Raw genomic sequence first — 230,686 nt, forward strand, 5'->3', positions numbered from 1 at the left:
CGCTGTGTGGGCTGTCGGTCCACCCAAGGAAGACTTCGCCCACAACTACGAAGTGCCTGATGGTGCTGAGCAAGGCCCGTCCATGGCTCTGAATGAGGCGCTCGCCCATGGCTGACACGACTCCGGAGCAAGCGTTGCTTGCCGGCATGCTGAACAAACCCCTGTTCGTGGCTTTTCGTACGCCCAAGGACTTGACACGCATGTCGGAGTTGTTGGGGGCCCACCTGCAGTGGGCCATCGCCGCGCAGAATCGTGGCGAGCTGTTTGCTTCCGGGCCGTTTGTCTCCGAGCAGTACGCGCCGGGGCAACTGGGCGGCATGACCATTCTGCGGGCTGCGGACCAGGCTGAGGCTGAACGGCTGGTCCAGGCCGACCCGTTCATTGCCAACGGTGTGTTCGGTGCGGAGGTACGCAAGTGGATGCTCATGGAAGGCGGCATCACCGTACACATGACCTTCTCGGATAAACGCGGTTCGCTTCTTTAAGGTGACTTATGAAATATCAACTTTTCGCCTATCAGTCCGACGCTGTCGTTCCTGCGACAGGGCTGTTGGTCGGTGAGCGGGCCTACGACTTGGGCCGGGCGGCAAAGTCGGCTTCGGTTGATCTGCAGGTGATCGCGATCGATGGTTTGCTGGAGGACTGGGCAGGCGCCAACGAGCAGCTTCAGATTCTTGCTGACAGCATTGCGGCCAACCCGAGTAATTTTGATGCTCATCTACTCGACTTGCAGGCACTGGAACTAGCGTCACCCTTGCAGCGGCCGGGCACTATCTACGCGGCCGGTGCCAACTACCGCGATCACGTGGCAGCCATGGCCTTGGCCTTCAATATGAACCTGTCCCTCGATCCGCGCGCCGATGGCATTGCACCTTGGCATTTCATCAAGGCCGGCCGTGGCAGTCTGGCGGCGCACAAACAGATCGTCGAGATGCCTGAGGGCACCAAGAAACTCGACTGGGAAGCCGAACTGGCGGTGGTGATTGGACGCCGCGCGTATCGTGTCAGTGCTGACAAAGCGCTCGATTATGTCGCCGGCTACACCTGCGCCAATGACCTTTCGGCTAGGGACAGCCTGGTGCGTGACGCGGTCGATGCCAGTTCGCCGTTCCGCTTTGACTGGATCGGTCACAAGGTTTTCAATGGCGCGTGTCCGCTGGGGCCTTACCTAACACCGGCACAGTTCGTCGCAGACCCGGAAAACCTCGACATCAAATTGTGGCGTAACGGCACGATCGAGCAGGACTCCAACACCTCCAACCACCTGTATGGCATTGCTGATCAGATCGAATACCTGAGCCAGCGCGTCGAACTGTTTCCAGGTGATGTCATCCTGACCGGCACGCCGGCCGGTGTGGGCATGGAGAAGGGCGTGTTCCTAGCCCGGGGCGACGTGCTGAAAGTCTGGATCGATGGTCTGGGAGAGTTGGAAACGATTATCGCCTGATATCAGTGCGAACTGCCGATCGCTATTGATCGGCAGGTTTTATGCCACAAGGTTGCACACTTTTTAAATAGCGAGACTATTTATTAAGTCGATGCCAACATGTCTGTAGCTCCAAATATCAGTAGTTCCCAAATCAGGGAAGGGTTTGGTGCTGCCTGTAAATGGCAAGTAAGCAAGAAACGACCGCTATAAAAAATACAACAAGGTATATAAAAATGAAGCCTGTAGTCCGATTCTCCAACACTGAGTCCAAGTACTTTGCCGCCTTGCTGTTGGCCGGCGTAGTACTTCCTTCTAGCGCCCAAGCGACGGAAGGCGGTGGAAGTGTTTATCCGGTTGGCGTCAATACCGTAGCCTCCGGAAGGTTGCCACCGCCGGGCCTGACGTCGTTCTGGTATCTTAGTGATTATGTTGCCAACTCGACCAAAGACAGCGACGGTCACGACAAAGCCGGCATCCATAATTTCGATCTGAACGTGCAGGCCATTTCTCTGCGTCTGGACTATGTCTATACGGATTTCACTTTGTTGGGCGCCAAGGTTGAGACCCGCATGGCATTGCCGCTGGTCAAGGGCGAAATCAGTTTCGACGTGGACACTCCGCGCGGCCGGGTGCACAAGACCGAGCATCAGGACGGCATGGGCGATCTGACGCTGGTTCCGCTAATCCTGAGTTGGAGTACTCCACGGTTCCACCAACTGCTAGGTCTGGATATCGTCGCGCCGATCGGTTCCTACGACGAAGATCGGCTCTTCAACCCGGGTCGAAATACCTGGTCTTACGGGCCGTGGTATTCGTTTACCGCTTATCCAATAGACAACTTGGAAATAAGTTCCAAGATGGTCTATTTCGTTAACACCAAGAACGATGCAACCAACTATAAATCCGGTGACGAATTTAACGCCGACTACAACATTGGTTATAACGTCACCAAGGAATGGCAAGTAGGTGTCAACGGCTACATCTACAAGCAAATCACCGATGATGAACAAAATGGTGAAACCTATCTGGACGGAAACAAGGGGCAAGTATTTGCCATTGGTCCGGCCGTTAAATATCAAACGCCGCAATGGGGTTTCGCCATGAAGTGGCAGCATGAAATGAAAGTGGAAAACCGGTCCGAAGGTGATCGTTTCTGGGTGCAGGCGGTCTTTCGCTTCTGAAGCTGCGCTGTTTCACAGTTGAGTTGGGCTCGGGAAAGGAATCACGGGCTCGGCAATCTCGACATCTTCGACCAAAGCCACGAAATGAATCTTTCACTGCGAAGCAAATGCCTGCTGATCTGCATTGTGCCTGTCGACGTTTTGGCGAGCTTGCTCGCCAGCCTGTCCATTATTTTTTTGCAGCGGACCACTGACGCGCGGGTCCGTCGCCACAAAACGGTGTCGAAAAAATGATCCACTCCATCCGTAGCAAACTCGTGTTGTTGTGTATCGTCCCTGTCGTACTCCTTGCCAGCATCATCACCGCGGTATCCATCGTACTGTTGCAGCAGGTTACGGATGAACAGGTGCTTCATACCCGTGAAGTCCTGATCAACGAGCGCAAAGTTGCACTCGAGCAAGCCATGCAGGTCGCGCAAAGTGCCATTGCGCCGATCTACGCGGCTTCGGCGCAGGGTGACCTGGCAGCACGGGACAAGGCCGTGGCGATACTTAAGCAGCTGCACTACGGTATCGATGGCATTTTTTTCGGTTATGACAGCCAGAGCACCCGCGTGTTCTGGGCAGACAAGGACCTGAAAATCGGTGAGAGCTTCAGGAATCTGCGTGACGCCGACGGTGTCAACGCCATCAACGAACTGATCCGGAAAGCCAAGGAAGGTAGCCACTACCAGAATTACAAAATCCCGATGCCTGACAGCGGTCGCATAGTCACGAAAATCGGATACGCCGTGTACCTGGAAAAGTGGGACCTGATCATTGGCTCCGGCCTGAGCCTGGATGACGTCGAACCCAAACTTGCCGACACAACTGTGCGGATCAAAACCCTCAGCGAGCAATTCATCACCGTCATGCTCGGCCTTACCGTGGTGTTGGCCGTCAGCCTGGCGTTCTTTGCGTTGTGGATGGTTCGACGCTTGCTGTCACCGCTTAAATTGCTCAGGACCCAAATGGAACAGGTGGCTGCCGGCGATGGCGACCTGACCCGTCGACTGCAGGTCCTTCGCAACGACGAGGCGGGGCAACTGGCGGGCTCTTTCAACCGTTTTGTGGACAAAGTCCATGGCCTGATCCGGCAAATCACCCACATGTCACGGGAACTCAATGTGTTGATCACCGATGTCGCCGAACAAGCCAGCCGATCGGAAAAAGCCATGAACATGCAACGCCAGGAAACCGAACAAGTGGCCGCAGCGATCAACCAAATGTCCGCCACCGCATTGCAAGTGGCGCGTAGCGCGCAAGAAGCCGCCGAAGCGGCGAGTCAGGCGGAAGGCGAAGGCGCTTCGGCCAGCCGTGTGGTGGATGCCAGCGTGGACAATATCTACACCCTGGTTGGCAATCTGAAAATCAGTGGCGAATCCCTGGACCACCTGCAACACGATGTTGGATCGATCGTCGGCGTACTCGGGGTCATTCGCTCCATTGCCGAACAGACCAACTTGCTGGCGCTCAATGCCGCCATCGAAGCCGCCCGCGCCGGTGAGGCGGGGCGCGGGTTCGCGGTAGTAGCCGATGAAGTGCGCGCCCTGGCCGGTCGCACGCAAACCAGCACCCAGGAAATTCAGGCCATGATCGATCGGCTCAAGCGAGGCACGATCGACACCGTCAACGCCATGAAGCAATCCAGTGACGCCGGCAGCCGCACCAGCGAGCAGGCTGCGCATGCCACCGCGTCGTTGCGCGTCATCGCGACCCAGATCGAAACCATCAACACCATGAACACGCAGATCGCCAGCGCGGCCGATGAGCAGACCATGGTCTCCGAAGACATCAATCGCAGCATCCAGCAGATCGCACAGGCAGTCGAAACGGTCGCTCAGGAAACGCAACACGGCGCTCAGACTGCGCGGGACCTGGCGAGTTTAAGTGAGAGCCTGAACCTGGCGGTCAAACAGTTCCGGGTATGATCCCGGTAGTGATCGTACTGGGCATGCACTCAGGAACGTAACGAGCTGCGCCCTCTCGGCAAGTGCCATTCGATGGTACTTGCCGAGAGGGCGCAGCTCGAGGGGCGATGGTTTACGGCTGAACGTCTATCAACACTTTGCCCTTGACTGCACGGGTCTCCAACGCCCCATGCGCCTGCGCGATTTGCTCCAGCGGTACCGTCAAACCGATCGTAGGTTTGTACGCGCCTTGGGCAATACACGATGTCACATCTCCAATTGCACGACGCTTGGCTTCATCGGGAATGTTATAGACCAGTACAAAGCGCAACACGGAGCAGTTGCCCATGGATTTCATGACGGGAATGGATAATTCTGCATCTGGTGTAGTTACCGCGTAAACACTAATGGTGCCGCCCCTGGCCAGACAGTCCATGTCGATTTTCAGGTTGGCGATTGGGTCAACCTCGATGATACGGTCGACGCCTTTGCCATGGGTCGCTGCTTTGATTGCCACACTGACATCCTCCTCGCGCATGTTGATGATCAGGTCTGCTCCCGAGGCTTTTGCCGTTTCTACATCTCTGGCATGGCGAATTGTGGTTGCTACCCACGCGCCAGTCCACTTCGCCAACTGAATCGCCGCTTCGCCCACTACGCCTGCGCCACCCTGAACCAATACTCTTTTGCCAGTGAGTTCGCCATCGGCGAACAGGCAATAGTGAGCAGTGAGCGCAGCAATGCCGAGGCTCGCGCCGGTTTCGAAAGAGACGTCATCGGCCAGACGAACGACGTTGCCTGCGGGCAGCACCACGAACTCGGCGGCGGTACCGAATGCGCGGCCCGATTGAGCTTCGAACATCCATACCCGTTCGCCGATTCTGGATTCGCAAATTCCTTGTCCCACCGAGTCGATGACACCAGCGCCATCCTGATGAGGAATGATGCGTTTGAAAGGCATGGCACCTTTGAAGCCGCTCCGGCCCTTGATGTCGCTAGGGTTCACGCCGGACATGGCCACTTTGACCCTGACTTCTCCAGGGCCGGGAGCCGGCGTCGGAACATCACCGACTTTCAGTACTTCGACCGCAGTTCCCAGTTGATCGTAATATGCAGCTTTCATACAAAGTGTCCTTGAGTAGTAATAATGCGAACACCTTATTGGTCACTGACTCAGGTTATTTCACAAGTAGGCACATCACTGATATATAGGGAAAAAATGTATACCAACGGGACCGTAAATGACTGAGAGAACAGCCTATCGTTGTGGCGTAAAAGTGATGCTCGAGGTAACAGGAGGGAAGTGGAAGCCGCTGGTGTTGTACCACTTGCTCAGCGGTACGAAGCGCTTTGGCGAGTTGAAAGGCCTCATTGGCGAGGGGATTACGCAACGCTCGCTGACTCTGCAACTTCGCGAACTGGAAGCCCACGGGGTTCTCGCGCGAAAGGTGTACGCCCAGGTGCCTCCCCGGGTGGAATACACACTGACTGATCTGGGGCTTACGCTGGGGCCGGTCATGCTGGCGATGAAGGAGTGGGGTGTTGCGTTTCAGGCGCATGTGGGCATTTTTCCGCCTGATACGGTGTTGAGTTTTGACGACTGAAAGCACAAAGCAGTGTCGCGGACTGGTCCACGCAGTCCTCAAGGCAGCCAAAGAAAGGCCCGCGTAAAGCGGGCCTCCTGCAGGTAATCGCCAGTGATCGAAACACGCAGGCTGGCGTAGATTGATGAATTGACTATTACAGGCCCAACTCGCTAAGGCCGGGATGATCGTCAGGGCGGCGTCCCAGCGGCCAGCGGAACTTGCGCTCCGATTCCTTGATGGGCATGTCGTTGATACAGGCAAAACGGTGCGCCATCAGACCGTTTTCAGCGAACTCCCAATTCTCGTTACCGTAGGAGCGGAACCAGTTTCCTGAGTCATCATGCCATTCATACGCATAGCGAACGGCGATACGATTATCCGTGAAAGCCCACAGTTCCTTGATCAGTCGGTAGTCCAACTCTTTGTTCCATTTACGCGTCAGGAATGCTGCTGCTTCGGCCCGGTTGGTTGCGAAGTCGACACGATTTCGCCACTTCGTGTCGGGTGTATAAGCCAGCGATACTTTCTGCGCATCACGGGTGTTCCAGCCATCTTCGGCAAGACGGACCTTGAGCAGAGCGGTTTCACGAGTAAAGGGAGGGAGAGGGGGGCGGGTTTCAGAATCAGCCATGCTTAAAACTCCAGTGGGTGAATAACGGAGAGCATTTTCATTAACTTCAAGCGAGTGTAGGCGAGGATATACTCGCATACATTATTTTTTAAGTTGCCGAATTTTGATGTTCGCGCTGATGGCAATACTGGTGCAGGGTTATTTAATGTATTTTCAATAGTTATAGATATGTATGGCTGTCGTTAATAGATATCGATAATTCGAGTTGTTGATTGCTCTTTTCCAGAGTGCAACTCATCCGCCGTGTCGAGTTGTAGCAAACGCTATCGCATTGTTGCGATCAGTGACCTGGTGTCAAGGGTGAGTGGACGTACCTTGCTAATACAGCGCCCCTTGCAAATGCCCGATCGCCTCTTCAACAAACTTGCTGACTGCCAAGGGGATTTGATTGCGGCTGGGGAAGACGATGAATAAATCATTGGTTTGCTGGCCGTAGTCACACAGCACCTCCGCCAGACTGCCACTGCCCAGGCTTGCACGCAGAATGGGGTCCGGCAAAAAGCAGATGCCCAATCCGGCTACGGCTGCTTTCAATTGCGCCTGGGCGCTGCTCGCGCTGAATCGGCCGGTCACGCTCAACTGTGTGGCGCCGTGGGGGCCGACAAGGTGCCAGGTGGCTTGACCCGACGGGTGCGCCGGAAAAATGCAGTTGTGTTCGCTTAACGACTGAATATCCTTTGGCACACCATAAGCTTCGAGGTATCGCGGGCTGGCTGCGAGTATTCGGCGACCGGTGTTTATTTTGCGCGCGACCAGGCTCGAATCGGACATGACGCCGGACCGGAACGCGATGTCGATACCTTCGGCAATCAGATCCACCCGCTGGTCACTCAAGACAAAATCCAGGCTGACCTTGGGGTAACGGGCCAGGAAATCCGCGACGAAATCCATCTGGAATACTTCAAAAAAATCAGCCGGCGCCGCGATCCGCAGCCTGCCGACCGGTTCCCGAACCCCACCGATGAGTTGACGGCTGAGCTCGAACAACTCGTTTATCTGGCTGGCGCTTTGCCTATAGAGCGATTTTCCAGCGTCGGTCAGTACCAGCTTGCGGGTGGACCGATGCAGCAGTCGCACGCCCATGGATTCTTCCAGCTGCTTCATGCGCCGGCTCAGCGTGTTGGCGGATGCGCCGGTGCGACGGGCCGCATCGGCAAAGCTACCGGCGTCGACGATCTGAATGAAAATGGCGACGTCGTTCAAGTCGAACATTCGATTAGGCCAAATATGGATGAGTGAAACTCTACTCTAGCCGCTAATCAAACGAATACCGACTGTCTATGATGAATTCACGTTACAGGTCACCGCAGATTGACTCCGGCGCTTGTGGGTACTCACATCATCAGAGGACATCGCATGAACCTCACCGCCCTTCGCAACACTGGCCATACTCGTCAAATCAGCCACCGCAACTCCGGAAGTAGCCACGGCCCCATCGTCCGGCTGATGAGCCCCTCGGATTTCGGTCAGTTGCTCAAGCCGTTCGTGTTCCTGGACCTGTTCGATGCGCCCAGTTCATTTCTGGGGCAGATGCCCGTGCATCCGCATTCGGGCATCGCGACAGTCACCGTGATCACTGAAGGCAACATGCACTTCGATGATCCGGACGCCGGCAGCGGAACCATTGGTTACGGAGGCGTTGAATGGCTGCGAGCGGGGGCAGGGGTCTGGCATGGCAAGGAACTGTCCAGTGGCACATCCGCGCGAGTACAGGGTTTTCAGCTGTGGCTTGCCCTACCTGCTGAGCTGGAGAGCGCTCCGGTCGACAGTCAGTATCTGGAGGCGAGTGCAACGCCCCAGGTCGGTCCTGCTCGAGTCATCGTCGGACGCTACGAAGGCGTGCAAAGCCCCATCCGAGCGCCTGCAGGCGTGAACTATTTGCTGGTGACAATACCTGCCGGCGAGTCTTGGACCTACACACCGCCCAAAGGACACCGCACGTTGTGGCTATGCGTCAGCCGAGGTGCTGTTCACACGCCAGATAAGATCGAATCCGGGGAAATGGTGGTCTTCCAGCCAGGTCATCAGGCGTTAACGCTGGAAGCCGGGAACAGGGACGCCGTATTCGTCCTGGGGTCGGCCTTTCCTCACCCGTACGATCTCAAGCTTGGCTACTACTCGGTGCATACCAACGACGAAGCCTTACGCGCCGGTGAGGCGAAAATCGCCGAGATTGCCAATCGGATGCGTCAGCAAAAAACGGCTCGCCAGGCTTCGGCCTCCATTCCCGTTTTCAAGTAGCGTTTTGCGCAGTAGATCCATCACCCATAACGGGCAATGTTGCTCGTCCATAGCGATTCAGGAGAAAGCACGATGGCAAAGGTACTGGTTCTTTATTATTCGATGTACGGCCATATCGAGGCCATGGCTCACGCTGTCGCCGAAGGCGCCCGCAAGGTGGCCGGGGTGGAAGTGACCGTCAAGCGCGTCCCGGAAACCATGGACCCGCAAGCGTTCAAGGCCGCTCACGGCAAGACCGAGCAACAGGCGGCCGTTGCCTCGCCGAGCGAGTTGGGCGATTACGACGCGATCATCTTCGGCACGCCCACACGCTTCGGCAACATGGCCGGGCAGATGCGTACGTTCCTGGATCAGACCGGCGGCCTTTGGGCCAAAGGCGCGCTGGTGGGCAAGGTGACCAGCGTGTTCACCTCCACTGGCACCGGTGGCGGTCAGGAGACTACCATTACCTCCACCTGGAACACCCTGGCGCACCACGGCATGGTGATCGTGCCCATCGGCTACGGCGACCCGGCGCTGTTCGATATTTCCCAGACGCGCGGCGGCTCACCGTACGGCGCGGCCACCATCGCCGGCGGTGACGGCTCGCGCCAGCCGGATGCCAAGGAACTGGGCATCGCACGGTACCAAGGTGAGTACGTGACGAGGATTGCCGCGAAACTCGCCGCTTCCTGAATGTAGTGAAACTCACACCGGCCTGAACGCCTTTCTGTAGGAGCGTGCTCGCTCCTACAGTCAGGCAACGTGGAGCAGATCGATCAGTTGGCCGACCATCTGCGCTACCTCCTGTCCCGGTCCGAAGCAGGCCTTGACCCCCCGTTGCAGCAACAGTCGTACATCGGCCTGCGGAATAATGCCGCCGACGACCAGCGGAACGTCAATCCTTCGTTGATTCAACAAACCCAACAGTTCAGTCAGCAGTTCCGTGTGCGCTCCGGCCAGGCTTGAAACGCCGATCAGATCTGGTAAATCGGCATCGTCCAAGACGTCCAGCACCTGCGCCGGCGTTTGAAACAGCGGCAACAGGCGCACCTCGAAACCGGCATCGGCCAGCGCTGCAGCCATCAAGCGAATCCCGCGGTCATGCCCGTCCTGGCCCAGTTTAGACAGCAGGATCCTGGGCCGGCGACCACTCTGGGCGACAAAGGTCGACAGGCGCTGCGCAACGATCGCCCAATCGGGCTGCTGACTCATAGACGGTCCATAGTGCCCCACACTGAAATCCAGCCCTTGCCTGAACCGAGGCCAGACCTTTTCCAGTGCCTGGGTGCACTCACCAAGTGTCGCCCGCGCGCTGATGGCCGCCACGGTATTCTCCAGCAGATTCCCCTGGCCCGAGCGTGCGCACTCGGTGATCGAATGCAGCTGCGCCTCAACCCGAGCGTTGTCGCGCTTGAGTCGCAGGCGGTTGAGGCGTTGGCCCTGGCGGGCGCGCAGTGCCTGACTGTCCACGGGCGTCACCGGCTCCTGCGCGGGTTCATTTGCAGCGACACGCCGTGCAATCCCGCTATCGAGACGTGCCTGGGTAGCCATGGCCTGATGGTGAATGGCCCGGTTGATCGCGCCGGACTCAATCGCCTGGAACACACCACCCAGGGCATCGATCTCGGCCATTTGCAGACGCGCCTGTTGCGCCAGCTGCGCCGTCAAGGCTTCCATCATGTAAGACCCCGCCCACGGGTCGACCACGTCGCACAGGCCGGTTTCCTGTTGAAGGATGTGCTGGGTATTGCTCGCCAGTCTCGACGAGGCCTCACTGGGCAGCGTCAGGGCTTCATCCCAGGCATTGGTGTGCAGCGACTGGGTGCCGCCGAAGACCGCGGCCATGGCCTGGACGGTGGTGCGCACGACATTGTTCAGCGGGTCCTGAGCGCTAAGGGACCAGCCGGAGGTCTGGCAATGCATGCGCAGCGCCTGGCCTTTATCGAGGGTGACTCCAAGGTCCCGGGTAATTTCCCACCACAACAGGCGTGCCGCACGACACTTGGCGACTTCACTGAAAAAGTCGCTGCCGATGCCGAAAAAGAAACTGATGCGTTCGCAGAATCGCTGCACGTCCAGGCCGTTGTTTTGCACTTGCTCGGCGTAAGTCCTTGCGTTGATCAGGGTCAGTGCCAGCTCCAGCACGGTGTCGGCCCCGGCCTCTTGAAAGTGATAACCGGACACCGAAATCGGATTAAACCGAGGTACGTGCTCATTCAAGTAGCTGATCACATCAAGAGTGATCTGCATTGAAGGTTTCGGCGCAAAAATGTAGGTGTTGCGAACCATGAACTCTTTGAGAATGTCGTTCTGGATCGTGCCACTGAGCCGTTCCGGCGCGACGCCGGATTCCTGAGCGGCAACGATGAAGGCCGCCAGCACTGGCAGTACCGCGCCGTTCATGGTCAATGACACCGAGACCTGGTCCAGGGCGATGCCGTCCAGCAACTCGATCATGTCCTCAACACTGTCGATGGCCACGCCTGCCTTGCCGACGTCGGCTTGCCAGTGTGGATCGCTGGAGTCGTAGCCGCGATGGGTCGGCAGATCGAAGGCGAGCGACAGGCCGGTGGCGCCTTCGGCCAGGCGCTGGCGCAGGCGCTGATTGCTCGCCTCGGCGCCGGCGAACCCGGTGTATTGACGCACGGTCCAGGGCTTTTGCAGGTACATGCTGGCGTAGGGGCCACGCACAAAGGGTGCCTTGCCGGGCAGGCTGTGCAGGTGCTCAAGACCTTCGACGTCACTGCTCTGGTACAACGTCTTGAGTCGCAGACCTTCGGGTCGCCAAAGGGGAGAATGGCTCATCGGCTGCAGTCCGAAAGATGGTGTTTGCGGGTGAACACATCGGCCAGCTTGAACCCGTCGCTACGCCGAAATACCTCGCACCAGTGAAGCTCGCGATGGCTTGGCGATGTCGTGTGCAAAAGCAGTTGCACGCTGTCACCGATATTGAGGTTGCCGTAGAAATGCAGCTCGCGTTGGCGGACATGACCTGGGCGGCGCAACCCTAGCAGGGCCCATTCGGCACGCTCGACCATGGCCTGGAAGTTGGCGAAGTACAGCAGGTCGGCACCGTTGAAATCGATGTCGGGGCAGGGCGTGAAATCGAATGCCTGCGCCGCGGTTGCCTGGCGATCGATACCGTAATGACTGTGCCAATTCCCGCTGCGTATCCGACGGTTGTCGACATGCAGCACTTGCAGTGCCTGCGGCAGCTCGGTCACTGCTGCCGTCGAGCCCCTGAGGCAAGCCTTGCTGACACTGCGATTGTCCCCCGGTACATGCCGGCTGATGAAGGTCGACAGTAGCGCCAGTTGCCCCACGACGCGATCGCCCAGCCAGACTTCATGTTCGCTGAAATGCCGGGCCTGGCCGCCGCGACCGATCCGGGTATGAATCCGGAACTCGCGATTTTCGATGATCGCTTCCAGCTTCAAATCCCAAGTATTGACCGCCGTGAACGCGGCGTAGGCGATGCGTCCTTGGTCATCGACGAAATCAGGCAACGCTCGATCATGCAATTGCGCCAGGGCGAGCCAGTGTTGATGGCCGCACTCTTTCAACAACCAGTTTTCCTACAACCCGGTGAAGGCCAGGTTGGGCATCGAAGCCAGGTAGGTTTCTGTACGGGAAGCGATGAGCGTGGTGGCTGTTGGCATGGCAGGAATCCGTCGTTTCGCCGCGGAGGGCGGCTGACGGCTACCCAATTGCGAATGACGTACCACTTTGTTGGTGATTTCATATCGTTATGATTAATAACGGTATTTTTGATTTGTGGGACGTTCCGTTCTGAGCCGGCCCGCTACGTAACTCCGTAGGAATACGACATTTCGTAGCGGGTTTTACGAAGTTGCGTGGCGACCGGGCCCACGCTTTATTCGAGCTTGATCTCCAGCCGTTTGAACCGCGACGCCAATGTCGTCGGTTTCAGTCCCAGCAATTGCGCTGCGCCGCCTTTGCCGAACAACTTGCCATCCGCCGCCTTCAATGCGGCCTGCATGTTGCTGCGTTCAAGTTCGCGAATTTGCGCGTCAGTCATGATCGCAACTTCGGAGGAGGGTTGCTGTGGTGCAGGCAGGCTGGTTTTGGGCTCGTCCGGCAGGTCCAGGTTCAGGTCGGCGCCAATCGAGGTGATCAACGCGCGCTCGATGACGTTTTGCAGTTCGCGAATATTCCCCGGCCACGAATAGCGTTGCAGGCGTTCGATATCGCTATTGCGCAGGCGCCGGCCGGGCATGTTCAGGCGTTTGCCAGTCTGCTTGAGGAAGTGCGCGGCCAGGGCGCCGATGTCCATCAGGCGATCGCGCAACGCCGGGGACTGGATCGGGAACACGTTGAGGCGGAAATACAGGTCTTCACGAAAGTGCTTGGTCGCCACTTCCTGGCGCAGGTCGCGGTTGGTCGCGGCGACGATCCGCACATCGACCTTGCGCGTGCGCTCTTCGCCGACCCGTTCGAATTGCCCCTCCTGCAACACACGCAGCAGTTTGCTTTGCAGCTCAAGGGGGATTTCGCCGATTTCATCGAGAAAGAGCGTGCCGCCATCCGCCAGCTCGAAGCGGCCGACCCGATCGCGCACGGCGCCGGTAAAGGCGCCGCGGATGTGGCCGAAGAATTCGCTCTCGAACAGTTCTGCGGGGATCGCCGCACAGTTGACCCGGATCAGCGGGTGGCCGTTACGGCGGCTGGCCTGGTGAATCGCGCGGGCGATCAGTTCCTTGCCTGTGCCCGATTCACCGTTGATCAACACGCTGGCATCGGTGGGCGCGACCACGTCGATCTGCCGGATAATTTTCTTGATCGGTTCGCTCTGGCCGACGATCTCGCGGTAGTTGTGCTCGATGTGAATCTCTTCCTGCAGATAGGCGTTTTGCTCTTCCAGCCGATCCTTGAGCACCTTGAGTTCTTCGAGGGCGCTTTGCAGCTGGTTTTCCGTGCTGCGCCGCTCGGTGATGTCACGGAACACCACCACGGCTCCAACGATACGGCCATCGGAGATCACCGGGGTGCTGGTGAATTCCACCGGGAACGAACTGCCGTCGCGGCGCCAGAAAATCTCCTGACGACCTTCGTGGATCACACCGTCGTGCACCGCTTTGTAGATGGGGCACTGTTCCACCGGGTAATGGCTGCCATCGGCATGGGTATGGTGGTGAATGCGGTGGATGTTCTTGCCGATCATGTCCTGGGTTTCCCAGCCCAGCATGCGCGCGCAGGCTGGATTGACGAAGGTGGCCAGGCCTTCGCTGTCGATGCTGTAGATGCCGTCGCCCACGGAGCTGAGCAGCAACTGGTTATCGCGCTCGTTTTCCTGGAACAGGTTGAGGATATTGCGCCACTCGATCAGCCCGCCGCGCATGGTGCGTTCGGTGTCCGCCTGGTCGCGCTGGTACTTCTGCAGGCTGAGTTCGCGCATTACCAGAATCAGCTGCTGCTCGCCCTTGACCTGCAAGGTGGTGGCGGAGATTTCCAGCTCGATGCGTTCGCCGCTCTTGCAGTTGCAACTGAGCTCGTCGCTCCAGCCGCGTCCCTTGTCCATCACCGCCTGGGTGAAGACGATCAAGTCTGCCAGTTGATGACCGAAGAGTTTGCTCACCGGCAGTTCAAGAAGCTCCTGCCTGGGATAGCCGAGCAGTTTGCAGGCGGCGATGTTGAGGTCCACCAGCCGATCGGCGTAGGGATTGAGCAACGCGATGGCTTCGGCGCAATGCTCGAACACCATGTGCCGCGAGGAATAGGCCAGGTCGGCCCAACCGCTGAGGGAGTCTGCTTCGTTCATGGCTACGAAATCTCGTGTTCTGTGGCTACGAATATTCGTATTTCTACGGGAATGCGTGGTTCGGCGATAGCATCAGATGCCGGAACAAAAACCGGATCAGATTGGTATCTTCATACAAATCAGATGCTTAACCCACTGCAGAAAAACGTTTTATTTTCTGGCACGGCGTTCGCTCTATCTCCTGCAACCCGGCAGCCAACCCAGGCTGACGTTCAAGCACGAAGACACTGGAGAGCGACACTATGCCAACCGTGGACATCCCCCATTACAAAGACGGCGACTTCCTGGTCAATTACGAAGAGAAAGTCTTTGAGGACATCAAAGCCGAACCGGGCGAAAAAGTATTGATCACCTTCCACACCATCGCCTTCGAAGGCTCCATCGGCCTGGTCAACATGCTTCAGGCCAAGCGCCTGCTGCGCAAAGGCTTCGAAACCAAAATCCTGTTGTACGGGCCGGGCGTGCAACTGGGCGTGCAACGCGGCTTCCCGACCTTGGGCGCCGAGGCGTTTCCCGGGCACCTGGCGGTGAACAAGCAATTGATGCAGTTCATGGAGGAGGGCGGCGAGGTGTACGCCTGCCGCTTTGCCCTGCAAGCCCTGTACGGCCAGACCGAAAAAGCCCTGATCGAAGGCATCCGCCCGATCAACCCGCTGGACGTGATGGACCTGCGCCTGCTGATGCGCCGCGAGGGCGCAATGATCATTGATACCTGGACGGCCTGACAGCGCCGCTGAAATACCCCTGTGGCGAGCGAGCTCGCTCGCCACAACAGCGACATCGATCTTGTGAACACACAACACTTCAGGACCCCCATCATGCCCATCATTCGCGCAGCAGCCGTTCAACTGAGCCCCGTGCTTTACAGCCGCGAAGGCACCGTGGACAAGGTCTGCCAACAGATCATCGCTTTGGGCCAGCAAGGCGTGCAGTTCGCCGTGTTCCCGGAGACGGTGGTGCCGTACTACCCGTATTTTTCCTTTGTGCAGCCGGCCTTCACCATGGGTGCCCAGCACCTGAAACTGCTCGATCAATCGGTCACTGTACCGTCCGCCGCCACCCTGGCCATTGGCGAGGCGTGCAAGCAGGCGGGGATGGTGGTGTCCATCGGCGTCAATGAGCGCGATGGCGGCACGATCTACAACGCCCAGCTGCTGTTCGACGCCGACGGCACGCTGATCCAGCATCGCCGCAAGATCACCCCGACCTACCACGAGCGCATGGTCTGGGGGCAGGGCGACGGCTCCGGCCTGCGCGCCGTCGACAGCGCCATCGGGCGCATCGGTTCGCTGGCGTGCTGGGAGCATTACAACCCGCTGGCGCGCTACGCCTTGATGGCCGACGGCGAGCAGATCCACGCGGCGATGTTTCCCGGCTCCCTGGTGGGCGACATCTTCGCCGAACAGATCGAAGTCACCATTCGCCATCACGCCCTGGAGTCCGGCTGTTTCGTAGTCAACGCCACTGCTTGGCTGGATGCCGATCAGCAAGGCCAGATCATGCAGGACACCGGTTGTGGCCTGGGCCCGATCTCCGGTGGTTGCTTCACTGCCATCGTTTCACCTGAGGGCAAGTTGCTCGGCGAGCCGCTGCGTGCCAACGAAGGCGTGGTGATTGCCGACCTCGACCTGGCGCTGATCGACAAGCGCAAACGCATGATGGATTCGGTCGGGCACTACAGTCGTCCGGAACTGCTCAGCCTGCTGATCGACCGCACGCCCACGGCCTATGTGCATGAGCGTGCTGCCCATTTGGCAACGGCTGCTACCGAGGAGCTCGATCATGCAAACAAATGAACTGCTGGCCGAGTTGCAGTGCCACGGCGTCCGCTGGCCAGCGGCGCAAAACGGCCTGTCCCGCCAGGGCGGCGCCGGGCCGTCGGACCACAAGGCGCTGACGTTCGGCAGCCGGACCATGATGGTGCCGATCCTCAACCAGGCCTCGCAGACCTCGCCTTACCAGGCGCAACCCAGTGCTGATGGCAGCCAGGCGTTGATCTTCCGTGAAGGCTTGCAGGTCGGTCAGGTACAGATGCCCGGCGTGCCGAACTTCTACGGCTTGAGCACCTCCGACGGCATTCCCTACTGGAAAATCGCCACGCTGCACAGCCGCGACGTGTTGGCGACCACGGTATTGCAGCACTGCATTCGCTTCAACGATCGCGGCAGCTCCTGCCAGTTCTGCGCTATCGGCCAGTCGCTGGCAGCGGGCAAGACCATCGCTCGCAAGCGTCCGCAGCAATTGGCGCAAGTGGCGAAGGCCGCGGTGGAGCTCGATGGCGTCAAGCATATGGTGATGACCACCGGCACGCCGCAAACCCCGGACCGCGGTGCGTCGATCCTGTGTGAATCCGCCGCAGCCGTGACAGCGGCAGTCGACCTGCCGATCCAGGCGCAGTGCGAGCCGCCGGACGATGATCGCTGGTTCCAGCGCCTGGCCGACAGTGGCGTGGTATCCCTAGGCATGCACCTGGAAGCGGTCACCGACGAAGTGCGCCAGCGGATCATGCCGGGCAAGGCCGAAGTACCGCTGAGTCGTTACTTCGAAGCCTTCAGCGCGGCGGTCGAGGTGTTCGGTCGCGGCCAGGTCAGCACCTACATCCTCGCCGGCCTGGGTGACAGCGAAGCGGCCATCAGCGAGATGAGCGAGCGTTTGTGCGCCCTTGGCGTGTACCCGTTCGTGGTGCCGTTCGTGCCCATCGACGGCACACCGTTGGCCCATCACCCCAAACCCGACAGCGCCATGATGGCTCGCCTGTATCCGCAGATCGGCGCGAGCCTGCGCCGTCATGGTCTGCACTCCGATCAGATCAACGCCGGCTGCGCCAAATGTGGCGCGTGCTCGGCCCTGAAAAACTACGAATAAGCCGGAGAACTCCCATGGCCCATTCCGTCTTTGCTTTGGTCGACAGCACGTTCGAGCCGTTTCGCGCCGGTGAGTTGCTGGTCAAGCCCGCCCGTGAACACTGGGAGAAACAGGCGTATTTCGCCCTGCGCCGCTCGGTGTTTTCCGAAGAGCAACAACTGTTGGTGCAGGACAAGGACAGCCATGACTTCCAGGCAATTGCCATCGTCGCCCTGGCTGGCAATTGCGGGATCGCCGATCAGGTGGTGGGCGCGGTGCGCATCTACCAGCCGGAGCCGGGTCTGTGGTTTGGCGGACGCTTGTGCGTGGCGCCGGCGTATCGGCGGCACAGCATGATCGGCAAGGCGTTGGTCAACGAGGCGGTGTCACGGGCCAAGGACCTGGGCTGCGAGGTGTTCCGCGCCACGGTTCAGGCGCAGAACGAAGGCTATTTCCATGGTTTGCGCTGGCACAGCCTGGAACAACTGGAGTTGCTCGGCCAGCCTCATTGCCTGATGCAGGCGGATCTGGCGAGCTACCCGTTGATGCCGCGTCAGGTGTCGTTGCGGGCGCTGAAGGTGGCGCGCCATGAATGATCTCGCGATTTTGATCGACACCCTGCGCAGCACCCCGGCGATGCTGTCGAAACAGGCGATCCAGCAGCCGGCGGCGGTCATGGGCAGCACTAAACAAGCCCTGACCCGTGAACAGCTTTATGCCTTGCCCGGCGATGACACGGCGGCCATTGCTTGTGGCAATCACTTTCAACTGCTGGCCATTGAAGGCATGTTGCCGGCCTTCGTCGAGGCGGCGCCGTGGTTTGCGGGATGGTCGGCGGTCATGGCCAATGTCAGCGACATCACCGCCATGGGCGGCCGCGCGACGGCGGTGGTTAATGCCTATTGGCACCACGACAACGCGGCTGCGCAGCAGATTCTGGCGGGTATCTGTGCGGCGTGTGAGGCCTACGGCCTATTGCTCGCCGGAGGGCATACCAGCCTCACCCGCGGTAACCCGACGGCGCTGGCCGTGGCGATTACTGGCACAGCGCAACACCTGTTGTCGACCCTCCATGTCGCGCCAGGGCAGGTTATCGCCATGGCCGTGGATCTTGAAGGTGCCTGGCACGCTGACAGTACCTATTGGAAGGCGTTCGAAGGCGTGCCCGCCGAACGCCTGCGCAGCAAGCTCGACGTGCTGCCGCGCCTGGCCGATGCCCGATTGCTACACGCCGCTAAGGACATCAGCAACGCCGGGGTTCTGGGCAGCCTGTTGATGCTGCTGGAAACCACCGGTTGCGGCGCGAGCGTCGATCTGGCGGCGCTGCCGTGCCCGCCGGATGCCGACCTTGTGCGCTGGCTGCAGGTGTTCCCCAGCTACGGCTTTCTGATGACCCTCGATGAAGGTGACTGGGACCAGGTCCAGACCGCTTTCGCCTTCGAAGGGCTGCGCTGTGAGCGCATTGGCGCGGTCGATGCCAGCGGCGTCATGACCGTCCGCCACGGCGAACAACGCGGCCTGTTCTGGAATCTGCGCGAGCAGGCCTTCACCGGTTTCAGCTATCCCCATCTGGACCTGACCCCTTTAAACCTCAAGCAACAGGAGCACTGACATGCCCGCCGTCAACTTCAAGATCCGCTGGCCCAATGGCCGCGAAGCCACCGGTTACTCGCCTTCAACGGTGATTTTCCAATACCTAGAAGAGGGCGCCAGTTACCCGCTGCCGGACTTTTTGCAGCGCATCGAAAGCGCGCTGAACAACGCCTCGGAACGGGTCAAGGAGGTCAAGGGGTTCTATTGCAGTTCGGCCATGGACACCTTGAGTTCGCTGAAGGGTCAGGCCAGTTATCTGGTTGAACCGGCCGACGTCGAGGGGCGGGTGAACGTGATCAGCATGCGCACCGAGGGCGCGGGGCAAGTGATCGGTGCGGGCTGGAGCTCGTTCTGATTTTTCTGAATTTTTATCGTCACCGATGACCGGAGCAACGTTATGACCAGCCACCTCACTTCCATCAAAACTCAACACCACAGCGTGATCGTCGTCGGCGGCGGGCAGGCCGGATTGTCTGCCAGCTACTACCTGCAACAGGAAGGGGTCGATCATCTGGTGCTGGAAAAGCACAGCGTCACCCACACATGGCGCAACCAGCGCTGGGATGCCTTCAGCCTGGTCACGCCGAACTGGCAGTGCGCCTTACCGGGTTACACCTACGTCGATGATTTCAAGGGCGCCGATCCTCACGGGTTCATGAAAAAAGACGAGATCAACGCGTACCTGGCGGGCTTCGTTAAAGCGGTGAATGCGCCGGTGCGCGAGGGCGTGACAGTACAGCGCGTGGTGCCGCGCGCCATCGGTGGTTTCGAGGTGCATACCTCCCAGGGCGAGTTTTCGGCCGATCAGGTGATTGTTGCTTCGGGTGGTTATCACACGCCAATCATTCCGCGCCTGGCCGAGCGTCTGCCTGCGGGCGTTCATCAGTTGCATTCGGAGCAGTACCGCAATCCCGCGGCCTTGCCTGCCGGGAATGTGCTGGTGGTCGGATCTGGACAATCGGGGGCGCAAATCGCCGAAGACCTTCACTTGGCCGGGCGCAAGGTCTTTCTGGCGGTTGGTGATGCACCGCGTTGCGCACGCTTCTACCGGGGCAAGGACGTGGTCGATTGGCTGGCGGAAATGGGCTACTACGAAATCGGGGTTGACACCCATCCGTTGCGCGAAGGCGTTCGCGATAACACCAACCACTACGTCACCGGGCGTGACGGCGGGCGCGACATCGACCTGCGCAAGTTTGCCGTGGAAGGCATGGAATTGCTCGGTCGACTAGAAGGCTTGCAGGGCACGCGGATGCAGTTCGCGCTTAACCTAGCGGAGAGCCTCGACAGCGCCGATGCGGTGTACAACCGCATCAACGGCTCGATCGACAAGTACATCGAACAGCACGGCATCGAGGCGCCGGCCGGTGAGCGCTATGTTCCCACCTGGACGCCTGAGCAAGAACGCAGTGAAGTGGACCTTGTGGCGGCTGGCATCACCAGCATCATCTGGTGCATCGGCTTCAGCCCGGACTTCACCTGGGTCGAGGCACCGGTCTTCAATGGCCGTGGCCATCCGGGCCATCAGCGCGGCGTGACCGCGCAGCCGGGGTTGTACTTCCTTGGGTTGCCTTGGTTGTACACCTGGGGCTCGGGGCGGTTTTCCGGGGTGGCCAAGGATGCGCGTTACCTCGTGGACCAGATCAGCTCTGACCGGGCCGAGAGCTTGATTCAGGGAAAACGGGCAGCGGCGAGGTGATTGAGCAAAGGTTTTGAGCCATGCCTCAGACCCAATGGGAGCAAGCAGGCGCTGACGATGATTGAGCAAGTTGGCTGATTGCCAGTTCGCACCGACCTCCGGTAACTCGGTCATTCAGGCAGCCTGCGTCATCGTTTGCGTCCATCACGAGCTGGCTCGCTCCCATGATCCAGGTTATACCTGATCCTGTACCCGTCACATCACCCCTGTGGGAGCGAGCCTGCTCGCGATGGTCTCATAGACGCTGCGGATAACCAGACGAAGCCCGTTATCACTCGCGGCGACCGGGTTTGTAATTCCGCGGATCAATGTTCCATTTGCGCAGGCGTGAGGCCAGGGTGGTCGGTTTGAGCCCCAGCAGTTGCGCAGCTCCGCCTTCGCCGGAGACTTTGCCTCCAGTGCGTTTGAGCATCGCCACGGTGTTCAGGCGAAGTTGCTGTTGCACAATCTCATCGCGCAGCGGTTCGCTGTCGTCCAGCGGTTCTACGGGTGTCTCAATCTGCTCGCGAGCGGCGGCCGGCAATAGCTCATCGAAGCGTAAGCGGCCATCCTGCGAGACGATGATCTGTCGCTCGATCACGTTTTCCAGCTCTCGAATATTGCCCGGCCACGGATAACGCTTGAGCACCTCGACCTGGGTCAACGGCAGACGCACTCCCGGTTTGTTAAAGGCCTGGCAGGCGCGCTCAAGAAAGTGGCCAGCCAACAGCGGTATGTCGCCCAGGCGTTCGCGCAAGGGCACCGAATGCAACGGAAACACGTTCAAGCGGAAGTACAAATCTTCACGAAATCCGCCAGCGGCGACCATCTCCCGCAGGTCGCGGTTGGTGGCGGCAATCACCCTCACATCCACCGCTCGGGTCAGGTTATCGCCCACCCGTTCGAACTGCTGGTCCTGCAGCACCCTTAGCAGTTTGCTTTGCAGCTCCAAGGGGATTTCGCCCACCTCATCGAGAAACAGCGTGCCGCCATCGGCCAGTTCAAAGCGTCCGACCCGATCATTGGTGGCCCCTGTGAAGGCGCCTTTGACGTGACCGAAAAACTCGCTTTCGAACAAGTCCCGAGGAATCGCCGCGCAGTTGACGCGAATTAACGGGCGGTCGCTGCGCCGGCTGCTGGCGTGGATCGCCCGGGCAATCAATTCCTTTCCGGTCCCGGATTCGCCAGTGACCAGCACGTTGGCGTCAGTTGGCGCCACCAGTTCGATCTGGCGGATCAGATGCAGCACCGCAGGGCTGTCGCCAACGATCTCGTGGTGATTGCGCTCCGCCTTGATCTCTTCCTGCAGGTATTGGTTTTCCAGCTCCAGACGTTGCTTGAGTTGCTCCACTTCATTCAAGGCTTCGCGCAACCGCAGTTCGGCCCGCTGCCGCTCACGAATGTCGCGGAACAACACCACCGCCCCCACCAGACGGCCCATCTCGAAAATCGGTGTGCTGGTGTACTCCACGGGTATGGCTTCGCCGTTCTTGTGCCAGAAAACCTCGTTGTCGACACGGTGCACCTGGCCGTCGCTGAACGAGGTGTGAATGGAGCACTGCTGTACTTCAAACAGACTGCCATCACTGTGGCTGTGGTGAAACAACTGGTGGGCGTCATGGCCGACCATGTCCCCTGCGCTCCACCCGAGAATCCGTTCGGCGGCCGGGTTGATGAAGGTGGTTTGCCCAGTGGCGTCCAGCCCGTAGATGCCTTCACCTACGGCGCCGAGGATCAGGCGGTTCTGTCGCTCGATGCGTTCGAACACTTGGGTGATGCGCTCCCAGCCAACGTGGCCCAAGCGATGCTGGCGGCGGGCTTCGGAACGGTTGCGGCGGGTTTCCAGCTGATCGCGGTCTTGGATCATCAGCAGGATGCGCTGGCCATCCTCCAGTGCCCGGGCGTTGACTTCGACGGCGTGGTGTTTGCGGGTCAGGTCGAGCAGGCTGAGATCGTCGGACCAGGCTTCGCCCTGAGTTAGCACCTCGTCGGTGAAGCTGACCCACAGTGCGATGGCGCTGCCGAAGAAATGGCTGAAGCGGGTGAGGGAAGTAGCATTCTCTTCGCAGCCAAGCAGAGCGAGGCCGGCGGCGTTGACCTGGACCAGAGCGTCCGATGCCGGGTCCACCACCAGCATGGCGAGCGGAGCGTACGCAGCGGATATTTTGTCGATGGCGGTGGACATGGTCCGGGAGCCCTAGCTGATACGGTACGTCGAATATACGAAAAATCGTAAATTAATTAACCAAGTTTCGTTATTTACGATAATTCGTTAGTTTCTTTTGAAACTGTTCTGAGAATAAACCTCTAAAAATCAACGTGATAAGAATAATTTAGCAATTGGCACGACTCTCGCTATCTCTCCAGTATCGCTAAAACCCACAAGAGAGATCTTCAACATGAACAAAGTCGAAATGCATCACACCGTCATGGCAGCCAAGGCTCGCAAGGAAATGACCTGGGACCACTTGAGCGAGCTGGTCGGAAAGGCGCCGGTGTGGCTGGCCTCTGTGTGCTACGGCATGAACAGCGCCTCGCAGGATGTCGCCGCGCGTATTTGTGAGGCGCTGGAGTTGGGTGAAGACGTGGCCATGGCCATGACCGAGTTCCCGGTCAAGGGTTGGGAAAAGACCGTGCCCCAAGACCCGCTGATCTATCGCCTGTACGAGGTGGTGGGTGTCTACGGCCCGACGCTCAAGGACGTGATCCAGGAAAAATTTGGCGACGGCATCATGAGCGCCATCGACTTCTCCATGCATGTCGAAAAAATTGAAGACCCCAAGGGCGATCGCGTCCTGCTGACCCTCAATGGCAAGTTCCTGCCTTACCGATCCTGGTGATCGAGCAGCCGTTCCGCTTTTGAAAAATCAGCTACGAGGAAAGCCCAATGTCCTATCTACTTCCATTCGAATTCGTCACCAAGATGCTCGATGCCGGCGAATCGAAAATTCACATGTCGACCCGCGACACCCTGATTCGCAGTTTCATGGCGGGGGCGATTCTGGCTCTGGCCGCAGTGTTTGCGGTCACCATCGCGGTGCAGAGCGGTTCCGCGCTGCTCGGTGCGGTGCTGTTCCCCGTGGGCTTCTCGATGCTGTACCTGATGGGTTTCGACCTGCTGACTGGGGTATTCATGCTCACGCCACTGGCGCTGCTGGACAAGCGTCCGGGCGTCACCGTGCGCGGTGTGTTGCGCAACTGGGGGCTGGTGTTTGTCGGTAACTTTGCCGATGCGCTGACCGTGGCGTTCATGATGGCGTTCGTCTTTACCTACGGCTTCAATACCGGTCCGGGCGCGGTCGGGGAAAAGATCGCCAGCATCGGCGAGGCCCGCACCCTGGGTTATGCACACTATGGCGTGGGCGGCTGGATCACGATTTTCCTGCGCGGCATGCTGTGCAACTGGATGGTCTCCATGGGTGTGGTCGGCGCGATGATCTCGACCTCGGTGAGCGGTAAGGTGATCGCCATGTGGATGCCGATCATGCTGTTCTTCTTTATGGGGTTCGAGCACTCGGTGGTCAACATGTTCCTGTTTCCGTCGGCGATGATCATGGGTGGCGGGTTCTCGGTGATGGACTACCTGGTCTGGAATGAGATCCCGACCGTGCTGGGCAACCTGGTTGGTGGCCTGGCGTTCACCGGGTTGACGCTGTACAGCACCCACATCAAAACGGCGGCCAAGCGCGCTCTGGCGTGATATGAAAAGTCACGCCAAGGCGACAAACGCTCACCGCTGATTATTTTTACAAGGCGTGAGCGTATGGTTAGGCGGCAGTTGTGATTCATGAGCTTGAGTCGACAGGAACGCACCAGTGCGGGGTTCTCGAACTTTGCGAGCTAGGCGTCATCGTGGAAAACCTTGGAGGTGTCGTGAATCCAGACGAAGTCGATGCTGTCCACGTCCATGCACGTAAAGCGATCCTCGAACGACTTTTAGCTAACGCCTTCGGAGTAGTCATACGGGGTGCCTTCGCCAACTCGCTCTACAGGGATTCACAAACTCGCTATTGACGCCCCAGCATTTCATTTTCTGAAATGCTGGATTGCATTTTGTGCCCATTCCGTCACAGGCACTTCAGCGTCAACATGCGCCTGACTCAGTTCACCTCCACGTTTGAGGTGACGAAGCAGACAGACCGTTACGGCGGGCGCAAGGGGAAAGCGAATGGACGACACCTCAAAACCTCGATCTTCACCTTGGCATGAAGGTGAATTGACTTTACAGCGCGCCGTCGGTGCAGTGGACATGATGGTGGGTGTCGGTCAGCGGCAGATGTCGCGGACGTGGATGCCGGACCAGCATCGCGAGTTTTATTCGCAACTACCTTTTGTGGTGTTGGGCGCCGTGGATCGGCAAGGCGATGTGTGGGCCACCCTTCGCACCGGGCAACCGGGCTTCATGATCTCTCCCACACCGGAAGTTTTACAGATCAAGCTCGAACCACAGCCTAACGATCCTGCTCATGAAGGCATGCAGCCGGGCGATGCGATAGGTATGTTAGGCATTGAGTTGCACACTCGCCGCCGCAATCGTATGAATGGCAATGTACTGCGGGCGCTGGACGATCGTATCGAGATCGTCGTGACTCAAGCCTATGGTAACTGCCCACGCTACATTAATCTGCGTCAGTACGAGTTCGTCGAAGAGACGGCAGACATCGCTCAAGAGCTGACCGTGACCGATCCACTGATACGCCGCATGGTCACATCGGCGGATTCGTTTTATGTAGCGACCTACGTCGTGCGTGATGATCAGAACCAAGTCGATGCCTCTCATCGCGGCGGCAAGGCGGGTTTTGTACGAATGGAAGAAGACGGCTCGCTCACTATCCCGGACTTTTCCGGCAACCTTTTTTTCAACACCCTGGGCAACATCTTGCTCAACCCCCGTGCCGGGCTGACGTTTATCAATTTCGAGAACGGTGACCTGCTACAAATGACCGGCACCGCTGAAGTACTGCTAGACGACCCGGAAATCGCCGCGTTCCAAGGCGCCGAGCGGCTCTGGCGTTTCACGCCGCAGCGCATCGTTCACCGTCAGGCTGCGCTGGCATTGCGCTGGGCCGACCAGGCCGAAGGCGAATCACTCAACTCGACAATGACAGGAAGTTGGGAGCAGGCTGCGGAGCGATTGGAGGCCGAAGCCCTTCGTACTCACTGGCGTCCGCTGCGGGTGGCGCGCATCGTCGATGAAAGCCGCAGTATTCGTTCGTTCTATTTTGAGTCGTGCGATGGCGTTGGTTTGCCCAGATTCGAGCCGGGCCAACACATGCCTGTGCGGCTGTTGCTGGATGGGCAACCGCCGACGATTCGTACCTACACCGTGTCCAGTGCACCCTCGGATCAATTTTTGCGCATCAGCGTCAAGCGTGATGGCGTGGTGTCTTCACATCTGCACGATCGGATTCAGGTCGGTGACTTGATCGAAGCGCGGGCACCCCAGGGGCATTTCACGGTTCAACCCTCGGAGCGGCGTCCTCTTGTGCTTCTGGGGGCGGGCGTTGGCATTACGCCGATGTTGTCGATGCTGCGGGAAGTAGTCTACGAAGGAAAACGCATTAACCGCATGCGCCCGACCTGGGTGTTACAAAGCAGTCGCTCGGTGGACGACCTGGCCTTTCGCGAGGAATTCGAAGAGTTAGTGGCGAGGGCAGGGGACAAGGTCAAAGTCCTGCGGGTGGTCAGCCAGCCGCCGACCGAGGGCGGTGGCGAGAGTTATGACCTGGCCGGCAGGATCGATGTCGAACTGCTCAAGACCCTGCTGCCGCTCAACGACTACGACTTTTACCTGTGCGGGCCGGGGAGTTTCACCCAGGCGTTGTATGACGGCCTGCGCAAAATGCGCATCCCAGATGACCGCATTCATGCCGAGACATTCGGACCGTCCACGCTAGTGCGTGACGCCGAAGTCAGCGTTCCCGCCGCACTGCAGGTGCCTATCGCCAGTGAGCCTGTGAAGGTGCTGTTCGCCACTTCCGGCAAGGAAGCGCGCTGGGAGCCAGGCACCGGGACTCTACTGGAACTGGCGGAAGCCCGCGGCCTTAACCCTGAGTTCAGCTGCCGTGGCGGCTCCTGCGGCACCTGTACTACCAAGATGACCAGTGGGCAGGTCCACTACCTCAACACCCCGGAACAAGGCTTGGCGGCGGATGAAGTACTGATCTGCTGCGCCGTGCCGGCCGCAGGCAGTGAGACCCTAGTACTGGACATCTGATTCTCACAGCAGACCGAGTTCTCCTGTAGGAGCGAGCTTGCGAGCGATGGGTGTCTACGATAACGCAGGGCAACTGCCTCTATAGTGCTGGATGAGGCAGAACTCTCGACGACGCAGTTCCCCTGACACTGTATGCGGCCTTTAGGAACAACCGTCGGGCCTGGGTTGCTGGCACAAGACTATGGTTGCGTCGCGCGCGCTTTAAGGATGCGCTTAAAAGGATAAAGACTTCAGTCAGAGCGGTACTAGTCGACAACCATCACGATTCGGCAACCTCCATCGGCCCACTAGTCAGCCGCGCCCAAGTTGACCGCGCACAACATTTCATTCGATGGCGCGCAACCACGCGAACCGAGTCCATCCGCTCCATCAACGGTGAAACAAATTTACTCGCGACACTTCATCCGGCCCTTAGGGATTTTCAGCCACTTTCAACGCTTGCACTTGGGAAATAGCTGATGAAGTGAGTGGCCGACTTGTCGCCAACTCCCCAAAGGAATCTGCCGTGTCGATGTAGCGCATGGCTGACTTCATGTCCTTCCAGCCGACGTACGTCATCATCGCTTTGATATCCCAGCCATTGGCCGCTGCCCAGGTGGCGAAGCCGCGACGTAATGAGTGACTGGTGTAAAGATCGCCAGACACCCCCGCGCGATTAAAAATTCGCCGCAGCAGTGGAATCAGGCTGTTAGCGTTAAAGCCGTCTTCAGCTAGATGCCCCCAACGATCGAGCTTTCTGAAGACTGGGCCATGTGCAATGCCGGCGATGGTGATCCAGTTCACATAGGCTTGCACCGGACAAAGCTTCTTCAAGGCAGGTGTACGGAACGTCGTGCCGCGGTGCTGGCGATCGCCCTTGCTGTGCGGTAGGTAGAAGGTAATGCCCACCCCTGCCTGCGCTTGGGTGTTCTCAATCTGCAAGCGCGACAACTCATCCCCGCGAAAACCACGCCAGAACCCGATCAGCACCAAGGCCATGTCACGCCGGCTGCGCAGCAGGGTGGTCAGATCCTGGCGGGCAGCTGCTTTCTCCGCGTCCTGCTCCAGCCACTGAACAGCTTGTTCCAGGTGCTGCAGGAGCAGGGGAGTCGCTTGTTTCTCCTGAGCGGGATGCAACGCGCGGATGCCCTTGATCATCTGCCGCACGGTAGGTGTTTTGGTGGGGTCGGGGAATCCCTGCGTGATGTGCCATTGGGCGAGGGCGGCCAGGCGCTGCTTCAGCGTGCTGATGGTGTGCTTGTCCGCGTACTCGGCGAGGTAGCGCACGATGCCATCGCCCGTCGTGGGGAGGAAGCCACCCCAAGTCACTTCAAAATGTTCCACCGCTGCACGATAGCTGCGCCGGGTATTTTCCCGGGTGCCGGCCTGCAGGTAGCGATCCGCCATGTTCATATCGTTCCTACGCCAAACGTACCTTTCCCACGCTGGAAAAAACGAAAACCAGCTCTATGATGCGATAACGCTCCATTATTTTATCAAAGAATCACTCTTATATTGTTCTTTTTATAGTAGTAAAGTGCTATGTATATACGTGGTATGTAAAACAGTACGAAATCGTAGGAGAGGCAAATGGCACGCGGCGGAATTAACAAGGCGATTGTCCAACAAGCCCGGGAATCGCTGCTTGCTCGGGGAGAGAACCCAAGCATCGACGCCGTGCGCATCGAGCTGGGCAATACCGGCTCGAAGACGACTATTCACCGATATTTGAAGGAAATCGAAGATTTTGACCCTCGGCCGCGGGCCTCTAGAGAGCGATTGAGCGATGAACTGACCGAGCTTGTGGCCGGTCTCTTAGAGCGAATGACGGAGGAGGGAGGCGAAGCTCTCGCGCATACCCAGGCGCGTTTCGACGAGCAGCGCAGCGAGCTGGAGCAAAAGCTCGACGGCTTGAATACCGAACTCGCCTCTTTGCAGCGGGAATTTGATAGTCAGAAAGGGGCGTTAGGGCTTCAGGCGGATGAGTTACAGATTTGTCAGGCAAGCCTGCAAGCCGAACTCACCCGCAATGCACGCCTAACCCAAAACTGCAGTGACTTGGAACTCCGTGTTCAAGAAAAGGACGAGCAGATCCGCTCCCTGGAGGAAAAGCACCTTCACTCCCGCGAGGCGCTGGAACATTACCGCAACGCGGTCAAGGAGCAGCGTGAACAGGAGCAGCAACGACACGAAGGACAGGTGCAGCAAGTTCAGGTTGAGCTGCGACAGCTGCAGCAAACGTTGATGCTCAAGCAAGATGAACTGACTCGACTCAACAGAGATAACGAGCGCTTATTAAGTGAGGCGCGACAGCAGGCCAAGGCGGCGGCGACGCATGAAGATGCGGCGCTTCGTTTGAGCGGTGAGATTGCAGCCATGAAGACAGCAGTTGCCAAGGCAGACGGGGCGAAAGAAGCGCTTCAGGAGCAGCTAGGCATGTCGCGTGCGGAATCCAAGCGGCTAGAGGAGGGTTTGGCGCAGGCGAGCTCGCAACTGGCCGAAGCCACGAGGTTGTCGGAGCAATATTCTGTGGAGCTCACTCAGCTTCGATACACCACGAATCATCCTGAAACTGACAATGAAAGCATCCCAAAATAAGACCAAGGGAGAGTTCGATTGAGCAAATTTGACGTGGCGTGCAGCGGTTCCGTTGGAAACACTCTTGACCTCAAATATGCGCATGAGCGCCTAAGTCAGATGGTTTTTTCGGACGATTGTTCGGGCCTACTGAAGCGTATTGGTCGAGTCGCGTCACGCGTGAAGAAAGTGACGCCCGAAATGAGCAGAGAGGGTCTTGGTGCGTAGAGGGGCTATATTTTAGTGGATGTTTTGACCTGCGGCCTTTGAGAGGGGTGGCCGCCTAGATAACGGGTCGCTTTCATCCCTACTAAGGAGCTTTTATGCAGTGAAAGAAGGTTGCATGCTCGTTCCCGCCCTTATCGGCTCGTCATCAGTATGACGTTCCTGGTCGTGCAAAGCTGGATGTTCAATCTGATTGGGTGGAATTACAACTTCTGGCATGCGCTGTACCGCTTTACCTTTCCATTCGTGATCAGATATCTCTCATTCGCACTCAGCAAAGTACAGAGGTTGCCCCAGCCTCAGATCTGAAGCAGATCCAGAGCATCCGTTGGTACACCTGGCCGTCAGAATTTGTGCGTGTGCTGTGGCGATCATTTGCGCGCGACTTTAAAGAAGGGTCTGCTGCCCCCGTTTTGTTGGCGTTGCCTATATTCTTCTGGGCTCGATTGGAAAAGAAAAGTTAGTCGACGCAGCCACCAATGGAATCCCGATCACCTTACTACTGCGCAATTGCATGGCCGTTTTCTGCCTGTCGCGACCGGCTGAAAACGACCCAAAGCTGCCAGTCAGATCCCGTGGATGTCGGACAAATAGCCCAAACGCCTACGCATTCCCAGGCTGATATTTGAGAGGGTAAACTGAGCACCTTTCCATCTGTGTGGTACCGATATGGACATCAATCTACTGACCGAATCCATGCTTGGCCACTGGCGTGCTCCCTCGGGTGTCTGGCAATGCGAATTCCAGTTCGGCAGCCGATTGATTTACGTCCAGCACCACAGTGACGAGCCATCTTACGCCAGGCTCGCCGCTGCGCAACGCGCGGTCAAGGCTACGTGGGATGATTTGCCCCAGGCACTGACGTTTGCCGAACAGCACTGTAAAGCACAGATGCCGGAACTGATGCGGTTGTACGAAACCCACATGCCGTGGGAATCTCCGTTGTTCGTGTACTCGATCCACTTCGATCTCGACAAACCTTACCCTAGCTATACCATTTCCAAGAACCCTGACTTCGATTGGGATCGCATCCTGATCGACGAAGATGAACTGTGCCAGGAACACAGTGTTTGCATGGAGCAATATGAGCCAAAGGATAACTTTTGGGTTTACGTCAGGCGCGTGGGGTTTCAGCAATTCGAGCTTGGGGATTAGCTTGGCAATCAACTATATATACCCCCCCCAGCCCCTGAATCACCGCTGATTAAGTAGACACTGGAGAGCGTCCGCTTCTGGCCGATTGTTGCCTGTCGCAAAGGGCAGCAACCGGCCAGTAATGGCCGTTGGCGGAAAGCTCACATGACTGAATGACAAAACGCTCAGGTTTGCCATCTCTCATGACGCCGTCAAACAGGCCAAGCACGATTTCGCAGGCCTGCTCGGCGGTTAGCACGACGTTGATCTTTGTCACGCTTTGCCAAAGCCGAACAATGAACGCAGCCAGCCTGCCGACTTCCGTTCATAGAAGGGTGCGGTTTGCTTGAGGAAGTAATCGCTAAGGCCTGATTCCCCTTCGTGAACGCGATAGAGGTCAACGGGTTCGCCATCCGGAGCGGAATCCCCGGCAACGTTACCGGCTTCGCGCATGACCAGTTCAATATCTCCGTCCGCTTCAATACCAATGATCAGATGAGGCTTTTGATCAGACGATGCGTCATGCATCAACGCCAGAAATGCACGCTTTACGTTGCGATGTTTGGCGAGTAATTGTGTGAGCGAGTTGACCATCTTCGACGGATATTGCGACGGCTGTCCGAGCAGCACTTTGGTGTCTTTTTCGACCGTGCGCTGCACCGGCTTTTGGCCGATCTCGTTGGAGAGCAGATGGCGCACTTCCTCCGGGAAAAACTCTTTCCCGTAAGGAGACTTTGGATTGAGGAAAAGAGGGGTGCCTAGTGTGATTTCAAACAGCGATCTGGCCGGGATCTCTACGTAGGACTCTTCGCTATCTATGGATCTTTGTAGTGTTTGCAACGAAGAAAAAAACGGGATTACAGCGGAGCCGTCAGGCCTTTGCCAATGCGCGATGCTGATGTTGCTACCAGCCTCGAGGTTGACTTGACCTTCGCCAGTGCCGGCAGTGCCAAGGACGTAGATAGTGGAATTCAACAGAGTCTTGAAAAAGTCAGATCGATGGGCCGGTTCATCGCGTGGTTTCAGCTGCACACGAAGAAGCTAGCGGTGTCATGCATGGCTAGGTCCGCGAGGGCCTCGCCATAGGACGTCACGTAGTCCCGCGGTATCCAATCGCCGGAAGCCCACGAGCTAAATTTCTATGACGGTAAGCTTTTCGCCGTGCTGTCTGGATCGCACGGTGAAAACGTGGGAACTGAAATTCAGAAGCGGTAACGTCGACACCAGTTTGGAGTTTTACATGCTCCGAATTCTGAGCATAAGTTTGGTGTACTCAAGACGGGCAGGATGAAGAGCAAAAAAGTTTCAAATTTAGAGACAGATCTAAGCGAGATTCCCAAATTTACTCGCGAGATGGGGATTTCAGAAGCGGATCGGAGAAATTAGTTTCAATTTCGCGAAGTCGCAAGCTTTAGGATGCTCATGAACATATTTAACATAGCACCTCGTTTAACATAATATACATTATGCGTAACAAAATATTACAGCATCAGGCTCGTTGCACACGGATTTCAAGGCTCAAATCGCCCCCCTGACACCTCAACGGTTTGTCAGACTTTCAATCAATCCCAAATGCTCTGGAAACTGCTCACTGAGTGTTCGTCGGCTCGCCATTTCCATATCCGCAAAATCAAACCCCGGCGAAACCGCTTCACTGATCAAGCCGAATCCCGAAGAGCTCGCCATCAACCGTGATGCTTTCCAGATACCGCCCGGTACGTGTAGCTGTAAACTTTGCCCAGCGATTACGTCGTTGCCCATCACTATCGTTTTCAATCTGCCGTCTGGAAAAATCAGCGTGTATTCGATTGCATCACCCAAATGGTAGTAATGCACGATGTCTGACTTGTTCAGGTGGAAATGACCTATGGGTGAATCCTGGGTCAGCAAGTAGTAGATAGACGTCATGCGGTATCGTGGGCCGCCCGCAGTGCTCAGCATGGTTTGATTGTCGGACTGAAACGTTCGGCGGTAATAGCCGCCTTCCTGATGTCGAACCAGATCGAGTGCGGCAATTAATTGCTGGGTGGCGTCTGTTATGATCCTGCTCACGCACTTTTTCCTTAATTATGATTTTGCCTGAATTTAATAGATTTTCGCCGACGTTTGGCGATTAACTCGACTAAACAGGCATTTAGCGTAGTTATCCGGATTTGGAGTTCATCTTTCCATCAGTCAGTTCGGGTCCAGCAACCCGCCCCTCCAATGACGGGACACTTGGCTGCCGGTGAACTTCGCGACCACTACGCCCTGCGAGATCAATCGATCGCGATATCGGGTGACCATGCGCCCGGTTTGTTCGGCCACCAGCACCACTTCTGAAGTCGGATCCCCCGGGCGGCGAAGGATCCGTGCGAACCGCTGGCCTTGCTTCACGACGTCACCCAGCTCTTTTTCAAAGATCAGCACGCCGGGTTGTGGCGCGAGAATGGTCTCCATTTGCGCCATGTCCCTGACCTCCACGGGCCACTCGGGCCGTGCGTTTGCGCCGTCGATAACGCCGAAACCGCACAGCCAGGCGTACAGACCTTGTGCATCTTGCGTGGCGTACCGGTCACTAACGTCGCCCTGCCCTCGCAATTCCAGGGTCGCGGCCAGTCGGCCCTGCGTGGCGCCTTCGCGCAACCACGGCGCGATGATGGTTTCCTCGAAGGAGCCATCGCCACCTTCGTCCCAGATAATCGCCAGGTCCATCTTCATTGCCGCCGCCAGTTCGTACCCTTGGGGCCAGAAGCTACGGTGTACATAGATATAGGGAAGTGCTTCGTCATCGGTGTGCAGATCGAGCATTACGTCTGCCGGTGCGGCCAGTTGCACCAGTTTTTTCTGCCATTCCTGGACATTGGTGGACGGTTGCTCCATCGCCGCAGACTGGTCAAAGCCTCGATTGAAGTTGTGGCCGGTAGCATCGTGAAAGCGTCCCAGAATCCGCCCCTGGCGAAACTGGCCGATGCCCAGCGGATTGGCCTGTGGCACCACGGTCACGCTGCCGTTGAGTCGGCCCTCAGCCTCCGCTACCGCAAGATGTTGCATCAACAAATGCAGGACCAGCATCCCGGCAATTTCGTCGGCATGCACCCCGGCCTGCAGGTGCACCTTCGGCCCGCCGCTGGCGCCCTGGAAACGCCAGGCGCCTACCTGCACCGTATCGCCATTGTTGTTGCGAATCTTGAACGAAATATCCTGCGCCATGTCATTGCCCTCCCTACATGAACGTAAATAACCGAAGCGCCGATGTGGAGAAAGGTTTAGCGCCCCGACACGCGCCTGTTCGCCATTGGTTTATCGGCGATGTTCGACGGTTTCTGGATCGAGTGGTGCCTTGACCCCTTCGGTCCGGCCAACGGAATCCTCATCTGCCGCTGCTGGATAAAGCGGCTGCGACACGGAGCATTCAGCACCGACGACGTCCTGTGCGGGATGCCGGCCGAAAATCATCGCCAGGGTGCCACTGACCGCGATCAAACCGGCGCCGATCATCAGCGACACATCCATCAGCGTGCCCCAGATCAGGCTCGACAGCAGGAACGCCCAGATCAGTCCGGTGTACTCGAACGGCGCCAGCACCGTCGCGGTGGCGCGCTGGAAACTGGCGAACAACAGGAACTGGCCGACGCCACCCAGCAGCCCTGCCCCCAGCATGCCCATCCATGCCGGTGTCGGCGCCGGTGTATGGGTCCAGGGCAAAGCCACTGCCATGCAGATGACGAACACCACATTAGTGATCAGCATCTGCTCCAGCACCGAGGTCTGGTCATCCACCTGGCGCAGCTGGATATAAGTGAACGCCCAGCACATCGCCGCCAGCAACGTCAGGACAATCGGCACAGGGTTGGCCAGGTTGTTCGGGCGGCAAGCAATCACCACGCCGACAAAACCGATGATCAGGGTGAACCACTGCCCACCGGTGACGCGCTCCTTGAGAATCGCCGTCGCCAGCACCGTGACCATGATCGGCGCGGAAAAATACAGCGTGGTCATCTCTGCGAGCGTGAGATCGCGTGCCGCCGTGTAGTACAGCAGCCACGCGGCAATCGACAGCAACCCACGCACCACCAGCAAACGCCGGCTGGACGAACGCCACGCGCGGCGCACCAGTGACAAGCGCCCTATCAACAAACACGCAATCGCCACCACCAGTGCACGCCAGAACAAAATGGTGACCACCGAATAGTCGGCCACCAGCCACTTGATACCGGCGTCCTGCAACGACAGAAATGCGTAGCCCAGTGTGCACAGGCCAATGCCTTGCAGCGAGCGGTCCACCAACAGTTTATTCATCATGCGGACCTGCGAACCGGGGTGCCCCGGCGTTCAACAAAGGCAAACAAGGCTTCGATCAGGAACGTCAGGCAGACGTAGACACCGGCTACCAACAGCAACGGCTCGTACACTTGCAGGGTTTGCGCGCGAACGACGTTGGCCGCGCCCAGCAAATCGATCACGGCGATGGTCGAGGCCAGTGCCGTGGACTTGAGCAACATCACGGTTTCCCCGGCCAGGGTTGGCAGCAGTAAACGCAGTGCCCGGGGCAACCGCACGCGCAACAGTGACTGGCGAGCGGTCATGCCAAACGCGGAGGCGGCTTCCATCTCGCCTTTGGGTACCGCCAACAGACCGCCGCGAATCACTTCGCCGACATAGGCACCCACTGACACCACTAGCGCAAACACGATGTACCAATAACCATCACGCAGGTACGGCCAGAGGAAACTGCCGCGAATCAGCGGGAACTGCGCAAACAGGCTGCCGAGGCCGTAGTAGAAAATGTAAATCTGAATCAGCAACGGCGTTCCGCGGGTCACGCTGGTGTAGAACAGGCTGACCTTGGCGATGAACTTGTTTTTCGAGATCCGTGCCAGTGCCACCAGTATTGCCAGGACAAAACCGAACACGCTGGAAATCAGCAGGATGGCGATGGTGGTCTGCAACCCCCTGATCAACAGCGATGCGTATTCAACTGTCCACGCTGGAATCATTTCATTTACTCAGCCGGTTTAGTCAGCAAGGGGCATCCAGCGACGAATGCGCCGCTCAAGCCGTCCCGACAGGTAGTTGGACACCAGCGTCACCGCGTAATACAACGCCGCGGCCGTGAGGTAGAACAACAGATAGTGACGCGTCGAGCCCGCCGCTTGTTTGGCGGTGTACAACAGCTCGTTGGTGCCGACCACGCTGATCAGCGCGCTGTCCTTGATCAGGTTGATCCACAGGTTGGCCATCCCCGCCATCGCGTAGGGCGCCATGATCGGTAGAGTGACACGGCGGAACAGGCCGAAACCGTGCAGTCCGAACGCCTTGGCCGCTTCGATCTGGCCATAGGGAATCGCCTGGATCGCCGCGCGGAAAATCTCCGAGGCATAGGCGCCCTGCACCAGGCCCAGTACGACGATCGCTGCCAGCGGGCCGCTGACGTTGACCACCTCGTAACCGAGGGAGGTCATCAGCGAATTGAGTAGCATGGAGCCGACGTAGTACAGCAGCAGAATCAGCAACAACTCCGGCACTGCTCGGAACAACGTGGTGTAACCGCGAGCCAGTGCGGCAATGGGCTTGGGCGCTCCCAGTTTGAGGCAGGCCACCACCAGGCCGATCGCCAGCCCGAGCACGAAGGCCCCGGCCGAAATCTGCAGGGTCATCCAGAGCCCCTTGAGCAGCGCCCCGCCCCACCCTTGCTCGCTGAAATTGATCAAATCAAACATGGCTGGCATTCGAATCTCCGGTTGGCACACGCGATCCCTTGCAGGAACTGGCTTGCCAGCGATGGCGGTGTGTCAGGCACACCGCGTTGTGCCGATCGCCAGCAAGCCGGCTCCCACGGTCAGAATGTCGGTTTTACGCTGGTACCGAAGTAACTCTGTGACAGGTCGTCATAGTCCTTGCTCGCCAGCAGTTCCTGGATGGCCTTGTCGAGTTTGGCCTTGAGCTCTGTGTCGTCCTTGCGCATGCCGGCGCCCACACCTTTACCGAAGATCGGGTCATACGGCACTGCGCCGAGGTAGGCCAGGTCTTTGGCATCCGGTGTTTTGACGAAAGCGGCCATGGCGGTGCCGTCGGCCATCATCAGGTCGATACGGCCGGCAATCAGGTCGGCGTTGGCTGAGTCCTGGGTGTCGTAGTACTTAACGTCAGCAATTTTTTCGTAGTAGGTCTTCAGGTAGCTGGCGCTCACTGTCGAGTTCTGCACGCCGATGGTCTTGCCCTTGAGGTCATCCGGGTATTTCTTGACGGAGGCGTCTTTCGGCCCCACCACCGCGACCACCGAGTCGTAATAAGCCTTGCTGAACGCGATCTGTTTTTCCCGCTCTTCGGTCACCGACATCGAAGAGAAAATCACATCGATCTTCTTCGCCAGCAACGACGGAATAATCCCGTCCCACGCCACTTCCTTGATCTCGCAATCGGCTTTCATTTCGCTGCACAGCTTGTGGATCAGGTCGACTTCAAAGCCCTTCCACTCACCGTTAGCCTGTTTCTCGGTGTATGGCGGATACGGTTCGGCGGCGACCGCAAAGCGGATGGGTTGTGCCTGTGCCGCGCTCATGCCGGCCAGCAGTACGCAGGCGGCGCCGGTCAACCAGTGTGCAAAACGTCGATTTCCCATGGTGTTTTCCCGTCTTTTTATGTGGCGTTAGCGAGTTTGATGAGCGTTGACGAACTGCCGGCAACGCTCGCTGCGTGGGTGTACGAACACTTCGTCCGGCGAACCGGTTTCCTCGATCAGCCCTTGATGCAAGAAGGCGACTTTGGAAGAGACATCGCGTGCGAAGGCCATTTCGTGGGTCACCAGGATCATGGTCCGGCCTTCTTCGGCGAGGGAGCGGATCACCCGCAGCACTTCCCCGACCAGTTCCGGGTCGAGTGCCGAGGTGGGTTCATCGAACAGCATGACCTTGGGCCGCATGGCCAGGGCCCGGGCGATGGCCACCCGTTGTTGCTGACCCCCGGAGAGAAACGCCGGGTACTCGTTGCGCTTGGCGGCCAGCCCGACGCGTTCAAGCAAGGCTTCGGCCCGTTCGGTGGCTTCCGCTTTGCTTTCGCGCAGGACCTGGGTCGGCGCTTCGATGAGGTTTTCCAGCACCGTGCGATGGGGCCAGAGGTTGAAGTTCTGGAACACCATGCCCAGGCTTGAACGGATGCGTACCAGTTGCCTGGCGTCGGACACCAGCGGCGCCCCGGGACGGGTGTGGTTGAGGTGAATGCTTTCGCCGTCCACCAGAATCCGCCCCTGATCCGGTACTTCGAGCATGTTGATGCAGCGCAGCAAGGTACTTTTGCCCGAGCCGCTGGCGCCGATCAGCGAGATCACTTCGCCTTCGCGGGCGGTCAGCGATACGCCCTTGAGCACCTCGATATTGCCGAAGCGTTTGTGCAACTGTTCGACCTGGATCATGGTGCGGCCGGCGACCGGTTCGACCACTGCTGAAGGGGTCTCGCGGCTGATGATCGGCCGGGGCGCCTCACCTTTGAGCACCAGGACGAAATCACGAATCCGCTGGCAGGCTTCCGCCAGGCGTTCTTCACCGAGGGTGAACGACAGCCGCACAAAACCTTGCGCCGGTTCGCCGAAGGCCGCGGCATCCAGTACCGATACCCGCGCCTCGCGCAACAGGCGCCAGGCGAACTCCAGCGACGTCAGGCCGGTGGCGCGGACATCCAGCAACACGAACATGCCGGCGTCGGGCTTGAGTACTTCGATCCCCGGGCAATCCGCTAACCCCGCCACCACCAGATCGCGACGACGGCGATAAATGTCGCGCATGCCGTGGGTCACTTCGTCGTGGGCCTGCACGGCCTTGAGCGCGGCTTCCATGACAAACCCCGGCAAGCCGTAGAGCATGCTCAGCACCAGGGTTTCGGCATGCGCGACCAAGGCCGGGTGGGCAACGATCCAACCGATGCGCCAACCGGTCATGGCATGGGACTTCGACAGGCTGCCGATCACCACACAGCGCTCGGCCATGCCCGGCAAGGCGGCCAGGCTCAGGTGCTCGCGCTCGAATGTCAGGCTCTCATAGACCTCATCCACCACGACCCACAGGTCATGGGCGATGGCCAGGTCGGCGATGGCTTGCAACTCTTCGCGGTTGAGCACCACGCCAGTGGGGTTGTTGGGGTTGGAAAAGAAAATCGCCTTGGTGCGCGGGGTAATGGCCTTGGCCAGCACCGCCGCGTCAAGGCGGAAATCGTCGCGCGCCGAACAGGGCACACGCACCAGCGTGGCGCCGGAGGCCTTGAGGGTGGCCTCGTAGGTCACGTACATCGGATCGAGGGCAATCACTTCGTCGCCGGCACTGAGCAGGCACATCGAGGCGACGAACAAGGCGTTCTGCGCACCGGCCACGGTAATCACGTTTGCCGCTTGCACCTCACGCTCGAACAGCTTGCCGTAGCGTGCAGCGATGGCGTCGCGCAACGCCTGACGGCCGGCGATCTCGGTGTAGTGGGTGTCCCCTTCGCGCAGCGCCTGGATGGCGGCATCGGTAATGAAATCAGGCGTCGGGAAATCAGGATCGCCAACACTGAGAATGATCACATCCTCACCGTTGCGGCGAGCTTCGAACGCCGCATTGTGAATATCCCAGGCCGCAACGCCTTGTCCTGAGATCCGTTCAACAAAGGGTGAAAACCGCATGCCAGTGCCTCGTTCAAAATAGAAGAAACGCAAGCCCGCAACCAGCCGGGAAAGAAGGTGGAACGAACATAGACCAGGCTGAACACTCGTTCAACAGAAAAGTCACAACGGTTCGCGTTCAGCGTAAACAGGTCGTTTTTACGACAGTGGTGGCGTTTTTGCGCAGCGCGGCGTTGAAACTGAGCGGCGGCCATTCAGGCGTCTATGCTGCTGTGATGTCTATTGGTTGGAAGAAGACGCGCGATGCATTCAGGTACCCGCCCGCTGTTGCTGTTTGCCGTGCTTGTCCTCGGCGGTTGCGTGCGGTTGGGGCCGGACTTTCAACCACCGGGCGAAGCGTGGGTCGACCACTGGAACACCCCGGCCCTCGACCAAGCCAGCCAACGTGCGGTGAACCCGGACATCCGCCAGTGGTGGCAAGTGTTTGCCGACCCGGCGCTCAACCAGTTGATCGCCGAATCCGATGCCCACAACTCGAGCCTGAAAATCGCCGGATTGCGCGTCATGGAAGCCCGCGCGCAATTGGGCATAGCCCAAAGCAACCTCTACCCGCAACTGCAGCAGGTCAGCGCTGACAGCGTGTATGTCAACCGGCGACAGTACGGTGGCAATAACCCGGTCGACAGCCATTTCTGGCAGCACAGTGGCGGTTTCGATGTAGGTTGGGAGCTGGATTTCTGGGGACGTTTCAGCCGCGCGATCGAGTCATCCGATGCCAGTTATTTCGCGGCCGAAGCCAACTATGAAGATGCGCTGGTGTTGCTGCGCGCCCAGGTGGCCGACACCTATTTTTCCCTGCGCACCACCGAAGCGCGTCTGCGCGTGGCCCGGGAAAACGCCCGTCAGCAACTGCGCAATTACGAGATTACGGAAAAACTGTTCAATAGTGGCCAGACTGCCGAACTCGACCTGCAACAAGCCAAGACCCAATACCTGGGCACCTTGAGCACCCTTCCCGGGCTTGAGGATCAGATCGGTCGTATCCGCAATGCACTGGGTGTGTTGATCGGTCGTCCGCCGGGGGCGCTCCCGCTGATGGCTGAAAACACCGGACTGATTCCGCTGGTGGACCGCGCCGTGTTGCAGGACGTCCCGGCCAATCTGCTGTTGCGCCGGCCCGATGTGCGGGCTGCCGAACTGAATGTCGCTGCACAATCGGCGCTGATCGGCGTGGCCGAAAGCGATTTTTATCCGTCGTTGACGCTGTTGGGCAGCATTGTCTGGTCCACTGATACCCTGAGCGGTACGTCCCGCAGTCTCGATCTGGTGGGGGGCCCCAGCCTGCGCTGGAACGTGTTCGATTACGGGCGCATCAGCAACAACGTGCGCGTGCAGGACGCGCGGTTGCAGCAGTTGATCGAAGCCTACCGCGACAAAGTACGCCAGGCCGCACGCGAAGCGGATGACGCGGCCAATGGCCTGACGCGCTCATTGCAGCGCGAACGCATCCTGCGCCAGGCCGAAGGTGCTGCCAAACGCTCACTGGAACTGGCCAACACGCTGTACCGCGAAGGCTATTCGGATTTCCAGCGTGTGCTCGATGCACAACGCGCGCTCCTCGAACTCCAGGACAGTTACCTGCTCAGTCGCGGCGATGCCGTGAGCAACGTGATTGCCCTGTACAAAGCCCTCGGTGGCGGTTGGTACAGCGCCCAAGTCAAAGTCGACTCCACGACGCGCCAGCAGATGGAGCAACGCACAGACTGGGGCAATCTGCTGGCCGAACCCGCCGCCCCGCCCGCCTACCCTTTGCCCGATCAGGTGAAATCCCATGAGTGAAGCCGCGCCCGTGACGCCCGACGCGCCCTCCCCGCCGCCCGCGGAAGCGGCTGCCGATCCGACCAAAAAAGGCACCAAGTGGGTGCTGCTGCTGATCGTCCTCAGCCTCGCGTGGTACCTGCTGGCTGACCGTTTCACACCGTATACGCAACAGGCGCGGGTGGGCGCGTTTGTGATCCCGGTGGCGGCGGAAGTCTCAGGGCGGGTGATCCGCGTCAATGTGCGCAACAACCAGGACGTCAAGGCCGGGGAAGTGATTTTCGAGATCGACCCGCAGCCGTATCAGATTGCCGTCGACCGGGCTCGAGCGGACCTGGAATCCACCCGCCGGCAGATCGGCGCCAGTACCGCCGGCATAGCTTCGGCGCAGGCCAACTTGCGCGCGGCGCAAGCCAATGAGCTCAAGGCTCGCCAGGACAATCAGCGGTTGGAGGGGTTGTATCGCGAGGACCCGGGAACCATCTCCGTGCGCCTGCTGGAAGTCTCGCGCGCCAACCGTGAGGCGGCGGTCAGCCAGGTCGCTGCCGCCCGCGCCGAGGTACAACGCGCCCGTGAAACGGAAGGTGGCAGCGAGGAAGACAACGCCCAGTTGCGCAGCGCCGCGACCGCGTTGTCGAAAGCCGAGCTGGATTTGTCCAACACGCAGATCCGCGCTCGCTCGGCCGGGTTGATCACCGACCTGCGCACCGATGTCGGTCAATTCGCGGCGGCCGGTAATCCGGTCATGACCCTGATTGCGATCCACGATGTGTGGATCAGCGCCGACATGACCGAGAACAACCTCGCCCTGGTCAAACCCGAAACCCCGGTGTCCATTGCCCTCGATGCGTTGCCCGGCGAAGTCTTCCACGGTCGTGTGCGCAGCGTCGGCTACGGCGTCAGCGTGGGCCAACCGGCAGCCCCCGGCAGCCTGCCGACGGTGCAGAACAGCCGCGACTGGTTGCGCCCGGCGCAACGCTTCCCTGTGATCATCGAGTTCTCGCCGGACGCCTTGACCCTGCTCAAGGACAACCGTGCCATTCGCGCCGGCGGCCAGGCCGAGGTCATGGCCTTCCCGTCCGAGGGCAATGTCCTCAATCCCCTGGGCCGCATGTTTCTGTGGCTGATGAGCTGGCTGTCGTATGCCTACTAAGCGCTCGCCAAGGGTTCAGCGCGCGCTGCGCCTGGCCTGCGGCACCGCGCTGTGCCTGGCCGCGAGTTTCGGCCTGGGGCTGCCGATTCCGTTCCTGGCGCCGGTGCTGGGGGCTTTGCTGTTGGTCAGTCTCAATCGCCCGTTGCCGGTCAAGGCAACCCTCGTCCTGGCGGTGACCGCGATGCTGACCACCGGTATCGGGCTGCTGTTGATCCCGGTCCTGCGGTATTACGCCTTCAGCGGTGTGCTGTTGATTGGCATCGGTCTGCTCATGGTCTTTCGATTCGGCCAACGGGGCGGCAACAGCATGGTGGTGACCTTTCTGGTGATCGGCCTGACCATGATCCCTTCGGCCGGGGTCGCTGACTTCGGTCTGGCAGCGATGGTCATCAAGGCCCTGATCTGTGGCTTGTTGCTGGCCGTGATGATTGGCGGATTCAGCCACTGGCTGTTCCCCGAACCGGACAACGCCCCAGCGCCACCCCCCGCCGCCGCACCGCCAGAAGCCGAGGTCGACCGGGTGGCGCTAAGGGCCACCCTGATCGTGATGCCGACCTTTCTGCTGGCACTGATCGATCCCGCCAGCTACCTGCCCATCGTCCTCAAAGCCGTCAGCCTCGGCCAGCAGAGTTCGAGCACCAACACCCGCGATGCCGCACGCGAACTGATCGGCTCGACCTTGCTTGGCGGGCTGCTGGCGATCCTGTTCTGGAGCGCACTGAGCGTTTTCGTGCACCTGTGGATGTTCTTTTTGTGGATGCTGCTGTTCGCCCTGATCCTGGCCCGCAAGCTCTATGGCCTGAACCCGGGCCGATTAAGCCCGGGCTTCTGGCTCAATACCTTGGTCACGCTGATTATCCTGCTGGGGCAGTCGGTTCAGGACAGCCTGTTGGGCAAGGACGTGTACACCGCGTTTGCGGTGCGCATGGGGCTGTTCATTGCGGTGACGCTGTACGCGTGTTTGATGGTGCATTGGCTCGATCAGCGACCGGCCACAAAAATCAGCGCGAGCCTGTACTGATCTTGAGACCTGTACTGAACCTGTGGCGAGGGAGCTTGCTCCCGCTGGATTACGCTGCAGGCCCCTCTTTTCACTCAGCGTAGCGCCAGTGGCTCAAGGATTAACCTGATACCCCTTCCCCTGCAGACAGCTGATATAAGCGGTGGACGTGGTCGAGGCGTTGGTCTTCTCCTGGGCTCGCCGTTCCTGACGCTGGCGCGAACCACCGACCACGGCACCGGCCGCAGCGGTCTGCTTGGCGCGGTCCTGTCGGTAGTCCTGCTTGGTGTCGTCATCGACGCGATCATAGAACTCGTCATGCTGACGCCCGCGCACCTGCGCCGCCGTGGCACCGGCGGCAGCCCCCGCCGCCGCGCCCTTGACCCGGCCACCGGAAGGCGTCGAGGTCGTCGATGTACTACTGGCGGCGATGCTGTTGCATTCATTGATGTCGAGTTGGGTCTGTTGTGAGCTCTGGCCCTTCATCGGTACGACCGTTTGTGCCCAACCCTGGACACTGAAAACCGACAATACGATGCACAGGCCGATGGGCGACAATCTGTTCATGATGTCCTCCGGATGGGCGCGAGTGGCCCAAAGAGAGTGTAGATCAGCCCTCCTCGCCAACCTCCATGACCAGACAATTTCCGACCCAGCGCACCGGCACCGCCTCCAGCTGTGCGCCCTTGCACGGCCCGTCAATGCAGTGCCCGTCTTCGAAGCGAAACATCGCACTGTGGTGCGCGCACATCAGCACCTTGCCGCCATAGGTGCAAAATGTTTATTAGGCGCCAATCCCCCGAAGGGGTATACGGCCGAAAGCAAGGTATGACGTCTTGATGAGCCCTGGCTCGGGCTCCACCCAATCGTTGGCGGATCGTGGTGTTCGGCGTCATGGAGGCTACAAGCGCACCCCGACGCCAACAATTCCAATCTCGGCGACTTCAGTGTTTGCGTATTTAGAACAATGCAGGCGTCGTTGATTTTGAAAATGGCGCTAATCACCTGTGTGCGAGCCTGCTCGCGATGGCGTCAATACAACCCACGCAATCTACGGCGTTTCTCCTATCAGTTCTGCTAGTACCCGCCCCTTTCCAAATCCTTGATACTCAGACCCTCCAGTCCTTGAAAGTCCGGAGCGCCAAATGTCCCAATCAAAACAACCCTGGGTCATCCGGTATCACTATGATCCGCTGGATCAAATGACCAGCCATACCCTTTCGGGTACCCCGGCACGTCATCGCTTTTATTGCAAAAACCGACTGGCAACCGAAATACAAGGAGCGGTCGAATACTCCATCGTGCAGCACGGCGATCTGTTACTGGCTCAGCAACAGCACCAACAAGATGCGCACGACACCACCGTATTGGCCACTGATCTGCAACGCTCAGTGCTGCATACCTTCAAGAAAGACACCCAACCAGAGCTCATTGCCTACTCTCCTTACGGACATCGCTCCGCTGTGGCTACGATGCTCAGTTTGTTGGGTTTCAATGGCGAACGACCGGACCCTGTGACTGGAGGTTATTTATTGGGCAATGGTTATCGGGCTTTTAATCCGGTATTGATGCGGTTTAACAGTCCAGACAGTTTGAGTCCTTTTGAAAGGGGGGGATTGAATGCCTATACGTACTGCGTGGGGGATCCGATTAATCGAAGTGATCAAGACGGACATGCCTCTTTACCCTTGCGCATAACACTGCAACTTGCAATTAAGGCTCGCAAGATAACAGCTCGAAGAATGGCAAACAGCATATTTGAAATCCCAGGAATTCCCGGCAGATATAAGTTAAAACCTGGAGTGCCCGATATTCAGGGTGCGCGTATGCGTTCGCACATACAGAAACAGCTACATCTGGAGTCAACAGACTATCTTTTTGACCAGAAACTGCTTGCAGATCTTGCCGAACCTAAAAAAACACTCCCTGAAGACATTGGAAATACCGATACATTACTCCAAAATAGATACTTAAAAAACAAGCATAAAATAGTTCAGCATATATACGAAAAAGACCAAACCAAATTCCCCTTTAGTCGTGGAGTTTTCAGTGGGGAAAAGTTATTTGATGCCGTAATGGACGGTCCTCTGTGTAATTACGCCCGTAAATATGTTGAGGAAACATGGCACAACCCCATATACAAAAATATAGACACACCATCTCAAAAAACTATTCAACTGGTCGAGGCGTATTTTATCCGAGTCAACTGATATGTCGTCCCCAATACGCAGATCTGAAATCCGCTCATAAAATGCCGCCCAAATCCAGCTACGTAACCACCTAAAAGCCCTGTGGGATTAAGCCTGCTCCCACAGGGTAAGCGGTGTCGGTCAGGAATTTTTAGCCAGCGGATACAATTGGTCATCAAACTGTGCCAGTTTCGGAAACACCCGTGGCTGGTCGTCGCTCAGATGCTGCAGCCGCTGGCTGTAATCCACCAGAAACTGCTGACGCGCTTCATCGCTGATGTACGGCACATGCCAGGCCACAAACGGCTCCAGCACATCGAAACCGACATACGCCAATGTCCCACGCAGTATTGGGCGCAACATGTCTTCCAGCGGACCATGAATCGCGTCTTCGCCGAACATGTGTTCGCGCCCGCCCAAGGTCACCGTCACCAGCGCCTTCTTGCCGGCCAAACCACCCTGATCGTAGAAACGCTTGCCGCCGTAGCAGATACCGGACACCAGCACCCGGTCGATCCAGCCCTTGAGGATGGCCGGGGTGGAGAACCAGAAGATCGGGAAGTTGAGGATCAGCAGGTCGGCCCACAGCAGTTTGTCCAGCTCGGCCTGGATGTCCGCCGCCAGCGACTGGCTTTTCACCCCCAGGCGTTGCTCCAGGGCGTACACCAGGTACTCGGGGTTTTCCCGCGAAGAGAAGTCATTGGCGCTGGCCACCGGGTTCCAGTTCATTTTGTACAGGTCGCTGACCTGCACTTCATGGCCCTGGGCTTCAAGGGTCTCGACCGCTTGATCGCGCAAGGCCGCGGTGAAGGATTTTGGCTCTGGATGAGCGTGGACGATCAGTACTTTCATGGTGATTCCTTAGGCTTTTTCCAGCGTAGGGTTTGAATTCGGGAGCGCGCGGCTGGCCAGCAAGCGGTCGAGCCAGTCGGGGTCCATTTGCGGTTCGGACGAAAACAGCAGTCCGGTGTAATCCTGGTGCGGCGGAGTGAAAATCTGGCTGCGTGAGCCGTGGTCGACCACCCTGCCCCGTTGCATCACCAGCACCTCATCGGCGATCGCCCGCACCGTGGCGACGTCATGGGTAATGAACAGGTAGGCGACGCCGAGTTGTTGCTGAATACGATTGAGCAGTTTGAGCACGCCTTCAGCCACCAGTTGATCGAGGGCCGAGGTAACTTCGTCGCAGATGATCAACTGCGGATCGGCCGCCAGTGCCCGGGCGATACAGATCCGTTGTTTTTGCCCACCGGACAGTTCCCGGGGCTGACGCTCCATGAAGGTCGCCGGGTCGAGTTCGATCATCTCCAGCAGCTCAGCCACCCGTGCACGCATGGCCTTGCCTTTGAGGCCCAGGTAAAAGGTCAGTGGCCGACCGATGATGTCGACGATGCGCTGACGCGGGTTCAACGCCGTGTCCGGGATCTGGTAGATCATCTGGATGCGCCGCAATTGCTCTTTACTGCGCTGGCGAAAGTCCGCCGGCAACGGTTGGCCGTCGTACAGCACCTCGCCATGGGTGGGTGGCAACAAACCGGTGATCAAGCGCGCCGTGGAGCTCTTGCCACTGCCGGATTCGCCGATGACTGCCAGGGTCTGCTCGCGATACAGCTTGAGCGAAACATCATGAAGCACCGGTTGGTGGCCGTAACTGGCGCAACTCTTGCGCAATTCCAGCAGCGGTTGCTCTTGCTGTGGCAGTGCCTTGGGCTCAGTGCGGAAACTGCGTACCGCCCACAATGACTTGGTGTAATCCTCCTGTGGGTCACCGAGCATCTTGCGGGTCTCGGCCTCTTCCACCAGTTTGCCGTGGCGCAGCACCATGATGCGGTCGGCCATTTGCGCCACCACTGCCAGGTCGTGGCTGATGTAGATCGCAGCGCTGCCGTAGGTTTTCACCGCATCGCGGATCGCCGCCAGCACTTCGATCTGGGTGGTGACGTCCAGCGCGGTGGTCGGCTCGTCGAAGATGATCAGATCGGGATGGCACGCCATGGCCATCGCTGTCATGACCCGCTGCAACTGACCGCCGGAAACCTGATGCGGATAACGCTGGCCGATCTGTTCGGGATTGGGCAGGCGCAACACGCGGTACAGTTCCACGGCTTCGGCCATGGCCTGATCACGGCTCATGCCGCCGTTTATCACGGCGGTTTCGACATGCTGATCGATCAGCCGATGGGCCGGGTTGAACGAAGCGGCCGCGCTTTGTGCGACGTAGGCGATGCGCAAGCCGCGCAACTTGCGCAGCGCTTCGGGCTTGGCCTTGAGCAGGTCAATGCCGTCGAAATGCACCGAACCGCCGGTGATTTTGCAGCCGTCTCGGGTGTAGCCCATGGCCGACAGGCCGAGGGTCGACTTGCCCGCCCCCGACTCGCCGATCAGCCCCAGCACTTCGCCGCGCTGCAGGGTCAGGTCGATGTCCTTGATCAGTGGGTGCCAGGCGTCTTCGTAGTGACCTTCGATGTGCAGGTCGCGAATTTCCAGCAAAGGTTTGGTTGTCGTCATGTTCAGCACTCCTTGAGGCCACTGGATTTGTGCAGCATCCAGTCGACGACGAAGTTGACGCTGACCGTGATCAACGCCACGGCCAGGGCGGGCAGCAACGGGCTGATGTCGCCGAAGGTGATCAGTACGGCGTTGTCACGCACCATGCTGCCCCAGTCGGCGGTTGGCGGCTGGATGCCCAGGCCGAGGAACGACAGCGCACTGATGAACAGGAACACAAAGCAGAAGCGCAGTCCGAACTCGGCAATCAACGGCGCCGCCGCGTTCGGCAGCACTTCGCGGGTCACCAGCCAGTAAAGGCCTTCACCGCGCAGGCGAGCGGCTTCGACGAAGTCTTGAACCACCACGTTCATCGCCACGGCGCGTGACAGGCGAAACACCCGTGTCGCGTCCAGCAGCGCGATCACCAGCACCAGCGAAGTCGCGGTGGTGCCGACCACGCTGAGGATCAGCAAGGCGAAGATCAGCTGGGGAATCGCCATCAGAATATCCACCACCCGCGACAAGCCCTGATCGACCCAGCCGCCCTTGATTGCCGCGACTAGGCCGCTCAACCCACCGAGCAGGAACGCCAGTACCGTAGTCAGGAAGGCAATGCCCAGGGTATTGCGCGCGCCGTAGACCAGGCGGCTGAACATGTCGCGCCCCAGGTTATCGGTGCCCAACAGAAATTGCCCGCCCCACGGCGCGAAGCCCTCGCCCACCACCTGGGTTTCGCCGAAGGGCGCCAGCACCGGAGCGAACAGCGCCACCAGGATGTACACAACGATGACCAGCAATCCGAACTTGGCACTCAGCGGCGCCCGGACCATTTGTTTAAGCACGCTCATGGTCTACCCCTTTGGATGCATCAGACGTGGGTTGCTGGCAATCGACAGCACATCGGCGCTGGTATTGAGCAGGATGTAGGTCGCCGCGAAGATCAGGCTGCAAGCCTGCACCACCGGGATATCGCGCTTGGCCACCGAGTCCACCAGCAACTGGCCGAGGCCGGGATAGACGAACACCACTTCGACCACCACCACGCCCACCACCAGGTACGCCAGGTTCAGCGCCACCACGTTGACGATCGGCGCCAGCGCATTGGGCAGCGCATGGCGGAAGATGATCCGCGACTGACTGATGCCCTTGAGCCGGGCCATTTCGATGTAGGGACTGGCCAGCAGATTGATCAGCGAGGCGCGGGTCATGCGCATCATCTGCGCGATCACCACCAGACTCAGGGTTGCCACCGGCAGTACCGAGCGTTCCAGCACGGTGCCGAGGGACGCGTCTGGCGACAGGTTGGAAATGCTCGGGAACCAGTTGAGCTTTACCGCGAACACCAGAATCAGGATGTAGGCGACAAAGAACTCGGGAAACGACACCGCGCTCAGTGCCGAGGTGTTGAGCAAGCGGTCGAACCAACTATTGCGATACAGCGCGGCGAGCATCCCCAGCAGCAACGCCAGTGGCACTGAAACCAATGCTGCCAGCAACGCGAGGCTGAAAGTGTTGCCCAAACGCGCGCCGACCAGGTCGGCAATGGGCCGCTGGTTGGCCAGCGACACACCCAGATCGCCGTGCAGCAATTGCCAGATCCAGTGGCCGAAACGCGTCAGTGGCGGCAGGTCCAGGCCCAGTTGCGCGCGGTAGGCCGCCACGGTTTCCGGCGTGGCGGACTGGCCCAGCATGGCCTGGGCGATATCGCCCGGGAGCAGGCCGACGGCGAGGAAGATGATGACTGAAACGGCGAACAGCGATAACAGGCCTAACGCCAGGCGCTGCCCTAATAGCTTGAAAATACTTCTCATCGTGCGGTTCCTTGAATGGGCACGTTTGCAAACTGCAAATTTCTACTGTGGGAACACGCCCCCCTGTGGGAGCGAGCCTGCTCGCGAAAGCGGTGTGTCAGACACCAAAAATGTCCGCTGACAGGGCCTCTTCGCGAGCAGGCTCGCTCCCACAGTTGATCTCCACAGAGTTCAAGACCGGGTTTACGCCTGCCACCACCGCTCAATCACCCGCAACCCGTCCAGCTCGCCATAAGGCGCTGTCTGCCCGCCATGGGCGATTTTGTTGGAGCGCGCCGCCACCGAGCTGGCGAACAACGGCACAATCGCCCCGCCCTCGTCGCGGCACAGGCTCTGCATTTCGTTGTACATCTCGCGGCGCAGCGGTTCGTTCATCTCGCCACGGGCGGCGTTGAGCAATTGGTTGAAACGCGGGTTGTCCCAGTGGGTTTCGTTCCACGCCGCGCCTTTGGCATAACCGATGCTGAACATGCGGTCGGCGGTCAGGCTGCTGTACCAGAACGACGTAGTGAACGGCTGCTTCATCCACACGTTGGAGAAGAAACCATCCGCCGGTTCGCGCACCACATCGATCTCGATCCCGGCGGCGCGGGCCTGCTCCTTGAACAACACCGAAGCGTCGACCGCGCCGGTATACGCCGCGTCGGAGGCTTGCAGGCGAACCTTGAGCGAATCCAGACCGGCCTTCTTCAGATAGAAACGCGACTTGTCCGGATCGTAGGTTCGCTGCTCCAGCGCGGTGTTGATGAAGCGGCTACCTGGCTGGATCGGGTGGTCGTTCCCCACAAGGCCGTAGCCGTACAGCACCGATGCGAGCAACGTTTCACGGTTGATCGCGTGCTTCATCGCCATGCGCACGTCGTTGTTCTGGAACACCTGGCTGTCGGTAAGCATCGGGAAGGTGTAGTGCTGCGCGCCCTTGGTTTCTTCGATGAACAGGTTCGGGTTGCGCTTGAGCAACGCCACGGTTTTCAGGTCGACCTTGTTGATCACGTCCACTTGCCCGGTGACCAACGCGTTGATGCGCGCGGCGCCGTCGCCAATCGCAATCAGCTCGGCACCGGCGAAGTGCGCGCGCCCAGCCTTCCAGTAATCCGGACTGCGCTCCAGGGTCATGCGCACACCCGGCTCGAAATCCTTGAGACGATAACCACCCGTGCCGACACCAGCCTGCCAGTCCGGCAGGCCATCCTTGCTCGGCATGATCACCAAATGGTAATCGGCAACCACGTAGGTGAAATCGGCGTTGCCGGATTTCAGTTCGAACACCACGCTGTCGCTGCCATTGGCACTGACCATGTCCACATCGCCCAACACGGTTTTCGCCGCCGAACTGGATTTGTCCCCGAGGTGATGCTGGATCGAGGCAACCACATCGTCGGCGGTCAGGGTCTTACCGTTGTGGAAGGTCACGCCCTGGCGCAATTTGAAAGTCCAGACCCGAGCGTCCGGGGTCGAGGTCCAGCTTTCGGCCAGTTCGGGGATCGCCGTGCCGTCGACCGCAATTTCGGTGAGGGTGTTATAGATCGCCGAGAACCCGACGAAGGTGAACGTATCGACCCAGGAGCCGGGGTCTTTCGAATCGGTGGTGCTGCCACCCGCCAGGCCCAGGCGCAATACGCCACCGGGTTTCGGCGTCGACTGCGCCGCCATGGCGCCAAACGGCAGCCCCATGGAGAACGCCCCGGCCACGGCGGCTGCAGCGGCGCTGTACTTCAAGAAGTCGCGACGCGGGAAGCTGAATTCATGGTTCGCTTGAGTAATCTTGTTTTTGTTATCGCTCATTGCATTGCCCCTGATGAAAGCTAATGAAATACCCGTTCAAAGCCACGCCAGACACCGGGCCATGGCCCGGTGCGTACAACGTTTGAATCGCCAACGGTCACACCTGGATCGCCTTCACTTCGACGAATTCGTTCAGCCCTTCTTCCCCCCACTCCCGACCATTACCCGATTGTTTGTAGCCGCCGAACGGCGCCTGATAATTGAACGCCGCACCATTGAGGAAGCACTGGCCAGCCCGCAGTTGCCGCCCCAGATGCAGGGCGCGCTCGGTACTTCCGGCCCAGACACCGCTGGACAGGCCAAAAGGCGAGTCGTTGGCGATCTGGATCGCGTGGCCTTCATCGGTGTAGGGAATCAGGCACAGCACCGGGCCGAAGATTTCTTCCTGGGCAATGCGCAGGCGGTTGTCGACGTCGGCGAACAGCGTCGGGCTGACGTAATAACCGCGCTCGAACGCCGGTGCTGCATCACCGCCGCACAGCAGGCGCGCGCCTTCCTGTTGCCCGACCTTGATGTAGTCGAGCACGGTGCGGCGTTGCCCCGCCGAACACATCGGCCCGAGGAAGCTTTGTGGGTCGAGTGGATCGCCCATTTTCAGGCTCAGGGTTTCGGCCAGCGCCAGCTCCACTGCTTCGGCATAACGACTGGCCGGCAGCAGCATGCGGGTCAACGCGGTGCAGGTTTGACCGGAGTTGATCATCACGTCCTGCACGCCATAGCGAACCGCAGCCGCCAGGTCAGCGTCTTCGGCAATCAGCAGCGGCGACTTGCCGCCCAGTTCCAGGCACACCCGTTTCACCGACGGTGCTGCCGCTTGTGCGACGCGAACACCGGCGCGGGTGGATCCGGTGAACGACACCATGTCGACGTCCGGGTGTTTGGCCAATGCTTCGCCGACTTTCGAACCCGGCCCGCTGACCAGGTTGAAGACCCCGGCCGGCAGGCCGATGGCTTCGATCATCTGTGCCAGCAAAAACGCATGCAGCGGCGTTTCCTGGCTCGGCTTGACCACCACCGTGCAACCGGCAGCCAGTGCCGGGGCGAGTTTGCCGATCAACTGATGCAGCGGGTAATTCCACGGATTGATAAAGGCGCAGACGCCCACCGCTTCACGCATCACCAGCGAGTTGCCGACTTCGCGTACGTCATCCATCAGGCGGGCCAGTTCGACGTATTGCTCGAGGCCAATGATCGGCCCGTCGACCTGTACCGAGCGGCACCATTGCACCGGCATGCCCAGTTCAGTGGTGATGACCGCGGCCATTTCATCGGCACGGCTGCGCAGTTGCTCAGCCAGTGCACGGATATACCCGGCGCGAACGCTGGACGGTGTTCGCGACCATGACGCGAAGGCTTTGCGCGCGGCGGCTACAGCGTTGTCGACGTCACGCTCATCGCCCAGCGGCACGCTGCTGGCGACTTCTTCGGTGGCCGGGTTGATCACTTCGGCCATCCCCTGCCCAGACGGCGTTTGCCAGCGGCCATCAATAAACAATGTCTTGTGGTTAAGCATGAACCTCGGCCTCCATCAATTCCCGGGCACAACGGGCAATACGCTGACAGGCATCGCGCAACGGTTCGGCGCCGACCACCAGCCCCAGGCGAATATGCCCCGCAGCGCTCGGGCCGAAAGCTTCGCCGGCCAGTACAGAGACGCCATGGCGATCGAGCAGGCGGTCGGCAAACGCCTGCGCGCTGAGCCCGGTTTCGCGGATATCCACCATCACGAACATTCCGCCATCAGGTTTCAAGGCGCGCACGCCCGAACATTCGGCGAGGCTGTCGCACACCAGGTCGCGGCGCTCACGATAGGCTTCGCGCATGGCGTGCAGTTCCGGCAGAGGGCTTTGCAGCGCGATCACCGCGGCGTCCTGAATGAAATCCGGCGAACCGTAGAGCATGCACAGCGCAAGGTTTTCCAGGTGTGCAGCCAGTGACGGCGGCGCCACCACCCAGCCGACGCGCCACCCGGTCATGGCGTGGGACTTCGACAGGCTGTTGAGGGTCGCCGTGCGCTCGGCCATGCCCGGCAAACTCGCCGGGCTGACGTGCTCGCCTTCAAACAGCAGTTCGCTGTAGACCTCATCGGAAATCAGCCACAGATCGTGGGCGATGCACAGTTCGGCCAGCGCCTGCCAGGTGCTGCGCGGCAGGCTTGCGCCTGACGGGTTATGCGGACTGTTCAAGGCCAACGCCCGGGTGCGAGGCGTGATCCGCGCGGCGACGTCTTCGGGCAATACGCGAAAACCGTTTTCCGAACGCACCGGCACCGGTACGACCACGGCGCCGCAGGCACCAAACACCGCTTCGTAAGTGACATACATCGGTTCGGCGACGATCACTTCATCGCCCGGGTTCAGTACGCATTGGGCAACGGCGAACAGCGCACACTGCGCGCCGGCCAGCACCGTGACCTGATCCGCCGAAACCGCTTGCCCGCTGCGTTGCCGATGACGCCTGGCGATGGCTTCACGCAGGGCCCGCTTGCCGCGTACTTCGGCATAGTGCGTGTTGCCGTTGAGCAGGCTGTCGATGGCGCCCTGAACGATGGGTTGCGGTGTGTCGAAATCCGGGTCGCCCACGGACAGCAACAGGATGTCTTCACCCTGCTCGCGCAGTGCCAGGGCCCGGTAGTGAATATCCCAGGCGGCGGCGCCGTCTCCCGCGATACGTTGAGTCAGATCGGAAAAGCGCATGGCTTCATCCCCCTTAAATACAGTTCAATGGGCGCAGGCATGCTTGAGTTCGATCAGCGTCACGCCGTTGCGCTTGAAGCCGTGACGCAAGTCGGTTTGCAACTCCGCCAGGCTTTGCGGCTGAGTCACGGTGCAACCGAACGCGCGCGCAAGGGCGGCGAAATCCGGGTTGCGCGGCAGCACGCCGATCGGCTCGATATCGAGGCCGAGCATGTCGTCGCGGATCTGTCCCAGTGCGTCGTTGTTCCACAGCAAAACGACCAACGGGCTGTCGAGTTCTTCCACGGCGGTGGCCAGTTCCTGGGCCGTGTAAAGGAAACCGCCGTCGCCCACCAGCACCAGGCCCGGACGTTGCGGCGCGCCGAACTTGGCGCCGATGCCGGCGGGCAAGCCGTAGCCCAAGGTGCCGTAGCCGGTCGGGTGCAACCAGCTACGGATGGCCAGACTGTCGAAGGCGTAGTTGCCGGTGTAGGCCAGTTGGGTCATGTCGGTGCTGATGAACGCGTTGTCCGGCAACTCCGCAGCAATGTGCTCGAGAATTGACTGATGGATCCGTTGCAACGGGCCATGGCTGGCCTTGACCGCTTCACGCAATGCCGCAACCGAGGCAATCGCCGCGCTGGCGTCACGTACGCTGGATGGCAGGCGCTCGAGCAAGCCGCTGAGGGTTTGTTGCGCATCGCCATGCAGGGCCACGGTACAGGGATAGAAGTCGTTGAACTTGCGCGGATCGATGTCCACTCGCAGCAGTGCAGCGTTGAGCGGCAGGCGCTCGCGCCAGAAATCGGTATCGGCCATTTCGGTGCCGACCGCCAGCACCACGTCGGCATCGGCAATCAGCTTCCAGCCCGGCTCCACGCACAACGACGAACCGGCATTCAACGGTGCATCCGGTGGCAGCAGGCCCTTGCCGGCGACACTGGTAAACAGCGGCGCCGCGAGTCGAGTGCTGATGTCCTGCAGTTGCGAGGTGGCGTGCAAGGCGCCGCCACCGGCGATGATCATCGGGCGTTTGGCGCCGTTGAGTTTGGCCACGGCTTCATCGAGCGCAGTGGCGGATGCCGGACCACGCCCGGGACGACGCACCACGTCGTTGCTCCAGTCATTAGCAATCGGCGCCGACAATACATCCAGCGGCACCGAAATGTGCACAGGACGCGGACGCTCGCTGTCGAACACCGCATAGGCGCGGGCGATCAGTTCCGGCAGGTCTTCAGCGGTAAGCGCCACGGCCGAGAACGCAGTGATCGGTGCAGTCATCGCCCGCTGATCCTGGCACTCATGCAGGCTGCCCCAGCCCTTGCCGAGGCTGGCGCTATGGTTGACGCTGGAAATCACCAGCATGGGAATCGAGTCGGCGTACGCCTGCCCGATGCCGGTGGCGGCGTTGGTCACGCCGGGGCCGGTGATGACGAAGCACACGCCGGGTTTGCCGCTGACCCGCGCGTAACCGTCGGCCATGAAACTGGCGCCTTGTTCATGACGCGTCAGCACGTGGCGAATGCCGCTGCCGGGCAAGCCGCGATACAGCTCCAGTGTGTGTACGCCGGGAATGCCGAACACGGTATCGACACCGTAATTGGCCAGCAGGCGCACCAGCGCCTGGCCACCGGTCAAGGGTTTGCTTTGCATGTTCAGGTCCTCACACATGGCCAAGGCGAATTAACGCATCGACCGCCGTCGTGCCATCGGCGCCGACCAACAATGGGTTTACATCGAGTTCGAGCAACTGCGCGGCGTTTTCGCAGGCGTAGTCGGCCACGGCACGGATCGCCGTCACCAGCGCGTCGAGATCCGCCGCTTCGCGACCACGGAAGCCTTGCAGCAATGCCGCGCTGCGCAGGCTCAGCAAGGCCCGGCGAATGGCCCCGTCGGTGGTCGGCAGCAACAGGCTGCGACTGTCCTTGAGCAGTTCCACCAGAATGCCGCCAGCGCCAATCACCAACGCCAGGCCAAAATCGTTCTCGCGTTTGATGCCAACGATCAGTTCGGCCAGCGGCGCTTTGGCCATGGGCTCCAGTAGCAGTTGATCGAAGGCCACGCCCGGCGCATACGCGGCGATGCTGGCGCGCATGGTCTCCAGTGCAGTGCTTAATGCGGCGCTGTCCTTGAGGTTCAGCGCCACGGCGCCGGCCTCGGTTTTGTGCGGCAATTGGGCGCTGACCGCTTTGAGCACCAGCGGGTAGCCCAGCACTTCGGCGTCCTTCAAGGCATTGGCCGGGGTGCTGAGAACGCCGTTTGGCGTTGGCAGACCAAACGCTCTTAACGCCTGTTTGGAATCCCATTCATTGAGCAACTCACCCTCGCCGTTCAGTGCTTGCGGACACAGCGGCAGCAACGCCGACTCACCCCGCGCCAACAACGCCTGGCGATTGCGCGGGTAACCGGCGATTCGACCCCACGCGGCCAAACCATCCTCGACGCCTTGCAACGCCGGGACGCCTTGGGCATGCAGCCGCTCACGGGCGTGGGCTGGCAGTAATTCAGGGAACGCCGATGTGACAAAACCGCTCTTGCCATGACGCTTCAATGCGGCGCAATACAGCTCAAGCAGCAGGTCGCACTCCTTGCGCTCGCCGGTGAACTCGGCGGGATAATCGAGCACCAGCATCGCCGCGTCGGCTGGCGTGCGCAGGGCGCTGTCGAGCATGCGATTCAACGCCTCGCCATCGCCCCAGATCGCGGTGGTGAAGTCCAGCGGGTTGACCAGGTTAGCGTAACCGGGCAACACCTGCGCCAGTTCACCCACCTGCCCGTCATCGAGTGTGGGCAAGCCCAGGTCATTGCGTTCGGCGTAGTCGGCAATCAGCCCGGCATCGCCACCGGAACAGGCCAGCGCGATCAGGCTGTTGCCCGCCGGCAGATTGCCGCAGGCGGCGGCTTTCAGGGTTTCGACAAAACTCACAGGGCCACTGACGCGAATCACGCCCAGGCGCTCAAACAGCGCGTCGTACAGCGCATCGGAACCGGACAGCGAACTGGTGTGACTCAAGGCCAGTTCGGCGCCGATCTGCGACACACCGGTTTTCAAGGCGATGATCGGAATGCCCTTCTCCAGGGCCTTGTGCGCGGCGCGGGCGAACCCCGGGACGTTCTTCAATCCTTCGAGGTGCAGGCCGATGGCGGTGACGCGCGGCTCGTCGAGCAGCACATCCATCAATTCAGCCACGCCCAGTTGCGCCTGATTACCGACCGACGCCATATAGGCCACCGGCAGCGAACGGTCGCTCATCGACAGGTTGTAAGCGAAATTGCCGCTCTGGGTCAGCACTGCCACGCCCTTCTCCACCGTTTTACCGCCATGGGCCACCGGCCACAGCGCGGCGCTGTGCAGGTAGTCGAGCAAGCCGTAGCAGTTGGGGCCGAGCAACGCCATGTCGCCGGCGGCTTCAAGCAGTTGTTGTTGCAGCGCCTGGCCCTCGGTGCCGGTTTCGGCGAACCCCGAGGCATAGCAGATCGCGCCGCCGGCACCGATGGCGGCCAGTTCGGCGACGCAGGTCAGGGTCAAATCACGGTTGGTGGCGATGAACACCGCGTCCGGCCCGCAGGGCAAATCGGCAATGCTGCGCACGCAGGGCACGTCTTCAAGGCTGTCGTGCTGCGGGTTGACCAGCCACATTTGCCCTTGGTAGCCACCTTCGGCGCAACGCTTGAGGGCGCGCGCCATGCTGCGGCCGCCGACAAACGCCACGTGTTGTGGCGCGAGCAGGCGCTGGAGGTTGTCGCGAATGGTTTGGGACATGACAATTCTCCAGGCCGATCAGCGCAGCAGTGGCCGCAACAGCTCGCGGGAAATGATGTGGCGCTGGATTTCCGAAGTGCCTTCCCAGACTCGCTCGATCCGCGCGTTACGCCAAATGCGCTCCACCGGACTTTCATCCATCAGGCCCATGCCGCCAAAGATCTGCACGGCTTCATCCGCCGCACGTCCGAGCACTTCACTGGCGAACAACTTGGCCATGCCGGCCTCGCCGTCGGTCATGGTGCCCTGGTCCATTTTCCACGCGGTGTGCAGGGTCAGCAGTTCCGCGGCGCGGATCTGAGTCGCCATGTCCGCCAATTTGAACGACACGCCCTGGAAGTGACCGATGGCCTGACCAAACTGCTTGCGGTCGGCCGCCCATTGCAGCGAGCAATCCAGTGCACGCTGGGCCTGCCCGACACAGTTGGCCGCGACCATCACCCGTCCGGCAGTCAGCCAGGCGTTGGCGACCTCCCAGCCTTTGCCAACTTCGCCCAGCACTTTGCTGGCCGGAACGCGGCAGTCGTCGAAGAACATTTCGAAGGTGTGGTAACCACGGTTGCTCACGCATTTCGGGCCACGGCGGATGGTCATGCCAGGGGTGTTGCGGTCGACCAGGAACGAGGTCACGGCGTTGCGCTTCTTGCCGTTTTGTTCGTAGGTGTCGGTCACCGCGAAGACGATGGCGAAATCAGCGTGGCCGGCGTGGCTGATGAAGTGCTTGCTGCCGTTGAGAATGAAGTCGTCGCCTTCACGCACGGCGCGGGTCTTGATCGCATTGGCGTCGGAGCCGGCACCCGGTTCGGTCAAGGCGAAGCAGTCGATTTTCTCGCCCTGGATGCACGGCAGCAGGTAGTCGTTGATCTGGTCGCCTTTGCAGGCCATGAGGATTTTCGAAGGCCGGGCGACGAACACGTGCAGTGCCCATGACACCTTCGACAATTCACGCTCGATCAGCGCCTGGGACAGGTAATCCAGCCCGCCGCCACCGACGTCTTCAGGCATGTTGAAAGCATAGAAACCAGCGGCAATCGCCTTGCCGCGAATCTGCGCCGCCAGCTCCGGGGACACCTCATCGGCGCGTTCAACTTGCTCTTCATAGGGCAGCAGTTCCTTCTCGACGAAGCTGCGTACCGAGTCCACCAACATTTCTTGTTCTTGGGTCAGTTGGAAATTCATGCGGCTACCTGTTGTTCGTGTGCTGATACGTGGATGCGGGGCTTAGCGACCCATGAAGCGTGCCGGGCGTTTTTCCATGGCGGCGCGCAGGGCTTCGCTGCCGTCTGCGCTGCGACCGCAGAGCAACCCGGCGGCAAGTTCGGCTTGCAGCTGTTGGGCGAGCGTGCGTTCGGCGCCCTCGCGCATGAGTTTTTTGGTTTGGGCGAAGGCGAAAGTCGGCCCGACAGCCAGGCGCGCAGCCAATTCGCTGGCGACGGTCAGCAGTTGATCATCGGCGCAGACTTCGCCGACCAGACCCGTGGCCAGCGCACGGTCGGCGCCCCACAATTCATCGAGGAACAGCAGACGTTTGGCTTGTTCGCTGCCGATCAGCCGTGGCAAGTGCCAACTGGCGCCGGCGTCCGGCGAGTAGGCCATGCTGGTGTAGCCGGCCTTGAATCGCGCCGATTGCCCGGCGATGCGCAGGTCGCAGCACAAGGTCAAATCCATCCCGGCGCCAACGGCAGTGCCGTTGATGGCGGCGATGGTCGGTTTTTCCAGACTGTGAAGACGGGTCATCAAGGCGTGGGCGGTTTCGGTCCAGCCGTAGGTTTCCAGCGCGCCGCGGGCTTCGGCGTCGGCCCACTCGTCGAGGTCAGCGCCGGCGCAAAAACTGCGACCGCTGCCGGTCAACACCACCACGCGTACCGCTGGGTCGGCGTTGAAGCTGTCGAGCAACCCATGCAGGTTGTTCAGGGTCGGGATGTCCAGCGCGTTGCGCTGAGCGGCGCGATTGAGCGTAATCCTGGCAACGCCTGCTTCGACCTGACTGAGCAGCGAATCATGAGTAGTCATGCGAATCCTCGAATTATTGTGATGGGTCTGAGGTGATGCGACTTGAGGCCATACTAAACGAGTGTTCAGCAAGGCGGCAATCGGGGAAGAATTGAGCTGTAACAGCCTCGTAAAATGTTTAACGCATTGGTTTTATTCAATTATTTCTCGGCCACCCCGATAAGGGCGGCGTCGCTGTTACAACTTCGAACAACTCACGACTAAAAACACTGTGGGAACGAACCTGCTTGCGCTGTCGGTACCCCCTTCAACATGACTGTTGACTGATAGACCGCTATCGCGAGCAGGCTCGCTCCCACAGGGGCTGCGCTTGATTTAGAGAGTCAGGACGTTGGCAGGCTTGGTGCCAACACGCCCTGGCGCTTGCGATGAACCAGGAAGTACGCGCCATAGCACAGCGCGATGAACCCGAAGCCCCAATACAGCGATGGACGCTGGGTTTCATCCAGGGCCAGGAACACGAACAGCGAGCAGCACAAGGTGATGCACATCAGCGGCAATACCGGGAACCACGGTGCACGGTATTTCAGGTCGCTGAGTTTGTTGCCGTCACGCAGCCAGGCTTTGCGGAACTTGTACTGTGCCAGCGCGATGACAATCCAGGTTACGGTGCCGGACATGCCGCTGACCGCCATCAGCACCATGAACAAGGTGTCGGCCGCGACGAAACTGGTCATCAACGACACCAGGGCAAAGCACAACGTGATGCTCAATGCACGCAGCGGCACGCCACGCTTGCTCAGCGGCGACAGGCTCTTGGGCGCCATGCCGGTTTTCGACATCGCCCACAGAATGCGCGTCGAGGCATACAGGCCGGAGTTGCCCACCGACAGAATGGCGGTGAGGATCACGAAGTTCATCAAGTCAGCCGCGTATGGAATGCCAACCATATCGAACACCTGCACAAACGGGCTTTCCATCAACCCCGCCTGCTGCCATGGCACGATGGCCGACAGCACGATGATCGCCAGCACATAGAAAATCAGCACGCGGAACACCACGTTGCGCACGGCACGCGGGATGCTCTTTTCCGGCTGATCGGTTTCGCCGGCCGCCACGCCCATGATCTCGCAACCCTGAAAGGCGTAGACCACAGTCATCATCACTGCGAACACCGCCGACAACCCATTGGGGAACAACGAATCGCCAATCAGATTGCTCGCCATCGGCGCGGGCGCGCCGCTGCTCAGCGGTATCGCGCCAAAGATCACCAACACGCCAACCACAATAAAACCAAGAATCGCCGCGACCTTGATCCCGGAAAACCAGTATTCCGCCTCACCGAATGCGCGGGTCGCCATCGCGTTGATGCCGAACAACACCACCACGAACAGCGCTGACCAATACCAAATTGGCACTTCAGGAAACCAACGGGTCATCAGCATGCCGGCGGCGGTGAATTCCAGGCCAACGGTGGTCGCCCAGCTCATCCAGTAGACCCAGCCGATCATGAAGCCGGTGGCCGGCCCGATGTACTGGGTGGCATGGGTTTGAAACGAGCCCGACACCGGCATCTGTACCGACAGTTCACCGAGGCAGACCATCACCAGATACATCAGGAAACCTGCGACCAGGTACGCCAGAATCGCCCCCACCGGGCCACCCTGATTGATGATTACACCGGAGCCCATGAACAGCCCGGTGCCAATCACCCCGCCCAGGGACAGCATGAAAATGTGCCGGCTTTTCAGGGCCCGGGTCAGTTGGATGCCTTTGCGATCAGTATTTTCGTTCATGTCTGCACCTCAGCAGTCGGTGAGGTGCGCAGTGCATGACAGGACGTCAGGGCACGGGGAGGAATCAGCTTTACGGCAATTCATTATTATTATCTCCAATAAGCTTCGAAGACCGCGCTGCGGCGGTTGCGTCGATTATTGGAAAGCCATGTAAGGTCGGGTTGTACGTAAAGATCGAAGTTGTGCAAAGTCGTAACAAATTTGTACGTCAGCTGTGCAACAGCTGTTCGAGCGTGTTCAACGAACGTTGGCATTGCCCGTCTATCCTTGGTGCAAGCAAGCGGACCGCCGCCTCGTCGTTGCTCCGTGCCGCGTCTTCCAGCCATCTCAGCTCATTGGCCAATGCACGAAAGCCCAGCGAATCGCAGCTGCCGGCCAGTCGGTGCGCCAGATGCGCGACTTCGGTGCCGTCATCGGCGCCCATGGCTTCGCGCAACGCCTGACGATGCTGCAGGATCGAATCGCGCAGCACGGCCAGCAGCCCCTGCACTTTCTGCTCGCCCAGCAAGGTGCGATGGGTTTGCAGCAGCGGCCAGTCCATGGCGCTGTCTTCCGGCATTGGCTCGGGCGTCAGTGGCTGTTCACTCAAGGCTTTACGCAGCTGGTCCAGTTTCAGCGGTTTGGCGAGCACGCCGTCCATGCCGGCATCCAGATACCCGCGCACCAGCGCCGGCTGCACGCTGGCGGTCAGGGCAAAAATACGTGCGGTTCGGTTCGGCCCCTCGAGGCTACGCAGTCGTTTGCACAATGCCACACCGCTCATGCCCGGCAGATGCACGTCCAGCAGAATCAGATCGAAGGCCTGCGCGGCGCATTGCAGCAGCGCCTGTTCGCTTTCTTCGGCCAGCCAGACCCGATGGCCATCCCGTTGCAGCAAACCGCTGACCACCTCGCGATTGAGCGCCACGTCCTCAACCACCAGAATATCCAGCGCTGGCCCCGGCACATCCATCGGCAGCTGAGCCGTCGCACCGACGGCAGGTTGCAGCGTCAGCTCAAACCAGAAACAACTGCCCCGATCGACTTCGCTGGCAACGCCGATGCTCCCGCCCATCTGCTCGACCAGGTGTTTGCAGATCGCCAGTCCCAGCCCGGTGCCGCCAAAACGCTGCGCCACTTCATCGCTGGCCTGAGTGAAACGCTCGAAAATCTTTGCCTGCATGGACGGCGCGATGCCGATGCCGTTATCGGTGACGCTCAACCGCAACTGATCTGCGCGACTGCCTCCCGCCTGCGTGAGCAACGCGACGTCGACACTGACCTCACCGTTTTCGGTGAACTTGATCGCGTTGGCCAGCAGATTGCTCAAGACCTGGCGCAAAAACTGTTCGGCGCCGTGGTAACGCTCAGCCACCCGCTGATCGACTCGACAGTGCAGCACTGTGTCATTGGCCAGCGCCTTCGGTTCCAGCAAGGTCAGCACTTCTTCGAGCAATTGGCGCAGCGAGAAATCCACCGGCTCGGGCAGGCTTGCGCCCTCCTCCAGCTTGGCGAAGAACAGCACTTCATCGAGGATGGTCAGCAAGCCTTCGCCGGCCTTGTGCAACGCATCGAGCCGTTTGCCGTCGCGCTCGTCGAGACGCGCGTCGCGCAACAGCTCAGCCATGCCGAGAATGCCGTTGAGTGGTGTGCGCAACTCATGGCTCATGGTCGCCAGGAACCGTGACTTGGCGAGGTTGGCCGCTTCGGCTTCGTCCTTGGCGCGCATCAGGCTGGCGGTCCGCCGTTCGACCCTTTTCAACAACTCGTCGCGGTTGTCCTGCAAAGCCAGCCGATCGGTTTCGCGGCGTTCGATGTCACTGAGGATCGCCCGACGCATGTCGTCGAGGGCGTTGGCGACCGTGTCGATTTCGTCTTCGTTGGCGCTGCGGCTCTTGCCCAGGCGCAGGGGCTCCTGCCACTGTCCGGCCGCAATGCGCCGGGCAAATTCGGCCATGACCTGCAAGTGGCGGGTCACCAGGCGATAAAACAAGCCAGACAACGCCACCGCCAGGCCACACAGGAACGCGCCCATCCACAACAGGCTGGTCAAGCCACTGGCATACAGACGCTGATACACCGCCCCCAGATCGGTGCTGACTTCCAGCTCGCCAAGTTGGCGCAACGGCCCGGACGGAGGCTGGTAATCCAGCACAAAACGCTCGACCCGCAGCGGCCCGACCGGTTGCGGATTGCCCTGCACCAGATTGAAATCGCTGCTGATCAGATGCACCCGGGCGACGTCAGAGAAATCCACCAGCCCGCGCAATTGCACGTTCAACTGTTCCTGGTTGAGATCCCACAAACTGCGCTCCAGACTCGCCAGATACCCGGCGCGGATCAGCTCCATGCGTGAATCGATCTCGCGCATTTCCCGGCGGTACTCGATGTAGAGCTGCACGCTGCTGGCGAGTACGGTGAAGCACAGGCTGAACAAAAGAATGAATAGCAGCAGACGCCGCAACAAGCCACCGGATCGGCCGCGGATCATGGGCTGTTCGCCGGTAAATTGATCATGTCGCGGTAGGTCACTTCGCTCTCGTTAAGCAGACGCTCGATGTCACCGGCATTGACCATGCGCTGCAGTTGCGCATCGATATCCGGCATGCGTTCAGCCAGGGGTGAGCGACGGGAAACAGCGACCCGCAGGTAGTCAACGCTGAGGGCGGTGGGCAACGCCACAATGTCTTGCGCGCCGGCGAGGTTTTCGACGTAAAGCTGGCCGGTACGGCGTTCCTGGGTGATGAAGTCGATGCGCCCGCGAATCAGCTTGCCGAAGTTCTGGCGGCTATCGGAGACCCATTCGATGTTGTTGTTTTGCGCGACCATGCGATCGAACTCCACGCCGTAGCTTTCACCGAACAGCAGGCCGCCACGGTAACGGGCCAGGTCTTGCACCCGTTCGAACTTCACCGGGTGTTGGCGATTGATGAACAGTGCCACTTCTTCACGCAGCACCGGGACTTTGGAAAACAGCAGGCTTTGTTCGCGTTGCGCGGTGCTGTAGGCCAGGACCACGTCGACCCGGCCTTCGGCGGCATCGAGCAGGCAGCGTTTCCAGTTGCCGAGCACCACGACTTCAACTTGGTAGCCGAGCTGGCCGAACAGGTTTTTCACCACACTCGGTGCCAGGCCACGCACTTGTTTCCCGTCGCTCCAGGAAATCGGTGGGTACACCGGATAATCGCAATAGCGGATCTTTTCCGCTGCCTGGGCGGTGCCCGCCAGCAGCATCAGCAGCCAGAGCAGCCGCCTCAGTGTCATCACGCCGCCAGGCTGGCGGTAAACAGATAACCGGCGCCGTGAATGGTGATGATCAACTGTGGCTCGGCCGGATCGTCATGCAACTTGCGGCGCAAACGACCGACCAGCACGTCGATGGAGCGATCGTTGGGCACCCATTCGCGGTTGCGGATCTGATCCATCAACTGATCGCGACTGAGGGTGTGGCCGCTATTGCGCAGGAACACGCTGAGCAACTGATACTCGCCGTGGGTCAGCAGGGTTTCACTGCCGGACGGATCGATCAGCCGACGACGGTCGGTGTCCAGCGCCCAATCGGCGAACTGTTTGACGGGTTTGGCAACGATGGCAACCGGTGGCGGGATCTGCGCATGGCGAACCCGGCGAATCAGGTTTTTCGCCCGGGACACCAACTCGCGCGGATTGAGCGGCTTGATCACGTAGTCATCGGCACCGCATTCGAGGCCGACGATGCGGTCGACTTCATCATTGCGGCCGGTGATCAGGATGATGCCCACTTCCGAACGCACCCGCAGCTCGCGGGTCAGGGTCAGGCCGTCCTTGCCCGGTAAGCGGATATCGAGCATGACCAGGTCGACGGCCTGGCTGGCCAGGAAGGCTTCAGCCAGTTCCGCCGTGGCGGCGCTATGCACCTCATAGCCTTCCTGGGACAGGTAGGCATGCAACAGTTCGCGAATCAGCGGATCGTCATCGACGACCAGTACCCGAGGTGTCATTGCTGGTGTCCTGCTTGTTTCTTATTAGAGGGGTGTTGCATCAACGCCAGAGAGTAGCCACTGCTGAACGGGTGATCAACAGCTACTCGTCTGTCCGCAAAAACGCTGGCGCCCCCCGGCCTGCAATCCGTCGACCCAGGCTTCACAAATCTGGATGCCCTGCTCCGGGGTGAAGGTGCCGGGGTTGAGTCCGGACTCCAGCCACAAGCCATCGAGCAATGCGCTAAGACTGATCGCGGCGAGATCGGCGTCGAAGTTTTCCCAGTCCTCTTCCTGTGCCAGTTCCATCAGCACCTTGCGCAGGATTGCGCGGTACTCGCCATAGGAATGATCGTGGGCCTTGTTGATGGCCTCAGCGGTTTTCACGGCCCCCCAGAATGCCAGCCAGGCGTCGATCAACTGCGGGTCGAGCAATTCAGCCGAAAACGAACCGCGAAAAAATGCTGACAGGCGCTCGCGTGCGTTGGGGGCGGCTTGCTCCATGGCGTCACGCAGCAGGGTCATGACCCGGCCGGTGATCGCCATGTAGGCTTCGGCCACCAGTTCGTCCTTGCCGGAATAGTGGTGGCTGATCAGGCCGACGGAGACACCGGCCTCGGCGGAAATCTTGCGGATCGAGGCGCCCTGAAAGCCATGACGCTTGAGGCACGTCAACGTTGCCTCGATCAGGTTGGCCTTGCGCAACTCCGGTTCCATGCGGGAAAAACGGGCTTCCTGATTCATCGGCGACATGCTCCTTGGGCTCATTCGTTGGGGCCCGCTGGGGCAAGCTGCGGGCTGAACGACTGTACAGCAACAAGGTGGCTTGGCGTAAGCCTGAGAAACTGCGTCGTCTGCGTCGCCAGCAAGCCGGCTCCTACAGAATTTCTGCGTACACCCGCAAACCCTGTGGGAGCTGGCTTGCCAGCGAGGGCGCTAACCGATTCAACACCGGGCTTCGGTCAATCCCGATACCCGGGCGCCACCCGATCCAATAATCGCAACAACGCCGCCCAAGCCAGCTGCATGGCATCCGGGTCATTCAATTCCCCCTCCTCCAACGGCCGCCCTGGGTCATTGAACTGCCGCTCGGTGTGCGCACACACCTCATGTGACGGCAAAACAATTTCGCCGGCCGCCTGCGCTGCCAGCTGAATTTCACAGGCTTTTTCAAGGTAATACATACGCAAAAACGCCTGGCTCACAGTTTCACCCACGGTCAGCAAACCATGGTTGCGCAGCATCAATACCGGCTTGTCGCCCAAGTCCGCCACTAACCGCTGTTGTTCGCTCATGTCCAGCGCCACGCCTTCATAGTCGTGGTAGGCCACGCGGCCATAGAACTCCATGGAAATCTGGTTCACCGGCAACAACCCACACTTCAACGCCGCCACCGCGCAGCCGGATTTGGTGTGGGTGTGCAACACGCATTGCGCATCCTCCCGGGCACCATGGATCGCGCTGTGAATCACGAAACCGGCCGGGTTCACCGGGTAAGGCGACGCTTCAACGGCGCGGCCATCCAGACCGATCTTGACCAGATTCGACGCCGTAATCTCATCAAACATCAGCCCATAGGGGTTGATCAGAAAATGATGCTCCGGCCCCGGGATGCGCACCGAGATGTGGGTGAAGATCAAATCGGTCATCCGGAAGTGTGCGATCAGCCGATAACAGGCGGCGAGCTCTTCACGCAGGCGTTGCTCAATGGCACTGCGCTGCGGCGCGGTCAGAGAAGTAGCGATTTTATTCATTGTTGTGGTCTCCAGACTGAAATCGGCTGCGCAGGACAGTAAGGCCGGTCGTGTCACATCGTCCAGCCGACGATTCAGGCTAACGCAGCAGAAAGTAAATAAACAGGTTGATTTTTTACCATAGGTAAATTTCTATACGCCAATAATAACAACGCCGAAACCCGGCCTTTCGGCTTCAGCCTGCCTGGAGTACCCGCACCATGCCGACCTCGACCCCTGCCTTCGCGCACCTGTTCGAACCCCTGGAGATTCGTGGCAAACGCCTGAAAAACCGCATCATGTCCAGCGGGCACGACACGTCGATGCCCACCGACAACCTGGTCAACGAGCAACTGATCGCCTATCACCGGGCGCGCGCCGAGGGCGGCGTCGGGCTCATCGTGCTGCAAGTGGCCGGCGTGCATGACAGCGCGCGGTACACCTCCCATGTGCTGATGGCCACCGACGACGCCTGCATCGAGGGTTATCGCAAACTCGCGCAAACCTGCCACGCCCACGGCACCGTGGTGTTGTCCCAGGTGTTCCACCCCGGACGGGAAATCATGGAGTCCAGCGATGGTCTGCTGGCGGTGGCCTACTCCGCTTCGGCGGTGCCCAATGAACGCTTCCGGGTGATGCCCCGTGCGCTGGATCAGGCGATGATCGACGAGATTGTCGCCGGCTATGCCGCCGCAGCCCGACGCCTGCACCAGGCCGGGATCGATGGCGTTGAGGTGGTCGCCAGCCACGGTTATTTGCCGGCGCAATTCATCAATCCACGGGTCAATCGTCGTACCGATGGCTACAACGGCGGGCTGGAGCAGCGCCTGCGGTTTCTGCGCGAAATCATCGCGGCGATACGGATCGCCACTGACGAGCAGTTCATCATCGGCCTGCGCATCTGCGCCGATGAGCGCGATCCCGAAGGCCTGACCGAAGACGAGTCCCTGGCTGCCGTCCAATCGCTGCAAGCACAACTCGATTACGTGCACATCGTCGCCGGCACCTCAGCTTCGTTGGGCGGCGCGGTGCACATCGTGCCCCCGATGGCGATCGAGGCGGCTTACCTGGCCAAGGAAGCCGGGACGTTCAAGGCCCGTCTGGATATTCCGCTTTTCGTGACCGGACGCATCAACCAGCCCCAGGAAGCCGAGCTTATTCTGGCCCGGGGCCAGGCCGATGTCTGCGGCATGACCCGCGCATTGATTTGCGACCCGCAAATGCCCAACAAAACCGACACCGGCCGCGCCGAAGATGTGCGCGCTTGCATCGCCTGCAATCAGGCGTGTATCGGGCACTTCCACAAGGGCTTGCCGATCTCCTGTATCCAGCACCCGGAAACCGGTCGTGAGCTGATCTTTGGCGAGCGGCAACCGGCTAAAACCCGCAAGCGCATTATGGTCGCCGGTGGTGGTCCGGCCGGCATGAAAGCGGCCGCCGTCGCCGCGCAACGCGGGCATGAGGTGACGCTGTACGAAGCCAGCTCACAACTCGGCGGTCAGGTGTTGCTCGCGCAATTGCTGCCACGGCGCAGCGAGTTCGGCGGGGCCAGCACCAACCTGCAACGGGAGATGGAACTGGCCGGTGTTCAAGTGGTTCGCAATACCCGCGTCGACCGCACGCTGGTGGAACAGGAAAAGCCGGACATGGTGATCATCGCCACCGGCGCCGAACCCTATTGGCCAACGTTCGAACGCGGTGGCGAGTTGCAGGTGGTGGACGCTTGGCAAGTGCTGCGTGGCGAGGTGCAGATCGGCCGTTCAGTGGTGGTGGTTGACTGGCGCTGCGACTGGATCGGCCCGGGCATCGCCGAGCATCTGACCCGCGCCGGGCATCAGGTGCAACTGGCGGTCAACGGCACCCATTGCGGGGAAAACCTGCCGTTGTATGTCCGCGATCAACTGGCCGGTGAACTGCACAAACTGGGCATTGCGATTATTCCTTACGCCCGGCTGTATGGTTGCGACGACAACACGGTGTACCTGCAACACACCGCCAGTGGCGAGCCGATGCTGCTGGAAAATATCGACACGCTGGTGCTGTGCCAGGGACACCAGCCAGTGGACACGCTGGGTGCCGAGCTGCAAGGGCGGGTGGAGTTTTATCGGATCGGCGATTGCCTGGCGCCACGCACCGCCGAAGAAGCGATTTATGAAGGCCTGAAAGTCGCGTGGCAGCTTTAAGGCTGTTTATACTCCGGTCCTCGTAACCTCCTGTGGAAGCTAGTCTGCTATCGCGAGCAAGCTCGCTTCCACAGGGATTGTGGTCAGTAGTTCAGCCCCGGTTCGGAATTCTTATGAGCAACAACAGCAACACCCAACCCGCATCCGCCAGCTCCGAGCCGCACTTTCTCGGTACCCGCATCCGCGGCCTGCGCAAGCGTCGGGGCATGACCCTCGCGGAACTGGCGGGCTTGAGCGAACTGACTGCCGGCTACATCAGCCAACTGGAACGCAACCTCGCCTACCCGTCGATCCCGGCACTGTTCAACATTGCCCGCAGCCTCGGCGTGACCATCCAGTGGTTCTTCGCCAGCGAGGCCAACACCGCGCCCGAGGACGACGGCGTGGTGGTGCGCAAGAACAGTCGCCTGAGCGTGCATTACGAAGATGGCATCGTCGACCAGTTGCTGACCCCGCAACCCAATCAACAGCTGGAAATGCTCCATTCGCGTTTTCCACCCGGCACTTACAGTCAGCAAAGCTACAGCCACGAAGGCGAAGAAGCCGGGTATCTGCTGTCAGGCCGTTTCGAGTTATGGGTCGGCGAACGCCACTTTCAGCTCAGCGAAGGCGACAGTTTCAGCTTCTCCAGCCAGGAACCGCACCGCTACGGCAACCCCGGCGACGTCGATGCCGTGGTGATCTGGGTGATCACCCCGCCGACCTTCTAGCGCCTGCCGCGTTCACTTGCCTGGGCGACAGTTGCGCGCTTGAGGGTGTCGCTCGGCAGTTCCTTGAACAGCGCGCGATAGCTGCTGGAAAACCTCCCCAAATGCCAGAACGACCAATGCATCGCCACTTCGGCGACGGTGGTCTGAGTTGGCGTGCAGCTGAGTAATTCGCGGCGGGCACTGTTCAGGCGGCGCAGGCGCAGCCATTGGGTCGGCGCCATGCCGGTGTAGGTCTTGAACGCATGCTGCAACTGGCGCAGTGAAACCCCGGCGACCCGCGACAGCTCCAGCAGGTTCAGGTGTTCTTCCGGCGTATCCGCCGCCCACTCCCCCACTCGTTTCATGATCGCCCGTTCCCCGGCGCGGCGCTGCAGTGCGCCGTGGTCAAGGCAAACGCAAGCGTTGTCGAGAATGAACAGGCAGTCATCGAGTAATTGCTGAGTGAGCGCCTCCCGAGTCGGCGGATCGAACGTCTGCGACAGTCGCGTCAGCGTGCCGCTGAGCCAACGGCAGAACAACGCATTCTGCTGCGAATTGAGCGGCGCCATGAACAGCCCTTCGAGCCGGGCGACATCGAGGCTGTTGCGCTGCACGAACTCCGGACCGAACACCACGGCGATTTCCTGGTAGTTCTCCGGGGTGATCCAGATGTTGCGGCTCTCGCCATTCAACACATACAGCGCGTTGTCGCTGCGATCGAAACAGAACGCCAGTGAACCCTGTGGTGCACTGAAATTCTGCTCGACGCGGGTATTCATGTGCTCTTCGTAAATCTCCACGCCCTGTAAATCCAGATAGCGCACCAGACCTGCGAAATGCCCTGGCGACATCTGTTGGTAATGCTGGGTCCAGCCCGGCGTGGCGCGGATTTGCTCGGCCACATCGGCGGTGCTGAATGCTTGAACCTGTAGTGAATTGCAGTGTGTCATGGGTGACCTTGCGCACTCTTTTGGTGCGCTTTGTGCTGCTTAAAGTGGATAGATGGAACGTTGAGCCTCGCCCAAGATAGACGTCAACGCGCTACAGGGGAAGTGTCCTACAGCCGAATCGGCTTTCTCCCGCGTTAACAAAACCAATAACGAGGTCTTTATGAATGTCCCTTTCGATCAGCTGTTCACGTGGCTGAAAGATCACAAGATTACCGAAGTCGAGTGCGTCGTCAGTGACCTGACCGGCATTGCACGCGGCAAAATCGCACCCACCAACAAGTTCCTGTATGAGCGAGGCATGCGCCTGCCGGAAAGTGTGCTTTTGCAAACGGTAACCGGGGACTTTGTCGACGACGACATCTACTACGACCTGCTCGACCCCGCCGACATCGACATGGTCTGCAAGCCGGATGCCGATGCAGTCTACGTGGTGCCATGGGCCATCGAGCCAACCGCCATCGTGATCCACGACACCTTCGACAAGTTCGGCAACCCGATCGAACTGTCGCCGCGCAATGTGCTGAAAAAAGTGCTGCAGCTGTACACCGATAAAGGCTGGCGGCCGATTGTGGCGCCGGAGATGGAGTTCTACCTGACCCAGCGCTGCGAAGACCCGGACTTGCCGCTCAAGGCCCCGATGGGCCGTTCGGGCCGTGCTGAAAGCGGACGTCAGTCGTTCTCGATCGATGCCGCCAACGAATTCGATCCGCTGTTCGAAGACGTCTACGACTGGTGCGAATTGCAGGGGCTGGACCTCGATACGCTGATCCACGAAGACGGCCCGGCGCAGATGGAAATCAACTTCCGCCATGGCAATGCACTGGACCTGGCCGACCAGATCACCGTGTTCAAACGCACCATGCGTGAAGCCGCGCTCAAGCACAACGTGGCGGCGACCTTCATGGCCAAACCGGTCGGCGACGAACCGGGCAGCGCCATGCACATTCACCAGAGCGTGGTGGACATCGCCACCGGCAAGCCGATCTTCGCCGATGCCGATGGCAACATGAGCGAATTGTTCCTGCACCACATCGGTGGCTTGCAGAAGTACATCCCGAAAGTGCTGCCGATGTTCGCGCCGAACGTGAACTCGTTCCGTCGGTTCCTGCCGGATACTTCGGCACCGGTGAACGTCGAATGGGGCGAAGAAAACCGCACCGTCGGCCTGCGTGTACCGACCTCAAGCCCGGACGCCATGCGCGTGGAAAACCGCTTGCCGGGCGCCGACGCCAACCCGTACCTGGCCATCGCGGCCAGCCTGTTGTGCGGTTACCTCGGCATGGTCGAGCGTGTCGAACCGAGCGCCGCAGTCCAGGGCCGGGCTTATGAACGCCGCAACCTGCGCCTGCCGATCACCATCGAAGACGCCCTGACCAAAATGGAAGAGTGCGAAACCATCGGCCGTTACCTGGGCGACAAATTCGTGCGCGGCTACGTCGCGGTCAAACGCGCCGAGCACGAAAACTTCAAGCGGGTGATCAGCTCGTGGGAGCGTGAGTTCCTGATGCTGAGTGTCTGAGATCTTCGCTGTCTGCAAGGGCCTCTTCGCGAGCAGGCTCGCTCCCACATTTGCAATGCATTCCCCTGTGGGAGCGAGCCTGCTCGCGATGACGGCCGCGCAAACACCAAAGAACGCCCTGAAGAATCCAATAATTCCAAGAAGGTATCGATATGCGTCTATTGAAATCCATGGTCCCGGCCGCGCTGGCGGTCCTGTTCAGCGCCGTTGCCCAGGCCCAGCCCCAGGTCAGCGTCTACAACTGGACCGACTACATCGGCGAAACCACCCTCGCCGATTTCCAGGCCAAAACCGGAATCAAGGTGATCTATGACGTTTTCGATTCCAACGAAACCCTGGAAGGCAAACTGCTCGCCGGCCGCACCGGCTATGACGTGGTCGTGCCGTCCAACCACTTCCTCGCTCGCCAGGTCAAGGCCGGCGCATTCATGAAACTGGACCGCGAGCAACTGCCGAACTACAAGAACCTCGACCCTAAACTCCTGGCGCTGCTGGAGAAAAACGACCCGGGCAACGAGCACTCGGTGCCGTACCTGTGGGGCACCAACGGCATCGGCTACAACGTTGAAAAGGTCAAGCAAGTGCTGGGCATCGACCACATCGATTCCTGGGCGGTGTTGTTCGAGCCGGAAAACATCAAGAAGCTCAGCGCGTGCGGCGTGTCGATGATGGATTCGGCGGATGAAGTGTTCCCCGCCGTGCTGAACTACATGGGCATGGACCCGCGCAGCGAGAATCCTGAAGACTTCAAAAAGGCCGAAGCCAAACTGTTGAGCATCCGCCCGTACATCACCTATTTCCACTCGTCCAAATACGTTTCGGACCTGGCCAATGGCGACATCTGCGTAGCCTTCGGTTACTCGGGTGATGTGTTCCAGGCCGCCAATCGCGCCAAGGAAGCCAAGAACGGTGTGAACATCGCCTACGCCATTCCCAAAGAAGGCGCCAACCTGTGGTTCGACCTGCTGGCGATTCCCGCCGATGCCAGCAACCCGAAAGAAGCTCACGCCTTCATCAATTACCTGCTCGAACCGCAAGTGATCGCCAAGGTCAGCGCTTCGGTCGGTTACGCCAACCCGAACCCTGCCGCCAAGCAGTACATGGACCCGGAACTGGTCAACAATCCTGAGGTTTACCCGCCTCAGGAAGTCCTCGACAAGCTCTACATCTCCACCACACCGCCCCAGTCGATCATGCGTCTGATGACCCGTTCCTGGAGCAAAGTGAAGTCCAACCAATGAACCAGTACACCCAGGAACACGCGCGCTCGTATTACGCCGCTTCGGCTCATGGCATGGCGAACCGTCCTGCGCTGACGTCTGATCTGGTCGCCGACGTTTGTGTGGTTGGCGGTGGTTTCACCGGGATCAACACGGCGATCGAACTGGCCCAACGCGGACTCTCGGTGATTGTGCTGGAGGCCCGGCGGATTGGCTGGGGCGCCAGCGGGCGCAACGGCGGGCAATTGATACGCGGCATCGGTCATGACGTCAGCGGTTTCGCCAAACACATCGGCGCCGAAGGTGTGCGCTACCTGGAGCACGCCGGAACGGAATCGGTGCAGGTGGTGGGCAACCGCATCCGAGAACACGGTATCGACTGCGACCTGCGTTGGGGGTTCTGCGAGTTGGCCAACACCCCGGCGCAGTTCGCCGGGTTAAAGGCTGAATACGCAACGCTCAAGGCGTCGGGCTACGCCTTCGAAACCCGCCTGGTCGAGCCTGAGCAGATTCGCCAGCAGGTGGTGAATTCAGGTGTGTACGCCGGCGGTTTGGTGGACATGGGCTCGGGCCACTTGCACCCGCTGAATCTGGTGCTTGGCGAAGCGAAGCTCGCGCAATCGCTTGGGGTCAAGATTTTCGAGCAAAGCGAGGTGCTGGAATTGACCCATGGCAGTACCGTGAAGGTGCGTTGTGCCGGTGGCACGGTCCGCGCCACCACGTTGGTGCTTGCCTGTAATGCGCATCTTGAAGACATTGAGCCGAAACTCAGCGGCAAAGTGCTGCCCGCCGGTAGCTACATCATTGCTACGCAACCGTTGTCGGCGGAGTTGGCCGCGCAACTGATCCCGCACAATTTGGCGCTGTGCGACCAGAAAGTCGGTCTGGACTACTACCGGCTTTCGGCGGACCGTCGCCTGTTGTTCGGCGGTGCCTGCCATTATTCCGGGCGTGATCCCCAGGACATCGCGGCGTACATGCGCCCGCAGATGCTCAAGGTCTTCCCGCAGCTGACGAACGTGCGCATCGATTATCAATGGGGCGGCAAGATCGGCATCACGGCCAACCGTTTCCCGCAGGTTGGGCGTTTGAGCCAGCACCCGAACGTGTTCTACGCCCAGGGTTATTCCGGACATGGCCTGAACGTCACCCACTGGTGCGCCAAGTTGCTGGGCGAGGCGATCCACGTCGGCCACAGCCAAGGCTTCGACGTGTTCAGCGCCGTGCCGCACATGACCTTCCCCGGCGGTCGGGTCCTGCGCTCGCCACTGCTGGCACTTGGCATGCTGTGGTATCGGATGCGGGAAATGCTCGGCTGACAGCGCATGGATCGCAGCTGCGCTGCACTCGACAGCGCCTATGGCAGGAACGCGGTCTTCTGTAGGCGCCGGCTTGCTGGCGCCTACAGGGGGGCGCGCGTATGCCTTGTAATCTTGTGCGGTTAGCCTGGTCGCCAGACCTTTCGATTTGCTCAATTGCGAGTGGCTTCTATATTGAGGGGGGGCTCATCCTTTTCCGCCCTCTGTCGAGCCTGGCCATGGCATCTACTGATCAACTGATCATTTGCGAGCACTGTGACTGCGTGTACGAAAAAGTGACGCTCGCCAAACATCAGAAAACCCTGTGCACGCGCTGCGGCGGCGTACTCCAGCGTTATAACGGCCTCACGGTGGAGCAACGTCTTGCGCTGACCTTCACCGCCTTGATGCTGTGGATCTTTGCCAATTTCTATCCGGTCATGAGCATCAGCCTCAAAGGCCTGAAAAACAGCGCAACGCTCTGGGATTCGGTGCTGGCCCTGAGTCTTGGCCCCATCACCTTCATTGCCCTGGTGGCGGCCATTGCCATGATCATCGCGCCGGTCATCCAGCTGGTACTGCTGATCTGGGTACTGAGCTTCGCGCTCGGCAACAAACGCTCGCCCGCCTTCAAATTCTGCATGCGCTGGCTGGAAACCCTCCGGCCCTGGAGCATGCTCGAAGTATGTCTGTTGGGGGCCATGGTGGCGGTGATCAAACTTGCCGGGTTGCTGGACGTGCTGCCGGGCATCGGCTTGTTCGCCCTGGCCATCCTCAGCCTGATGATGATCCGCATTGCCGGCCGCGATATCCGCGAGCTATGGGACATCCAATGACAACGCCCCCGGTCGCCGATGATCTCAATCTATGCCTGTGCCACACCTGTGGCCTAGCCTGCGACGTAACCCGCCAACCGCACGAATGCGAACGCTGCGGCGCGCCGCTGCATCGACGCAAGACCAACTCATTGACCCGAACCTGGGCCTTCATGATTGCGGCCCTGGTGTTTTACATCCCGGCCAATCTGTTGCCGGTGATGAACACCAAAATGGTCGGCAACGGCGCCGACAGCACCATCATGAGCGGCGTGCTGGAGTTCTGGGAAGCTGGCGCCTGGGACATCGCCCTGATCATTTTCATCGCCAGTATCGCGGTGCCGGGCGTCAAGTTCGTGGCGCTCACATTGCTGTTGGTCACCGTACAGCGTGACAGCGACTGGGCACGCAAGGAGCGCTCGCAGCTGTACCGCTTTGTCGAGGTGATCGGCTACTGGTCGATGCTCGATGTAATCGTGGTGGCCCTGGTGGCCTCGCTGGTGAAGTTCCAGGCCCTGGCCGACATCGAGCCGCGCCCGGGCATTCTTTTTTTTGGCCTGGTGGTGGTGTTTACCATGCTGTCGGCGATGAGTTTCGACCCGCGGTTGATCTGGGATAAAGAACGGCAAGCTCCGCACAATCAGGAGGTCTCGGATGCAGTCGCAAGCCACTAACGAACCACGTACCCCAGGGCAGGCACCCATCAAGACCCGGCGTTTCAGCATTTCGCTGGTCTGGATCGTGCCCATCGTCGCGGTGCTGGTGGGTATTTCGCTGGTGGTGCACAGCATCCTCCAGGAAGGACCGACCATCGTCGTCACCTTCAAGACCGGCGACGGCCTGACGGCGAACAAGACCGAGGTCAAGTACCGCAACGTGGTGATCGGCCACGTCACTGACGTCGAACTGAGCAACGATCAGAAAAGCGTCAACGCCACCATCAAACTGGCGAAGCAAGCCGAAAGCTTCACCCGCGACGATTCGCAGTACTGGGTGGTAAGGCCGCGTATTGGTGCCGGCGGCGTATCGGGGATTGATACCTTGCTGTCCGGCGATTACATCGGTGCCGATATCGGTCAGGCCAATTCCCGCGCCAAGCACTTCAAGGGGCTGGAAAACCCGCCACCGATCACTTATGGCGAGCCGGGCAAACGCTTTACCCTGCACACCCAGGACCTGGGGTCGCTGGATATCGGCTCGCCGGTGTACTACCGCAAGATTCCAGTCGGCCAGGTGGTGGCTTATGAGCTGGACCCGGACGGCAAAGGCGTGAATATCGAACTGTTCATTCATTCACCCAACGATCAATACGTCACCGAAAACACCCGGTTCTGGAATGCCAGCGGGATTGACGTGAACGTCGGCGCCAATGGTTTTGCGGTCAAGACTGAATCCCTGTCCTCGATCCTGGTGGGCGGCATTGCCTTCCGTGCGCCGGAATACAGCCCCAACGACAAGCCGGCACCCGAGGAATATGCCTACGAACTGTTCGACGACCAGCAAACCGCCCTGGCCCCGCCCAATGGCAAGCCGCAATACCTGGCCCTGCGCTTCGATCAAGCACTGCGCGGGCTCAAGGTCGATGCCCCGGTAGAGTTCCTAGGGGTGGAATTCGGCAGAGTGGTGTCGATCAACCTCGACTTCGATGCGAAAAAGCGCAGCTTTCCGCTCAACGTCGGCATCGTGATCTACCCGCAACGTCTGGGTCAGGCTCACATGAAAATGCTCGCCGCGCTCAACCATGACCCCAATGATGAAGCCGCAGGCGTGCGCTTGATGGGCAGCTTCATCGAAAACGGCCTGCGTGCCCAGGCCCGCACGGGCAACCTGTTGACCGGCCAGCTCTACATCGCTCTGGATTTCTACCCCAAGGCCGACAAAGTCGCCTTCGATGCTACGGCTCGCCCGGTCATGATTCCGACCGTTCCGGGTAGCCTGGAGCAGTTACAGGAAAAACTCGAAGCCATGGTCGACAAAATCAACAAACTGCCGGTGGAACGGATTGCCGGCAATCTGGATGGCAACCTTGTCGAGATGCGCAAAACCCTGAGCCAATTCAACAGCAAGACACTGCCCGGCGTACAAAGCACCCTGTCGAACGTCAGCAAGACGCTGGAATCGGCCGACACCACGCTGAAATCGGCGAACTCGACCCTGGCCGAAGATTCGCCGCAACGCGAGCAATTGGGGCAAACCCTGGACGAGCTCGGGCGCACATCGCGGTCCTTGCGTGATCTCGCGGATTACCTGGGTCGCCATCCGGAATCACTGATTCGCGGTCGCCCCGCAAATGCTGCCCCCATGGATCTGCAAGGGCCACCGAGCAAATGACTAGAGGATTAACACCCATGGCTTTTCCATTGAAGTTGACTCTGGTCGCCACGTTGTCTCTGCTCGCCGCCTGCCGCAGCGATCCGATCGAGTTTCACACCCTGACGCCAGCGCAGTTGCCCGCAAATACCAGGGCCGCGACGGATATCCAGATCGAAGGCCTCACGGTTCCGCCGCAGGTCGATCGACCACAAATCGTGGTGCGCGAGGGCAACACCGGCATGGCGATCCTTGAAACCCAATGGTGGGGCGCCAGTCTCGTGGATGAGCTGCGCAGCGCCCTGACCGACCAAATGGTCAACGGCAACCCCAATCGCAAAGTCTCGGTGCGCCTTGAGGTGCAGCGCTTCGACTCGATCCCGGGCCAATACGGGCTGATCGATGTGAAATGGCGTCTGCGGGGCGCCAGCGTCGACGAAAACTTACTGCTGTCCTGCCGCAGTACGTTGCAGACCCCTTCGGGGCCATCCATCGACGAACTGGTGGCGGCTCAGCAAAACAACGTCAAGCGCCTGGCCGCGGTGATCAGCCAGGCAGCCAGTAACCCGCAAAAAGGTTGCCCGTCGACCCCATGAATTGACGAATGCTGTCCATGTCTCGACCATCGGCCATGCTCATGTATTGAGTTGAGGGTTTAATCGCGCTGAAGCTCAGAGATCAAAACGGTCAACCGCCCGACGCCGCTCGTTGTCATCGCGCACATCGTACTTGGCGGTGGTCTGGATGTTGCTGTGATGGGCAAGCTTCTGAGCGATCGACAGATCGTGTTCTTCAATCACCCGAGTAATGAACGAGCGGCGGAAATCATGGGGCATGATTTTCACCCCGACCTGCGCTCCCCGCTGCCGGGCAATGTAGTAAATCGCATGCTTGGTGATGCGCTCGCGGGTGATATGGCTGCCGCGCCGGATGCGATTGAACAGGAACGGGTCATCCTCTTCGCCTTCCTTGAGCATCGAGCGGCGCAGCTCCAGCCACGCGTCCAGCTTGGCGAAAGCCCAGGCCGGGGCGTACTTGATCAACTGTTTGTTGCCCTTGGCGGTCACCCGCAGGCTGCGTTCGGCGAAATCAACCTGGTTGAGGTCGAGGTTGACCGACTCAGACTTGCGCATGCCCGAACCGTACAAAATCCCGATGATCGCCGCATCCCTCAGGCCCTGCGGGCGTGGATCGGCAGCGCAGACTTCCATCAGTTCCTGAATCAGCGTGCGCCGCAGGTTGCGCCCCTGGGACAGACGCGTACCGGCAATGCCCTTGACCGAACGCATTTTCAACAGATGTTCCTGACTGATCAGGCTCATGCGCCACGCTTCGTTCATCACCCCGCGCACGGCATTGACGTACAGCGACGAGGTGTTGGGCGCGTAGCCATCGGTGCGCAAAGTGGCGACCAGGGCAATCACGTCCTCGGGTTGCAGGTTATGCCAGGGAATCTCTTCGATGTTCACTTCATCGAAACCCAGGCGATCGGCAGCGTCCTGCAGCACATAGCGCATGGTCAGTTGGCTGGAAGGCGCCAAACGAGCCAGATAGACAGTCAGCGGGTTGGTCTTGGGCGTACTTGAATCAGCAACAGGTAAGTCAGTCAAACGAAACGGCCTTGAAAAAAAGAAGTCGCCACAAACGGTGTGCAAACAAAGAGGGTCGTTACGCTGCCGGTCATGGCCGATAAAGTCAAATTACGCCGACAAGGGCCAACGGCCAGGCGATAGATGAATTGAAACATGACGATGCAATTCTGTTTGCGAGTCGATCGCGGCAGGAGCAAGCCATGAAAATCAGTGTATTTGGTAGCGGTTACGTAGGCCTGGTACAAGCAGCCGTTCTGGCTGAAGTCGGGCATGACGTCGTGTGCATGGACATCGACCCGAAAAAAGTCGAGTTGCTGCAACAGGGGCTCGTGAGCATCTTCGAGCCGGGGTTGGCCAGCCTGGTGCGCGAAAGCCTTGACGCCAGGCGCTTGCAGTTCACCACCGACGAAAAGCTCGCCGTGCAACATGGCCAGGTGCTGTTCATTGCCGTGGGCACGCCGTCGCGGGAGGACGGCTCGGCAGATTTGCGCTACGTCATGTCGGTGGGCGACGCCGTGGCGCGTCATCGCGAGCAACCGGTGATTCTTGTGGAGAAATCCACGGTGCCGGTGGGAACCGGCGACAGCTTGCGCGCGCACATCGACAAATGCCTGATCAAGGTCGGGCGCTTGCTGCAGTTCGATATCGTCTCCAACCCCGAGTTTCTCAAGGAAGGCTCCGCCGTGGCGGATTGCCGGCGCCCGGACCGCATCATCATCGGTTGCGAGCGCGATGAGGTGCGCGAGGTGATGCGTGACCTGTACTCACCGTTCAACCGCAATCATGACCGCATCATGTTCATGGACCTGCGCAGCGCCGAGCTGACCAAGTACGCGGCCAACTGCATGCTGGCGACCAAGATCAGCTTCATCAACCAGATCGCCGAACTCGCCGAACACCTGGGCGCGGACATCGAATCGGTGCGGCTGGGCATCGGCGCTGATTCGCGCATCGGCTACCATTTTATCTACCCCGGCTGCGGTTACGGCGGCTCGTGCTTCCCCAAGGACATGCGTGCGCTGATCCACAGCGCTGAACAAGCACACTGCTCCAGCGATTTGCTGCAAGCGGTAGAAGCCATCAATCAGCGGCAGAAACACAAGCTGTTCGAGCGGATCAAGGCCTACTACAAAGGCGATTTGCGCGGCAGGACGTTTGCCGTGTGGGGGCTTGCGTTCAAACCCAACACCGACGACATGCGCGATGCGCCGAGCCGCGTACTGCTCGAAGCACTGTGGGCAGCGGGTGCCAACGTGCGGGCGTTCGACCCGGAAGCCATGCAGGAAACCCAGCATCTGTATCCCGATGAAAGCAAACTGATGCTCATGGGGACACCGGAGTCGGTTTTGAACGGCGCGGACGCCTTGATCATCTGCACCGAATGGCAACAGTTCAAGGCGCCCGACTTTGATTTGATTCGCCAACGACTCAATGCACCAGTGATCTTTGACGGCCGCAATCTATATGACGCGGAACGACTGGCTCGCAATGGTTTCATGTACTTCCCGATGGGCCGGGGCGAGTCGCGCAAGTTGCCAATACCCTTGCAGCGCTGGCCAGCCGTGTCGGTGGCTTGAGGACACTGTTAGCGACAACTGAAACGATTTTGCAAGTTACTGTTTGCTTTATGCGTAATGTTATTCATTGGCCACTAACCCCCATGAATCAAATGCAAATCCTGTGGGAGCCAGCTTCCACAGGAACCTCATCAGCCATCAAACCGTGGCTTTCAAGTCGACTCCCAGCGCCTGCGCAAATGCCTTCACCAACGGACTGCGGACAGTGTTGTGGCGCAGGATCAGATTGAACGGTGTGACGATGTGGATCAGTTGCGGACGTATCGCGCGAAACTCTCCCTTAGCGACCATCGGCGCAGCGTAATGCTGGGGCAGGAAGCCCACGAAACGGCCGGTTTTGATCAGCAGCGCCACGGCTTCCACCTGGGTGGCGGACGCGGAAAAACTGTCGTAGTGGGCAAAATTCAATTTGTCTCGATGGATCGCGTACCGGTGGTTGACGCACTCGTAATCCTTGAGCACGTTGTCGCCAATGTCCGCATCCGCCCTGTCGAACAAGGGGTGACCGACCGCGCAATAAACCTCCGAGCGTTCCTCATATAACGGGTAATAATCAAACTCTTCGCGCTTTTGATAAACGGGACAATACCCGCCACTAAACGTCCTTCTACGACGCCTCTTTCAACTTCATCAAGCTGCGTTGCCTGAAGTTGAAAGCGCACCTTGGGCGACTGTTCGTTTATTCGTCTAAGCGCAGCAACTAAAGGCGAATTACAGTCGCCAATTGTATTATCAATCACCCCCACACCAAGATCGCCGATCAGTTCGTTCTGCGCAGAACTAAGCCGATCGCGAAAGTTATCGACCGAAGCAAATAAATCAATGGACGCCTGATACACCAGACGCCCCTCTTCGGTCAGGTGAAAGCCCTCTCGCCCCCGAGTGCACAGACGCATACCGATGCGGATCTCAAGGTCGGAAATCTGTTTGCTGATCGCCGCCAGCCCCACATTCAGCTCGTTTTGCGCGGCACTGAAACCGCCAGCCTCGACCACTGCCTTGAACACCTTGAGCAATTTGAAGTCCAGCCCACTCAGGGCCAAAGGTGCCCGCTGCAGCGTCTTCGGCGCCGGGTTTCCGGAATTGGAAAGTGGGGTTTCCATAATGCTTATTTACCTCTGGCGCGCTATTCAACACTCTGTGCTCAACAACAAAAACATAGCTGGCCTAATAATAATGAACACAGAAAACCAGGCTTGGCAACCGCCAAAAAAAACCGGACATCAGTGCCAACTCACTGATCTCGAAACATAAAAAGCTGACACTTCGCTCAGCTCTCGCAACGAAGCAACTGCATTTATCCCCTGCCCTCGAATATTGATTAGGCCTGATTCCGTCCGGAAGAATTTCGGCAGATGGATCAGGTCTGGCACACCGATTTCAGCTCGCGTTACCACGAGGAAAACAACAATGTCTCAAACCACCGACCGTCTCTGGGGTGCTCGCTTTAAAAGCGGTCCGTCCGAAGCCCTGGCCGCCCTTTCCCGTTGCCCCGAGCGCTACTTCCGCCTCACCCCTTACGACCTCGCCGGTTCCAAGGCTCACGCCCGGGAACTGCAGCGCGCCGGCTTGCTGAGCGAACAAGAAGCCCAAACCATGCTCGACGCCCTGGAACATATCGGTGCTGACTTCCGCGCCGGCAGCATTGCGCCGACCCTGGACGACGAAGACGTCCACACCTTCATCGAACGCCTGCTGACCGAGCGCCTTGGCGCGCTGGGTGGCAAGCTGCGGGCCGGCCGCTCGCGCAATGATCAGACTGCCAACGACCTGCGTCTGTTTTTGCGCGATCACGTGCGCACCCTCGCCGTTGAAGTGTTGGCCTTGCAACAGGCGCTGGTGGCTCAGGCCGAGCAACACATCGAGAGCATCTGCCCCGGTTTTACCCACTTGCAGCAGGCGCAGCCGATCGTCTTCGCGCATCACTTGCTGGCCCACTCGCAATCGATGCTGCGTGACGTACAACGCCTGGTGGATTGGGACGCGCGCACCTCACTGTCGCCTCTTGGCGCGGCAGCCATGGCCGGTTCGGCCATCGCTCGCCTGCCGCAGCAATCGGCGAAAGAAATGGGTTACAGCGGGGTTTGCGAAAACTCCATCGACGCCGTGGCCAGTCGCGACCACGTCGCCGAATTCCTGTTCATCGCCAGCATGCTCGGTATCAATATCTCGCGCCTCGCCGAAGAGTTCTGCCTGTGGTCGTCACGGCAATTCCGCTGGGTTGCGCTGGACGATGCCTACGCCACCGGCAGTTCGATCATGCCGCAGAAGAAAAACCCGGACATCGCCGAACTGGCCCGTGGCAAGGCGGGACGCCTGATCGGCAACCTGACCGGTCTGCTATCGACGCTCAAATCCTTACCGCTGTCCTACAACCGCGACTTGAGCGAAGACAAGAACGGCGTACTCGACAGCGTCGACACCCTGTTGCTGGTGTTGCCGGCGATGGCCGGGATGGTCGCGACCATGAAGGTCAACGTTGAAGAGCTACGGCGTCAGGCGCCACTGGGCTTTACCCTCGCCACCGAAGTCGCCGACTGGCTGGCGGTACGCGGCGTGCCGTTCAAGGAAGCACACGAGATCACCGGGGCGCTGGTTCAGGCCTGTGAGAAACACGACATCGAACTGTGGGAAGCCTCGCCGGCGCTGCTGGCCGAGATCGACCCACGGCTGACCCCGGAAGTGCGCGACAGCTTGACGCTGGAAGCCGCCATCGCTGCTCGCAGTGGTTGGGGCGGTACCGCCCCGCAACAAGTGCGCGAGCAGATCGGCCGACTGAAAACCGCCCTTGGCGCGCAACAGCAGTGGACCGAAAACTACCAGGGCTTCCGCCTCTGAAGCTGCACACGAAACCTGTGGGAGCGAGCCTGCTCGCGAACGCGGTAGCCCATTCAATCAGTGTTGACTGATCCACCACATTCGCGAGCAGGCTCGCTCCCACAGGGGAATGTGGTGGACCAGAAAAAAAGTGTATGGAGAACCAAACATGAGCCAGACACAGGCAGAACGACTCCAGGCGGAGCGCAAACTGGCGGAAAACCAGTTTGATATCACCCAGTACGACCACGTACCCCGGCGCTATTACGGACGGATTTTTTTCGCCACGGTGATCGTCATCGCCATTATCGGCCTGGTGCGCGCCTTCGCCGAAGGCAAGATCGAATGGTCGTACATCGGCCAGTTCCTCACCTCCCAGGCGATCATGTGGGGGTTGCTCAACACCATCGTCATGGCCGTGCTGGCCATGGCCCTGGGCATCGTGTTCGGGGTGATCACCGCGATCATGCGCATGTCAGCCAACCCGATCCTGCGCTACGTAGCAGTCACCTACACCTGGCTGTTTCGCGGCACGCCACTGATCCTGCAACTGCTGTTGTGGTTCAACCTGGCCCTGATCTTTCCCACCATCGGCATTCCCGGGTTGTTCGAAATCGACACCGTGAGCGTGATGACGCCGTTCGTGGCCGCCCTGCTCGGTTTGAGCATCAACCAGGGCGCCTACACCGCCGAAGTGGTGCGCGCCGGCCTGCTGTCGGTGGACACCGGTCAGTACGAAGCCGCCAAGTCGATCGGCATGCCACGCCTGCAAGCGCTGCGCCGGATCATCCTTCCGCAGGCCATGCGCATCATCATTCCGCCGGTGGGCAACGAGTTCATCGGCATGGTGAAAATGACCTCGCTGGCGAGCGTCATCCAGTACTCGGAACTGCTCTACAACGCGCAGAACATCTACTACGCCAACGCCCGCGTGATGGAGCTGCTGATCGTCGCCGGTATCTGGTACCTGGCCACCGTCACCGTCCTGTCCTTCGGCCAGAGCCGCCTGGAGCGTCGTTTCGCTCGCGGCGCCGGCAAGCGTTCTTGAGGAGCCCCACATGAGAAGCATCGTCAAGGCCGTGAGCCTGAACAAGTATTACGACCAGTACCACGCGCTCAAAGACATCAACATCGAAGTCGAGCAAGGCGAAGTGCTGTGCATCATCGGCCCGTCCGGCTCCGGCAAAAGCACCTTGCTGCGCTGCGTCAACCAGCTGGAAAAGATCGACAAGGGCGGCCTGTGGGTCGACGGCGAACTGGTGGGTTACCGCATCGTCGGCAACAAATTGCACGAGCTCAACGAAACGCAGATTGCCCGCCAGCGCCTGTCCACCGGCATGGTGTTCCAGCGCTTCAACCTGTTCCCGCACATGACCGTGCTGCAAAACATCATCGAAGGGCCGTGCCAGGTGCTCAAGCGTTCGCCCAAGGAAGCGCACGAAGAGGCCCTGGAATTGCTCGCCCGCGTCGGCCTGGCCGACAAACGCGACAGCTACCCGATCGAACTCTCGGGGGGTCAGCAACAACGCGTGGCCATTGCGCGTGCATTGGCCATGCGTCCCAAGCTGATGCTGTTCGATGAACCCACTTCGGCACTCGACCCGGAACTGGTCGGTGAGGTGCTGTCGGTGATGCGCGACCTCGCGCAAACCGGCATGACCATGATCGTCGTCACCCATGAACTGGGCTTCGCTCGCGAGGTTTCCAACCGCATGGTGTTCATGGACGGCGGGCAGATCGTGGAGGCTGGAAGCCCCGAAGAAATACTAATAAGTCCGCAAAACCCGCGCACCCAAAGCTTCATTTCTGCCGTTCGAACCTAAGCGTTCATTGACGCTCACAACACTCATAAGAGAACGACCATGAAGAACTTCGTTATCCCAGCAGTACTCGCAGGCGTGATGGCATCCGGTTTCAGCACCGCCGCCCAATTGCCGGCCAGCATCAAGGACAAGGGCGAGATCGTTGTGGCGATCATGCCGAACTACCCGCCGATGGACTTCAAGGACCCGGCCACCAACACCCTCACCGGCTTCGACTATGACCTGGGCAACGCCCTGGCCGAGCGTCTGGGGGTGAAGATCAAATGGCAGGAAACCGGCTTCGAACAAATGATCAACGCCCTGACCACCGACCGCGTGGACATGGTGCTGTCGGGCATGACTGACACCGCCGAACGTCAGGCCAGCGTGACTTTCGTCGATTACTTCACCAGCGGCCCGCAGTTCTACACCTTGCAGAAAAACAAGGACACCAACGAAATCGTCGACCTGTGCGGCAAAAAAGTCGGCACCAGCCGCCGTACCACCTTCCCGTCGGAAATCGCCGAGTGGAGCAAGGCCAACTGCGAAGCAGCCGGCAAACCGGCGATCAACGTAGTCGGCACCGAAGGCTCCGCCGACGCCCGCGCGCAATTGCGCCAGAGCCGTATTGACGCGGCCATGCAGGGCAGCGAAACCCTGTCCTATCTCAAGACGCAGGAAAAGGACATGTACAAAACCGTGGGCCTGCCGATTTCCGAGCAGTTCACCGGGATGGGTGTAAGCAAGAAAAAGCCTGAGCTGAGCGAAGCGGTGAAGGTCGCATTGCAAAGCATGATCGACGACGGCAGCTACCAGGCCATCCTGAAGAAGTGGGACCTGGAACTGGGTGCGATCAAGACCGCGACCATCAACGCCGGGAAGTAATCGCGCAGGCGCCCCGAATCCAATGTGGGAGCGAGCCTGCTCGCGATTGCGGTGTGTCAGGCAACCAGGATGTTGACTGGCCCGGCCTCATCGCGAGCAGGCTCGCTCCCACAGGAATCGGGTGTTTACTTGAAGATAACTGGAGCACCACAGATGTCCGCCTCCCCGCAACCCACCTGGCCCGACCGGCACAAGGCTTGCCTGGCCCTTGCCTTCGACCTGGATGGCCCGACCGGTGATGCCATGCTCAACGGTTCGATCTGGCGCAAGCCCGAGTATTTTGGCTTCGGCGGATACGGTCCTTACCGCGCATTGCCACGGATTCTCGATCTGCTCGATGCGTTCAAGATCCCGACCACCTTCTTCGTCCCGGCCTGGGTGGTGGAAAACTGGCCGAAACAATGTCAGGCGATTGTCGAGCGCGGGCATGAAGTGGCGTATCACGGCTATAAACACGAATCTTTCTACGCCCTGACGCTGGAACAGCAAAAGGACGTGATGAAGCTGTCCCGCGAGGTGTTCTGGAAGCACCTGCACATCCGCGCCGAAGGTTTTCGCACGCCTTCCGGAGACTGGCGCGCCGAAACACCGGCCATGCTGGTAGAGGCCGGCGTGACTTACTCCAGCAGCATGCGCGGCGATGACCGGCCGTACCTGGTCAAAGTGCCGGGTCATGACACACCGCTGGTGGAAATCCCCGGTCGCTGGGAAATGGACGACTACGCCTCACTCGCCTACACCCGCGCACCGAACTTCCCCTCAGGCCTCGACCGCACGGCCAGTTACGCGTTGACCCTCGACAACTGGTGCCGCGAGTACGACGGTGCGATGAACGAAGGCTTGTGCCTGACCACCCTGTTCCACCCCAAGATCACCGGTAAACCAGGACGCATCCTGTTGCTGGAAAAACTCTTCGAACACATGCGCCGGCGCGACGATGTGTGGTTCGCCACCTGCCGCGATGTCGCCCAGTGGTGGCTGAAGGAGCATCACCATGGCTGATTCCAATGCCTGGCCCAAGGGCTATCGCTGCGCAGTGGTACTGACGGTCGATTACAACGACATCCACGGCATCCTCACCCAGGCCCCGGAAGTCGCCGGTCGCGACAAGACCCTGTCGGTCTGGCGTTACGGCACCCAGCGCGGGGTCGAGCGTTTGCTCGGCCTGTTCAAGGAACTTGGCGTCCCGAGCAGCTGGTTCGTGCCCGGCATCGTCGCCGAGGAAAATCCCGGACACATCCATGCGATCAGGGCTGGCGGTCATGAAATCGCCTGCGCCGGGTATCGCCATCAGGACTACGATACGCTTGATCTTGCTGCCCAAAGCGCTGAAATCGCCATGGGTTGCGAAGCGCTGACGGCTCTGACGGGTGAACGTCCAAGCGGTTTTCGAATCCCCGCCGGCAATGGTGCGCCGGGCTTCATCAAGGCACTCAGCGCTCAGGGCATTCGCTGGTCGTCGTCATGGCGCGGCGATGATCTGCCGTTCGCCCACCCGACGGCCCCGCAAGTGATCGAACTGCCGCTGCACTATGAACTGGAGGACGAACCCTACTTCGCCTTCAACCTGAGCCCTGCCGTCCCTCCGGCGCAATCGCGGATCGCCTCCTACAGCCACACCTTGGGCAACCTGCAAATGGACTTCGCCGGCTTTCACCGCTTCGGCCTGTGCTACGTGCTGCGCCTGCACCCGGAAATCATCGCCACGCCGGGGCGCATTGGCGTGTTGCGCGAATTGCTCGAAGGCATGTTGCAGCACGACGACGTATGGATCACCACCGGCGGCGAAGTCGCGCAATGGTGGGCCGAATCAGCGCCCCCCGTGACCGACGACCATCCGGCCTCAGTGTATGAGCGGCACTACCGGGATCGAATTGAAGAAATGGGCCCGGTGCGTACACTGGATCGGCGGCAGACTTGAAAGGTGCAATCAGTACCGGCCTTATCGCAAGCACGCTCGCTCCGACGGTTGAAATGCGATCCCCTGTGGGAGCGAGCCCGCTCGCGATTGGCTACGACGCGGTCCATCGGCGAACACTAAACATCTGAATAAGGACATTTGCACCCACCGTGGCCACTTACTCGCTCGTTATTCGTCGGTTGATGATCGTTTCACTGACCATCGTCGTCAGCCGCGCCATCACCAGCCCGTTGCTCACGCTGTTCCTGAGCAACAAACTGGGCCTGAATCAACAGGACGTCGGCCTGCTGCTGGGTATCGCGGTGTTCGTCGCCACCCTGCTCGCCCTGTATGGCGGCTACATCATCGACCGCCTGGAAAAACGCCGGTTGCTGATTTTGGCGATGCTCTCCAGCGCCGTCGGCTTTGTGCTGCTGACCTTTGCTGAAAACCTCTACCTGACCACCGCTACACTGGTGATCACCGAGACCGCGTCTGCGCTGTTTCTCATCGGTTCCAAAGCCATCCTCAGCGAAAACCTGCCCATGGGCCAACGCGCCAAGGCGTTTTCCCTGCGCTACACGTTGACCAACATCGGCTATGCCACCGGCCCCATGCTGGGTGTGGTGATTGCTGGCGTCTATCCGATTGCACCGTTCCTGATGGCCGGCGGCATCGCTTTTTTCAGCATTTTCCTGATGATCGGCATCCCGAAGGACTCGGCACAGACGCCGACGATTGGCCCACCGCAGAGTTTTCTCAAGACCCTGGTTACCCTGAAAAACGACCGAACCCTGATCATGTTCACCTGCGGCTGCCTGCTCAGTACCGTGGTGCATGGCCGCTTCACTCTGTACCTGTCGCAATACCTGCTGGTGACCCACGATTCCAAAGACGCCCTGAACATCATGGCCGCGCTGCTCGCCTGCAACGCCATCAGCGTGATCCTGCTGCAGTACCAGATCGGACGGTTCCTCAATCGGGAAAAGCTGCGCTTCTGGATCGCCGGTGGCACCAGCCTGTTCATCCTCGGCCTGATTGGCTTCAGCCTGGCCGACAACCTGGTCAGTTGGTGCCTGGCAATGTTCATCTTCACCCTCGGTGAGATGATCATTTACCCGGCCGAATTCCTCTTCGTCGACACCCTGGCCCCGGAAGAACTGCGCGGCAGCTATTACGGTGCACAAAACCTGGCGGCCCTCGGTGGCGCCCTGAGCCCGGTGATTTGCGGCTTCCTGTTGATGCATACCCCGGCGCCCACCATGTTTTACGCCTTGAGCGCGCTCACCGCGATGGGCGGATTCTTGTGCTTCATGAGCGGACGACGCGTAGCTTTACATCAGAATTAATGAACTGAAGCTTCATTAATATGAATTTGTCAGCATCAGCAATGATCGGCACACTGTCGTCGTTCCTCCCCCAATAGTTGGAACAACTTCAAGGGCTTTCTGGATATCCCAGATAAGCCTTTTTTTTTCCTGAAATTTTTCATTGGAAAATTCACCATCATGCTCGCTCGCTGGCTGCCCGCCGCCATTAACACCCGCCCTTCCGAATGGAGCCGCGCCGCCATCGGCATGGCCCTTGGCACCTTGCTCAGTGTCTGGCTGTGTGGCCAGGTATTTGGCATCGAAGTGGCGCACCACCTGATCGGGCCGCTGGGGGCGTCGGCGGTGTTGCTGTTTGCCGTGTCGTCCGGTGCACTGGCGCAGCCGTGGTCGGTTGTTGGCGGTTACCTGAGCGCCAGCGTGGTATCGCTGCTGGTGGCCCATGTGCTGGGGCGAACACTGGGCAGTGCTTGTCTCGCAGCCGGCATGGCGCTGGTGCTGATGTGCTGGCTACGCTGCCTGCATCCCCCGGCTGGCGCGTTGGCGCTGATCCTGGTGCTGGCTGACCCGGCAACCATTGCCATGGACTGGAAAGCCCTCGGCCCGGTGATGCTCGGTGCGTCGATCATGCTGCTAAGCGCCCTGGCCTATAACAACCTGACGCGCATCCGATACCCCAAGGGCGCCGCTGAGCCGGTGGCGGTGGTGCCTGCCGACCATCCTCCCGTGGAGTCCCAGGCCATCACTGCCCAGGACCTGAAACTGGCCCTGGCCGAGATGGAAGCCTTCTTCGACGTCACGCCTGAAGACCTCGAACAATTGATCCATGCCAGTGAACTGCACGCCAAGCGGCGCAGTATCGGCGAAGTGTTGAGCCGTAGCGCCTGATCACACTGGCCCCTGTGGCGAGAGAGCTTGCTCCCTCGCCACAGAGGTGTGGGATCATCATGCAAAAATGCAGTAAGCGCCTGCACATATCCCGGTTGTACATCACAAATTTGCACTGTTACGATCCTGCAACGCTCGCGCGCGAGCTACTCAAATAAAGAACAATAAAAGCAGGGAGTTAGTGATGACTGCTCAGGTTTCATCGAAGGGCACGCAGACCCTGGAGGCCACGCAACATGAAGTGCTGGCCGAGGTACGCAACCACATCGGGCATCTGACCCTCAACCGCCCCGCCGGCCTCAACGCCATTACCCTGGACATGGTGCGCGACCTGCACCGCCAGCTCGATGCCTGGGCTCAGGACTCGCAGGTGCACGCGGTGGTTTTGCGCGGTGCCGGTGAAAAGGCTTTTTGTGCCGGTGGCGACATCCGCTCGCTGTACGACAGCTTCAAAAGCGGTGACACCCTGCACGAAGATTTCTTCGTCGAGGAATACGCCCTCGATCTCGCGATTCACCATTACCGCAAGCCGGTGCTGGCGCTGATGGACGGTTTCGTCCTCGGTGGCGGCATGGGACTGGTGCAAGGCGCCGATCTGCGGGTAGTTACCGAGAAAAGTCGCCTGGCGATGCCGGAAGTCGGCATCGGCTATTTCCCGGACGTCGGCGGCAGTTACTTCCTGCCGCGCATTCCCGGCGAACTGGGGATTTACCTGGGGGTCAGCGGCGTGCAGATCCGTGCCGCGGATGCTCTGTATTGCGGCTTGGCTGACTGGTACCTCGACAGCAGCAAACTGGCCACGCTGGACGAAAAACTCGATCAGCTCGAATGGCGAGATACGCCGCTCAAAGACCTGCAAAGCCTGCTGGCGAAACTCGCCGTACAGCAATTGCCCGATGCGCCATTGGCGACTTTACGCCCGGCCATCGACCACTTCTTCGCCCTGCCCGACGTGCCGAGTATGGTTGAGCAAATGCGTGAAGTGACGGTCGCCGACAGCCACGAATGGGCGACAGCCACCGCCGACCTGCTGCAGACCCGTTCACCGCTGGCCATGGGCGTGACCCTGGAAATGCTCCGTCGCGGACGGCACCTGAGCCTTGAACAATGTTTTGCCCTGGAGCTGCACCTGGACCGCCAGTGGTTCGAGCGCGGCGACCTGATCGAAGGCGTGCGCGCCTTGCTGATCGACAAAGACAAGAACCCGCGCTGGAACCCGCCGACCTTGCAGGCGCTGGACGCCGAACACGTCGCGAGTTTCTTCAACGGTTTCGATGAGAGCGGGAGCTGAACCATGCACGATCTCGAATTGACCGAAGAACAAGTCATGATCCGCGACATGGCCCGGGACTTTGCCCGCGGCGAAATCGCGCCTCACGCCCAGGCCTGGGAAAAGGCCGGCTGGATCGACGACGCCCTGGTGGCGAAGATGGGTGAACTGGGCCTGCTCGGCATGGTGGTTCCCGAAGAATGGGGCGGCACCTATGTCGACTACGTGGCCTATGCGCTAGCGGTCGAAGAAATTTCCGCGGGCGATGGCGCAACCGGCGCCTTCATGAGCATCCACAACTCAGTGGGCTGCGGTCCGGTGCTCAACTACGGCAGTGAAGAACAGAAGCAAACCTGGCTCGCGGATCTTGCCAGCGGCCAGACCATCGGCTGCTTTTGCCTGACCGAACCCCAGGCCGGTTCCGAAGCGCACAACCTGCGCACCCGCGCCGAACTGCGCGACGGCCAGTGGGTCATCAACGGCTCCAAGCAATTCGTCAGTAACGGCAAACGGGCCAAACTGGCGATCGTGTTCGCGGTGACCGACCCGGACTTGGGCAAGCGCGGTATTTCGGCGTTCCTGGTGCCCACCGACACTGCCGGTTTTATCGTCGACCGCACCGAACACAAGATGGGCATTCGCGCATCGGATACCTGCGCGGTCACTTTGAACAACTGCACCATTGCCGAGGCCAACCTGCTGGGTGAACGCGGCAAAGGCCTGGCCATCGCCCTGTCCAACCTCGAAGGCGGCCGCATCGGCATCGCCGCGCAAGCGCTGGGCATCGCCCGCGCAGCCTTCGAAGCGGCGCTGGCCTATTCCCGCGATCGCGTGCAGTTCGACAAACCGATCATCGAGCACCAGAGCATCGCCAATCTCCTGGCCGACATGCACATGCAGTTGAACGCCGCACGGTTGATGATCCTGCATGCCGCACGCCTGCGCACGGCGGGCAAACCCTGCCTGTCGGAGGCTTCGCAAGCCAAATTGTTTGCCTCGGAAATGGCCGAGAAAGTCTGCTCCTCAGCGATTCAGATTCATGGCGGATATGGCTATCTGGAGGATTACCCGGTGGAGAAGTACTACCGGGATGCGCGGATCACCCAGATCTATGAAGGGTCGAGCGAGATTCAACGGATGGTGATTGCCCGCGAACTGAAGAACTACCTGGTTTAAAAACCTGCAGGGGTGAGCTCGCTCGCGATTGAGGTCAACGATGACGAGGGGACCTGAATCCATCCGGTGTCCTCAGGTTTTTCGCGAGCAGGCTCGCTCCCACAGTAGATCCTCGGTGTATATGAGGTCCACTGTGGGAGCGAGCCTGCTCGCGAAGAGGCCCACAAGCACGCTACATCATTTGCCTTGGAACTCGGCCTCACGCTTGGCAATGAACGCCGCCATTCCTTCCTTCTGATCCTGCGTCGCAAACGCCGCATGGAACACGCGACGCTCAAAACGAACACCTTCGGACAGGCTCACTTCAAAGGCGCGGTTGACGCTTTCCTTGACCATCATGGCAATCGGCAAGGACTTCCTGGCGATCAACGCTGCGACTTTCAGCGCTTCGTCCAACAGCTCATCGCTCGGCACAATCCGCGCCACAATCCCGCAACGCTCCGCTTCCACCGCATCGATCAGCCGACCACTGAGGCACATTTCCATAGCCTTGGCCTTGCCCACGGCGCGCGTCAGGCGCTGGGTGCCGCCCATGCCCGGCAACACGCCAAGGTTGATTTCCGGCTGGCCGAATTTGGCATTGTCGCCGGCCAGGATAAAGTCGCACATCAACGCCAGTTCACAACCGCCGCCCAAGGCGAAACCGTTGACCGCCGCAATGATCGGCTTACGGCGGTTGGCCACGCGGTCGCTGTCGCTGAACAGGTCGTCGAGGTAGATCTGCGGATAGGTCAGCTCGGCCATTTCCTTGATGTCGGCGCCGGCGGCGAAGGCTTTTTTCGAACCGGTCAGCACGATGCAACCGATGTTCGAGTCAGCCTCAAAACCATCGAGGGCATGGTTCAGCTCGCTGACGAGCTGCGCGTTCAACGCGTTCAGCGCTTGCGGACGGTTCAGGGTGATCAGGCCGACACGGCCGTGGGTTTCCAGCAAAATCGTTTCGTAGCTCACGTAGGTGTTCCTTCTTTCAAAGATTGCGCGAAATGACCATGCGCTGAATATCGCTGGTGCCTTCGTAGATCTGACAAACCCGCACGTCGCGGTAGATCCGCTCCAGCGGGAAGTCGTTCAAGTAACCGTAACCGCCTAGGGTTTGCAACGCCGAGGAACAGACTTTCTCGGCCATTTCCGAGGCGAACAGCTTGGCCATCGACGCTTCGACCAGCGCCGGTTGACCGCTGTCACGCAGGGCGGCGGCGTAATGCACCATTTGCCGCGCGACGGCGATCTGGGTCGCCATATCAGCCAGTCGGAATGCGACAGCCTGATGCTCGATGATCGGCTTGCCGAAACTCTCGCGCTCACGGGCGTAATCGCGGGCCGCTTCGAACGCGGCGCGGGCCATGCCCACCGATTGCGAGGCGATACCGACGCGTCCGCCTTCGAGGTTGGCCAGGGCGATCTTGTAGCCCTCGCCTTCTTCGCCCAAGCGGTTGGCCACCGGGACTTTGACGTCCTCGAAGAGGATCTGGCAGGTGTCCGACGCATGCTGGCCGAGCTTGTCTTCGACACGCGCGACTGCGTAGCCCGGCGAGTCCGTGGGCACGATGAAAGCGCTGATGCCGCGCTTGCCGGCACTCGGGTCGGTCACCGCAAACACAATCACAACCCCGGCGTTTTGCCCGGAGGTGATGAACTGTTTGCAGCCGTTGAGCACGTAGTGATCGCCGTTCAGGTTGGCGCGGGTTTTCAGGCCGCTGGCGTCGGAACCGGCTTGCGGTTCGGTCAGGGCAAATGCACCGAGCATGGCGCCGCTGGCCAAGGGCTTAAGAAAACGTTCTTTCTGATCATCGTTGCCGTAATGCAGGATCGGCACACAACCCACCGAGTTGTGCACGCTCATGATGGTCGAGCAGGCACCGTCGCCGGCGGCGATTTCTTCCAGGGCCATGGCGTAGGCCAGGTAGCCGGTGTCGCAACCGCCCCACTGCTCCGGCACCAACATGCCGAAGAAACCCAGCTCAGCCATCTCGCCGATGGCTTCCTTGGGGAAACGGTGCTCCCGGTCCCATTCGGCGGCGAAGGGTTTCAGCCGCTCCTGGGCGAACTGCCGGGCCATGTCACGGATTTGTTGTTGGTCGTCATTGGGGATCATGGTGAATCCTTACAAATCTTGAACAAAGAAACGGGTTGAAACACAGAACCTGTGGGAGCGGGCTTGCCCGCGAAGAGGCCGTACCCGCCAACATAAATGCTGTCTGACCCACCGCCATCGCGGGCAAGCCCCCTCCCACAGGGAATTGCATTAGCCGTACTACACGCATTCCACGGCCATGGCCGTCGCTTCGCCACCACCGATGCAGATCGCTGCAACGCCGCGCTTCAGGCCTTTCTGGCGCAATGCCGAAAGCAACGTCACCAGAATCCGCGCACCCGACGCACCAATCGGGTGACCCAAGGCACAAGCCCCGCCGTGCACGTTGAGTTTCTCGTGGGGGATTTCCAGATGCGTCATCGCGGCCATGCCGACCACGGCGAAGGCTTCGTTGACTTCCACCAGGTCCACGTCATTGAGCGACCAGCCGGTTTTCTTCATCAACTTTTTGATGGCGCCAATCGGTGCCACCGGGAACAGGCCCGGGGTATCGGCGAACGCCGCGTGACCATGGATCACCGCCAACGGCTTCAGCCCGCGCTTATCGGCTTCGGAGCGACGCATCAGCACCAGCGCCGCCGCACCGTCGGAGATCGAGCTGGAGTTCGCCGCCGTCACCGTACCGCCTTCGCGGAACGCCGGTTTCAGTGAAGCGATCTTGTCCAGTTTGGCCTTCGGCGGCTGTTCGTCATTGCTGATGGTCACCTGCTCTTTGCCGACGGTCACGGTCAGCGGCACGATCTCGTCCTTGAAGCGGCCGTCCTTGATCGCCTGTTGTGCGCGTGTGGTGGAGGCAATGGCAAAGGCATCCTGCGCCTCGCGGCTGAAACCGTTGGTTTCGGCGCAATCCTCGGCAAAAGTGCCCATCAGGCGGCCCTTGTCGTAGGCATCCTCAAGGCCGTCGAGGAACATCGAATCCTGCACCTTGCCGTGGCCCATGCGATAGCCGCTGCGGGCGCGGTCCAGCAGGTACGGCGCGTTGGACATGCTTTCCATGCCCCCGGCGATCACCACTTCGGCGCTGCCGGCAACCAGCATGTCGTGGGCCAGAATGGCCGCTTCCATGCCCGAGCCGCACATTTTGTTGAGGGTGGTGCAGCGGGTGGATTTGTCCAGCCCGGCGCCCAGTGCCGCCTGGCGGGCCGGGGCCTGGCCGAGGCCGGCAGGCAGTACGCAGCCGAACAGCACTTCATCAACCGCATCGCTGGCGACACCGGCGCGTTCGACCGCAGCCTTGATCGCCGCAGCGCCGAGTTGCGGTGCGGTGAGGCTTTTCAAATCGCCCTGAAAACCGCCCATCGGGGTGCGGACGGCGCTGACGATGACAATCGGATCGTTGGAAAGGCTCATGTCAAATCCTCCTTATTTCGCGGCCATGCGCAAGGCACCGTCGAGACGGATCACCTCGCCATTGAGCATGCTGTTTTCAATGATATGCCGCACCAGCGCGGCGTATTCGGCAGGCTTGCCCAGACGCGGCGGGAACGGCACACCAGTGGCCAGGGAATCGCGCACTTCCTGGGTCATGCCGGCCATCATCGGCGTTTCGAAAATGCCCGGGGCGATGGTCATCACACGGATGCCGAAGCGCGCCAGTTCCCGGGCGGCAGGCAAGGTCAGGCTGACAATCGCACCTTTGGACGCTGCGTAGGCCGCCTGGCCGATCTGGCCGTCGTAGGCTGCTGCAGATGCGGTATTGATGATCACGCCGCGTTCGCCATCGGCGTCCGCCTCGGTTTCGGCAATTGCCGCCGAGGCCAGGCGCAGCATGTTGAAGCTGCCAATCAGGTTGACGTTGATCACCTGACTGAAGCTGACCAGAGCGTGCGGACCGTTCTTGCCGAGGATCTTCTCGCCGCGCACGATGCCGGCGCAATTGACCAGGCCATTAAGGCCGCCAAAAGCTTTGACTGTCGCCTGCACCGCCGCTTCAGCCGCCGCTTCGTTGCTGATGTCCGCGACCACGCTGTGCGCGCCCAAACGCTGGGCCTGGGCGGCAACCGCTTCGGCATTCATGTCCACCAGCATCACTTTGGCACCCGCCGCGACCAGCATTTCAGCGGTGGCCGCACCGAGGCCGGAAGCACCGCCGGTGACGAGAAAAACCTTGTTTTCGATCTGCATCATTGTTTCCTTGGATTCAAGCTGAAACGTTCTTCGCCGCGGCCTCTTGAGCCTTGGCGATCTCCTGGTTGCGCAAGATAAAGCGCTGCAATTTGCCGCTTGGGGTTTTCGGCAACTCGCTGACAAATTCGATTTCACGGGGGTACGAGTGCGCCGCCAGACGTTTGCGCACGTGTTGACGCAGCTCTTCGGCCAATTCGGGTTCGGCGCGGTACTGCGCACTGAGCACGACGAAGGCTTTGACCAGCTCGGTGCGCTCCGGATCGGGCTTGCCGACGACGGCCGCTTCAACCACGGCCGGGTGTTCAATCAGCGCACTTTCCACATCGAACGGGCCGACGCGGTAGCCTGAGGTGGTGATGACGTCATCGCTGCGACCGACAAAGCTGATGCTGCCGTCCGGGTTCCACTCGACCGTATCGCCGCTCAGGTAATAATCACCAACGAAAGCCTTGGTCGGCGCACCTTCGTAACCGGCGAACCAGCACATCGGCGACTGGGTGCGGTCGATGGCGAGGATGCCCGGCTGGCCGACGTCCAGTTCCTTGTAGTGGTCGTCCAGCACCACGATGCGGTGTCCCGGCGAGGCAAAACCGGCAGCGCCCATGTGGATCGGGTGTTCCAGCGCGTGGTGATTGCACAGCACCATGCCGAGCTCGGTCTGGCCATAGTGGTCGTGAATGACCACACCGAGCTGGTCGGCGAACCAGCGGATCACCTCTGGATTCAACGGCTCGCCGGCGCTGCTGACGATTCGCAGCTTGCCCTTGATCGACTTGGCGAACTCATCGCCGCCGGCAATCAACAGACGATAAGCCGTCGGCGAACCGGTGAGATTGGTGATGCCGTACTTGTTGATGACGCGGCAGGTGCTTTCGAGGGTGAACGGGCCGTCGTAAAACGTGATCGGGTGCCCCATGGCCATCGGACCGGTCACGCCGAAATAAATGCCGTAGGCCCAGCCCGGATCGGCCACGTTCCAGAACGCATCTTCCGGACGCAGATCCACGGCGTCGCGGGTGTAACTCTGGAACGCGACGATGGCTTTGAGCGGCACCGACAGTGCTTTCGATGGGCCGGTGGTGCCCGAGGTGAACATCAGCAGGAATGGATCTTCGCCGGTCAGCATCACCGGTTCGCAGTGGTGGGAATAGTTGGCCAGTTCGGCCCAGAAACTGAAGTCGCCCTGAACGATGCCTTGGCCTTTTGGGCCAGCGACGGTAACGATGGTCGGGCAATCGGCGACTTCGGCGAGTTTCGAGCGGTTGCCTGCATCGGTAACCACGACTTTGGCGCCGGAGCAGCCGAGGCGATGTTCGATCGCCTTGGGGCCGAACGCCGTGAACAACGGCTGGTAGACCGCGCCGATGCGCCAGGTGGCAAACACGGTGATGAGCAATTCGATGTTACGGGGCAACAGGCCGGCGACTTTGTCGCCTTTTTTCACGCCTTGGGCCAGCAGGAAATTGGCAAAGCGCGCGGCTTTGTCTTGCAGGTCGGTGAAGGTGTACGTGGCACTGGCGCCGTCGCGTCCTTCCCAAAACAGTGCGATTCGACCGGGCAACGCATGGCGGTCGCAACATTCGACGCAGGCGTTGACGGCTGTCAGATCACCCGCGAGTGCGGCGTCGACGGTGTGCTGATAATTGAACTGTGAAACAGCAGACAAGTAATCGCGCATTGCCAGAATCCCTCTGTGTTTTTATTAGGTTGGGGGAACCGTAACTAACAGGGAAATACTCGCTCTGCGCGGGGCGCCGGGCAATGGTCAAAGTTATCAAGTTGCTTGACTGGTTTGGCCAAGATCCAGAAGTGCAGTGCCTGTGAGGGCCTCATCGCGAGCTTGCTCGCGATGACGTCAGCCCGGACGATGCAAATCTCGGATCAATGGGATTCGTTCAGAATCAAACTCCGGTAATGCCCCGGATTGGACCCCGACCACTTGCGAAACGCCTTGTAGAACGAACTCGCATCGGCAAACCCCAGCCGCGCGGCGATGTCGGCGAAGCTGATGCTCGGCTCGGCCAGCCAGACAATCGCCAATTCCTTGCGCACGCTGTCCTTGAGCCCTTGATAGGTCTGGCCTTCCTCTGACAACCGACGACGCAGGGTCGAAGCCGACATGCACAGGCGTTGGGCCAGGGCTTCGGTTTCCGGCCATTGTTCGGCGGGCAGTTGCCGCAGGTCGTGCTTGATACGGTTGGCCAGGCTTTGCGGATCGCGATATTTCACCAGAATGTTGGCCGGCGCATGGGCCAGGAATCGCTTGAGTTCTTCCGCCGTGCGCTTGATCGGCAGGTCGAGGCAATCGGCAGAGACAATCATCCGCGTGCGTGGCCGGTCGAAACGCAGGTTCTCGGAAAACATCACCTGATAGTCATCGCAAAAATCCGGCGGCGGGCAACGCAACTCGATGGCCAGGATCGGAATCCGCCGCCCCGCCAGCCAGCACGCCACGCCGTGCACGATCATCCAGTAAGTGAAATAGGTGAAGGCGCGGCGCGGATCGTGGTCGCTCTCCAGCAGCACGATTTCTGCCAGGCTTTGCTGGCGAACCAATTCGGCGGGCATGCGTTCGAGCATTAACGACAGGAAGCCCAGGCCGCTGGTGAGGCCCGCCGCCACGTTCGGCTGGAGCATGGCGCAGCGGCACAGAAACTCGAAGCTGCCGGCCTTGAGCTTGCGTGGGTCCATGCCGAAAAACTCATCGTCGCCACGCCGGGCCAGCAAGCGCCACAGTCGCGCGTAGGACGTAGCCGGGACCCGCGCGACGCTGTTGTCCAACAGCGACGGATCAATGCCGACCTTGTGCAACACCTCGTCGGTGACAGCGCCCGGGGCGCAGCTTTGCAACAGCGCTTCACGCACCAGTTGGATGGAGATGGTGTCTTTTTCCGACATTGAGCCAGGCATGCCCTGTTCGTGTTTGAGTGGTGGGCATATTAGCGCAGCCCGTTTGTGCAAAGGAGATCCGTGTAGGAACTGCGTGATCTTGCAAACTGTTCAGCTTAGGTTCAGCCAAATGTCAATCAATCACATATGGGAATGAGTGTCATTATGTTACAACTTAGCACCCTATCTAAATCCTTGACGGTGCTGAATGCTCGTTCCTTTTCTGATCATGCTGCGCGAAGGTATCGAGGCCGCGTTGATCGTTGGCATCATCGCCAGTTACCTTCAACAGACCGGTCGCGGGCAGTGGATGCCCGCCGTGTGGATCGGCGTCTTTCTTGCGGCCGCCCTCGCGCTGCTGGTGGGCGGCGGCCTGGAACTGGTCAGCGCTGAATTCCCGCAAAAACAACAGGAGCTGTTCGAAGGCGTGGTCGGCCTGGTGGCCGTGGGCATCTTGAGTTCCATGGTGTTCTGGATGCGCAAGGTGGCGCGCTCGATCAAGCATTCGCTGCACGCGTCTCTCGATCTGGCGCTGACCGGCTCCAGACATCAGGTGACCGCACTGATCGCCATGGTGTTTTTTGCCGTGGCCCGGGAAGGCCTGGAAACGGTGTTCTTCCTGCTCGCAGTGTTCCAGCAAAGCGAAGGCCCGGCGGCACCGCTCGGCGCCCTGCTCGGCCTGATCCTGGCCATCGTCGTCGGCTTCCTGATCTACACCGGCAGCATGCGTCTGAACCTCGGCGCGTTCTTTCGCTGGACCGGTCTGTTCATCCTCGTGGTGGCGGCCGGGATTCTCGCCAATTCCGTGCAGGCGCTACATGAAGCCGGGGTGTGGAACCACCTGCAAACCGTGCTTTTCGACATCAGCGCCTCGCTGCCGATGGATGGCCCGCTGGGCTCGGTGCTGGCCGGCATGTTCGGTTATCAGGATGCGCCGACCGTGAGCACCCTCGGCGCCTGGCTGATTTACCTGCTGGTGGCGCTGGTGATGTTTTTCCTCCCCGCCCCTGCCCCGTCCAGACAGTCTTCTTCCGTTTCCAGCCAGTAAGGGCAACCATGCCAAACCAATTTCCTTCCCAGCCTTCCCCTCCCCGCGCCTTGCGCTGGGGGGTGGCAGGTTCGGTAATCGTGATGATCGCCGCCGGTGGCCTGTTCTATTACGCCTCGAAAATCGCCGCCGCCAGACGCCTGGCCAACCACGACGAAGTGCTGGTGGCCATTCACCCCCAACGCTGCGAACCCAATGCGTTGACGGTGCCGGCCGGTCGCACCAGTTTCCGCATCGTCAACCGCTCGGAACGTGCCGTTGAATGGGAAATCCTCGATGGCGTGCTGGTGGTCGAGGAGCGCGAGAACATCGCGCCCGGTCTGAGTCAGGTGATCAACGCCAACCTCATGCCCGGCGACTACGCGATCACCTGCGGCCTGTTGAGCAACCCACGCGGCACCCTGCACGTCACGCCGACGGCGGCGTCCGATGCAGCGGCCAAGGCCAAGCCATCCATGGTGGCGTTTGTCGGACCGTTGTCAGAGTTTCGCGTGTACTTGAGCCTGCAGGGCACAGCGCTGATCAAAGCCGTGACCGCCCTCGAGCAAGCCATCGACGCCGGCGACTTGAGCGAGGCGCAAGCCCTGTATCCGCCAGCCCGTGCGGCTTATCAACGACTGGCTCCCGCGGCCCAACGCCTGGCCGAGCTGGACAACACGATCAACGCCCGCGCCGATTACTTCGAGAAGCGCGAGCAGGATCCGGGTTTCATCGGCTTCCACCGCCTCGAATACGCGCTGTTCCAACAGCGCGACATTGATGGACTGGCACCTGTCGCCCAGTGCCTGCTCGCCGACGTCACCCGCCTCAAACAACAACTGCTGGCCCAATCGCTGCCGCCGGAACAGCTGGTGAGCATCGTGGTGCGCAACCTCAACGGCCTTGCCGAGGTACGCGCCATTAGCGGCGAAGAGGAACGCTACAGCCACACTGACCTGAACGGTTTCAGCGGCAACCTCGACGCCGCCCGCAAGGTCGTCGACCTGTTGCGGCCGTTACTGGCGAAATCCGCAGCGCAGTTGCTGCCGAAGATTGACTCGGCCCTCGCCGCCTTCGATGCCGAGCTCAACGGTTTTAACGTCAGTGACGGCTACGCCAGTTACGACAGCGTAAACGCCCAGCAGCGACAGCAAATCGCCGACAAGGCCAAGGCTCTCGCCGACGCCCTCGATGGCATTGATCCCGCCCTTGGCCTTTCCGGCCTGTAAGCAGAAGACCCTTTTCAGATGAACGATTCAGAGCCATTCAACCTTCAACGTCGCCGGGTACTGATGGGCATGGGCGCCGCCGGTGTCGCCCTGGCCGGTACAGCATTGAGCTGCCCCGCCATGGCCGCCAGTCCCGCGCAGGTCACCGAAGCCCCGCGCAGCGATAAAACCGAAGACCGTCACGACTTCCACGGCAAACGGCAGAGCGGCATTGTCACCCCACGCCCGGCGTCCGGCATGTTGGTATCGTTTGATGTACTCGCCACCGATCGTGAAGACCTGGAACGCCTGTTCCGCACCCTCAACGAACGCATCGCGTTCCTGATGAAGGGCGGCCCGGTGACTCAGGTCGACCCGAAATTGCCACCGGTGGACTCGGGGATTCTCGGCCCGGTCGTCACCCCGGATAATCTGACCATCACCGTCTCGGTTGGCGAGTCTCTGTTCGACGAGCGATTTGGCCTGGCCGCCGTCAAGCCCAAGCGCCTGATCCGCATGGTCGGTTTTCCCAACGATGCGCTGGACGCCGATTGCTGCCACGGCGACCTGAGCCTGCAGTTTTGCGCCAACACCGCCGACACCAATATTCACGCCTTGCGCGACATCGTGAAAAACCTGCCGGACCTGTTGCTGGTGCGCTGGAAACAGGAAGGCAGCGTGCCGCCCCAGGCGCCGGCGAAACCCGGCGTGCCGGCGCAGAGCGCACGCAACTTCCTCGGTTTTCGTGATGGTTCGGCTAACCCTGATTCCAACGATGCCGAGGCCATGGACCGTATCGTCTGGGTCCAGCCCGGCAGCGACGAACCGGCCTGGTCCACGAACGGCAGCTATCAGGCGGTTCGGATCATCCGCAACTTTGTCGAGCGCTGGGACCGCACACCGTTGCAGGAGCAGGAAAGCATACTTGGCCGAGTCAAAAGCAGCGGCGCGCCCATGGGTGGCACCCATGAAACGCAAGTCCCGGACTACGCCAAGGACCCCGAAGGCAAGCTGACCAAGCTCAACGCGCACATCCGTCTGGCCAACCCGCGCACGGCCGCAACCCAGGCCAACCTGATCCTGCGCCGGCCATTCAACTACTCCAACGGCGTCAACAAAAACGGTCAGCTCGACATGGGCCTGTTGTTCATTTGCTATCAGGCAGATCTGGAGAAAGGCTTCATCACCGTGCAAACCCGCCTCAATGGCGAGCCGCTGGAGGAATACCTCAAACCGGTGGGCGGCGGTTACTTCTTCACCCTGCCCGGCGTGACGGGCGACCGGGACTTCATCGGTCGCGCCCTGCTGGCTGCCATACAACCCACAAAAACCGCCTGAACAACCCAACACGGAGCCGTCCCATGAAAAAGTCGCCACTGGCGTTAATGCTGACCCTAGGCTTGCTCAACACCCCATTTTCAGCGTTCGCGGCCACGGCGCCGCTGGCGTTGGTGCAGCCGATTTCCGATTACAAGATCTACGTCACCGAGCAGCTCGATGAACTGGCCAGCCACACCCAGCAGTTCACCGACGCGGTGAAACAAGGCGACCTGGCCACTGCGAAAAAGCTCTACGCGCCAACCCGGGTTTACTACGAGTCGATCGAGCCGATCGCCGAACTGTTCAGTGACCTTGATGCCGCCATCGACTCACGTGTCGACGACCATGAAAAAGGCGTGAGCGCCGAAGACTTCACCGGTTTTCACCGCATCGAATATTCGTTGTTCTCGCAGAACAGCACCCAGGGGCTAGGCGACCTGGCGGACGGCTTGAACAAAGACGTCAAAGACCTGCAAACCCGCGTCGCCGGCCTGACGTTCCCACCGGAAAAAGTTGTAGGCGGTGCCGCTGCATTACTTGAAGAAGTGGCGGCCACCAAAGTCTCCGGCGAGGAAGATCGCTACAGCCACACCGATCTGTATGACTTCCAGGGCAACATCGACGGCGCCAATAAAATCGTCGATCTGTTCCGTCCGCAAATCGAAAAACAGGACGCTGCGCTCGTCGCCAAAGTCGACAAAAACTTCACCACGGTGAACACCATCCTGGCCAAGTACAAGACCCAGGATGGCGGTTTCGAGACTTACGACAAAGTGAAGGAAAACGACCGCAAAGCGCTGGTCGGTCCGGTCAATACACTGGCTGAGGATTTGTCGACGTTGCGGGGCAAGCTTGGTTTGAACTGAATATGTGAAGCCTACAGAATGCGGTACAACAATCGCTCGATCCGCACCCGACTGACACGTTTGAGAAACTTAGCAACCCCCGCCGGGTACTCGGGCAAGGTGTCCAGGTCCTGATAACGCTCGATACGGCTGGTGTGCTGAAAGATCTGCGCCAGTTCAGTCCGACGCGGTTCCAACAGCTCGCCTTTCGGATCATCGATCAGCAAGGCGTTTTCCAGATCGAGGCGGAATGCTCGCGGATTGAGATTGTTGCCGGTCAGCAAGGTGTAGCGCTGATCGATCCACATGCCTTTGAGGTGGTAGGTGTTGTCGCCATCCTTCCACAGGTGCAGGTTCAACTGACCGCTGTCGATGTTGCGCTGATGGCGCTTGGCGAAGCGACGCAGACTGATTTCGTAGAGGTACGGCAACGCCGAAATCACTTTGAACGGCTCGCTCGGCGGGATGTAGAAATCGTTGGCGGTCTTGTCGCCGACCACGATGTCGATCTTCACGCCCCGCGCCAGCGCCCGGTTGATTTCCCGAGTGACGGCCAACGGCAAGTTGAAGTAGGGCGTGCAGATGGTCAGTTGATGCCTGGCGCTGGCGATCAACTCGCCGATCACCCGGCTCAGTGGATTGTTCTTGCCCACGCCCAGTAACGGACTGACGGACAAACCGCTCTTGTCCGTGGAACCCTGGGTGGTGTCATACGCAGCGTGCTTGAGGCGGCTGCGCAGATCGCCGATGTCGTTGCGCAGGCTGCGGGTGGTCGGCAGGTTCGGCAAGTCGAGGCGATGCACTGCTTTGGAGGCCACCAGGCCATGCTGAACAAGATGCTGCATCGAATCGGCCAGGGGGCTGTTGTACAGCAGGTGATAACGGTCGTAGCGGTACTTGTCGAGTTTGTGCAGGTAGACGTTGTTCAGACTCGCACCGCTGTAGATCACGCAGTCATCGATAATGAAGCCCTTTAAATGCAACACGCCGAACAACTCGCGGGTTTGCACCGGCACGCCATACACCGGCACTTCACTGGCGTAGGTACGGGTCATCTCCTGGTACCAGGCCGAGTTGCCCGGTTGTTTGCCGGCACCGATCAAACCGCGCTGGGCGCGCAACCAGTCAACGACCACCACCACGTCAAGTTGCGGACGCGCCAGTTTGGCGGCGTGCAAGGCATCGAGAATTTCCTGACCGGCCTCATCCTGTTGCAGGTACAGCGCAACGATATAGATGCGCTGAGTGGCGCTGGCGATTTTTTCCAGCAGGCAACGACGGAACTCGGCGGCGCCGGAGAGGATGGTGACGGCATCGGCGGTCAGCGGGAAACTGCGCAGTTTAGGCAGCAGGGAGCGTTTGAAAAGCGACGGCATAGGGCTCGCAATGGGTCGAATCCAGAGAGTTCGAGAGCTTACACCATGGATCGGCTTGGGTCTTGTTGCTGTCTGTAATGGCCCCATCGTCAGCAGGCTGGCTCCCGTCTTTGGAACGCGTCCATCGATGGGGACCAGCCTGCCGGCGATGGCAATTCATCTGTTCACAAAAAATAATTTGACCAAGGAGAACGATCGTTCTACTATTTTCCCCATGAACGAAATCACTCGCAACGACACACGCGACATCATTCTGGATGTCACCGAAAAGTTGATCTACAAAAGTGGCATCGCTGCCACTGGCATGGATCTTCTGGTGAAGACCGCCGGCGTCTCCAGAAAAAGTATCTACCGCTACTTCGCCAACAAGGAGGAGCTGACTGTCGCCGCCCTGCAACGCCGCGACCAACGCTGGATGCACTGGTACAGAACCGAAGTCGGACAGGCCGCAACCCCGACCGAGCGCCTGCTCAACCTGTTCACCGTGCTCAAGTCGTGGTTTGTCTCAGAAGGCTTTCGGGGCTGCGCGTTCATCAACACCAGCGGGGAAACCGGCGACCCGCTAGATCCGGTCCGTCTGGTTGCCAGGGACCACAAACAAAAGCTGCTCGACTACGTGTGCGAGCTGTGTACCGAATATGGCGCCGAGAATCCGCAGTTGCTGGCCAAACAACTGCTGATCCTGATTGACGGTGCCATTACCGTGGCGCTTGTAATGGGTGATCACAGTGCCGCCGATAATGCGCAATGCATGGCGCGAAAGTTATTGGACCTGTAGCCACTTAATCGAGCCCGACAACGTGTTTACAACTTTAAATTGATTCGGAGATTTTATAATGTCCAACGCCGAAGTTCGTCCGCCATTGCCGCCCTTCACCCGTGAATCGGCCATCGAAAAAGTTCGCCTGGCCGAAGATGGCTGGAACTCCCGCGACCCGGCACGCGTGTCGCTGGCCTACACCCTGGACACCAAGTGGCGTAACCGCGCCGAGTTCGCCTACAACCGAGAAGAAGCCAAGGGCTTCCTGACCCGCAAGTGGGCCAAGGAACTGGACTATCGCTTGATCAAGGAACTGTGGGCCTTTACCGACAACCGCATCGCCGTGCGTTACGCCTATGAATGGCACGACGATTCGGGCAACTGGTTCCGCTCCTACGGCAACGAGAACTGGGAATTCGACGAGAATGGCTTGATGGCTAACCGGTTTGCCTGCATCAACGACATGCCGATCAAGGAAAGCGAGCGCAAGTTCCACTGGCCGCTGGGTCGTCGTCCGGATGATCACCCAGGCCTGTCGGATCTGGGCTTGTAAACCTGGCGCGTCAGCCCTTTATTTAAGGGCGGACGAGCTCTGTGGCGAGGTAGCTTGCTCCTGCTGGGCTGCGAAGCGGCCCCAACATCTTGTGAGCGCTACGCACTCAAGCGGGAGCAAGCTCCCTCGCCACAAAAGCTTGCAACGCTCAAAGCGTCAGCCAATAAACGGGCCTGAACGCAAGTGATGCAGGGCTTATCCGTCAGTCTTCGCGTGCAGGCCAGACGGCTCGCCGCATCAGTTGGATATAGGTAACATACCGGCCCTTCCCCGCAGCCCTTTTCTGCGCCCCTGCCGATTAAGCCGATCTTCCATGCCTTTCGAACTCAGCGTAGACCTCAGCACCCTGGCCATTCTGGCCTTCGTCGCATTCATTGCCGGTTTCATCGACGCCATTGCCGGCGGGGGCGGTCTGTTGACCACCCCGGCCCTGCTCACGGCCGGCCTGCCACCGCACCTGGTGCTGGGCACCAACAAACTCAGCTCGACCTTCGGCTCGGCCATCGCCAGTTTCACCTTCTACCGCCGCAAATTGTTCCACCCACGGCTATGGGTGCACGCCATCGTCGGCACCTTGGTCGGCGCACTGACCGGTGCCGTGGTCGCGCATTACCTGCCGGCAGAATGGCTGAACAAGATGTTGCCGGTGATCGTTTTCGCCTGTGGCCTTTATCTGTTGTTTGGCGGCACGCCGAAAGCGCCGCTGGACAGCAACGCGCCGATCAGGAAAAAGTGGCAATCGACCCAGGGTTTCAGCCTCGGTTTCTACGATGGCGTGGCCGGTCCCGGCACCGGTGCGTTCTGGACCGTCAGCAGCCTGTTGATGTATCCCATCGATCTGGTCAAGGCCAGCGGCGTGGCGCGCAGCATGAACTTCGTCAGCAACGCGGCGGCGCTGTCGGTGTTCATTTTTTCCGGGCAAGTGGACTGGATCATCGGCCTGAGCATGGGGCTGTCGGTGATGGTCGGTGCCTTTTTCGGGGCTCGCACCGCCATCAGCGGCGGCGCGAAATTCATCCGTCCGGTGTTCATCACCGTGGTGCTGGGGCTGACCGTGCGGCTAGCCTGGCAACACTGGTTCAGCGTGGCCTAAACGACGGGCCACGTAGACGTCGATCAAGTAACGGGCAATCGAACGTGATGCCGGCAACGGCGGCAGTTCGTGCACGTTGAACCACTGGGCGTCTTCGATCTCGTCTTCCTGGCAGACGATTTCCCCACCGGCATACTCGGCGTGGAAGCCGAGCATCATCGAATGCGGGAACGGCCAGCACTGACTGCCCATGTACTGGATATTCTTGACCTCGATCCGCACTTCTTCGCGCACCTCGCGAATCAGGCAGTCCTCGGCCGATTCGCCCGGTTCGGCGAACCCCGCCAAGGTGCTGTAGACCCCGCTAACGAACCGTGGCGAGCGTGCCAGCAGCACTTCATCGCCACGGGTCACCAACACGATCATGCTCGGCGAGATCCGTGGGTAGCTGCGCAGTTCGCACGGCTGGCAATACATCGCCCGTTCGCGCGGCACCTGGGTCATGGCTTGACCACAGTTACCGCAAAAACGATGCTCACGGGCCCAGGTGCCGATCTGCGCGGCGTAGCCGAGCACCTTGTACACCGTGTGATCGCCGTCGAGCATGAACGCCCGCAAGCCTTTCCAGTTGCAGCCCGGCACCGCAGCGGGGCTGCGTAATTCCAGCAGGTACACCGGCTCTCCGTCGAGGTGGCCGATGCCATGTTCGGCAAGCATCGACAGGTCCTGACGTTTGAGCCATTCCCGGGGAAACAGTGCGCCATTGTCGTCGAACAAAAAACCTTCCGGGCTACGCGCCACGGCCCAGCCGCCGGGTTGGTCGGTGTCCAGTACTGCAGTGGTCCAGCGTGAAGTCATTTTTCAATCAATCCAGAAATTCGGGTTTCTGTTTGCTCATATGGGCGGCCATGGCCACGCGCAAGTCAGTGGATTGCAACATGGCGGCGTTCCAGGTGGCGACGTATTCGAGGCCGTCGTCGATGCGGTGATCGCGCATGTAGCTGATCATTTCCTTGGTGCCGGTGACCGCAATCGGCGACTTGCTGGCAATTTCCCGGGCAATGCCCATGACGCCGTCGAGCAGGTTGGCGGTGTCGCTGTAAACGCGATTGACCAGACCCATGCCCCGCGCTTCGTCGGCGCCGAAGGTGCGGCCCGTGTAAGCCAGTTCACGCAGCATGCCGTCCCCGATGATTCGCGGCAAGCGTTGCAACGTTCCAACGTCGGCGGCCATGCCGATGTCGATTTCCTTGATTGAGAACTGTGCGTCTTCGGCGGCGTAACGCATGTCGCAGGCGGCGATCAGGTCGATGGCACCGCCCAGGCAATAACCCTGGATGGCGGCGAGCACCGGTTTACGGCAGTTGTCGACAGCGTTGAAAGAGGCTTGCAGGGTGAGGATTTTGCGTCGCAGCAGGCGCGCGTTGCGCCCGACGTCCTTGCCCAGTTCATTGGCCACACCGGCCAGCATCATCAGGTCGATGCCCGAGGAAAAATGTTTACCGGCACCGCTGAGGACCACCACGCGCACTTCGTCGGTGTCGTCGATCCACTGGAAAATCTCGACGATCTCACGCCAGAACGCAGCATTCATCGAATTGATCTTTTCCGGGCGATTGATCTGTACATGTGCAATTTTATCGACCAGTTCGACGTTGAACGCAGTGTATTGAGTCATGCCAGTGATCCTTTAGCGGGCGAAAAAGAGGCCCGAACTATAACAAGGCATTGTGGGAGGCAGTAAGGCAGTGGTTCGGCCAAATGCGGGACCAGCCGGGAGAGGATGGAGTGCATAGGCCGCAGCCGATCCGATCTGTCGTTACATACAACCGCACAAAAAAATGAATAAATGCTCACGCTGGCGTGTTCACGTTCTGACAGTCAACGCGATGCCCCCCCCCCTGACATGCATGGAGCTTCACTCATGAATAACCGTTTATCGATTTTTACGGCACCGTTGATGCTTGCTGTCATGCTGTCCGGTTCACAGGCATGGGCCAATGGCGAGGAAGATACGCCCGCCAAGCCGCAGTGCCCCAGGGATCAGGTGTTCGATACCAAAGCGCAGAAATGCGTCAAGCAGACCAGCCAGCATGTATCGGACGCCGATCGCACCGATTACGCCTATCAGTTGGCCAAGGACGGGCGCTATGCAGAAGCCCTGGCGCTGCTCGACACGCTCAAACAGCCGAACACAGCCAAAGCGTTGAACTATCGTGGCTACGCGACGCGTAAACTGGGTCGCACTGACGAAGGTATCGGTTACTACCTGCAATCGGTGAAACTCGATCCCCACTATGCGCAGGTTCGCGAGTACCTGGGTGAAGCCTACGTGATCAAGGGGCAACTGGCCCTCGCACAGGAGCAGTTGCAGCAGATCAAATCGATATGCGGCAACACCGTTTGCGAGGAGTATCAGGACCTGGCTGAAGCCATCAACGACTCATCGAAAACCTGACCTATCGAACACGCGGAGGTCGCTATCGCCAGCGATCAGGCAATACGGGCAGAACTGGGCCAGCATCTGGCGCGTTTGTGGCGTTACGGACTGCTGTTGTCTCGACAAAGGCATGTGGCCGAAGATCTGGTGCAGGCCACCTGTGTGCGGGCGTTGGAACGGGCCGCGCAGTTTGCGCCGGGGACGCGCATGGACCATTGGCTGATGAGCATTCTGCATTCGATCTGGCTCAACGAAATACGAGCGCGTCGGGTGCGGCACGGGCAAGGCACGATAGAGGGTGAACAGGTGTTGTCGTTCGACGGTGAGTACGCAGCGCAAACCCATGTGATGGCGGCGCAAGTCATCCGCCGCGTCGATGCGCTGCCGGAAACCCAGCGGGAAACCGTGTTTCTGGCTTATGTCGAAGGCTTGTCCTACCGCGAAGTCGCCGAAGTGCTGCAGGTGCCCATCGGCACCGTGATGAGTCGCCTGGCCACTGCCCGGGCCAAACTGGCCGAGTACCCGCCCTTACAAGCCGTACCGAACCCCTCCACTCACGGAGAACGTCGATGAACGTGAACCCCACGGATGAGCAACTGGTGGCGTATCTCGACAACCAACTCGACAGCGAACAGCGCCAGCGCATCGACGCCGCCGTGGCCGAAGACCCGATGCTCGGCCTGCGCCTGCAATGGCTGAACCGCAGCAGCCTGCCGTTCAAGTCCGCCTATGACGAGTTGGTGAACCAGGCCCCGGTGGATCGCATGCAAGCCATGCTCGACACCTTGCCCTCGGCAACCCGCCCGCCCCTTGGTCGGCGCCGGTTCCTCGCGGCGGCAGCCGGGCTGGTGGTAAGCGGCGTGCTCGCGGACCGTTTGTTCCTCAGCTGGCAAGCCAGCCAGGAAAACGATAACTGGCGCCAGTTGGTGGCCGATTACATGGTGCTCTACATCCCGCAAACGCTCGACCATTTGCCCAACGACGAAGCCACCCAGCGCTCGCAATTGCACACGATCGAGACCAGCCTGGACTTGAGTCTTTCACCGGTGCAGCTGGCCTTGCCTCGCGCTGAAATCAAGCGAGCGCAAATCCTTGAGTACGACGGTGTGCCGATCGCCCAGATTACCTACCTCGACCCGGTCCACGGCCCGATGGCGCTGTGCATCACCCGCTCCAACAGCGGTAGCCGGCATTTTGTCCGGGAACGTCGGCACGGGATGAACATCGTTTATTGGGCCGGTATGCAACACGCGTGGATGCTGATCGGGCATAACCCGGCGGCAGAACTGGAGGCGATGGCCACGACGCTGCGCGGTCGATTGAGCGCCTGACCCTCCGGCATGTACCGGCTTCTGTGGCGAGGGAGCTCGCTCCCGCTCGGCGGCGCAGCCGTCGTCAATCCGGCTTGCACCGTGTAACTGAAAGAATGCCGGGGGCCGCCGCGCGACTCAGCGCGTGCAAGCTCGCTCGCCACAGGGGAGGGTCTGTCAGAACGTGTTGATGTCGGCGGACTTGACTAAATCCTGCACCCTTGGAAACTCCCCCGCTGGTTCCGTCAGCACGGTGAATCTCACCTTGTCGCCGACGCGAAAGCTGTCCTCGCCATCCGCCGTGAGGTTCGGCCCGATGCGTACAGCCACTTTGGAACTGCCTTCGTCAGGCAGGACCATCGCGAACCGGGTCCACGTCGAATCGATCCAGACGTTCCTGATGGCGCTGATCGTGCCCTCGCCTGTTGTTTTTATTGTAGGTGTTCCCATCACTCGCCTCCGGTCATCAGTGGGTGGCGCGACAGCTTGACTGCGTGTTTTCCATGAAACGCCGAATTGACGCGGTTGGCTACTGTCAGGAATGACAGGTCGAGTGACGCTAAACCGGTGCCGGCAACCACAAGCGAAACCTGGCCCCACCCAACGGAGAAGCTTCGACCGTCAATGTACCGCCCTGCGTCTCAATCGCCCGACGACTGATCGCCAGCCCCAGGCCAAACCCGCCGGTGGCCCGGTCGCGGCTGCGGTCGAGGCGGTAGAACGGTTCGAAGATCCGTTCGCGCTCATCATCCGGGATGCCGATACCGTCGTCATCGACCCAGATTTCACAACCTTTGGGGCACACCTGCACGCCAATCTGAATGCGCTTCTCGCAGTAGCGCATGGCGTTGCGCAGCAGGTTTTGCAGGGCGCGGGCGGTCAGTCGCGGATCGAGGCTGAAGCGTTCGAGCTGGCCGTGGAGCAGCACGTCGATGACGATGTCCGGCGATTGCTCGTCATCGACACTGCCCAGAATGCTGTCGATGAATTCATCCAGCGAAACCTCGACCTGTTCCGGCACTCGCGCCGGATTTTGCAGGCGACTGTACGACAGTAACTCCAGCACCAACTCATCGAGTTCACGAATGTGATCAACCAAGCCTTGCAAGCGCTCGCGGCTGGTAGCAGGCAAGTCATCGGAAAGCGCCAGCGCCAGGCCAAAATCCAGCCGGGTCAGCGGCGTGCGCAGCTCATGGGAGACCGCGTTAAGCAAATCGCGCTGCTGGTTAAGCAGGTTTTCGATGTCACCGGCCATGGTGTCGAAGACGTTGGCCAGGCTGCCGATGTTGGAACTGGGGGCAATTTGCGTACGCTCACTCAAGTGGCCCTTGCCGAAACGCTCGGCGGCACGTTTGAGCCGTTCCAGATCGCGCCAGTGCGGGCGCAGCCACAGCAACAGGCACGCGAGCATGGTCGCGCCGATCAGCACGTTGATGCTCCAGTACAACAGGCTCACGTCCATCGGGTCCGGCGGCACGACCATCTGCACCACGGTGCGCTCGTCCAGCGGTGCCACCGCCAGGGTGCGCCAACCCCAATCCCCCACGCGCACCACGTATTCGCCGCGTTGCAAGCGTTGCTGCTCGTCTACGGAAAACCCTGCGTCGTCATTGCCGCTGAGGACGATCTGCAGTGGATGAAATTCCTTGTCCATTTGCGCCGCCAGCGCCGGCCATTGCTCGGTCGGTACGGCCTTGAATTGTTTGACCATGAGGGTTTGCAGCCCTCGGGAATAATCAAGGTTGTAGGTGACAAAGCGCTCGTGGAAGACCTTGATCACCAGATCTGGCACCAGGTAAATCGCCGCACTGAACGAGACGATGGTCACCAGGGAAAGACGAAAGAGGATTCTGAACATCGGCTCAGCATTCCCACTCGGAACGGCTGAACAGGTAACCCTTGCCCCACACGGTCTTGATCTTGCGAGCCTCGCCGGCGTGGTCGTCGAATTTGCGCCGCAGCTTGGAAATCGCCACGTCCACCGAGCGGTCGGTGCCGTTGAACTCGATGCCGCGCAGGCGTTGCAGGATCTGGTCACGGCTTAGCACTTCGCCGGCATGCCGGGCCAGCACCACCAGCAGGTTGTATTCGCCGCTGGACAGTTCGACCAATTGCCCGCGCCAGGTGACGGTGCGCTCGGACAGGTCGATGCACAGGTTGCCCATGAGGATGCGGTCGTTGGCGGTCTGGGGTTCGCTGAGACTGCTGCGGCGCAGCAAGGTGCGCACCCGGGCCAGCAGGACGCGCGGCTCGCAGGGTTTGGTCACGTAGTCATCGGCGCCCATTTCCAGGCCCAGCACCTGATCGTGGCTGTCGTCGCGGGCGGTGAGCATCAGGATCGGCAACGCTGCCGAATCGGCGCGCAGCAAGCGACAGACTTGCAGGCCATCGAGGCCGGGCAGCATCAGGTCAAGGATCACCAGGTCCGGCGGATTGAGCCGCGCCCGCTCGCGCACGTGGTCGCCGCGGCTGATCACGCTGACGGAGTAGCCGTTGCGTTCCAGATAACTGGCGATCAGTTCGGCGAGGGCGGTGTCGTCTTCGACCAGGAGGATGTTGGGCATCAGGTGCTTCCAGAAAGTGCGGTGGCGTTCGATAGACCGCCTTCGCGAGCCTGCTCGCGAAGGTAGTCGACCCAGCGCAAAAGTAATCAAGGCTTGCAGGATATACGCCCTCATGCACGCTCGAGCAAAACCCTTACACAATTTCACACAGCGCCTACAAAGCTTCACCGCTACCCTCGCCGACGCCCGGTAGGATGCTGGGGTCATTATTGGGGTCATTCATGTCAAAGAATCTGTTAGCCAGGCTCAGCCTGATCGCACTGGCATTGGCGCTGAGCGCGTGCGACAAGGCTCCGACAGCCGAAGAGCAGCCGCCACTGGCCAGTGTTCGTATCGAAACCATCGAAGCCCGACCGCTGTCGATCAGCAGCGAACTGAGCGGACGTATTGCCGCGCCGCGCATCGCTGAAGTGCGCGCCCGGGTGGCGGGCGTGGTCCTGCAACGCACCTTCCACGAAGGCACCGACGTGAAAAAAGGCGATGTGCTGTTCCGCATCGATCCGGCACCGTTCAAGGCTGACCTGGACAGCGCCGAAGCCGCGCTGCACAAGTCCGAGGCCAATGCGTTTCAGGCAAAGCTGCTGGAACAGCGCTACGCCCAGTTGATCGAAGGCAATGCCATCAGTGGCCAGGACTATGACAACGCCCGGGTCGCCGTTCGGCATACCATCGCTGATGTCGCCGCCAACAGAGCTGCTGTCGACCGGGCGAAACTGAACCTGGGCTACGCCACCGTCACCGCGCCGATTTCCGGGCGCATCGGTCGTGCGCTGGTCACCGAAGGCGCACTGGTGGGCCAGAACGAAACCACGCCACTGGCGTTAATTCAACAGCTGAACCCGATCCACGCCGACCTGACCCAGTCGACTCGCGAACTCAACGAACTGCGTCGGGCCTTCCGCTCCGGTCAGTTGAAAGAAGTCGGCCAAGGGCAGGCCAAAGCCACATTGATTCAGGACGACGGCAGCCTCTACCCGTTGCCGGGCAAGTTGCTGTTCAGCGACATCAGCGTCGACCCGGGTACCGGCCAGATCATTCTGCGCAGTGAATTCCCCAACCCGGACCTCGACCTGTTGCCCGGCAGTTTCGTGCGCGTTCGCCTGGAGCAAGCGGTCAACCAGCAAGGCATCAGCGTACCGCAGCGGGCGATCCAGCGGGACAGCGCCGGCATTGCCCAAGTGCTGGTGCTCGACGCCGAACAGCGCATCAGCCAGCAAACGGTTGAACTGGGCCAGGTGCAAAACGATCGCTGGGTCGTGACCAACGGCCTGAAACCCGGCGATCGTATCGTCACCGAAGGCCTGCAACACGCCCGTCCCGGCGAGAAAGTGCAGATCGACGACTCCCCTCTTCCACTTGCCCAGGTTTCTGGTCAGTAAGCAGGACGCTTGTTTATGCCGCAGTTCTTTATCGACCGCCCGGTATTCGCCTGGGTGGTCGCGCTGTTCATCCTGCTGGCCGGTGCCCTGGCCATTCCGCAGTTACCGGTGGCGCAGTACCCCGATGTCGCGCCGCCGCAAATCGAAATTTACGCCGTATACCCGGGCGCTTCGGCACAGACCGTTGACGAAAGCGTGGTCAGCCTGATCGAGGAAGAACTCAACGGCGCTGATCACCTGTTGTATTTCGAATCGCAAAGCAGCCTCGGCAGCGCCACGATCAAGGCGACTTTCCAGCCGGGCACCGATCCGGAGATGGCCCAGGTGGATGTGCAAAACCGCCTCAAGGTCGTGGAGTCGCGCCTGCCGCAAGCGGTGAACCAACAGGGTTTGCAGGTGGAAAAAGTCTCCGCCGGTTTTCTACTGTTGATCACCCTGACGTCCAGCGACGGCAAGCTCGACGACGTCGCGCTCAGCGACTATCTGGCGCGCAATGTGATGAACGAAATCAAGCGTCTGGACGGCGTCGGCAAGGCGCAGCTGTACGGCGCCGAAAGGGCGATGCGCATCTGGATCGACCCGCGGAAGCTGATCGGCTTCAACCTCACGCCCGCCGACGTCAATGCCGCCATCGTCGCGCAAAACGCCCAGGTCTCGGCCGGCAGCATCGGTGACTTGCCGAGCCGCAGCACCCAGGAAATCACCGCGACGATTCTGGTCAAAGGCCAGTTGTCGACGCCGGAAGAATTCGCCGACATCGTGCTCAAGGCCAATCCCGACGGCTCCACCGTGCGCATCGGTGATGTGGCGCGAGTCGAGATAGGCAGTCAGGACTACCAGTTTTCCACGCGCCTGAACGGCAAGCCTTCGACCGCCGTCGGTGTGCAACTCTCGCCCGGGGCCAACGCCCTGAGCACCGCCACCCTGGTGCGGGCGAAGATGGATGAACTGTCGCGCTACTTCCCGGCGAACGTGGAATACAAGATACCGTACGACACCTCACCCTTCGTCAAGGTCTCGATCACCAAAGTGGTCTACACACTGGGCGAAGCAATGCTGCTGGTGTTCGCGGTGATGTTCCTGTTCCTGCAGAACATCCGCTATACGCTGATTCCGACGCTGGTGGTGCCGGTGGCGTTGATGGGCACCTTTGCGACCATGCTGGCCCTGGGGTTCTCGATCAACGTGCTGACCATGTTCGGCATGGTGCTGGCCATCGGCATCCTGGTGGACGACGCGATTGTGGTGGTGGAAAACGTCGAGCGGATCATGGCCACCGAGGGGTTATCGCCCAAGGAAGCCACGCGCAAGGCGATGAAGCAGATCACCGGGGCGATCATCGGCATCACCTTGGTACTGGTCGCGGTATTCATCCCGATGGCGTTCATGCAGGGTTCGGTGGGAGTGATCTACCGGCAGTTCTCGTTGTCCATGGCCACCTCGATCCTGTTCTCGGCGTTCCTGGCCCTGACCTTGACCCCGGCGCTGTGCGCGACCTTGCTCAAGCCGATTGCCAAGGGTGAGCATCACGAAAAAACCGGCTTCTTTGGCGGCTTCAACCGTTGGTTCGAGCAACTCACTGACCGGTATCAAGGCTGGGTTGCCTATGCACTCAAGCGCACTGGCCGCTACCTGCTGATCTACGGCGTGTTGCTGATCGGTCTGGGGCTGTGCTTCGTGCGTCTGCCCTCTTCGTTCTTGCCGACGGAAGACCAGGGTTACACCATCACCGACATTCAATTGCCGCCGGGCGCAACCAAGAACCGTACCGTGCAAGTGGCCGAGTTGATCGAGGCGCACAACGCTGGCGAACCCGGCGTCGGTGACAGCGTGGTGATTCTTGGCTTCAGCTTCTCCGGTAGCGGGCAGAATGCGGCGTTGGCGTTCTCGACGCTGACGGATTGGTCAAAACGTGGCAGCGATGACTCGGCCAGTTCGATTGCCGACCGCGCCAACATCGCCCTCAGCCAGATCAAGGACGCAATGGCCTTCGCCGTGTTGCCACCACCGGTGGATGGCCTCGGTACGTCGAGCGGTTTCGAGTTCCGTCTGCAAGACCGTGGCGGGCTTGGCCACGCTACGTTGATGCAGGCACGCACCGAGTTGCTGGCAGCCGCGCAAAAGAGCCCGATCCTTATGAACGTGCGCGAAAGCGCCTTGGCGGAAGCGCCGCAGGTGCAATTGATCGTCGACCGCAAACAGGCCAATGCCTTGGGCGTGTCTTTTGCCGACATCGGCAGCGTGCTCTCCACCGCCGTCGGTTCGACCTACATCAACGACTTCCCCAATCAGGGGCGAATGCAACGCGTTGTGGTGCAAGCCGAAGGTGACCAACGCAGTCAGGTGGACGATCTGCTGAAGATCCACGTGCGTAACAACACCGGGAAGATGGTGCCGCTGTCAGCCTTCGTCCAGGCCAGGTGGATTCAAGGTCCGGCGCAGCTCACCCGCTACAACGGTTACCCGGCAATCAGTATTTCCGGTGAACCGACACCCGGTCACAGCACCGGCCAGGCCATGGCTGAGATCGAACGGCTGGTGGCGTTGGGGCCGGCGGGGCTTGGCCAGGAATGGACCGGCCTGTCATTGCAGGAGCGCTTGTCCGGCAGCCAGGCGCCGATCCTGCTCGGCCTGTCGTTGCTGATCGTGTTCCTGTGCCTGGCGGCGCTGTACGAGAGCTGGTCGATCCCGACCTCGGTGCTGCTGGTGGTGCCACTGGGCGTGCTTGGCGCGGTGCTGGCGGTGACCTTGCGCGGCATGCCCAACGATGTGTTCTTCAAGGTCGGGCTGATCACCATCATCGGCCTGTCGGCGAAGAACGCGATCCTGATCATCGAATTCGCCAAGAGCCTGTACGACGAAGGTCATGACCTGATCGACGCCACGTTGCAGGCAGCGCGCCTGCGGTTGCGGCCGATCGTCATGACCTCGTTGGCGTTCATCCTTGGCGTAGTGCCGCTGGCGATTGCCACCGGGGCCAGCTCGGCGAGCCAGCAAGCCATCGGCACCGGGGTGATCGGCGGGATGATCACCGCGACCCTGGCGGTGCTGTTCGTGCCGGTGTTTTTTGTGGTGGTGATGAAGCTGGTGCGCAAGCGCCATCAATAGACCTGACCGAAACTTATCCTTGTGGGAGCCGGCTTGCCGGCTCCCATAAGGAGCTCATCGTCTGCGGACTGTGGTCATAACAGACTGCGCTGGGCTAAGGTGTTCACACCGTTGCGACCCATTGAGCCTTCATGCCCTACCTCACCCACACCCACCCCCGACTGTCTGCCGCCGCAACGCTCGGTATCGCAGCGGGTATCCTGGTGCCAGCCGATTCGATCATCAGCAAAATCCTCATCGGCTGGGACGCCGGGGTCTGGACTTACCTGATTCTGATGTTCTGGCTGGTCGCGCGCTCGAAAGCGGCAGACGTCAAACGCATTGCCGAGATCGAAGACGAAAACGCCGGGCTGGTGCTGTTCGTGGTGTGCATTGCGGCGATTGCCAGCCTGGCGACCATCGCCTTCGAACTGGCCGGCGGCAAAGACCTGGAAACCACCCGCAAGCTCCTGCATTACGGTTTCACCGCGTTGACGGTGATCGGTTCGTGGCTGCTGATCGGGGTGATTTTCAGCGTGCATTACGCGCGGCTGTTTTATACCTGGGAAGGCAAAGACCCGGCACTGCGTTTTGCCGAAGGCCTGACAACGCCCAACTATTGGGACTTCCTGTACTTTTCGTTCACCATCGGCGTGGCGGTGCAGACCTCGGATGTCGGCGTGGCCACCCGTGATTTGCGCAAGATCGTACTGGCGCAGTCGCTGATCGGTTTTCTGTTCAATACGGCCATTCTCGGGTTTTCGATCAATATCGCCGCCGGGCTGTTCAGCTGACAAGCTGCACAAACGTTCTAGGCTTCGAGGCTGGTGCGGGGGTTAAATCGTTCGGCAATCCGTCCCACAGGTGCAGCATGACGTCTCACAACTGGATCGATCTGGCCCAGGATGTCGACACCGGCATCGAGACCCTGCGCGCGCATTTCGAAGGGCACGCCTACGACCCGCACTGGCATGACAGTTATCTGGTGGGCGTAACCGAGCAAGGCGTGCAGCAATTCAACTGCCGGCGCGCCAGACACCGAAGCACACCGGGCAAGGTGTTCCTGATCGAGCCGGGAGACATTCACGACGGCGAAGCCCCGACCGATAGCGGTTTCACCTACCGCATGCTGTACCTCGACCCACAGTGGTTGCAGCGCGAACTCGCCGCCGTGTTCGACAAGGCCCCCGACCACGGCCAATTGAGCTTCGCCAACACCCTGGCAACCGATGCACGCCTGGCTCAGGCCACCAGCCTGGCGTTCGAAACCCTGCACCGCGGCGAACTGAAAATCGTCCGGCAAACTGCCCTGGATGGTTTGCTCGAACGCCTGACCAGCCATTTGCACTGGCGCACGCGCTATGGCGAAGATCCACGCCTGCCCCGGGTCGCGCAGAAAGCCCGGGAATACCTGCACGCCCACGCACAATACGACATCGGCCTCGATCAACTGGCCACTGCTACGGGCGTCGACCGTTTCCGCCTGACCCGCGCCTTCAAGGCTGCGTATGGCATCGCGCCCCATGCCTACCTTGTCCAGTTGCGCCTGGCCAGGGCTCGGCGAATGCTCGCCCAGGGCGAACAACCGGCGGCGGTAGCCATGGCGCTGGGCTTCGCCGACCAGAGTCATCTCGGCCGCTGGTTCGTCCGTGCCTACGGCCTGACACCGGCCCTGTACCGTAAACGCTGCTCAAATCTTCCAGACAGGTAGCGCCGGGATTGTGAAGATCGACTTCAATGATCTTCACCGGAGTTTGCCCTCGATGTTCGCCACTTTCCCGACGTTACCGCCCTTCTTGCTGTTTGCCTTTGTCGCCGCGATCACGCCCGGCCCGACCAATATTCTGTTGCTGAGCAACAGCGCTCGGTTCGGCGTGGCGGCGGCCATTCCGATCATCCTGGGTGCCTGCGCCAGCGCTGCGATCCTTGTGCTGCTGGTGGGTGCCGGGTTCGGGTCTGCGTTGACGGCCTGGCCGCCCTTGCAAACCGTCATGCAATGGGTCGGCGCAGGGTGGCTGAGCTATCTGGCCTGGCAGATTTTCAGCGCTCCGGCCGAAGCCGTCAGCGCTCGAGCAACCGATGCACGCCTTGGCCTGTGGGGCGCTGCCAGTCTGCAATGGATCAACCCGAAGACCTGGATGATGGCGCTGGCAGTGGTCAGTGTGTTTGCCGGGGTGGGCGAAAATCGACTGGTCCATGTGTTCTACCTGTCCCTGGCGTTCTTTGTGATTTCGCTGCCGTGCCTGAGCGCCTGGGCGCTGCTCGGTGCCGCGTCCTCGCGCTGGCTGCGTTCGGCCACGGCCGTGCAGCGCTTCAACCGCGGCATGGCCCTGTTGTTGCTGGGTTCGGCGTGGTGGAGCGTGCTGGGGTGAGCCCCACTCGTCGCCGGTTGTCAGACAATTGTTCATTCGGGGCTTGACGCCGAAATGGCTTTTGGTGTCTTCTGAAACCGGTTTCAGAGGTGCTGCGCACGCACCCAACCTGATAAATCCAATAAGAAGGTTTCAGACCGTGAACGATTTCTCCGCCGCCCAGCGCAGCCGCGTGACCATGCTCGACGTGGCCGAACACGCCAAGGTCTCCAAGGCCAGCGTTTCGCGGTTCATCGGTGAAGACCGCGCTTTGCTCTCCGATGCCATTGCCCGGCGCATCGAACAATCCATTGCCGAACTGGGCTATCGCCCGAACCAGATGGCCCGGGGCCTCAAGCGCGGGCGTACCCGCCTGATCGGCATGCTGGTGGCCGATATCCGCAATCCTTATTCAATCGCCGTGATGCACGGAGTGGAAACCTCCTGCCGTCAGCACGGCTATAGCCTGGTGGTGTGCAACACCGACCGCGACGACGAGCAGGAACGCCAGCACCTGGCCCTGCTGCGCTCGTACAACATCGAGGGCCTGATCGTGAACACCCTCGGCCATCACCGTGACGAGTTACATGAACTGCACCGGGAAATGCCCCTGGTGCTGGTCGATCGCAAGGTCGCGAACCTCGAGAGCGACATGGTCGGGCTGAACAATCCGCAGGCCATCGACATGGCACTCAATCATCTTGAAGAACGCGGCTATCGCGATGTGTTGCTGGTCACCGAACCGGTTGATGGCACCAGCTCGCGAATCGAGCGGGTCAGCCGCTTCAAGGCGCAAATTGAACAACGTCCGGCGCTTCGCGGTTCGCACATCGAAACCGGTAGCGATCTGAATGCCCACCTGAAAACCTTCCTCGACACACCAGGCCCTGGCCCGAAAGCGCTGTTTTGCGCGAACGGGATTGCCGCGCTGGCCAGCACCCATGCGTTGCGTGAACTCGGGTGCAATCTGTTTGAAGACGTGGGGCTGATTGCCCTTGATGACCTGGATTGGTATCCCTTGGTGGGCAGCGGTATTACTGCGTTGGCGCAGCCGACCACCGAGATTGGCGCCAGCGCATTCGAGTGTTTGCTCAAGCGCTTGCGCGGGGATAACGGGCCGGTGCGGACCCTGGATTTTTCGGCGCAGTTGGTGGTGAGAGGGTCGACCCTTGGGGTTCTTCGGTGAATGTCCCGGCTCCTTCGCGAGCAGGCTCCCGCATTTGATTTGCGAACACAGATCCATTGTGGGAGCGAGCCTGCTCGCGAAGGGGCCCTAAAGATCACTCTTTTTTTGAACAAAAATGAAACCGGTTTCAGAGGTAGAAAAACCATGAACAAACCCGCCGTTTCCATCAGCCTGTCCAGCTACGGCGCCGATCTGGTGCGCCAGCGCGGCCAGGGCAGTTTCATCTCAGTGCTGGCTGCCGCCGGGGCTACACGCATCGAATGGCGCGAAGAACTGCTGACCTTTGAGAACCCCGAGCACCTGGCCGACGCGACTCAGGCCGAAGGCCTGGAAAGCGTCTACTCATCACCGATGGAACTGTGGCTGGCCGGTCAATCCAGACCCAATCCCGAACTGATCACCGCCCTGCAGCGCGCCCAAATGTTCGGCGCCAAATGGCTGAAAGTGTCGCTGGGTTACTTCACCGACAACAGCGACCTGCAAAGCCTCGCCCGCCTGCTCGGCGACAGTGCCGTGCAACTGCTGGTGGAGAACGACCAGACCCTGCACGGTGGCCGCATCGAACCGTTCCAGCGCTTCTTCAATGAAGTCGAGCAACACCACCTGCCGATCAAGATGACCTTCGATATCGGCAACTGGCAATGGCAGGACCAATCCGCCGCCAGCGCCGCGCGGTTGCTCGGTCGGCACGTCGGTTATGTGCATTGCAAAGCGGTCACGCGCCGCGCCGACGGCAAACTGGTTGCCATTCCACCCGCCGCCAGCGACTTGCAACAGTGGGAACAACTGCTGCGACACATGGCCCAAGGCGTCATGCGCGCCGCGGAATACCCGTTGCAAGGTGAAGACCTGGTGCAACTGACCACCGAACATGTCACCGCCCTCGCCCACCTCGGCCAAGCGCCGCTGGAGACCGCTGATGTCTGAGATCGATATCCTTTCGTTCGGCGAGACCATGGCGATGTTCGTCGCCGAGCAGGCTGGCGACCTGGCCAGCGTCAACGCCTTCCACAAACGCATTGCCGGCGCCGACAGCAACGTCGCCATTGGCCTGTCGCGCCTGGGTTTCAACGTGACGTGGCTGAGCCGCGTCGGCGCCGATTCCCTGGGTCGATTCGTGATTCACACACTGGAGAAAGAAGGCCTGGATTGCCGCCACGTTGACATCGACCCCGCGCACCCCACCGGGTTTCAGCTCAAGTCGCGCACCGACGATGGCAGCGACCCTGTGGTCGAGTACTTCCGCCGTGGCTCTGCGGCCAGTCACCTGTCGCCGCACTCGATCGTGCCGGACTTGCTCAAGGCTCGCCATCTGCACGCCACGGGCATTCCCCCGGCACTGTCGGAAACGGCGCGGCAGATGTCGTTCGAACTGATGACCCGCATGCGCGATGCCGGCCGTAGCGTGTCGTTCGACCCGAACCTGCGCCCGAGCCTGTGGGCCAGCGAACAGCAGATGATCACCGACATCAACCGCCTCGCCGCCCTCGCCCATTGGGTGCTGCCGGGGCTGAGTGAAGGTCGTTTACTGACCGGTTTCGAAGACCCGGCCGACATCGCCGCGTTCTACCTCGACCAGGGCGCCGAAGCCGTGGCGATCAAGCTGGGGCCGCACGGCGCTTACTACCGAACCCATCTTGATCAGGGTTTCGTCGCCGGCGTGCCGGTGGAAACGGTGGTCGATACGGTCGGTGCCGGCGACGGATTTGCCGTCGGCATGATCAGCGCTCTTCTGGAAAACCACAGCTTTGCCGAGGCGGTGAAGCGTGCCAACTGGATTGGCAGCCGCGCGGTGCAGAGCCGCGGGGACATGGAAGGATTGCCGACCCGGTCTGAAATGGTCAGCGAATTTGAGGCCGCCATCGCGGGCAAGCCCGCTCCCACAGGGGATTTGTGTCGAACATAAATCAAATGTGGGAGCGGGCTTGCCCGCGATGAGGCCAGCACAGTCAATCAAGATCTAAACACCTGCTGCGACAAAAACAACAAGCTCAGGAGCATCACCCATGAAAACCGCAACGCTCGCCACCCGCCGCTGGTGGTACATCATGCCCATCGTCTTCATCACCTACAGCCTGGCGTATCTGGACCGCGCCAACTACGGCTTCGCCGCCGCCTCCGGGATGGCTGCCGACCTGATGATCACCCCGGGCCTGTCGTCGATGCTCGGCGCGCTGTTCTTCCTCGGCTACTTTTTCTTTCAGGTGCCGGGGGCGATCTACGCGCAGAAACACAGCGTGAAGAAGCTGATCTTCGTCAGCCTGATCCTCTGGGGCAGTCTGGCGACGTTGACCGGGATCGTCTCCAACGCTTACTGGCTGATCGTCATTCGCTTCATGCTCGGCGTGGTCGAAGCCGCGGTGATGCCAGCGATGCTGATCTACCTGTGCCACTGGTTCACCCGTGCCGAACGCTCGCGGGCCAACACTTTTCTGATCCTCGGCAACCCGGTGACCATGCTGTGGATGTCGGTCGTCTCGGGCTATCTGGTGCAGCACTACAGCTGGCGCTGGATGTTCATCATCGAAGGTCTGCCGGCAGTGCTCTGGGCGTTCATCTGGTGGCGTCTGGCCGATGATCGTCCGTCCGAGGCCAAGTGGCTCAATGATCAGGAAAAACAGGACCTGGAAAGCGCACTGGCCGCCGAGCAGGTCGGCATCAAAGCAGTGAAAAACTACGCCGAAGCGTTCCGTTCACCGAAAGTGATCATCCTGGCCCTGCAGTTTTTCTGCTGGAGCATTGGCGTATACGGCTTCGTGCTGTGGCTGCCGTCGATCCTCAAGGCCGGTGCACAAATGGACATGGTCGAGGCCGGCTGGCTGTCCGCGCTGCCGTATCTGGCAGCGGTAATCGGCATGCTGTTGGTGTCCTGGGGTTCGGACAAGCTGCAAAAACGCAAACGTTTCGTCTGGCCGCCGCTGCTGATTGCCTCCATCGCCTTCTACGGTTCCTACGCCCTGGGTGCCGAACATTTCTGGTGGTCCTACACCTTGCTGGTGATTGCCGGTGCCTGCATGTACGCGCCTTACGGGCCGTTTTTCGCGATCATTCCGGAAATCCTCCCGGCCAACGTTGCCGGTGGCGCCATGGCGCTGATCAACAGCATGGGTGCCCTCGGTTCGTTCGGCGGATCCTATCTGGTCGGTTACCTGAACAGCTCCACCGGCTCGCCCGGAGCCTCGTACCTGTTGATGAGCTGCGCGTTGATGCTCTCGGTGGTCCTGACGATTTTCCTCAAGCCCGGTGCCAGTGATCGGGAGCGGCCTACGGTCGCCTTAAAACCCACCACTGCACATTCCTGATTGAGAAAATGACGATGAAAAAGCAGGTTGTTCTGTACAAGAAACTCTCGGCGCCACTGATGGCTCGCCTGCACGAGCAGGCTGAAGTGACGCTGATCGAAAGCCTCGATACCCAGGGGCTGGCCAAGCTGCGCGACGCCCTGCCCCGCGCCCAGGGTTTGCTCGGTGCCAGCCTGAAACTGGATGCCGAACTGCTCGACCTGGCGCCGCATCTTGAAGCTATCGCCAGTGTGTCCGTGGGCGTCGACAACTACGACATCGGCTACCTGACCGAACGGCGCATCCTGCTCAGCAACACCCCGGACGTGCTGACCGAAACCACCGCCGACACCGGTTTCGCGTTGATCCTGGCCACTGCGCGGCGTGTAGTGGAACTGGCGAACATGGTTCGTGACGGCCAATGGACCCGCAACATCGGCCCCGCGCATTTCGGCACTGACGTGCACGGCAAAACCCTGGGCATCATCGGCATGGGACGCATCGGCGAAGCCCTGGCCCAGCGCGGGCACTTCGGCTTTGGCATGCCGGTGATCTATCACAGTCACTCGCCGAAACCGGCGGTCGAACAGCGCTTCAATGCCCAGTACCGCAGCCTCGACGACTTGCTGCAGCAGGCCGACTTTGTCTGTCTGACACTGCCGCTGACCGCCGAAACCGAAGGGCTGATCGGTACGCGGCAGTTCGCGTTGATGCGTCCAGAGACCATCTTCATCAATATTTCACGGGGCAAAGTCGTGGATGAAGCGGCGCTGATCCGGGCCTTGAGTAACCGACAGATTCGCGCCGCCGGGCTGGACGTGTTCGAGCGTGAACCGCTCAATCATGATTCGCCGTTGCTGCAACTGAACAATGTGGTGGCTACGCCGCACATGGGCTCGGCCACCCATGAAACTCGGGAAGCGATGGCCCGGTGTGCGGTGGACAATCTGTTGGCGGCGCTGGCGGGTCAGCGGCCGGTTAATCTGGTCAATCCGCAGGCATGGCGCTAAAGGCCCTGACCAGCACCATGGTGGGATCGGAAATGTTGTTGGTACTGGCACGTGCCCTTACCTCGAACAGGTATTCACGGGTCGCAACGAGGCCTGTTATTTCGTATGGCGGTCGCGTCACATTAATGGGTGTGATGCCACCGCCGGATATTTCGTACCCCACGGCGTTCGGGCACAGCGCGCAAGTCCCATAGGGCTCATCCCAACTCAACACCGCCCTGCTGGCTGTGTTGCGAGCACCTAGCAAATTGCCAGGCGAGCAGATTCGGACTCCCGTGTAGGCCATGGTCTTGAATGGCTTGGACGTGTACCCCGAGAAATAATCGCCCAGGCCATAGTTACCCCCGACCCTGGCACGCACCTTGACCTCGTGATCGGTTGCTTGCACCAACCCGGTCAACCGATAGCTTTTTTCCGAGAGCGTCGCCAGACGCTGATTACCCAGGTAAACCTCGTACTGCGTTTCTGCCAAGTAATCATCGCCGCTGTTCCAGCGCAAAAGCGCCGATTCATCGGTCACCTCACTGACGCTCAAGTCCTGGGGCGCCTGAAAGGTCCTCGTCGAAGCACTGGAAACGGCGGGCTCGGATTCGCCGGTCGAACTGGTGGCGCGTACCTCGATGAAATAGCGGGTGTCGGGACGAAGACGCTGAAAGCGGTGATTCATGTAAGTGGTCGGTACGCTGGCCAAAACCTGACGCTGCGGGTTATCGATGCCGATGCTGACCATATACCCCGCAGACTGCGGCGGCCCCCAGATGACAGTGACCGCATCATGGGTGGTCTCGACGTGCAAGCTACCCGGTTTTGGCGGCAATGCCGGCCGCTCCAGAGTCCTTTGGGTGATGCGCGCCGGGGATGATTCGCCGTTGTTGTTTCGCGCACTGACCTCGATGAAATAAAGCGTGTTTGGGCTGAGGTTGGTCAGAGACTCCCGAAACAGGCGCGTAGTGAGTGTGGTCACTGCTCCACCGGGTTCGATGCCATGGCGAATGAGATAATCGACGGCGCCGGTGACCGCCGTCCACTCCACGTCCATCGTCGAGATCGCTGGCGTCGCCCGCAGCCCGGTTGGGGTCGCGGGCACTTGCAGCGTCTGTTTGACAATTCGCGCCGGCGACGAGTCGCCGACATTGTTAGATGAGCGAATGTCGAAGTAATAGTTCGTGCCAGCGCTCAGGCCATTGAAGGTATGAGCACGTGTCGAAGAGGTCGCGGTGCCGATGACCGCCCCGCTGGGCGCAAGCCCATAACCGAGTTTGTAGCTGGAGGCATCGGCAGGGCCGGACCAGGTCAGCGCCATCGAGTTCTTGCTCGGGGTGGCGACAAGACTGGTCGGCGGTGCCGGTACGGAAGTGCCCGGTTTGGTGGTGGCTTCCACGTCCTTGCTCGCAGGCGACACTTCGCTGCCCTTGAGCCCGAATGCCTGGATCTGGTACCGGGTCTCGGGACGCAGGCCATTGATCACATAGCGCAGGCCAGTGATCGGTACGTCGAACTCGCCCACCGGTGCCCCTGACGTGCTCCATTTCAAACGTGTGCCGGTATGCCCGCCACCCGCCGTGTAGCCCCAGGTAACGGCAATCGAAGACTCTGTTTGCGCGGTGGCGGAAATGGCGATCGGGGCAGCGACATAAGTCGCTGGCGACACGCTTGATTCATCTTGATGGCTGCTCATTCAGAAGCCTGCGGAAATGGTTGTCATGCCGCCTATTTAAATGCCATTTGCCTCAGTTGCACCACTGACAGAACTGATAGTGGCACGCAGGCGGTTTCTATGCTGGCACCTGCCAGGTGGCATAACCGATGAGGGTATGGGCCTATCGCCTAACCAAAAACCGCACGCGGGTGGCAGTGCGGCGCCCTGCTCGCGTCATTGCAGCGCTCGATCATGAATCTGCCAGGCCGCCGCTCCGTCACCGGCGATTCGTTGGGTCAAGGCTGAATAGCGCATGTCGATCTCCTTTCGCGCGAGTTCCAGTGTCTACCCTATCTCAATTCGAAAAACCCGCCGGCACGATGTGCAAATCGACGGACGGACACTGCGCCATTCGGTGAGAGCGGGTCAGGTCGCAGTCGGGTGTTCTCCGCAGAGCATTCATGCCGTGGGGAACCGATGGAAAAGCCCCTGTAATCAAAAAATTAACGCGCATCTCGCAGAAGAGAAAGATGCAACGAAATATCCTACAAAAATAAGCGACGTCTCTGACATCCATTTCAAGGAAGTCTGACTAAAGTGCCGCACCTGTAATTTCTGACAGGTTCCATAGCGGATGTTTCGCGCTATAACGAAACCGTCCTTACGACCCTGTGCCAGGCGCCTGAAGGACGGCCGCGCGAACCATGCCATTACGAAGTAGGAAGATTCTGCCGCGCCCACGTCGTCAATGAAGATGAATGGGAGATTCATTTATGTATCGCAGCCATACCGCCGCAGTTCGATCATCGCCAGCCACGATTGATTTCCCGTTCCAGAAGAGCATGCAACCGCCACCGATCAAACTGACCAAGCGGGAAAAGGAAGTGCTGCAATGGAGCGCCGCCGGTAAATCGTCCTGGGAAATCGGCAAGATCGTCAGTTGCACCGAGGCCGGTGTGAACTACCACTTTTGTAACATTCGCCGAAAATTCGGCGTGCGCTCACGCTGGGTCGCCATCCTGTTAGCACTGGAACAAGGTTTGATTCATTTGCCCTGAACCAATGCCGTCGGCAATCCTCAGCGTGGCATCGTCCTCGTTGAGATGTTTATGAATCCGGACCAGTCGCTGCACACTTCAATGCGTTCCTCCTCCCGTACAAGTGCCTGTCACGATACATCGCCATCGCACAGGCACCGTCCGAACACGGTGCTGCGCATCATCCTTGCCGACGATCACCCTGTGGTGCTCAGCGGCATTGAAGTGGTCCTGTCCCCCGCGTCCGAGCCGACGTTCACAGTGGTCGCCAAGGCGCACACGGCCGATGAACTGATCGGCCTGCTGGTGTGCACGCCTTGCGATCTGTTGATCACCGACTACTCGATGCCCTACGGCGAATTTCCCGATGGCCTGGCGCTGATGGGCTATCTGAAGCGCCATTTCGAGCACCTGCCGGTGATCGTGATGACCATGCTGCGCAACCCGTCGCTGTTGCAGGCGTTGCTCAATGCCGGGGTGCGCGGCCTGTTCGATAAACGCAGCCCGTTGAGCGAGTTGAAACGGGCTGTGCAGCGTGTCGCCAGCGGGCGCCAGCACCTGTGCCCGGGTTTTGCTGAAGCGCTGCAGGCCCAGATGTTGTCCTCCACCGGCAGCGATTTACCGTCGGTGAACCTTTCCGAACGTGAACTGGAGGTGGTGCGGCTGTTTGTCCAGGGGCTGTCTGGCCGGCAGATTGCCGCGCAACTGAACCGCAGCGAAAAAACCATCAGCCGCCAAAAAAGAACCGCCATGGACAAGTTGGGACTTGACCATGACGGTGGGTTGGTGGAGTTTGCGCGGGTGAGTGGGTTATGGAATTAGGCGATCATTGACGGACCTAAAGGAGAGTCCTCAGTTCAGCCTGCCACTTTTTGACTTTGTTGTGATCGATGTTGTACTCGTGGCGTTGACCCAGCATCTTATTGACTTTTGATTTTAAGACATCTATGCGTGCCTGGTTAGGGTTGGGCACCTTCGTAGCCTTCGTGCCTGCTTTGCGAGTTGCTGTCGCCGTTTGAGTGGGCACCGCCTTCGGTTTTGGCGCAGTCAATGGCCCTGATGCAACATCCTGCACTACCTTGACTGTCTCATCAAAAGTTACATTCAAAGCTTTTCGAAACGCTGGACTACTTTCCTGCACCCACTGGCCCACGGGATTATTCGGATTGCGACTCAAGTATGAAGGCAGATTCGGCTTTGGGGGAGGCGCTGGAGGCCGCCCCGCAACCGAGCGTCCTTCTGAAGCCAGAGCGCGCGCAGAACCAGCGGTTGACGCAGAATTGTTGACCGCACCCTGGCTTGCTGCATTTGGAATCAAAATACTTGCATCCTCACTATTTCTTGCCAACCGCGCTACCGCGGAAGCAGCGGCATCGTCGGCTGACGCAACTAGTCCCCTAGCAGCCAATATGGTTGCTTTTATGCCCAGCGCCATATGCCCCGTCGGATCGGCGTATTTGATGGGATCCCCCGCCACATACCCATACGCATTCACCCCACCCTCTCCAAACGGACTCCAACTGTCCGGGCTGTAGAACCGCATCATCTGCGTACTGAACAACCGATAGCCCTTGCCCAGAAAATATTCGCCGGTATTGGAGTCCCTCAGCTCGCCGTTATAGCCAAGCCCGCTCTCGGACGTCGCCTCATCGGCGCTGTAGCCATACGCCGAATACGCCCGCGCCTTGCGGCCCGCCCCGCTGACTTCCGACAACACGCTGTTCATGTTGTCAGTCGCCAGCATCAGGACTTTGGGTCGGCACCGCCCTGGCGCTCGGCGAGCGCGACTCCACCCGCAAACACGAAGGTGCTGTTCCGATCACCGTCGATCCGGTTGGCCGGTTCGTCGCCACGGTAGAACAGCTGTTCGTTGCCTGCACCGCCGCGCACGTTGGACAGGGTGTCCTCGCCGTCGTAGCCGTAGGTTTTCGTCGAGCCACCGCCGAGGGTGCTGACGGTTTCCAGGCGGCCCAGGCTGTCGTAGCCCAATTCAAACTCCCGATCCTGCAGCAGGTTGCCGTTGGCGTCGTAATTCAGCTCGATGTTCGGGTAATCGGCATGGCTGTTGGTGATGGCCCCCAGCTGTGCCGGGTCATCCCTGTCGTAGACGAACTTGGCGATATTTCTGCCGCCGGCAAAGCGGGTCCTGACCTCTTCGAGGTTGTCCAGCGCGTCGAAGTAGAACTCCTGCTCTTGAATAGTCTTGCCATACGGATCCACCGGCGCCAACGGCCCCGTACAGGTATAGAACTCAAGGCGCCCGCGAAGCTCGTATTCGTATTGCTCGTCCCTCAGCGTCGCTCCGCCGGCGCTGGCCCCTTCGCTCAGCAGACGGCGTTCCACCTGGTCCAGGCCGTTCCAGGTCTGGCTCAAACGTTGCGCCGAGTCACCGAAATCAAACACGCGCAATGTTTCGTGGCCCTGGGCGTCGTATTCCAGCGTGATGGTCAGGCTCTGCTGGCCGCTGGTGTCCACCGTTTGGATACTGCTTGTCAGGCCCTGGTCGTTGTAGGTGAACACGGTTTTCACATGCCCCGGCGAGCCCTCGTTGCCAAACTCGGTCCAGACCATCCGTCCGGTGGCGTCATGTTCATAATGCTGGACCTGACCGAGCACGTCGGTGTATCGCAGCAGGCGTCCGGTACGGCTGTACAGGTAGTGCATCTCGTGGCTTTGGCCATCCTGATCGCGTTTTTCGCTGGCCACTTCACCCTGGCTGTCATAGGTGCGGATGAGCGCCAGACCTTGTTCCGCCGACTCGATCAGGCGGGCGTTTTTACGATCGTAATCGTAGGTGGCTTCGATAGGCGCCAACGTACCGGACTTTGGAATCACCGTGCGTTTGACCGGCTCTTCCGTCAGCTCCGGCAAATACTCATAGGCAATTACATCTCTGCTGGGACGGATCACCCGGGCAGGCTGGCTGTTGCTGGAGTCAAATTCATAGGTGGTGACACGCCCGCCAGTCACCGACTCGGTCATCCTTTCCAGACCGTCGAATGTCTGCGTACCGAGCACCTTGCCGTTGACGCTGATCTTTGTCGGCAGGTCTTCACGGCTGTGAACGGCATATTCACGCACCACCTTGGCGCGGTCCGGCAGCGTCGTTTCAATCATGCGATCGAAGGCGTCATAGCGATACAGGGTTTCGAAACGCGCGGCGTTCATTTCGGAGGCGGTTCTGCCCAACCCGTCATATTTGTAGCTGTGCAGGCTGACGCGCTGCTCGGCCAGATTCAGACGTTCGATCGATACCGGTTTTTCGAAGCGGTTGGAAACGGTGACCGCCTTGCCCATACCTTCGACCCACTCTTCACGGGTGAAGGTGATCGGATCGTCGAGGGTATGGGTTTTAACGCCGTCCGGGCCGGTGACGCTGTCTTGCTGGCCCCACAGGTCATAGGTGTAGCGGCTGGTCAACCGCAGATCCTTGCGCTCCAGCCAATCGATCTCGGTTTCAGTGGTCAGCTCACCCAAGGCGTTGTAGGCCGCCTCGTAAATGGCGCGATAAACCGCTGGCTGACCGCCTGCGTTGTCAACGTCATAGTGTTCTTCCTTGATGGCGCGACTGAGCCCGTCGAACAGGGTGCGGGTCTTCACGCCCTTGACGTTTTCGACTTCCTGGTCGGCCAGTTCAGTCACGGGGGCCTCGCCTTGCCCTGCCGGACGGATCAAGCGGTAGCTGTAGGTTCGCGTCGCGGTATGGTCCGCGCTGTCCGGCGCCACGGTTTCGGTCAGTACGCGGCCCAGCACGTCATACGTGGAGCGGATTCTGACATCCTTGTCGCTGGTCAACACCGGCAAGCCGCTGATGAGCGAGCGTTCCTCGGTGATTGTTTTGGTGACACCATCAAAGTCGGTGCTCAGGGTCTGGATCGTGCGCAGCACGGCTTCATTGGCGAACGTGGCATACGTCGCGCCGGGTTTGCTGTAGGCATAATCGGTAAAGGTCGTGTCACCTCCCAAAGTCACCGCCCTGCGCTCCAGTTGCCCGTGCAGGAAGGCGTTGCCCCGTTCATTGATGTAGTTATTGACCGTACGCTGCAGCAGGTTTTCGGCTTGTCCATTCACCTCCAGCAAACGTTCTTCCGCCAGCGCGACCCAAGGCGTCGTGCCAGTGCCGATGGCGGGTTGTGCCACGTACCGGTAGCGGGTGCGCAAAACCGGCGCCCCGGCTTGCAGATCAGGCACCAGGGTCGAATCAGCCGCAGGTGTGACGGTATTCTCGCGCACATGGCGGACGAAACCGTAAGGGTCTGGCGGGCAATCGCCTGCTACGCCTTCGGCCGGATAGTAGGACGTGCTTTCAGTAACGCCATTGGCCTGCACGCTCAAGGTCTGGTTGCCGTGGATGTCGTACTCGCTCAGCTCCTTGTCTTCACGCCACTCCCGTGCATCGTTGGTCAGTTCCCAGCGGGTCACCACTTGCTTGGGCAACTGGCACTGACGAACCTGGTTTTCGAAGGAGTCCGTGTCGTTGGCGTAGTAAGTGGTCGTGACCGTCTTTTGGTGAGTGCCCTGGGTCGTCACTTCCGACTTCAGCAGGTGAAAGCGGTTAAACGTACGGGTCACGCTTCTGGCCGTGGCCGCACCGACCATCAGGCTTTCGGTAGAGCTGTAATCATAGGCGCCGATGATTTTGTACAGGTTGTCTTCACCGTTGCTGTCCCAACTGATCGGGGCGTTGTAGCCGAGGAAGTTGTTGCCGCTGTAGCTGTATTTCACCGCGATCGGTGGCTGGCCACCGCCCGGATCGGTGACGTGATCGGTCACCCGCGGTAGATTGGGGTAGCCGGGGTTGCCCGGAAAGCCGTGGCCGGCGTCGTTGTACTGAATCGTTTCGTGGGCCCCCAGCGGTGTCCAGACTTCCTTGATGCACAGTTGCTCGCGTTCCAGGCCGTAGAGAAAACGCCACCCGGCGCCATTCGCGGTTGGCAGGGTGATTCGCGTCATCCGGTCGTTTTCCAGATGCAGGGTGAATACCGCCAGGGGCACGCCTTGAACCGGTTTGAGACGGATCTCGACGGTGCCTGCGGTCAGGTTGCGAAGCACTTCCAGCAACACGCCCTGGCTGTCACGGATCGTGCTCAACATGCGGCCTTGCCCCGCCGCCTGATAAGCCAGGGTCACTTCGTGGCCCAGCGGTGAGTACATCTTCACCGGCATCGCAACCTGCGGCGTGGAGCCGGTGAGTTTGAGAATTTCCACCAGGCCGGAGGTGTGCACCACCTTGAAATCACCCTGCGGGTCGCCGGTCAGTTGGTACAGTTTGAAGCTCTGGATCTTCTGCTCTTTCATCTTCAGGCGCGTAGGCTCACCGTCGCCTGCGTAGTTGCCGGTCACCTTGAAACTTTCCCCCGAGTGCACCGCGATGATCTGCGTGCTGGGGGTGTATTGCGTCGAGGCCAGGCGCCAGTTCAAGCCGAAGCCGTTGTTGATCGTGCTGATCGGGCTGTAACTCAGGTTCAATGGCACGACCGGCCCGCGCAGATCATTGACCTCTACCTCGTGCAACGAGAGCCCCACCGTGTATAGACCGGTGCGCGGATCGACGCCCGACTGAACGAAGCTCTGAAAGTTGAATGCGTTGGAATGCACCGCGGTTTTTTCTTCGGTTGTACTGTTCATGTCCATGACCTCGAAAAACTAAAAGCGGAAAACAGTGGAGGCGTAGTGTTCGTGCACCGCGCTCGCTCAATGTTCAAACAGGGGTTCGACGACAGGCCGGTTCCGGTTATTCGTCGGGAAACTGATCCGTACGGGATGACGGTGGCCTTCGGTATCGGTCAAGACCACCTTCAAGCCTTCTTTGAGTGGATACAGGTCCGGGTTCCCGGATGTGCCGTTGGAATCGGCCTGGCGAATATCGATACGGCGGAACACGCCGATCAGGAAGGCGCCTGCCGCAATGGGCCGGTCAAGATTCTGGTCCAACACCGGTTTGAGATTGCGGTTGGCCTTGATGATCGAGTCAAACGCCATGACGCCTTCGTCGCCTGCAACCCTTGGGTCGTTGAAGGCGTAACCTGTGTAGGTGAACATCTTTTCGTTGTCGTAGGGGCTTTCCCATTTGACCATCGAGGTTGTAACAGGGGAAATTCCCACGCCGAAGGGTGACTGAAACTCGACCGCCTCGAAATTCAAGGGCATTCCACCCTGCTGCCCGCCTTTTTTATAGGTCAGCGTGAAGTAGTCCGTGGTTTCCAGGAAGAGCTCAAAACCGTCGTCGTTTTCGCCGTTTTCCGGATCGTCAGGCCCTCCCCCCTTGACACGGCGACGTGTCATTTTGAAGGAATCCGGGTGCACTTCCGGCGATGGCACAGGTTCCAGTTTGATGGTTCCGTCTTCATGGCCGGGGTGAGCATCCGATCGAAACGGTGCTTGACCACTCGGGTCGTCCACCACCGCATAGAAGTCGCCGACTTGCACATCCCGTGTCACCAGATAGACCGTTATCAGGTTCGGCGTAGCAGTCGTTGAAACACCGGTTGCCTCGTTTTGCCCATTACTGACAAAGCTCCGGAACCGGTTGGGAATCCGTGTCTGGGCCCACAGCAACGGTGCCAACGGATCGTATGGAATACCTTCCTGGCCGGCTGCGACCTCCGCAACCTGCTGCTCGGACCGACGGTGATAAATCATCATCGTGTCCTCTTCCTCGGGTGTCAGAGGACGGCCATCGGTTTCGATGCGGACTTCAACGGCCAGCTGCTGATAGCCGTTGGCGTACACCTTCGGTGAACGCAAGGCTGTCAGGGAGAACTTGGTGAGCATTGTCCAGTCGGACTCTACATCGATGTTATTCAACTTGATGATGCTGTAGCCGGTCCTGACAATGATCCCCATGTAGGAGATGTCGCACTTGACCACACTGAATGGCCGTGAAGTGATGGTCGGTGCAGTGAACACCCCGTCTCGCACCGTGCCATCACCCAACACCTCCCAGCTACGTTCAAATTCTGGCGGTGCATCGGTCACCGGTTCCAGCTTCACCGTGGCCGAGCGCGCAATCGAACTGACGAACGCCGGTTCAATGGTCATGGTGGTCGGGAATTTGGACAACACCACACAGGCGCGTACGGTTTCACCCGAAGCATCGCGCACTTCGATCGGCTGCACCATCAAGTGCTCCGGCAAGTCGTCGGCGTTACTCGGCGGCGTGTAGACAGCGCTGTTGCCGTTAGCGACCAACCTGCCGTACGCCGGTTGACTCCAGGTCAGCGCACTGCCGCTGAGCGCCGTGGCCACGAAAGTCACCGAGGGACCACCCACCTGACGCGGGACACAACCGGGTGACAGGGTCATGGCCTCGGCGGTGACCAGCAACAGCGCCGACACGCGATGGACGCGAGCTGGAATGTCTCCGTTGGCAGGCTGGGTCCAGGTCGCGGTGACAATGTTGCGTACCGACTCCTTGCCAAGCTTCGCGGCCGTCACTGGTTGATAAACACCGGTCGTCGCATTGATGCTGCCCGCCGACTCAATGGTATTGAGGCTCCTCACGCTCCAGGTCACGCCACTGACCGGCGCTCCATTGAACAAAGCCTTGTACGTCAGCGGGCTCCCGCCGGCCTTGAGGCTGTGCATCGCTGGCTCAATGGTCAGCGAGGTCCTCGACGGGTCCAGGCTGCCAAAGATCACCATGTCATGGGGCGTGTGGCGAGAATGTTCGACGAACACATTCTTCTGCCCGGGAAACAGGACACTGCGGATCAGGTCGAGTTTCTCATCGTCGGAACGCTCGATGAACTCCTTGGCCAGGACCATGGTCGCGGAATATTTACGAACACCGTTTTCCTCATCGTCCGGGATCAGGTAGGGGAATCGGTCCCTGGAAGGAATATCCCCCCCCGTGGCGTTGCCCCTGAGTTTGATCAGTACGACCACGGCGCCATCACCCACATTCAACGCCCCAGGCAATTGCGCACCCGGCGCTCGCTGCGTCAGGATGATGAAGTTGGTGGGGCTCAGGTCGCTGCCGCCCTTGAGGTCGAGAATGCCAAGCTCGTAAACCTGGCGCTCGACTGGCAGGTTGTTGAATTTTTCCTGGAAAAACCCGCCGATTTTTTGTTGGCTGGCCACGGGCGCCGCAAGGTCGCAGACGAATTCGGTGCCCTTGGACAGATCGAGTGTGACCCGCCCGAGGCGATCGATCGAACCCACGACCAGTGACAGATCCAGTTTGATTTTCAGCGTATAACCCTGGGCCTCGGTGATCTGGTAGCTGTACAGCACCCCGGTTTTGATTTCGAACGCGGTGAATGAGCCGCCCAAAATACTGAAGGTCAATATTGCCCGGGAGTTGTCGAGCGCGGCCGGCTCAAATGACAACAACGGTTTACCGATCATCACATCTTTGAGAACGCCTTTTTCAGTCAAGGAGTCATTCAAGTGCACTTCGCCGGAGAACACCGGCACATAATTGGAACCGTCATACTTTTCCAGCCACTGTTGAAGCAACACCCGATTAAGACGTTCACGGTCGAAAGCACAAACGGCGCCCCAGCGTTCAGTAATGGCGCGGTCTTTCATCTTTTCAAGAATACTGGCGAGTGAATTGCTGGCCATGTCAGTTACCCTCAATAACAATTTTTCGGTGCATTTGGAGAGCCCTCTGAACTATTCAGCAGGCTCGACAACATCTTTTATGTATCGATTAAACAGCCGTATTAAATTTGCGGCAGTCCATCGAGTGAACCTGGAGGTATCTCCGGTACCGGTTGTGCAGGCAAGGCTGCAAGTGGCAAGGGTTGGATCGAGAAGGCATCGCCGAGGAAGAAGTCCCCCATTGTTGCTCTGGCGGTGATGATCACAAATTGATGTGGGCTGTTCGGGCTTGGCGTATAAACGCCAGTCGCATCAATCGAACCTGCGTCGGTTGGCGGAAAGAGATCCCAGGTGGGCTCCAGCGATTGCCCGTTGAACTTCGCTGAAAACTTCGCCTTGCCAGCCGCTTGCAACTCCATATTTAAAACCAGGTTCTGCTTGTCATGGGTCACCACAACAAACGAAGACTGCGTTTGTTGGGTGGCTGTATTGGTCACCTTCACTTCATCAATGGTGAAGGTTCGCTTCGTAGTGCCTACGTCCTCCTTGGGCGGTGCGGTATAGACATTGGTGCGATCGGGGCTGGCGTTTTCCGGAATGCTGCCGCCACCGATCACCGTCCATTTCAACGCGCCACTGAGGGAGTTGGCGCTGAATTGCCGTGTTTGCACCTGGTTATCCGAGGCGGAACAGGTTTGTACCAGCGGATTGAGGGTCACGGCGCGGGCGGCAATGGTGACCAGGGCCTTGCTGACATGGGGATTACTGCCGGTGCCGGTGGCGGTGATTTTGACCCGTTTGAAGGTGCCACCGATCTGGCTCAAACCCGGCGCGGTATAGCGACCGGTGTTGGCATCGATCTGGCCAGCGTCGGTGGTAGTGCCGTCTAGGTTGCTGACACTCCACTTAAGGCCCGGCACTGCCGGGTTTGTGGTGAAAGTGTGAGTGGCGCTGTAGCCCAGGAGCTTTTCGGCCGGGTCGATACTGAAAGTGGTCAGTCGGGGGCTGATGGAGCCGAAGCTGATCATGTCGCCAGGTACGTCGATGGTTTTAAGTTGTACAGAGTCTGTGCTGTTGAATAAAAGGCTGTGCAATACGAAAACGTCAATGGGTTCAAAGGCTGCAGACAAAGCCTGCGCAAAGTGCTCTTTGCAAACGGTCGATTGATGTCTGGAAAAATCGGTATATAAATTAATCCACTCTGCAAACACGTCATCCGGCTTTGCACTCACAGTTTTAATAGTTGACTGAAAATCAATAAACTCCACACCTACCGTACCAGCAACCAAATCAATGTTAAGCGAAAAATCCGCACCGAGCTCAGCGTTCAACTCGAGTTCCATTTGAAACGGATTTCCATTTGACAGCGTAATTACCGCATCACACCAAATTCCTCTTTTTGCGCCCATAACAATTCTAAAGCGATTCCCCCCTACCCTCGTTATGGTCATCCTTTCGGTCGCCCCAAAATACATAGGCAAGAAAAAACCATTAAGCCTCAATTCATGGACTGAAGGCTCGCCAGGAAAAGTAGGAGCACCATTAAAATAATAATGACCCCAGCCTAACTCCAACCCCCCTGTGGTTTGCCGGGCTGTGATTGACTCAACAAACCCATGATTATTATAACGCACGTCAAACGTCGCATCGGGATCCCTAAAAGCTTTCGCCAGAGACCCAGCGATAATATTCTCCATCAAAAACGACTCTTTCAACATCAAACTTGAATTCAATTCCGGCCGATCAACAGGTAACGGATAAAGCCAATCTTCACCCGGAAACCCACCCTCCAACTCCCCCTTCATCGCAATCCGCAACTCCAGCGCGCCATTGCCGAAATTGGCGGCACTCCTGAGGTTGGCACCCGCCTCCATCACCGTACGCATCTTGAACTTCGCCGGCTTGAGAAACTCCTGCTCGGTGTAAGTCAGTTGCCCCAGCTTGTAAGTCCGGCGCGCCGGTTCGGCCTCGCGGAACTTGCGTTTCAGATAGGCGCCGCCCATCCGACGTACGTGCTCGACACGCGAGTTGGTCAACTCCCAGACGTGACGCTGCGCGGCCGGATCCCCCAGGTCCAGCACCACACTCCCTCCCTGGTCAACCTGGCCGATGATATCCTTGAGCGATACCCGGTTGGCCGTGAGCTCCGGATGATCCAGCGGGTCGAACGAACTGATCTTTGTCACTTCGGCGCCTCCGCCGGGACCGCTGTAGAGCTCGATCTCGGTGCCCCCGACAACCGCCATGCTCATGTTGGCCTCGGCCACATTGGCGCCGTTGCTATCCGGGTTGTTTTCAAAACTCAGGCGGGGAACATCGGTCTGGTAGTTATTCAGCCAGTACCAGGTGGTTTCTCCAGTGGCGTAAGTGTCGTCGATCGGTGGCATGTAGGCATTGCTGTCAAACTTCTGGATATATTCCTGCTGCAACAAGTGATTGCACTTGTCGCGGTCGTAGGCGACAAATGCACTCCAGTCATTGGTACGCGGACGCAATGCCGCCCATTCCAGATATTCGCGATAAGTGACTCTTCGGGCTGCCATGGTGTTCATCCTTATTTATTAAACGTTTGGTGTGTCGCAAGTTTTATGACTGCGAACAGCGTCCGATCAAACGGCCAGGGTAAACCTGGCATCGACCAGTTTCGTTTCAGCACCGGGCTCATAGGTGATCGTCACGCCAACGGTGACGCTGCCTGTTTGAAACTTCTGCAACTCGGCTTTGCTGACAAATGTTTCAACCAGATTCGCGCTCGCTTGCGCTTGGGTCACAACATGATTGTTGAATATCGGGTAAGTCAGGGTCGCACCCGCCGTATCTTTCCCGACGAGTAATGCATTGAGTGTCTGGCCGGCACGGATATAGGCCCAACCACGGGGGAAAGAGAACTTCTCGCCCTGGGCAGGAACGGCAGAAATCGAAATTCGCCCGCCGCTGGCCTGGGCTTGTGCCGATTGAATGGCCAGGTAGCGGTTCAGCGGAACCGGCAATACGCGGAGCACATAAATGTCCGACGGGTAGGCAAAGGTTTCACCTTGCGGCGTGACCTTGTAATACACGTTGACCAACTTATCCATGTTGGCGGGAATGAACTGTGGCGGGATATTGAAGAGGCGGCCGCCCGGGGTGACAGGTGCAGTCACAGAATGGGCACCGGTCGTGCCGAACCCCTCGAAGAACACTTCGATTTTGTCGTTGGGCCCATAGCTGGCTTCGTCGTCGATCTGGATATTGATACCTGAGCTGACAAGCCCGTCGGCGTCGATTTCGCCTGCGCCTTCGACCGGATCGTCCCCCGGCCGTGCGTCCACCACAATGGCCATCGGCAGGACCAACGGCCCACGGATGGTTGCCGGGTAAGGTGTCGCCGACAGAGCACTGCCCATCCAGGCGAACTGATATTGCAGCTCGATGGGCGAGCGATCGGTGGCCTTCACCCACTCCGGCGGCACGACCAGCTCGATGAACCCCTTGTCGATGGTCGAGACGTCGACCCGTGCCTGCAGGACAAGCGGTTCCACCAGGTCCAGGTCGGAGCGGACGTAGCACAGCAGTTCATCCCCGACACCGATGTCGGGCCAGGCATTGATACGCAGCGGCAGTCCCTGAGGAAATTGCACCGGATTGATAGGCCCGCCGGTATGACCCACGATGGTCAACGCCGGCAGTTGTGCTGAGGTCGGTGGATTGAGCTCGATGGTTTGCGTGGCCGACAGGGTTTGTTCCAAGGCCGTACCGGCGTACTGAATACCGTAGCTCAACTCGATCCTGCCGCCATCGACCCGACGCAAGTCACTTTTGTTGAGAAACAAGGCCAGCGGCTTGTCGAGATCGGCCTTGGTGACAGTCGTGGGATAGGCCAGGGCCGGCAGATATTCGTCGCCGTCGGAGTCGAAGCGTCGGCAATGCAAGGTGACGATGTCCCCCACCGACATCGCTTCGTAAGGCACCAGGCGCACACCCAGCGCCGCCGGCGCTTCGCTTAGATCCAGATGCAGATCATGGGATTCCTGGATCTGTAAAACGGGGAGTGCCGGCCTCGCCCGCGGACGTTTGCCGACATAGAAATACATCCGCCGGGATTCGTCGCCAGGGGCTCCACCGGCGATCGCCACACGATAGGAGTAGAACGCCAGGCCCCCATCGAGGTCGACAATGGTGTGATTTTCGATTTCGGCGGGCATGCCGTAGGGCGTCAATTTGCTCAGGTCCACCGCCACCTGATCATTCAGTTCGTCGACCACCGCGCCATCAGCGGCGCAGCCGCGAAAATTCAGAAGGAGCAAATGATCGTCGCCGGTTTCTATTCCGGGATACTTGATATAAGTCATAAGCTTGGAGCTGCCCAACTTAACCAAATCGACGGCATTATCGGGGCCCAATGACGGGATCGTCGGCGCAGGGTTATCAATCATGAATAAGCTTCCTTACATTCAGGCAGTTGTTGTCCGCGAGTGGACGAGTGCCGCTTTCATTGAGCACAGTTTTTACGCCTGAATAAGGGGCCTGGGTACTATCAGAACTGCTAGGTTCGCGTTCTTTTAAATGCTGGTAGTGTTTTGCTTCAGTCAACTGTGGCTTTTAAATTATCAAAAAAAACACAGACAGACAGTCCAGGACTCTGCTTTAAAAATCGAACTCAAAGCAGTGACTCATTTTTACAAAGTATTAAACAACCGAACACTACCGAGGCAGAACATCGTCTTTAGTTGCGCGCTATTCACGAAACGTCTGCCGCTGCTAGCTCATTCCCGTTTTGAGGTTTGACGCATGACCACCACCAACGCCCAACCCACTTCCGTGCACTCCAACGCATTCAACTTTCAAAGTTTCGTTCAATCCGGTGTCGACCAACGCACCGGTCTATACACGGTGTCGCTGTCTTTTCCGGAAGTGAAATCCTGTGATCTCAGCGGCCCGGCGGTGCCCCTCTCGCTCGGTTATAGCCCCATCAACACGGTCGACGGCGGTTATGGCAAGGGCTGGCGTCTGGGATTGACGCAGTACACACCCAGTACACAGATCATCTCGGTGTATTCGGGAGAAAGCTTCAAAGTCACAGGCAGCGACCCGTCCGTTGCCGGCCGACTGGTGATGAAGGAACAGAAAATCGAGACCTTCAAACTGTACGAACTGGTCAACAGTCCCCTCGGTCAGTTCAAGGTCGTGCACAACTCGGGGCTGGTAGAGATCCTCAAGCTCACCGGTGCTGCGCCGCAAGTCGCGATGCCGGTAAAAATGTACTCCCCTCAAGGCCACGAAGTGACCCTGGACTACCAGTCCCCGGGCCAAGGTCGCATGCTGAGCACGATCCGGGACAGTCAGGGCGTGTTGCTGGAAGTCCTGCGCAACCTGGTGGCCAAAAGCGTTGACATCCGGGTAAGACCGGTCGCCGGGGTGCCGGCAGCCATGTTTGTCCTGCAACTGGAAGGCGACCTCATGACCCGGGTCACCCTGCCGACCGCCAACAACGCCGGCTGGCGCTTTCTGTACGGACTGGAACGCGAGCAGTTGTGCATCAAGGAAGTCTGGACGCCGCTGGGCGCGCACGAAACGATTCAATATAACGACGCAGGACATGGATATCCGGGCAACCCCGGCTATCCCAACCTGCCGCGCGTCACCGACCATTTCACCGATCCGGGGGCTGGACAGCCACCGATCGCCTTGAAATACACCTACAGCGGCAACAATTTCCTTGGCTACAACGCACCGATCAACTGGGACGACTCCGGTGAAGACAACCTGTACAAGATCATCGGCGAATACCTGTACGAATCCACCGAAAGCCTGATCGTGGCCAATGCCGCAGTGCGGACCGTGACCCGGACATTCAACCGTTTCCACTTGATGACCCAGGAAATCACCACCCAGGGAAATGCAAAGAAAACCCTGAAAACCCTCTACTACGCCAACGATATCGACACCTTCGAGCGCCAGGATCGACGCTGCCAGTTGCCCCGGCAAGTCACCGAACTCTGGGAACTGAATGACGATCCGCGCTATTGGCGGCAAGACAAAAAAATCACGGAATATGACATTCACGGCAACCTGACGTTGACGGTGCAGGCCAATGGCATCACGGAAGCCATCGCTTATTACCCGGCCAGCGGCGCGGCGGGTGATTGTCCGCCAGACCCCTACGGTTTTGTACGTCATGTCCGGGAAAAAACCGTGACGCCCAGCGCAGACACTTCCCGGGTGCCCGAACTGCAAAACGGCGCGGCAACCCTGCGCTCGCGCTACCGCTACGAATCGATGCCTCCCCTCAGCGGCAGTACCACGCCCTGGGTCGCGCTGATTGAGGAACGGATGCTGGAAGTGCGGGAATCCGGGGAGCATTTGCTTCAGCGCGCGGTTTACGCCAACGTCAACGCGCCGACCAATCAACTTGCCCATGGCCGCCGCCAGCGGCAGGCCGTGACGGTCGGTGAAGCGCCGGGCCATACCACGTTCACCGAGTTCACCTACAGCAAACAGGCCGCGACCTTTGCGACCTTTGCCGGTGAAACGGTGCTACGCACGGAAGAAACCCTCAGCACCGACTTTGACAGTGTCAGCAAAAGCGTCACCCATGAACGCTCGATGATCCACGGCGAACCCATGCTGATCACCGACAAGGATGAACAATTCAAGTACACCTACGATGCCCTGGGCCGTGTGCTGACAGAAACCGAAGCACCCAATACGCCCTACCCCGCGACCCGCTCCTTCACTTACAGGCTGATTCGCCCGGCAGGACAAGGCGAAACACCGGTGACCGAACTCGCCGGGCAAGAGATGGAAGACGTCAAGAAAGTCAAAATCCGCACCTGGTTCGACGGGCTGAGCCGTTCGATTCGCGAAGAGCAACAGGACCTGGACAATGCCGCAGGCAACCCGCCGGTGTTCCGTCGCACTTACGAGGCCGCCTACGATGCCTTGAGCCAGTTGGTCAGGGAAACCGAGATCGACTGGCTGGAAAAGACCGACCTGCGGCTGACCAGTACCTTCACCTATGACTTGTGGGGTAATCAGGACAGCGCCACCGGGCCGGACGGCATTACCCGTCGTACCCGTTCCAGCCCGATTACCTTTACCACTGAACAGTGGATCGAAGGCATCGGCAAATCGGTGACGGTATCCAATCGTTTCGACAAACCGGTGAAGAGCGAGCAGTTCGATCTGAATGGACAGCGCCTCAGTCTGCACCGCTATAAATACGACGGGCTGGGCCACTGCACGGAACAAATCGACGCGCTGGGCCGCATCACCCGGTTCACCTACGATGCCCACGGCCGTTTGCTCAGCAACACCCTGCCGGACAGAACGGTGATCCGCCGCGCCTATGCTGCCCATAGCGCCACACCGCTGATAAGCAGCCTGTCGGTGCAACCGGGCAATGTCCTGCTGCCCGCCATCGTCGTCGGAAAACAGGAGTTCGACGGCCTGGAGCGCCTGACGAAGACGACCGTGGGCGGCCGCGTCGAGCAATTGCACTATGAAGGCGGCCGATTGCAGGCAAGTCGGCGAATCACCCCGGCCGGCAAGCAGATCGACTATGAATACAAGCCCGGCCTGACCAGCCAGCCGACCATGATCAAGCCGCCCGAAGGCAACTCGACCTTCGACTACGACCTGCTCAACGGCAACCTGCAATCGTCGAGCAATGCGCGGGGCACCTACAGTTTCAGCTACACCAACGCCGGGCATTTGAGCGTAGAAAGCTGGAAAGACGCCGGCCACCCGGACCCATGGGTCACCCGTTACTCCAGTTCGCTTAAAGGCCGTCAGCTGAGTCGCACCGACGTCGGCGGAGAGGTCACCGAAGCCGATTACGACCCGGTCAATGGTCGCTTGCGCAGCGTGCGCCAGTGCCAGTTGCAGGCCGACTTCGCCTACGACAACTGCGGTCGCCAGTACCGCACCATCAGCACCGATCTGGGCACCGGAAATCAACTGACCACCACCCTGGCCTTCGACGATATCGGTCGCGAAACACACCGCACGCTGACACTGCGCAACGCTCGGGGGCTAGCATTGCAACCTGATCGAAGCATTGAGCTGACCTACCTGGCCGACGGCAGCGTCAGTACCCGACACCTGCGCGTGGGCGGCATCACGGCGTTGTTGGAAACTTTCGAATACGACTTGCGCGGTCGACTGGAAGTGCATGGGTATTCGGGGCCCGAGCTGCCCAAAGATCGATTTGGTCATGGGATGCTCAAGCAGTTTTTCGAATTCGATGCCCTGGACAACATCATCTACAGCCGCACCGATTTTGCGGACGGCAGCCGCAATATTGCCCAATACGGCTTTTCAACCGACGACCCCTGCCAATTGGTCCGCGTCATTCACAGTCATCCGGACTATCAACAGTATTTGTTGACCGACTTCACCTATGACGAGGACGGCAATTTGACCCATGACGAACTGGGCCAACAGTTGCATTACGACAGTCAGGGCCGGTTGCTGAAGCTGAGCACACCGGCAGGTCAGCCGGTGACGACCTACGACTACGACGCCCATGACCACCTGGTGGCGGTCAAAACGCTGGGGCAATCGGAGCGCCTGCGTTTCTACGAAGGCACCCGGTTAAGCGACATGGTCCAGGACGGGCAGCACACTCAATTGCTCCATCAAGGCGCTCAGCCCCTGGGTCAACAGGTGCCGGGGGACGACAGCAAAACCCTGTTGCTGTTGACCGATGCCAAGCAATCGGTGATTGGCGAAAGCCAGGCCGACGAACTGCGCACGGCGTCGTACACCGCCTATGGCGAAATGAGCAGTGACGCCGCTTTGCAAAGCCTGCAGGCCTTCAACGGCGAAGTCCGCGACCCGCTCAGTGGCTGGTATCTGCTCGGTCGTGGTTATCGGGCGTACAACCCTTTCCTGATGCGCTTTCATAGCCCGGACTCCCTCAGCCCGTTTGGTGCCGGTGGCATCAACAGCTACATGTATTGCTCGGGCAACCCGATCGCCTTCAGTGACCCGACGGGGCATGCCGGAGAGAGCAGCAGGCTGATTCGCGACCCAAGGTTCATGTATGGCGCCGGGGGCGCTGCGATTGCCTTGGGGATTATCTTGAGTATCGTGACGTTCAACCCCGTACCGCTTGCGCTGGCGGCCGGGGTCGTTGCCAGTGCTGCAGGTGCGGCCGCTGCCACTGTAGTGAGCGTATTCAACGGTGTGCTCGCCGTCACCGCGGCCATTACCACCGTGGCGAAAGTGGTGACCTGGTCGACGTTTGTCACCGGGTTTGGCGTCGAAGGTGCATCAATGGCAGCAAAAGGCCAGAGGCAACAGGATGAGTTGCTGTGGGTCAGTTTTGGATTGAGCTGGGTTATGTTGCCGAGTTTCAAGGCCTTGAAGGTTCCTTTGCCGGATATCCCGGTCCAGGCGATAAAAAGCGGCAGCCCGAGGGCGAGCAGATCGCCTTCCGTTTCGAGTACATCCAGTTCTTCCAGTTCTTCCAGTTTTTCCAGTGGTATTAGCGGAACCAATAGTGCTGGCAACTCCAGTGGATATCATGGTTCCCGATCTGGCTCGTCATCATCCGGATCCACGCGTTCAAGTGGGTCAACCCGTTCAAGTAGTTCGACCCGTTCAAGCAGCTCGAGCAATATAGCCACTCAGCAGGCCGCTCAGGTTGCACTCGGTGAAAGCCGCGCTATGGATTTTGAGGCAATTTTCGACCTCGATTTTAATTTCGTATCGACTGATCGGAACATCAGCTCAACACGGGTTGAACTACCTCCAAGCATTCAGGCGGGTATTCTTGCCTCAATAAACGAAACAACCCTCACGCGATACGCTCCGGATTCAGGCGTTCTACCCGGACAGGAGTATTTCCGGGGAAGGCAGAATAGTCATAGACCAAAAGTAGTACCGCCGATGGTACCCTTAAAATACTTGTACTCCTGACTTCTAACTTGCCAGGCAATCACCGCTGATTGCCTGGTTTTTTATGCACGAAACATAAACAAATAACTCTCAACGACTCACCCGCCAAATTGAGAGTTTTCTCATATATCCCCTCCCCCCGCCCTCCTAAAATGCGCACCCCGAGACACTGCCTCACCCCTCATCAACGATTAAAACACTCAACAAGAGTGCCGCACCGGAGTTGTCTCAGTTCAATCTCGCCGGGCGGATAGACAAGGACATACAACATGAACAAAACCCTACTCGCACTGACCCTGGGCCTGGCTGCCAGCGTCGCCGGCACTTCGGCATTCGCTAGCAGCGTTGGTCAGATCAACTTCACCGGCAACATCAACGCCAACACCTGCCCGATCGACGCGATCGACCCGGGCACCGGCGCCACCGGCCCGATCAACCTGGGCAGCGTGGCAGCACCTGATTTCGGCGGCGCGGCCGACACTGAAGTGGGCGGTCGCGAGTTCGCACTGCGCATCAAGGACGGTGCGGTCTGCGGCTTTGCACCGGGCGATACCGCCAGTGTGCGATTCGACAGTACTCACGGTAGCGCCGGTACCGGTGGCCGCTACTACGCCATCCAGACTGGCGGCGCCACCGGTGTTGCACTGGCGATCAAGGACAACGACGGCAAGCACGTCGACAGCGGGACCCAATCCAAGGATTACCCGCTCAATGCCACCGGCGAAACCCGCATGATCTTCAACGCCAAGTACCGCTCCACCGCAGCGACTGTCGTACCGGGCCCGGTGATCGCCAACATCAACTTCCTCGTCACCCTTCCGTAACGTCCACCCCCTTGAGCGCAACGCCCGCTTGCGCTCAAGGGGCACGTGCGTCACAGCTCCAGCGCCCGCATCGCCCAGAGGTATTTTCATGTTCGGATCGATCAAAGCATTCTGTCGTCACCGCAGGACGCGCCCCTGTGTCATGGCCGCGCTGCTGCTGGCCGTGCACGCACCGGCCAGCCATGGTGCATTGACCCTCAGCGGCACCCGTGTGCTGTTCGAGAGTGACAAACGCAGCGTTTCGCTGGTGGTCGCCAACCCCAGCGACAAACCCTACGCCGTGCAGACCTGGGTCAATACCACGGCCGACGACACCACCACCGCGGTGCCGTTCATGGTTTCGCCGCCCCTGTTCAGGGTCAACCCCGGCAAGGAACAGCAGGTACAAATCAATGGCCTGCCCAACTCACTGCCGACCGATCGGGAGTCGCTGTTCTATTTCAACGCGCAAGAGATCCCGCAGGTCGAGAACGATCAAAGCAACGTGCTGAACATTGCCATCCGCACGCGCATCAAGCTGTTCTATCGCCCCAGCCAGTTGAAGGACACCCCGAATGTTCGCCTCAAGGATCTGCAATGGTCGCTGCAGCGGATCGACGGCAAATCCAGCCTCGTGGTGAACAACCCGACACCTTTTCACTACACCTTCCACCGCGTTGAAGTGACTGCCAACGGCCAGTCGCGGACGCTGGAAAACCGTCCGATGGTGCTGCCGTTCGACCGTCAGGTATATGCCCTGGATGACATCAAATCCGCCCCTGACCTGCGCGTGTCGTTTACCACCATCAACGACTACGGCGGCATCACTCCGCTGATGAGCCAGCCACTCCAGAACAACCGCTGATCGCCCATAGCATTCATAGCCAGGAAAATGACAATGATCCCTTTCCCGGGTCGCTGGCGCGTGCTCGCTCGCCAGCGCTTTGCCCAACTTTTTCTTATCGGCAGTGGCGGCGCCGCCCTCGTGGAGGCAGGACCGGCATTGGCGAATGCGCCATTGAGCTTTCAGAGCGGTTTCATGCATCAGGGCATCGGCCAGCCAACCGATGCCGGGCATCTGGCACTACAGGCGCTGGCCAGCCATCAGGACCTCGGCCCGGGACGCTATCGTGTGGAAGTTCGTGTCAACCATGAATATCAGGGCCGCCATGAACTGGACTTTGTCCAGGTGGGAGCGAATGACCTCACGCCGTGTCTGAGTGCCGACCTGCTGGAGCAGTTCGGCGTCAAGCTCGATGCCGTTGCCCAACCCGAACAACTGAAGTCGAGCTGCATCAACCTCGTCACACTCATCGACGGCGCCCGTAGCGAGTTTGATGGCGGGCAGTTGCAGTTTGCATTGTCCGTTCCGCAGATCGCCATGCGCCGCAACGTCGCCGGCTATGTCGATCCCGAGCGTTGGGACGAAGGGATCAACGCCGCGTTCCTCAACTACCAGGTTTCTGCCCAACAGGGCTCCAATCGCTACGGCGCGCACAACAGCCAGGACCTGTACCTCAACGCCGGCCTCAATCTGGGCCCATGGCGTTTGCGCACCAACCAGAGCGGGCGTCAGGACAGCCATGGCGATCGTGAATGGACCCGTGCCTACACCTATGCGCAACGGGATTTGCCCGGCATGCACGCCAACCTCACGCTCGGTGAAGCGTTCACCGGTGGCGATGTGTTCAAGAGCCTGCCGATCAAGGGTGCGCTGCTCAGTTCGGACGTCGGCATGTTGCCCGATGCGATGCAGGGCTATGCGCCGATCATCCGCGGTGTGGCGCTGAGCCGGGCCAGACTGGAAGTCCGGCAGAACGGTTATCCGATCTATTCCACCTATGTCAGTGCCGGCCCTTACATCATCGACGATTTGAACACCGGTGGCGGCAGTGGCGAGCTGGAAGTCGTGTTGACCGAAGCCGACGGTCAAGTACGGCGATTCATTCAGCCCTATGCATCCCTGGGCAACCTGCTGCGCGAAGGCACGTGGCGCTACAGCGCAGCCGTCGGCCGCTACAACGCCGCCAGCCACGTCGACGATCCTCTGCTCTGGCAAGGCACCATGGCCATGGGCACCGGCTGGGGTACGACCTTCTATGGCGGCTTGATGACCAGCGAGCACTATCGGGCCATTAACTTGGGCGTCGCCAAGGATCTGGGCAGCGTCGGCGCCTTGGCCCTGGACGTCACACGCTCCGACGCCGATCTCGATACCCGCGACATCGACGCGGTGCAGGGCATGAGTTATGCGGTCAAGTACGGCAAGACATTCCCCACCCGTACCAGCCTGCGTTTCGCCGGCTACCGCTATTCCACAGAAGGCTATCGCGACTTCGACGAAGCCGTTCGCCAGCGCAGCCAGGACAGCAGTTTCCGCGGCAGCCGGCGTAGCCGCCTGGAAGCCGCGGTGTATCAAAACCTGACCCCGCAAAGCTCGTTGACGCTGACCCTGTCCCAGGAAGAATTCTGGCGCACAAACTATCAACGCCGTCAGTTCCAGTTGAACTTCAATACCCAGCACCGCGGTATTGGCTACACGCTTTACGCCAGCCAGTCCCTGACTGACACAAACGCGCATAGCGATCGACAGATCGGCTTGAGTGTGTCCCTGCCCTTGGGGTTCGGGCACACCAACTCGGCGACATTCGATATGCAAAGGAATGGCAACGCCTACAGCCAGCGCGCCAGCCTCAATGGTGTGCTTGACGAGAACCGCTTCAACTACCGCGCGGCGGTGGCCAACCAGGACAACCACCAGCAATCGGCAGAACTGTCCATGGGTTATCAAACCCACTTCGGCAATCTGGGCGCGGGTGTGAGCCAGGGCAATGATTACCGCAACCTGTCCGTCAACGCGACCGGCGCGCTGCTGGCGCATGGCGACGGTATCGAGTTGGGGCCATACCTGGGAGAAACCGCAGGCCTGGTGGAAGTGCCCGGCATCAAGGACGTCGCCATCGCCAACGCACCGGGTGTACGCACCAATGAGCGCGGTTATGCCCTGGTGCCGTACCTGCGTCCTTATCGGGTCAATCAGGTCGAACTGCAAACCGATCAACTGGGCCCGGACGTCGAAATCGACAACGGCACCACTCAGGTCGTGCCTCGACGTGGCGCGGTGGTCAAGAGCACGTTCGCTGCCCGCACGGTCAGCCGCCTGGTCATCAGCGCCATGTACGGCGAGCAGCCACTGCCCTTCGGCGCGCAAGTGCGCGATGACGAAGACGCCGTGATCGGTCTGGTCGGCCAGGCCGGCCAAATCATGCTCACTACCGATGACAGAGCACAGACGCTCAACGTCCGCTGGGGTGAACAGCCCAACCAGCAATGCCGGTTGGACGTCGACCCGCAACGCATGGAACTGGCTCAAGGCTATCGGTTGCAGACCTCGATCTGTCGTTGACACGCATCCATTGAAATGGCGCCGACCGCAAGGTCACGGCGCCTGGCTCATTGAAGGAAAACATTGATGAAATTTTCTCTGCGTCAGGGCTTGAGCCTGGCAGCGATCCTGGCCGGGTGGCAGCTTGCGGCGCCTGCCCTGGCCAACATGTGCTCATGGGATACGACGCCAGGCCCGCTGGATTTCCAGGCCGATGTGGGCAGTGTCTACGTCCCGCGGGACGCACCTGTGGGCAGCGTCATCGGCGTGATCGACAAGTTCGTGCAGACGCCCCATCCCGGGCCCCAGGGCATCTCTTGCAGTAACGATGGCAGCGTCGTGCTGAACTTCACGACCGTTCCGACTGCACCCTCGGACCGCAGGGCCCACGAAATCATCGGAGATCCGGCCACCCGCGGCACGGTGTACATGACCAACATTGCTGGCGTTGGTGCCCGCATAACCCTGGAGTTCGGTTTCGATGGCAACGCGGGCAACTCGTTTGTGCCGATAGGCGGATCGCCGATCGTGCCCTTCGATGCTCATATCAGCCGCACCCTGCTCTCACCTTTCATGCTTTCACGACTCAGGAGCAAGGTGACGCTGGTGAAAACCGGAGTGATTGCCCCCGGACCGCACACGCTGAGCCAGCAGATATTCGACGGACATTTCTCGGATATCGGCAAGGGTTTCGGCTATGGCATTCGGGGGACAGTCATTCAAGCGCAGTGCACGGTCGGCGCCAAGCCGGTGAGTATCGATCCGGTGCCGCTGGGCGACTGGGATGCCAAGGACTTCACGCATCCCGGCTACACAACGCCCCCGACCGGTTTCACCATCAGCCTGTCCAGTTGCATAGCCGATCCCTTCGACAACAATCGGGCCAATGCTCATATCCGCCTGGACGGTGCGGCCGGTTCGATACCCGAAGGTGACGGCCGTCACGGTGTGGTCAATCTCAGCCCCGGTTCGACCGTGGCCGGCATGGGCATCCAGATTCTGCGTGGCGACGGCATCACCCCGATTCCCCTGGGTACCGATGTTTCGTTCGGCGCCATTGAAGACGGCAAGGACAAGACCCTGGATTTCAAGGCACGGTTCTATCAGATCAAAAACAGCCCGGACATCCGCCCCGGCAAGGCCGAAGGCGCGATGAGTTTCACTATCACCTATCAATGAACCATAACGAGCCCCGAGAACACGGGCTCGTTACATAGTCGGCGCAGTCAGGCCCGCAGCATTGGGGACAGCAGGGTAAAAGCAAACCAACTGCGGCCGTTATTGAAACTGACCTGGGTCTGCACCCTGAAACGCGTGTCGTTCCTCAAGGTGTACATGAACGCCAGGGGCACGGTCGCCAGGACGCCCTCCGTGACCTGCGCACTGGTGACAGGTAGCGCATTGATGATCGTTGCGGATTTCGGCTGATCGTCAGTGCCCGTGCCAGTCACTGTGATGGTGATCAGGCACTGGGTACTGATGTAGGCCCAGGTACGCTGGAAAATCGGCAGTCCCGGCGAAGTAATGCGACTCTTGTACACAGGATCGCTATGGGGTGCGACGAGTTGAGCGCCAGGCAACCTGGAGGGAGGGAACGCCGCGATGGCCAAGGTCAAGGACCTGGAAGGTTCAGTCGTACCATCCGCCAAATGAACGAGATAGCTTACCGGCAAGGTACTGTTCAAATAGGCGGCGATACTCTCCTTGGGAATCGATACTTCGCGTGTCCCCGCCACGACGGGCACCTTGATGGAGCCGGCAACACCCGGCTCGCCAAACAACACTTCGAGCCGATCATCCTCGTAATACACCGCTTCTTGCGGAATGCGCACGGTGGCACCTCGCAGGGTCTTCTCCGGATCGAGACTGCCATAGTCGGACGGTTCCCCACCCACTTCAACGACCCAGGGGTTGGGCAAGTAACGGGGCGCCCTGATCACCGCCACCAGCAGCTCGGCGGGAACGGACTCGGCGCTCACATTACCGGCACGATCTTGCACCCGGTAAGACACTTCCCGTTTTCCGTCACCGCTCCTGAGAATCAACTCTTTGTCGAATTCAAGGTAGATCGGGTACTGATAGTTATGCCGGGTCAGCGGCTCGGTCCGGTACTCTTCCGAGGCGCCGCCCAAGGGATTTTTCCATGTGGCGATCACCACGTCCCCTGGTGTGCGGGGCAAGTGAAGCGGAACTTCGACCTTTACAACATCATCGTGGTTATTCAGATAGTCCTGGTCGACCGTATCGGTATCGAACGCGAGCTTGCTGTTGGCATCGAGTTCGGCGGGCTCGGTGTCGACGGTCAAGACACGGACCTCCGACATTTCGGTTTGCCCGGTATGCAGGGTCAACAGATAGTCCACGTGATGTTCACCATCGAACAACCAGGCAGCAGGCACATCAATGAAGTAGTCATCCGCTGCAATCGGTGCAGTCCACGTCTTTGTCTCAACGGGTGCGCCATTCCAGTACATCTCCACCGATTCCGGAGACTCCACTGAAGGAGCGGTGTTGGCCCATGGGTCAAACTCCATTTTCAGTCGTTTGCCCTGGATACTGGTTGGCAGCAAGCCTTCCTGGCCACCGTCAATATTTTCTAGCATCACCTGCGTGAAAGGTTTGGGCCGAACCCGAAGTGAATGTTGCTCGCTGGAGCTTTTTTGTGTGGACATGATGACCTCCGTCAAATAGGAGCACCCAACAGGCGTCATGCCTGCCTGCGTGCAAGAGTGACTATTAATGCCCAAATCCGGATATCGGGATACTGTCACTTCTGACAGGTCAGACCGACATCAACAGTGATCCCCACGAAAAAAGCGCAGGCACCTGTGGGGTGACCTGCGCTGTTTGTTCAGCGGTTTGAACGGTATTACCAGTGATAACGCAAACCGACGTTAACCCCCCACGGCTGTTCAATCTTGTCGCCATTGCTGTACTCAAGATCGAGGTGGACCGAGGTGCGGTCAGTCGCCTGCATCGCAATGCCCGTGCCCAGTTCGCCACGGGAGCCCGACAAGCCGGTATTAAATGAGTTGTTATTGACCTGCACGTCACTGTTGGCGCCGAATTCGTGCACATAAGCCGCGCGCACATACGGCTGGACTTCGTAGCCCTTGCCGACCGTGAAGTTGCGACCGGCCGTGGCACCGACTTTAGCGAGCATCGAACGGACGCGATCCCCTTCGGCGGCCATGCCGTTATCCAGGTCGTAGTCGGCGCCTTCAACAATCACGCCGGCCCACTGGGTGTAAGGCTCGACGAAATAACCGTTGTCCAGCTTGATGTGCCGCCCCAACTCCACGGAAGCCCCGACACCGTTGTTGTCGTAGTCGCCCTTGGTCTTCCTGCCGTCGCTGAGTTGCACGTCAGAGGAGTTGCGGAAGCGGTTGAACTTGATCACTGCGTCAGCGTAATAGCCATTTTCATTAAGCCAGGTGGTGTAGGCACCGAGGTAATAGCTGTCGACTTCGCCGGAAGTGCCACGGCTCATGTTCAGGTCCGATTGGCTGTAACCACCAAGCAGGCCGACCAGCCATTGTCCATCCGCCACTGGCAGCGGCGCATCGGCACCGAAGGAGAAACCATGCTGGGTTTGCTGGTAGGCCAGTTCCTGGCTGGCACTGACGTCGTATTTGTTGCCATAGGTACGAATCCAGCCCCCGGCCTTGCCCTGATCCATGCGCACTTCACCCATGCGGCTGCGCAGAGTGCTGAGTTCGCCGTACCAGACAGTCGGCGCGGCATTGAACAAGGCCATGACCGATTGGGTACCCGGACTGATCGAGCGCGTAGCCGTGTTCAGGACCCAGTCGTTGTCGCCCTGCTTGATCAGGTCGTAATCGTAGGCACCCAGGCTCACCGCACCGCCCAGCAGCGAGAACGTTGCGTCGCCGCCGCCAATGTGGACTACCGGCCGCGATCCGGCGGCAACAGGCTCCGAGCCACTACTGTCGAGCGCCACCGTGTGATTGCCGCTGGCGTTTCCAGTAACGGTCAGCGTATCGATCTGCCCGGTGCTGAAGTCGTTGTGCATGTAAAAGGTGCCGCCGTTGCCCGACAACTCGCCCACGGACAGCTTGAAAAACTCCCCCGGATTGCCGAATTGCACGCCGCCACCGTTGAGCGTCAGGCTCTGGACACTGCCATCGCCCACCATCACCCAGCGCGCGTTGTTGTTGACGGACAGGCCTTGTACATTCTCGAGACGCCCGGTCAACGTCGCGGAATTGTCCAGCTGGACATTGGCCGTGCTGCCACTCGCGACAACGACATCGCCTACCAGATGCGTGTTGCTGTCACTGACAGAGAGATCGGCCGACCCACCGTTTCCGACATCCAGCAAGATGCCATTGCTGGCAGTCAGGTTCGTACCGTTGCGCGCCGTGATTGCGGCATTGCCACCCTGAACAAAAATGGCCGAACCACCCGAACCCTGGACCTGCGTGCTATCGAGATTCAACACCGTCCCGCCCGGTTGGCTCGCGTCGTTGCGCACGACAATACCGTTAAGTCCGCCAACGATCGTACTGCCGACCGCCGAGGTCGTGCCATCGAACATCCGCAGGCCTGCGCCGTTTGCGCCTGTACCCTCTAGCCGGCTATTAAGCAGTGTCAGGGTACTTTCCGCACCGACCTGGGCACCCGTGTTGACACCGCTGATGAGGCTGTTGCCATCTACGGTTGCCTTCGAACCAGCGCCCGTCGCGGTGAAACCCAACTGCAACCCGGTCACGCTGCTGTTGATGCGACTGCCGGTGATCTGCGCATCGCTGTCGAACAGCGCCAGGCCGTTGCTGCCTGCCGTTGCATTGACCGTACTGCCGATGAGATTGACTTTGGACCCGCCACCGGCGGTGATTTCCCGGGTGGTGGCGGCGTTGGCATTCAGGGTGGCGGCGTTGGTCAGCGAATAGCTGTCGGGCGATGTGTTCTGGTCGATGTTTACGACAACGCCGTTGATCGGTCCGGCCATGACCTGCTGAGCGAAAAAAAGCAGGGGTGCAAGGCTTGCCCACTTCACGGCTTTCGAAAGCGGATTCAGATTGAAAACATTGCTTGCCCACATATCCAGGTATACCTCGAGCAAATAAAAATCCTGGGGCCTGCGGGGTGTCATCCGCTGGGCCGTACGTTACAAAGGCGGCGAGAATATGTTTACCCTTCCGTGATGTATGTAGGACTAATCCGAAGTCAACGCTGATCAAGGAACCAGCCCGCGGTTGTCCGTCAGGCAGAGCATAGGCCGGCCCTCGGAAGTGTCCTCCAGGAGCCGGCCCGCGCCACATCGGCAGTTAGGGCACCCGGCAAGGGATGTCACCCAAGTACATGCCGAGCCATGCCGTCGCGATCTTGGACGTCACGGTTTTGCCCCTGTACTCGAACGAGTACGTCACTTTCGTATTAGCGTCGGAATGAAGCGGTGGGTTATAGGCCGGAGCAATGTAATCGGCATACGGCTGGACGCGCCATTGGAAGCCGGTGACCGGATAGGCACCGCCGGCCGCCGTCAGCGTGATCGTGTCCTCAAACAATGTTCCGGCAATCGGCGTTGTTCCTGCGCGTCCCTGGAACAACTCCCAAGACATCTCGACTTCGTCGCCCACCTGCAACCAGGCCGACAGATCAGGAACATCCACGACAATCGCACTTTCTGGTGGTTGCAGTGAATCGCAGATCAGCCACATGCCATTGATATGAGGGAACGTCGGTGCATCAGGCGTGAGCACAATGGCATCGTTGACATTGACCAGGGTGATCAGGGACTTTTGCCGATTCGGCGTAACGCTCGCTTTACCGACGGTGTAATACACTTCCTTGCCCGGGCCGTTATCGGTTGCCAGCACGTAGCGCCAGGGAACGTTTATGGTCTTCTTTGAGCCCGCCGTTTCTGTCGTGATCGTGAGGTCCGCCTCAACGATGTGCGTGCCCTCCCAATAAAATTCCAGGGTTTCGCCGGCGTCGACCGGGTCATAGACGGTGAATTCAAACGGAACATCCTTGTCGGCATCGGCGACTACCAGCACGTTATCGCCCGTAGAGCCCTTGACGACCCCTGCCAACAGATCCGGATTGGTCGGGTCTGGAAAGTCGGGAAACGGGTTGGGTGGGCCGACCACTTCAAAGTTCACCACAAAGTCATCCTCCTCCGGACCGAACGTACGGCCGAGGCGATCGATGACATAGCTGACTGTGGTGACTTTTTCTCCCGTTGACCCGATATAGGCGGCAAGCAATGTCGACGCAGGTACGGGAATTTCGGTGGTGCGGTTTTCAATCGCGAAAGTCACGGGCAAGGGAATATCACCCCACTTCGCGACAATTTTGTCGCCGTCCTTCCAACCGCTGTACGGTTTGATTTCGATGATTACACCGCCTGCCGCCGTTTCCAGGTCAATCACCGCACCACCAGCCGCCACCGGAACTTCCGGTTTCTTCAGGGCGGTTGGCAAGGCCCCCAAGGTGACGACAAAACGGGTCCAGCCTGAGAGATTACTGCGGTTGAACGCCTTGTCGATCAGCGCATAAAGCACGTAAAAAACACCATCGCCCTTGCCTTCGATATACGCCCTCGGGATCGTGACGCTGCGGTTGGCCGGAAGAATGACAGGTGGTGCGACCGGATCGAGCAACGATGGATCAGACGGTAAGGGATCACTCGCGTACCAATAGACGTATTTGTCCTCTCCGGCCTTGTCACTGTAATCGGGGATGATGCCGGTTACCGTGGCGACGTTACTGTCGTCCAGTTCGGTTGCGGTAAATGTCATGGCCGGCGGTTCAGGTGGATTGGTGAGTTCATAGGGCGCAGTAATATCGCTGATGACATGGATCAACAGACTTCTGACACGTTGAGTGGTATGCAGCACCACTTCATGTTTGAACGTATATTCACCATTGGGCTGAATGATATTCAAAGGAATGGTGTAATCACCTACCCACGTATCCGCAAACGGATAATCCAGTTCGATTTGCTGGACTTTAGTGAAGGCCGGCCAATTAACGTCGGTGATATGCCCCTTGGCGATAAACAATTCAAGTATCTGCTTGTCACCAGGAAAGTCACCCGTATTCGCCCAAATTGGAACATTCAGCTCCATCCCCTTGAGCTTGATAACAGGTCCATTCAACAGACCGTCGGCATTGATGACCTCCCGTATTGTCGCGATTGGTAGTTCGTCCGCTGCCTGAGCTGCACGCTCCAGATTGCGTTGATTACGCAACTCGCGATAGGCATCACGCGCCTCCTTCGAGCCGAGCCGGGTTTTCAAGACTGTCATGTTCATTGCCCTCCACAGAACTATAAATGGCCATCATCCTGCGATGGCGCTGGAGGCTGTGCGGCGGCTTGAACACTGCGAGGGAAAACCCGATAACCGTCCCTTCGATCTGCACCACGGGGCCTTGGGGCCGATTAAGCATCAATTTTTTAAAATCCGATACTGTCAAAGTTGACAGGTACCCAGTCTGCAACCAAGCGCTGTCGTCGCATATTGTCAGAGCGGCTTCCATCTTTAAGTACTAACTGTTCTGCTAGGTTTCGCGATTCAAAAACCCTGTTAGTGTTTTGCCCAACAAGCCTTGATGGCTCTATCAGAACGACAAAGGAGCAAGACATGCATTATTTAAAAATGCTCACAAGTGCAGTAGCACTTGGCTGCAGCCTGATGTTAACCAGCAGTAGTATTTTTGCCGATACTGCCAAACAGGAAAACTTAACTAATGGTTTTATTGTTTTTGGTGATGTTGAAGGTAGCGTCATTGATTTTCCAGTTTGTCGTATCCCGGCCATTGAAGGAAAATATTATTTTGGCGACCCAGTGGGTTGTCGCGACAATGACTACAACGCAATGATATTTATCAATGTACCTTCGGCACTGACGGTGACGGTATTTGACGACGGCGGCTGCGAGAGGGACAACGACGTACCTAACAACTGGGAGTTCGCCATCACGACCGTCAAAAACCCAACCACCAGCGGTGATGGCGATGTCAGCATTCCGGGTAATTGGATTACCTTCTATAAAATCTGGTTGACTCCGGATAACACCGTTGTGGAGCCTGGCGTGATGAAAAGCGGACGCTGGAAACGCCCGCCTCCGTCCACCATGCCTAACTTGCACAACGAAGCCAGTTGCGTGTTAGTCCAGCGCAAATAGCCTGTTGACCCGAGTGTCGGGTTCAAGGGCGTTCAGACTTATTCCTGCAAGCTGCATGACCGTGCTCCATTAGCTATGGGTACGTCAGAATCCGCGGGTTAAAGGGCATTTGTGGCGAGGGAGAGCAGACTCCCTCGCCACAGGTTGAGTCAGCGCTGGCGGGCAGCCGTTCGCCAGACCCGTGCAATGTCCGTCGCTCGCTCACGCAACAAACGCGGCGCTTCGGTACATGCCTGTTCCAGCGTCATTGGACCGCTCGCCAGGGCAAACGCGGCGTCGATGCCATGCGCATACAACGCCTGATAGCCCTCGCCCAACGTACCGGCGATAACGATGACCGGCACGCCGCGCAGTTGAGCAATGCGCGCGACACCGAACGGTGTTTTGCCGCGCAGGGTTTGTGCGTCGAAACGCCCTTCCCCGGTGATCACCAGATCGGCAACTTTAACCGCGTCCGCCAGGCCCACCAACTCGGCAACCACCTCAACCCCGGCCTTGAATTGCGCCCCCAGGAACGCCTTGGCGCCAAAGCCCAAACCACCCGCCGCACCGCTGCCGGCTTCATTGCGCAGGTCTTTTTCCAACACCTTGGCGCAGTGATCGGCGAAGTGCCCCAGCGCCAGATCCAGTTGTTGAACCTGCTCGGGCGATGCACCTTTTTGCGGACCAAATATCGCCGAGGCGCCGTGAGGGCCGCACAGTGGATTGTTCACATCCGCCGCGATGTCGAAACGCACGTCGGCCAAACGAGGGTCGAACTCGCTGAGATCAATGCGCGCCAATTGCGCCAGCGCCAAGCCGCCCGGCGCCAAAGGTTCACCTTGTGCATCCAGCAGCTTCACGCCCAATGCCTGCATCGCACCGGCGCCACCATCATTGGTCGCACTGCCACCGATGGCCAGAATCACCCGTTGCGCGCCGGCATCCAGCGCCGCGCGAATCAGCTCACCGGTGCCGAAGGTACTGCTGATGCACGCATCGCGCTGCCCCACCGGGACCAATTGCAAACCGCTGGCTTCGGCCATTTCGATGATCGCGGTGTGGCTGTCGGGCAACCAGCCCCAGGCGGCATTGACCGCCGCACCCAAAGGCCCGCTAACTCCAGTGCGGCGCAGTTCGCCATGACAGGCCGCCAGCACCGACTCGACCGTCCCCTCCCCGCCGTCGGCCATCGGGCATTTGATCAACTGCGCATCGGGCCAGACCTCGGCGAGTCCAAGGGCGATAGCATCAGCAACGCCTTGAGCACTCAGGCTGTCCTTGAACGAGTCGGGGGCGATGACGATTTTCATGGGTACTCTCCGGTTGTTATGGAGATCATGCTGCCAGCAGGCCCGAACAATAACGCCAGTCCGCTGCACAAGCCGCACAGAGGATTATTGTTCATTTTCACAAAAAGCCGTATTCACACGCCCGGGATCGTGTTCAGCTCTGGGGTAATAGTTGAACGCCGAGATACAACGCCAGCATGCCGTCCAGCTTCAACGGATCAACGCCGCTGAGTTCAGCAACGCGCTCCATCCGATAGCGCAAACTGTTGCGATGAATGCCCAAGGCATCAGCACAGGCCTGGCTCTGGCCGTCGTGTTCGCACCAACTGCGCAAGGTCGCCAGCAACTGGCCGTTGTTGTCCTTGGCGATGACTTTGCGCAGTGGGTTGAGCAACTCGTCCAGCGCATCGTCGTTGCGATGTCGCCAGAGCATCACGGGCAATCGATAACGGGTCAGCGTCAATAAGCGTGATTGGGGCAGGACGTCACGCCCGTAGGCCAGCAAGTCGCCGACCCGACGGTAACAGCGGCGCAATCCTGTGAGCCCGTCGGCCTGCCCGCCCACGGCAATGCGCAGGATGTTCCAGCCCAAACCGTCGAGCTTTTCCAGCAGCCGATCATTTTCGATGGACTGGTTGGCCGGTCGGCACCACAGCAGCGAGGACTTGGCTGAACTCACGCACCAACTGTCCGGGTAGCGCGAAGTGAGCCAGGCGCTGAGTGCCTCGACGGTTTGCCCCGGCCCGTGTTCCATGCCCAATTCGAACAGGTACGGCACTCGCGTCATTTGCGGTTTGAGGCCGAGCTGTTGCGCCTCGTCGATCAGGCGCGGTGAGCTGCCGGCGTCACTGAGCAACAACGCCAGCAGGTCATCGCAACGCTGGCGCCGCCACTGCTGCTCGGCTTGAAGGTTGCGCTGGCCCACCAGCATCTCGGCGGTCATGCGCACCAGTTCGGCGTAGGTGCGTAACTGCTCGGGTTCGCCAGTGATGCCGAGCACGCCGATCAAGCGCTGGTCGAGCATCAGCGGCAGGTTGATCCCGGGCTGCACGCCTTTGAGGTGAACCGCGGTTTGCGCATCGATCTCCACCACGCGGCCATTGGCCAATACCAATTGCGCGCCTTCGTGGCGGGTGTTGACCCGCTCCGGTTCGCCGCTGCCGAGAATCAGCCCCTGACTGTCCATGACGTTGACGTTGTACGGCAAGATGGCCATCGCGCGGTCGACGATGTCCTGGGCCAGGTCGTGATCGAGTTCGAACATAACGGTGATCCTTGAAAGCGTGAGGGCCAAGCGGTTGTTCACCCGCACAGGCCTTGGTAACAAACCCTGTGCTCAGGCACAAAGACAGCAGCCCCGAGGGTGGTCGAGACTCTCTGGGCGATCAACGTTACCCTTGCATCGCAAAAAATCATAATAAAGAGAGAGCCGCCATGTCACAGAGCGCCGCCGCTACCCAGGCCATCGTTGACGAGAAAAACGCCGTCTACAAACGCATTACCCTGCGTTTGATCCCCTTCATTTTCATCTGCTACCTGTTCAACTACCTCGACCGGGTGAACGTTGGATTTGCCAAGCTGCAGATGCTCGACGCACTGAAATTCAGCGAAACCGTGTACGGCCTCGGTGCCGGGATTTTCTTTATTGGCTACGTGCTATGCGGCGTACCGAGCAACCTCGCCCTGACCAAATTCGGCCCACGACGCTGGATCGCGCTGATGATGATCACTTGGGGTACGCTGTCGACCTGCCTGCTGTTCGTCACCACCCCGACCGGGTTCTACACCTTGCGCCTGTTCACCGGTGCGGCCGAAGCCGGGTTCTTCCCGGGCGTGGTGCTCTATCTTTCCCAGTGGTTCCCCACCTTCCGCCGTGGCCGCATCATGGCGCTGTTCATGTCGGCGATCCCGGTGTCGGGCCTGCTCGGCAGCCCGTTCTCTGGCTGGATTCTCAATCACTTCGCCGCAGGCCAGGGCGGTTTGGCCGGTTGGCAGTGGATGTTTTTGCTGCAAGGCGTGCCGACTGTTGTACTCGGTGCACTGGCGTATTTCCTGCTCAGCGACAGCTACGCCAATGCCAAATGGCTGACGCCGTTCGAGCGCTCGGTGCTGGAAGCCGACCACGCCGAAGACCTGGCCAACAAGCCGAAAACCACCACCGATTCCCTGCTGGCGGTGTTCAAGAACCCGGCGATCTGGGCGTTCGGCCTGATCTACTTCTGCATTCAGAGCGGCGTCTACGCGATCAACTTCTGGCTGCCGTCGATCATCAAGAACCTGGGCTTCAGCGATAACCTGGTGATTGGCTGGTTGAGTGCTATTCCGTATCTGCTCGCGGCGCTGTTCATGTTGTTCGTGGGCCGCTCGGCCGACTTGCATAAAGAACGCCGCTGGCACTTGGTCGTGCCGATGCTGATGGGCGCGCTCGGTCTGCTGATCGCCGTGAACTTCGCCGCCAACCCGGCCATCGCCATCCTTGGCCTGACCATCGCCACCATGGGCGCCCTCACCGGCCTGCCGATGTTCTGGCCGGTGCCGACTGCGCTGCTCAGTGCGGGCGCTGCGGCGGGTGGCCTGGCGCTGATCAACTCCATGGGGCAAATGGCGGGTTTCCTCAGCCCTTACCTGGTGGGTTGGGTCAAGGACAGCACCGGGTCGACCGATGCGGCGTTGTACTTGCTGGCGGGCGTGATTGTCTGCGGTAGCTTGCTGGCGTTGCGTATGACTCGCACCCTGCGCGTCTAAGCACAGCAAATCCCCTGTGGGAGCTAGCAGGCTCCCACAGTTGTGTCGTGCGTGTGTTTGAGATTTGCGTTGGCTCCCGGCGGTGGTTCTGGTATTTGATTGAGCCTTTCCCTCCGGCAAAAGGATTTCCTCATGAGCTACCGCACACTGGGTCATTCGGGCTTGCAAGTGTCTACCCTGACCCTGGGCACCATGATGTTCGGCGAACAGACCAGCACCGAAGAGTCCCTGCGAATCATCGAAAAGGCCTGGGACCAAGGCATCAATTTCATCGACACCGCCGACGTCTACACCAACGGCCGCTCCGAAGAAATTGTCGGTGAGGCCATCGCCAGCCGCCGTCATGAATGGGTGCTGGCGACCAAGGTCGGCTTCGGCCCGGTGGACGGCGTGCCGAACCGCAGCGGTCTGAGCCGCAAGCACATCTTCAATGGCATCAACGCCAGTCTGACGCGCCTGGGCACTGACTATCTCGACATCTACTACCTGCACCGCGAAGACCACAACACGCCGCTGGAAGTCACGGTATCGGCCATTGGCGACCTGATTCGCCAGGGCAAAATCCGCTATTGGGGCCTGTCGAATTATCGCGGCTGGCGCATTGCCGAGGTGATTCGCATCGCCGACAAACTGGGCATCGACCGGCCAGTGATCAGCCAGCCGCTTTACAACATCGTCAACCGCCAGGCCGAAACCGAGCAGATCACTGCGGCGCAGAATTATGGTCTCGGTGTGGTCCCTTACAGCCCCTTGGCGCGCGGCGTGCTCAGCGGCAAGTACGCGCCGGATGCAAAACCCGATGCCGACAGCCGAGCCGGCCGCGCCGACAAGCGAATTCTGGAAACTGAATGGCGTGTGGAATCGCTGCGCATCGCTCAGCAGATCCAGCAATACACTCAGGAGCGCGGCGTCGGCATTGTCGAGTTCGCGATCGCCTGGGTGCTGAACAACGCCGCCGTCACCTCCGCCATTGTCGGCCCGCGCACCGAAGCACAATGGGACGCCTACACTAAGGCAAAAGCGGTGAAGATCACGCCTGAAGATGAAGCCTTCATCGATTCGCTGGTGACACCGGGGCATGCCTCGACACCGGGGTTCAATGACGTGAGCCACTTCGTGTCGGGCCGTAAACCGCGTACAGCCTGACGACATATGTACCCTGTAGGCGCTGGCAAGCCAGCTCCCACAGGTTATTTATTGATTGATCGGTCAATGTCCGGCTGAAAACCCCGTATCCTCTGCGCCCGTTTCACACTCACTCAAAATCACGCGAGGACAGTTTGTCTAAAGGTATCGCTCTATCGGTTTCAGCCTCGGTGCTGTTTGCCGTCATGTATTACTACACGTCGCTGCTCACCCCTTTGAGCGGCGTGGAAATTTTTGGCTGGCGCATGCTGCTGACCGTGCCCTGCATGACCGTGTTCATGCTGGTGTCCGGGGAATGGCGGCGCGTGGTCGACCTGTTGCGGCGCATCGGCGCGCAACCCAAGTTGATCGCCGGCCTGCTGCTCTCTTCGGCGCTCCTGGGTGTACAGCTTTGGCTGTTCATGTGGGCGCCGCTCAACGGCTACAGCCTCGATGTGTCGCTTGGGTATTTCCTGTTGCCGCTGGCCATGGTGCTGACCGGGCGCATCGCCTACGGTGAACGCCTGTCGTACCTGCAAAAAGTCGCGGTGTTTTTCGCCACGCTGGGCGTGATCAATGAGTTGTATCAGGTGGGCGGATTTTCCTGGGCCACGCTGCTGGTGGTCGTCGGCTATCCGTTGTATTTCGTGCTGCGCAAATGGCTGAAAGCCGACAACCTCGGCGGGCTCTGGCTGGACATGACCCTGATGCTACCGATCGCCTACTGGTTCGTGCACGGCGGCGAACAAGGCTTTGGCGTGTTCGATCAGCATCCGGCGCTGACGTGGCTGATCCCGCTGCTGGGCTTGATCAGTGCGTCGGCCTTGGTGGTCTACATCATCGCCAGCCGCTTGCTGCCGTTCAGCCTGTTCGGGTTGTTGAGCTATGTTGAGCCGGTGCTGTTGCTGGGCGTGGCGTTGTTGCTGGGCGAAAGTATCAAGCCGACTGAATGGCTGACCTATATCCCGATCTGGATGGCGGTGCTGGTGTTGGTGTTTGAAGGGTTCAAGCATCTGATGCGGCAAAGACGCCCGTAAGCTCACCCAAAAACAACTGTGGGAGCGAGCAGGCTCGCTCCCACAGGTTTATCGGTGTAACGGCTTAGTCGGTGGCGAGAACACCACGACGAACCTGATCACGCTCGATCGACTCGAACAGCGCCTTGAAGTTGCCCTCACCGAAACCATCGTCGCCTTTACGCTGGATGAACTCGAAGAACACCGGCCCCATTAGGGTTTCCGAGAAGATCTGCAACAGCAGACGCTTGTCGCCCGACTCGGACGAACCGTCCAGCAAAATGCCGCGCGCTTGCAGTTCGCCCACCGGCTCGCCGTGGTTCGGCAAACGGCCTTCGAGCATTTCGTAGTAGGTGTCCGGCGGCGCGGTCATGAAGCGCATGCCGATGCTTTTCAGGTGATCCCAGGTCTTGATCAGGTCATCACTGAGGAAGGCCACGTGCTGGATGCCCTCGCCGTTGAACTGCATCAGGAACTCTTCGATCTGCCCGGCGCCCTTGGACGATTCTTCGTTCAACGGGATGCGGATCATACCGTCCGGTGCAGTCATCGCCTTGGAAGTCAGGCCGGTGTATTCGCCCTTGATGTCGAAGTAACGGATTTCACGGAAGTTGAACAGCTTCTCGTAGAAGTTCGCCCAATAGGCCATGCGACCGCGATACACGTTGTGGGTCAAGTGGTCGATGATCTTCAGGCCGGCACCGACCGGGTGACGGTCGACGCCTTCGATGAACACGAAGTCGATGTCGTAGATCGAGCTGCCTTCACCGAAACGGTCGATCAGGTACAGCGGCGCACCGCCAATGCCTTTGATCGCCGGCAGGTTAAGCTCCATCGGACCGGTTTCGATGTGGATCGGCTGGGCGCCGATTTCCAGGGCGCGCTTGTAGGCTTTTTGCGAATCCTTTACGCGGAACGCCATGCCGCACACCGACGGGCCGTGCTCGGCCGCGAAGTACGACGCGACGCTGTTGGGTTCGTTATTAAGGATCAGGTTGATCGCGCCCTGACGGTACAGGTGCACGTCTTTGGAACGGTGGGTCGCGACCTTGGTGAAGCCCATGATCTCGAAGATCGGCTCCAGGGTATTCGGGGTCGGTGATGCGAACTCGATGAATTCAAAGCCCATCAGGCCCATCGGGTTTTCGTATAAATCTGCCATGGTTGGCGCCTCATCATGCTTTCAGGAATTAACAAACGTTAGTTGCTAGCAATGCTGAGACCGGTGGGTGGCGCGCAGGAGATGCCCCGCACGCTGCGGGCGAGGAAATCACCGTAGATCAATTGAAACCCAAATATCTTCATTGTCGACCCAAGGCTATTGCGGGCGAGGCTTCTGCTGCCAGAAGACGATTATTCTTGTATTCGTAACCTGATTCTACACAGCGTAAATCAGTTTGTCCGCCCTCTCTATAAAATCCGCCTTTTTCCCGCACGTGCAAGGGGTTTGTTGTCCAGACATATCCTGACCAGAATCTGCCCGTTCCCCGGATACACCGCCAACGCCAGTTGTTCGCCCAACAGCTGCGCGGCCTGTCCGTGCTCGAGCGACGCCAGGCATTACCGGCGAAGCTGGCCATCGTCAAACTGGCTGAGCGACTTGATTATCGTTGATCGGCATAATGGCTCCATGCGAACTATCATGGCTCGTACCTGAACTCTTTTTGGGAGGCATTTGGCCCTGCCAGCATTTGAGAGCTCCATTTCATCGCTACAGGTTTTGCAAATGCCACTAAAAACCAAACCCCGAAAACGCAGGCTCAAAGTTGCGGTGACCTTGCTCAGTGGCTTGCTTCCGGTACTGCTGGGCTCTTTCATTCTTTATATGCAGGCCGGGCGCGCACTCGTGCAGCATGCACAGGAAACCGCCGAAGAAGCCATTCGCCAATTTGAACTGATGCTCGACAACACGGCTCAGGCGGCGCACGAGTTGTTGCCACTGGCCGGGCAAAGTTGCCTGGACGTCAACCTCGCCTTGCGCGAGCAAGTCACCCGACGTCCCTTCGTGCGTTCGACCAACCTGATGTGGGACGACACTATTTATTGCAGCTCCCTGTTTGGCGACTATCACGAAAAAGTCGCTTCCGGCGGCTATGCCGGTGGACGGTTGTTGCTGATGAAGGGCAATCCGGTCACGCCCGATACCGCCTTGTTGGTCTATCGGATCGAGGATGGCAAACGCGGTGCGTTGGCGACACTGGATGGTTACCACTTGAGCAACGTACTGCGCCTGATCGGGAGGCACACATTGCTGATACTGCAAGTCGGCAATAACTGGTTAACCGCCGATGGTCATGTTCAGGAGGGCACCCTACCCGACTTTTCCGTCGCCCAAAGCATGCTCAAATCGACTCGGTATGATTTCAGCGTGGCGGCCGGTTTCCCGGACGGTGAAACCTGGCGCTACATGACCAATGAATACCCGACGCTGTTCAGCTTACTGATCTTTTTCGGGGTCATTTCCGGCGCGATCGGCCATGTTCTTCAGAAGCGTTCGAACTCACCCACCCTCGAAATGCAACGTGCGCTGGACGCTGTAGAGTTCGTTCCTTATTTCCAGGCTGTGGTGCATGGCGACAGCAAGAAACTCTCGGGCATCGAGGTATTGATGCGCTGGAATCATCCGAAGGAAGGCCTGGTGCGTCCGGATCTGTTCATCCCGTTTGCCGAGCATTCCGGGCTCATCGTGCCGATGACCCGTTCTTTGATGCAGCAAACCGCAACCTTGCTGGGCCCGCTGTCCGGTTCGTTCACCGAGCCTTTTCATATCGGTATCAACATCACTGCCAGCCACTGCCAGAACCTTGATCTGATCCAGGACTGCCGCCAGTTCCTCGGTGCTTTCGCGCCTGGTTCCATTCATCTGGTACTGGAGTTGACCGAGCGCGAACTGTTTGAACCCACTGAGCTCACTCATCAACTGTTCGACCAGTTGCATGAACTTGGCGTGATGTTCGCCATTGACGACTTCGGCACCGGGCATTCCAGCCTGGGCTATTTGCGCCAGTTCAATGTTGACTTCCTGAAAATCGACCAGAGTTTTGTCGCGATGATCGGCATCGACACACCTTCCAGCCATATTCTCGACACCATCATCCAACTTGCCCGCAAGCTCGAGCTGTCAATGGTTGCAGAAGGTGTAGAAACCCAAGAGCAAAGTGATTATCTGACCGCGCACAACGTCAACTTCCAGCAAGGCTTTCTGTTCGGCCGACCCATGCCGGGCGCGGAATTCATTAGTGCATTAAGCGATCATTAACCCTCAGGGTTATGCGACGAGACGGCTAAAGGGCGCACCAATTTGAATCAAAACACTACTCTTGTTACATGAAGAAAAAGACATGATTTACTCTTGATCAATTAACTACTACAATTTTTCATGCCTGCGGTAATTTGGCAGGTGAGCCACTTATCACCGAGTCGCTTCAAGGCTCTTGGCTTATAGCTTTGTTTGCGGTTGGTATCAGCCAAACACACTATTGGAGTAAAGATATTGTCCAGACTCGCTGAATTTCGTGCAGCTGAAAAGGCCCTTCAAGAACAGCTCAAGCAGCTTGAATCCCTGAAGAACGATGCCGGGCTCAAGAAAGAAATCGAATTCGAAGAAAAGCTCCAGGGGCTGATGAAAACCTACGGCAAGAGCCTGCGCGACATCATCGCCATTCTCGATCCGAACCCGGCTAAATCCGGCTTGCAACAGGCCGCTGCACCTAAAACCCGCCGCGCTCGCGTGGTCAAGGTTTATCAGAACCCGCACACCGGCGAACTGATTGAAACCAAGGGTGGCAATCATCGCGGCCTGAAAGCCTGGAAGGAACAATACGGTGCTTCCACCGTTGATTCCTGGCTGCGCGGCTAAGCACTCGCGGCAACGAAAAAAGCCCTGCCATGCAGGGCTTTTTCATGGATACCCTCTAAATGCAACGATCGGCGCCGATCGACTCACTACTTGCTGACTAACTTTATGCTTAGTCCCTTTGGGTATCTAAAAATGACAAAAAGCACCGAGAGCGATGGCTCCTGAAATCGTTCACTAAAGTTTCAGACTGTTACGGGCAGCCTCTATTTCGTCCTGACTTGCCTTATAAACCTCAGCCTGCCCCGCACAGGAAAAAACATAGGCTTTATCAGCATCGACTGCCGCGACCAATGTTTGAGAAAGCACATGCCTTCCGTTTTGGGTGATCGTGCAGGTAGTTTCCAGCGCCGTTAAACGGCTCAAGGTCGTCGGGTGAATCTTCGTGCAAACACTTTGATAACCGCCTTGAAAAAAGTCCTTCTGCACCGACTTGCGCATTTCCAGCAGCACGCCCTGCAGGTTCACCTGATGACCGCTCTCCACCTGGCTCATGGTCAACTCCATCACCATCACCGGCGTACCGTCCTGATCGTTTTTTACCGCACGCTGGCGGGACACTGCTGGCCTGGACTCATCGTGCGGGACGACTTCGATTTCCCAGCCACTTGGCCACGTTACCGTCGGCTCGTCTGCATGAGCGATGGTGATTCCTGAAAGCAGACACATCAACACGAACGCCGATTTACAGAATCGAATCATTGCAATGAACACTCACAAAATAAGCCGTAAAGTCTGAGCCTACCCCGCCCGTCAGGCAATAGCCGACGCTTTCAGTTTGGTGATGTCAGATCCCTTGCGTATCATTGTCGCCATTCGTTAGCCCCACTTATTTTCCGGAGGGCCCATGAGCCTGCACGAATTGAACACTTTCCCAGGCGTTACCGCCCAACCTGACACTGCCACCCAGAACTTCGTCTTCAACCACACCATGCTGCGGGTGAAGGACATCACCAAGTCCCTGGATTTCTACACGCGCATCCTGGGTTTCTCGCTGGTTGAAAAACGCGACTTCCCGGAAGCCGAGTTCAGCCTGTACTTCCTGGCGCTGGTCGATAAAAGCCAGATCCCGGCCGATGCCGCAGCACGTACCGAGTGGATGAAATCGATCCCGGGCATTCTTGAGCTGACCCACAACCACGGCACCGAAAACGACGCGGACTTCGCCTATCACAATGGCAACACCGATCCGCGTGGTTTTGGCCATATCTGCATCTCCGTTCCGGACATCGTTGCCGCGTGTGAGCGATTCGAAGCACTGGGCTGCGACTTCCAGAAGCGCCTGACTGACGGCCGCATGAAGAGCCTGGCATTTATCAAGGACCCGGATGCCTACTGGGTAGAAATTATTCAGCCTGCGCCGCTGTGATGCAAAATACCGTCTTGTGGGAGCTGGCTTGCCAGCGATGGCGTCCTTGAAATCGCCATCGCCGGCAAGCCGGCCCCAACAATGATCGCGGACACAAAAAACCCCATGATCACTCATGGGGTTTTGTTTTTTTCAGCGTCCGGATTTACGCCGGGGCGGAAGTCCGGATCAAGTGGTCGAACGCGCTGAGGGAAGCCTTGGCGCCCTCGCCTACCGCGATCACGATCTGCTTGTACGGCACCGTCGTTACGTCACCGGCGGCAAACACACCCGGTAGCGAAGTCTCGCCACGTGCATCTACGATAATTTCGCCGCGAGGTGACAGCTCTACGGTGCCTTTGAGCCAGTCAGTGTTCGGCAGCAAACCGATCTGCACGAAGATGCCTTCAAGGTTGATCGTGTTGAACTCACCCGAGTCGCGATCCTTGTACACCAGACCGTTGACCTTCTGGCCATCACCTTTCACTTCACTGGTCAGTGCACTGGTGATGACGTCGACGTTGGGCAGGCTGTGCAACTTGCGTTGCAACACCGCATCGGCGCGTAGCTTGCTGTCGAACTCCAGCAGCGTGACGTGGCTGACAATGCCCGCCAGATCGATCGCCGCTTCAACACCGGAGTTACCGCCGCCGATCACCGCTACGCGCTTGCCTTTGAATAACGGGCCATCGCAATGCGGGCAGAAACAAACGCCTTTGGCTTTGTATTCCTGCTCACCCGGCACGCCCATTTCGCGCCAGCGTGCGCCGGTAGCCAGGATCAGTGCCTTGGTTTTCAGTGTGGCACCGCTTTCGAAGCGAACTTCATGCAACTCGCCGGGATTTTTCGCCGGGATCAACGCGCTTGCGCGTTGCAGGTTCATGATGTCGACGTCGTATTGCTTAACGTGCTCTTCGAGGGCACTGGCCAGTTTCGGCCCTTCGGTTTCCTGCACGGAGATGAAGTTCTCGATGGCCATGGTATCCAGCACCTGCCCACCGAAACGCTCAGCCGCCACACCGGTACGGATGCCTTTTCGGGCTGCGTAGATCGCCGCCGAAGCACCGGCCGGGCCACCGCCGACAACCAGTACGTCAAAGGCTTCCTTGGCGCTGATTTTCTCGGCTTGGCGTTCGATACCGCTGGTGTCGATCTTGGCGAGGATTTCTTCCAGGCCCATGCGGCCCTGACCGAAGTTCACGCCATTGAGGTAGATGCTCGGCACCGCCATGATCTGGCGCTCATCGACTTCAGCCTGGAACAGCGCGCCGTCAATGGCAACGTGGCGGATGTTCGGGTTCAACACGGCCATCAGGTTCAGCGCCTGGACAACGTCCGGGCAGTTCTGGCAAGACAGCGAGAAGTAAGTCTCGAAGTTGAACTCACCCTTGATCGAACGGATTTGCTCAATGACTTCGACACTGGCCTTCGAAGGGTGGCCGCCGACTTGCAACAAGGCCAGCACCAGGGACGTGAATTCGTGGCCCATCGGGATGCCGGCGAAACGCAGGCTGATATCGGCACCCGGGCGATTGATCGAGAACGATGGCTTGCGTGCATCGTCACCGTTGTCGAGCAAAGTAATCTGGCTGGAAAGACTGGCAACGTCTTTCAACAGCTCAAGCATTTCCTGGGATTTCGCACCGTCGTCGAGGGATGCAATGATCTCGATCGGCTGGGTGACCCGTTCCAGGTACGATTTCAACTGGGCTTTAAGATTGGCGTCCAACATACGGGCGATTTCCTTTGTATTCACAGACATAAAAAAACGCCCGAGCGAATCTCGCCCGGGCGTTTTTATTGGGCGGTGCAGCTTGCTTAGAAGGTGCGGATGTCCGCCCTGATGAAGCGCGTCACAGACTTAGATCTTGCCGACCAGGTCCAGGGACGGAGCCAGAGTGGCCTCGCCTTCTTTCCACTTGGCTGGGCAAACCTGGCCTGGGTGGGCAGCAACGTATTGAGCAGCCTTGATCTTGCGCAGCAGCTCGGATGCGTCACGGCCTACACCGCCATCGTTCAGTTCAACGATTTTGATCTGGCCTTCAGGGTTGATCACGAAGGTGCCACGGTCAGCCAGGCCTGCTTCTTCGATCAGCACGTCGAAGTTGCGGGAGATGGCGTGGGTCGGGTCGCCGATCATGGTGTACTGGATTTTACCGATGGCTGGCGAAGTGTTGTGCCAGGCAGCGTGAGCGAAGTGAGTGTCGGTGGAAACGCTGTAGATCTCGACGCCCAGTTTCTGGAATGCGTCGTAGTTGTCAGCCAGGTCTTCCAGCTCGGTTGGGCATACGAAAGTGAAGTCTGCTGGGTAGAAGAAAACGACAGACCACTTGCCTTTCAGGTCAGCGTCCGAGACTTTTACGAAGTCGCCGTTTTTGAATGCGTCAGCTTTGAACGGTTTTACTTGGCTGTTGATGATAGGCATCGTTGACTCTCCGTCAGGGGTTAAGAAGTTGATGGAGAGAACTTTACCCACTCGATCGATAGAAGGCTCATTGGCAAACTTGATGCTGCTGATGGGTTTTAGCTATTAGCCCACAGTATTAATAGAAGAAATCTGAATTTAAGTAGCCAACGGCTTTTCGGGCAAGCGAGTCATGCCCAGGAACGGACTGGCCTCGATGTAGCGCATGGCCGACTTCATGTCCTTCCAGCCGACGTAGCTCATCAACGACTTCAAGTCCCACCCGGCCTGATGGGCCCAGGAAGCAAAGCCGCGACGCAACGAGTGACTGGTGTAGAGCTCGGCGGCAATCCCTGCGCGTTCCAGCGCTTGTCGCAATAACGGAATCACACTGTTGGCGTGCAACCCCTCCTCACTCAAATGCCCCCAGCGGTCGATGCCGCGAAACACCGGCCCGCGTACCAGCGCAGCTTCGGTGATCCAGTCGATGTAGGCCTGCACCGGACACAAGCGTTGCAGGGCGGGTGTCTGGTAAGTCTTGCCGAGATTTTCGCGATCACTCTTGCTGCGCGGCAGGAACAAGGTGATCCCCGAACCGGCAGTGGCTTGCACATGCTCGATCTGTACGCGGCACAACTCGTCGCTACGAAAACCGCGCCAGAAACCCAACAGGATCAGCGCACTGTCGCGCTTCGCACGCAGCAAACCGGGGCGATCACCGGCCGTTCTGGCAACGACCGCCTCCTGCTCGAGCCAGCCAATCACTTGTTCCAGATGCTGAAGCTGCAGCGGTTGCGCCTGTTTTTCTTGTGCCGGGTGCAGTGCGCGAATGCCTTTGAACACCTTGCGCACCACGGGTGCCTTGGTTGGGTCGGCGAAACCCTGGCTGCTGTGCCATTGCGCCAGCGCCGATAAGCGCAACTTGAGTGTGTTGATCGACAACACACCGGCATGGGCAACCAGATAGCGCGCGACGCTGTCGCCGGTAGCCGGCAGAAACCCGCCCCAACTGACTTCGAAGTGCTCGATGGCCGCCCGATAACTGCGACGGGTGTTATCGCGGGTTGCAGCGTGCAGGTAGCGGTCCAGCTCGGTCATGGCGCAGATCTCAAAAAACGTACCGTTTCAGCGGGCATATTACCGGTCGATGGCTTATCACACGGGGTAATACCAGTATATCCCGTGTTAAAAACGCCTTGTATTTAACTTTCAAGATTGAATGGTACAATGTGTATTCTGGTAGTACGTACCACATTACGAAATTGTAGGAGTAGTCATGGCCCGTGGCGGTGTAAATAAGGCAGTCGTGCAAGCGGCCCGTTTGGCGATTCTTGCCCGCGGTGAGAACCCGAGCATCGATGCAGTACGTATCGAAATGGGGAACACCGGTTCAAAAACCACGATTCATCGCTATCTCAAAGAGTTGGATGACGGCGCTCAGCGTGTTGAAGCCGAACCCGCTGAACCCATCGACGATGAGCTTTTGGCGCTGGTGACACGACTGGCCCAACGCTTGAAAGAACAGGCGCAAGCGCCCATCGACCAGGCTCGCGAGCAGTTCGAGGAGCAACGCAAGACCTTGGAGGCCCAGCTGGCAAAAGCACAGGAAGCCAATAACGAACTCCACGAGCAGTACGAAATCCAGAGCCTGGCGTTGACTCAGGAACACGAAGCCCTGCAAGACACCCTCGCCACGCTGCAGACTGAACAAACCCGCAATGCCGGGCTGAATCAGGCGCTGGCTGATTTCGAATTACGCTTGCAAGACAAGGATGAGCAGATCCGCTCGCTGGAAGAAAAACACCTGCATGCCCGTGACGCGCTGGAGCATTACCGCAATGCCGTCAAGGAACAGCGCGAGCAGGAACACAGCCGCCATGAAACTCAGGTGCAGCAATTGCAGATGGAGTTGCGCCAAGCCCAGCAAAGTGCACTGGTGCGCCAGGACGAAATCACTCAGCTGCACCGCGACAACGAGCGCTTGCTGACGGAGAACCGTGGGACATTGCGTGAGCTGAGCCTGTTGCAGGATCAACTCAAGCAAAGCAATAACCGTCAGGACCAGCTACTGGAGCAAGCCACCCGCGTCGATGCCGAGCGCACCCTCCTCCAGGAACGCTTGCGCGTGGCGCTACTGGAAAGCCAGGCGCAAAAACAGGATATTGATGAGCAGTCGCAGATCAACAAAACACTGGAGATTGAACTGATCAAGACCCAGGCAGAACTGGAAGAAAGCCAGCGTCTGGCCGCCGCCGTTGCAGCAGCGGCAGACGCCGCCAAGGACAATTAACGGGCGACCGGCGTACGCATGGTGACGAACTCTTCGGCGGCCGTTGGGTGCACGCCGATGGTTTCGTCAAAGTGGCGTTTGGTGGCGCCGGCCTTCAGGGCGATCGCCAGCCCCTGGATGATTTCACCGGCATCCGGCCCGACCATATGGCAGCCCAACACCTTGTCGGTCTTGGCATCTACCACCATTTTCATCAGTGTACGCTCCTGGCATTCGGTCAGGGTCAGCTTCATCGGTCGGAAGCGGCTCTCGAAGATCTGCACCTCGTAGCCCGCGTCGCGCGCCTCTTCTTCGGTCAAGCCGACGGTGCCAATGTTCGGCAAGCTGAACACCGCCGTCGGGATCATCTTGTAGTCCACCGGGCGATATTGCTCTGGCTTGAACAGGCGTCGCGCAATGGCCATGCCTTCAGCCAGGGCTACCGGTGTCAGTTGCACACGTCCGATCACATCGCCAAGAGCGAGGATTGACGGCTCGGCGGTCTGATATTGCTCATCAACCTCGACGAAGCCTTTCTTGTCGAGCTTGACGGCAGTATTTTCCAATCCGAGATTGTCCAGCATTGGCCGGCGGCCAGTGGCGTAGAACACGCAATCAGCTTCCAGCTGACGACCGTCCTTGAGCGTGACTTTCAAGCTGCCATCAGCCTGCTTGTCGATGCGCTCGATGTCGGCATTGAATTGCAGGTCCATGCCGCGCTTGGTCAGCTCTTCCTGCAAATGCTTGCGCACCGAACCATCGAAGCCACGCAGGAACATTTCACCGCGATACAACAGCGTAGTCTGCGCACCCAAGCCGTGGAAGATCCCGGCGAACTCGACCGCGATGTAACCACCGCCAACCACCAACACACGCTTGGGCAACTCTTTGAGGAAGAAGGCCTGGTTGGAACTGATCGCATGCTCATGCCCCGGAATCTCCGGAATCTGCGGCCAGCCGCCAGTGGCGATCAGGATGTTTTTAGCGGTGTGGCGCTCGCCATTGATCTCGACAGTATGCGGATCGACGATCTTCGCGTGCCCTTCATGCAGCGTTACGCCGCTGTTGACCAGCAGGTTGCGGTAGATCCCATTCAGGCGATTGATCTCGCGGTCCTTGTTGGCGATCAGCGTCGGCCAATCGAACTGCGCTTCGCCCAGAGTCCAGCCGAAACCGGACGCCTGTTCAAAATCTTCGGCAAAGTGCGCGCCGTAGACCAGCAATTTTTTCGGCACACAGCCGACGTTCACACAAGTACCACCCAGGTAGCGACTCTCGGCCACCGCCACCTTCGCGCCGAAACCGGCCGAAAATCGAGCAGCCCGCACACCGCCGGAACCGGCACCAATCACATAAAGGTCAAAATCGTAGGCCATTTTCAATCTCCTCGGCAGGTCAACAGCATACCTGCAGTCATCTGTTGGGCAAGCGTTGCAATCGATATGGAGTCAGAAAATGAAAAAGCCACCCGAAGGTGGCTTTTCAATACAAGCAACTAACGCGCTATCAGTAAGCCTTACCCGTCTTGTAGAAGTTCTCGAAGCAGAAGTTGGTTGCGTCGATGTAGCCTTCGGCGCCGCCGCAGTCGAAACGCTTGCCCTTGAACTTGTAGGCCATTACGCAGCCGTTCTGGGCTTGTTTCATCAGGGCGTCGGTGATCTGGATTTCGCCGCCCTTGCCTGGTTCGGTCTGTTCGATCAGGTCGAAGATGTCCGGGGTCAGGATGTAGCGACCGATGATGGCCAGGTTCGACGGCGCATCTTCAGGTTTTGGCTTTTCAACCATGCTGTGGACGCGGTAGATGTCGTCGCGGATCATTTCGCCGGCGATTACGCCGTACTTGTTGGTTTCTTGCGGATCGACTTCCTGGATGGCCACGATCGAGCAGCGGAACTGTTTGTACAGTTTGACCATCTGGGTCAGTACGCCGTCGCCCTCGAGGTTGACGCACAAGTCGTCCGCCAATACCACGGCGAAAGGTTCGTCACCGATCAGCGGGCGACCGGTCAGGATGGCGTGGCCCAGGCCTTTCATTTCGGTCTGGCGGGTGTAGGAGAACGAGCAGTTGTCGAGCAACTTGCGGATACCGACCAGGTATTTTTCCTTGTCGGTGCCCTTGATCTGGTTTTCCAGCTCGTAGCTGATGTCGAAGTGGTCTTCAAGAGCGCGCTTGCCACGACCGGTGACGATGGAGATTTCGGTCAACCCGGCATCCAGTGCTTCTTCGACGCCGTACTGGATCAGTGGCTTGTTTACCACCGGCAGCATTTCCTTGGGCATGGCTTTAGTCGCTGGCAGGAAGCGAGTACCGTAACCGGCTGCTGGGAACAAGCATTTCTTGATCATATAAGTCCTTGAAAGGGCTGTGTGTACGAGTTTCGGCGCAGTCTAATCAGGCGGCGGGCACCTTACAATGCCCCGCGCTGGCTAACCGATGTCAACATAGAGAAATATTCGCACGGATAGTTCCGCACAGATCCGCGCAGATCGCTGCGTCGCCCCTTATTGATAGCAGAGACCGGCCAACTTGCACGGTTATCATTTGTCGGCAATCGGACCCACCCTACACCCATTGGCACCCGTCCGGTGCGTTTGGCGCTATTATGGCGTGATTGAACCAGCCAACGAGGCAGATAGATGTCGGCAGCAAAAAGCGTCAACGGGTACTTGATCAACAAGGCGAAGGACGGCCAATGGTGGGTAGACAGCGCCAACGGCGAGAATATTGCCGGGCCTTTCCCTACCGAAGCCATGGCGGTCGAAGTGGCATCGGTGTTGCAGCTTGAGCATCCGGAACCCAAGCGACGCGGCAAGGACAAGAACTGATCGAGGCCTGACACGCCCACAGCCCTGCCATTGCGCAGGGCTTTTTTTGTCTTTTGCGCGGGAAGTGGCCTATGGCTATAACCTTTTGCGCATGGCGCTGTCACAGCACTTGCCCACCCCTTTTAATGACGACTACGACATGACTAAATTTTTGCCGCTGCTTGCAGTACTGGCCCTCGCTGGCTGCGCAACATCCGAAACCACTTACCTGAACAACGGCGAGCAAGGCCTGGCCATTGATTGCTCCGGCGAAGCCAACTCATGGGCGACTTGCTACGAAAAAGCGGATGCGTCCTGCGCGGGCACCGGTTATCGCATCGTCGGCACCGACGGCAGCCCGGCCCCTGCGGAAAGCGACAAGACCCTCGGCGTCGACGTCGGCAACTACAAGAACCGCAGCGTCGTGGTGGTCTGCAAGTAAGGCACCCTGCTCGCCTTACATGTGGATTTCGGCGAATTTGATCCCGAGGCCGCGCACGGTCTCGATCAGATCGTCAAGACTGCTGAAGGATTCGACTTCGTCGTTGTCATCGACCAGAAAAAAACTGCGACCGGCGCTTTTTTTGAAAAACACGATCCACTCCCCCGGATCAGCCGGATTCTGAATCACATGGGTGGCAGAGATATGCCCCTCTGCGTGCCGCTCCCGTACCCGCTCTCGCTTCATGCCTGACTCCAGAAATGACAATGCCGCCAAAGCATCGCTTTGGCGGCATCGATCTTTATGCTCGACAGTTTATCAGCCAGAAATGCAGGCTGTGGCAGCATTGCGCACATCCCGGGGGCGTAGCGGCACATTGGAGATACGTTCATGTAACTTGATGCTGCTGCCACCGGACCGTTCTTCGATATCAAAAACGGCGGCCGGACCGGACGAAAGCTTTTGCGGAACGATCACCCGCACACCGTCTTTCTGCGGCTCGACTTGCAAGGCGCCTCGACTGCTGGCGAGCTTTTCGCTCAGGCATTGCGCGTACTCGTGGGGTTTCTTGCCTGAAATCACACTCATGGTGGGCAGCGACTCGTTAATGTCCTCGACGCTTGCACAACCATTCAATGCCAAGACCAATGGCAGGACCCACGCACCCCACTTCATACAAAACCTCCGATAAAGATCGTCCGACAGCAGCGATGCGGTTTTTCTCCGAGGCCTGGTGCATTTATCTCTCACGGGATGCGAAATAACTGTTTTTAATTGTCAAACCGCGGCCCGGTGGCCGGATTTTCAGACGCCAGGGCTGATAAACTGCGCCCATTGACCTGTATGGTTTTGATTTTGTAGTAAAAGCCCTTCTGGAGGCGCCCATGAAATTTATTCACCAGCGCGAGCACCTCAACGAAGACGACATCGTCGTCATTCAATGCTCGCAGATGTGCAACATCCGTTTGATGAACGACGCCAACTTCCGCAGTTTTAAAAATGGCGGCCGCCACACTTACCACGGCGGCGCGTTCGATACGTTCCCGGCCCGCATCACTGCGCCGAGCACCGGTTTCTGGAACATCACCATCGACACCGTCAACCGTCGGGCGATCAGCGTGACCCGCAAACCGACTTTGACCCATTCGATCAAGATCATCCGCCGCTCCAGCTCGAAACTGAGCTGAGTGACGTTTCACTAAGCCTATAGACAGGTATGACCGTGGCTCAAACGACCAAATACGTCATCAAGTACAAACTCAACGGCGAACGTCGCTTCGAATTCGCCCAACTGGAAAATGGCACCGAAGCAGAAGCCAAGGCTGCGCTGGACGCCCTTCACGGCCAGAGTGACGACGTCATCAGCGAAATCAGCGTCAGCAAAGCGCTGTAACTCGAACACCATGAAACCGCCCCTTCTCGATTTGTTCGCTGACGCGCAGCCGCAGCAGGCGCCCCGCAACGAGCAGATCGGCGAACAATCCTGGGTGCTGCGGGGCTTTGCCCTGCCCTGGCTCGACCGCTTGCTGCCTGCACTGAATACGGTACTGGCGGCGGCACCGTTTCGGCAGATGGTCACGCCCGGCGGCTTCACCATGTCAGTTGCCCTGAGCAGCTGCGGCACACTGGGTTGGACCACTGACCGCAGCGGTTATCGCTACAGCGGCAACGACCCGCAGACCGGGCAGCCTTGGCCAGCCATGCCCGAGGTGTTTGTGCAGTTAGCGCAAGCAGCGGCCCGGGAAGCGGGTTTTGCCGAGTTCGTCCCGGATTCCTGCCTGATCAATCGCTATGTCCCCGGCGCAAAGATGTCCTTGCATCAGGACAAAAACGAAACCTCCTACGCAGCACCCATTGTCTCGGTATCGCTGGGTTTGCCGGCCATGTTCCTGTTCGGCGGTTTCGAACGCAGCGACAAGACCCAAAAAGTGCCCCTGCTGCACGGCGACATCGTGGTGTGGGGCGGAGTCGATCGCTTGCGCTATCACGGCGTATTGCCGATCAAGGACGGTCATCACCCGCGTCTGGGTGAACAACGGATCAACTTTACCTTTCGTACCGCAGGCTGAAGCCCTGGAATTTGACCGCAAGCAGCGGAGTGTGACGACACTGTCGCGTGGTTAATCTGCAGGAAACCGGTCAAGGGACATTTCGCCATGACAACCCAATCGCCAAAAGTCGCCATCGAAAACGATCCTCGCTGGGCCGCCGTGGTAGCGCGTGACCCGCAAGCCGACGGGCAGTTTGTCTACGCCGTGAAAACCACCGGAATCTACTGCAACCCCAGCAGCCTGGCACGACTGCCGAAACCGCAGAATGTCGAATTCTTTGATAGCGCTGAGCTTGCACAAGCCGCGGGTTACCGGCCGAGCAAACGCGCGGCCAAGGATCAAAGCGACCTCGCCGCGCAGCACGCCGCCATTGTGGCCGCCGCGTGCCGACAAATCGAAAATGCCGAAACGCTCCCGGCCCTTGGTGAGCTGGCCGACGCCGCCGGCCTCAGCAGCTTTCATTTCCATCGGGTGTTCAAAACCATCACCGGCCTGACTCCGAAAGGCTACGCAGCGGCCCATCGCTCCCGGCGGGTGCGCGAGCGCCTCGCGGACGGCCATTCAGTGACCGAAGCGCTGTACGACGCGGGCTTCAATTCCAACAGTCGGTTCTATGAAAGCGCGGATCATCTGCTGGGTATGAGGCCTGCCGAGTACCGCGCAGCCGGCCACAACAACGACATTCGCTTTGCCGTCGGCCAATGTTCCCTTGGGGCAATTCTGGTGGCGCAGAGCGAGCGTGGGGTCTGCGCGATTTTGCTGGGCGATGATCCCCATCAACTGGTCTGCGATCTGCAGGACAAGTTTCGCCGGGCCAATCTGATTGGCGCCGATCAGGACTTTGAGCGCCTGATTGCCCAGGTCGTTGGCTTCATCGAAGCGCCTGCCTTGGGCCTGGATTTGCCGCTGGACGTACGCGGCACGGCGTTCCAGGAGCGGGTCTGGCAAGCCTTGCGAGAGATTCCCGTCGGCAGCACCGCCAGCTACGCCGATATTGCTCAGCTGATCGGTGCGCCTAAAGCGGTTCGCGCGGTGGCGCAAGCGTGTGGCGCTAACAGCCTGGCCGTGGCGATCCCTTGCCATCGCGTGGTGCGTAGCGATGGGAATCTTTCGGGGTATCGTTGGGGGGTGGAGCGCAAGCGGCAGTTGTTGGAGCGTGAGTTGCAGTGAATTGTGCGGATCACAAAATCAACAGATCGCAGCCTTCGGCAGCGCCTACAGGGGGCAGCTGCCGCGGGTTGCGGAGTGTTTAGCGATTCACGTCGACGACGACCCGTCCGCGTAACTGTCCGGCGAGCAAACGGGGCGCCGCGTCGATCGCTTCGCTCAAACCGATTTCGTGGCTGATCAGCGGCAACAGACTGAAATCCAGATCCTGAGCCAGACGGCGCCAGGCTTCCACTCGTTTGGCCTTGGGTTGCGTCACGCTGTTGATACCCGCAAGGGTCACGCCGCGCAAAATGAATGGCGCAACGGACGCCGGAAAATCCATGCCTTGTGCCAGCCCGCACGCAGCCACCGTGCCATTGGCTTTGGTGCTGGCGCAGGCGTTGGCCAGGGTGTGGCTGCCGACTGAATCGATGACCGCTGCCCACCGCTCCTTCGCCAGGGGCTTGCCCGGCTCCGACAACGTTGCGCGGTCAATGATTTCACTGGCACCCAACTGTTTAAGGTACTCGTGCTCGGACGTGCGCCCGGTAGACGCGACCACCCGATAACCCAGCCGGCTCAGTAGCGCGATGGCAAAGCTGCCAACGCCGCCGTTGGCGCCAGTGACCAGAATCTCACCTTGCTCGGGCGTGACACCGTTGTGCTCCAGCGCGAGGATGGACAGCATCGCCGTGTAACCGGCCGTGCCGATGGCCATGGCCTGAGCCGCAGTGAATGCCGCAGGCAGCGGGATCAGCCAGTCGCCGCTCAGACGCGCTTTCTGTGCCAGACCGCCCCAATGCCCTTCACCGACACCCCAGCCATTGAGCAGGACTTTGTCGCCAATCTTGTAGTCCGGATGCCCACTGACTTCGACGGTTCCCGCCAGATCAATCCCCGGCACCATGGGGAATTTTCGCACCACCGGGCTGCTGCCGGTAATCGCCAGGCCATCCTTGAAATTCAACGTGCTGTACGCCACGCGTACCGTTACATCGCCCTCGGGCAGTTGATCGTCGCTGATCTGTTGCAGCGTGGCCCGGTAACCGCTTTCGTCTTTATCGATCAAAATACCTTGGAACATGACTGCCTCCTGGTGAGAGCACGTGTTGTGGTGGGATTTAAATACCACGTCGCAAAAAAATACAGTACTCGACTTTAAGCCAATTCTCTTCCCGAGTGATAAACCGATCCTTCGCTGGCAGTGACCAATTGCATCGGCGCTGGCAGGGTTAGCCGGACGAAAACATGGCTGGCCTTGGGTCAGTCATTACTGCTACAAAACGGCTTCTACCGCCCTGCCCGGTTTCAATGTCGGAGAACAGTCAACATGAGCCAATGGCCAGACACCCGTATTCTTGACCTGCTCGGGATCGAATTGCCGATCATCCAAGGCCCCATGGCTGGCGCCACCCACTCGTCGATGGTCATCGCCGCCAGCAACGCCGGCGGGCTGGGGTCGATGCCAGCCGCCATGCTGAGCATCGAGCAACTGCGCGAAGAATTGAAGACCATTCGGCAACACAGCCAACGGCCACTCAACGTCAATTTCTTTTGCCATCAGTCGCCGCCCGTTGACGAGCAGCGGGCGCAAGACTGGAAAAATCTGCTGGAGCCCTATTATCGGGAACTGGGCGTCGACTTCGACGCGCCGACACCGGTGTCGAATCGCGCTCCGTTCGATCACGCAAGCTGTGAAGTCGTCGAAGAATTTCGCCCGGAAGTGGTGAGTTTCCACTTTGGCCTGCCGGAAAAACCCTTGCTTGATCGGGTAAAAGCCACCGGCGCCAAAGTGCTGTCATCAGCCACCACCGTCGAAGAAGCCATCTGGCTGGAGCAGCATGGCTGTGACGCGATCATCGCCATGGGTTATGAAGCGGGCGGACACCGCGGGATGTTCCTCAGTGATGACCTGAGCAGCCAGGTGGGTACTTTTGCCCTGGTGCCACAGGTTGTCGATGCGGTGAAAATCCCGGTGATCGCCGCTGGCGGGATTGCCGATGCGCGCGGTGTCGCAGCGGCTTTTATGCTGGGCGCTTCGGCGGTGCAAGTGGGCACTGCGTATCTGTTCACGCCGGAAGCCAAGGTCAGCGCTTCGCATCACAAGGCATTGCGTACTGCCAAGGAAAGCGAGACGGCGGTCACCAACGTTTTCACCGGTCGCCCGGCGCGGGGCATTCTCAATCGGGTGATGCGCGAGCTGGGCCCGATGAGCGCCAAGGCACCGGCCTTCCCGCTGGCCGGTGGCGCACTCATGCCCCTGCGCGGCAAAGACGAAGCGGATTTCAGTAACCTCTGGGCCGGCCAGGCGTTCACCTTGGGCGTGGAATTGACCACCGCAGAACTGACCCGACGCCTCGCCGAAGAAGGCTTGGCAAAACTGCTCCGCCGTTAAGCTTGATGGCGAGGGAACAACTTCTCTCGCCAAACCCGTTGCCGCACGTTCCGTTTGCAGGCATTCCGCTATATATTCTGATATATAGCGAATCACACCCTTGCAACACATGTTTTAACGGAGCCGTTTCATGACCATTCGTGACTCACGTTTTGCCCCCGGTTGCCTGGCAACCGTGCTGGGTGTTTTGGCGCTTGGCCCTGCCCAGGCTGACGAAGTCCAGGTAGCGGTCGCGGCCAACTTCACCGCGCCGATTCAGACGATTGCTGCGAATTTCGAGAAAGACACCGGCCACAAACTGGTGACGTCGTTCGGCGCGACCGGTCAGTTCTACACCCAGATCAAGAACGGCGCGCCTTTCGAAGTGTTCCTCTCGGCGGACGACACCACCCCAGGAAAACTCGAAAAAGAAGGCGAAACGGTCAAGGGCTCGCGCTTCACCTATGCCATCGGCACCCTGGCACTGTGGTCGGCCAAAGAAGGCTACGTCGATGCCAAGGGCGAAGTGCTGAAAATGAATGAGTACAAGCACCTGTCCATCGCCAACCCGAAAACCGCGCCTTATGGCCTCGCGGCAACCCAGGCCCTGGCAAAGCAGGGCCTGACCGACAAGGTCAAGGACAAGATCGTCGAAGGCCAGAACATCACCCAGGCCTTCCAGTTCGTATCTACCGGCAACGCGGAACTGGGCTTTGTTGCCTTGTCGCAGATCTACAAAGACGGCAAAGTCACCAGCGGTTCGGCATGGATCGTTCCGGCCGAACTCCACGACCCGATCAAACAAGACGCGGTGATCCTCAACAAGGGCAAGGACAACCCGGCCGCCAAGGCACTGGTTGACTACCTCAAGGGGCCAAAAGCCGCTGCTGTCATCCAGTCCTACGGTTACCAACTCTAAATGACGCTGACGAGTGCCGATTTTTCCGCCATCTGGCTGACCCTGAAACTGGCGTCGCTGACGACCGTCATCCTGCTGATCATTGGCACCCCGTTGGCGTTATGGCTGTCGCGCACCCAATCCTGGTTGCGCGGCCCGGTCGGGGCGATCGTTGCCCTGCCTCTGGTGCTGCCACCCACGGTGATCGGTTTTTATCTGTTGCTGGCGCTCGGCCCTCACGGGTTTGTCGGCCAGTTCACCCAATCATTGGGGCTCGGCACCCTGACGTTCAGTTTTGCGGGGTTGGTGATCGGCTCGGTGCTGTACTCGATGCCGTTCGTGGTCCAGCCGTTGCAAAACGCCTTCTCCGCCATTGGCACCCGCCCACTGGAAGTGGCCGCGACCTTGCGCGCCAATCCCTGGGACACGTTTTTCAGCGTGACGCTGCCGCTGGCCCGCCCCGGTTTCATCACCGCCGCCATCCTTGGCTTCGCGCATACCGTCGGTGAGTTCGGTGTGGTGCTGATGATCGGCGGCAACATTCCTGACAAGACCCGGGTGGTCTCTGTGCAGATCTACGATCACGTCGAAGCCATGGAATACGCCCAGGCCCATTGGCTGGCCGGGGCGATGCTGGTGTTCTCTTTTGCGATCTTGCTGGCGTTGTACTCCAGCCGTAAAACCAAAGCGGGCTGGAGCTGATCAATGATTCACACACGCTTGAAGCTGAGTTATCCGGGATTCGCCCTTGACGTTGATTTGCAGCTACCCGGCCGCGGCGTCACGGCGCTTTATGGTCACTCCGGTTCGGGCAAGACCACTTGCCTGCGCTGCATCGCGGGCCTGGAACGCGCCGATCAGGGATTAATACAGGTCAATGACGAAGTCTGGCAGGACAGTGAACAGAAGATCTTTGTCGCGCCGCACAAACGCGCCTTGGGTTACGTGTTTCAGGAAGCCAGTCTGTTCCCTCATTTGTCGGTGCTGGCCAACCTGGAATTCGGTCTCAAACGCATCCCCAATCCACAGCGCCGGGTCCACATGGCCGATGCCACTGAACTGCTGGGCATCGGCCACCTGCTGGATCGTCATCCGCAACATCTTTCCGGTGGCGAGCGGCAACGGGTGGGGATCGCCCGCGCGCTGCTCACCAGCCCCAAACTGTTGCTGATGGACGAGCCATTGGCGGCGCTGGATGCCAAGCGCAAAAGCGAAATCCTGCCTTACCTGCAGCGGCTGCACGATGAACTGGACATTCCGGTGCTGTACGTCAGTCACTCCCAGGACGAAGTGGCGCAACTGGCCGACCACATTGTCTTGCTCAGCGAAGGCCAGGCGCTGGCCAGCGGCCCTATCGGGCAGACACTGGCGCGTCTGGACCTGCCACTCGCGATGGGCAGTGACGCTGGCGTGGTGATTGAAGGTCGGGTCAGCCGCTATGACAGCGAATACCAACTGTTGACCCTGCAACTGCCCGACACGTCGCTGGCCATCCGCGTGCCCCACTCGCCCATGGCCCCGGGCCAGACATTGCGCTGCAAGGTACAGGCGCGGGATGTCAGCCTCAGCCTGCACGGTGCCGAGCAAAGCAGCATCCTCAACCGCCTGCCGGTGACCATCGTCAGTGAAATGAATGCCGACAACGCCGCCCATGTATTGATTCGGCTGGACGTTGAGGGCACGCCCCTGTTAGCGCGTATCACCCGCTACTCGCGGGATCAGTTGAACGTCCATCCGGGCCAGCAACTGTGGGCGCAGATCAAGGCTGTGGCCGTGCTGGCATAACTTCGCCGGCACCACTGCGTTGGCGTGGGGTCAATGGCTGTAACGGCCCCTGATCCCTTGCCAAGGACAATCGCCATGCCCGATGCGCTGCCTTCCGACCTGCACTACGTCGATGACGCCCTGCCCGGAATCACCCGCAGAAAACTGCGCGGTAAATTCTGCTATTTCGATCCGGCGGGTCAACGCATTACCGACCCCGAGGAAGTCCGGCGCATCAATGCCCTCGCCGTACCGCCGGCCTACACCGACGTGTGGATCTGTACCGATCCGCGCGGTCATTTGCAGGCCACCGGCCGCGACGCTCGCGGCCGCAAGCAATATCGCTATCACCCGCGCTGGCGCGAAGTGCGCGACACCGACAAATACTCGCGCCTGAGGGACTTCGGCCAGGCCCTGCCGAAACTGCGCAAGCAACTGGAGGCGTTGCTGGCTGCGCCAGGTTTCAGCCGCGACAAGGTCATGGCCACCGTCATCACCTTGCTCGATGCCACGCTGATTCGCGTTGGCAACACGCAATACGCCCGGGACAACCGCTCCTATGGCCTGACCACTTTGCGTAGCCGGCATGTGGAGGTCAACGGCAGTGCGATCCAGTTCCAGTTCCGCGGCAAAAGCGGCGTGGAACATCAAATCACCGTGAAGGACCGTCGCCTGGCGCGGATCATCAAGCGTTGTCAGGAGATTCCCGGGCAAAACCTCTTTCAATACCTGGATGAAAACGGCGAGCGTCACACGATCACCTCGGCCGACGTCAACGCCTACCTGCAAACCTTGACCGGCGCCGACTTTACCGCCAAGGACTACCGCACCTGGGCCGGCAGCGTGCGGGCGCTGGCGGTATTGCGCAAGTTGCAGTGGCAACCGGAATCCGAAGCAAAGCGCCATATGGTGGAGATGGTAAAAAACGTCGCCAAACAGCTGGGCAACACCCCGGCAGTCTGTCGCAAGTGCTATATCCATCCCGGTGTGCTCGACGGCTTTTTGCTCGGCGCGTTGGCGCAATTACCCAAACCGAGAACGCGCAAGGGCCTGCGCGCCGAAGAAGTCGCGCTGGCGATGTTGTTGGAGCAATTGGCTTCTGAGCCGACGAATTGACCTGCCTATTTTTTGCACGATGACAAATGACTTCTATAGTTGATCTGTACACGAATCAGCTGCGGTGAAGCCATGGAAGACATATTCGTCGTAAAGCGCTGCAACAAGATCATCATTCATGGCCGTCGGGCCGGAGAAACCGATCATCAGCCGCCTGACGCTGCTGTCTGGTACCGCATCAAAGACACCCGCACCAACGGTTTCATTGGTGATGGCTACGATCTTGAAGAGGACGCGCGGCGTTACTGTCGACAGCTGAACGCAAAATCACAAGTCACGGCGCGGCAAGGTTGATGAGCCTTGACGGGCCTTTAACGGGTCTATACTGAAGCGAGCTGAAGGAGCGGCCCCCATCGGTAGAAAGCTCGCTCCCAGCGGGCTTTTTACTGCCCTGCCAGGTGTCTTCAACGGAGGTGTTTCCCGTGTCCGAAAAAGAGTCCATCACCACCCTGCTCACCCTGCTTGATACCCGCCAGGTTCGCTTGGCCGCTGCGTGCAAGGAAATCGCCGATTGGGTCGACCATCAAGGCGGCCATCCGACAGCCCTTAGAATCCGCGATCGTTTGAACGACATCGAAAAGGACACGCCGCTGATCCGTAACACCCTGTCGTCGCTCAAACCTGTTGAGCGTCCGCTGCCACGGTTCAGATGACTTGAGACGGAAACTTGATGCATTACGCAGGCTGACGCGGGACACGTGATCGGCGACAACCTCGTCATCGGGGGGCTGCATGCCTGACATTTCGTGCGACTCCCCACCCAGCCACGCGCTGGGATTTTTTTGCCCGCGGGACAGCAGCGAACGTCAAGGGTTACGTGAGGTCCAACGATCACACGTCGCCAAGGAGACGTTCGATGGTTACTCACTTCAAAATCAGCGGTCATCTGGCCTGCGGTCACAAAGGCAGCAACCTCACCTCCACCCGAGAACTCAATCGGGTGAAATGCAGGAGCTGCCGCAACACCGAAGCGTTCAAGGACGCACGCAAAACCGAGCGCAATGCAGCACGACGCGCCGCGCGCAAGGCCAAAGCCATTCATGTGGTTAACGACTGGCGCCAGGCCTGGACTGAACGACTGACCGCCATGACCGGCCAGCAACGACTGCCCCGCGGCTTCACGGGGCAACCTTTCGTTTGACTCATCGGTTTGGCGGCTGGATCGATTCATTTCGACTGGCCGCCAAACGCCAGCAAACTGATGGAATGAACCTCAGGATAAGTCCGACACGCTGCATTGGCGGCATCAGGCTTCCTCGTCTAGGGTCTCCTTCGTATCGAACTGAAACGCCGACTAGGGCGGGATCCCGATCCAGGAGGAAGCGATGTCATCCATTCGTAGTGCCGAACACACCTATCGCCAGTGGTCCAGCCCGATCTTGCTTGAGCTCAAGGAGCGGGAGCATCAACTGGCCCCCACGGATCGCCAGGCGCTGCAAAACATTTTGCTGGAAAGACGCCTGATAAACAGCGGCAATCCCGCGGGTGAAGATCGTCGCAAGCCGGTTCCCATGGGGAGTGCCAAACATCCGTGAGCAAAACCAAATAAGGGCTTGCATGAAGAAAATCACACAAGCCCTTGATAATTAAAAACTATTCAAACCAACCGGGGCGAAAATATCACGTGCGTGCAATTTCCAGTGTGGCGCGCAGTCCTGAAGGACTACGATTTTCCAGTTTGACCTGCCCACCCAGGCGAGCGGCAATGGCCTGCACGATGGTCAGTCCCAATCCTGCCCCCTGGTCATTTCCACGGCTGTAGAAACGCTCGAAAAGCCGATCGCGGTCCTGCTCATTGATACCCGGCCCCTCGTCCTGGACGGACAGTTCATAGCCGTTTTGCGTCGTGTGCAGACTCACTGTGATCAGTCCATTGAGCGGAGAGAAATTCGCCGCATTAGTGACAAGGTTGTTCAACGCAATATCGATGGCCGTAGGGTCGACCCTCACGAGGCCGATATCGTCAGTGGCGTCGAAGACCAATTCCAGATCCTTGCTCAACAACCACGGTGTCAACTGAACCAGGCTGGCACGAACCGTGGCTGCCAGGTCAATGGGGACAGGCGGTTGCGCTCTTGCTTGAGGTTCGATACGAGCCATCGTAAGCAATTGATTCACCAGTCGACTGGTACGGTCCACACCGGCAATCAAGTGTTCGAGCGACGCACAACGTTCGCTGTCACTGCCCGCTTCCATCAGATTTTGCGCATGCACCCTGAGCACAGCGAGGGGTGTACGCATTTCGTGGGCTGCGTCCGCGATAAAGCGCCGCTCACGCCCCATGACTTCCTGAATCTGAGCGAGCATTCGGTTAAGGGCTGCCTGCATCGGCTCCAGTTCTGTGGGCAGCGGCGTTAATTGCAAAGGTTCGAGTGAGCCGGGCGGCCTCGCCCGGAGTGTCGCCGCCATGTTGACCAGCGGTTTCAATCCCCAGCCGATGGCCAGCCAGATCATGGCGGCCAGGATCAAACTCCCCAGAATATTGGGCCACAACGTATGGCGTACGATTCGATCGACCAAATCCGACCGGACGTCATCTCGCTCGCCCACCCAGATCCGCAGGTTGTTCTGTTTATCTTCGAGCAGGAAAGCGCGCCAATGGCGGTTGTTCAGATCGCTGACATCGCTGAAGCCCGGCGTCCGCGGCACCACATTGAAGGAGGGCGCGCTCGCCGTGTGCACCAGCACTTGATCTCTGAGATTCCAGACCTGAAAGGCGATCTTCGTTTCATAGGGATGACCGTCGATCCTGGGCTCCGCCTCGCTCAGGGCCTGATTGAAGGCCTGATACAGATCTGCGTGTTCCTTACTGGCCAAGGGCATACGCATGACGCCTTGCAACAATCGAGCATTCTGGGCCAGTTGAGCGTCGTAGACTTCAGCAATTTCATGGTTGCTGTCGTGCAGGTTTAGCACGCTGATGAGTGTCAAACCGGCGAGCATCAAGCCGATAATCAACGTCAGCGTGCGACGCCTGATTGAGGTCATCGACGTTCCTCCACCAGGTAGCCGATCCCTCGGATGGTGCGGATCAGGTCAGCCGAGAACTTCTTTCGCAGATGATGGATATGCACCTCAAGTGTGTTGCTTTCTGCCTCTTCGCTCCAGCCGTAGAGCAGTTGCATCAGATGATCGCGAGTCATGACGCGTCCGGGTGGCGAAAGCAATTCGTGGAGCAACTGATATTCCTTGGGGGTCAGCGCGACCGGATCGCCCTTGTAGCTGACTTGCTGGGTGCCAGGGTTCAAACTGATACCGGCGTGTTCGATCAACGATTGCGCGCGACCGGCACTGCGCCGAAGCAGTGCACGGATACGGGCTTTGAGTTCCGCCAACTCGAAAGGCTTGATCAGGTAATCATCGGCGCCGGCATCCAGCCCCGCGATGCGGTCTTCGGTGGCATCACGTGCGGTCAGTATCAGCACCGGCAGCGTGGAGCCACTATCACGCAGGCGCCTGAGCACTTCGAGCCCATCCATGCGAGGCAGTCCCAGATCGAGTACCGCCAGATCAAACGTTTCGCTGAGCAGCGAATGCAAAGCACTGCTGCCGTCCTGCAACCAGTCGACGGTGTAACCTTCGCGACTGAGGGCCTGGTGGATGCCCTCCCCCAGCGCCCCGTCATCTTCTATTAGTAATAAACGCACATGGACTCCTGTCAGCCAAGTTTCTTGTTCACGTCCACCAACAGCATTTCGATCTCTTTACGGCGCCCGGCGTCAGCGGTTTCTCGACCGGGGCGCGGCGCGGCCATCAGGGCTTTTTGCAGTGCCGCTTTAGCTTCACTGTATCGCTTTTGACGGTAGAGGTGATCGCCCCAGAAGTACAGGCTGTCGATGCCATTCGGATTGAGTTGCAAAGCTGTTTTGAGCAACTGTTCGGCCTTGTCCGAATCCCCGAAACCGATGGGCCAGCCGGGCACCCGATCATAAAGCGCGCCAAGGCTGGTATAGGCCGAGCCTTGCAGCGCCTTCGGGTCCAGAGCCAAGGCCTTTTCCAGGTCGACTTTCGCGTCCTTGACCTTGCTCAACGCCCCCAAGCCTCCCTGGGCGCCCGCCCAGCTACTGGTGACAATGCCCGACCAGATCCAGGCTTCAGCCACGGTCTGGCGTTCCTGTGTGAAGCTTGAAGCTTGGGCGGCGAGCTTTTCGAACGCTGCGGTTCGTTGACTTTCCGGCAACTCGTACTGGATGTGCGCCCAACTTTGTTGAATGCCGCTAAGGCGTTGCTGGTCAGCGGCATCCAGTGCCCAGACACTCTGGCTCAATGCGCCGAACAGCAGACAGGCGATGATTTTCTTCATGGTTTGAGATGCTCCTGATCGGGTTTCTGACTCAAGCGACGTATCAACGGCAATTGCTTACGCAGGCCACGGTCCACCAAATGCGGTAGCAGGCTGTTAAGGCGGACAAAAAAACGTTCCGGCCACCCCAGGTACAAATCGCGTCGGTCACCGGCTATCGCGTGTATCACCGCGGCCGCCACGGTCTGCGGATCGTCGACATTGGTCTTGAGCGCATCGTTTAGCGCTTGGGCTGCCGGGCTGTTCATGCTGGTGCGGGTGGCGCGCGGGGCCATGTAGAGCACGCTGACCCGGGTGTCCGCCAGCTCTCGACGCAGCGCTTCGGAGAACCCGCGCAAGGCAAATTTTGTCGCGCAGTAAGTGGCGTAGCCAGGGTAGCCAATGGAGCCGTAGGTTGAACCGACGTTCACCACCATCGCTGAGTCGGCCTGTTTAAGCAGCGGTAACAGCAACCTTGTCAGGCAGATCGGCGCACTGATGTTTACCGCCAGCATCGCGTTGATCTCACTGTCTTCGAGCTGTTCCAGCATGGCAAAGTGATTGACCCCGGCAGCGTTGATCACCAGGTTGATGCCGCCAATGCTTTCTGCCTCTGCCAAAACATCTCGTCGGTCTGACTGGGACGTCAGGTCTGCACCGATCCAGAACAGGTTACGAGGATAACGCTCAAGCAATGGCAACAACGGCTCCCGATGTCGAGCGACCGCCAATACCCGGGCACCACTGGCGCACAGCGCCGTGGCGATGGCCAGGCCGATACCGCCACTTGCACCCGTCAATACGACGCGAGCTTCAGAAAGGCGCATGCAGGTTCTCCCCGTCACGCGGCAAGCCACGGAACATATCGGTGTAGAGCCTGTACACGACTTTGGACGCGTGAATGACGGCAGCCTGGTCGGCAGGGTCTTCCAGCTTGTTCATCAATCGGCGGTAAGTCTGCATGTGCTCAATATCCAGCGACCCGTGTGAACTGAGGTAGCTGAAGGCGCTTTCCGGCAGAGCCAGACGCTCGCGAATACTGTCGGCGGCATGGGTGGCCAAGGCGATGCTGGTGCCTTCGAGAACGTTGACCATGCCGAACAGTGCCACAGGGTTGTCCCTGGCGATCTGGTCGTAGAGGAAGCTGACCATCAACTCGATCGGCAAGGACGGCTGTCCGTCCGTTACGGCGCCCCTATCGCCCCCGCAAACTTCTATGTCATTGAGTATCCACTGTTCGTGACCATACTCGTCCTCGATGTATTCGCAGACCGCCTTGCGCAACCATTCCAGGCGCAATGGCAAGCGCGCGCCACAAGCCATCATCAATGGCACGGTATGGCGCACATGGTAATAAGCTTGGGTCAGAAAGGCCCGGTAACTTACCAGGCTGACCCTGCCCTCCAGAGCATCACGAATGATCGGCAAGTTAAACAACTCCGTGCGCTCGTGTTGCGTGGCTTCTTGCAGCGTGTCAAAAAAACTCATAGTGCGGATTCCTCGGAAAAGGCAGATTCGGTCAATACTTCCCGGTAGCGATCGACGATGGCATCACGGCGAGGCCGGCCATTGGCGGTGAGCAAACCGTTGTCGGGAGTAAAAGGTTGAGTAAGCCGGGTCCATCGCCCGACCTGGGCGTACTCGGGCAGCGCTTTGTTGGCCTGGGCCACGGCGGCGGCCAGTTGCTCGTCGGTACAGTCCGGATGATGTGGCCAGAGCAGCGCATGGTTGTTAGGCATGGCTTCGCCATAGACGAACGCCTGAGCAACAGGTCCACGCTGGGTCAATTCGGCTTCCACCCACTCGGGGTTGACGTTGCGCCCGAAACTGGTCACGAACTGATGCTTTTTGCGGCCCTTGAGGTAGAGAAAACCCTCGGCATCGAACTCGCCGAGATCTCCACTGGGCCACCACTCGGTGCTGCGCGGAGCTTCTCCCTGATAGCCCAGCAAGGCTGAGCCCTTGATCAGTACTTCGCCGTCGTTTGCCAGTCGAAGCTGGACATGGGGCAGCGGTTTTCCAACGCTGCCCGGACGGCGCGCACCCGGGCGATTAAGGCACACCACCGAGGCGCACTCCGACAGTCCATAACCCTCATAGACCGGCAATCCCGTGCGTTGGGCACGGTGCAGCAAATCTTCAGAAACCCGTGCGCCGCCGACGGCAGCGAAACGCAGGTGCTGCGGGTTGAAAGCTTTCTGTTCGGCCGCGCTGACCAGCATCAACAGCAACTGCGGCACCAGAATCAGGCTCTGAGGCGTCCGGCTGGCAAGGCATGCCAACAACTTAGCCACATCCACGCTGCTCGCACCCTGGATGCCCAGGGCTTTCTGTCCAGGCAGACTCAAGGTCGCACCGGCGTACAACGCGGCATAACAGCCGATGTTTTCCAGCAAGATGGCCAGCGGCAGCAGCGCCAAGTGATGCTGCGGATCGGTGGGTTTGCTCGCCAGATCCAGCTCGCGGGTTACTCGCAAAATAGTCTCGGCACTCAAGCACACCCCTTTTGGGGTGCCGGTAGTTCCCGACGTGAATGTGAGTTTGGCCGTTCCTTCAGGCATGCCGTTGGAACCACTAAAGGTGCGACACCAGAACTCGCCACTCTCTTGATACCCGGCTGCTTGTAATTCGTCGTGCAGCCACGGCTCGGCGATCACGCGTTCGGCGTGGCTTTGCTCCAGGCAATGCCGGCGTTGCGCCGGACTGAAAAAAGGCGGCAAGGTCACGCAAACGAGGCCTTCGAACAGTGCGGCCAGATCCCACAGCATGGCCTCAACGCCATTATCCAGTGCCAGTGCGATCACCTTGACCTGCTCATCGCGCAGGCGCTCCTGGCGATAGCTGACCTCGGCATAGAGCGTGGCGTAGTCCAGTTTCAGCTGATCGCCCCACAATGCGGTGACGCTGCCATTTCGTTCAGCGTGGGTGCGCAGGGTCAGATTGAAACGCTGCATTTCAGGCGACATGGCAAGCCCCCTCAATGGAGGTCGGCAAGCCTAAGCGACTGAATAAACCGATGTTGCGCAAATGAATGAATCCAGCGCGAATATTGCCAACATGAACCCAAGGCTTGCTTTCGTAGTAGCTGCCCCAGGCGTGGCGCTCCTCGCCGAGGCGCGCCGGGTCGGCAGCGCACAGGGTCACTGGCTTCAATCCCAAGCGATGAAAACTGTTCACCAACCCAAGACTTCCCGTAAAGGCCACCCATTCCAGTCCCCCCATGGCCAGCAGATAGGTCATCACGATGATGCTCAACCGTGCGCTACCGGTGTCGCTGGCCGCCAGATTGCCGACTTCGACGACGGACGTGCGGGCGACGGGTTGTCCTGCAGCAGCACTGATCAGCGGTTCAATCGGTTCATCCAGGTACCCCTCCAGAAACAGCGGGCCGTCGCTTGCCAGTCGTACGCCGACCACCGCAGACAACGTCCCGTGCACATCGCTCATGCCAAACAGTTCCGGCATGAAATGGCGAATGTCGGCACCGTGGGCCTTACGAAAACGTTGCTGGATAAAGGTTTCGAATGTGGACCGAAGCGTGTCCTCCTGCAAGGCTCTGACGAATTGCATTGGCGGCGCTTCGGCTTGGCCGAAATGCAACGGCAACTGAATATTCCAGTTGAAATCGGACATTGCAAAATACCTCCCCGTGACAATTGAGGTGAAGTATCAAAGGCAATTCTTAACGAAGTCTGAAGGTGAGAAAAATTGACGCGAGCCTGGATGGTGGAGGAAAAGAACATCGAGCCGCACCGCATTCACAGACCTTCGAACAGGCCCAGTGGTGCTGGAATTGCCCGCTGCCAGTGAAGAAGGCAGCGTGTACGGGCAAGTGGTGGATGCCTGACAGTTCACCATCGCCGATGTAGGGCCGTCAGGAATAGACAAAGGCAAAGGCGGCAAAATGCTGTTTACCCCTCCTGGATACAAAGGCGCGCGCCCATCTACATCGGCCCCAAAGCACCTGCTGGACTCGAAGGTAACTGGATACCTACTGCCGGGAAGCGTCCGTTACCAGCCATGCGCTTCTATGGGGGCACCGAGGCACTGAACAACAAGACATTCAAGTTGCCGGATTTCGAACCGGTCGATTGAACGGTGCACCAGCGCGGATAGCTGAGCGCTCTTAAGCCAAACATTTGCTAATGACCGAGGGTGCTGCGGGTTAGTGTTTTTTGATTTATGCGTGGCTAAGTAAGCACGCCTGAATCAAGTCCGCGCGCTTCCAACCTGATGTCAACGTGACTTAGCCGGACGCTTACTTCGATGTAGCGTTCCTTGCCTGTCGGTAGCGCTATCCACACGTCGGGATTGCCGCCAAGGCTACGAGTCTTGCAAAAAGGAAGCGCTGCTCGGCTGACCGAGCGCTGTCGCGCAAGGCAGCGAGCCCGTGGCATCGCTGCTGGAGGTGGCACCTTACGGTGGGCCGGCGGCTTCGCGCAGAAACTTGCCGTTAACCCAGCCAGTGAACTTCTGTTTGAGGCCAGCCTCGATTTGGCACCAACGGCTGGAACCAACCGGTTTGCAGCCCAGGTTGCGTACCCGGTCGCCAATCACTAGCGCGCCGACGATCTGCTTGCCAACACCTGGCTCGCTGCGCACGTTAAGAGTTTCGCCGCTTGAAAGGTTTGCGACGTCCCAATAATCGGGGCCACCGGAAAACCCGTCGGCAAAGTCGGTCGTGTCGCCCTCCTTGGCTTGCTGGAGTTCCTCGTTTACACCTTGGGCAACCACGCAGGTCAAACCGAAGAGCGCCACAACTGCCATGAACCCAATGGTTCGCATCCCTGTACCTCCTCATCTAACTTGAGTGGACATCTGGTCGGTGGGGCAACGGCAACCAGTGTACCGCGATCAACTGAAGTTATTAGCCGGTCGGGTGCACGAATCCATTTATGGCCGAGGTTCGCGTCAAGGCTATGGTGCTGCGCGACGTTGGCAATCGAAGCGCCGTGCTGGGCACAATCCTGCACGACCAGGGCCTAGAGGGATTTGTAATAGGAACGGCGTTGTGGCTGTATGGAAAGAACCGCTTTAAAGGCTACAAATGGTGTCCACTTCAAATTAGGTGGACTCCATTTGTAGCCTTTGGCTTCGGGGTCAGGAAGGTGAGTTGGCCGGACGGTTACTTTTGAAATCCATCATTTCGATATCATCGAAGCTACATAATTGTGCTCGAAAAAGAGCTCATTCAAGCGAGAAATGTCCATCTACAGCCTCGAAAATAGCGGAGGTCTGGCTCTCAGAGCAGCGGGAGCTACTACGTACAATTTCGTGTAGGTCACTCCTGTGAAAATGCTGGCAATGCAGCACCCTGCGTATTCCACGCTCATTCGGACACCCATTCCACGCACATCCGGACATTGATTCCACGACTATCCGGACACTTTTAGGCAGGCAGCAACGCAGGACTAACTTCACTACCATCGACCTCTTTTTTCGAAGCAAGGAGGTCGTCTTGGAGCGTTTATCCATGCGAAAAATACGAGAGGTACTGCGTTTAAGATTCGACGGCGGCCTGTCCGTGCGTAAAATCGCCCGCAGTCTCGTTATCGGACATTCGAGCGTCGGAGATTATCTCAGTCGCTTTGCCGCAAGCGGTTTGTCTTGGCCCATTAACCTATCCGACGCCGAATTGAACCGGCGTCTTTTTCCGTTGGTAGCGACCGTCCCCAGCGAGCAACGACCGATGCCTGATTGGGCGTGGGCTCACGCCGAGTTGCGCCGCCCCGGCGTTACCCTGGCTCTGCTCTGGCAAGAATATCGGCTCAGCCACCCGCAAGGTTTCCAATACAGCTGGTTCTGTGAGCACTACCGGCGCTGGGCCGGTAAGGTCGATGTGGTCATGCGCCAGGAGCATCGTGCTGGCGATAAGCTTTTCGTCGACTACGCCGGCCAGACTGAAACCATTGGTAAGCTCAAAGTCGTAATCGATCGAATCATGGCGCGAAAGGCCGGACAGAAAACCAGATCAACACGCCTGGTAGTAATCGACTCTGGGCAGCCAAAGACGACCAGCACGCTCAGAAAAAGGTTCGATGACGCCAGGGAAGCAGCCGGGATTCCAAAAGCAGAATTTCAGATGCGCGACCTAAGAGCGAAAGCGGCGACAGATAAGGAGGAGTCAACAGGCTGTATCCGGAAGCTCGGGACCAGCTCGGACATACAACTGTCGGGATGACAGAACAGTACATCCGAATGCAAAAGGGTGAAGGTTACCCCTACGAAGTGACTGACGGTCACGAATTGCGGAAAAGATTTTTTTGATTGCGGAAAAAGAAATAAGGGCTTGCATGAGGTATGCCATGCAAGCCCTTGATATTCATGGTGCCCGAAGCCGGAATCGAACCGGCACGCCCTTACGAGCGGGGGATTTTAAGTCCCATGCGTCTACCAGTTTCGCCATTCGGGCGGTAGCGCGGTGAATCAGAGGGTGGAAATATATACATCCCTTCCCGGTGAAGCAAGGACACATTGGTATTTTTCGAGACTAATTCTTGCTGGCGCGAAAAATAAAAAAGCTTCGTAAATCATGGATCTACAGAGCTTCTCTACAGTGGTCACCGAAGTCGCAATCGGCGCAACGCACCAGGCTTAAACGCTGCCCAATAAAAAACCCCGTAGATCATCGATCTACGGGGTTGTTTATAGTGGAGGCCGAGGTCGGAATCGAACCGGCGTAGGCGGATTTGCAATCCGCTGCATAACCATTTTGCTACTCGGCCTCAAAACATTTGCTGTCAGTAGCGCGACATCAAATGCGTACAAACTTGGAGCGGGAAACGAGACTCGAACTCGCGACCCCGACCTTGGCAAGGTCGTGCTCTACCAACTGAGCTATTCCCGCGTCTTGGTGTGGCGCATTCTATAGAATCCAGAAGCCCCGTCAACCCCTTGATTCAAAAAAGTTTTATTTCTTTTCAACGTCGGTCTTCAGGTGCGGCCAAGCAGCCCGCAGGTACTGGACCATGGACCACAAAGTCAGACCGGCAGAGACCATCAACAGGGTGTAACCCAGCAGTACCCAGAAACTGAAGTTGGACGGATTGGCCAGCAGAATCACCAGCGCGAGCATTTGCGCGGCGGTTTTCCATTTACCCAGGTTCGATACGGCCACGTGGGCACGGGCGCCGAGTTCTGCCATCCACTCGCGCAGGGCCGAGACAACGATCTCGCGACCGATGATGACCGCAGCCGGCAGCGTGAGCCAAAGATTGCCATGCTCTTGCACCAGTAGCACCAGGGCAACGGCAACCATCAGTTTGTCTGCAACAGGATCCAGGAAAGCACCGAATGGCGTGCTTTGCTCCAGGCGGCGGGCCAGATACCCGTCCAGCCAGTCTGTGGCGGCGGCAAATGCGAAGACCGACGCGGACGCCAGGTAGCTCCAATGGTACGGCAGATAAAACAGCAAAATGAAGATCGGTATGAGCAGGACGCGTAGAACGGTAATCAGATTAGGGATATTCATCGGCACAACTGGCTACGAGGTGAGGGGGCATTCTACTCGCTGTGCAGATTTGCATAAATCAACTCAGCGAGCTTTTTACTGATCCCGGGAGCTTTGGCGATCTCTTCGATGCTGGCACGAGACAGCTCCTGCAATCCACCAAAATGTTTCAATAAGTCGCGACGGCGTGTCGGCCCTACCCCGGCAACGCCTTCGAGCGTAGACGTTCGGCGGGTTTTGCCACGTCTGGCGCGGTGTCCGGTGATGGCGAAGCGGTGAGCTTCGTCACGAATTTGCTGGATCAAATGCAAGGCGGGCGAATCACCGCGCAGGGTAAATTCGTGGGCGGCGTCGTTCAGGTAGAGCGTTTCGAACCCGGCCTTGCGCGTTGCACCCTTGGCGACACCCAGCAGGATCAGATCAGGCACCGCCAGCTCATTGAGCACGTCACGCGCCATGGACAGCTGCCCTTTGCCGCCGTCCACCAGCAGGATATCCGGCAGTTTGCCCTCCCCGTCCTTCAATTTGCTGAAGCGCCGGGTCAATGCCTGATGCATCGCCGCGTAATCATCGCCGGCGGTAACGCCTTCAATGTTGTAGCGACGGTAGTCCGCCTTGATGGGCCCTTCAGGACCGAACACCACGCACGACGCCACCGTTGCTTCGCCACTGGAGTGGCTGATGTCGTAGCACTCGAGGCGCTGCGGCGGCTCGTCCAGCTTCAGCACTTCTGCCAGCGCATCGAAACGCGCCGTAATGTGCTGACGGTTTGCAAGGCGTGCGCCGAGGGCCTGCTCGGCATTGGTCACCGCCAGTTGCTGCCAGCGTGCTCGCGTGCCACGCACCCGGTGGCTGATAGTCAGCTCGCGACCGCGCAACTCTTCAATGGCTGCAATCAGTGTCGGAAAGTCTTCGTGAACCACGTTGACGATCAATTCGCTCGGCAAGTCGCGCTCAGGACTGCTGATGAAGTACTGGCCAAGAAATGCCGCCATGACCTCGGACACGTCTTCTTCTATACCGACTTGCGGGAAGAAGTTCTTGCTCCCCAACACCCGCCCGCCACGCACGCTGATCAAGTGGACACAGGCACCGCCCGGATTGACGAAAGCCGCGATCACGTCGACATCACCGGTTCCGCCTTCCATGCTCTGCTGGTCCTGTACCCGGCGCAGCAGCGAGATCTGGTCGCGCAACTCGGCGGCGCGCTCGAACTCGAGATTGATGGCCGCCTCTTCCATGCCGGCGGACAACTCATCGGCCAGCGCATTACTGCGGCCTTCGAGGAACATCACCGAGTGCCGCACATCTTCGGCATACACCTCGGGCTCCACCAGACCGACACAAGGCGCCTTGCAGCGCTTGATCTGGTATTGCAGGCAAGGACGCGTGCGATTTTTGTAGTAGCTGTCTTCGCACTGACGAACGAAAAACGCCTTCTGCAGCAGGCTGAGACTTTCGCGAATAGCCCCTGCGCTGGGGTATGGACCGAAATACTTGCCCTTGGCCTTTTTAGCGCCGCGATGGATGCTCAGGCGCGGAAACTGGCCGTCCGAGAGGAAAACGTAAGGGTAGGATTTGTCGTCACGCAGCAGGATGTTGTAGGGCGGGCGCCATTCCTTGATCAGCGTTTGCTCGAGCAACAGGGCTTCGGTTTCGTTGGCGGTGATGGTCGTTTCGACCTGGGCGATACGCGCCACCAGCGCTGCGGTTTTCGGCGCGAGGCCGGTTTTCCGGAAGTAACTCGACAGCCGATTTTTGAGGTTCTTGGCCTTGCCGACGTAGAGCAGGCGCGCCTCGCTGTCGAACATGCGATACACACCCGGACGCCCACTGACGGTTGACAGGAAGGCGCCTGGATCAAAGGATTCGGTCATTTTCTTTAGAGACTGGCATCGACCATGCCGTGACGGACCGCCAACAGCGTCAACTCGACATCACTGCTGATCGAAAGCTTTTCGAAGATGCGGTAACGGTAGGTATTAACGGTTTTCGGCGACAGGCACAACTTGTCGGAAATGATTTGTACTTTCTGGCACCCGACGATCATCAAGGCGATCTGGATCTCCCGCTCGGACAAGGCATCGAACGGCGAATCATTGGTCGGCTGGAAAGACTTGATTGCCAACTGCTGGGCAATTTGCGGGCTGATGTAGCGTTGACCGGCAAAGACCAGGCGGATGGCCTGGACCATCTCCGGCAAACCCGCGCCCTTGGTCAGATAGCCTGCCGCACCCGCTTGCAACAGCCGTGTTGGAAACGGGTCTTCCTCGCATACGGTGACTGCGACGACTTTGATGTCCGGGTGGCTGCGCAAAAGCTTGCGAGTGGCTTCAAGACCACCGATGCCAGGCATTTTGACATCCATCAACACCACGTCGGGCTTGAGCTCACGCGCCTTGAGCAGGGATTCCTCGCCTGATTCAGCCTGGCCGACCACTTGCAGGCCATCGATGTCAGCCAGCATTCGTGTAATGCCTGTACGAACGAGATCATGGTCATCGACTACTAGCACCCTAATCAAGCAGACACCTCGCGATATGGTCTTATTGGGTTGGCGACACCTTAGCAAAAAGCAACTGGCAGACCTAGCGGAAAGCAGCATATAAAAAGTATCAATTCATCTTGAAAGGCTTGTGGCGTGCGTGTTTCAGCGATACGAGACCGTGACGTCACGCTGCATCAGCAGGAAACACTCGTCCACACCCACCACCTGCAGTCCCTTTCTTTCATACATCGCCCGCGCGGGATTATTTTCAAACACTGTCAACCGTAAAGCAGGACGTCGCTGCGCAATGGCCAGGGCAAAAACCTGATCAATCACCCAGGATCCCGCCCCCTGCCCCCGAAATGCTTCGCCAATCTGTAATTCGCGAATGTACAAGGCCCTGGCGTCACCACTCAGGCTGACGTATCCGAGTCGCACATCGCCGCTCACGATCAATCGGTTGTCTCGCCCCGCCCAAGCCACATCGAATGCTTCGTCCTGCCACAACAGATCGTGCTGGATGTAGTAGCGCAACATATTGCTGCAAGTCAGGTTTCGCGCGAATTCGAGATCATCATCGGTCGCTGCTTGCCATTCGAACTTCATCGAGCCACCGCGAGGTCGTCAGTAGGTTGGCGTGCAATCTGGATCATGGCGTCTTGTTCGTCCGGTTGATGCTGTTGTTTTGAAAGAGCGTGAAGTGTGTCACAACCTTCGGGCCGCTCAACCGATAGAAAGCGCCCTCGATGAGCAATAGCATTTTCTGATTGAATCCTCGCACCGGCCTCTAGTAAGCTCGGCGCATCCATCGGAGACAGACCATGTTCAAAGCCCTCTCGCAGCATTCAACCTCCAGCGCCCTGCGCTCGGTTGCGGCTGCCCGGGTGAACGACGTTCTCGCTCCGGTCAGCTTTTATTTTGGGTATTGGTTTAGCCACTGGCGCGCCTGATACCCAAACGGCGCCCACTTTAGACGGGGCGCCACCAGAGAATTCTCAACCCCCGGCCGGCCTCCCGACCGGGGGTTTTGTTTTTCTGCACTGAAGCAAATAGCCCCAGACACCTTTAGCGACACACCAGACAATTCGAGGATTCACGACATGAACTACGCCACCTATTACCGTTACGACATTTCTACCGCCTGGCGATTTACCACCCTCCGCTCGGGACAGCCTGCCGCCTCCGATCGGTCACCTACAGGTGGCAAGCACATACACGCAGCCAATCCGGCCAATTGTCGAACACCCCACTAGGGCCGAGCGCGCGGGAACGAACCCGCCGCCTGCCCAGGAAGCCTGAATATGAACTCGTCCGTCTCTGCTCTGCCACTGTCCACCCTGAGCCCAGCCAATGAAGCGCTGACCCTGCGCCTGCCCAGCTCATTGCAACTCAAACAGCAACTGCCTCTCACCCACGCCCTGACCCAACAAGTCGCTGCCCACCGCCAGGCGGTCCGCGCGATTCTCAATGGTGAAGACTCTCGCTTGCTGGTCATTGTTGGCCCTTGCTCGATTCACGACCCACAATCTGCGCTCGAATACGCTGGTAACCTCGCCCGTCTGGCCGCCGACGTCAGTGACGACATGCTGCTGGTCATGCGCGCCTATGTCGAAAAACCCCGCACCACCGTCGGCTGGAAGGGCCTCGCTTACGATCCGCACCTCGACGGCAGCGACGACATGGCCGCCGGGCTGACACTGTCTCGCGAACTGATGCGCGAAATGCTACAGCTGGGATTGCCGGTGGCGACCGAACTGTTGCAACCCATGGCGGCCGGCTACTTCGATGACCTGCTCAGTTGGGTTGCCATCGGCGCCCGCACCACGGAGTCGCAAATCCATCGGGAGATGGCCAGTGGCTTGAGCATGCCGGTCGGCTTCAAGAACGGCACCGATGGTGGTGTAGCCGTGGCCAGTGACGCCATGCGCTCGGCCGCCCACCCGCATCGCCACTTCGGTGTCGACAGTCAGGGGCATCCGGCAATCATCCAGACCCCGGGCAACGCCGATACCCACCTGGTATTGCGTGGCGGCCATCAGGGTCCGAACTACGACCGTGCCAGCGTTGCCAAGGTGCATAACGACTTGACCAAGCTGAAGATTCCTGCGCGCATCATGGTCGATTGCAGCCACGCCAACAGCGGCAAGGATCCGTTGCGTCAGCCGGCGGTGTTCAATGACGTGCTTGAACAACGCCTGCAGGGTGATCGTTCGCTGATCGGCATGATGATCGAAAGTCATTTGTTCGAGGGTTGCCAGCCGCTGAGTGCGTCGTTGAAATATGGTGTGTCGGTTACCGATGGTTGCCTGGGGTGGAATGGGACGGAAGCATTGTTGCGCCAGGCATCTGATCGCCTCCGTGCACAGCGAATAGCACGATAAGCATGCCCATCACCCGCCCACCAGTCCTCGCGTCGCGACTGGTGGGTGGGCGGCAGTTTCAGGACTGCACCTGGACCAACACCTCATCTGACGCCTGACTGACATCGTCAAGACGCTCTACTGAGTAGGCGACCCGAATCGTCGTGTCCCGATGCTCTCGCCAAAACCTGTAGGGAACGATGAACACCAGTGGCTCGCCGGCGATTTCCCTGGTTATCTCGCGGTCATCGCGATGATTGAAATAGTCGCCATCGCACTTCAGGTACACCAACTCGCCCTCTTCGGCCCGCGCGCCGTTGATCACGACGGTGATGCCATCCATCGCATCCTGCAGGTCCAGCCGGCCCTCATCAGCCTCCAGAATCAATGGTGGCAACAGGGGCTCGCGCGACAACGGCCCGATCAGCAATTGCACCGGCTCAGAGTATCGAGGGGCCTGACCCGCTTGCTGGACGCAGTAACTGAGGGTGACATTTGACCCAAGGTTGGGGGCGATGCAGTCCGGACTGATCCAGAAGGACAGTTCACTGCCCACGGCAAACACCTCTACTTTCAGCGTATCGCTGAAGCTCGCTTGCGAAGAAATACCCGCCCACGCCAACAGGATCTGGTCTCCCTCGGCCATCCGCGCATAGGGCCTGATCGTGACAAGCGAGCCTTCAGGTACGCGGTCCGGGTCAATCGTCCCGCCCACTGCATCGGCGGCAATGGCCGGCAGCAAGTCCGGACTCACATCTCCAACGCTCAACTGCAATCGCGCTGAATGCGCCGGGACCGCCCGCAGGACACTTTGCAATGTGTAGAACACCTCCAGCGAACCACCATCGAGTGCGGCAATGTGAGTGGCCGGCACCACAAATACAGTGTCGAGCCCGACCTGCTCTTCGCTGACAAAGCGAGTCACTTGATGCCGGTAAAGGAGACCTTCGACGTCCAGTCCCTCCCAATGCAACAACAGTTTGTCGCCACAGGCCATGCCCGGATAGGGACGGACCCTGATGACGACCCTTCTTTCCGAGGGGTCCAGCACGGCGTTTTCCGCCGGTTCCAGCAGCGGTGGCGGTAACAGTTGCGGGGCAATGCTTGCTTCATGAGTGGTCATTGAATGGCTCCGGTCCTTGGAAACAGTGCTGCCTTGAGGGTCAGGCAACGAACGAAACCTATTGGACCCGATGCCCGCCCGTTGCGATGCCGGAGATCCACGTTGCATGAAGAGGAAAAACGACACGCGTGAAGTAGGTCGTTGTTCACGCAAGCTCAGGACTCGCTGAATGGATGTCTGGAGATTCCGATCAAGGCTTCGTACATGTCCGAGCTTTCTTACGGCTTCTATTACGTTTTCATCAACTTACAGCGGTTTTTTCATACACCGCGCGCCCGTCTTAGTGCTTTAGAGTGAGGCGCATCGCACCCCCTCAATCCACTGAAAAAGGTAAATACCATGCAACGGAATGCAAACACCCAGTATCCAGTTCTGCTGGTCCATGGCCTGTTCGGCTTTGACCGGATCGGTACGTTTGAGCTCTTCCACGACGTGAAACAGGCCCTCAGAAACGCTGGTGTGCGGGTTTTCGTGCCTCATTTATCGGCCACCCACAGCAACGAGGCACGGGGCGAACAACTGCTGGCGCAGATTCAACGGGTGCTGGATGGCACAGGCACAGCCAAAGTCAACCTGATCGGACACAGTCAGGGTGCACTCGCTGCCCGTTACGTGGCGGCGGTTGCCCCACAGTCGGTTGCTTCGGTGACCTCAGTCAGCGGCCCGAACCACGGCTCGGAGCTGGCAGATTTTCTGTGCAAGGCCCTTGAACCTGGACGCTTGCCAGAACAGATTGCGGAAACGGTCGCGACCTTGTTCGCAGACTTCCTGTCGTTGCTCAGCGGTCACCATCGCCTGCCGCAGAGCGCCGTCGCCGCGTTGAATGCCCTGACCACCGAAGGTGTGGGCGAATTCAATGACAAATACCCTCAAGGCTTGCCAAAAACCTGGGGCGGCAAGGGCCGGGAGTTGGTCAATGGCGTGCGGTACTACTCCTGGAGCGGCATCCTGCCGGACAGTGTCCTGAATGAAGGCATGAATGCCCTGGGTCCTGTTCACGGTTTCCTTCGTTCGCTTTCCCGATACTTCATTACAGAAGCCGAGCAAAATGACGGCATGGTGGGCCGCTACAGCTCGCATCTGGGCACGGTCATCCGGTCTGACTATCCACTGGATCATCTGGCGGTCATCAGCCCATCAGCCGGCATGATCAGCAAAACCATCGACCCGATTGACCTCTACGTGCAGCACGCCGCCCGCCTCAAAAAGGCCGGTCTGTAAAGAGCGCTGGCGCTCCAGGCCGCATACAGCGGAACTTTGAGAAGAAATCGCTCACTGAATCCGGTAGGCTCACCACTTTACCGAATATTGAAAGGAGTATTTCCCCATGGCTAAAGCCACTGCCCGCCACATCCTTGTTGCCAGCGAAGACAAGTGCAACGAACTCAAAGCCCAAATCGAGGCTGGTGCGGATTTCGCCGAAGTCGCCAAGGCTAACTCCACCTGCCCCTCCAGCCGTCAGGGCGGCGACCTGGGTTCGTTCGGTCCTGGCCAGATGGTCAAGGAATTCGACACCGTCGTCTTCAGCGCACCGATCAATGTCGTGCAAGGCCCGGTCAAGACCCAGTTCGGTTATCACCTGCTGGAAGTGACCAGCCGTCAGGACTGATCGACGCCTGATGTCCGTATGCGACGGCCCGCCTTTAGGTGGGCCGTTGTGCTTCAGATACGCAATACGGCTGGCGAGGGACGCGCCGCTAGCGTACAAATTGTCGTTAACGACCACCCGGCTCTAAGGCTGACAATGCGACTGGCTTTCCCAACTTTGTTATTCACTGCCGTGGCCCTGCTGATGGGCGCCGCTGGTGTGAACGCCGCACCGCAACATGCGTTAACCGTCTACGGCGAACCGGCCAAGTACCCTGCCGGTTTCAGTCACTTTGCCTACACCAACCCGCAAGCGCCCAAAGGCGGGACGATGCGTCGCTCGGCAATCGAGATCGGGCATTTCGACCATGTCTTGCCGTACATCGACAAGGGCATCGGCGTCTCGCAGATCGACGGAATGCTGTACTCGCCCTTGGCCCAGCGCTCGCTGGACGAGCCTTATACCGTGTATGGCCTGGTGGCGCAGAAGATGGAGCGCTCCGATGACGGGCTGTCGCTGCGTTTCTATCTCAACCCCAAGGCGCGTTTTGCCGATGGCAAGCCGATCACCGCCGAGGACGTGCGCTACACCTTCAACTTGTTGATGACCCAGGGCAGCCTGCGTTATCGCACGCAATTCGCTGACGTCAAAGGCGTCGAAGTGGAGTCGCCACTGTCCGTGCGCTTCGACTTCAAGAACAACGAAAACCGCACCTTGCCACTGGATATCGCCACCTTGCCGGTGTTCCCCGAGCACTGGTGGAAAACCCGCGACTTCGCCGGCGGCGGCGGGTACGAGCCGCCGCTGGGCAGCGGCCCTTATAAAGTGGGAAAAGTCGACTCCGGACGCAGTATCACTTTCGAGCGCAATGCCGACTGGTGGGGCAAGGACCTGCCGGTAAGCCGTGGCCTGTACAACTTCGATCACTTCAGCATCGAATACTTCGGCGATACCGACGTTGCCCGTCAGGTGTTGCGCGGTGGCGCCTATGACTATAACCGCGAATTTTCCGCCACCGGCTACTCCATCGGTTACGAAAGCCCGGCCCTGAGCGATGGTCGACTGCAAAAGGCCCACCTCGCCGTCGAAGCGCCACAGCCGTCCCAAGGTTTTGTGTTCAACCTGCAAAAGCCGATGTTTCAGGACCGCAGGGTGCGTCAGGCGCTGGTGATGCTGTGGGATTTCGAATGGAGCAATCGGCAGATGATGCGCAACATGTACATCCGCCAGCAGAGCTTTTTCTCCAACACCGAACTCGCCGCCCGACAGCTGCCGGACGCTGGCGAGCTGGCGATTCTCGAGCCGTTGCGCGGGCAGATCCCGGATGAAGTGTTCACCCAGGTGTTCCAGGCACCGAAAACCGATGGCAGCGGCATTATTCGCGACAAACAGTTGCAAGCCCTGGCGCTGCTGGAACAGGCCGGCTGGACGCCAAAAGGCGATCAACTGGTCAACGCCGACGGCGAGCCGCTCAGCTTTACGTTCCTGATCAGCCAGAATGGCCTGGATCGTTTGCTGCTGCCCTACAAACGCACCCTCAAGCAAATCGGCATCGACCTCAACATCCGGCGCATTGACTCCTCGCAGTACGTCAACCGCCTGATGAGCCGTGATTACGACATGATTGTCACGGGCTACCCGGTCACGACTTCCCCGGGCGGCGAGCTGTTCAACTATTTCGGTTCGGCCGCGGCCACCGATTCCGGCTCCAACAACTACATGGTGTTGAAGAACCCGGCGGTCGATACGCTGCTCACCGGGCTGGTCCGCGCAAATACCCAGGCCGAGATGCTGCGTTATGCCCATGCGCTGGACCGAGTGCTGCAATGGAACTACTACTGGATTCCCAACTACTACCCGCCAGGAACGTCCACCGTGTGGTGGAACCGTTTCGGCATACCGAACGTGCAGGCCAGCAATGACGAAGCCATCGAGAGTTGGTGGGAGATGAGCAGCACGCCGCTGACCAATCAGGAAATGACCGCCGAGCGCATCCGCCGTGGCACACCCGGAGGACCGCATTGATGTGGGGCTATATTCTTCGGCGTCTGCTGCTGATCATTCCGACGCTGGTGATCATTCTTCTGGTCAACTTCGTGATCGTCCAGGCCGCGCCGGGCGGGCCGGTTGAACAGGCGATCGCGCACTTGCAAGGCATCGGCGGCGCCAGTGTCGGCGGTGGTTCTAGCGAGACCATGACCAGTTCCCGGGCTAGCCGTGGCCTCGATCCGCAACTGATCAAGGACATCGAAAAACAGTACGGTTTCGACAAGCCCGCGCACGAGCGCCTGTGGCTGATGCTGACCAGTTACGCTCAACTGGATTTCGGCAAGAGCTTTTTCCGCGGCGCCACGGTCACCGACCTGATCCTGCAGAAAATGCCGGTGACCATCTCCCTGGGCCTCTGGGCTACGCTGATCACTTATCTGGTATCGATTCCGCTGGGCATCCGCAAGGCTGTGCGCCACGGCAGCCTTTTCGACATCTGGAGCAGCACGGCGATCATCATCGGTTACGCAATGCCGGCGTTCCTCTTTGCCATGTTCCTGATCGTGGTGTTTGCCGGGGGTACTTCGCTGAACTGGTTCCCGGTACGCGGACTGGTGTCGGACAACTTCGAATCGCTGTCGACCGTGGGCAAGATCGCCGATTATTTCTGGCACCTGGTGTTGCCGGTGTCCGCGCTGGTGATCGGCGGCTTCGCGACCCTGACCATCCTGACGAAAAACTCGTTCCTCAATGAAATCACCCGTCAGTACGTGGTCACCGCCCGCGCCAAAGGCCTGAGCGAACGCCGGGTGCTGTACGGACACGTGTTTCGCAATGCCATGTTGCTGGTGGTGTCCGGGATTCCCCAGGCCTTCATCAGCGTGTTTTTTGCCGGCTCACTGCTGATCGAAGTCATCTTCTCTCTTGATGGCCTGGGCCGCATGAGCTACGAAGCGGCAGTGTCGCGGGACTATCCCGTGGTGTTCGGTTCGCTGTTCATCTTCACCCTGTTCGGCCTGCTGATAAAACTGGTGGGCGACCTGTGCTACACCCTGGTCGACCCGCGTATCGATTTCGCCGCGAGGAACGCCTGATGTTCAAGCTCTCGCCGTTAGGCCGACGTCGTTTCGAACGCTTCAAGAAAAACCGCCGTGGCTGGTGGTCGCTGTGGTTGTTTATCGGCTTGTTCCTGCTGACCCTGGGGGGCGAACTCATTGCCAACGACAAACCTCTGGTGGTCAGTTATCAAGGTTCGTTGTACTTCCCTGCCCTCAAGCGCTACACCGAGCAGGAATTTGGCGGACAACTGCCGTTCCAGGCTGACTACCGCAGCGACTACGTGCAGAAACTGATCAAGAAAGACGGCGGCTGGCTGTTGTTCCCGCCGATTCCCTTCAGTGATGACACCCCAAACTATGACCTGAACAAACCTGCCCCGAGTCCGCCGTCGGAGGTCAACTGGCTGGGCACCGACGATCAGGCGCGGGACGTCCTGGCCCGGGTGATTTTCGGTGCACGGGTGTCGATTCTGTTTGCCCTGATGCTGACCTTCGTCAGCGCGCTGATCGGCATCGCCGCCGGTGCCCTGCAAGGCTATTACGGTGGCTGGGTCGATTTGCTTGGCCAACGGTTGCTGGAAGTCTGGTCCGGTCTGCCGGTGCTGTACTTGCTGATTATTCTGTCGGGGTTTGTCGAGCCCAATTTCTGGTGGCTGTTGGGGATCATGGCGCTGTTTTCCTGGCTGGCCCTTGTGGATGTGGTGCGCGCCGAGTTCCTGCGCGGACGCAATCTGGAATACGTCAAGGCTGCCAGGGCACTGGGCCTGAGCGATCGCAAGGTGATCGTGCGGCACATTCTGCCCAACGCCATGAACGCGACGTTGAGCTATCTGCCGTTTATTCTCACCGGCGCCATCTCGACGCTCACGGCGCTGGATTTCCTTGGCTTCGGCATGCCGGCCGGCAGCGCGTCCCTGGGCGAGTTGATCGGTCAAGGCAAGCAAAACCTTCAGGCGCCATGGCTTGGGCTGACGGCGTTTTTTACCCTGGCGCTGATTCTTTCTTTACTCGTGTTCATTGGTGAAGCCTTGCGCGACGCCTTTGATCCGAGGTCTTGAGGCGGACTGTTGATATGACCAACCTGATCGAAATCCGTGACCTCAGCGTGTCCTTCAACGGCCAGACGGTCGTGCGTAACCTGTGCCTGGACATCCACCCGGGCGAATGCCTGGCGTTGGTGGGCGAGTCGGGCTCGGGCAAATCGGTGACCGCTCACTCGATCCTGCAATTGCTGCCCGAATGCGGCACTGAAACCACCGGCAGTATCCGTTATCGAGGTCAGGAACTGGTGGGCGCGGACGCCAGGAAATTGCGCGAATTGCGCGGCAACCGCATTGCGATGATTTTCCAGGAGCCGATGACCTCCCTCAATCCGCTGCACAGCATCGAAAAGCAGATTGGCGAAACCTTGCTCGTGCACAAAGGCATGGCTGGCAAAGCCGCACAGGCACGGATTCTGGAATTGCTGCACCTGGTGGGCATACAGAAACCCCAGGAACGGCTCAAGGCCTATCCCCATCAACTGTCCGGCGGCCAGCGTCAGCGGGTGATGATCGCCATGGCCCTGGCTTGCGAACCGGATTTGTTGATCGCCGACGAACCCACCACCGCCCTTGACGTCACCGTACAGCGCAAGATTCTGTTGTTGCTCAAATCGTTGCAACGGCGGCTCGGCATGTCGCTGCTGCTGATCAGCCATGACCTCAACCTGGTGCGCAGCATTGCCCAGCGCGTGTGTGTGATGAAGGCCGGCGAGATTGTCGAGCAAGCCACCTGCGAGACCCTCTTTACCGAACCCAAACACCCCTACAGCTGCGTGCTGCTCAATGCCGAGCCAGAGGGTGAGGCCCTGCCCCGTGACGAACGCGAGAACGTCCTGGAAGTGGACGACCTGCGCGTGCAATTTCCCGTGGGCGGCAGTCTGTTTCGGCGCAAGACTTACTTCAAGGCTGTCGATGGCATCAGCCTGAATATCCAGCGCGGCAAAACCTTGGGCATCGTCGGCGAGTCAGGTTCCGGCAAGTCCACGCTTGGCCAGGCGATCCTGCGCCTGCTGGACTCTGAAGGCAGCATTCGTTTCCAGGGTGAGGCGCTGGACGGTTTGTCGCAGAAGCAGTTACGGCCGTGGCGCAAAAAAATGCAGGTGGTGTTCCAGGATCCCTACGGCAGCCTCAGCCCGCGGATGTCAGTGGCACAGATCATTTGCGAAGGCCTGGAGGTGCATAGCCAGTTGAGCGACGAAGAATGCAACGCCGAGGTGATTCGGGCATTACAGGAAGTTGGTATCGACCCGCAAAGCCGTCATCGCTACCCCCACGAGTTTTCCGGCGGCCAGCGCCAGCGCATTGCGATTGCCCGGGCACTGGTGTTGAAGCCGGCGCTGATTCTTCTGGACGAACCGACCTCGGCGCTGGACCGTACCGTGCAAAAACAGGTCGTCGCCCTGCTCCGTCAGCTTCAGGAAAAGCATGGCCTGACCTATCTGTTTATCAGCCATGACCTGGCGGTGGTTCGCGCCCTGGCGCACGACATGATCGTGGTCAAGGATGGCAAGGTGGTGGAAAGCGGCGCCAGCCATGATCTATTCGATGCGCCGCAACACCCGTACACCAAGGAGCTGTTGGCGGCAGCGCATGTAGGGCAGGCATAATCCAGCCAGACCGCGTCGCGGCCTTCGCGAGCAGGCTCGCTCCCACAGGTTTTGTGTGATTCCTGTGGGAGCGAGCCTGCTCGCGATGAGGCCGGTACTGGCAACCTAAAATCAGGACCGATATCCATGAACACCACCGAAAGCCTCAAGGACTACCAGCGCGTGCGCCTGCTGGCGATCCGTTCGTTGTTCGAGATCATCGAGCAGTCGAGTGAAGGCACGGTGATCGTCGACCGCGACGCCAATATTGTCTGGATGAACGAGCGCTATGCCCGGCGTTTCGGCCTGCAATCGGCCGAGGGCGCCATCGGTAAAGCCTGCGAAAGCGTGATCCCCGGAAGCCTGCTGCGTGAAGTGGTGCGCACCGGCCGGCCAATCCTGCTCGACATGCAGGACACCCCCAAAGAACCTCTGGTGGTCATGCGCCTGCCGATTCACGACGACGCCGGCGAGGTGATCGGTGCGATCGGTTTTGCCCTGTTCGATGAACTGCGCAGTCTGTCGCCAATGCTCAAGCGCTACATGAGCATGCAGGAAGAACTGGCGTCGACCCGTTCGCTGTTGCGGGCGCGGCAGACCAAATACAACTTCGCCCACTTCATTGGCACCAGCGCCGCCAGCCTGGAAGTCAAACGTCGTGCCCGGCGCAGTGCCAGTACCGAGTCGCCGGTGCTGCTGCTCGGTGAAACCGGCACCGGCAAGGAATTACTGGCGCAGGCGATTCACAATGCTTCGCCGCGAGCACACAAGGCATTTGTCAGTATCAACAGTGCGGCGATACCGGAATCGTTGCTGGAGGCCGAATTTTTCGGCACCGCGCCCGGCGCCTTCACCGGCGCTGATCGCAAGGGCCGTGCCGGCAAGTTGCAAATCGCTCAGGGCGGCACCCTCTTCCTCGATGAAATCGGCGACATGCCACTGCCGCTGCAAAGCAAGCTGCTGCGGGTATTGCAGGAAAAGGAATTCGAGCCGGTGGGTTCCAACGAGGTGATTCAGAGCGACGTGCGGGTAATCGCTGCAACTTCGACTGATCTGGAGGCGGCGATCAAGCGCGGCGAGTTCCGTGCCGACTTGTATTACCGCCTCAATGTCCTGCCGATCCAGGTGCCACCGTTGCGCGAACGTCTCGACGACTTGCCCGCCCTCAGTGAAGCCATTCTTGAGGAACTGCGCAGCCAGCACGAACTGCACGGCGAAGCGCTGGCCTTGCTAAGTCAACATGCGTGGCCTGGGAACATCCGCGAACTGCGCAACGTATTGGAGCGGGCCGCATTGCTCAGTGATGACCTGCGGCTTTCTGCAACGGACATCCGCGCCGCGATCGGAACGTTTTCCCCGGTTGAGCGCGTGGCACCATTGACCCTCGAACCGCTGGAGCATGAGACGTTCAGTGCGGCGCGGGAGCGCTTCGACCGGCACTTGATAGAAACCACTCTGGCGCAATGCGGGGGTAAGGTGATTGAAGCCGCAGCGCGATTGGGGCTTGGGCGGTCGACGTTGTACAAGAAGATGGTGGCGTTGGGGATTGCGGAGTCTCAATAGCGAGACGTAAATCTCTATTGGTAGATATGACCCCATCGCAGGCAAGCCCGCATCCGCAGCGTCAATAAAGGGTTTGAAAAACGCGTTAAATATGGGAGCGCCTGCCCGCGAGGGGCCGGAACATTCGCCGAAAATCTCCAAAAAGAGACAGAACTATTCACCCCCCACTCGCCAAGATTGGATATTTCATTATATTTCAATGACTTAGCCACATGGCACGAAACTCGCTATAGCCCCTCCCCACAACGTACCACCCTAAAAAAATAACAATCCAGGAGACACACCATGAGTGTGATCATTGCCTTGGCAGCCCTCGCGCTGCTGATGCTGGCTGCTTACCGTGGCTACAGCGTTATCCTTTTTGCCCCGATCGCCGCCCTCGGCGCCGTCCTGCTGACTGACCCTTCCGCCGTCGCACCTGCCTTCACCGGTGTGTTCATGGAGAAAATGGTCGGTTTCATCAAGCTGTACTTCCCGGTGTTTCTGCTCGGTGCGGTGTTCGGCAAACTGATCGAACTGTCCGGCTTCTCGCGCTCCATTGTCGCCGCCGCCATCCGCCTGCTCGGTACCCGCCAGGCGATGCTGGTGATCGTGCTGGTCTGCGCCTTGCTCACGTACGGCGGCGTGTCGCTGTTTGTGGTGGTGTTCGCGGTCTATCCGTTTGCCGCTGAAATGTTCCGCCAGAGCAACATTCCCAAGCGCCTGATCCCGGCGACCATCGCCCTGGGTGCGTTCTCGTTCACCATGGACGCCCTGCCCGGCACTCCGCAGATCCAGAACATCATCCCGAGTACGTTCTTCAACACCACCGCCTGGGCTGCGCCATGGCTGGGTGTGATCGGTACGATTTTCGTGTTCTGCGCCGGCATGCTGTTTCTCCAGCGTCAGCGCAACAAGGCCCAGCGCGCCGGTGAAGGGTATGGCACCGAACTGCGCAACGAGCCGGAAACCGCAGCTGACATCAAGCTGCCCAACCCGTGGATCGCGCTGTCGCCGCTGTTGGCCGTGGGCATCATGAACCTGCTGTTTACCCAGTGGATTCCCCAGTGGTACGGCAAGACCCACAGCCTGGCGCTGCCGGGCATGGCCACGCCGGTCACCACTGAAATCGCCAAACTCACCGCCATCTGGGCGGTGCAGGCCGCGCTGCTGGTCGGCATCCTCATGGTGCTGGCGTTCGGCTACAAGGCCATCAGCAGCAAACTCGCCGAAGGCAGTAAAAGCGCCGTGAGCGGTGCGTTGCTGGCAGCGATGAACACGGCTTCGGAATACGGCTTTGGCGCGGTCATCGCCTCTCTGCCAGGCTTCCTGGTGCTGGCCGACTGGCTGAAGAACATCCCCGATCCGCTGGTGAACGAAGCGATCACCGTCACCTTGCTGGCGGGCATCACCGGTTCCGCGTCGGGTGGCATGAGCATCGCCCTGGCGGCCATGTCCGAGCAATTCATCGCGGCGGCCCACGCCGCCAACATCCCGCTGGAAGTGCTGCACCGCGTGGCTTCGATGGCCAGTGGCGGCATGGACACCCTGCCGCACAACGGCGCGGTGATCACCTTGCTCGCGGTGACCGGCCTGACCCACCGCGAAGCTTACAAAGACATTTTCTGTATTACGCTGATCAAGACCCTGGCGGTATTTGTAGTGATTGGCACTTTCTACGCCACTGGCATTGTGTGAGGTATTGATGACGACTCTTTCGGGCAAGACCGCGCTGGTCACCGGCTCCACCAGCGGCATCGGCTTGGGGATCGCCCTGAGCCTGGCCAAGGCTGGCGCCCACCTGATCCTCAACGGTTTCGGCGATGCGTCCAAAGTGATCGCTGAAGTCGAACAGTTCGGCGGCAAGGTCGGCCATCACCCGGCCGACGTCAGCGACCCGGCGCAGATCGCCGACATGATCGCCTACGCCGAGCGCGAATTCGGCGGTGTCGATATCCTGGTCAACAACGCCGGCATCCAGCACGTGGCGCCGGTGGACGAGTTTCCGGTGGAACGCTGGGATTCGATCATTGCGATCAACCTGTCATCGGTGTTTCACAGCACTCGCCTGAGCCTGCCGGGCATGCGCGCCAAGGGCTGGGGCCGGGTCATCAACATTGCTTCGGTGCACGGCCTGGTAGGTTCAACCGGCAAAGCCGCTTACGTGGCCGCCAAACACGGTGTGATCGGTTTGACCAAGGTGGTGGCCCTGGAAACCGCCACCACTAACGTGACCTGCAACGCGATTTGTCCCGGCTGGGTGTTGACGCCGCTGGTGCAGAAGCAGATCGATGACCGCGCCGCCAGTGGGATCGACCCGCAGCAGGCGCAGCATGATCTGCTGGCCGAGAAGCAACCTTCGCTGGAATTTGTCACCCCGCCGCAATTGGGCGAACTGGTGCTGTTCCTGTGCAGTGAAGCCGGGGCTCAGGTACGGGGCGCGGCATGGAATATCGATGGAGGATGGTTGGCGCAGTAAGGCGCCGCTGCACCCTGTGGCGAGGGAGCTTGCTCCCGCTGGGTGGCGAAGCCGCCCCAAGCGATTCCCGGACAAAACCGGTTGCCTGTGTTTGCGACTGCTGCGCAGCCGAGTGGGAGCAAACTCCCTCGCCACAAAAGGCCTGTGCGTGTGTAATAAGAAAAACAGGGGGACACCCATGTCAGAAGTTCTGTGGCAACCCACCGCCGAGCGAATCAGCAAGACCCGCATGGAAGCCTTCCGGCGCTTCATCAATCAGCGGCATCATCTGCACATCGACGACTACCCGGCCCTGCATCAATGGTCCATCGATCAACGCCAGGATTTCTGGCAGGCCATCGTCGACTTCTTCGACCTGCGCTTTCATCAGCAACCCGACGCGGTGCTGTTCGAAGGTGCGAAAATGCCCAGCGCCCAATGGTTTCCCGGCGCCACCCTGAACTTTGCCGAACACTTGCTGCGCCGTCGCGATGATGCGGTGGCCGTGGTGGCCGTGGCGGAGAACGGTCAGCGCGAACAATTGACCTGGGCCGAACTGGCAGAACATGTCGCCGGTTTTCAGAACGGTTTGATCGCCGCAGGCGTCGGCGTTGGCGACCGGGTGGCGGCGTGCATGCCCAATACCTGGCAGACATTAGTCGCCATGCTTGCCACCACCAGCCTCGGCGCGATCTGGTCCTGCTCTTCGCCGGACTTCGGCACCCAAGGGGTGATCGACCGCTTCGGCCAGATCGACCCCAAAGTGCTGCTGACCTGCGCCGGTTATCGCTACGCCGGCAAAGAGATCGACCAGCGTGCCAAGGTCAACGAAATCCTTGAGCGACTGCCATCGTTGCAGCAATTGATCATCGTGCCTTACGCGCGGCCAGAGGCACACATCGAAGACTTCCAGACAGCCGCCAACGTCACACTGTGGGACGACTTCTACTTCCCCGGCGGCGAGCCGGATTTCACCCCGGTGCCCTTCGACCATCCGCTGTACATCCTGTATTCCAGCGGTACCACCGGCGTCCCCAAATGCATCATCCACAGCACCGGCGGCGTGCTGCTGCAGCACGTCAAGGAACACGGCCTGCATGGCGACCTCGGCCCCGGTGAACGCCTGTTTTACTACACCACTTGCGGCTGGATGATGTGGAACTGGCTGGTCTCGGCCCTCGCGGTCGGCAGCGCCGTGGTGCTGTACGACGGCTCCCCCTTCCAGCCAGGCCCCGAACGTTTGCTCGACCTGATCGACGACGAGCGCATCAGCGTCTTCGGCACCAGCCCCAAGTACCTCGCCACCCTGGAAAGCAGCAGCGTCAAACCCAAGCAAAGCCATGATCTGGGCAGTCTGAAAACCCTGCTCTGCACCGGATCGGCCCTCTCGCCCCAGAGTTACGATTACGTCTATCGCGACTTCAAGCAGGACGTGTGCCTGGCCTCGATGTCCGGCGGTACGGACATCGTCTCCTGTTTCGTCAATGGCAACCCGATGTCGCCAGTCCGGCGTGGGGAAAACATGGGCAAGAGCCTGGGCATGGCCGTCGAAGTATGGAACGACAACGGCCAACCGGTGATTGGCGAAAAAGGCGAACTGGTCTGCACACGACATTTCCCGGCGATGCCCATCGGCTTGTGGAATGACCCCGACGGCGAAAAGCTCAGGGCGTCATATTTCAGCCAGTTCCCCGGCGTGTGGGCGCAGGGCGATTATGCCGAGCAACTGGCCCATGGCGGAATGATGATCCACGGCCGCTCCGACGCCGTGCTCAACCCCGGAGGCGTGCGTATTGGCACCGCGGAAATCTACCGCCAGGTGGAGAAAGTCCCGCAGGTGCTCGACAGCGTCGCCATCGGCCAGCAATGGCACGATGATGTGCGGGTGGTGTTGTTCGTACGCTTGACGGCAGGCATCGAGCTGGATGAAACACTGCAAGACCAGATCCGCCAGGTCATTCGCGCCCACACCACGCCGCGTCATGTGCCGGCGAAAATCGTCGCAGTGACCGATATCCCACGGACCATCAGCGGCAAAGTCGTTGAACTGGCGGTGCGCAATGTGGTGCATGGGCAGAAGGTGAAGAATACCGACGCGCTGGCCAATCCAGAGGCATTGGAGCAGTTCCGAAACCGCCCCGAACTCGACACCTGAAAAATCGCCTGCTGGGGGACTTTTGTCAGTCGACGAGTCCCCAATCGCCAGGCGGGGCGTGGGCGTTTGATGTGGCTTCGGCATGGAGTTTCAAACGCAAGCGCAAGTTGTTCACCGAATCGGCATGTTTGAGCGCCTCTTCCTCATCGATCACGCCTTCGACGACCCGTTCGAACAGTGCCCCATCAAACGTCTGCATCCCCAGCGCCGTTGATTTCTCCATCACGCCCTTCAATTCGGAAAACGCATTGCGCCGAATCAGATCGCCAATCGTCGGCGTTCCCAGCATCACTTCCACTGCCACCCGGCGTTGCCCGTCGCGGCTACGGACCAGGCGTTGGGAAACGCAGGCCTTGAGATTGTTGCCCAGATCATTGAGTAATTGCCCGCGCCGCTCCTCGGGAAAGAAGTTGATCATGCGGTCCAGTGCCTGATTGGCGTTGTGCGCGTGCAGCGTGGAGATCACCAGATGCCCGGAGTCGGCAAACGCCAGCGCGTGCTCCATGGTGTCGCGATCACGGATCTCGCCGATCAGTACCACGTCCGGTGCCTGGCGCAGGGTGTTTTTCAACGCGGCGTGAAAACTACGGGTGTCGACGCCGACCTCGCGCTGGTTGATGATGGATTTCTTGTGCCGGTGGATATACTCGATCGGGTCCTCAATGGTGACGATATGGCCACTGGCATGCCGGTTGCGATAATCGATCAGGGCCGCCAACGAAGTAGACTTGCCCGAATCGGTGGCGCCGACGAACAACATCAAGCCTTGCTTGAGCATCACCGTTTCCAGCAATACTGGCGGCAGCTTGAGGTCTTCGAAACGTGGAATGTCGAGTTTGACGTTGCGCACCACCATTGAAGTGTCATTGCGCTGCTTGAAAATATTGACCCTGAAGCGGCCAATTCCCGGTAAAGAGAGCGCCAGGTTCATTTCCAGCTGACGATCGAACTCCAGTCGCTGTTCGGCGTCCATGATGGACGCGGCAATCGCCGCAATGTCTCCCGGTTTGAAGGGTGGGTCGGCAAGGGGCGTCAGTACACCGTCGAAACGCGCACTGGGTGGCGCGCCGGTGGACAGGTAAAGATCGGAGCCATTCTGGCTGGCCAGGCGTTTCAACAATGCATCGATTTCCATGGCAAAAAGCACCCGCAAAGCATTCAATGAAAAAATGACCCGAAACCGGTCATTCAGCGTCTAGCCGTAATAGTAGACGCCGTCACACCGACTTTTGTGCAGGACACCTTGATGAACCCATCACCGACCGGCAGCGATGCCCAGGCCCTGATTGCCCGACTTGACTGGGCGAACAGTCCGCTGGGCGCCGCCAGTAACTGGCCGCAAAGCCTGCGAACCGCCGTGGATATAGTGATTCACTCGCCGATGCCGATGTTGCTGCTCTGGGGGCCGCAACTGACGCAGATCTACAACGACGGCTTCGCCCTGCTCGCGGGCAGCAAGCATCCGCACGCTTTCGGACAGCCAACACACCAAGTCTGGCCGGAACTTCAGGACTTCACCGACCCGATTTACAGTGCCGTCCTACAAGGCCAGGTGCGAACCTACAGCGAGCAGCGGTTCTCCCTGCAGCGTAACGGCGTCGATTCCGACTTCTGGCTTGATCTGACCTACAGCCCGATCCGGGACGAAAACGCCGAAGTCGCCGGAATCCTGGTCACTGCCATTGAAACCAATGAGCGCCGACGCATAGCCCTGGAACTGGAGCAGCGTTCGGCCGCCAGCCTCAAGGCGCAACAGGAAACCGAAGAGCGCCTGCAACTGGCCCTCGCCGCCACCGACGCGGTGGGTACCTGGGATTGGGACATCAGCGAGGACCGTTTTATTGCCGATGCGCATTTCGCCCAATTGCACGGTATCGATCCGGCCATGGCCGGCCAGTTGCCGATCAGCGATTACCTGCACGGCGTTCACCCCGAAGACCGCGCCATGATTACCCGCAGCATCAAGCACTGCATCACCCACGGCACCGAATATGCCGAGGAATATCGCCTGTTGCAGCCCGATGGCCAATTGCGCTGGGTGTTTGCCCGCGGGCGCTGCTACAAGGACCATCATGGCCGGCCGATCCGTTTCCTCGGCGCGGCCCTGGACCTGACCGAACGCAAAAACACCGAGCAGGCCCTGCGCCAGAGCCAGACCGAGTTGCAGCTGATCATCAACGCCATGCCAATCCTGATCAGCTACGTCGACCGCGAGGAACGCTTTCGCCTGAACAACGCCGCGTATCTGGACTGGTACGGCCTGACACCTCAAGAGCTCTATGGCCGGACAATTCTGGAGGTCCTGGGCGATGAAGCCTACGCCCTGCGCGCCGAGCACATCGCCCAGGCGCTGAGCGGCAAGCCGTGCTGTTTCAGCATCAATACACCGCACCGCGACGGCAGCATCCGCCATGCGCTGATGAACTACTTGCCGCGCCACGGTGCCAACGGCGCGGTGAACGGTTTCTACATCTTCGTGATCGACGAAACCGAGCGCAAACAGACCGAAGAAGCCCTGCGCAATCTCAACGAAACCCTCGAAGAGCGGGTCGCCGCGCGCACTCAACAACTGGCCGAAAGCAACCAGCGCCTGCAAAACGAAATGTTCGAACGCGAACGCGCCGAAGATGCCTTGCGCCATGCGCAGAAAATGGAAGCGGTGGGCCAGCTCACAGGTGGCATTGCCCATGACTTCAACAACATGCTCACCGGAATCATTGGCAGCCTCGACCTGATGCAACGCTACATTGCTGAAGGGCGCACGGAAGAAATCGGCCGTTTCACCGAAGCTGCGGTTTCATCGGCCAACCGCGCCGCCGCCCTCACCCATCGCCTGCTGGCGTTTTCCCGGCGACAGTCGCTGGATCGCAAACCGTTGAACGCCAATGACCTGATCCACTCCCTGGAAGACTTGCTGCGACGAACCAAGGGCGATCACATCGAGCTCCTATTGCAACTGACCGAAGATGTCTGGCCGGTCAGCACTGACGTCAGCCAACTCGAAAACGCCCTGCTCAACCTGGTCATCAACGCCCGGGACGCCATGCCCGACGGTGGTGAGCTGCGCATCGAAACCGCCAACGTCTACCTCGACAGCAGCGACATCAATACCCTGGAACCGGTCAAGGCCGGTGATTACCTGATGATCGCCGTCACCGACAACGGCACCGGCATGACGCCCAAAGTCCTGGCCAAGGCGTTCGACCCGTTTTTCACCACCAAACCCATCGGCCAGGGCACCGGACTTGGGCTATCGATGATCTATGGTTTTGCGCAACAGTCGGGCGGCCATGTCAGTCTGTTCAGCCTGCCGGGCCAGGGCACCAGCGTGCGTTTGTATTTGCCGCGACTGCAAGCAATGGAACAGGAAGACGTTTTGAAGCCGGTCATCAGCGAAGCGCCACCAGCGATTGCCGGGGAAACCGTGGTATTGGTGGAAGACGACCCGGCGGTGCGCATGCTGGTGCTCAACCTGCTCAAGGAGCTGGGTTATCACGCCTACGAAGCCGACGATGCGAAATCCGCCCTGCCCTTGCTGGAGTCAGGGATGCGGGTGGACCTGCTGGTGACGGATGTCGGCTTGCCGGGCATGAACGGACGGCAACTGGCCGAAATCGCCCGGCAGCATCGTCCGGAACTGAAAGTGTTGTTCATGACCGGGTATGCGCAAATGGCGGCCGAGCGTCAGGGTTTTCTCGAAGAAGGGATGGACATGGTGGCCAAACCGTTCTCCATTGATCTGCTGGCCCACAAGATTCGCACGATGATCGGCCAAGCGGGGTGAGTTAGGGCATAATCCCGCGCCCCGCCGTCAACACCGTTACAAGGTATTTGTCCCATGAAAGCTCAAGCACGCCACATTCTGGTGAAAACCTCGGAAGAAGCCGAGCAGCTCAAACAACGCATCGCCAAGGGCGAAGCCTTTGATGTGCTGGCCAAGAAGTACTCCACCTGCCCGTCGGGCAAGCGCGGCGGTGACTTGGGTGAAGTGCGGCCGGGGCAGATGGTCGGGGCCATTGATGCGGTGATCTTCAAAAAACCGCTGCGGGTGGTGCACGGGCCGATCAAGAGCAAGTTCGGTTATCACCTGGTGCAGGTGTTTTACCGGGATTAATCGATAGGCTTGATGGCCCCTTCGCGAGCAGGCTCGCTCCCACATTGGATCTGCGTTGTTCGCCATTTCCTTGTGGGCGCGAGCCTGCTCGCGAACCGATGGCGCAGCCAGCGGCCATCCTATTCTTACCTTGGAATTAAGGCTCCCGGCACCTGAATCACCCGGCTCGCCAAGCGGTGTCCTGCCTCGGCCGCCTCCACCGGGCTCCCGCCCTTGAGCCGTGAGGCCAGGTACGCGGCACTGAACGAATCCCCCGCCGCCGTCGTGTCCACCACCTGCTCGACTTTCTGCGCCGGCACCTTGAATGACTCGCCCGCACAACGAATCAGGCACGCCTCGGCACCACGCTTGAGCACCACTTCCGGCGTGCCAATCTGCTCGTACGCCTCAAACACTGCCTCGCAATCGGCAAAATGGAACAGCGCCTGCTCATCATCGACGGTCAGCAGCGCCAGGTCTACGTACGGCAAAACACTGCGATAGGCAGCCCGTGCCTCTTCAATCGAAGCCCAAAGCCGAGGCCGGTAATTGTTATCGAAGACGATCCGCGCATCACGCTGGCGGGCTTCGATCAAGGTTTCGAGCAACTTTTCCCGGCCTTTCACGCCCAGCACCGCCAGGGTGATGCCACTGAAATACAGCACATCGTAATCCGGCAGCGCCGCCAGGATCGGCGTGGCGGCCGGGGTGGTGAAGCAATCGCGCACGGCCGCTTCGTTGCGCCAATAGAGGAAACGGCGTTCGCCGGCGGCGTCGGTCTGAATGCAGTACAAACCCGGCAAACGCCCGGGCAAACGCTGGACCATGCCCAATCCGATGTTTTCGTCGGACCAGCTCCGGCACATGGCATCGCTGAAACTGTCATCGCCCAGGGCGGTGACGTAGTCCACGCTGCCGGCGGTACCCAGCTCACGAGACAGGTAAACCGCAGTGTTCAAGGTATCGCCGCCGAAACTTTGTTGCAGGCTACCATCAGCGCGGTGTTGCAACTCGATCATGCATTCGCCGATCAGGGCGATGCGTGGGGTGTTGGGGCCGAGGGTGTTGATGGTGTTCATTCTTGTCGGGTCTCTGGTGTATCGCTTAGAAACAGGTTTGCATGGCCTCGATGACATTCAACTGTTCATCCACCAGACACCCCACGCGCCATTTGTCGAACGTCAGGCAAGGGTGCGAAGTACCAAACGAAATGATATCGCCCACGCGCAATTCAACCCCCGGCGCCACGGTCATGAACGCGTGCTGGTCCATCACCGCCGTCACCTTGCAGGCGCCGACATCGTCCCCCTTGGCCGGCACCACGCCAGCCTTGTAACGCAGCAGCGGCACCGGCAAACCGGCGTCGTAGGCCACGTCGCGTTTACCCAGGGCAATCACCGCAAAACCCGGCTCCGGCAACGACTGCACGTGCGCCCAGACTTCCAGCGCCGGCCGCAGCCCTTCGTGTAAATCGCTGCGACGGTCGAGGACGCAGCATTGCGCCTCCTTGTAGATGCCGTGGTCATGGGCAACGTAGCTGCCTGGACGCAACACGCTGAGGAAACGACCCGCCGCGTTTTGCGCCTCGAACTCTTCGGCAATCAAGTCGTACCAGGCCGAACCGGAAGCGCTGATGATCGGTTTGGCGATGGCGAACGCGCCGCTGTCCTGCAACTGCACCGCCAGGCGCACCAAAGACCCGGCAAACGCGCGGATGCCGCTGACGGCGTGATCACCGTGAATGACGCCTTCGTAGCCTTCGATCCCGGTCAGGGCCAGCGCCGGTTGCGCCGCAATGGCTTTGGCCAGGTCCAGCACTTCCTGCTCGCTGCGGCAACCGCAACGCCCGCCCACCACGCCGTACTCAATCATCACGTTCAGTCGCACGCCGCGCGAGGCGAAATACGCGCCCAGGTCAGCGACGTTGTCCGGGTGATCGACCATGCAGTAAAAGTCGAAAGTCGGGTCAGCCAACAGATCCGCAATCAACGCCATGTTCGGCGTGCCGACCAGCTGGTTGGCCATCAACACCCGACGCACGCCATGGGCGTAGGCCGCGCGGGTTTGCGTGGCGCTGGCCAGGGTGATGCCCCAGGCACCGGCATCCAGTTGTCGACGAAACAGCGCCGGGGTCATGCTGGTTTTGCCGTGGGGCGCGAGCTCAGCGCCACTGTTGCTGACAAAATCCTGCATCCAGCGGATGTTGTGCTCCAGCGCTTGGCGGTGCAGCACCAACGCAGGCAGGCTGACGTCGCGCACCAGGTTAGCGCCCGTATGGGCAAAGCCCTTTTCCACGGCGGCAGTATTTTTGGCAGAAGACATGGTTGAACTCCTCACATTCGCGGCCACAGGTGGCCGCTGTTATTCGTTGATGCGACGGGCCAGGCTGTTGGCGCTGTCGATCAGCACCCGGCGATAGTCGTTGTAATTGTTCTTGGCATCGGCCCGGGGGGCGACGATGCACAGGGTCGCGATGGCCACGCCGTTCGCGTCTTTGACCGGGGCAGCGAAGCAATGGGTAAAGGTGTCGGCGACGCTATCGAAAGAGAAAAACCCATCGCGCCCGGCCTGACGGATTTCTTTCAGAAATTGCTCCAGCGGCAAACGCTCGCCGTCAGGCAGAACGAAATCGTCGGGGTCGATCAGGTCAACGATTTGCTGGTCACTGAGGTGCGCCAGCAACAGGCGCCCGGACGCGGTCCAGGGAATCGGCGCGTTTTCGCCGATGTCCGAAGAAATACGGAAATGCCGCTCGCCCTCTTTCATCAATGCCACGGTGTATTTGCGGCCGTTGAGCAGGCACATTTGCGCGGTTTCATGGGTCTGGCTGACGATTTCCTGCAGGGCGTAATCGGCCTCGCGGGTCAGGTCGAAATGCCGCAGATGCGCCTGCCCGAGGAAGTACAGCTGGCGACCGAGGTAAACGTGACCGTCTTTGCCCACCGGTTCCAGAATCCTGCGCTCAAGCAATGACGCCACCAGTTCGTAGACCGTGGATTTGGGGCTGCCGATGCCGTTGGCGATGTCGTTCGGGCGCAGGGGCTGGCCGACTTCCTTGAGGAAATCGAGAATATCGAACGCCCGGTCCAGACCGCGTGCCCGGCGCTTGATGGTGTCTTCGGTCATTTCAGTGGTTCCCATTCAAAATGCCGGGAGTTTAACCAGAGTGATGCAGTGACGGTTAGGCCACCTTTGCGAGCAGGCTCGCTCCCACCTTTGGAATGATCTCCCCTCTGGGAGCGAGCCTGCTCGCGAAGAAGTCACCACGGACTCAAGCCTTTTTCTTGTACGCAATGCAGTCGATCTCAACTTTGCAGTCGACCATCATGTTCGCCTGCACGCAGGCACGGGCCGGGGCGTGTTCAGGCTTGAAGTATTCGCCGAAGACCTTGTTGAAGCTGGTGAAATCCCGAGGGTCTTCCAGCCAGACCCCAGCACGCACCACGTCTTCCAGGCCATAACCGGCTTCTTCGAGAATCGCGATCAGGTTTTTCATGGTCTGGTGGGTCTGTTCGACGATGCCGCCAGTAATGATCTCGCCGTCCAACGCCGGCACCTGCCCGGACACGTGCAGCCAGCCATCGGCTTCAACGGCACGGGCGAAAGGACGAGGCGTGCCGCCTGCAGCGGCGCTGCCGGTGCCGTAACGCGTAATGCTCATGAGTGTTTCTCCTGATTGAAAATTAAAGGTTCAAAAACGCGTGTTTTTGAGAAATTCCGCCAGACGCGGCGATTGCGGGCGCTCGAACAATTCCTTGGGAGGCCCCTGCTCCTCGATGCGCCCCTGATTCATGAAAACGATCTTGTCCGAGACCTCGAAGGCAAAGCGCATTTCGTGGGTCACCAGCAGCATGGTCATGCCGTCTTCGGCCAGGCCCTTGATCACGTTGAGCACTTCGCCCACCAGTTCCGGGTCGAGGGCCGAGGTGACTTCGTCGAACAGCATCAGGCTCGGGTTCATCGCAATGGCCCGGGCAATCGCCACGCGCTGTTGCTGACCGCCGGACAACTGACCGGGAAAGTGATCGCGGCGCTCCAGCAGGCCGACCCGCTCCAGCCATTTCTCCGCCAGGGCCACGGCCTCGTCCTTGTGCAGTTTTTTCACTTTGAGCAAGCCAAGGGTGACGTTCTGCAACGCGGTCAGGTGCGGGAACAGGTTGAACTGCTGGAACGCCATGCCGGTCATGGCGCGATGACGGGCAATGACTTTTTCCGGGTGGCGGATACGCTTGCCGTTGACTTCGTCATAGCCGATGGACTCACCGTCGAGCAGGATCTGCCCGCCCTGGAATTCTTCGAGCATGTTCACGCAACGCAGCAGCGTGGTCTTGCCCGAGCCGCTGGAGCCGATCAACGTCACCACGTTGCCGCGCTGCAGGGTCAGGTCGACGCCCTTGAGCACTTCGAGCTGGTCGTAACACTTGTGCAGGCCACGAATGTCCAGCAGCGGCTGGCCGTTTTGGGTATTGGATTGAACGTGAGTCATGGCAAGGCCACCCGCTTTTCAATGTGCCGGCCGAGTAATTCGATGCCGAAGTTGATGACGAAGAACAGAAATCCGGCGAACAGGTAAAACTCCAGGGTCATGAAGTTGCGGGCGATGATCTGCTGAGTGCTGAGCAGCAGCTCGGCCACGCCGATCACCGACAGCAGCGTCGAGGCCTTGACGATCTCAGTGGACGAGTTGACCCAGGTCGGCAGGATCTGCCGCAGCGCCTGAGGCAACAGCACGTAGCCCAGGGACTGGTAGAACGTGAGGCCGATGGCCTTGCTCGCTTCCATCTGCCCACGGGGCAATGCCTGCAACGCACCGCGCACGATCTCGGCGACGTGGGAACCGCAGAACAGCGTCAGCCCCAAAGCACCGGCCTGGAACGCGCTGATTTGCCAACCCAGTGCCGGCGCCATGTAGAAGCACGCCAGCACCAGCACAAACACTGGCGTGCCGCGAATCACGTCCACGTAAAAACGAAACGGCGCGCGCATCCAGAACTTGCCGTAGGTCAGCACCAGACCGGCAAACACGCCGACCACCGTGCCGAGCAAAATCGCCAGCGCGGACACCTGCACACTGGTCAAAAAGCCTTGCCAGAGCGGCTCACGTGCAATCCACAACTCATGCAACCAACTGGGGGATTCGTACATGGGGCCTCCTATCGGCGGATTGCCAGACGCTGCTCGAGGTAACGCAGCATCATGGCAATGAGGTAGCAGGCCGCGACATACAACGCCGTGGTCACCAGCCAGGTTTCGATCACCCGGTAGCTTTCGACATTGATCTTGCGCGCGTAATAGGTCAGTTCAGGTACGGCAATCGCGGCCGCCAGCGAGGTGTCCTTGAACAGCGAAATGAAGTTGTTCGACAGCGCCGGCAGCACGTTGCGCAGCATCACCGGCACGGTGACATAAGCCTTGACCTGCCATTCGCCCAAGCCGATCGCCAGGCCTGCTTCACGCTGGCCCTTGGGAATGCTCAGCAGCCCGCCGCGGAACACTTCGGTCAGGTACGCCCCGGCATACAACGACAGGGTGATGATGAACGACGGGATCTTGTCCAGACGAATCCCCAGGCTCGGCAACGCAAAGTAGATCAACAGAATCAACACCAGAATCGGCGTGTTACGGACCACCGTGACATACACCGATGCCAGCACCCGCAACGCGCGGTGCTTCGACAACAAAGCA

The 230,686-nt window shown here is 59.4% G+C and carries 199 protein-coding genes, 3 tRNA genes and 7 pseudogenes (2 of these 209 only partly in view); 113 read left to right on the forward strand and 96 right to left on the reverse strand.

From position 1 onward, the window contains the following. The 6 genes and pseudogenes from BVK86_RS00565 to BVK86_RS30385 all read left to right on the forward strand — a co-directional run. Positions 1-115, forward strand: partial view of a VOC family protein gene (locus tag BVK86_RS00565; RefSeq protein WP_075944552.1) — the final stretch only. Its footprint begins 866 nt before the window's first position; only the last 115 of its 981 coding nucleotides appear in the window; its start codon lies beyond the left edge, outside the window; it ends in the stop codon at positions 113-115. Then, positions 108-485 carry a YciI family protein gene (locus tag BVK86_RS00570; RefSeq protein WP_075944553.1) on the forward strand — a complete coding sequence of 126 codons (378 nt, stop codon included), beginning with the start codon at positions 108-110 and terminating at the stop codon, positions 483-485. The genes BVK86_RS00565 and BVK86_RS00570 overlap by 8 nt, the downstream gene beginning before the upstream one ends. 8 nt (positions 486-493) lie before the next feature. After that, positions 494-1,447, forward strand: a complete 954-nt coding sequence (locus BVK86_RS00575) for a fumarylacetoacetate hydrolase family protein (protein ID WP_075944554.1) — start codon at positions 494-496, stop codon at positions 1,445-1,447. Positions 1,448-1,662: 215 nt separating this feature from the next. Further along, complete coding sequence (locus BVK86_RS00580) at positions 1,663-2,610, forward strand: SphA family protein (protein ID WP_075944555.1); 948 nt, start codon at positions 1,663-1,665, stop codon at positions 2,608-2,610. Positions 2,611-2,840: 230 nt separating this feature from the next. Next, positions 2,841-3,662, forward strand: a pseudogene (locus BVK86_RS30380) (cache domain-containing protein); the annotation flags it as partial. A gap of 108 nt (positions 3,663-3,770) precedes the next feature. Continuing rightward, the gene (locus BVK86_RS30385) at positions 3,771-4,520 is read left to right on the forward strand and encodes a methyl-accepting chemotaxis protein (RefSeq protein ID WP_408003000.1); all 750 of its coding nucleotides are present in this window, start codon (positions 3,771-3,773) and stop codon (positions 4,518-4,520) included. A 112-nt stretch (positions 4,521-4,632) separates the two neighbouring features. On the opposite strand, the gene BVK86_RS00590 is transcribed toward BVK86_RS30385, so the two are convergent. Further along, complete coding sequence (locus BVK86_RS00590; RefSeq protein WP_075944557.1) at positions 4,633-5,622, reverse strand: NADPH:quinone reductase; 990 nt, start codon at positions 5,620-5,622, stop codon at positions 4,633-4,635. A gap of 118 nt (positions 5,623-5,740) precedes the next feature. Here BVK86_RS00590 and BVK86_RS00595 point away from each other — a divergent pair, with 118 nt between their 5' ends. After that, positions 5,741-6,103 (forward strand): winged helix-turn-helix transcriptional regulator, encoded by a 363-nt coding sequence (locus BVK86_RS00595; RefSeq protein WP_075944558.1) that lies wholly within the window; start codon positions 5,741-5,743, stop codon positions 6,101-6,103. 136 nt (positions 6,104-6,239) lie between these two features. Here BVK86_RS00595 and BVK86_RS00600 read toward each other — a convergent pair whose 3' ends face one another. Continuing rightward, the gene (locus tag BVK86_RS00600) at positions 6,240-6,716 is read right to left on the reverse strand and encodes a nuclear transport factor 2 family protein (RefSeq protein ID WP_075944559.1); all 477 of its coding nucleotides are present in this window, start codon (positions 6,714-6,716) and stop codon (positions 6,240-6,242) included. Between the two features lie 318 nt (positions 6,717-7,034). After that, entirely contained in the window at positions 7,035-7,928 is an 894-nt protein-coding gene (locus BVK86_RS00605) for a LysR family transcriptional regulator (protein WP_075944560.1), read from the reverse strand. A 144-nt stretch (positions 7,929-8,072) separates the two neighbouring features. Between BVK86_RS00605 and BVK86_RS00610 the strand changes: the two genes are divergently transcribed. Both BVK86_RS00610 and wrbA read left to right on the forward strand, forming a co-directional pair. Further along, the gene (locus BVK86_RS00610) at positions 8,073-8,957 is read left to right on the forward strand and encodes a pirin family protein (RefSeq protein ID WP_075944561.1); all 885 of its coding nucleotides are present in this window, start codon (positions 8,073-8,075) and stop codon (positions 8,955-8,957) included. A gap of 72 nt (positions 8,958-9,029) precedes the next feature. Beyond that, the gene (gene wrbA, locus BVK86_RS00615; RefSeq protein ID WP_075944562.1) at positions 9,030-9,632 is read left to right on the forward strand and encodes an NAD(P)H:quinone oxidoreductase; all 603 of its coding nucleotides are present in this window, start codon (positions 9,030-9,032) and stop codon (positions 9,630-9,632) included. 60 nt (positions 9,633-9,692) lie between these two features. On the opposite strand, the gene scpA is transcribed toward wrbA, so the two are convergent. The 3 genes from scpA to BVK86_RS00630 form a co-directional block, all read right to left on the reverse strand. Beyond that, positions 9,693-11,744 (reverse strand): methylmalonyl-CoA mutase, encoded by a 2,052-nt coding sequence (scpA, locus tag BVK86_RS00620; protein WP_075944563.1) that lies wholly within the window; start codon positions 11,742-11,744, stop codon positions 9,693-9,695. Continuing rightward, positions 11,741-12,505, reverse strand: coding sequence for a Pnap_2097 family protein (locus BVK86_RS00625; RefSeq protein WP_231977884.1), 765 nt, complete (start codon positions 12,503-12,505; stop codon positions 11,741-11,743). The genes scpA and BVK86_RS00625 overlap by 4 nt, the downstream gene beginning before the upstream one ends. Before the next feature lie 308 nt (positions 12,506-12,813). Next, a complete protein-coding gene (locus BVK86_RS00630) occupies positions 12,814-14,718 on the reverse strand; it encodes a sigma 54-interacting transcriptional regulator (protein WP_075944564.1) in 1,905 nt (634 codons plus the stop codon). A gap of 242 nt (positions 14,719-14,960) precedes the next feature. Here BVK86_RS00630 and BVK86_RS00635 point away from each other — a divergent pair, with 242 nt between their 5' ends. The 7 genes from BVK86_RS00635 to BVK86_RS00665 all read left to right on the forward strand — a co-directional run bounded on the left by BVK86_RS00635 (position 14,961) and on the right by BVK86_RS00665 (position 20,854). Continuing rightward, a complete protein-coding gene (locus BVK86_RS00635; protein WP_075944565.1) occupies positions 14,961-15,443 on the forward strand; it encodes an MSMEG_0572/Sll0783 family nitrogen starvation response protein in 483 nt (160 codons plus the stop codon). Positions 15,444-15,536: 93 nt separating this feature from the next. Beyond that, the gene (locus tag BVK86_RS00640) at positions 15,537-16,514 is read left to right on the forward strand and encodes a Nit6803 family nitrilase (RefSeq protein WP_075944566.1); all 978 of its coding nucleotides are present in this window, start codon (positions 15,537-15,539) and stop codon (positions 16,512-16,514) included. After that, on the forward strand, positions 16,501-17,583 hold the full coding sequence (locus BVK86_RS00645) for an MSMEG_0568 family radical SAM protein (RefSeq protein WP_075944567.1): 1,083 nt from the start codon (positions 16,501-16,503) through the stop codon (positions 17,581-17,583). The genes BVK86_RS00640 and BVK86_RS00645 overlap by 14 nt, the downstream gene beginning before the upstream one ends. Positions 17,584-17,597: 14 nt before the next feature. Beyond that, positions 17,598-18,158 carry an MSMEG_0567/Sll0786 family nitrogen starvation N-acetyltransferase gene (locus BVK86_RS00650; protein WP_075944568.1) on the forward strand — a complete coding sequence of 187 codons (561 nt, stop codon included), beginning with the start codon at positions 17,598-17,600 and terminating at the stop codon, positions 18,156-18,158. Further along, positions 18,151-19,173 (forward strand): sll0787 family AIR synthase-like protein, encoded by a 1,023-nt coding sequence (locus BVK86_RS00655; protein WP_075944569.1) that lies wholly within the window; start codon positions 18,151-18,153, stop codon positions 19,171-19,173. The genes BVK86_RS00650 and BVK86_RS00655 overlap by 8 nt, the downstream gene beginning before the upstream one ends. 1 nt (position 19,174) lies before the next feature. Further along, the gene (locus BVK86_RS00660; RefSeq protein ID WP_075944570.1) at positions 19,175-19,510 is read left to right on the forward strand and encodes an MSMEG_0570 family nitrogen starvation response protein; all 336 of its coding nucleotides are present in this window, start codon (positions 19,175-19,177) and stop codon (positions 19,508-19,510) included. A gap of 42 nt (positions 19,511-19,552) precedes the next feature. Next, positions 19,553-20,854, forward strand: coding sequence for an MSMEG_0569 family flavin-dependent oxidoreductase (locus tag BVK86_RS00665; RefSeq protein ID WP_075944571.1), 1,302 nt, complete (start codon positions 19,553-19,555; stop codon positions 20,852-20,854). Between the two features lie 271 nt (positions 20,855-21,125). Here BVK86_RS00665 and BVK86_RS00670 read toward each other — a convergent pair whose 3' ends face one another. Next, a complete protein-coding gene (locus tag BVK86_RS00670) occupies positions 21,126-23,018 on the reverse strand; it encodes a sigma 54-interacting transcriptional regulator (protein ID WP_075944572.1) in 1,893 nt (630 codons plus the stop codon). Positions 23,019-23,232: 214 nt separating this feature from the next. Between BVK86_RS00670 and cynS the strand changes: the two genes are divergently transcribed. The 4 genes and pseudogenes from cynS to BVK86_RS30390 form a co-directional block, all read left to right on the forward strand. Next, positions 23,233-23,673, forward strand: a complete 441-nt coding sequence (gene cynS / locus BVK86_RS00675; RefSeq protein WP_075944573.1) for a cyanase — start codon at positions 23,233-23,235, stop codon at positions 23,671-23,673. Between the two features lie 47 nt (positions 23,674-23,720). After that, a complete protein-coding gene (locus BVK86_RS00680; RefSeq protein ID WP_075944574.1) occupies positions 23,721-24,533 on the forward strand; it encodes a formate/nitrite transporter family protein in 813 nt (270 codons plus the stop codon). Between the two features lie 468 nt (positions 24,534-25,001). After that, positions 25,002-27,050: a 2Fe-2S iron-sulfur cluster-binding protein gene (locus BVK86_RS00685; RefSeq protein WP_075944575.1), complete on the forward strand. Its 2,049-nt coding sequence runs from the start codon at positions 25,002-25,004 to the stop codon at positions 27,048-27,050. Positions 27,051-27,166: 116 nt separating this feature from the next. Further along, positions 27,167-27,505: pseudogene (locus BVK86_RS30390) on the forward strand (aldehyde dehydrogenase family protein); the annotation flags it as partial. Here the strand turns inward: BVK86_RS30390 and BVK86_RS00695 are convergent. Further along, the gene (locus BVK86_RS00695; RefSeq protein WP_157720467.1) at positions 27,462-28,436 is read right to left on the reverse strand and encodes a site-specific integrase; all 975 of its coding nucleotides are present in this window, start codon (positions 28,434-28,436) and stop codon (positions 27,462-27,464) included. The pseudogene BVK86_RS30390 and the gene BVK86_RS00695 sit on opposite strands and share 44 nt — an antisense overlap. A 183-nt stretch (positions 28,437-28,619) precedes the next feature. On the opposite strand from BVK86_RS00695, the gene BVK86_RS00700 reads away from it, so the two are divergent. Together BVK86_RS00700 and BVK86_RS00705 are read left to right on the forward strand one after the other, a co-directional pair. Beyond that, positions 28,620-29,627, forward strand: a complete 1,008-nt coding sequence (locus tag BVK86_RS00700) for a DNA-binding protein (protein WP_075944578.1) — start codon at positions 28,620-28,622, stop codon at positions 29,625-29,627. A gap of 873 nt (positions 29,628-30,500) precedes the next feature. Then, a complete protein-coding gene (locus tag BVK86_RS00705; protein ID WP_075944579.1) occupies positions 30,501-30,986 on the forward strand; it encodes a hypothetical protein in 486 nt (161 codons plus the stop codon). A 252-nt stretch (positions 30,987-31,238) separates the two neighbouring features. On the opposite strand, the gene sseB is transcribed toward BVK86_RS00705, so the two are convergent. From sseB to BVK86_RS30305, 8 genes are all read right to left on the reverse strand, one after another. Further along, positions 31,239-31,997, reverse strand: coding sequence for an enhanced serine sensitivity protein SseB (gene sseB / locus BVK86_RS00710; protein ID WP_075944580.1), 759 nt, complete (start codon positions 31,995-31,997; stop codon positions 31,239-31,241). A gap of 507 nt (positions 31,998-32,504) precedes the next feature. Beyond that, on the reverse strand, positions 32,505-33,017 hold the full coding sequence (locus BVK86_RS00715) for a cupin domain-containing protein (RefSeq protein ID WP_075944581.1): 513 nt from the start codon (positions 33,015-33,017) through the stop codon (positions 32,505-32,507). A 123-nt stretch (positions 33,018-33,140) separates the two neighbouring features. After that, on the reverse strand, positions 33,141-34,157 hold the full coding sequence (locus BVK86_RS00720) for a M14 family metallopeptidase (protein WP_075944582.1): 1,017 nt from the start codon (positions 34,155-34,157) through the stop codon (positions 33,141-33,143). Positions 34,158-34,247: 90 nt separating this feature from the next. After that, a complete protein-coding gene (locus tag BVK86_RS00725) occupies positions 34,248-35,246 on the reverse strand; it encodes a DMT family transporter (RefSeq protein WP_075944583.1) in 999 nt (332 codons plus the stop codon). Continuing rightward, entirely contained in the window at positions 35,246-35,944 is a 699-nt protein-coding gene (locus BVK86_RS00730) for an ABC transporter permease subunit (protein WP_075944584.1), read from the reverse strand. Before BVK86_RS00730 ends, BVK86_RS00725 begins: the two co-directional genes overlap by 1 nt. A gap of 18 nt (positions 35,945-35,962) precedes the next feature. Continuing rightward, complete coding sequence (locus tag BVK86_RS00735) at positions 35,963-36,676, reverse strand: ABC transporter permease (protein WP_075944585.1); 714 nt, start codon at positions 36,674-36,676, stop codon at positions 35,963-35,965. A 110-nt stretch (positions 36,677-36,786) separates the two neighbouring features. Next, positions 36,787-37,569, reverse strand: coding sequence for a transporter substrate-binding domain-containing protein (locus BVK86_RS00740; RefSeq protein ID WP_075944586.1), 783 nt, complete (start codon positions 37,567-37,569; stop codon positions 36,787-36,789). 27 nt (positions 37,570-37,596) lie between these two features. After that, positions 37,597-39,600 (reverse strand): aminotransferase class I/II-fold pyridoxal phosphate-dependent enzyme, encoded by a 2,004-nt coding sequence (locus tag BVK86_RS30305; protein WP_075944587.1) that lies wholly within the window; start codon positions 39,598-39,600, stop codon positions 37,597-37,599. 243 nt (positions 39,601-39,843) lie between these two features. Between BVK86_RS30305 and BVK86_RS00750 the strand changes: the two genes are divergently transcribed. Genes BVK86_RS00750 through BVK86_RS00760 form a run of 3 tightly spaced genes read left to right on the forward strand, consistent with a single transcriptional unit; the run spans position 39,844 to position 43,532 of the window. After that, on the forward strand, positions 39,844-41,379 hold the full coding sequence (locus tag BVK86_RS00750; protein WP_075944588.1) for an efflux transporter outer membrane subunit: 1,536 nt from the start codon (positions 39,844-39,846) through the stop codon (positions 41,377-41,379). Continuing rightward, complete coding sequence (locus BVK86_RS00755; RefSeq protein ID WP_075944589.1) at positions 41,372-42,511, forward strand: HlyD family secretion protein; 1,140 nt, start codon at positions 41,372-41,374, stop codon at positions 42,509-42,511. The genes BVK86_RS00750 and BVK86_RS00755 overlap by 8 nt, the downstream gene beginning before the upstream one ends. Then, positions 42,501-43,532 (forward strand): DUF2955 domain-containing protein, encoded by a 1,032-nt coding sequence (locus BVK86_RS00760; RefSeq protein ID WP_075944590.1) that lies wholly within the window; start codon positions 42,501-42,503, stop codon positions 43,530-43,532. Before BVK86_RS00755 ends, BVK86_RS00760 begins: the two co-directional genes overlap by 11 nt. A gap of 93 nt (positions 43,533-43,625) precedes the next feature. On the opposite strand, the gene BVK86_RS00765 is transcribed toward BVK86_RS00760, so the two are convergent. Together BVK86_RS00765 and BVK86_RS30050 are read right to left on the reverse strand one after the other, a co-directional pair. Next, the gene (locus BVK86_RS00765) at positions 43,626-44,078 is read right to left on the reverse strand and encodes a YMGG-like glycine zipper-containing protein (RefSeq protein ID WP_075944591.1); all 453 of its coding nucleotides are present in this window, start codon (positions 44,076-44,078) and stop codon (positions 43,626-43,628) included. A gap of 43 nt (positions 44,079-44,121) precedes the next feature. After that, positions 44,122-44,289 (reverse strand): annotated as a pseudogene (locus BVK86_RS30050) (Rieske (2Fe-2S) protein); the annotation flags it as partial. Between the two features lie 367 nt (positions 44,290-44,656). Here BVK86_RS30050 and BVK86_RS00775 point away from each other — a divergent pair. Continuing rightward, on the forward strand, positions 44,657-45,721 hold the full coding sequence (locus tag BVK86_RS00775; protein ID WP_075944592.1) for an RHS repeat-associated core domain-containing protein: 1,065 nt from the start codon (positions 44,657-44,659) through the stop codon (positions 45,719-45,721). A 120-nt stretch (positions 45,722-45,841) separates the two neighbouring features. Here BVK86_RS00775 and BVK86_RS00780 read toward each other — a convergent pair whose 3' ends face one another. The 17 genes from BVK86_RS00780 to BVK86_RS00860 all read right to left on the reverse strand — a co-directional run bounded on the left by BVK86_RS00780 (position 45,842) and on the right by BVK86_RS00860 (position 67,665). After that, on the reverse strand, positions 45,842-46,552 hold the full coding sequence (locus tag BVK86_RS00780; protein WP_075944593.1) for an NAD(P)H-dependent oxidoreductase: 711 nt from the start codon (positions 46,550-46,552) through the stop codon (positions 45,842-45,844). Positions 46,553-46,561: 9 nt separating this feature from the next. Further along, complete coding sequence (locus BVK86_RS00785) at positions 46,562-48,208, reverse strand: ABC transporter ATP-binding protein (protein WP_075944594.1); 1,647 nt, start codon at positions 48,206-48,208, stop codon at positions 46,562-46,564. 2 nt (positions 48,209-48,210) lie between these two features. Continuing rightward, positions 48,211-49,038 carry an ABC transporter permease gene (locus BVK86_RS00790; protein ID WP_075944595.1) on the reverse strand — a complete coding sequence of 276 codons (828 nt, stop codon included), beginning with the start codon at positions 49,036-49,038 and terminating at the stop codon, positions 48,211-48,213. Positions 49,039-49,041: 3 nt separating this feature from the next. Next, a complete protein-coding gene (locus BVK86_RS00795; protein WP_075944596.1) occupies positions 49,042-50,001 on the reverse strand; it encodes an ABC transporter permease in 960 nt (319 codons plus the stop codon). A 183-nt stretch (positions 50,002-50,184) separates the two neighbouring features. After that, the gene (locus BVK86_RS00800) at positions 50,185-51,786 is read right to left on the reverse strand and encodes an ABC transporter substrate-binding protein (RefSeq protein WP_075944597.1); all 1,602 of its coding nucleotides are present in this window, start codon (positions 51,784-51,786) and stop codon (positions 50,185-50,187) included. 97 nt (positions 51,787-51,883) lie between these two features. Then, positions 51,884-53,299, reverse strand: a complete 1,416-nt coding sequence (locus tag BVK86_RS00805) for an aldehyde dehydrogenase family protein (RefSeq protein WP_075944598.1) — start codon at positions 53,297-53,299, stop codon at positions 51,884-51,886. Next, positions 53,292-54,482, reverse strand: a complete 1,191-nt coding sequence (locus BVK86_RS00810) for a pyridoxal phosphate-dependent aminotransferase (protein ID WP_075944599.1) — start codon at positions 54,480-54,482, stop codon at positions 53,292-53,294. Before BVK86_RS00810 ends, BVK86_RS00805 begins: the two co-directional genes overlap by 8 nt. Before the next feature lie 24 nt (positions 54,483-54,506). Further along, positions 54,507-56,114, reverse strand: coding sequence for a 5-guanidino-2-oxopentanoate decarboxylase (locus BVK86_RS00815; protein WP_075944944.1), 1,608 nt, complete (start codon positions 56,112-56,114; stop codon positions 54,507-54,509). 10 nt (positions 56,115-56,124) lie between these two features. Beyond that, entirely contained in the window at positions 56,125-58,224 is a 2,100-nt protein-coding gene (locus tag BVK86_RS00820) for an acetate--CoA ligase family protein (protein WP_075944600.1), read from the reverse strand. An 18-nt stretch (positions 58,225-58,242) separates the two neighbouring features. After that, the gene (locus BVK86_RS00825; RefSeq protein ID WP_075944601.1) at positions 58,243-59,403 is read right to left on the reverse strand and encodes an acyl-CoA dehydrogenase family protein; all 1,161 of its coding nucleotides are present in this window, start codon (positions 59,401-59,403) and stop codon (positions 58,243-58,245) included. A gap of 42 nt (positions 59,404-59,445) precedes the next feature. Next, positions 59,446-60,237, reverse strand: a complete 792-nt coding sequence (locus tag BVK86_RS00830; protein WP_075944602.1) for an enoyl-CoA hydratase/isomerase family protein — start codon at positions 60,235-60,237, stop codon at positions 59,446-59,448. 323 nt (positions 60,238-60,560) lie between these two features. Next, the gene (locus BVK86_RS00835; protein ID WP_075944603.1) at positions 60,561-61,973 is read right to left on the reverse strand and encodes an amino acid permease; all 1,413 of its coding nucleotides are present in this window, start codon (positions 61,971-61,973) and stop codon (positions 60,561-60,563) included. Between the two features lie 208 nt (positions 61,974-62,181). After that, a complete protein-coding gene (locus BVK86_RS00840; RefSeq protein ID WP_075944604.1) occupies positions 62,182-64,443 on the reverse strand; it encodes an ATP-binding protein in 2,262 nt (753 codons plus the stop codon). Further along, complete coding sequence (locus tag BVK86_RS00845; protein ID WP_075944605.1) at positions 64,440-65,216, reverse strand: substrate-binding periplasmic protein; 777 nt, start codon at positions 65,214-65,216, stop codon at positions 64,440-64,442. Before BVK86_RS00845 ends, BVK86_RS00840 begins: the two co-directional genes overlap by 4 nt. Further along, on the reverse strand, positions 65,216-65,932 hold the full coding sequence (locus BVK86_RS00850) for a response regulator (RefSeq protein ID WP_075944606.1): 717 nt from the start codon (positions 65,930-65,932) through the stop codon (positions 65,216-65,218). The genes BVK86_RS00845 and BVK86_RS00850 overlap by 1 nt, the downstream gene beginning before the upstream one ends. Positions 65,933-66,007: 75 nt before the next feature. Beyond that, positions 66,008-66,655, reverse strand: coding sequence for a TetR family transcriptional regulator C-terminal domain-containing protein (locus BVK86_RS00855; RefSeq protein ID WP_075944607.1), 648 nt, complete (start codon positions 66,653-66,655; stop codon positions 66,008-66,010). 218 nt (positions 66,656-66,873) lie between these two features. After that, positions 66,874-67,665, reverse strand: a complete 792-nt coding sequence (locus tag BVK86_RS00860; protein WP_075944608.1) for a class II aldolase/adducin family protein — start codon at positions 67,663-67,665, stop codon at positions 66,874-66,876. A gap of 200 nt (positions 67,666-67,865) precedes the next feature. On the opposite strand from BVK86_RS00860, the gene BVK86_RS00865 reads away from it, so the two are divergent. Both BVK86_RS00865 and BVK86_RS00870 read left to right on the forward strand, forming a co-directional pair. Then, on the forward strand, positions 67,866-69,827 hold the full coding sequence (locus tag BVK86_RS00865; RefSeq protein WP_075944609.1) for an oxidoreductase: 1,962 nt from the start codon (positions 67,866-67,868) through the stop codon (positions 69,825-69,827). A 113-nt stretch (positions 69,828-69,940) separates the two neighbouring features. Continuing rightward, positions 69,941-70,537 (forward strand): cupin domain-containing protein, encoded by a 597-nt coding sequence (locus tag BVK86_RS00870; RefSeq protein WP_075944610.1) that lies wholly within the window; start codon positions 69,941-69,943, stop codon positions 70,535-70,537. On the opposite strand, the gene BVK86_RS00875 is transcribed toward BVK86_RS00870, so the two are convergent. Next, positions 70,534-71,466, reverse strand: coding sequence for a helix-turn-helix domain-containing protein (locus tag BVK86_RS00875; RefSeq protein ID WP_075944611.1), 933 nt, complete (start codon positions 71,464-71,466; stop codon positions 70,534-70,536). The genes BVK86_RS00870 and BVK86_RS00875 overlap by 4 nt on opposite strands. A 160-nt stretch (positions 71,467-71,626) precedes the next feature. Between BVK86_RS00875 and BVK86_RS00880 the strand changes: the two genes are divergently transcribed. The 7 genes from BVK86_RS00880 (at position 71,627) to BVK86_RS00910 (ending at position 79,224) form a co-directional block, all read left to right on the forward strand. Next, the gene (locus BVK86_RS00880; protein ID WP_075944612.1) at positions 71,627-72,985 is read left to right on the forward strand and encodes a glutamine synthetase family protein; all 1,359 of its coding nucleotides are present in this window, start codon (positions 71,627-71,629) and stop codon (positions 72,983-72,985) included. A 152-nt stretch (positions 72,986-73,137) separates the two neighbouring features. After that, positions 73,138-74,226, forward strand: a complete 1,089-nt coding sequence (locus BVK86_RS00885) for a polyamine ABC transporter substrate-binding protein (RefSeq protein WP_075944613.1) — start codon at positions 73,138-73,140, stop codon at positions 74,224-74,226. Next, positions 74,223-75,524 (forward strand): NAD(P)/FAD-dependent oxidoreductase, encoded by a 1,302-nt coding sequence (locus BVK86_RS00890; protein ID WP_075944614.1) that lies wholly within the window; start codon positions 74,223-74,225, stop codon positions 75,522-75,524. Before BVK86_RS00885 ends, BVK86_RS00890 begins: the two co-directional genes overlap by 4 nt. Before the next feature lie 218 nt (positions 75,525-75,742). Beyond that, entirely contained in the window at positions 75,743-76,339 is a 597-nt protein-coding gene (locus BVK86_RS00895; RefSeq protein WP_075944615.1) for a paraquat-inducible protein A, read from the forward strand. Then, positions 76,336-76,992, forward strand: coding sequence for a paraquat-inducible protein A (locus BVK86_RS00900; RefSeq protein ID WP_075944616.1), 657 nt, complete (start codon positions 76,336-76,338; stop codon positions 76,990-76,992). The genes BVK86_RS00895 and BVK86_RS00900 overlap by 4 nt, the downstream gene beginning before the upstream one ends. Continuing rightward, positions 76,973-78,649: a PqiB family protein gene (locus tag BVK86_RS00905; protein ID WP_075944617.1), complete on the forward strand. Its 1,677-nt coding sequence runs from the start codon at positions 76,973-76,975 to the stop codon at positions 78,647-78,649. The genes BVK86_RS00900 and BVK86_RS00905 overlap by 20 nt, the downstream gene beginning before the upstream one ends. 17 nt (positions 78,650-78,666) lie before the next feature. After that, entirely contained in the window at positions 78,667-79,224 is a 558-nt protein-coding gene (locus BVK86_RS00910) for a PqiC family protein (protein WP_075944618.1), read from the forward strand. Positions 79,225-79,299: 75 nt separating this feature from the next. On the opposite strand, the gene BVK86_RS00915 is transcribed toward BVK86_RS00910, so the two are convergent. Continuing rightward, positions 79,300-80,238: a site-specific integrase gene (locus BVK86_RS00915; protein ID WP_075944619.1), complete on the reverse strand. Its 939-nt coding sequence runs from the start codon at positions 80,236-80,238 to the stop codon at positions 79,300-79,302. 182 nt (positions 80,239-80,420) lie between these two features. Here BVK86_RS00915 and BVK86_RS00920 point away from each other — a divergent pair, with 182 nt between their 5' ends. Further along, positions 80,421-81,797, forward strand: coding sequence for a UDP-glucose dehydrogenase family protein (locus BVK86_RS00920; RefSeq protein ID WP_075944620.1), 1,377 nt, complete (start codon positions 80,421-80,423; stop codon positions 81,795-81,797). Positions 81,798-81,935: 138 nt separating this feature from the next. Here BVK86_RS00920 and BVK86_RS00925 read toward each other — a convergent pair. Further along, positions 81,936-82,900 (reverse strand): annotated as a pseudogene (locus BVK86_RS00925) (LysR family transcriptional regulator). Between the two features lie 307 nt (positions 82,901-83,207). Here BVK86_RS00925 and argH point away from each other — a divergent pair. From argH to BVK86_RS00975, 10 genes are all read left to right on the forward strand, one after another. Next, on the forward strand, positions 83,208-84,635 hold the full coding sequence (argH, locus tag BVK86_RS00930; protein ID WP_075944621.1) for an argininosuccinate lyase: 1,428 nt from the start codon (positions 83,208-83,210) through the stop codon (positions 84,633-84,635). 148 nt (positions 84,636-84,783) lie between these two features. Continuing rightward, the gene (locus BVK86_RS00935) at positions 84,784-85,662 is read left to right on the forward strand and encodes an amino acid ABC transporter permease (protein WP_075944622.1); all 879 of its coding nucleotides are present in this window, start codon (positions 84,784-84,786) and stop codon (positions 85,660-85,662) included. A 10-nt stretch (positions 85,663-85,672) separates the two neighbouring features. Then, entirely contained in the window at positions 85,673-86,437 is a 765-nt protein-coding gene (locus tag BVK86_RS00940) for an amino acid ABC transporter ATP-binding protein (protein WP_075944623.1), read from the forward strand. A 39-nt stretch (positions 86,438-86,476) separates the two neighbouring features. Further along, entirely contained in the window at positions 86,477-87,301 is an 825-nt protein-coding gene (locus BVK86_RS00945; protein WP_075944624.1) for an ABC transporter substrate-binding protein, read from the forward strand. Positions 87,302-87,454: 153 nt separating this feature from the next. Next, a complete protein-coding gene (locus tag BVK86_RS00950; RefSeq protein ID WP_075944625.1) occupies positions 87,455-88,303 on the forward strand; it encodes a polysaccharide deacetylase family protein in 849 nt (282 codons plus the stop codon). Continuing rightward, positions 88,296-89,222: a polysaccharide deacetylase family protein gene (locus BVK86_RS00955; protein WP_075944626.1), complete on the forward strand. Its 927-nt coding sequence runs from the start codon at positions 88,296-88,298 to the stop codon at positions 89,220-89,222. Before BVK86_RS00950 ends, BVK86_RS00955 begins: the two co-directional genes overlap by 8 nt. Positions 89,223-89,371: 149 nt before the next feature. Next, positions 89,372-90,550: an MFS transporter gene (locus BVK86_RS00960; protein WP_075944627.1), complete on the forward strand. Its 1,179-nt coding sequence runs from the start codon at positions 89,372-89,374 to the stop codon at positions 90,548-90,550. A gap of 159 nt (positions 90,551-90,709) precedes the next feature. Further along, a complete protein-coding gene (locus BVK86_RS00965; RefSeq protein ID WP_075944628.1) occupies positions 90,710-91,417 on the forward strand; it encodes an HPP family protein in 708 nt (235 codons plus the stop codon). A gap of 184 nt (positions 91,418-91,601) precedes the next feature. After that, positions 91,602-92,708, forward strand: a complete 1,107-nt coding sequence (locus tag BVK86_RS00970) for an enoyl-CoA hydratase/isomerase family protein (RefSeq protein ID WP_075944629.1) — start codon at positions 91,602-91,604, stop codon at positions 92,706-92,708. 3 nt (positions 92,709-92,711) lie between these two features. Further along, positions 92,712-93,863: an acyl-CoA dehydrogenase family protein gene (locus tag BVK86_RS00975; RefSeq protein WP_075944630.1), complete on the forward strand. Its 1,152-nt coding sequence runs from the start codon at positions 92,712-92,714 to the stop codon at positions 93,861-93,863. A 177-nt stretch (positions 93,864-94,040) separates the two neighbouring features. Here BVK86_RS00975 and BVK86_RS00980 read toward each other — a convergent pair whose 3' ends face one another. The 6 genes from BVK86_RS00980 to BVK86_RS01005 all read right to left on the reverse strand — a co-directional run bounded on the left by BVK86_RS00980 (position 94,041) and on the right by BVK86_RS01005 (position 100,983). Then, positions 94,041-94,814 (reverse strand): enoyl-CoA hydratase, encoded by a 774-nt coding sequence (locus BVK86_RS00980; RefSeq protein ID WP_075944631.1) that lies wholly within the window; start codon positions 94,812-94,814, stop codon positions 94,041-94,043. A gap of 16 nt (positions 94,815-94,830) precedes the next feature. After that, positions 94,831-95,958, reverse strand: a complete 1,128-nt coding sequence (locus tag BVK86_RS00985) for an acyl-CoA dehydrogenase (RefSeq protein WP_075944632.1) — start codon at positions 95,956-95,958, stop codon at positions 94,831-94,833. A gap of 159 nt (positions 95,959-96,117) precedes the next feature. Beyond that, positions 96,118-97,308, reverse strand: coding sequence for an acetyl-CoA C-acyltransferase (locus tag BVK86_RS00990; RefSeq protein WP_075944633.1), 1,191 nt, complete (start codon positions 97,306-97,308; stop codon positions 96,118-96,120). Between the two features lie 12 nt (positions 97,309-97,320). After that, on the reverse strand, positions 97,321-98,082 hold the full coding sequence (locus tag BVK86_RS00995; RefSeq protein WP_075944634.1) for an SDR family NAD(P)-dependent oxidoreductase: 762 nt from the start codon (positions 98,080-98,082) through the stop codon (positions 97,321-97,323). A 16-nt stretch (positions 98,083-98,098) separates the two neighbouring features. After that, a complete protein-coding gene (locus BVK86_RS01000; RefSeq protein ID WP_075944635.1) occupies positions 98,099-99,763 on the reverse strand; it encodes an AMP-binding protein in 1,665 nt (554 codons plus the stop codon). Positions 99,764-99,966: 203 nt separating this feature from the next. Continuing rightward, a complete protein-coding gene (locus BVK86_RS01005; protein WP_075944945.1) occupies positions 99,967-100,983 on the reverse strand; it encodes an AraC family transcriptional regulator in 1,017 nt (338 codons plus the stop codon). 199 nt (positions 100,984-101,182) lie between these two features. Here BVK86_RS01005 and efeU point away from each other — a divergent pair, with 199 nt between their 5' ends. The 4 genes from efeU to efeO (BVK86_RS01025) are packed head-to-tail and all read left to right on the forward strand — an operon-like array spanning position 101,183 to position 105,395. Continuing rightward, entirely contained in the window at positions 101,183-102,022 is an 840-nt protein-coding gene (efeU, locus tag BVK86_RS01010; RefSeq protein ID WP_075944636.1) for an iron uptake transporter permease EfeU, read from the forward strand. Between the two features lie 8 nt (positions 102,023-102,030). Continuing rightward, positions 102,031-103,230 carry an iron uptake system protein EfeO gene (gene efeO, locus BVK86_RS01015; protein WP_075944637.1) on the forward strand — a complete coding sequence of 400 codons (1,200 nt, stop codon included), beginning with the start codon at positions 102,031-102,033 and terminating at the stop codon, positions 103,228-103,230. Between the two features lie 18 nt (positions 103,231-103,248). Beyond that, entirely contained in the window at positions 103,249-104,547 is a 1,299-nt protein-coding gene (gene efeB, locus BVK86_RS01020; protein ID WP_075944638.1) for an iron uptake transporter deferrochelatase/peroxidase subunit, read from the forward strand. 23 nt (positions 104,548-104,570) lie between these two features. Then, positions 104,571-105,395 carry an iron uptake system protein EfeO gene (gene efeO, locus BVK86_RS01025; protein WP_075944639.1) on the forward strand — a complete coding sequence of 275 codons (825 nt, stop codon included), beginning with the start codon at positions 104,571-104,573 and terminating at the stop codon, positions 105,393-105,395. 11 nt (positions 105,396-105,406) lie between these two features. On the opposite strand, the gene pssA is transcribed toward efeO (BVK86_RS01025), so the two are convergent. Then, positions 105,407-106,750 carry a CDP-diacylglycerol--serine O-phosphatidyltransferase gene (gene pssA / locus BVK86_RS01030; RefSeq protein WP_075944640.1) on the reverse strand — a complete coding sequence of 448 codons (1,344 nt, stop codon included), beginning with the start codon at positions 106,748-106,750 and terminating at the stop codon, positions 105,407-105,409. 214 nt (positions 106,751-106,964) lie between these two features. Between pssA and BVK86_RS01035 the strand changes: the two genes are divergently transcribed. From BVK86_RS01035 to BVK86_RS01045, 3 genes are all read left to right on the forward strand, one after another. Continuing rightward, the gene (locus BVK86_RS01035) at positions 106,965-107,528 is read left to right on the forward strand and encodes a TetR/AcrR family transcriptional regulator (RefSeq protein ID WP_075944946.1); all 564 of its coding nucleotides are present in this window, start codon (positions 106,965-106,967) and stop codon (positions 107,526-107,528) included. 58 nt (positions 107,529-107,586) lie between these two features. Continuing rightward, a complete protein-coding gene (locus BVK86_RS01040) occupies positions 107,587-108,063 on the forward strand; it encodes a nuclear transport factor 2 family protein (RefSeq protein WP_173668859.1) in 477 nt (158 codons plus the stop codon). A gap of 313 nt (positions 108,064-108,376) precedes the next feature. Beyond that, positions 108,377-109,156 carry a TSUP family transporter gene (locus BVK86_RS01045; RefSeq protein ID WP_075944642.1) on the forward strand — a complete coding sequence of 260 codons (780 nt, stop codon included), beginning with the start codon at positions 108,377-108,379 and terminating at the stop codon, positions 109,154-109,156. Here the strand turns inward: BVK86_RS01045 and nudC are convergent. Then, positions 109,124-109,954: an NAD(+) diphosphatase gene (gene nudC / locus BVK86_RS01050; protein ID WP_075944643.1), complete on the reverse strand. Its 831-nt coding sequence runs from the start codon at positions 109,952-109,954 to the stop codon at positions 109,124-109,126. The two genes, BVK86_RS01045 and nudC, sit on opposite strands and share 33 nt — an antisense overlap. A 7-nt stretch (positions 109,955-109,961) precedes the next feature. Further along, positions 109,962-110,774 (reverse strand): crotonase/enoyl-CoA hydratase family protein, encoded by an 813-nt coding sequence (locus tag BVK86_RS01055; protein ID WP_075944644.1) that lies wholly within the window; start codon positions 110,772-110,774, stop codon positions 109,962-109,964. Positions 110,775-111,020: 246 nt separating this feature from the next. On the opposite strand from BVK86_RS01055, the gene BVK86_RS01060 reads away from it, so the two are divergent. The 3 genes from BVK86_RS01060 to BVK86_RS01070 are packed head-to-tail and all read left to right on the forward strand — an operon-like array spanning position 111,021 to position 112,867. After that, the gene (locus BVK86_RS01060; protein WP_075944645.1) at positions 111,021-111,554 is read left to right on the forward strand and encodes a hypothetical protein; all 534 of its coding nucleotides are present in this window, start codon (positions 111,021-111,023) and stop codon (positions 111,552-111,554) included. Positions 111,555-111,608: 54 nt separating this feature from the next. Beyond that, a complete protein-coding gene (locus BVK86_RS01065; RefSeq protein ID WP_197678095.1) occupies positions 111,609-112,109 on the forward strand; it encodes an RNA polymerase sigma factor in 501 nt (166 codons plus the stop codon). Further along, entirely contained in the window at positions 112,106-112,867 is a 762-nt protein-coding gene (locus tag BVK86_RS01070) for an anti-sigma factor family protein (protein ID WP_075944647.1), read from the forward strand. Before BVK86_RS01065 ends, BVK86_RS01070 begins: the two co-directional genes overlap by 4 nt. 156 nt (positions 112,868-113,023) lie before the next feature. Here BVK86_RS01070 and BVK86_RS01075 read toward each other — a convergent pair whose 3' ends face one another. The 3 genes from BVK86_RS01075 to BVK86_RS01085 all read right to left on the reverse strand — a co-directional run bounded on the left by BVK86_RS01075 (position 113,024) and on the right by BVK86_RS01085 (position 115,410). Next, on the reverse strand, positions 113,024-113,296 hold the full coding sequence (locus BVK86_RS01075) for a hypothetical protein (RefSeq protein WP_075944648.1): 273 nt from the start codon (positions 113,294-113,296) through the stop codon (positions 113,024-113,026). A gap of 109 nt (positions 113,297-113,405) precedes the next feature. Beyond that, positions 113,406-114,704: an ATP-binding protein gene (locus tag BVK86_RS01080; protein WP_075944649.1), complete on the reverse strand. Its 1,299-nt coding sequence runs from the start codon at positions 114,702-114,704 to the stop codon at positions 113,406-113,408. Positions 114,705-114,708: 4 nt separating this feature from the next. Continuing rightward, positions 114,709-115,410, reverse strand: a complete 702-nt coding sequence (locus BVK86_RS01085; protein WP_075944650.1) for a response regulator — start codon at positions 115,408-115,410, stop codon at positions 114,709-114,711. Positions 115,411-115,631: 221 nt separating this feature from the next. On the opposite strand from BVK86_RS01085, the gene BVK86_RS01090 reads away from it, so the two are divergent. The 10 genes from BVK86_RS01090 (at position 115,632) to BVK86_RS01135 (ending at position 127,704) form a co-directional block, all read left to right on the forward strand. Next, on the forward strand, positions 115,632-116,789 hold the full coding sequence (locus tag BVK86_RS01090) for an efflux RND transporter periplasmic adaptor subunit (protein WP_075944651.1): 1,158 nt from the start codon (positions 115,632-115,634) through the stop codon (positions 116,787-116,789). A 15-nt stretch (positions 116,790-116,804) separates the two neighbouring features. After that, positions 116,805-119,897 (forward strand): efflux RND transporter permease subunit, encoded by a 3,093-nt coding sequence (locus BVK86_RS01095; protein ID WP_075944652.1) that lies wholly within the window; start codon positions 116,805-116,807, stop codon positions 119,895-119,897. A 131-nt stretch (positions 119,898-120,028) separates the two neighbouring features. Continuing rightward, positions 120,029-120,670, forward strand: a complete 642-nt coding sequence (locus BVK86_RS01100) for a DUF1345 domain-containing protein (RefSeq protein WP_075944653.1) — start codon at positions 120,029-120,031, stop codon at positions 120,668-120,670. A gap of 77 nt (positions 120,671-120,747) precedes the next feature. Then, complete coding sequence (locus tag BVK86_RS01105) at positions 120,748-121,587, forward strand: AraC family transcriptional regulator (RefSeq protein ID WP_075944654.1); 840 nt, start codon at positions 120,748-120,750, stop codon at positions 121,585-121,587. A 52-nt stretch (positions 121,588-121,639) separates the two neighbouring features. Next, the gene (locus tag BVK86_RS01110; protein WP_075944655.1) at positions 121,640-122,248 is read left to right on the forward strand and encodes a LysE family translocator; all 609 of its coding nucleotides are present in this window, start codon (positions 121,640-121,642) and stop codon (positions 122,246-122,248) included. A 139-nt stretch (positions 122,249-122,387) separates the two neighbouring features. Further along, positions 122,388-123,413 (forward strand): LacI family DNA-binding transcriptional regulator, encoded by a 1,026-nt coding sequence (locus tag BVK86_RS01115; RefSeq protein ID WP_075944656.1) that lies wholly within the window; start codon positions 122,388-122,390, stop codon positions 123,411-123,413. 144 nt (positions 123,414-123,557) lie between these two features. Next, positions 123,558-124,340, forward strand: a complete 783-nt coding sequence (locus tag BVK86_RS01120) for a sugar phosphate isomerase/epimerase family protein (RefSeq protein ID WP_075944657.1) — start codon at positions 123,558-123,560, stop codon at positions 124,338-124,340. Then, complete coding sequence (locus tag BVK86_RS01125; protein ID WP_075944658.1) at positions 124,333-125,319, forward strand: sugar kinase; 987 nt, start codon at positions 124,333-124,335, stop codon at positions 125,317-125,319. The genes BVK86_RS01120 and BVK86_RS01125 overlap by 8 nt, the downstream gene beginning before the upstream one ends. A gap of 100 nt (positions 125,320-125,419) precedes the next feature. Continuing rightward, a complete protein-coding gene (locus BVK86_RS01130; RefSeq protein ID WP_075944659.1) occupies positions 125,420-126,715 on the forward strand; it encodes an MFS transporter in 1,296 nt (431 codons plus the stop codon). 14 nt (positions 126,716-126,729) lie between these two features. Further along, a complete protein-coding gene (locus BVK86_RS01135; protein ID WP_075944660.1) occupies positions 126,730-127,704 on the forward strand; it encodes a 2-hydroxyacid dehydrogenase in 975 nt (324 codons plus the stop codon). Here BVK86_RS01135 and BVK86_RS01140 read toward each other — a convergent pair. Together BVK86_RS01140 and BVK86_RS30395 are read right to left on the reverse strand one after the other, a co-directional pair. Beyond that, positions 127,682-129,382: a fibronectin type III domain-containing protein gene (locus tag BVK86_RS01140; protein WP_075944661.1), complete on the reverse strand. Its 1,701-nt coding sequence runs from the start codon at positions 129,380-129,382 to the stop codon at positions 127,682-127,684. The genes BVK86_RS01135 and BVK86_RS01140 overlap by 23 nt on opposite strands. 201 nt (positions 129,383-129,583) lie before the next feature. After that, positions 129,584-129,658, reverse strand: a pseudogene (locus tag BVK86_RS30395) (hypothetical protein); the annotation flags it as partial. 443 nt (positions 129,659-130,101) lie between these two features. Between BVK86_RS30395 and BVK86_RS01150 the strand changes: the two are divergent. Together BVK86_RS01150 and BVK86_RS01155 are read left to right on the forward strand one after the other, a co-directional pair. Continuing rightward, entirely contained in the window at positions 130,102-130,401 is a 300-nt protein-coding gene (locus BVK86_RS01150; protein WP_269458092.1) for a helix-turn-helix transcriptional regulator, read from the forward strand. Positions 130,402-130,551: 150 nt separating this feature from the next. Then, entirely contained in the window at positions 130,552-131,202 is a 651-nt protein-coding gene (locus BVK86_RS01155) for a response regulator (protein ID WP_075944664.1), read from the forward strand. A 16-nt stretch (positions 131,203-131,218) separates the two neighbouring features. On the opposite strand, the gene BVK86_RS01160 is transcribed toward BVK86_RS01155, so the two are convergent. The 5 genes from BVK86_RS01160 to BVK86_RS01180 all read right to left on the reverse strand — a co-directional run bounded on the left by BVK86_RS01160 (position 131,219) and on the right by BVK86_RS01180 (position 143,342). Then, positions 131,219-132,106, reverse strand: coding sequence for an RHS repeat-associated core domain-containing protein (locus BVK86_RS01160; RefSeq protein WP_157720469.1), 888 nt, complete (start codon positions 132,104-132,106; stop codon positions 131,219-131,221). 17 nt (positions 132,107-132,123) lie between these two features. Further along, complete coding sequence (locus BVK86_RS01165; protein ID WP_075944666.1) at positions 132,124-136,008, reverse strand: RHS repeat domain-containing protein; 3,885 nt, start codon at positions 136,006-136,008, stop codon at positions 132,124-132,126. A 66-nt stretch (positions 136,009-136,074) separates the two neighbouring features. Beyond that, positions 136,075-138,948: a hypothetical protein gene (locus BVK86_RS01170; protein WP_075944667.1), complete on the reverse strand. Its 2,874-nt coding sequence runs from the start codon at positions 138,946-138,948 to the stop codon at positions 136,075-136,077. Positions 138,949-139,049: 101 nt separating this feature from the next. Next, positions 139,050-141,470 carry a hypothetical protein gene (locus BVK86_RS01175; RefSeq protein WP_075944668.1) on the reverse strand — a complete coding sequence of 807 codons (2,421 nt, stop codon included), beginning with the start codon at positions 141,468-141,470 and terminating at the stop codon, positions 139,050-139,052. A 66-nt stretch (positions 141,471-141,536) separates the two neighbouring features. Continuing rightward, entirely contained in the window at positions 141,537-143,342 is a 1,806-nt protein-coding gene (locus BVK86_RS01180) for a hypothetical protein (RefSeq protein ID WP_075944669.1), read from the reverse strand. A 355-nt stretch (positions 143,343-143,697) separates the two neighbouring features. Here BVK86_RS01180 and BVK86_RS01185 point away from each other — a divergent pair, with 355 nt between their 5' ends. The 5 genes from BVK86_RS01185 to BVK86_RS01205 all read left to right on the forward strand — a co-directional run bounded on the left by BVK86_RS01185 (position 143,698) and on the right by BVK86_RS01205 (position 154,176). Then, complete coding sequence (locus tag BVK86_RS01185; protein ID WP_075944670.1) at positions 143,698-148,830, forward strand: RHS repeat domain-containing protein; 5,133 nt, start codon at positions 143,698-143,700, stop codon at positions 148,828-148,830. Between the two features lie 248 nt (positions 148,831-149,078). After that, positions 149,079-149,633, forward strand: a complete 555-nt coding sequence (locus BVK86_RS01190; RefSeq protein ID WP_075944671.1) for a fimbrial protein — start codon at positions 149,079-149,081, stop codon at positions 149,631-149,633. Between the two features lie 88 nt (positions 149,634-149,721). After that, entirely contained in the window at positions 149,722-150,477 is a 756-nt protein-coding gene (locus tag BVK86_RS01195; RefSeq protein WP_075944672.1) for a fimbrial biogenesis chaperone, read from the forward strand. A 27-nt stretch (positions 150,478-150,504) separates the two neighbouring features. Next, on the forward strand, positions 150,505-153,018 hold the full coding sequence (locus tag BVK86_RS01200) for a fimbria/pilus outer membrane usher protein (protein WP_075944673.1): 2,514 nt from the start codon (positions 150,505-150,507) through the stop codon (positions 153,016-153,018). Positions 153,019-153,084: 66 nt separating this feature from the next. Then, positions 153,085-154,176, forward strand: coding sequence for a fimbrial protein (locus BVK86_RS01205; protein WP_075944674.1), 1,092 nt, complete (start codon positions 153,085-153,087; stop codon positions 154,174-154,176). A gap of 47 nt (positions 154,177-154,223) precedes the next feature. On the opposite strand, the gene BVK86_RS01210 is transcribed toward BVK86_RS01205, so the two are convergent. The 3 genes from BVK86_RS01210 to BVK86_RS01220 all read right to left on the reverse strand — a co-directional run bounded on the left by BVK86_RS01210 (position 154,224) and on the right by BVK86_RS01220 (position 160,280). Continuing rightward, positions 154,224-155,669, reverse strand: coding sequence for a hypothetical protein (locus BVK86_RS01210; protein WP_075944675.1), 1,446 nt, complete (start codon positions 155,667-155,669; stop codon positions 154,224-154,226). A 197-nt stretch (positions 155,670-155,866) separates the two neighbouring features. Then, on the reverse strand, positions 155,867-158,062 hold the full coding sequence (locus BVK86_RS01215) for an autotransporter outer membrane beta-barrel domain-containing protein (RefSeq protein ID WP_075944947.1): 2,196 nt from the start codon (positions 158,060-158,062) through the stop codon (positions 155,867-155,869). A gap of 226 nt (positions 158,063-158,288) precedes the next feature. Continuing rightward, positions 158,289-160,280 (reverse strand): hypothetical protein, encoded by a 1,992-nt coding sequence (locus tag BVK86_RS01220; protein ID WP_075944676.1) that lies wholly within the window; start codon positions 160,278-160,280, stop codon positions 158,289-158,291. A 330-nt stretch (positions 160,281-160,610) separates the two neighbouring features. Between BVK86_RS01220 and BVK86_RS29165 the strand changes: the two genes are divergently transcribed. Then, on the forward strand, positions 160,611-161,153 hold the full coding sequence (locus BVK86_RS29165) for a hypothetical protein (RefSeq protein WP_139315736.1): 543 nt from the start codon (positions 160,611-160,613) through the stop codon (positions 161,151-161,153). Positions 161,154-161,302: 149 nt separating this feature from the next. Here the strand turns inward: BVK86_RS29165 and BVK86_RS01230 are convergent, their stop codons facing one another. Together BVK86_RS01230 and BVK86_RS01235 are read right to left on the reverse strand one after the other, a co-directional pair. Next, positions 161,303-162,445 (reverse strand): glycerate kinase, encoded by a 1,143-nt coding sequence (locus tag BVK86_RS01230; protein ID WP_075944678.1) that lies wholly within the window; start codon positions 162,443-162,445, stop codon positions 161,303-161,305. A gap of 133 nt (positions 162,446-162,578) precedes the next feature. Further along, positions 162,579-163,688 (reverse strand): sugar diacid recognition domain-containing protein, encoded by a 1,110-nt coding sequence (locus BVK86_RS01235; protein ID WP_075944679.1) that lies wholly within the window; start codon positions 163,686-163,688, stop codon positions 162,579-162,581. A gap of 170 nt (positions 163,689-163,858) precedes the next feature. On the opposite strand from BVK86_RS01235, the gene BVK86_RS01240 reads away from it, so the two are divergent. The 3 genes from BVK86_RS01240 to rarD all read left to right on the forward strand — a co-directional run bounded on the left by BVK86_RS01240 (position 163,859) and on the right by rarD (position 167,331). After that, positions 163,859-165,169, forward strand: a complete 1,311-nt coding sequence (locus BVK86_RS01240; protein ID WP_075944680.1) for an MFS transporter — start codon at positions 163,859-163,861, stop codon at positions 165,167-165,169. 132 nt (positions 165,170-165,301) lie between these two features. Then, entirely contained in the window at positions 165,302-166,315 is a 1,014-nt protein-coding gene (locus BVK86_RS01245) for an aldo/keto reductase (protein WP_075944681.1), read from the forward strand. Between the two features lie 134 nt (positions 166,316-166,449). Then, a complete protein-coding gene (gene rarD / locus BVK86_RS01250) occupies positions 166,450-167,331 on the forward strand; it encodes an EamA family transporter RarD (protein WP_075944682.1) in 882 nt (293 codons plus the stop codon). A gap of 64 nt (positions 167,332-167,395) precedes the next feature. Here the strand turns inward: rarD and hppD are convergent, their stop codons facing one another. Then, complete coding sequence (hppD, locus tag BVK86_RS01255; RefSeq protein WP_075944683.1) at positions 167,396-168,472, reverse strand: 4-hydroxyphenylpyruvate dioxygenase; 1,077 nt, start codon at positions 168,470-168,472, stop codon at positions 167,396-167,398. Positions 168,473-169,036: 564 nt separating this feature from the next. Here hppD and BVK86_RS01260 point away from each other — a divergent pair. Further along, positions 169,037-170,569: an EAL domain-containing protein gene (locus BVK86_RS01260; protein WP_075944684.1), complete on the forward strand. Its 1,533-nt coding sequence runs from the start codon at positions 169,037-169,039 to the stop codon at positions 170,567-170,569. A gap of 234 nt (positions 170,570-170,803) precedes the next feature. Then, positions 170,804-171,169: a histone-like nucleoid-structuring protein, MvaT/MvaU family gene (locus BVK86_RS01265; RefSeq protein WP_008031084.1), complete on the forward strand. Its 366-nt coding sequence runs from the start codon at positions 170,804-170,806 to the stop codon at positions 171,167-171,169. Between the two features lie 174 nt (positions 171,170-171,343). Here the strand turns inward: BVK86_RS01265 and BVK86_RS01270 are convergent, their stop codons facing one another. Next, positions 171,344-171,868 (reverse strand): DUF4946 domain-containing protein, encoded by a 525-nt coding sequence (locus BVK86_RS01270; RefSeq protein WP_075944685.1) that lies wholly within the window; start codon positions 171,866-171,868, stop codon positions 171,344-171,346. Between the two features lie 145 nt (positions 171,869-172,013). Here BVK86_RS01270 and gloA point away from each other — a divergent pair, with 145 nt between their 5' ends. Beyond that, complete coding sequence (gloA, locus tag BVK86_RS01275; protein WP_075944686.1) at positions 172,014-172,535, forward strand: lactoylglutathione lyase; 522 nt, start codon at positions 172,014-172,016, stop codon at positions 172,533-172,535. 145 nt (positions 172,536-172,680) lie between these two features. Here the strand turns inward: gloA and ahpF are convergent, their stop codons facing one another. From ahpF to BVK86_RS01290, 3 genes are all read right to left on the reverse strand, one after another. Beyond that, on the reverse strand, positions 172,681-174,246 hold the full coding sequence (ahpF, locus tag BVK86_RS01280) for an alkyl hydroperoxide reductase subunit F (protein WP_075944687.1): 1,566 nt from the start codon (positions 174,244-174,246) through the stop codon (positions 172,681-172,683). Between the two features lie 129 nt (positions 174,247-174,375). After that, a complete protein-coding gene (gene ahpC, locus BVK86_RS01285; protein ID WP_007975937.1) occupies positions 174,376-174,939 on the reverse strand; it encodes an alkyl hydroperoxide reductase subunit C in 564 nt (187 codons plus the stop codon). A gap of 138 nt (positions 174,940-175,077) precedes the next feature. Continuing rightward, positions 175,078-176,016: a site-specific integrase gene (locus BVK86_RS01290; RefSeq protein ID WP_075944688.1), complete on the reverse strand. Its 939-nt coding sequence runs from the start codon at positions 176,014-176,016 to the stop codon at positions 175,078-175,080. Positions 176,017-176,194: 178 nt separating this feature from the next. Here BVK86_RS01290 and BVK86_RS01295 point away from each other — a divergent pair, with 178 nt between their 5' ends. After that, on the forward strand, positions 176,195-177,208 hold the full coding sequence (locus tag BVK86_RS01295; protein WP_075944689.1) for a DNA-binding protein: 1,014 nt from the start codon (positions 176,195-176,197) through the stop codon (positions 177,206-177,208). On the opposite strand, the gene gorA is transcribed toward BVK86_RS01295, so the two are convergent. Then, complete coding sequence (gene gorA, locus BVK86_RS01300) at positions 177,205-178,563, reverse strand: glutathione-disulfide reductase (RefSeq protein WP_075944690.1); 1,359 nt, start codon at positions 178,561-178,563, stop codon at positions 177,205-177,207. The two genes, BVK86_RS01295 and gorA, sit on opposite strands and share 4 nt — an antisense overlap. 130 nt (positions 178,564-178,693) lie before the next feature. Beyond that, a complete protein-coding gene (gene galU, locus BVK86_RS01305) occupies positions 178,694-179,533 on the reverse strand; it encodes a UTP--glucose-1-phosphate uridylyltransferase GalU (RefSeq protein ID WP_008065368.1) in 840 nt (279 codons plus the stop codon). Positions 179,534-179,824: 291 nt separating this feature from the next. Between galU and BVK86_RS01310 the strand changes: the two genes are divergently transcribed. Then, positions 179,825-180,013, forward strand: coding sequence for a hypothetical protein (locus BVK86_RS01310; protein ID WP_075944691.1), 189 nt, complete (start codon positions 179,825-179,827; stop codon positions 180,011-180,013). Between the two features lie 139 nt (positions 180,014-180,152). Beyond that, positions 180,153-180,434 carry a hypothetical protein gene (locus BVK86_RS01315; protein ID WP_075944948.1) on the forward strand — a complete coding sequence of 94 codons (282 nt, stop codon included), beginning with the start codon at positions 180,153-180,155 and terminating at the stop codon, positions 180,432-180,434. Positions 180,435-180,449: 15 nt separating this feature from the next. Here BVK86_RS01315 and BVK86_RS01320 read toward each other — a convergent pair whose 3' ends face one another. Both BVK86_RS01320 and BVK86_RS01325 read right to left on the reverse strand, forming a co-directional pair. Further along, positions 180,450-180,680: a hypothetical protein gene (locus tag BVK86_RS01320; protein WP_075944692.1), complete on the reverse strand. Its 231-nt coding sequence runs from the start codon at positions 180,678-180,680 to the stop codon at positions 180,450-180,452. Positions 180,681-180,752: 72 nt separating this feature from the next. Next, complete coding sequence (locus BVK86_RS01325) at positions 180,753-181,109, reverse strand: hypothetical protein (protein WP_075944693.1); 357 nt, start codon at positions 181,107-181,109, stop codon at positions 180,753-180,755. Between the two features lie 209 nt (positions 181,110-181,318). Here BVK86_RS01325 and BVK86_RS01330 point away from each other — a divergent pair, with 209 nt between their 5' ends. The 4 genes from BVK86_RS01330 to ada all read left to right on the forward strand — a co-directional run bounded on the left by BVK86_RS01330 (position 181,319) and on the right by ada (position 183,655). Further along, positions 181,319-181,621 (forward strand): DUF1883 domain-containing protein, encoded by a 303-nt coding sequence (locus BVK86_RS01330; protein WP_057400164.1) that lies wholly within the window; start codon positions 181,319-181,321, stop codon positions 181,619-181,621. A 35-nt stretch (positions 181,622-181,656) separates the two neighbouring features. Next, positions 181,657-181,827 carry a hypothetical protein gene (locus tag BVK86_RS29730; RefSeq protein WP_092267348.1) on the forward strand — a complete coding sequence of 57 codons (171 nt, stop codon included), beginning with the start codon at positions 181,657-181,659 and terminating at the stop codon, positions 181,825-181,827. 10 nt (positions 181,828-181,837) lie between these two features. Next, a complete protein-coding gene (gene alkB, locus BVK86_RS01335; protein ID WP_075944694.1) occupies positions 181,838-182,503 on the forward strand; it encodes a DNA oxidative demethylase AlkB in 666 nt (221 codons plus the stop codon). Between the two features lie 87 nt (positions 182,504-182,590). Beyond that, positions 182,591-183,655 (forward strand): bifunctional DNA-binding transcriptional regulator/O6-methylguanine-DNA methyltransferase Ada, encoded by a 1,065-nt coding sequence (ada, locus tag BVK86_RS01340; protein WP_075944695.1) that lies wholly within the window; start codon positions 182,591-182,593, stop codon positions 183,653-183,655. A 79-nt stretch (positions 183,656-183,734) separates the two neighbouring features. Here ada and acuI read toward each other — a convergent pair whose 3' ends face one another. Next, positions 183,735-184,718, reverse strand: a complete 984-nt coding sequence (gene acuI / locus BVK86_RS01345) for an acrylyl-CoA reductase (NADPH) (RefSeq protein WP_075944696.1) — start codon at positions 184,716-184,718, stop codon at positions 183,735-183,737. A gap of 246 nt (positions 184,719-184,964) precedes the next feature. Here acuI and BVK86_RS01350 point away from each other — a divergent pair, with 246 nt between their 5' ends. The 9 genes from BVK86_RS01350 (at position 184,965) to BVK86_RS01390 (ending at position 191,321) form a co-directional block, all read left to right on the forward strand. Beyond that, positions 184,965-186,029: an NAD(P)H-dependent flavin oxidoreductase gene (locus BVK86_RS01350; protein ID WP_075944697.1), complete on the forward strand. Its 1,065-nt coding sequence runs from the start codon at positions 184,965-184,967 to the stop codon at positions 186,027-186,029. 130 nt (positions 186,030-186,159) lie between these two features. Continuing rightward, positions 186,160-186,927 (forward strand): molybdate ABC transporter substrate-binding protein, encoded by a 768-nt coding sequence (gene modA / locus BVK86_RS01355; protein ID WP_075944698.1) that lies wholly within the window; start codon positions 186,160-186,162, stop codon positions 186,925-186,927. Beyond that, positions 186,928-187,608, forward strand: a complete 681-nt coding sequence (gene modB, locus BVK86_RS01360; protein WP_075944699.1) for a molybdate ABC transporter permease subunit — start codon at positions 186,928-186,930, stop codon at positions 187,606-187,608. A 3-nt stretch (positions 187,609-187,611) separates the two neighbouring features. Further along, entirely contained in the window at positions 187,612-188,691 is a 1,080-nt protein-coding gene (modC, locus tag BVK86_RS01365) for a molybdenum ABC transporter ATP-binding protein (protein WP_075944700.1), read from the forward strand. Positions 188,692-188,766: 75 nt separating this feature from the next. Continuing rightward, positions 188,767-189,786 (forward strand): DNA topoisomerase IB, encoded by a 1,020-nt coding sequence (locus tag BVK86_RS01370; RefSeq protein ID WP_408002955.1) that lies wholly within the window; start codon positions 188,767-188,769, stop codon positions 189,784-189,786. A gap of 72 nt (positions 189,787-189,858) precedes the next feature. Beyond that, complete coding sequence (locus BVK86_RS01375; RefSeq protein ID WP_075944701.1) at positions 189,859-190,080, forward strand: hypothetical protein; 222 nt, start codon at positions 189,859-189,861, stop codon at positions 190,078-190,080. A 128-nt stretch (positions 190,081-190,208) separates the two neighbouring features. Next, entirely contained in the window at positions 190,209-190,439 is a 231-nt protein-coding gene (locus tag BVK86_RS01380) for a hypothetical protein (RefSeq protein WP_075944702.1), read from the forward strand. A gap of 203 nt (positions 190,440-190,642) precedes the next feature. Continuing rightward, positions 190,643-190,927 carry a hypothetical protein gene (locus BVK86_RS01385; RefSeq protein ID WP_075944703.1) on the forward strand — a complete coding sequence of 95 codons (285 nt, stop codon included), beginning with the start codon at positions 190,643-190,645 and terminating at the stop codon, positions 190,925-190,927. 184 nt (positions 190,928-191,111) lie between these two features. Continuing rightward, on the forward strand, positions 191,112-191,321 hold the full coding sequence (locus BVK86_RS01390; protein ID WP_075944704.1) for a hypothetical protein: 210 nt from the start codon (positions 191,112-191,114) through the stop codon (positions 191,319-191,321). An 85-nt stretch (positions 191,322-191,406) separates the two neighbouring features. Here the strand turns inward: BVK86_RS01390 and BVK86_RS01395 are convergent, their stop codons facing one another. The 8 genes from BVK86_RS01395 to BVK86_RS01435 all read right to left on the reverse strand — a co-directional run bounded on the left by BVK86_RS01395 (position 191,407) and on the right by BVK86_RS01435 (position 198,853). Then, positions 191,407-192,774: a sensor histidine kinase gene (locus BVK86_RS01395; protein ID WP_075944705.1), complete on the reverse strand. Its 1,368-nt coding sequence runs from the start codon at positions 192,772-192,774 to the stop codon at positions 191,407-191,409. Next, complete coding sequence (locus BVK86_RS01400; RefSeq protein ID WP_075944706.1) at positions 192,771-193,433, reverse strand: response regulator; 663 nt, start codon at positions 193,431-193,433, stop codon at positions 192,771-192,773. The genes BVK86_RS01395 and BVK86_RS01400 overlap by 4 nt, the downstream gene beginning before the upstream one ends. Positions 193,434-193,444: 11 nt before the next feature. Continuing rightward, positions 193,445-194,089: a tetratricopeptide repeat protein gene (locus tag BVK86_RS01405; protein ID WP_075944707.1), complete on the reverse strand. Its 645-nt coding sequence runs from the start codon at positions 194,087-194,089 to the stop codon at positions 193,445-193,447. Then, positions 194,086-194,895 (reverse strand): SDR family oxidoreductase, encoded by an 810-nt coding sequence (locus BVK86_RS01410; RefSeq protein WP_075944708.1) that lies wholly within the window; start codon positions 194,893-194,895, stop codon positions 194,086-194,088. The genes BVK86_RS01405 and BVK86_RS01410 overlap by 4 nt, the downstream gene beginning before the upstream one ends. Next, positions 194,882-195,556: an iron-containing redox enzyme family protein gene (locus BVK86_RS01415; RefSeq protein ID WP_075944709.1), complete on the reverse strand. Its 675-nt coding sequence runs from the start codon at positions 195,554-195,556 to the stop codon at positions 194,882-194,884. The genes BVK86_RS01410 and BVK86_RS01415 overlap by 14 nt, the downstream gene beginning before the upstream one ends. After that, positions 195,553-197,034 carry an AMP-binding protein gene (locus tag BVK86_RS01420; protein WP_075944710.1) on the reverse strand — a complete coding sequence of 494 codons (1,482 nt, stop codon included), beginning with the start codon at positions 197,032-197,034 and terminating at the stop codon, positions 195,553-195,555. Before BVK86_RS01420 ends, BVK86_RS01415 begins: the two co-directional genes overlap by 4 nt. Then, complete coding sequence (locus BVK86_RS01425; protein ID WP_075944711.1) at positions 197,024-197,701, reverse strand: thermostable hemolysin; 678 nt, start codon at positions 197,699-197,701, stop codon at positions 197,024-197,026. Before BVK86_RS01425 ends, BVK86_RS01420 begins: the two co-directional genes overlap by 11 nt. A gap of 783 nt (positions 197,702-198,484) precedes the next feature. Further along, on the reverse strand, positions 198,485-198,853 hold the full coding sequence (locus BVK86_RS01435; protein WP_075944712.1) for an SH3 domain-containing protein: 369 nt from the start codon (positions 198,851-198,853) through the stop codon (positions 198,485-198,487). A 110-nt stretch (positions 198,854-198,963) separates the two neighbouring features. Here BVK86_RS01435 and BVK86_RS01440 point away from each other — a divergent pair, with 110 nt between their 5' ends. The 3 genes and pseudogenes from BVK86_RS01440 to BVK86_RS01450 form a co-directional block, all read left to right on the forward strand. Next, positions 198,964-199,203 (forward strand): hypothetical protein, encoded by a 240-nt coding sequence (locus tag BVK86_RS01440; RefSeq protein WP_075944713.1) that lies wholly within the window; start codon positions 198,964-198,966, stop codon positions 199,201-199,203. A gap of 338 nt (positions 199,204-199,541) precedes the next feature. Then, positions 199,542-199,970: pseudogene (locus BVK86_RS01445) on the forward strand (IS21 family transposase); the annotation flags it as partial. Further along, positions 199,971-200,300: pseudogene (locus BVK86_RS01450) on the forward strand (tyrosine-type recombinase/integrase); the annotation flags it as partial. A gap of 93 nt (positions 200,301-200,393) precedes the next feature. Here BVK86_RS01450 and BVK86_RS01455 read toward each other — a convergent pair. The 7 genes from BVK86_RS01455 to BVK86_RS01485 all read right to left on the reverse strand — a co-directional run bounded on the left by BVK86_RS01455 (position 200,394) and on the right by BVK86_RS01485 (position 204,612). Continuing rightward, positions 200,394-200,480: transfer RNA gene (locus tag BVK86_RS01455), tRNA-Leu, on the reverse strand. Positions 200,481-200,719: 239 nt separating this feature from the next. Beyond that, positions 200,720-200,793 (reverse strand) — tRNA-Cys (locus BVK86_RS01460). A gap of 46 nt (positions 200,794-200,839) precedes the next feature. Continuing rightward, positions 200,840-200,915: transfer RNA gene (locus BVK86_RS01465), tRNA-Gly, on the reverse strand. Between the two features lie 63 nt (positions 200,916-200,978). Next, the gene (pgsA, locus tag BVK86_RS01470) at positions 200,979-201,539 is read right to left on the reverse strand and encodes a CDP-diacylglycerol--glycerol-3-phosphate 3-phosphatidyltransferase (RefSeq protein WP_075944714.1); all 561 of its coding nucleotides are present in this window, start codon (positions 201,537-201,539) and stop codon (positions 200,979-200,981) included. A gap of 32 nt (positions 201,540-201,571) precedes the next feature. Further along, positions 201,572-203,395, reverse strand: a complete 1,824-nt coding sequence (gene uvrC / locus BVK86_RS01475) for an excinuclease ABC subunit UvrC (protein WP_075944715.1) — start codon at positions 203,393-203,395, stop codon at positions 201,572-201,574. 5 nt (positions 203,396-203,400) lie between these two features. After that, complete coding sequence (gene gacA / locus BVK86_RS01480) at positions 203,401-204,042, reverse strand: response regulator transcription factor GacA (RefSeq protein ID WP_008015884.1); 642 nt, start codon at positions 204,040-204,042, stop codon at positions 203,401-203,403. A 126-nt stretch (positions 204,043-204,168) separates the two neighbouring features. Continuing rightward, a complete protein-coding gene (locus BVK86_RS01485; RefSeq protein WP_075944716.1) occupies positions 204,169-204,612 on the reverse strand; it encodes a GNAT family N-acetyltransferase in 444 nt (147 codons plus the stop codon). A gap of 215 nt (positions 204,613-204,827) precedes the next feature. Between BVK86_RS01485 and BVK86_RS30310 the strand changes: the two genes are divergently transcribed. Both BVK86_RS30310 and BVK86_RS01490 read left to right on the forward strand, forming a co-directional pair. After that, positions 204,828-204,956 carry a hypothetical protein gene (locus tag BVK86_RS30310; RefSeq protein WP_269458093.1) on the forward strand — a complete coding sequence of 43 codons (129 nt, stop codon included), beginning with the start codon at positions 204,828-204,830 and terminating at the stop codon, positions 204,954-204,956. Between the two features lie 351 nt (positions 204,957-205,307). Beyond that, positions 205,308-206,387, forward strand: a complete 1,080-nt coding sequence (locus BVK86_RS01490; RefSeq protein ID WP_075944717.1) for a 3-deoxy-7-phosphoheptulonate synthase — start codon at positions 205,308-205,310, stop codon at positions 206,385-206,387. Between the two features lie 58 nt (positions 206,388-206,445). Here the strand turns inward: BVK86_RS01490 and BVK86_RS01495 are convergent, their stop codons facing one another. After that, positions 206,446-207,489: a hypothetical protein gene (locus BVK86_RS01495; protein WP_075944718.1), complete on the reverse strand. Its 1,044-nt coding sequence runs from the start codon at positions 207,487-207,489 to the stop codon at positions 206,446-206,448. Between the two features lie 339 nt (positions 207,490-207,828). Here BVK86_RS01495 and BVK86_RS01500 point away from each other — a divergent pair, with 339 nt between their 5' ends. The 10 genes from BVK86_RS01500 (at position 207,829) to BVK86_RS01545 (ending at position 220,908) form a co-directional block, all read left to right on the forward strand. Then, positions 207,829-208,710 carry an esterase/lipase family protein gene (locus tag BVK86_RS01500; protein ID WP_075944719.1) on the forward strand — a complete coding sequence of 294 codons (882 nt, stop codon included), beginning with the start codon at positions 207,829-207,831 and terminating at the stop codon, positions 208,708-208,710. A 106-nt stretch (positions 208,711-208,816) separates the two neighbouring features. After that, positions 208,817-209,098 (forward strand): peptidylprolyl isomerase, encoded by a 282-nt coding sequence (locus BVK86_RS01505; RefSeq protein WP_008029538.1) that lies wholly within the window; start codon positions 208,817-208,819, stop codon positions 209,096-209,098. 135 nt (positions 209,099-209,233) lie between these two features. Then, entirely contained in the window at positions 209,234-211,102 is a 1,869-nt protein-coding gene (locus tag BVK86_RS01510; RefSeq protein WP_075944720.1) for an extracellular solute-binding protein, read from the forward strand. After that, positions 211,102-212,160 carry a microcin C ABC transporter permease YejB gene (locus BVK86_RS01515; protein ID WP_075944721.1) on the forward strand — a complete coding sequence of 353 codons (1,059 nt, stop codon included), beginning with the start codon at positions 211,102-211,104 and terminating at the stop codon, positions 212,158-212,160. The genes BVK86_RS01510 and BVK86_RS01515 overlap by 1 nt, the downstream gene beginning before the upstream one ends. Then, the gene (locus BVK86_RS01520) at positions 212,160-213,182 is read left to right on the forward strand and encodes an ABC transporter permease (RefSeq protein ID WP_075944722.1); all 1,023 of its coding nucleotides are present in this window, start codon (positions 212,160-212,162) and stop codon (positions 213,180-213,182) included. The genes BVK86_RS01515 and BVK86_RS01520 overlap by 1 nt, the downstream gene beginning before the upstream one ends. A 14-nt stretch (positions 213,183-213,196) precedes the next feature. Further along, positions 213,197-214,774 carry an ABC transporter ATP-binding protein gene (locus BVK86_RS01525; protein ID WP_075944723.1) on the forward strand — a complete coding sequence of 526 codons (1,578 nt, stop codon included), beginning with the start codon at positions 213,197-213,199 and terminating at the stop codon, positions 214,772-214,774. Between the two features lie 126 nt (positions 214,775-214,900). Beyond that, on the forward strand, positions 214,901-216,316 hold the full coding sequence (locus tag BVK86_RS01530) for a sigma-54 interaction domain-containing protein (RefSeq protein ID WP_075944724.1): 1,416 nt from the start codon (positions 214,901-214,903) through the stop codon (positions 216,314-216,316). A gap of 285 nt (positions 216,317-216,601) precedes the next feature. After that, entirely contained in the window at positions 216,602-217,993 is a 1,392-nt protein-coding gene (locus tag BVK86_RS01535; protein ID WP_075944725.1) for a GntP family permease, read from the forward strand. Between the two features lie 7 nt (positions 217,994-218,000). After that, positions 218,001-218,774 (forward strand): 3-hydroxybutyrate dehydrogenase, encoded by a 774-nt coding sequence (locus BVK86_RS01540; RefSeq protein WP_075944726.1) that lies wholly within the window; start codon positions 218,001-218,003, stop codon positions 218,772-218,774. Between the two features lie 178 nt (positions 218,775-218,952). Continuing rightward, the gene (locus BVK86_RS01545; RefSeq protein WP_075944727.1) at positions 218,953-220,908 is read left to right on the forward strand and encodes an acetoacetate--CoA ligase; all 1,956 of its coding nucleotides are present in this window, start codon (positions 218,953-218,955) and stop codon (positions 220,906-220,908) included. A gap of 25 nt (positions 220,909-220,933) precedes the next feature. Here the strand turns inward: BVK86_RS01545 and BVK86_RS01550 are convergent, their stop codons facing one another. After that, positions 220,934-222,043: a PilT/PilU family type 4a pilus ATPase gene (locus tag BVK86_RS01550; RefSeq protein WP_075944728.1), complete on the reverse strand. Its 1,110-nt coding sequence runs from the start codon at positions 222,041-222,043 to the stop codon at positions 220,934-220,936. Positions 222,044-222,154: 111 nt separating this feature from the next. On the opposite strand from BVK86_RS01550, the gene BVK86_RS01555 reads away from it, so the two are divergent. Continuing rightward, entirely contained in the window at positions 222,155-224,692 is a 2,538-nt protein-coding gene (locus BVK86_RS01555; RefSeq protein ID WP_075944729.1) for a PAS domain-containing hybrid sensor histidine kinase/response regulator, read from the forward strand. A 54-nt stretch (positions 224,693-224,746) separates the two neighbouring features. Beyond that, on the forward strand, positions 224,747-225,022 hold the full coding sequence (locus BVK86_RS01560) for a peptidylprolyl isomerase (protein ID WP_007933743.1): 276 nt from the start codon (positions 224,747-224,749) through the stop codon (positions 225,020-225,022). A gap of 125 nt (positions 225,023-225,147) precedes the next feature. On the opposite strand, the gene BVK86_RS01565 is transcribed toward BVK86_RS01560, so the two are convergent. From BVK86_RS01565 to BVK86_RS01595, 7 genes are all read right to left on the reverse strand, one after another. Beyond that, positions 225,148-226,080 (reverse strand): sugar kinase, encoded by a 933-nt coding sequence (locus BVK86_RS01565; protein ID WP_075944730.1) that lies wholly within the window; start codon positions 226,078-226,080, stop codon positions 225,148-225,150. A gap of 25 nt (positions 226,081-226,105) precedes the next feature. Continuing rightward, positions 226,106-227,323 carry an amino acid deaminase gene (locus BVK86_RS01570; RefSeq protein ID WP_075944731.1) on the reverse strand — a complete coding sequence of 406 codons (1,218 nt, stop codon included), beginning with the start codon at positions 227,321-227,323 and terminating at the stop codon, positions 226,106-226,108. A gap of 39 nt (positions 227,324-227,362) precedes the next feature. Continuing rightward, positions 227,363-228,127, reverse strand: coding sequence for an IclR family transcriptional regulator (locus BVK86_RS01575; protein WP_075944732.1), 765 nt, complete (start codon positions 228,125-228,127; stop codon positions 227,363-227,365). Between the two features lie 145 nt (positions 228,128-228,272). Beyond that, positions 228,273-228,662 (reverse strand): RidA family protein, encoded by a 390-nt coding sequence (locus tag BVK86_RS01580; RefSeq protein ID WP_075944733.1) that lies wholly within the window; start codon positions 228,660-228,662, stop codon positions 228,273-228,275. A 30-nt stretch (positions 228,663-228,692) separates the two neighbouring features. Further along, the gene (locus BVK86_RS01585; RefSeq protein WP_075944734.1) at positions 228,693-229,487 is read right to left on the reverse strand and encodes an amino acid ABC transporter ATP-binding protein; all 795 of its coding nucleotides are present in this window, start codon (positions 229,485-229,487) and stop codon (positions 228,693-228,695) included. Then, a complete protein-coding gene (locus tag BVK86_RS01590; protein ID WP_075944735.1) occupies positions 229,484-230,146 on the reverse strand; it encodes an amino acid ABC transporter permease in 663 nt (220 codons plus the stop codon). Before BVK86_RS01590 ends, BVK86_RS01585 begins: the two co-directional genes overlap by 4 nt. 8 nt (positions 230,147-230,154) lie before the next feature. Then, positions 230,155-230,686, reverse strand: the 3' portion of a protein-coding gene (locus BVK86_RS01595; RefSeq protein ID WP_075944736.1) for an amino acid ABC transporter permease. Its footprint extends 131 nt past the window's final position; the window shows 532 of its 663 coding nt (coding positions 132-663); the start codon falls outside the window, past its right edge; its stop codon occupies positions 230,155-230,157.

This window comes from Pseudomonas reinekei (genome assembly GCF_001945365.1).
Lineage (GTDB): Bacteria > Pseudomonadota > Gammaproteobacteria > Pseudomonadales > Pseudomonadaceae > Aquipseudomonas > Aquipseudomonas reinekei.

Excerpts from the sequence above, each read along its gene's own strand:
- acuI (WP_075944696.1), bottom strand. The coding sequence starts at position 184,718 with ATGTTCCAAGGTATTTTGATCGATAAAGACGAAAGCGGTTACCGGGCC.
- BVK86_RS01245 (WP_075944681.1), top strand. The coding sequence starts at position 165,302 with ATGAGCTACCGCACACTGGGTCATTCGGGCTTGCAAGTGTCTACCCTG.
- BVK86_RS01495 (WP_075944718.1), bottom strand. The coding sequence starts at position 207,489 with ATGACCACTCATGAAGCAAGCATTGCCCCGCAACTGTTACCGCCACCG.
- BVK86_RS00780 (WP_075944593.1), bottom strand. The coding sequence starts at position 46,552 with ATGAAAGTACTGATCGTCCACGCTCATCCAGAGCCAAAATCCTTCACC.
- BVK86_RS00575 (WP_075944554.1), top strand. The coding sequence starts at position 494 with ATGAAATATCAACTTTTCGCCTATCAGTCCGACGCTGTCGTTCCTGCG.
- BVK86_RS00890 (WP_075944614.1), top strand. The coding sequence starts at position 74,223 with ATGAACCAGTACACCCAGGAACACGCGCGCTCGTATTACGCCGCTTCG.
- gorA (WP_075944690.1), bottom strand. The coding sequence starts at position 178,563 with ATGGCCTACGATTTTGACCTTTATGTGATTGGTGCCGGTTCCGGCGGT.
- BVK86_RS01110 (WP_075944655.1), top strand. The coding sequence starts at position 121,640 with ATGTTCGCCACTTTCCCGACGTTACCGCCCTTCTTGCTGTTTGCCTTT.
- BVK86_RS01160 (WP_157720469.1), bottom strand. The coding sequence starts at position 132,106 with ATGAACAGCGTGTTGTCGGAAGTCAGCGGGGCGGGCCGCAAGGCGCGG.
- BVK86_RS01315 (WP_075944948.1), top strand. The coding sequence starts at position 180,153 with ATGACTAAATTTTTGCCGCTGCTTGCAGTACTGGCCCTCGCTGGCTGC.
- BVK86_RS00785 (WP_075944594.1), bottom strand. The coding sequence starts at position 48,208 with ATGACGACAACCAAACCTTTGCTGGAAATTCGCGACCTGCACATCGAA.
- BVK86_RS01125 (WP_075944658.1), top strand. The coding sequence starts at position 124,333 with ATGTCTGAGATCGATATCCTTTCGTTCGGCGAGACCATGGCGATGTTC.
- wrbA (WP_075944562.1), top strand. The coding sequence starts at position 9,030 with ATGGCAAAGGTACTGGTTCTTTATTATTCGATGTACGGCCATATCGAG.
- efeU (WP_075944636.1), top strand. The coding sequence starts at position 101,183 with ATGCTCGTTCCTTTTCTGATCATGCTGCGCGAAGGTATCGAGGCCGCG.
- BVK86_RS01185 (WP_075944670.1), top strand. The coding sequence starts at position 143,698 with ATGACCACCACCAACGCCCAACCCACTTCCGTGCACTCCAACGCATTC.
- modC (WP_075944700.1), top strand. The coding sequence starts at position 187,612 with ATGATTCACACACGCTTGAAGCTGAGTTATCCGGGATTCGCCCTTGAC.
- BVK86_RS00580 (WP_075944555.1), top strand. The coding sequence starts at position 1,663 with ATGAAGCCTGTAGTCCGATTCTCCAACACTGAGTCCAAGTACTTTGCC.
- BVK86_RS30310 (WP_269458093.1), top strand. The coding sequence starts at position 204,828 with ATGTTCAAAGCCCTCTCGCAGCATTCAACCTCCAGCGCCCTGCGCTCG.
- BVK86_RS00765 (WP_075944591.1), bottom strand. The coding sequence starts at position 44,078 with ATGAACAGATTGTCGCCCATCGGCCTGTGCATCGTATTGTCGGTTTTC.
- BVK86_RS29165 (WP_139315736.1), top strand. The coding sequence starts at position 160,611 with ATGCATTATTTAAAAATGCTCACAAGTGCAGTAGCACTTGGCTGCAGC.
- BVK86_RS00750 (WP_075944588.1), top strand. The coding sequence starts at position 39,844 with ATGCATTCAGGTACCCGCCCGCTGTTGCTGTTTGCCGTGCTTGTCCTC.
- BVK86_RS01045 (WP_075944642.1), top strand. The coding sequence starts at position 108,377 with ATGCCTTTCGAACTCAGCGTAGACCTCAGCACCCTGGCCATTCTGGCC.
- BVK86_RS00835 (WP_075944603.1), bottom strand. The coding sequence starts at position 61,973 with ATGAACGAAAATACTGATCGCAAAGGCATCCAACTGACCCGGGCCCTG.
- BVK86_RS00905 (WP_075944617.1), top strand. The coding sequence starts at position 76,973 with ATGCAGTCGCAAGCCACTAACGAACCACGTACCCCAGGGCAGGCACCC.
- BVK86_RS00760 (WP_075944590.1), top strand. The coding sequence starts at position 42,501 with ATGCCTACTAAGCGCTCGCCAAGGGTTCAGCGCGCGCTGCGCCTGGCC.
- BVK86_RS00875 (WP_075944611.1), bottom strand. The coding sequence starts at position 71,466 with ATGACACACTGCAATTCACTACAGGTTCAAGCATTCAGCACCGCCGAT.
- BVK86_RS01405 (WP_075944707.1), bottom strand. The coding sequence starts at position 194,089 with ATGAAGAAAATCATCGCCTGTCTGCTGTTCGGCGCATTGAGCCAGAGT.
- BVK86_RS01570 (WP_075944731.1), bottom strand. The coding sequence starts at position 227,323 with ATGTCTTCTGCCAAAAATACTGCCGCCGTGGAAAAGGGCTTTGCCCAT.
- BVK86_RS00600 (WP_075944559.1), bottom strand. The coding sequence starts at position 6,716 with ATGGCTGATTCTGAAACCCGCCCCCCTCTCCCTCCCTTTACTCGTGAA.
- BVK86_RS01535 (WP_075944725.1), top strand. The coding sequence starts at position 216,602 with ATGAGTGTGATCATTGCCTTGGCAGCCCTCGCGCTGCTGATGCTGGCT.
- hppD (WP_075944683.1), bottom strand. The coding sequence starts at position 168,472 with ATGGCAGATTTATACGAAAACCCGATGGGCCTGATGGGCTTTGAATTC.
- BVK86_RS00730 (WP_075944584.1), bottom strand. The coding sequence starts at position 35,944 with ATGATTCCAGCGTGGACAGTTGAATACGCATCGCTGTTGATCAGGGGG.
- BVK86_RS01390 (WP_075944704.1), top strand. The coding sequence starts at position 191,112 with ATGTCATCCATTCGTAGTGCCGAACACACCTATCGCCAGTGGTCCAGC.
- uvrC (WP_075944715.1), bottom strand. The coding sequence starts at position 203,395 with ATGACCGAATCCTTTGATCCAGGCGCCTTCCTGTCAACCGTCAGTGGG.
- BVK86_RS00990 (WP_075944633.1), bottom strand. The coding sequence starts at position 97,308 with ATGAGCCTTTCCAACGATCCGATTGTCATCGTCAGCGCCGTCCGCACC.
- BVK86_RS00595 (WP_075944558.1), top strand. The coding sequence starts at position 5,741 with ATGACTGAGAGAACAGCCTATCGTTGTGGCGTAAAAGTGATGCTCGAG.
- BVK86_RS01005 (WP_075944945.1), bottom strand. The coding sequence starts at position 100,983 with ATGTCGGAAAAAGACACCATCTCCATCCAACTGGTGCGTGAAGCGCTG.
- BVK86_RS00685 (WP_075944575.1), top strand. The coding sequence starts at position 25,002 with ATGGACGACACCTCAAAACCTCGATCTTCACCTTGGCATGAAGGTGAA.
- BVK86_RS01180 (WP_075944669.1), bottom strand. The coding sequence starts at position 143,342 with ATGATTGATAACCCTGCGCCGACGATCCCGTCATTGGGCCCCGATAAT.
- BVK86_RS01420 (WP_075944710.1), bottom strand. The coding sequence starts at position 197,034 with ATGTCGCCTGAAATGCAGCGTTTCAATCTGACCCTGCGCACCCACGCT.
- BVK86_RS01540 (WP_075944726.1), top strand. The coding sequence starts at position 218,001 with ATGACGACTCTTTCGGGCAAGACCGCGCTGGTCACCGGCTCCACCAGC.
- BVK86_RS00815 (WP_075944944.1), bottom strand. The coding sequence starts at position 56,114 with ATGCAAAGCAAACCCTTGACCGGTGGCCAGGCGCTGGTGCGCCTGCTG.
- BVK86_RS00825 (WP_075944601.1), bottom strand. The coding sequence starts at position 59,403 with ATGAATTTCCAACTGACCCAAGAACAAGAAATGTTGGTGGACTCGGTA.
- BVK86_RS00955 (WP_075944626.1), top strand. The coding sequence starts at position 88,296 with ATGGCTGATTCCAATGCCTGGCCCAAGGGCTATCGCTGCGCAGTGGTA.
- BVK86_RS01410 (WP_075944708.1), bottom strand. The coding sequence starts at position 194,895 with ATGCGCCTTTCTGAAGCTCGCGTCGTATTGACGGGTGCAAGTGGCGGT.
- BVK86_RS00830 (WP_075944602.1), bottom strand. The coding sequence starts at position 60,237 with ATGACTACTCATGATTCGCTGCTCAGTCAGGTCGAAGCAGGCGTTGCC.
- galU (WP_008065368.1), bottom strand. The coding sequence starts at position 179,533 with ATGATCAAGAAATGCTTGTTCCCAGCAGCCGGTTACGGTACTCGCTTC.
- BVK86_RS00570 (WP_075944553.1), top strand. The coding sequence starts at position 108 with ATGGCTGACACGACTCCGGAGCAAGCGTTGCTTGCCGGCATGCTGAAC.
- BVK86_RS00880 (WP_075944612.1), top strand. The coding sequence starts at position 71,627 with ATGAATGTCCCTTTCGATCAGCTGTTCACGTGGCTGAAAGATCACAAG.
- BVK86_RS00635 (WP_075944565.1), top strand. The coding sequence starts at position 14,961 with ATGCCAACCGTGGACATCCCCCATTACAAAGACGGCGACTTCCTGGTC.
- BVK86_RS01210 (WP_075944675.1), bottom strand. The coding sequence starts at position 155,669 with ATGTCCACACAAAAAAGCTCCAGCGAGCAACATTCACTTCGGGTTCGG.
- BVK86_RS00670 (WP_075944572.1), bottom strand. The coding sequence starts at position 23,018 with ATGTCCACCGCCATCGACAAAATATCCGCTGCGTACGCTCCGCTCGCC.
- BVK86_RS01385 (WP_075944703.1), top strand. The coding sequence starts at position 190,643 with ATGGTTACTCACTTCAAAATCAGCGGTCATCTGGCCTGCGGTCACAAA.
- BVK86_RS00870 (WP_075944610.1), top strand. The coding sequence starts at position 69,941 with ATGAGCAACAACAGCAACACCCAACCCGCATCCGCCAGCTCCGAGCCG.
- pgsA (WP_075944714.1), bottom strand. The coding sequence starts at position 201,539 with ATGAATATCCCTAATCTGATTACCGTTCTACGCGTCCTGCTCATACCG.
- BVK86_RS01545 (WP_075944727.1), top strand. The coding sequence starts at position 218,953 with ATGTCAGAAGTTCTGTGGCAACCCACCGCCGAGCGAATCAGCAAGACC.
- BVK86_RS30385 (WP_408003000.1), top strand. The coding sequence starts at position 3,771 with ATGCAACGCCAGGAAACCGAACAAGTGGCCGCAGCGATCAACCAAATG.
- BVK86_RS01075 (WP_075944648.1), bottom strand. The coding sequence starts at position 113,296 with ATGGGAACACCTACAATAAAAACAACAGGCGAGGGCACGATCAGCGCC.
- BVK86_RS01130 (WP_075944659.1), top strand. The coding sequence starts at position 125,420 with ATGAAAACCGCAACGCTCGCCACCCGCCGCTGGTGGTACATCATGCCC.
- BVK86_RS01375 (WP_075944701.1), top strand. The coding sequence starts at position 189,859 with ATGGAAGACATATTCGTCGTAAAGCGCTGCAACAAGATCATCATTCAT.
- BVK86_RS01590 (WP_075944735.1), bottom strand. The coding sequence starts at position 230,146 with ATGTACGAATCCCCCAGTTGGTTGCATGAGTTGTGGATTGCACGTGAG.
- BVK86_RS00645 (WP_075944567.1), top strand. The coding sequence starts at position 16,501 with ATGCAAACAAATGAACTGCTGGCCGAGTTGCAGTGCCACGGCGTCCGC.
- BVK86_RS00865 (WP_075944609.1), top strand. The coding sequence starts at position 67,866 with ATGCCGACCTCGACCCCTGCCTTCGCGCACCTGTTCGAACCCCTGGAG.
- BVK86_RS00820 (WP_075944600.1), bottom strand. The coding sequence starts at position 58,224 with ATGTCCCAAACCATTCGCGACAACCTCCAGCGCCTGCTCGCGCCACAA.
- BVK86_RS00940 (WP_075944623.1), top strand. The coding sequence starts at position 85,673 with ATGAGAAGCATCGTCAAGGCCGTGAGCCTGAACAAGTATTACGACCAG.
- BVK86_RS01485 (WP_075944716.1), bottom strand. The coding sequence starts at position 204,612 with ATGAAGTTCGAATGGCAAGCAGCGACCGATGATGATCTCGAATTCGCG.
- BVK86_RS01520 (WP_075944722.1), top strand. The coding sequence starts at position 212,160 with ATGTTCAAGCTCTCGCCGTTAGGCCGACGTCGTTTCGAACGCTTCAAG.
- BVK86_RS01140 (WP_075944661.1), bottom strand. The coding sequence starts at position 129,382 with ATGAGCAGCCATCAAGATGAATCAAGCGTGTCGCCAGCGACTTATGTC.
- BVK86_RS00665 (WP_075944571.1), top strand. The coding sequence starts at position 19,553 with ATGACCAGCCACCTCACTTCCATCAAAACTCAACACCACAGCGTGATC.
- BVK86_RS01415 (WP_075944709.1), bottom strand. The coding sequence starts at position 195,556 with ATGAGTTTTTTTGACACGCTGCAAGAAGCCACGCAACACGAGCGCACG.
- BVK86_RS01080 (WP_075944649.1), bottom strand. The coding sequence starts at position 114,704 with ATGTTCAGAATCCTCTTTCGTCTTTCCCTGGTGACCATCGTCTCGTTC.
- BVK86_RS01560 (WP_007933743.1), top strand. The coding sequence starts at position 224,747 with ATGAAAGCTCAAGCACGCCACATTCTGGTGAAAACCTCGGAAGAAGCC.
- BVK86_RS01085 (WP_075944650.1), bottom strand. The coding sequence starts at position 115,410 with ATGCCCAACATCCTCCTGGTCGAAGACGACACCGCCCTCGCCGAACTG.
- BVK86_RS30305 (WP_075944587.1), bottom strand. The coding sequence starts at position 39,600 with ATGCGGTTTTCACCCTTTGTTGAACGGATCTCAGGACAAGGCGTTGCG.
- BVK86_RS01240 (WP_075944680.1), top strand. The coding sequence starts at position 163,859 with ATGTCACAGAGCGCCGCCGCTACCCAGGCCATCGTTGACGAGAAAAAC.
- nudC (WP_075944643.1), bottom strand. The coding sequence starts at position 109,954 with ATGACTTCACGCTGGACCACTGCAGTACTGGACACCGACCAACCCGGC.
- BVK86_RS00755 (WP_075944589.1), top strand. The coding sequence starts at position 41,372 with ATGAGTGAAGCCGCGCCCGTGACGCCCGACGCGCCCTCCCCGCCGCCC.
- BVK86_RS00845 (WP_075944605.1), bottom strand. The coding sequence starts at position 65,216 with ATGACACTGAGGCGGCTGCTCTGGCTGCTGATGCTGCTGGCGGGCACC.
- BVK86_RS01310 (WP_075944691.1), top strand. The coding sequence starts at position 179,825 with ATGTCGGCAGCAAAAAGCGTCAACGGGTACTTGATCAACAAGGCGAAG.
- BVK86_RS00590 (WP_075944557.1), bottom strand. The coding sequence starts at position 5,622 with ATGAAAGCTGCATATTACGATCAACTGGGAACTGCGGTCGAAGTACTG.
- BVK86_RS00680 (WP_075944574.1), top strand. The coding sequence starts at position 23,721 with ATGTCCTATCTACTTCCATTCGAATTCGTCACCAAGATGCTCGATGCC.
- BVK86_RS01100 (WP_075944653.1), top strand. The coding sequence starts at position 120,029 with ATGCCCTACCTCACCCACACCCACCCCCGACTGTCTGCCGCCGCAACG.
- scpA (WP_075944563.1), bottom strand. The coding sequence starts at position 11,744 with ATGAGCCATTCTCCCCTTTGGCGACCCGAAGGTCTGCGACTCAAGACG.
- BVK86_RS01295 (WP_075944689.1), top strand. The coding sequence starts at position 176,195 with ATGGCCCGTGGCGGTGTAAATAAGGCAGTCGTGCAAGCGGCCCGTTTG.
- BVK86_RS01190 (WP_075944671.1), top strand. The coding sequence starts at position 149,079 with ATGAACAAAACCCTACTCGCACTGACCCTGGGCCTGGCTGCCAGCGTC.
- BVK86_RS01270 (WP_075944685.1), bottom strand. The coding sequence starts at position 171,868 with ATGATTCGATTCTGTAAATCGGCGTTCGTGTTGATGTGTCTGCTTTCA.
- BVK86_RS01095 (WP_075944652.1), top strand. The coding sequence starts at position 116,805 with ATGCCGCAGTTCTTTATCGACCGCCCGGTATTCGCCTGGGTGGTCGCG.
- BVK86_RS01170 (WP_075944667.1), bottom strand. The coding sequence starts at position 138,948 with ATGGCCAGCAATTCACTCGCCAGTATTCTTGAAAAGATGAAAGACCGC.
- BVK86_RS01395 (WP_075944705.1), bottom strand. The coding sequence starts at position 192,774 with ATGACCTCAATCAGGCGTCGCACGCTGACGTTGATTATCGGCTTGATG.
- BVK86_RS01150 (WP_269458092.1), top strand. The coding sequence starts at position 130,102 with ATGGGAGATTCATTTATGTATCGCAGCCATACCGCCGCAGTTCGATCA.
- BVK86_RS01070 (WP_075944647.1), top strand. The coding sequence starts at position 112,106 with ATGAACGTGAACCCCACGGATGAGCAACTGGTGGCGTATCTCGACAAC.
- BVK86_RS00650 (WP_075944568.1), top strand. The coding sequence starts at position 17,598 with ATGGCCCATTCCGTCTTTGCTTTGGTCGACAGCACGTTCGAGCCGTTT.
- BVK86_RS00910 (WP_075944618.1), top strand. The coding sequence starts at position 78,667 with ATGGCTTTTCCATTGAAGTTGACTCTGGTCGCCACGTTGTCTCTGCTC.
- alkB (WP_075944694.1), top strand. The coding sequence starts at position 181,838 with ATGAAACCGCCCCTTCTCGATTTGTTCGCTGACGCGCAGCCGCAGCAG.
- BVK86_RS01565 (WP_075944730.1), bottom strand. The coding sequence starts at position 226,080 with ATGAACACCATCAACACCCTCGGCCCCAACACCCCACGCATCGCCCTG.
- BVK86_RS00840 (WP_075944604.1), bottom strand. The coding sequence starts at position 64,443 with ATGATCCGCGGCCGATCCGGTGGCTTGTTGCGGCGTCTGCTGCTATTC.
- BVK86_RS01370 (WP_408002955.1), top strand. The coding sequence starts at position 188,767 with ATGCCCGATGCGCTGCCTTCCGACCTGCACTACGTCGATGACGCCCTG.
- BVK86_RS00945 (WP_075944624.1), top strand. The coding sequence starts at position 86,477 with ATGAAGAACTTCGTTATCCCAGCAGTACTCGCAGGCGTGATGGCATCC.
- efeB (WP_075944638.1), top strand. The coding sequence starts at position 103,249 with ATGAACGATTCAGAGCCATTCAACCTTCAACGTCGCCGGGTACTGATG.
- pssA (WP_075944640.1), bottom strand. The coding sequence starts at position 106,750 with ATGCCGTCGCTTTTCAAACGCTCCCTGCTGCCTAAACTGCGCAGTTTC.
- BVK86_RS00965 (WP_075944628.1), top strand. The coding sequence starts at position 90,710 with ATGCTCGCTCGCTGGCTGCCCGCCGCCATTAACACCCGCCCTTCCGAA.
- BVK86_RS01585 (WP_075944734.1), bottom strand. The coding sequence starts at position 229,487 with ATGACTCACGTTCAATCCAATACCCAAAACGGCCAGCCGCTGCTGGAC.
- efeO (WP_075944639.1), top strand. The coding sequence starts at position 104,571 with ATGAAAAAGTCGCCACTGGCGTTAATGCTGACCCTAGGCTTGCTCAAC.
- BVK86_RS00655 (WP_075944569.1), top strand. The coding sequence starts at position 18,151 with ATGAATGATCTCGCGATTTTGATCGACACCCTGCGCAGCACCCCGGCG.
- BVK86_RS01105 (WP_075944654.1), top strand. The coding sequence starts at position 120,748 with ATGACGTCTCACAACTGGATCGATCTGGCCCAGGATGTCGACACCGGC.
- BVK86_RS01055 (WP_075944644.1), bottom strand. The coding sequence starts at position 110,774 with ATGACTCAATACACTGCGTTCAACGTCGAACTGGTCGATAAAATTGCA.
- BVK86_RS00735 (WP_075944585.1), bottom strand. The coding sequence starts at position 36,676 with ATGCCAGCCATGTTTGATTTGATCAATTTCAGCGAGCAAGGGTGGGGC.
- BVK86_RS01175 (WP_075944668.1), bottom strand. The coding sequence starts at position 141,470 with ATGGCAGCCCGAAGAGTCACTTATCGCGAATATCTGGAATGGGCGGCA.
- BVK86_RS01350 (WP_075944697.1), top strand. The coding sequence starts at position 184,965 with ATGAGCCAATGGCCAGACACCCGTATTCTTGACCTGCTCGGGATCGAA.
- BVK86_RS00985 (WP_075944632.1), bottom strand. The coding sequence starts at position 95,958 with ATGATCCCCAATGACGACCAACAACAAATCCGTGACATGGCCCGGCAG.
- BVK86_RS01235 (WP_075944679.1), bottom strand. The coding sequence starts at position 163,688 with ATGTTCGAACTCGATCACGACCTGGCCCAGGACATCGTCGACCGCGCG.
- BVK86_RS01435 (WP_075944712.1), bottom strand. The coding sequence starts at position 198,853 with ATGCGAACCATTGGGTTCATGGCAGTTGTGGCGCTCTTCGGTTTGACC.
- BVK86_RS00775 (WP_075944592.1), top strand. The coding sequence starts at position 44,657 with ATGTCCCAATCAAAACAACCCTGGGTCATCCGGTATCACTATGATCCG.
- BVK86_RS00660 (WP_075944570.1), top strand. The coding sequence starts at position 19,175 with ATGCCCGCCGTCAACTTCAAGATCCGCTGGCCCAATGGCCGCGAAGCC.
- BVK86_RS00855 (WP_075944607.1), bottom strand. The coding sequence starts at position 66,655 with ATGAATCAGGAAGCCCGTTTTTCCCGCATGGAACCGGAGTTGCGCAAG.
- BVK86_RS01510 (WP_075944720.1), top strand. The coding sequence starts at position 209,234 with ATGCGACTGGCTTTCCCAACTTTGTTATTCACTGCCGTGGCCCTGCTG.
- BVK86_RS01550 (WP_075944728.1), bottom strand. The coding sequence starts at position 222,043 with ATGGAAATCGATGCATTGTTGAAACGCCTGGCCAGCCAGAATGGCTCC.
- BVK86_RS01035 (WP_075944946.1), top strand. The coding sequence starts at position 106,965 with ATGAACGAAATCACTCGCAACGACACACGCGACATCATTCTGGATGTC.
- BVK86_RS00725 (WP_075944583.1), bottom strand. The coding sequence starts at position 35,246 with ATGAATAAACTGTTGGTGGACCGCTCGCTGCAAGGCATTGGCCTGTGC.
- BVK86_RS01530 (WP_075944724.1), top strand. The coding sequence starts at position 214,901 with ATGAACACCACCGAAAGCCTCAAGGACTACCAGCGCGTGCGCCTGCTG.
- BVK86_RS01135 (WP_075944660.1), top strand. The coding sequence starts at position 126,730 with ATGAAAAAGCAGGTTGTTCTGTACAAGAAACTCTCGGCGCCACTGATG.
- BVK86_RS00610 (WP_075944561.1), top strand. The coding sequence starts at position 8,073 with ATGAACCTCACCGCCCTTCGCAACACTGGCCATACTCGTCAAATCAGC.
- BVK86_RS00800 (WP_075944597.1), bottom strand. The coding sequence starts at position 51,786 with ATGAGCGATAACAAAAACAAGATTACTCAAGCGAACCATGAATTCAGC.
- BVK86_RS00895 (WP_075944615.1), top strand. The coding sequence starts at position 75,743 with ATGGCATCTACTGATCAACTGATCATTTGCGAGCACTGTGACTGCGTG.
- BVK86_RS00795 (WP_075944596.1), bottom strand. The coding sequence starts at position 50,001 with ATGAGAAGTATTTTCAAGCTATTAGGGCAGCGCCTGGCGTTAGGCCTG.
- BVK86_RS00975 (WP_075944630.1), top strand. The coding sequence starts at position 92,712 with ATGCACGATCTCGAATTGACCGAAGAACAAGTCATGATCCGCGACATG.
- BVK86_RS01425 (WP_075944711.1), bottom strand. The coding sequence starts at position 197,701 with ATGTCCGATTTCAACTGGAATATTCAGTTGCCGTTGCATTTCGGCCAA.
- BVK86_RS00950 (WP_075944625.1), top strand. The coding sequence starts at position 87,455 with ATGTCCGCCTCCCCGCAACCCACCTGGCCCGACCGGCACAAGGCTTGC.
- BVK86_RS01580 (WP_075944733.1), bottom strand. The coding sequence starts at position 228,662 with ATGAGCATTACGCGTTACGGCACCGGCAGCGCCGCTGCAGGCGGCACG.
- BVK86_RS01505 (WP_008029538.1), top strand. The coding sequence starts at position 208,817 with ATGGCTAAAGCCACTGCCCGCCACATCCTTGTTGCCAGCGAAGACAAG.
- BVK86_RS00740 (WP_075944586.1), bottom strand. The coding sequence starts at position 37,569 with ATGGGAAATCGACGTTTTGCACACTGGTTGACCGGCGCCGCCTGCGTA.
- BVK86_RS00900 (WP_075944616.1), top strand. The coding sequence starts at position 76,336 with ATGACAACGCCCCCGGTCGCCGATGATCTCAATCTATGCCTGTGCCAC.
- cynS (WP_075944573.1), top strand. The coding sequence starts at position 23,233 with ATGAACAAAGTCGAAATGCATCACACCGTCATGGCAGCCAAGGCTCGC.
- BVK86_RS00970 (WP_075944629.1), top strand. The coding sequence starts at position 91,602 with ATGACTGCTCAGGTTTCATCGAAGGGCACGCAGACCCTGGAGGCCACG.
- BVK86_RS00705 (WP_075944579.1), top strand. The coding sequence starts at position 30,501 with ATGGACATCAATCTACTGACCGAATCCATGCTTGGCCACTGGCGTGCT.
- BVK86_RS01230 (WP_075944678.1), bottom strand. The coding sequence starts at position 162,445 with ATGAAAATCGTCATCGCCCCCGACTCGTTCAAGGACAGCCTGAGTGCT.
- BVK86_RS00995 (WP_075944634.1), bottom strand. The coding sequence starts at position 98,082 with ATGCAGATCGAAAACAAGGTTTTTCTCGTCACCGGCGGTGCTTCCGGC.
- BVK86_RS01440 (WP_075944713.1), top strand. The coding sequence starts at position 198,964 with ATGGCCGAGGTTCGCGTCAAGGCTATGGTGCTGCGCGACGTTGGCAAT.
- modA (WP_075944698.1), top strand. The coding sequence starts at position 186,160 with ATGACCATTCGTGACTCACGTTTTGCCCCCGGTTGCCTGGCAACCGTG.
- BVK86_RS00810 (WP_075944599.1), bottom strand. The coding sequence starts at position 54,482 with ATGCGCTTTTCCGATCTGACTCAACGTATCGCGGGAGACGGCGCCGCC.
- BVK86_RS01555 (WP_075944729.1), top strand. The coding sequence starts at position 222,155 with ATGAACCCATCACCGACCGGCAGCGATGCCCAGGCCCTGATTGCCCGA.
- BVK86_RS01330 (WP_057400164.1), top strand. The coding sequence starts at position 181,319 with ATGAAATTTATTCACCAGCGCGAGCACCTCAACGAAGACGACATCGTC.
- BVK86_RS01120 (WP_075944657.1), top strand. The coding sequence starts at position 123,558 with ATGAACAAACCCGCCGTTTCCATCAGCCTGTCCAGCTACGGCGCCGAT.
- BVK86_RS01200 (WP_075944673.1), top strand. The coding sequence starts at position 150,505 with ATGACAATGATCCCTTTCCCGGGTCGCTGGCGCGTGCTCGCTCGCCAG.
- BVK86_RS01500 (WP_075944719.1), top strand. The coding sequence starts at position 207,829 with ATGCAACGGAATGCAAACACCCAGTATCCAGTTCTGCTGGTCCATGGC.
- BVK86_RS01090 (WP_075944651.1), top strand. The coding sequence starts at position 115,632 with ATGTCAAAGAATCTGTTAGCCAGGCTCAGCCTGATCGCACTGGCATTG.
- BVK86_RS00640 (WP_075944566.1), top strand. The coding sequence starts at position 15,537 with ATGCCCATCATTCGCGCAGCAGCCGTTCAACTGAGCCCCGTGCTTTAC.
- BVK86_RS01260 (WP_075944684.1), top strand. The coding sequence starts at position 169,037 with ATGCCACTAAAAACCAAACCCCGAAAACGCAGGCTCAAAGTTGCGGTG.
- BVK86_RS01060 (WP_075944645.1), top strand. The coding sequence starts at position 111,021 with ATGAATAACCGTTTATCGATTTTTACGGCACCGTTGATGCTTGCTGTC.
- BVK86_RS00790 (WP_075944595.1), bottom strand. The coding sequence starts at position 49,038 with ATGAGCGTGCTTAAACAAATGGTCCGGGCGCCGCTGAGTGCCAAGTTC.
- BVK86_RS00720 (WP_075944582.1), bottom strand. The coding sequence starts at position 34,157 with ATGGCGCAGGATATTTCGTTCAAGATTCGCAACAACAATGGCGATACG.
- ahpC (WP_007975937.1), bottom strand. The coding sequence starts at position 174,939 with ATGCCTATCATCAACAGCCAAGTAAAACCGTTCAAAGCTGACGCATTC.
- BVK86_RS01320 (WP_075944692.1), bottom strand. The coding sequence starts at position 180,680 with ATGAAGCGAGAGCGGGTACGGGAGCGGCACGCAGAGGGGCATATCTCT.
- BVK86_RS01165 (WP_075944666.1), bottom strand. The coding sequence starts at position 136,008 with ATGAACAGTACAACCGAAGAAAAAACCGCGGTGCATTCCAACGCATTC.
- BVK86_RS01205 (WP_075944674.1), top strand. The coding sequence starts at position 153,085 with ATGAAATTTTCTCTGCGTCAGGGCTTGAGCCTGGCAGCGATCCTGGCC.
- BVK86_RS01490 (WP_075944717.1), top strand. The coding sequence starts at position 205,308 with ATGAACTCGTCCGTCTCTGCTCTGCCACTGTCCACCCTGAGCCCAGCC.
- BVK86_RS00805 (WP_075944598.1), bottom strand. The coding sequence starts at position 53,299 with ATGCTTAACCACAAGACATTGTTTATTGATGGCCGCTGGCAAACGCCG.
- BVK86_RS00885 (WP_075944613.1), top strand. The coding sequence starts at position 73,138 with ATGCGTCTATTGAAATCCATGGTCCCGGCCGCGCTGGCGGTCCTGTTC.
- ahpF (WP_075944687.1), bottom strand. The coding sequence starts at position 174,246 with ATGTTGGACGCCAATCTTAAAGCCCAGTTGAAATCGTACCTGGAACGG.
- BVK86_RS01525 (WP_075944723.1), top strand. The coding sequence starts at position 213,197 with ATGACCAACCTGATCGAAATCCGTGACCTCAGCGTGTCCTTCAACGGC.
- BVK86_RS01000 (WP_075944635.1), bottom strand. The coding sequence starts at position 99,763 with ATGCGCGATTACTTGTCTGCTGTTTCACAGTTCAATTATCAGCACACC.
- BVK86_RS00850 (WP_075944606.1), bottom strand. The coding sequence starts at position 65,932 with ATGACACCTCGGGTACTGGTCGTCGATGACGATCCGCTGATTCGCGAA.
- BVK86_RS01040 (WP_173668859.1), top strand. The coding sequence starts at position 107,587 with ATGTCCAACGCCGAAGTTCGTCCGCCATTGCCGCCCTTCACCCGTGAA.
- modB (WP_075944699.1), top strand. The coding sequence starts at position 186,928 with ATGACGCTGACGAGTGCCGATTTTTCCGCCATCTGGCTGACCCTGAAA.
- BVK86_RS00860 (WP_075944608.1), bottom strand. The coding sequence starts at position 67,665 with ATGAATAAAATCGCTACTTCTCTGACCGCGCCGCAGCGCAGTGCCATT.
- BVK86_RS00935 (WP_075944622.1), top strand. The coding sequence starts at position 84,784 with ATGAGCCAGACACAGGCAGAACGACTCCAGGCGGAGCGCAAACTGGCG.
- BVK86_RS01220 (WP_075944676.1), bottom strand. The coding sequence starts at position 160,280 with ATGAACATGACAGTCTTGAAAACCCGGCTCGGCTCGAAGGAGGCGCGT.
- BVK86_RS00920 (WP_075944620.1), top strand. The coding sequence starts at position 80,421 with ATGAAAATCAGTGTATTTGGTAGCGGTTACGTAGGCCTGGTACAAGCA.
- BVK86_RS01195 (WP_075944672.1), top strand. The coding sequence starts at position 149,722 with ATGTTCGGATCGATCAAAGCATTCTGTCGTCACCGCAGGACGCGCCCC.
- BVK86_RS00605 (WP_075944560.1), bottom strand. The coding sequence starts at position 7,928 with ATGTTCGACTTGAACGACGTCGCCATTTTCATTCAGATCGTCGACGCC.
- argH (WP_075944621.1), top strand. The coding sequence starts at position 83,208 with ATGTCTCAAACCACCGACCGTCTCTGGGGTGCTCGCTTTAAAAGCGGT.
- efeO (WP_075944637.1), top strand. The coding sequence starts at position 102,031 with ATGCCAAACCAATTTCCTTCCCAGCCTTCCCCTCCCCGCGCCTTGCGC.
- BVK86_RS01290 (WP_075944688.1), bottom strand. The coding sequence starts at position 176,016 with ATGACCGAGCTGGACCGCTACCTGCACGCTGCAACCCGCGATAACACC.
- BVK86_RS01325 (WP_075944693.1), bottom strand. The coding sequence starts at position 181,109 with ATGAAGTGGGGTGCGTGGGTCCTGCCATTGGTCTTGGCATTGAATGGT.
- BVK86_RS00695 (WP_157720467.1), bottom strand. The coding sequence starts at position 28,436 with ATGGCGGATCGCTACCTGCAGGCCGGCACCCGGGAAAATACCCGGCGC.
- BVK86_RS00630 (WP_075944564.1), bottom strand. The coding sequence starts at position 14,718 with ATGAACGAAGCAGACTCCCTCAGCGGTTGGGCCGACCTGGCCTATTCC.
- ada (WP_075944695.1), top strand. The coding sequence starts at position 182,591 with ATGACAACCCAATCGCCAAAAGTCGCCATCGAAAACGATCCTCGCTGG.
- BVK86_RS01215 (WP_075944947.1), bottom strand. The coding sequence starts at position 158,062 with ATGTGGGCAAGCAATGTTTTCAATCTGAATCCGCTTTCGAAAGCCGTG.
- BVK86_RS00700 (WP_075944578.1), top strand. The coding sequence starts at position 28,620 with ATGGCACGCGGCGGAATTAACAAGGCGATTGTCCAACAAGCCCGGGAA.
- BVK86_RS01575 (WP_075944732.1), bottom strand. The coding sequence starts at position 228,127 with ATGACCGAAGACACCATCAAGCGCCGGGCACGCGGTCTGGACCGGGCG.
- gloA (WP_075944686.1), top strand. The coding sequence starts at position 172,014 with ATGAGCCTGCACGAATTGAACACTTTCCCAGGCGTTACCGCCCAACCT.
- BVK86_RS01515 (WP_075944721.1), top strand. The coding sequence starts at position 211,102 with ATGTGGGGCTATATTCTTCGGCGTCTGCTGCTGATCATTCCGACGCTG.